The sequence below is a fragment of the Thauera sp. AutoDN2 genome (genome assembly GCF_051280715.1).
Lineage (GTDB): Bacteria > Pseudomonadota > Gammaproteobacteria > Burkholderiales > Rhodocyclaceae > Thauera.
Genome location: NZ_JBNCAR010000002.1, coordinates 112,783 through 274,970, shown reverse-complemented (window position 1 = coordinate 274,970; position 162,188 = coordinate 112,783). Strand labels below are relative to the sequence as shown.

Sequence of the window (162,188 nt, the reverse complement as noted above, 5' to 3'; positions counted from 1 at the left end):
TTCCGATTTTGCAGCACTTCTGCAGCAATTTTGCAGCACTTAGTGCTGCAAAAACTGGTAGCATGAAGTAATGAAGGGTATAGAAGTGCGTTGATTTTATTGATTCTTTGGGCTTAATCCTGCGCCACAAAAGGGGCCGGGGGCAGATTCAAAATCCGCCGCCGCAAGGTGTGTGGGTTCGAGTCCCACTCCCGGCACCAGCTTCAAGCGCTCTCATCGCTGCAGGCGGCTCTTGCGTGCACGGCTGAATCGTCGATCCAGTCCGAGCGCTGCGGCCGGCCCGCGATTCTGTAGCGTGCGTGGCGGAAAATCAAATCTGCCGCCCGGGCCCAGCCGCGGGTTGCGGTCCCCCGCAAACGACGCATTCAGCCGAATTTTGTCTTCTCCCGCGCGGCATCGCTGATGGCGCGGACTGCCGGATGCGTCAGCCTGCGTTCGACCGAGATCGCGTAATAGGTTTCCGTCACGCCACTGGCGTCCCCCAGGAGTACCAAGCCACTCTGGCGGCACAACTGCTCGCCGACCAAGGATGCGCTGGGGAAGATACCTGCGCCGGCCTCCGCGAACGCGCGCATCAGCGCGCTGTCGTCGAATTCGCCCACGATGCGTGGATGCAGGCCGGCCGCTTCGATCCAGCGCAGGAGCGGGCCGCGCACGCTTGCTTCCACCCCCGGCAGCAGCAGGGGGGCGCCGTTGAGCTGTGCCGGGAAGTCGCCCTGCAGCGATGCTGCCAGTTCAGGCGCGGCATAGAAGCCGATGGTCGACTCGCCCAGCGCATGGCTGAACCCGCGTACGCCCATGTTCGGCGGCAGTGGGCTGTCCGCAAGCACCACGTCGAGCTTGTGGATCGCCAACTCACCGAGCAGCGCATCGAACTTGCCTTCCCTGCACACGATTCGCATGGGGTCGGGCAGGTCCAGGGACGGCGCGAGCAGCAGCCAGGCGATGGCCTTGGGGACGACGTCGGCGATCCCCACGCGGAAGGGTACGGTGCGGCCGGTGGCGCGGCTGCGCAGGGCTTCTTCCAGTTCGCTGCCAAGGCGGAAGATCTCTTCCGCATAGTCCAGCACCATGCGCCCGGTTTCGGTCAACTCCAGCCCCCGCCCCTGGCGCTTGAAAAGGTTGACGCCGAGGTCCGTTTCCAGACTGGCGATCTGGCCCGACAGAGTTTGTGGGGCGAGTCCGGAACGTTCTGCCGCGCGCACGATCCCACCCGCACGTGCCACGGCCCAGAAGTGGTGCAGCTGTTTGTAGTTGAGCATGGCAGTGTCCCCGGATGGCTGGCGTGGTCAATACTTCGAAAAAATCAGATGAACATTCTGTTGAACTGAGATTTTATCGAACAGTCTGAGCGGTAGTATCCATCGGAGCACAGGGCCCGATGGATCCGTGTGACAACAACAGGAGACTGAACATGCGTATCGACCTGCAATGCGATGGTGTTGAAGCCGCCCCCGGCCTGCGCGAATACGTGGCGCGTCGAATGAAATTCGCAGTCGGCCGTTTCCGCGACCACATCCAGTGGGCGCGCGTGAAAGTCGCCGACGTGAACGGTCCCAAGGGCGGCGTCGACAAGCGTTGCGTGGTACAACTGCGACTGCGCAACCTGCCCGACGTGGTGTTCGCCATCAACCAGCTCGACGTGCGCGCCGCGGTCGATGAAGCGGCCGACCGGGTCGCCCGCGTACTCGCGCAGCGCGTGCGCCGCCATCAGCGTCCCGATCGCACGGCCGGGGCCGTCATGCCGGCCTGAGTTTCGCCGCAGGCCATCGCCTGAACGGCCGGGCAGTGCCACGTGTCGGGACCGGCCCCAAAACAATTCACACTCTCTTCCTTAGGAGGACATTCGATCATGGAAAACCGCATCACAGGCTTCGGCCGTGCCGAGGCTTCGGTCCTGCAGACCAACAAGGTCATCCGCAACACTTACATGCTGCTGTCGCTGACGCTCGCGTTCTCGGCGCTGACTGCCGGTGTGTCGATGGCGATGGGCGCGCCGCGCCTGGGCATCCTGATCACCCTGGCCGGTTACTTCGGCCTGCTGTTCGCCACGACCAAGTTCCGTAACAGCAGCCTCGGTGTCGTCTTCGTGTTCGCGCTGACCGGCTTCATGGGCTTCACGCTCGGCCCGATCATCTCTGCCTACCTGTCGCTGCCGAATGGCAGCAGCATCGTGATGCAAGCCATGGCCGGCACGGCGGCGATCTTCCTGGGCCTGTCCGCCTATGCGCTGACCACCAAGAAGGACTTCTCCTTCATGGGCGGCTTCCTGATGGTGGGTATCCTGGTGGCCTTCCTCGCTGGCCTGGGCGCGATCTTCTTCTCGATCCCGGCGCTCTCGCTGACCGTGTCCGCCGCCTTCGTGCTGCTGATGTCGGGGCTGATCCTGTATGAGACCAGCAACATCATCCATGGTGGTGAAACCAACTACATCATGGCAACCGTGTCGCTGTTCGTGTCGATCTTCAACCTCTTCACCAGCCTGCTGCACCTGCTGGGCTTCGCCAACAACGAGTGACCCCCTCCTCCCCGGTCACGACCGGGCCGAGGCGCACCGGGGCGGCTGCCGCAAGGCGCCGCCCCGGTGTTCTTTTGAGGTCTGCCTGCTTTTGCGCCGCAGCATGCAGTGCTCGCGTGGCACAACGCAGGCGTTACAATGGCGGACATTTTTGACTTGGACAGGCCGGGATGAAGACCACCTTTCTCGATTTCGAAACGGCGATCTCCGAACTTGAGGAAAAGATCGACCAGCTGCGTTTCGTGCAGGACGATCCGGCGGTCGACATCTCCGACGAGATCAAGCGGCTCGAGACCAAGAGCCAGTCGCTGACCAAGGATCTTTACGCCAAACTGACGCCCTGGCAGGTCGCCCAAGTGGCGCGTCACCCGCAGCGTCCCTACACGCTCGATTACGCGAGCCTGATCTTTACCGACTTCCAGGAACTGCACGGCGACCGCAGCTACGCCGACGACAAGGCCATCGTCGGCGGCCTGGCGCGCTTCAATGGCCAGGCCTGCGTGGTGATCGGCCATCAGAAGGGGCGCGATACCAAGGAAAAGATCGCGCGCAACTTCGGCATGCCGCGGCCCGAGGGCTACCGGAAGGCCATGCGCCTGATGAAGATGGCCGAGAAGTTCGCGCTGCCGGTGTTCACCTTCGTCGATACGCCGGGTGCCTATCCCGGCATCGGCGCCGAGGAACGCGGCCAGTCAGAGGCGATCGGCCACAGCATCTACCTGATGGCCGAGCTCAAGACGCCGATCATCAGCACCATCATCGGCGAAGGCGGTTCGGGTGGCGCGCTCGCGATCGCGGTGGCCGATCAGGTGCTGATGCTGCAGTACTCGGTCTACTCGGTGATCTCGCCCGAGGGCTGCGCCTCCATCCTTTGGAAGAGCGCAGAAAAGGCCGCTGATGCTGCCGAGACCATGGGCATCACCGCACAGCGCCTGAAGTCGCTCGATCTGGTCGACAAGGTCGTGGACGAGCCGGTGGGCGGCGCGCATCGTGATCCGCGCGTGATGGCGGCGACCCTGAAACGCGCACTGACCGATGCCTTACGCGAGCTCGAGGTGCTGACGCCGTCCGAGCTGGTTGCTCAGCGCTACGAGAAGCTGATGCGCTACGGTCGCTTCAAGGACAAGGCGGCCTGAGGCCTTATCGCGCCTGGGGCCGGCGGCATTGCGCTTGCGCCTCGGGTGGCGCGTGTCCTGGAGCCGGCGCTGGCAGCGCACCGTGACCGTCACCGACGTACCCGCCGCAGTTTCGGCTGCGCTGCGCCTTGCAGGCGTGGGGCAGGGGAGCCGGCTGTGCTGTGCGCTCTCCGGGGGGGTTGATTCCGTCGTCCTGTTCGAGGCCTTGCGCGTAGTGCAGGGAGCGCTCGGGTTTTCGCTCAGCGCAGCCCACGTTCACCACGGCCTGAGCGGGAACGCACCGGCCTGGGCCGAGGCTTGTCGGGTGCGCTGCGCGCAGGCTGGCGTTCCGTTTCAGATCCTTGCGGTGGAGGTTGTACGCGATGGGGGGCAGGGGCTCGAGGCCGCCGCCCGCAGCGTGCGCCTGGCGGCACTGCGGGCGTTGCCCTGTGACTGGCTGGTGTTCGGCCATCACCAGGATGATCAGGCCGAAACCCTGCTGTTCCGTCTGTTCCGTGGCGCAGGTGTGCGGGGCGCCTCGGCCATGCAGGCGCTGCAGCCTGCCGCAGGCGGAGTCCCCGGCAGCCTGCGCCCCCTCCTGGGGCTGCGTCGGGCGCAGATCGTCGGCTGGGCGCGCGCTTGCGGCCTCGACTGGGTGGAGGACGAAAGCAACGCTGACCTGCACTTCACCCGCAATGCGATCCGCCATCGCCTGCTGCCGGTGGCGGGCGAGATCTTTCCCGCCGCGGTGCCTGCGCTGGCACGCGCAGCCGCGAATTTCGCAGAGGCCGATACGCTGCTTGGGGCGCTGGCGGAAATCGATCTGCAGGCCTGCGGAGGGGAGGCGCTCTCGCGTACCGCGCTGCGCGGGCTGAGTGCCGCGCGTCAGGCCAACCTCGTGCGCTGGCGGATGCAGGCGGCGGGCGTGCAGGCGCCCCCGGCGCGCAGACTGGCTGAAGCGCTACGCCAACTGGACGCGCTACCCGCCGAACGCGCGCTCGACATCGGGCTCGGTGCGTGGGCCTTGCGCGCTTACCGCGACCGTGTGTGGCTGGAGCCGGCGCAAGGACCGCTGCCCGCGCCCCGCGCGTGGGTGGGCGAGGCGGTGCTGCCCTGGGCCGGAGATTCGGTGCGTTTCGAATCCGTGGTGGGTGAAGGGCTGAGCCTCGCGCGCCTGGAGGGTGCAGCGCAGCGTGTGCTGGCGCCGCGGCAGGTCGGCATGCGGCTGCGCTTGTCCGCACAGCGTCCGCGGCGAGAGCTGCGCAAGCTGTGCCAGGAGGCCGGCATCCCGGTCTGGCTGCGTGAGCGCCTGCCGGTGCTCTGGGTGGACGGGGTGCCGGCCTGGGTCGGCGGCCTGGGGGGGGCGGTGGAGTTCTCCGCCGCTGAGGACGAGCCTGGAGTGGTGTTGCGCTGGCCGGCGGGCTGAGTATCAGCCGCGCAGCGTGGTCAGCAACTGCGCCAGCTCGACCGCCGAGCGCACCGCCATCTTGTCGAAGATGCGCGAGCGATGCGCCTCCACCGTACGCATCGAGATCGCCAGTTCGTCGGCGATGACCTTGTTGTACTTGCCCTCGAGGATCAGGTTCATCACCTCTCGTTCGCGCTGTGTCAGCGTCGACAGCCGCGCTTCCACCGTTTCCCGACTGGCGGCTGCGCGCAGGCGCTCGTTGTCGGCGGCGAGGGCTTTCTCGACCAGATCGACGAGGTCATGATCGTTGAATGGCTTCTCGATGAAGTGGAACGCCCCTTTCTTCAGCGCCGAAACGGCCATCGGTACGTCGCCGTGACCGGTGATGAAGATAACCGGCAGCTCGCAGCCGCGCGCGAGCAGGGTGTCGAAGCACTCCAGGCCGGTCATGCCCTGCATGCGGATGTCGAGCACGATGCAGCCGCGCCACTCCGGCTGCCAGGCCTGCAGGAACTCCTCGCCGCCCGGCCAGGTCCGGCACGCGACGCCGCGCGTCTTGAACAGCCATTGCAGGGCATCGCGAATGGCTTCGTCGTCGTCGATGATGTGGGTGCAGGCATCAGTCATGCGCGTCGTTCTCAACGGGGAGCGATAGGGTGAAGATGGTACCGCCCCCGGGGCGGGCACCGAAAGCCAGGCGGCCGTGGTGGAGCTCCGCGATCGAGCGGCAGATGTTCAGCCCCATGCCCATGCCCTCCTGCTTGGTGCTGAAGAAAGGCTCGAAGAGCCGCGCTGCGGCCTCCTCGCTGATGCCCGTGCCGCGGTCGCCGACGGCCACGTTGACGAAGCGGCCTTCCTGGCCCGTGCAGATGTCGACGCTGCGCGCGGCGAGCGGGGTGTCATGCATCGCATCCATCGCGTTGCGCACCAGGTTGACCAGGATCTGCTCGATCATCACCGCGTCCGCAGGCACGCTTGGCAGTGCGGGGGCCAGCTGAACGCGCAGCTGAACATGGCGCTTGCGCGCGTCCGCCTCGATCAGGCCGACTGCGTCGCGCACCACGCCGTTCAGGTCGAGCGGCACCCGCTTGGGCTCCGAGCGGCGCACAAAGTCATGCACCCTGCGGATGATCTCACCCGCACGTCGTGCCTGCCGGCCGATGCGCTCCTGAATGTCGAGCAGTTCTCCACGGTCGATGGGCTGCGCGCTCTCGAGGCGATTGACGCAGCCGCTGCTGTAGCTCGCGATCGCTGCCAGCGGCTGGTTGAGTTCGTGCGCGAGCGTGGAGGCCATCTCGCCCATGGTGATCAGGCGCGAACTCTGCTGCAGGCGCTCCTCCTGCTGCCGTGCCTGCTCGCGTGCACGCTTCTGCTCGGTAATGTCGAGCACTGAACCCATCCATCCCGAATGCCGGCCAGCGGCGTCGATGAGCGGCGCTTCGAAGACGAGCGCGTCGAGCGCCTCACCGTTCTTGCGCCGCAGCCGGACCTCGGTGCCCTCGGGGTCGCTGCCCGCAGCCATGATCTGGCGATGCAGCTCGAGGGTCTGCTCCAGGTTCTCCGGGTCCCAGTACGGCATGGGTGGCCGGAGCCCGATCAGCTCCTCGCGCTCGAAGCCTGTCATCCGGCAGAAGGCGGAGTTGACGTAGGTGAGCCGCCCGTCCAGATCACGGGCGCGCATGCCGGTGAGCATCGAATCCTCCATCGCCTTGCGGAAGGCTGATTCGGAGCGCAGTGCGAGCTCGGCCTCCTGACGTCGGGCGAGCTGGCGGCGCAACTGGGTCACGCTCCAGACGATGATGATCGCGAGCAGGACGATCGATGCCCCCAGCAACATCGGTATCCAGCGCGTGTCGGATCGGTACGCGGTGATCTGCAGCATCAACCCATGACCTGGGGGGTCGAAGGGCATGGTGTAGGCGAGGCTGGAGGAGACCGGTGCAACCTTGGATTTGGAGGCGATCTCCCTTTCGTCGGCATCGAGCACGGCCACCCGGTAGCGTTCGGAAAACCACCACGGCAGTTCGCGCATGACCAGGTCGGGCAGCGAATAGACGCCTACCACGACGCCGAGCGGTTCGTCATCAGACCAAACCGGCACATACACGTCGAACAGCGGCAGGCCGCCGGGGCCGATGTAGTGCGCCCCATACACTGCGCGCCCGATGCTGCTCGCGAGGCGGAAACCCGTTTCGCGCGCGTCGGCCTGGCTTTCGCCGTTGCCGCTGCGGGCTGGAGGGGGGCGGTCGCCCGTCAGCGGTGGGATGGCGCCAGCCAGCTTGCCTTCGGGGGATAGCCACAGGATGCGGATCAAGCCACGCTCCTGGCCGAGAAGGGCTGCGACGCGGGCCTCGGTCTGGGGCTCGAGTGCTTGCGGGCCGAACAGTTCGGGGCCGATTTCCTGCAGATGGATCTCGTTGCGGTCGAGATGGAAGCGCAGGTTCTGCTCCATCCACAGCACGTCGTTGATCAGGGTCGTGCGCTGCTCGTCGGCGTCGTAGGCGCGGGTCAGCCAGACCAGGGCGGCAATGGCAGCGAGGAACAGCGCGAGGCTCAGGTACGGCAGGTACTGCAGCCACTGGCGGCGCGGGAGGTGCGGGAAGGGCGAAAGATGGGAGACTGGGGCGTTCATGTGCCGGGTGGAGAGGCGCCGGGTAAAGAAGAGGTGTCGGGGCGAGGGTGGCTGAGGAGGGCGGGTCGTGGCAGGCGGCCTGCGGTTTTCACGGTTGCGGACATCCACAATAGCAGTCCGCCGGACCCGAAAGGATACTGATTCAGGGCACAGCAAAACTTATCGCCGTGTCCCTCACGCGCCCGGCAGCCGCCGGAACGCTCAAGGAATTCAAGCCGTTCTCTCGGAGGAGATGTGTTCATGAAGATTCGTGCGCTTCTGGTTGGCCTGGCGGCCGTGGGACTATCGGCAACTGCGGTTGCAGCAGACCCGATCGTGATCAAGTTCAGCCACGTCGTGGCCCAGGACACGCCCAAGGGTAAGGCCGCGGAAAAATTCAAGGAGTTGGCCGAGCAGTACACCAACGGCGCGGTCAAGGTCGAGGTCTACGCCAACAGCACGCTGTACAAGGACAAGGAAGAGATGGAAGCACTGCAACTCGGCGCCGTCCAGTTGCTCGCACCGTCGCTCGCCAAGTTCGGCCCTCTGGGTGTGCGTGAGTTCGAGGTTTTCGACCTGCCCTACATCTTCGACGGCTACGCCACGCTGCACAAGATCACCAAGGGGGCGGCCGGCCAGCAACTGCTCGCCAAGCTCGAGCCCAAGGGCATCAAGGGGCTGGCGTTCTGGGACAACGGCTTCAAGTCCCTCTCGGCCAACTCGCCGATCCGCACGCCCGACGACCTGAAGGGCAAGAAGATGCGCATCCAGTCGTCCAAGGTGCTCGAGGAGCAGATGCGCACCGTCAAGGCGCTGCCGCAGGTGATGGCATTCTCAGAGGTGTACCAGGCGCTGCAGACCGGCGTGGTCGATGGCACCGAGAACCCGCATTCCAACCTGTTCACCCAGAAGATGCATGAAGTGCAGAAGCACATGACGCTGACGGACCATGGCTATCTGGGCTATGCCGTCATCACCAACAAGAAGTTCTGGGAGGGCCTGCCCGCAGAAGTTCGCACCCAGCTCGACAAGGCGATGGCCGAGTCGACCGACTATGCGAACCAGATCGCGAAGGAAGAGAACGACAAGGCTCTCGAGGGCGTGCGTGCTTCCGGCAAGACCGAGATCTACACGCCGACCGCAGAAGAGAAGGCTGCCTTCATGAAGGCACTTGCCCCGGTGCACAAGAAGATGGAGTCGCGCATCGGCGCCGACCTGATTCAGTCGATCTACAAGGAAACCGGCTTCGATCCCTCCAAGCTGTAATCGAGTCTTCTAGACGCCCAGTAGCGCCCGTCAGGCCACGCAGACCAGACGGGCGTTTTTTCGGGGGAAAACAATCATGAACAAGCTTCTCGACCGCCTCGAGGAGTTCATCATCGGCGCCCTGATGGCAGTGGCGACGATCGTGATCTTCATCTCGGTGGTGCACCGCTATATGTCCGGGTACGAAATCCCGGGGCTGCAGGACTGGCTGCTCGAGCTGAACGTCGGCTGGGCGCAGGAGTTCTGCATCATCCTTTTCGTGTGGATGGCGAAGTTCGGCGCCGCCTATGGCGTGCGCACCGGCATCCACGTCGGCGTCGACATCCTGGTGAACAAGCTCACTGGTGCTTCGCGAGCCGCCCTCATCCAGACCGGTCTGGTGTGCGGGGTGGTCTTCACCGGTCTCATCGGCCTCTTCGGCGCGCTCTTCGTGTGGGAGAACGGCCTGGCCTACGAGACCCTGACCCTGCTCGGTCGTGACGCCGGAGATTTCTTCGAAGGTCCGACGACGCCCGATCTCGAGTGGCCGACCTGGATCGTGTACTCCGCAGTGCCGCTGGGTTCCTTTCTGATGTGCTACCGCTTCGTGCAGGTGATGGTGAGCTTCGCCCGTACAGGCGAATTGCCCACGCACGATCACGGTCATGTCGAAGGTCTGGACGAAGACGACGACGAAAGCGTGCTGCTCGGCGGAGAGGCGATCTCCATCGCCGAGGACATCGAGCACGCTCGCCATGACGGGGACGTGAAGCGTCCGGGTCAGGGCAAGTGAGGAGGACGAAGAAATGACCAATACGATTGCAATCTTCGGCCTGCTCGTCGTCCTCATGGCGATCGGCATGCCGGTGGGTGTGGCGCTCGGCCTCACCGTGCTGAGTTTCATGTTCATCTTCACCGACGTGCCGCTAGAGTCCGTGGCGCTCAAGATGTTCACCGGCATCGAGAAGTTCGAGATCATGGCGATCCCGTTCTTCATCCTCGCGGGCAACTTCCTCACCCACGGCGGGGTGGCGCGGCGCATGATCAACTTCGCCACCGCCATGGTCGGCCACCTGCGTGGCGGCCTGGGCATGTCGGCGGTGCTGGCCTGCGCGCTGTTTGCCGCGGTGTCGGGTTCGAGCCCGGCCACCGTGGTGGCGATCGGCTCGATCCTCATTCCGGCCATGATCAAGCAGGGCTACCCGGTGCGCTTCGGTGCCGGCGTGGTGGCTTCGGCCGGCGGTCTGGGCATCCTGATTCCGCCGTCCATCGTCATGGTGATGTATTCGGTGACGACCAACTCCTCGGTCGGTGCGCTGTTCATGGCGGGCGTGATTCCGGGCCTGCTGCTGGCCTTCATGCTCGGGCTGACTACCTGGTACGTGGCGCGCAAGAACAACTACCCGGTGATGCCGTCGGCAACTTGGGGCGAGCGCATCAAGCACTTCCGCAAGGCCTTCTGGGGCCTGATGCTGATCGTCGTGGTGATGGGCGGTATCTACTCGGGCATGTTCACCCCGACCGAGGCTGCGGCGATGAGCGCGGTGTATGCCTTCTTCATTGCGGTGTTCGTGTATAAGGATCTGACCTTCAAGCAGATCCCGCGGGTGCTGCTGGATTCGGCGAACATGAGCGCGATGCTGCTGTTCATCATCGCCAGCGCGGTACTGTTCTCCTTCATCCTGACCAGCGAGCAGATCCCTCAGCGCATGGCCGACGCCATCGTCGCCAGCGGCATGGGGCCGATCGGCTTCCTGATCGTGGTGAACATCCTGCTGCTGGTGGCTGGCGCGCTGATGGAGCCGTCATCGATCATCCTGATCCTGGCGCCGATTCTTTTCCCGGTTGCGGTGGCGCTGGGGATCGATCCGATCCACTTCGGCGTCATGATCGTGGTGAACATGGAAATCGGCATGATCACGCCGCCGGTAGGGCTGAACCTGTTCGTCGCCAGCGGCGTGACCAAGGCCGGCCTGACCGAGATGAGCAAGGCAGTCATGCCGTGGCTGTACACGATGCTGGTGTTCCTGATGCTGATCACTTACATCCCGAGCATTTCCACCTTCCTGCCCAAGGCGCTCGGCATGATGTAAGCGTCCTGGCCCGGTCGCGTCAGGCGATTCGGGGGGCTGGTCGCTGCAATCCCCGCGGGGCGGTCAAGCCCGGCGGGGATTTGCGCTTTTGACGGCCGCGCATTTGCGCCGGCTTACATTCGCACGCACCGCGTGCGCATCGGTGTCACGCGAAACCTGTTAAAATTTCGCGCTTTTTTCTTAACCTCGCGCTTCGTACAAGCGCAGTCCCGGAGTTTTCCATGGCAATCGAACGCACCCTGTCCATCATCAAGCCTGACGCCGTCGCCAAGAACGTGATCGGCCAGATCTACGCCCGCTTCGAAGGCGCTGGCCTCAAGGTCATCGCCGCCAAGATGGCTCACCTGTCCGAGCGTGAGGCCGGCGAGTTCTACGCCGTGCACAAGGAGCGTCCCTTCTTCAAGGATCTGGTGTCCTTCATGACCTCCGGCCCGGTGATGATCCAGTGCCTGGAAGGCGAGAATGCCATCGCCAAGAACCGTGAACTGATGGGCGCCACCGACCCGAAGAAGGCCGACAAGGGCACCATCCGCGCCGATTTCGCCGAGTCGATCGACGCCAACGCCGTGCACGGCTCCGACGCGCCCGAGACGGCTGCCGTGGAAGTGGCGTTCTTCTTCCCGGGCATGAACGTTTACTCGCGCTGAGCGGTCCGTACCAACGGCCCGTCGCGCACGCTTCGCGGTGCCTTCCGCACCGCGTGCGGCGTGTTCGGGCCGTTTGCATTACGGTCGGTCCGTCATTGCGGGCCTCCGCTACCGACAAGTGAAGTTTCAGGCATGAGCACTCCCAATCCGGTCAATCTGCTCGATTTCGACGTCGACGGCCTCGTCGCCTGGTTTGCCGGGCTGGGCGAGAAGCCGTTCCGTGCCCGCCAGGTGATGCGCTGGATGCATCACGAGGGTTGCGACGATTTCGATGCGATGACCGACGTCGCCAAATCCCTGCGCGCCAAGCTCAAGGACATCGCCGTGATCCGCCCGCCGGTGCCGGTGCGCGACTCGATCTCGGCCGACGGCACGCGCAAGTGGCTGCTCGACGTGGGTAACGCCAACGCGGTCGAGACCGTGTTCATCCCTGAAACCAGCCGCGGCACGCTGTGTGTGTCGTCGCAGGCCGGCTGTGCGCTCGACTGCGCTTTCTGCTCGACCGGCAAGCAGGGCTTCAACCGCAACCTCAGCGCGGCGGAGATCATTGGCCAGCTCTGGCTGGCCAACAAGCTGCTCGGTGCCGCCCGCGATGAAGCGCAGGATCTCGAAACCGGCGAGAAGGACAACGGGCGCATCATCAGCAACGTCGTGATGATGGGCATGGGCGAGCCGCTCGCCAACTTCGACAATGTCGTCACTGCGTTGCGCCTGATGCTCGACGACCACGCCTACGGCTTGTCGCGCCGCCGCGTCACGGTGTCGACCTCTGGCATCGTGCCGGCGATGGATCGCCTGCGCGAGGAATGTCCGGTGGCGCTTGCGGTCTCGCTGCACGCCTCCAACGACACGCTGCGCGACCGTCTCGTGCCGATCAACCAGAAATATCCCTTGCGCGAACTGATGGCCGCCTGCCAACGTTACCTCGAGCGCGCGCCGCGCGATTTCGTCACCTTCGAGTACGTGATGCTCGACGGCGTCAACGATAGCGATGCGCACGCGCGAGAGCTGGTGGCGCTGGTGCGCGACACGCCGTGCAAGTTCAACCTGATACCGTTCAATCCTTTCCCGAACTCGGGTTTCCAGCGTTCACCCGCGGAGCGTATCCGCCGCTTTGCCGGTATCCTGATCGACGCCGGAATCGTGACCACGACGCGCAAGACCCGCGGAGACGATGTCGACGCGGCTTGCGGTCAGCTCGCCGGACAGGTTCAGGACAAGACCCGGCGCACGGTTCGGCTGCAGCCGGTCATGGAGGAACGCAAATGAAATCCAGATGGATGCTCGCCGCACTCGCGGCCGCCACGCTCACGGTGGGGGGGTGCGCCACGCAGCAGGGGGGCGGGGTAGCCGAGCCGTCTTCCACAGGGAGTCGGCCGATGTCGGACCTCACGCCGACCACCCCGCTCGAGCGCAGTGCGCGCGTACATGTGGACCTGGGCATGGCCTACTTCGAGATCGGTCGCTACGACGTGGCGATCGACGAAGCGCGTGTCGCCCTCGCCAGCAGCCCTTCGTATGCGCCGGCCTTCCACCTGCTCGGCTTGGCCTACATGCTCATCGAGGAGAACACCGGCGCGCGCGAGAACTTCGAGCGCGCGCTGCGTGAAGCACCGGGCGATCCCGATTTCAACAACAGCTATGGCTGGTTCCTGTGCACCCAGGGGCAGATCCCGCAGGGGCTGGAGCGGCTCGCGATCGCTGCGCGCAACCCTTATTACCGCTATCCCACCCGCCCGCTCACCAACGCTGGTCTGTGTCATTTGCGTGCGAACGAGGATGCCGCGGCGGAGGTGCAGTTCGTGCGTGCGGTCCAGGCGGACCCGGCCAACGGTGACGCGATCTACCAACTCGCTGACATCGCTTACCGGGGCGGTCGTTACGAAGAGGCGCGCAGCCATCTCATCCGTCTCCACCAGCAGCAGGGGCCGAGTCCCGCGTCGGCCTGGCTGGGCTTGCGTACCGAGCGCCGCCTGGGCAACGGAGATGCCGAACAGAGCTACGCCGCGCAGTTGCGCAGCCGCTTCGGCGAATCGCCTGAAACCAAACTGCTCGAGCGGGGGGCGTACGAGTGAGCGACATGCAAGATCAGAGCCTGCACAAGCCTGCGACCATGGTGTCCTCGCCCGGGACAGTGTTGCGCGGCGCGCGTGAAGCGCGCGGGGAGAGCGTGGGCGAGGTGGCCTTTGCGCTCAAACTCAGCCCGCGCCAGATCGACGCGATGGAGAACGACGATTTCGCGGCCCTCCCGGGCATGGCCTTCGTGCGTGGCTTCATGCGCAACTATGCGCGCTACCTCGGCATCGACGCTGCCCCCCTGCTGGAGGCGGTGCAGCGCCTGGTCGATGTCGATACGCCGGACCTGTCGCCGATCCGTAATGCCGAAGGGCAGATCCCCATGGGGGACGCGCGTCGTAGCGGAGGCTTTCCGTTTGGCGTGGTGGTCGTGCTTCTGGCGGTGGCCCTTGCCGTCGGCTGGTATTTCGATTGGTTCCGTACCGAGCCGGTGACCGCGGTTCTGGAGCCTGCGCCCGACTTCGCGCCGGCTCCGGTGCAGCCGCTCGACATGCCGACTGCGGAGCCGGCGCTGCCGCCCGCAGCGGCGGAGGACGATTCGGCTGCACAGCAGGCGGCTGCCGTGAAGCCGGATGCCGGCGGTGCAGTGGACCAGGTCGACGGAAAGGACTCGGCTGCCGAAGCGTCGGCTCCGGCTCCGGCTCCGGCTCCGGCTCCGGCTGTGGCGCCGGCAGCCGAAGCGACCGCCCCCGCAGGCGTGGAGAACGAAACGAACGCAGCGGATGCGGCGGGTACCGAAGCGCCGGAGCCCGCCGCCGCGCTGGTGGATGGGGCCGAAGCGACTGCCGGAACGCTTGGCTTCCGGTTTGCGGCCGACTCGTGGATCGAGGTGCGTGACGGCAAGGGCACGATCCTGCATTCCGGCGTCAACCGGGCGGGGAGCGCGCGCACGGTGCAAGGCACGCCCCCGTTCGCGCTGGTGGTGGGCAACTCCGCCAGTGTGACCCTCGAACACGACGGCAAGCCGGTCGATCTCGCGGCACATACGCGCGGCTCGGTTGCACGTCTGACCCTTCCCTGAAGAACGACCCATGAATCCGCAACAGGACCTCGAACCGATCGAAACCGGCGCACTTGGTCGCCACCGCACCCGCGCGGTGCGGGTGGGGCAGGTGCTCATCGGCGGTGATGCGCCGGTGGTGGTGCAGTCGATGACCAACACGGACACCGCCGACGTGCTCGCCACCGCGATGCAGGTTGCCGAACTGGCGCGAGCGGGTTCCGAGATCGTGCGCATCACGGTCAACAACGAGGCCGCGGCGGCGGCGGTGCCGAAGATCCGCGATCGCCTGCTCGCGCTCAACATGGACGTGCCGCTGGTCGGCGATTTTCACTACAACGGTCACAAGCTGCTCACGGATTTCCCGGCCTGTGCCGAGGCGCTCGCCAAGCTGCGCATCAACCCGGGCAACGTGGGTGCGGGTGCCAAGCGCGACCCGCAGTTCGCCGCCATCGTCGAACTCGCCTGCCGCTACGACAAGCCGGTGCGCATCGGCGTCAACTGGGGCAGCCTCGACCAGTCGGTGCTCGCGCGCATCATGGACGAGAACGCCAGGCGTGCGGAGCCGCGCGACGCCGGCGCGGTGATGCGCGAGGCGCTCGTGGTTTCCGCGCTCGAATCCGCCGCCAGAGCCGAGGAATACGGCCTCGGCCGCGACCGCATCATCCTCTCCGCAAAGGTCTCCAGCGTGCAGGACCTGATCGCGGTGTACCGCGACCTCGCGCGCCGCAGCGACTACGCGCTGCACCTCGGGCTCACCGAGGCCGGCATGGGCAGCAAGGGCATCGTCGGCTCCACCGCCGCGCTTGCGGTGTTGCTGCAGGAGGGCATCGGCGACACCATCCGCATCTCGCTCACCCCTGAGCCGGGCGGCAGCCGGACGCAGGAGGTTGTGGTCGCGCAGGAGATCCTGCAGACCATGGGCCTGCGCGCCTTCACGCCCATGGTTACCGCCTGCCCGGGCTGCGGGCGGACCACCAGCACCTTCTTCCAGGAGCTTGCCTCGGGCATCCAGGCGTATGTGCGTGCGCAGATGCCGGTTTGGCGCGACCAGTACGATGGCGTGGAGAACATGACGCTCGCCGTGATGGGCTGTGTGGTCAATGGTCCGGGCGAGTCCAAGCATGCGAACATCGGCATCTCGCTGCCCGGTACCGGCGAGTCACCGGCGGCGCCGGTATATGTGGACGGCGAAAAGGTGGTGACCTTGCGCGGCGACAACATCGCAGCCGAGTTCAAGGCCATCGTGGACAACTACGTGGCCACCCGATACGTCAAGAAGGGCACCTGAGCGCCCCGATCGAGAACGACAACCGCGTTTCAGCGCGAAACAGAAGAACAGAACAGATGAGCCAGACCTTGCAGGCCGTGCGCGGGATGAACGACATCCTCCCCGCCGACGCCGAAACCTGGGAATACTTCGAAGACATCGTCCGCGACTGGCTGCAGAGCTACGGCTACCGCCCCATCCGCATGCCGCTGGTCGAGCCCACCCCCTTGTTCAAGCGCGCGATCGGTGAAGTCACCGACATCGTCGAGAAGGAGATGTACTCCTTCGAGGACGCGCTCAACGGTGAGCAGTTGACCTTGCGCCCGGAAGGCACTGCCTCCTGCGTGCGCGCCGCGATCCAGCACAGCCTGATCCCCTCGGCCGGGCCGCAGCGGCTGTACTACTACGGCCCGATGTTCCGTCATGAGCGCCCGCAGAAGGGGCGTTACCGACAGTTCCATCAGATCGGCGTGGAGGCGCTCGGCTTCGCCGGCGCGGATACCGACGCCGAGCTGATCCTGATGTGCGCGCGCTTGTGGGAGGACCTTGGCCTGGAGGACGTTTCGCTCGAGATCAACTCTCTCGGCGCGCCTGAGGAGCGGGCGTTGCATCGCGCCGCGCTGATTGCCTATCTCGAACAGCACCAGGACCGACTCGACGAGGACGGCAAGCGTCGCCTGCACACCAATCCGCTGCGCATCCTGGATACCAAGAATCCCGAGCTGCAGGCGATTGTCGAGGCGGCCCCCAAGCTCGCCGATTACCTTGGCGAAGACTCGAAGGCGCATTTCGATGCGGTGCAGGTCTTCCTCAAGGATGCCGGCATCCCCTACCGCATCAATCACCGCCTGGTACGCGGTCTGGACTATTACAACCGCACCGTGTTCGAGTGGGTCACCACCCGCCTCGGCGCGCAGGGAACGATCTGTGCCGGTGGGCGCTACGACGGCCTGTTCGAGCAACTGGGCGGCAAGCCCCAGCCGGCCGCAGGTTTCGCGATTGGCATCGAACGCCTGCTGCTGCTGTGGCAGGCTTGCGGTGGTGAGGCCGAGCGGCCGCTTCCCGACGCCTATGTGGTCAGCGTGGGCGAGCAGGCGCAGCGCGTGGCGATGCGCGCCGCGGAATCGCTGCGCGAGCATGGCTTCGCGGTGCTGATGCACTGCGGGGGCGGCAGCTTCAAGTCGCAGATGAAGAAGGCCGACGCAAGCGAGGCGCCGGTGGCGATCGTGATCGGCGAGGACGAGGCTGCGGCGGGCGAGGTCGGCCTCAAGCCCTTGCGCGGTGCGGGCGCGCAGCAGAGGGTTGCGCTCGACGGGCTGCCCGAAGCGATGGCGGCATTGCTGTATTCCGAAGAACCCGAACAGGATGAACAAGGGGCTTGATGATGGCGGTCTACGATCTCGAAGAACAGGAACAGATATCCGAGCTCAAGGCGTGGTGGGCCCAGTATGGCAACTTCGTCGTCACCCTCGCGGTGCTTGCCGCGCTGGCCTCGGTGGGGTGGCAGGCCTGGCAGTGGTATCAGAACCGCAACGCGGCCGAAGCAGGCACGCTGTATTACGCGGTCCAGCAGGCGGCCGAGAAGCAGGATGCGCAGAAGGCGCGGGAAGCCGCAGGCCGGCTGATCGGAGAGCATGGCGGCAGCGTCAGCGCGCAACTGGGCGCGCTGCTCTCGGCGGCGATGCAGTTCGAGGCGGGCGACTTGGACAACGCACGCGCCCAGCTCGAATGGGCGGCCGAGAAAGGGTCGGATCCGGCCCTGCGGGATCTCGCCAGGCTGCGCCTGGCGGCTGTGCTGTTGCAGGCCGGCGAGCCCGACGCCGCACTTGCGCGCTTGCAGGCTGCGCCGACCGTGGCTTTCAAGGCACGCTTCGACGATCTGCGTGGCGACATCCTCGCTGCGCAGGGAAAGGCGGCCGAGGCGCGCGCAGCGTGGCAGGCTGCGATCGATGCGCTCGCCGCACAAGGGGATGATGCCGCCAGCCTGCGTGAGGTGGTGCGCGTGAAACTCGAATCGCTCGGAGCCTGATCGATGAAAGCAATGAACGCTCAACTCCTGCCCCTGCTCGCGGCTGCGCTGCTCGCGGGCGGCTGCTCTTCCCTGAATCCCTTCTCCAGTTCGGCGCCCAAGCCGGCGGCGCTGCAGGGTTTCACCCCGAGTGCCGAGCTTGCGGTGAACTGGCGGGCCAGCGTCGGCAGTGCGGGTGAGTACCGCTTCCAGCCCGCAGTCTGGGGGGACAGCGTCTATGCCGCGGGGCACAGGGGCACGGTCGCCCGCTTCGAAGGCGGTCGCCAGGTCTGGGGCGCCGATACCGATGTGCGCCTGTCCGCTGGCGTAGGCACGGATGGACGCCTGGCTGCGGTCGTGGCCACCGACGGCACCGTGATCGCGCTCGACGCCCAGACTGGCGCGGAACGCTGGCGCGCACCGGTAGGGGCGGAAGTGCTCGCGCCCCCCGCGGTCAGCCTCGAGTTCGTGATCGTGCGTGCTTCGGACAATCGCCTCATCGCCCTCGACGCGCGCGACGGGAGCCAGCGCTGGACCTATCAGCGCAACAACCCGCCGCTTGCGCTGCGCAGTTTCGCGAGCGTGGTCATTGAAGGCCCTGTGGTGCTCGCCGGCTTTCCGGGGGGCAAGCTCGGCGTGATCAACCTTGCCAATGGCGGCGCGATCACTGAACTCAACGTGGCGTTGCCGCGCGGCGCGACTGAACTCGAGCGTGTGGCCGACATCGTCGGCACGCCGGTGGTCGGACGGAGGGAAGTGTGCGCGGTCGCCTACCAGGGGCGTGCCGCCTGCTTCGATACGTCGAGCGGAAATCCCCTGTGGGCGCGTGACTTCTCGAGCAGCGTGGGGATGGACCGCGACGCCCGCTTCGCGATGATCACCGACGACCAGGATGCGGTGCATGCGCTCGACGCGTCCAGCGGCGCCAGTGTATGGAAGCAGGATGCGCTCGCGCGCCGTGCAGTTTCGCGCCCGCTGATCGTCGGCGATCACGTGATCGTGGGCGATGTCCAGGGCTATGTCCATGCACTTACGCGCGATACCGGCAGCTTCGCCGCGCGCGACCGTGCGGGCAACGATGCGATTTCCGCCGATCCGGTAGCGTATGGTCGCGGATTCGTCGTGCAGGGCGCGGGTGGTGACATCACCGCCTACGAAGTCCGTTGAGGCAAGCGAACCCGTGAAACCCACCATTGTTTTGGTCGGCCGTCCCAACGTCGGCAAGTCGACCCTGTTCAACCGCCTCACGCGTACCCGCGACGCGCTGGTCGCCGACCAGCCTGGCCTGACCCGTGACCGCCACTATGGGGTGGGACGCGTCGGTGAGCGCGACTACCTTGTGGTGGATACCGCAGGCTTCGATCCTGTGGCCAAGGACGGCATCATGCACGAGATGGCGCGCCAGGCCGAACAGGCGATCGCCGAGGCGGACGTGCTGCTGTTCCTGGTCGATGGTCGTGCCGGACGAACTCCGCACGACGAGAACATCGCTGCGCGCCTGCGCCGCGCGGGGCGCCCGGTGCATCTGGTCGTGAACAAGGCCGAGGGGATCGACCGCGCGATGGTTGCCGCTGACTTCCATGCGCTCGGGCTGGGCGACCCGCTGCCGGTATCGGCCGCGCACGGCGATGGCGTCAAGCAACTTGTCGAGCTTGTGCTCGCGCCCTTCCCGGTAGACGACGAAAAGGCGTCCTCCGAGGATGAAGGGCCGCGTGTGGCGATCGTCGGGCGTCCCAACGTCGGCAAGTCCACGCTGGTCAATACCTTGCTCGGCGAGGAGCGAGTGATTGCCTTCGATCTCCCGGGTACCACCCGCGACGCGATTTCCATTCCCTTCGAGCGCGGTGGCAAGCGCTACACTCTGATCGACACCGCCGGGCTGCGCCGTCGCGGCAAGGTGTTCGAGGCGGTTGAGAAGTTCTCCGTGATCAAGACCCTGCAGGCCGTGCAGGAGTCCAATGTGGTGGTGTTGGTGCTCGATGCCGCGCAGGACATCTCGGATCAGGATGCACACATCGCCGGCTTCGCGCTCGAGGCCGGGCGCGCGCTGGTGGTGGCGATCAACAAGTGGGATGCGGTGGATGACTACCGGCGCGAGCGCCTCAAGGCCGACATCGCGCGCAAGCTATCCTTCCTGTCTTTCGCGCGCTTCCACCAGATTTCCGCGCTCAAGTCGCAGGGCATCGGGGGCCTGCTCGCATCGGTGGATGCCGCCTATGCCGCCGCCACGGCCAATCTGTCCACGCCGCGCCTGACGCGCGCGCTGCAGCAGGCCATCGCGCGCCAGGCGCCGCCGCGGCATGGCATGGCCCGCCCAAAGATGCGCTATGCGCACCAGGGGGGTATGAACCCGCCGGTGATCGTCATCCACGGCAACGCGCTGGACGATATCCCGCAGTCCTACGAGCGCTATCTGGAGCGCTGCTTCATGGAGGCCTTCAAGCTCCAGGGCACGCCCTTGCGCGTTCAGTTCCGCACCACGCACAATCCTTACGCAAGCCGGAGTTGACGAAATTCCGGCGAGAGCCTTTTTCCACACCCGGATTTCGTAGCATACTGCCATGTCGCAGCGCAGCAACAAATCCACAACATTCTTATAAACACAATATAAAGAGGTTCAATAATGAGCAACAAAGGGCAACTCCTGCAGGACCCCTTCCTGAACACCCTGCGTCGCGAACACATCCCCGTGTCGATCTATCTGGTCAATGGCATCAAGCTCCAGGGCCAGATCGAGTCCTTCGACCAGTATGTCGTGCTGCTCAAGAACACCGTCACCCAGATGGTCTACAAGCACGCCATCTCCACCGTGGTGCCCGCGCGCCCGGTCGTCATCCAGCAGGAAGAGGGCGGCAACTGAGCCCCGTGACGAAGCTGCGAGCCGGTCGCGCGCCGGCGGCAGGAGGCGCGCATGTTTGAGCGCCCCACGTCCGGCGAACGCGCGGTCCTGGTTCAGCTTGATCTTGGCCAGGGTGCGATCGAGGAGCGGCTCTCCGAACTGAAGCTGCTCGTCGGCAGCGCCGGCGCGAGCGTCGAGGCGGTCGTCCAGGGGCGGCGTGCGGCGCCCGACTCCAAGCTCTTCGCCGGCAGCGGCAAGGTGCAGGAGGTCGGCGAGGCGTTGCGCGCCCACGGCGCGGACATCGTGATCTTCAATCACGCGCTGTCGCCGGCGCAGCAACGCAACCTCGAGCGCGAGCTGCAGTGCATGGTGATCGACCGCACGGCGCTCATCCTCGACATCTTCGCCCAGCGCGCGCGCAGCCACGAAGGCAAGCTACAGGTGGAACTCGCCCAGCTCGAGCATCTGGCTACCCGCCTGGTGCGCGGCTGGACACACCTCGAGCGGCAGAAGGGCGGCATCGGCCTGCGCGGCCCGGGCGAAAAGCAGCTCGAAACCGACCGCCGCCTGCTGGGTACGCGAGTCAAGATGCTCAAGTCCCGGCTCGCGCAGATCGAGAAGCAGCGCAAGGTTCGGCGACGCGCCCGGGAACGCCGAGACGTTCTCTCTGTCTCTCTCGTCGGGTACACCAATGCGGGCAAGTCCACCCTGTTCAATGCGCTGACCAAGGCCGGCGCATATGCAGCCGATCAGCTCTTCGCCACCCTCGACACCACCTCCCGCCGGCTTTACGTCGGCGGCGACCGGAGTGAGGAGGGGGCAGGCGTGAATGTGGTGCTGTCGGACACGGTGGGTTTCATCCGCGATCTTCCGCATGCGCTGGTTGCGGCCTTTCAGGCCACGCTCGAGGAAACGGCGCAGGCAGACCTCCTGCTGCATGTCGTCGATTCTGCGAGTGAGGATCGCGACGCGCAGATCGAGGCGGTGAACCTGGTTCTCGCCGAGATCGGTGCGGCCGATGTGCCGCAGATCCTGGTGTGGAACAAGATCGACCTCACGCGGGCGGCTCCAGCGGTCGAGCGTGGGGACTGTGATAAGATCAGGCGCATTTTTTTGAGCGCCCGAACGGGGGAAGGTCTCGACCTGCTTCGCGACGCGCTCGCCGAAGTGGCGCGCCAGACCTTTGGTGACAAGGCCGGCCGGAATGACGGCACGGCGGAAGGAAGACCACAACAACCGTGATAACAGGCATTCTCATGTCACTCAACGATCCACGCTGGGGTAGCCAGGGCGGCGGCGATGGCGACCGCGAAGACGGCAACCGCGGCGACGACCATCGCAATGACGATCTCCGCGGCGACCGCAATCGCGGAGCGAACCAAGGCCCGCCCGACCTCGAAGAGGTATGGCGCGATTTCAATCAGCGCCTGACGGGCATGTTTGGCGGCAAGCGCAATGACCGCCGCCCCGCCGGCGGTGGTGGCAATGGCGGGGGCGGCGGTCCGCAGTTGCCGAGCTTCTCGTTCAAGCAATTCGGTGGTGGCATCGGTGTGCTGCTCGTGCTTGTGCTCGTCGTCTGGCTTGCCAGCGGCTTCTACACCATCGACGCCAACCAGCGCGGCGTGGTGCTGCGTTTCGGCGAGTACGTCTCCACGACCGAGCCAGGCCTGCGCTGGCGCCTCCCGGCACCGATCGAATCGCATGAGGCGGTTGACCTGACCGGCGTGCGCACCGTCGAGGTGGGGTATCGCGCGTCCGAGCGCAACAAGGTGCTGCGCGAAGCGCTGATGCTGACCGATGACGAGAACATCATCAACATCCAGTTCGCCGTGCAGTGGGTGCTTAACAGCCCCGAGAATTACCTTTTCAACAACCGCTTTCCCGATGAGGCAGTGGCGCAGGCGGCTGAAACCGCGATGCGCGAGATCGTCGGCAAGAGCCGCATGGACTTCGTGCTGTACGAAGGACGTGAGGAGATCGCTGCGACTGCGCACGAACTGATGCAGCGCATCCTCGATCGCTACGATACGGGGATCCAGGTCAGCCGTGTCACGATGCAGAACGCCCAGCCGCCGGAGCAGGTGCAGGCTGCATTCGATGACGCCGTCAAGGCCGGTCAGGACCGCGAACGGCAGAAGAACGAGGGCGAGGCGTACGCCAACGACGTCGTGCCGCGTGCCCGGGGTACAGCGTCGCGCCTGATCGAGGAAGCCAATGCCTACCGTGAGCGCGTGGTCGCTAACGCAGAAGGTGAGGCGAGCCGCTTCAATCAGGTGTTCGCGGAGTACAGCCGCGCGCCGGAAGTCACGCGCGAACGCCTGTACATCGAGACCATGCAGCAGGTGCTTTCCAATACCTCCAAGGTCATGGTCGATGCGCAGGGCAACGGCAACCTGTTGCTGCTGCCGCTCGACAAGTTGATGCAGCAGAGCGGCTCCGGCCCCACGCCGGTCAAGGTCGACCCGCAGTCGGCGGCGGGCCTGTCCGCAGATGCGCCGATGCCATCTTTCGACCCGCGCAACCGGGATGGAATGTTCAGTCGTGAGCGGGGGGTTCGGTGATGCGTGACAAGATGTCCCTGATTGGTGGCGTGCTGGTGTTCGCCGGCCTGATTGCCTCGATGTCGTTGTTCACCGTGGATCAGCGCCAGTATGCGATCGTGTTCCAGCTTGGCGAGATCAAGGAGGTCATCTCCGACCCCGGTCTGAACGTCAAGCTGCCCTTCATCCAGAACGTGCGTTACTTCGACAAGCGCATCCTGACCATGGATACGCCGGAGCCGGAGCGCTTCATCACCTCCGAGAAGAAGAACGTGCTGGTGGACCACTTCGTGAAGTGGCGCATCATCGACCCCCAGCTGTACTACGAGTCGGTGGCTGGTGACGAGGCGCGGGCCCGCACCCGGCTGACGCAGACGGTGAACGCCGGCCTGCGTGAGGAATTCGGCCGCCGTACCGTGCATGACGTGGTGTCCGGGGAGCGCGATGCAATCATGGAGCAGATGCGCGAGCGCGCCGACCGCGATGCCCGCACCATCGGCGCGCAGATCGTCGACGTGCGCCTGAAGCGCGTGGATCTGCCGAACGAGGTTTCGGAATCGGTCTACCGCCGCATGGAGGCAGAGCGTACGCGCGTGGCCAACGAACTGCGTTCTCTGGGCGCCGCGGAAGCCGAGCGCATCCGCGCCGATGCCGACCGTCAGCGCGAGGTCATCATCGCGGAAGCCTACCGATCCTCGCAGGAGATCAAGGGTGAAGGCGACGCGAAGGCGACGTCCATCTATGCCGAGGCCTTTGGCAAGGACACGGACTTCTATGCCTTCTACCGCAGCCTGGAGGCCTATCGTTCCAGCTTTGCGGGCAAGGACGATGTGATGGTCGTAGACCCGAGCTCGGATTTCTTCCGTTTCCTCAAGGACTCAGGGGGCGCTGCGCGCAACTGACGCCCGCATGGGAAATTCGCTCCTGACCGCCTTCGCGCTGATGCTGATCATCGAAGGCCTGTTACCCTTCGTCGCGCCGGCCGCCTGGCGCGACACCTTTTTGCGCCTCGCCAGCATGGCGGACGGCCAGATCCGCTTCATCGGGCTGACCTCCATGCTGCTGGGGGTGATCCTGCTCTTCCTCTTCCTCTGACACGCTCATGCGCTGGGTATTGCCCGATCACATTCAGGACGCCCTGCCGTCCAACGCTCATCAGCTCGAAACCCTGCGCCGCAGGCTGCTCGACGCTTTCCGGTTGCGCGGCTACCAGCTCGTGATGCCGCCCATGCTGGAGTATCTGGACTCGCTGACCACCGGCGCCGGCCAGGATCTCAAGCTGCGCACCTTCAAGCTGGTCGATCAGCTCTCTGGACGCACGATGGGTGTGCGCGCGGACATGACGCCGCAGGTCACCCGCATCGACGCCCACCTGCTCAACCGGCAGGGGGTGTCGCGGCTGTGCTACTGCGGCAGCGTGCTGCATACCGTGCCCTCGTCGCTCACCGCCACGCGCGAGCCGATCCAGGTCGGTGCCGAGGTTTACGGCCATGCCGGCGTCGAAGCCGACATCGAGATCCTGCGCCTGCTGGCGGAGGTGCTGCGCCTGGCCGAAGTGCCCGCCTCGCGCATCGATATCAGCCACGTCGGCCTGTTTCACGCGCTGGTCGCGCGTACCGGCCTCACCCCCGAGCGCGAGGTCGAACTCTTCGACCTGATCCAGGCGAAGGACGTGCCGGAACTGCGCAGGGTGCTCGCTGACGTGTCCGAGCCGGTGCGTGGCGCGCTGCTCGCGCTGCCGGGTCTGTATGGTGGCGCCGAGGTGCTGGATGAGGCGGCTGCGCGGCTGCCGCAGGATGCAGAGATCGCTGGTCCGCTCGGAGAACTGCGTGCGCTCGCGCGAGCCCTCGCCGATCTGCCGGTGAGCTTCGATCTATCCGACCTGCGCGGATACCACTATCACAGCGGCATCGTGTTCGCCGCTTATGGTGCGGACTCGCCTGCAGCGCTTGCGCTGGGTGGGCGCTATGACCGGGTGTCCGAAGCGTTTGGGCGCGCGCGTCCGGCGACCGGATTCAGCCTCGATCTGCGCGAGCTTGTCTGGCGTCTGCCCCAACTGGCGCCGATGACGGGCGCGATTCTGGCGCCCCTCGAAGGCGACGCGGCGCTGGCGGAGGAGGTGGGGGCATTGCGCGCGCGTGGCGAGATCGTCATGAATGCGCTGCCCGGGCACGAAGGAACTTGGAACGAAGCCGGCTGCGACCGGCAACTGGTGAAGCGGGGCGATCGCTGGGCGATCGTGCCGTTACAGGGAGAGTAAAAAAATGGCAAAGAACGTCGTCGTCGTCGGCACCCAGTGGGGAGACGAAGGCAAGGGCAAGATCGTCGATTGGCTGACCGACCATGCGAAGGGCGTCGTGCGCTTCCAGGGCGGACACAATGCCGGTCATACGCTGGTGATCGGGCAGACCGAGTACAAGCTCAACCTCGTGCCCTCGGGTATCGTGCGTGAGGGCGTGGCCTGCTTCATCGGCAACGGTGTCGTGCTCGATGCGCATCACCTGCTGTCCGAGATCCGCACGCTGGAGGCCGGCGGCATCAAGGTGCGCGACCGTCTGCGCATCAGCCCGGGCTGCCCGCTGATCCTCGGCTACCACAGCGCGCTCGACCGCGCACGCGAAGCCGCCAAGTCCGCGGACGACAAGATCGGCACCACCGGCAAGGGCATCGGCCCCACCTACGAGGACAAGGTGGCGCGCCGCGCGCTGCGTGTGTACGACCTGTTCGATCGTGCGCGCTTCGCCGCCAAGCTCAAGGCCAATCTCGAATATCACAACTTCGTGCTGACGCAGCACCTCGGTGCCGAGCCGGTCGATTTCCAGGCCGTGTTCGACGAGGCGATGGCGGACGCCGAAGAGTTGCTGCCGATGGTGGCCGACGTCTCCGCCGAGCTTTACGCGATCAACAAATCGGGGGGCTCGCTGCTGTTCGAGGGTGCGCAGGGTACGCTGCTCGACATCGACCACGGCACCTATCCCTTCGTCACCTCGAGCAACTGCGTGGCCGGACAGGCCGCGGCGGGCTCGGGCGTCGGGCCCAGCCGCCTGCACTACGTGCTGGGCATCACCAAGGCGTATTGCACCCGCGTCGGCGGCGGCCCGTTCCCGACCGAACTCGACATCGAAACCAAGGGCGTGCCGGGCGAGCAGATGTCGACCAAGGGTCGCGAGTTCGGCACCGTTACCGGTCGCAAGCGCCGTTGCGGCTGGCTGGATCTTGCTGCGCTCAAGCGTTCGATCATCATCAACGGCGTGACCGGCCTGTGCATCACCAAGCTCGACGTGCTCGACGGCCTCGAGGAACTCAAGCTCTGCACCGGCTACATGCTCGACGGCAAGCGCATCGACCTGCTGCCCATGGGCTCGGAAGAGGTCACGCGCTGCGAGCCGATCTACGAAACCATGGCGGGCTGGAGCGGCACGACCTTTGGTGCGCAGAGCTGGGACGCTCTGCCGCAGGAGGCACGCGCTTATCTGCACCGCATCGAGGAGATCTGCGAGATCCCGATCGACGTGATCTCCACCGGCCCCGAACGCGACGAGACCATCCTGCGGCGCCACCCGTTTGGTGCCTGATCGCGGTTTGCAGCCGAAGCAGGTCCTCGCGGGCGTGCTGAAATCTGTGGGGGCGGGCGTGTCCGCGAGTGTTGCCTGCACCGCAGGCGTTCGTGGATGCGCCCGCTCCCACAGTCCTTTCGAGTCGCTTCGCGTGAGCAGAGCGGTGAACGAAAAAAGCCGGCTTTCAGCCGGCTTTTCCCTGCAACTGGTGCCCAGAAGAGGACTCGAACCTCCACGCCTCGCAGCGCTAGTACCTGAAACTAGTGCGTCTACCAATTCCGCCATCTGGGCAGGGACGCGCATAATAGCAAAGTCGCTCGCGTGCGTGAAGCGATTTGTCGGTTTCTCTGCTGCGAGCCCCGAAGCCGTACGACAGTGGACAGAGACGGACAACAACGGACAACAAAAAAGCCGCTCCGAAGAGCGGCTTTCCTGTGAAACTGGTGCCCAGAAGAGGACTCGAACCTCCACGCCTCGCGGCGCTAGTACCTGAAACTAGTGCGTCTACCAATTCCGCCATCTGGGCAAGAAGACGCGCATTATAAGCACGAAATGAAGATTGTCAATGACTCGCAAAACGAAACAAACTGAAAAGAAACGTGGCAACGCTGCCGCACCTGCAACAAAGAAAGCCCCTGCGGCGCGCAAGTCCGAGCCCAGGAAGGCGTCCTGTGACCGGGCTGGCGCTGCCGCCAAGCGCGCGGACGCGCGCACGGCGCCGCAGACAGCCAGCCACGAAAAGCCCGTTCGCGGTCCGGGGCGCAGCCGCGCGGCGCGCAAGGCCGCCGCAGTACAGGCGAGCGCGATCCGCCTCGCGGACCCCTTCCACGCCCGCGAGGCGATGCAGTACGAGAACCCGCTCCCCAGCCGTGAGTACGTGTTGCAGGTTCTCACCGATCGCGGTGTTCCGATGCCGTTCTCGGAGCTCAGTGCCGCGCTCGATATCGCTCCCCATGAGCTGGAGCACTTCGATCGCCGGCTGCGTGCGATGGAGCGCGACGGCCAGCTCATCCGCAACCGGCGTGATGCTTACCTGCTGCCTTCCAAGGCGGACCTGATCAAGGGCCGCGTCGAGGGGCACCCCGACGGTTTCGGCTTCGTGCGTCGCGATGACGGTGAGCCCGACATCTTCCTCGGCCCCAAGGAGATGCGCGAGGTACTCCATGGCGACCGCGTCATCGTGCGCATTTCCGGTACCGATCGGCGTGGCCGCCCCGAAGGCAAGCTGGTAGAAGTGCTGGAGCGCGCCAACACTCGCGTCGTCGGCCGCGTCATCAACGAGCACGGCGTAATGATCGTCGTGCCCGAGAATCGCCGCCTGGCGCAGGACATCCTGGTCGCCCCCGGTGGGCGCAAGAAGCCCGAGCCGGGCCAGATCGTCACCGTCGAGCTGGTCGAGCAGCCCACCAAGTACGCCCAGCCGATCGGCCGCATCGTCGAGGTGCTCGGCAACTATGCCGACCCCGGCATGGAGATCGAGATCGCGCTGCGCAAGCACGACCTGCCCTTCGAGTTCTCGTCCGAGGCCAAGGCGCAGACGCGCAAGCTGCCCGACGTTGTGCGCAAGAAGGACTGGGCCGGCCGCGAGGACCTCACCAAACTGCCGCTGGTGACCATCGACGGCGAGACCGCGAAGGACTTCGACGACGCGGTGTATTGCGAGCGCCAGGGCAAGGGCTACCGCCTGATCGTCGCGATTGCCGACGTCTCGCACTATGTGGATGCTGCCAGCGCGCTCGACAAGGACGCCTTCGATCGTGGCAACTCGGTGTACTTCCCGCGCCGCGTCATCCCGATGCTGCCCGAGAAGCTCTCCAACGGCCTGTGCTCGCTCAACCCCCAGGTCGAGCGCCTTGCGATGGTCGCTGACATGGCCATCTCGGCCACCGGCGAGATCAAGAACTACCGCTTCTACCCTGCGGTGATCTGGTCGCACGCGCGCCTGACCTACACCCAGGTCGCCGCCGCGCTGTACGAGCAGGATCCGGCGGTGCGCGCCGAACTCTCCGCGCTGCTACCCCACCTCGAGAACCTCGACAAGCTCTTCCGCGTGCTGCTCAAGGCGCGCGCCAAGCGCGGCGCGATCGACTTCGAGACCACCGAAACCCGCATGATCTTCGACGATAACGGCAAGATCGCGCAGATCGTGGCCGAGACGCGCAACGACGCCCACCGCCTCATCGAGGAGTGCATGCTCGCCGCCAACGTGTGTGCGTCCGACTTCCTCGCCACCCGCGAGCACCCGGCGCTGTATCGCGTCCATGACTCGCCCTCCGAGGACAAGCTCGCCAAGCTGCGCGAGTTCCTCAAGGAGTTCGGCCTCGGGCTGGGCGGCGGTGACGAGCCGCGCGCGAGTGATTTCGCGAAGCTGCTCGAGCAGGTCAAGGATCGCCCCGACGCCCAACTGCTGCAGACCGTGATGCTGCGCTCGTTGAAGCAGGCGATGTACAGCCCGGACAACGTCGGCCACTTCGGCCTCGCCTACGAGTCCTACTCCCACTTCACCTCGCCGATCCGGCGCTATCCCGATCTGCTGATCCACCGCGGAATCAAGGCCGCGCTCGGCGGTGACCAGTACCGCCCGGGCGACTGGGAGCAGATCGGCCTGCACTGCTCGATGACCGAGCGCCGCGCCGACGAGGCCACCCGTGACGTGGTCGCCTTCCTCAAGTGCTACTTCATGCAGGACCGCGTCGGTGAGGAGTTCACCGGCAGCGTGTCGGCGGTCGTGCCCTTCGGCCTCTTCGTCGCGCTCGACGACATCTTCATCGAGGGCCTGCTGCACATCTCGGATCTCGGGAGCGACTACTTCCACTACGACGAGATGCGCCACGCGCTCATGGGCGAGCGCACCGGCAAGCAGTTCCGCCTCTCCGACCGGGTCAAGGTGCAGCTCGTACGGGTGGATATGGCGACCAACAAGATCGACTTCCGCCTCATTGAAGGGCAGCTGCCGGCCGAGCCGAAGGCGCCTGCGCAGCCCGCCGAAGTGCCAGCCGCGGCTGCGGCGCCGGCAGAGAGCAAGAAAGCGCGCAAGCCGCGCGCCACCCGTGCGAAGAAGTCTGCCGGCGCGCCGCCCCTCGAGGTGAGCGCTGTCGTGTCGGAAGCCGCCGAGCCGAAGCCCCGCAAGGCGCGTACGAAGAAGTCCGCCGCCGAACCAGTCGCCGTAGCCGCAGCCGAAGCGCTAGAATCCGCGCCCCCGACTGCGGCTCCGGCACGACGCGCCCGCCGCAAGACCACCACCAAGGGCACCGACCGTGGCTAAAGCACCCGAGAACACTCCCACCAAGCTGATTTACGGCTTCCACGCGGTCTCTGCCAAGCTGCGCCATGCGCCCGAATCGGTGCTGGAGATCTACCTCTCCGGTGACCGCAAGGACGCGCGGGTGAAGAAGTTCATTGCCCAGGCCGAGGCTGCCGGCGTGCGCATCCTGCAGAGCGAGGGCGACAAGCTCGACGGCATGGTGGGCACCCGTCGCCACCAGGGCGTGGTCGCCAAGGTCGACGCCACCCGGCGCGAGATCAAGCTCGCCGACGTGCTCGACAGCCTGGACGAGAATGCGCTGATCCTGGTTCTCGACGGCGTGCAGGATCCGCACAACCTCGGCGCCTGTCTGCGTGTGGCCGACGCCGCCGGTGCACATGCGGTGGTCGCACCCAAGGACCGCGCGGTGGGCCTCAACGCCACTGCGGTCAAGGTCGCCAGCGGCGCCGCCGATACCGTGCCCTACATCACCGTGACCAACCTTGCCCGCGCCCTGCGCGAGATGCAGGACGCCGGCGTGTGGATCGTCGGTGCCGCAGGCGAAGCCGACAAGTCCATCTACGACATCGACCAGAAGGTGCCAGTGGCGTGGGTGCTCGGCGCCGAAGGTGACGGCCTGCGTCGCCTCACCCGCGACACCTGCGATGCGCTTGCCCGCATCCCCATGCACGGTAGCGTCGAGAGCCTCAATGTGTCGGTGGCGAGCGGGATCTGCCTGTTCGAGGCGCGCCGCCAGCGGGGCTGAAACTGGCTAGGCGGCTCGCACGCGTTTGCTCGTCCGGTCTGCGCCCGGCACGCCACCGTGCGGGCGCTGCAGGAACGCACTGACCCAGCGCACGTCTTTTGCCGCGGCAGCCCGTTTGCGGCTAAGCTTGCGCCCCTGTTTGCTTCGAGGTGCCCGCGCGCTGCGCGGGAGAATCGGGAAGGTGGTGCAAACCCACCGCGCGCCCAGCGCCGTGAAGGGGATTGTCCGGGCAAGGTTCGCCCAGTCACTGGTCCGCAAGGACCGGGAAGGCGTCCGGACGAGTTGATCCGCAGCCGGAAGACCGGCCTCGAAGTGCACCCAGCAGTCGCCTGGTCGGTGGCTGTCTACTGCTCGACGACAAGGGGAATACTTCATGAGCAGCCCGACGCAGGCGCATGCCGCGCCGGCGCGTACCGACGCGCCCGCATTTACCCAAGAACCGGTCACGAACGACCTGGCCGGCAGCGCCGGCCCCGTGCGCTTCCAGGCCGATCCGCGCTTCGATGCGGCCGAGCGCGACGCGGTCTATCGCGCCATCCATACCCGCCGCGACGTGCGGGGCGAGTTCCTGCCCGATCCGATCCCCGACGAGGTGCTCGCGCGTGTGCTCGATGCCGCTCATCACGCGCCCTCGGTAGGCTTCATGCAGCCCTGGGATTTCATCGTGGTGCGCTCGCGCGCGGTGCGCGAGCAGATCCATGCTGACTTCCTTGCCGCGCACGCCGAGGCCGAACAGATGTTCGAGGAAGGCAAGCGCGACACCTACCGCAACCTGAAGCTCGAAGGCATCCTCGAGTCGCCGGTGAACATCTGCATCACCTGCGACCGCAGCCGCCATGGGCCGGTGGTGATCGGCCGCACCCACATCGGCGCGATGGACGTGTACAGCGCGGTGTGTGCGGTGCAGAACCTGTGGCTGGCCGCGCGTGCCGAGAACCTCGGCGTGGGCTGGGTCAGCATCCTGCACCCGCAGGCGCTGCGCGAGGTGCTGGGCATCCCGCGTGAAATCGTACCGATCGCCTACCTGTGCATCGGTCACGTGAGCGCGTTTCACGCCCAGCCCGAACTCGAGGCTGCGGGCTGGTTGCCGCGCATGCCCTTGCCCGAGCTGCTGCATTTCGATGGCTGGCAGGGGCCCGCGGACGAGGCTGGCGAACAGCTCATCGATCAGGTACGGAAGCTGCCTCCTCGCCCACGCTGACACTGGCTGCGCACGGCTCTTGCTTGGTTCTACCCCTGCGGCCCCGGCCGCAGAACAAGAACCCTCGGGAGCCCCGCGTGAAATCGACCCTGGCCTTTCTCGTCGCTGCTCGTCGCAGCGAGATCCACGAGCTGGAACAGCTTGCGCGCAGCTGCGAGCTCGTCCAGCTCGTGGGCGAACTCGTGCATCGCCTGCAAGGCGAGCGCGGCGCCTCAAACCTTTTTCTGGCTTCCACGGGCGCGCGTTTTGGCCCGGAACGGCAAGAGCATGCCGAGGCAAGCCGCAGCGCGGAGGCGGCCGTGCGATCCTGGCTGGGGCGGCCGGAGATCCGTGACGCCGTGCCAGGTTTCGCTGTGGCCGGCGGCGCTCGGCTGTTTACCCGTATCGCCCTTGCGCTGCACCGCGTCGACATGCTCCCCGATCTGCGCGAGGCGATCGTGCGCCAGCGCTGCTCCGTCGCCGAGGCGACAGCGCACTTCAGGCGGACCATCGCTGCCCTGCTGGCGCTGGTGCTCGAGGCGGCGGACGTGGCAGCCGATCCCGCGATTTCACGGCTGCTCGTGGCGCTGTTCAACCTCATGCAGGGCAAGGAGCTCGCTGGCCAGGAACGTGCGCTGGGCACGGCGGTGTTTGCTGCGACGGCCGATCCGGCAGTGGATGGCCCGCCGCTGCTGTATCTGATCGAGGGTCAGGAGGCGTGCTTCCAGCGCTTCGAGGCCTTTTCTCCGGAGGATGTGCGGACGGCATGGCAGGGTGTGCAGCAGGCGATGCCACTCGTCGAACTGGAGCGCCTGCGCCGCAAGCTGCTTGCAGATGGGCAGGCTGTTGCGGGCGTGCCCGAGCGGGCCCAGGAGTGGTTTGCCTGCTGCTCGCTGCGCCTCGACCGCGTGCGGGAGGTCGAAGTGCTGCTTGGCGCGGCACTGAGGACGGAATGCCTGCGGCGCAGCGAGGCCCTGCAGGCAGATCCGGATGACCCGCAGCGGCTCGCATCTGCGCTGGACGGAATGGAGGGACTGGACGCCGCAGGGGCCACGCCCGGCGTGCGCATGGGTGAAGAAGGGGCGGAGGAAGGACGCGCCGGTGAGTTCGGCGGGCTGAATGGTGGGCTGGAGGGCGGGGCGGGCAGGCCCGCGGTGCCCGATCCGATGGGGCCGCGTCTGGCCGCTTCGATCGTCGACGTACTGCATGCGCAGTCGAGCCGGCTGCAGGCGATGAGTGACGAACTCGCTGCCGTACGTGCGAGCCTGGAGGAGCGCAAGCTCGTCGAGCGCGCGAAGGGAGTGCTGATGCGCCACCAGGGGCTCGCCGAGGATGAGGCCTACCGCCTGCTGCGGCAGACGGCGATGAACCAGGGGCGCCGCATCGTCGAGGTTGCCGAGGCCGCGCTCGCGATGGAGGCATTTCTGCCGGGGCGGAGCTGAGGGCAGCCTGCTGCGTTGCGATGGCTGGGCTCCAGCCGCGGCATTGCGTTGCGGGGCGTGAGCCATGCGCGCCTGGGCTGCTGGCGCGGATTGCACCATCGGCGTGCATCGGGGCTCGACTGCTGCACTGCAGCAGTGCGGTCGAAGACGTTGCGAGGCCGGACGTTCGTGCGAGCTGCAGCGCAGAAACCGGATCTATGCCCCGGATTCCGGGCCTGTGCTGCGGCCTGCCCGGCTTGGCATGTTTGATGCTTTGAAGTGTTCAGCAACCGGCCAAAGGCGGTCGGGCACCCGGCAGCGAGCGCTGCCCAGAAATTTCCAGCTTCAGGACAACGGCGTCCATTCCGCTACGGCCCAAAGGGCTGGGCGGAGTGGGCGCCGTTTCCGTTTCGAACGTACTGGCCTTGTCGCGGAGAAGACCATGAAGAAGATGAAACTCGTCCTTGTCGGCAACGGTATGGCCGGCGTGCGCACGATCGAAGAGCTGATCAAGCTCGCGCCCGACCTCTACGACATCACCGTGTTCGGTGCCGAGCCGCACGGCAACTACAACCGCATCCTGCTCTCGCCGGTGCTGGCAGGCGAGATGACCCTGCCCGAGATCATGCTCAACGATCTCGACTGGTACCGCGACAACGGCATCAAGCTGCATGCGGGCAGCACGGTGACGAAGATCGACCGGGTGAGGCGCAGGGTGGCCGCCGAAGCCAAGGACGGCAGCGTCACCGAGGCCGACTACGATCGGCTGCTGCTCGCTACCGGATCAACGCCCTTCATCCCGCCCATCCCCGGCAACGATCTGCCTGGCGTGCTCGGTTATCGCGACATCGCCGATACCGAGGCGATGATCGAGGCCGCCGGCAAGTACCGCCACGCGGTCGTCATCGGTGCCGGCCTGCTCGGCCTGGAGGCCGCCAATGGGCTGATGCTGCGTGGCATGGACGTGACCGTGGTGCACATCGGTGACTGGATCATGGAGCGCCAGCTCGACAAGGTGGCAGCCGACATGCTGCAGGCCTCGCTCGAAGCCAAGGGCATGAAGTTCCTGCTCGCACGCCAGACCGAGGCGCTGCTGCCGGCGCGCAGCGCCCATGGCGACACCGGCGGCGAGGAGGGTGCCGGGGGTGCCGGGCGCGTGGGTTCGGTGCGCTTCAAGGGCGGCATGGAGATCGCCGCCGACCTGGTGGTGGTCGCTGCAGGCATCCGGCCCAACTACGCGCTCGCCGAGTCGGCCGGCCTGTACTGCGGCAGCGGGCGGGTGCGTGGCATCCATGTCTCCGACACCCTGCAGACCGTCACCGACCCGCGCATCTACGCGGTCGGTGAGTGCGTGGCGCACCGTGGCGTCGCCTACGGCCTGGTGGCGCCGCTGTTCGAGCAAGGCAAGGTGTGCGCCAACCACCTCGCCAACCATGGCATTGGGCGCTACCTCGGCTCGGTGACCTCCACCAAGCTCAAGGTGACTGGCATCGACGTGTTCTCGGCGGGCGACTTCAGTGGCGGCCCGGGCACCGAGGACATCGTGCTGCACGACAAGCTGGGCGGCGTGTACAAGCGGGTGGTGCTCAAGGACGACCGCATCGTCGGCTCGGTGCTGTACGGCGACACCGCCGACGGTTCCTGGTACTTCCAGCTCATGAAGGACCGCCAGAGCGTTCATGAGCTGCGCGGCCAGCTCATGTTCGGCCAGAACCGCTTGGGCGACGCCGGCCACAAGGGCGAGAACCGCGCCGCCAGCATGCCCGACAGCGCCGAGGTGTGCGGCTGCAACGGTGTGTGCAAGGGCACCATCGTCAAGGCGATCAAGGAGAAGGGCCTGTTCTCCCTCGATGAGGTGAAGAAGCACACCAAGGCGGCATCGTCCTGTGGCTCCTGCACCGGGTTGGTCGAGCAGATCCTCGCGTCCACGGTGGGCGGCGCCTACCAGGCGGTGAGTGCGAGCGACAAGCCGGTGTGCGCCTGCACCGAGCATTCGCACAAGGTGGTGCGCGAGGCGATCTACAAGCACCACCTCGTCACCAAGGAGGCGGTGTTCGGCATGCTCAACTGGAAAACGCCCGACGGCTGCGACAAGTGCCGCCCGGCGATCAACTACTACCTGATCTCGTCCTGGCCGCACGAAGCGAAGGACGACCCGCAGTCGCGCTTCATCAACGAGCGCGCCCACGCCAACATCCAGAAGGACGGCACCTACTCGGTGGTGCCGCGGATGTGGGGCGGGGTGACTACGCCGGCGGAGCTGCGCGCCATCGCCGATGCCGCCGAGAAGTACGAGGTGCCCACGGTCAAGGTCACCGGCGGCCAGCGCATCGACCTGCTCGGCATCAGGAAGGAGGACCTGCCTGCGATCTGGGCCGACCTCAACGCCGCTGGCATGGTCTCCGGCCACGCTTATGGCAAGTCGATCCGCACCGTGAAGACCTGCGTCGGCGCCGAGCACTGCCGTTTCGGCACCCAGCTTGCCATCGACATGGGCATCAAGCTCGAAAGGATGCTGTTCGACATGTACGCGCCGCACAAGGTCAAGCTCGCTGTCTCCGGCTGTCCGCGCAACTGCGCGGAGTCCGGGATCAAGGACGTGGGGGTGATCGGCGTCGATTCCGGCTACGAGATCTATGTCGGCGGCAACGGCGGCATCAAGACCGAGGTGGCTCAATTCCTGTGCAAGGTCGGCAGCGACGAGGAGGTCATGGAGTATTCGGGCGCTTTCCTGCAGCTCTACCGCGAGGAGGGCTGGTATCTCGAACGCACCGTGCATTGGCTCGCCCGTGTCGGCCTCGACTACGTGAAGGCGCAGGTCGTGGAGGACGCCGAGAACCGCCGCCGGCTGCACGCGCGCCTGCTCGACGCCCTCAAGAACGCCCGCGACCCCTGGCAGAGCAGCCGCGAGGGCGAGGCGGCCAGGCAGTTCATCCCGATCCGGGTCGAGGCGTGATCGGCGCCATCGTCCCGCTTGCCACCTGACCCATCCGAACGAAGGAATCCATCATGACCGACTGGAAGCGCATCTGCCTGCTCGAAGACATCCCCCGCCTCGGCGCGCGTGTCGTGCAGCGCCCCGGCGAGGAGGACATCGCCATCTTCCGCAATGCCGAGGACGAGGTCTTCGCGCTGCACGACAAATGCCCCCACAAAGGCGGGCCGCTGTCGCAGGGCATCGTCCATGGCCGCAAGGTCACCTGCCCGCTGCACGGCTGGAACATCGGCCTCGAGGACGGCCAGGCGGTGGCGCCCGACAGCGGCCATTGTGGCCGTTTCGCGGTGAAGGTCGAAGGTGGGGAGATCTTCCTCGCAATCTGAGACCCCGTATCCCCAACCCCGCACGCCTGCAGAACGACAACGCACACAGAGAGAAGAAATCATGGCCTACCTTGCTCCCTCCGAATTCGTCACCAAGATGGTCGACGCTGGTGAATCCAAGATCTGCATGGCACCGCGCGACGTGCTGATTCGCGCTTTCATGGCGGGCGCCATCCTCGCCCTGGCCGCGGTGTTCGCGGTCACCGCCACCGTGATGACCGGGCAGCCGCTGGTTGGCGCGATCCTGTTCCCGATCGGGTTCTGCATGCTCTATCTGCTCGGATTCGACCTGCTCACCGGCGTCTTCGTGCTCACCCCGCTGGCCTGGCTGGACAAGCGCCCCGGCGTCACGATCAAGGCGATCCTGAAGAACTGGGGCCTGGTCTTCATCGGCAACTTCGCCGGTGCGCTGACCGTGGCCTTCATGATGGCCTTCGTGTTCACCTATGGCTTTTCGACCGAGCCCAACGAGATCGGCCAGAAGATCGGCCACATCGGCGAGGCGCGCACGCTCGGCTATGCGCAGTATGGACTCGCCGGCTGGCTCACCATCTTCATGCGCGGCATGTTGTGCAACTGGATGGTGTCGACCGGCGTGGTGGGCGCGATGATCTCGACCACGGTGAGCGGCAAGGTGATCGCGATGTGGATGCCGATCATGCTGTTCTTCGCGATGACCTTCGAGCACTCGGTGGTGAACATGTTCCTGTTCCCGTCCGGGCTGATGATGGGCGGCGAGTTCTCGATCATGGATTACCTGATCTGGAACGAGATTCCGGTGGTGCTCGGTAACCTCGTCGGCGGTCTCGCCTTCACCGGGCTCACGCTCTACACCACGCATGTGCGCACCGCGCCCAAGCGCAGCTTCAGCTGATCCGCTGCGTGGACTGTCGAATCCTCCCCGGCGCGGCGAGGCGCCGGGGTTCCATCGTGGATCGAGCATGAGCACAGGACTCGCCGTTCGCGTCGGCCAGCATTCGACGGCCGGACGCAAGCAGCGCAACCAGGACTTTCACGGCGTCTGCATGCCGCAGGGCGCCGAGCTCGCCGCCAAGGGCATCGCGTTGGCGCTCGCCGATGGCATCAGCAGCAGCGACGTGAGCCTGGCCGCCGCCCAGGCCGCGGTGGATGCCTTCGTCACCGACTACTACTGCACCTCCGCGGCCTGGTCGGTGCGCACCGCCGCGCTGCACGTGCTCTCCGCCACCAACGCCTGGCTGCACGCACAGACGCGCCGCAGCGAACATCGCTTCGACCGCGAGCGCGGCTATGTATGCACCTTCAGCGGGCTGATTCTCAAGTCGACCACCGCGCACCTGTTCCACATTGGCGACGCGCGCATCCACCGCTTGCGCAATGGCCGAATCGAGCGGCTCACCGAGGATCATCGCGTGCGCGTGTCGGCCGAAGAGAGTTATCTCGCCCGCGCGCTCGGCATGGACCGCCGGGTGGATGCGGATTACCGCGCGCTCGCGCTCGAGCGGGGCGACCTCTTCATGCTCTCTACGGACGGTGTGCACGACTACATGGACATGGGTTTTGTCGCCAGCGCGATCGCCGCGGCTGAAGGGCTTGACGGCGCGGCGCGCACCATCGTGGACGAGGCCCTGCGCCGCGGCAGCCCCGACAACCTCACCGTGCAGCTGGTCGAGATCACGGCCCTGCCCGATGCGCAGGCGAGCGAGCTCGGCCGCCGGCTCGCGGAGCTGCCGCTCGCGCCGGCGCTGCAAGCCCGCATGCGGCTCGACGGCTATACCATCGTGCGCGAATTGCATGCCAGCGCCCGCAGCCATGTCCATCTGGCGGTGGACGACGAGAGTGGGGTGCGTGTGGCCATCAAGACGCCGTCCATCGAGCTGCAGCAGGACCCCGCCGCACTCGAGCGCTTCCTGCTCGAGGAGTGGATCGCGCGCCGGATCGACTCGCCTCACGTGCTACGCCCATGGCGGCCGGAGCGCCTGCGCAGCTGCCTCTATGTGGTCACCGAGTTCGTCGAAGACCGCAGCCTGCGCCAGTGGATGACCGACCATCCGCGGCCCGCGCTCGACGCCGTGCGGGACATCGTGCGTCAGACTGCGCGTGGGCTGCAGGCCTTCCACCGCCAGGAGATGCTCCACCGCGACCTGCGCCCCGAGAACATCATCATCGACGCCTCGGGTACGGTGCGCATCATCGACTTCGGTGCGGTGAGCGTGGCCGGCATCGCGGAGTGCGCTGGCGCGGGCGAGGTCATGGCGATGGCCGGTGGCGTCCCCGGCGACAGCGCCTACGCCGCGCCCGAGTATTTCCTGGGCGGGCCGGGTTCGACGCGTTCCGACCTGTTCTCGCTCGCTGCGATTGCCTACGAGCTGCTCACCGGCCGGCTACCCTATGGCGTCGCGCTCGCGCAGGCGCGCACGCGCAAGGCGCAGCGCCGCCTGCGCTACCGTTCGGTGGTGGATGACGAGCGCGACATCCCGGCCTGGATCGACGACGCGCTCTCGCGTGCGCTCGATATCGACCCGGCACGGCGGCAAGCGGAGCTGTCGGAGTTCGTGCATGAGATTCATCATCCGGACGCCGAGCACCTGCGCCGCCTGCGACCCGCACTCATCGAGCGCGATCCGGCGAAGTTCTGGAAGGTTCTTGCGCTCGTCGCCCTGCTGCTCAACCTTGTGCTGCTGCAGCAGCTTTTCGGGCGCTGAAAAGAAAAAGCCCGGGCGTCTTGCGAGGCCCGGGCAAATCCACACCAAAGGAGGAGGGTGGAGGAGACAGGTGCGATGGTAGGGGAAAAGATGGTGCAGTGCAACAAAAAATAGTGCTTCATCCATAAACGAATTTTTGCCTCGGCTTGATGCTCGGCAGCAGATTGTGCTGCAGCCGATCGGCTCAACTCTGCATCGTTCCGAGCGTGTGACGCAGGCGACGATGCGCGAGCGCCAGGAACACGGCACCGATCGCCGCCACCATCGCAAATGATGGCCACACCACGTCCAGCCCGGCGCCCCGGAACAGGATGGACTGCGCGAGCGACACATAGTGGGTCGTCGGCGTCAGCGACATCAGGGCCTGGACCGTCTCGGGCATGCTCTCGCGCGGGGTCACGCCGCCGGAGAGGATCTGCAGGGGCAGCAATACGAGGATGGACATCAGCCCGAACTGCGGCATCGAGCGGGCGATCGTGCCCATGTAGATGCCGATCGAGGCGGCGGCAAACAGGTACAGCAAGGTGCCGGCGCCGAACAGCACCGCGGAGCCGGCCACGGTGATACCGAGCACGCCCTTGACCATCACCTGCAGCGAGAAGGACGAGGCCAGCAGCACCACCACGCCCATCGACCAGATCTTGGACAGCATCAGCTCGAGCGGGGTGACCGGCATCACCAGCAGATGCTCGATCGTGCCGTGCTCGCGCTCGCGGATCAGCGCCGCGCCGGTGAGCAGGATGCCGAGCATGGTGACGTTGTTGATGATGGCGTTGATCGCGGCGAACCAGCTCGCCTGCAGGTTGGGGTTGAACATTGCGCGCGGTACCAGCTCGACCGGCTGTGGCGCGGGCGCGCGCACGCGCTGGACGAAGGCGCGCACTTCATCGTTGAGGATGTTCTGGATGTAGCCGGTGCCGGTCTGCGCCTGGCTCTGGCGGGTGGCGTCGACGTTCAGCTGCAGCGCCGGGCTGCGGCCGGCGAGCACGTCGCGCTGGAAGTTGGGCGGGATGTCGAGTACGAAGGTGTGCAGGCCGGCGTCCATGCCGCGGTCCATGTCGGCCAGGCCGACGTGCTCGGGCGGGATGAACTGCGGCGGCTGCAGCGCGGCGACGATCCGTGCCGAGAGCTGCGAGCGGTCCTCGTCCACCACCGCGATCGAGGCCCGGTTCAGGCTCTCGGGCTTGGCGCGGGCGTCGGCGTAGATCGAGGCGCTGAACATGAACACGATCAGGAACATCATCGCTAGGTCGCGGGAGAGGCTGCGGAACTCCTTGACCCCGAGGTGCCAGGTGTTGCGCAGATGGGTGCTTGCGGTCGTGATCACTTGGCGTACCTTTGCTCACTTCGCCTGTTTCTTCAGCAGTGTCGCCGACAGCAGCGTGAGCACCGGGATTGCCAGCAGCAGCGGGATGAAGGCGCCGCCCAGTTCCGCGAAGCCGAGCGCCTTCGAGAAGGTGCCGCTGGCGATGGTTAGGAAGTGGGTGGTGGGATACATTGCGCCGATCCAGTAGCCACCGCCTTCGAGGGAGCTCACCGGGTCCATCAGCCCGGAGAACTGGATCGCCGGCAGCAGGGTGCCGATCGAGGTGCCGGCGAGCGCTGCGACCTGGCTGTTGGTCAACGTGGAGGCAAGCAGGCCCAGGCCGGTGGTGGCGGTGACGTAGAGCAGCGCGCCGGTCGCCAGCGCGAGGAAGCTGCCCTTGAACGGCACCTGGAACAGCGTTACCGCGAGCCCGAACATCAGCACGAAGTTGAACATCGACAGCGCGATGTAGGGCAGCTGCTTGCCGACCAGAAACTCGAGCTTGGTCACGGGTGTGGTGTACACGTTGAGGATGGAGCCGAGCTCCTTTTCACGCACCACGCCGAGCGCGGTGAGCATGGCGGGGATGAACACCAGCAGCAGCGGAATCACCTTCGGCACCATCGCCACCAGGCTCAGCAGCTCGGGGTTGTAGCGGTAGCGTGGCTCGACGCTGGCGAGCGCACGCACCGGGCCGGCGCCCGACTCGGCGATCACGTCGGCGAGCGTCTGCGCGTGCACGCCGGCGACGTAGGCGCGCGCGAGCTCGGCGCGCAGCGGCATCGAGCCGTCCAGCCACACCGCTACCTGCGGCGCCTTGCCACGGGCGAGGTCGCGGCCGAAGCCGGGTGGGATCTCGACCGCCATTGCCAGCGTGCCCGCACGCATGCGCGCATCGAGGTCGGCGTGGCTGGCGAGCGGTGGCTGCTCGAGGAAGTAGCGCGAGCCCGCGATGCGCAGCGTGTAGCGCTGGCTCGCCACGCTGCGGTCGTGGTCGAGCACTGCGTAGTGCAGGTCTTCCACGTCCATGGTGATCCCGTAGCCCATGACCAGCATCAGCACCAGGCTGCCGAGCAGCGCCAGCGTGAGCCGCACCGGGTCGCGGCGCAGCTCGGTGGCTTCACGCGCGGAAAAGCTCAGCAGGCGGGTTAGGCTGAAGCGGGCCAGGCGCTCGGCATGGCGCTCGGTCTCGCTCGGGGGGGATGTGTGCGGAAGCGGTGGGGTCGCGGCGGCTGTCGTCGCCGACTTGTGGGACGGCATGCCCGCGGGGGGCTGAGCGGTGGCTTCGCTGGCCTCCTCGAGGTAGGCGACGAAGGCATCCTCGAGCACGTCGGTGCCGCGTGCGGCCGCAAGCGCGGCCGGCGTGCCGCTGGCGAGGATGCGCCCGGCGTGCATCAGCGAGATGCGATCGCAGCGCTGGGCCTCGTTCATGAAGTGGGTGGTGATGAAGATGGTCACGCCGTCCTTGCGTGACAGGTCCGCGATCAGCGCCCAGAAGTGGTCGCGTGCCACCGGGTCCACCCCCGAGGTGGGTTCGTCCAGGATCAGCACATCGGGCCGGTGCAGCACCGCCACAGCGAGCTGCAGGCGCTGGCGGATGCCGAGCGGCAGCGCGTCGGGCTGCGTGTTCATCACCGGGTCGAGGTCGAAGCGGCGGGCGAGTTCGGCGATGCGCGCCTCGCCTGCGGCCTGGGGCAGGTCGAACAGGCGCGCATGCAGGTCGAGGTTCTGTCGCACCGAGAGCTCGCCGTACAGGGAAAAGCCCTGCGACATGTAGCCGACGCGGCGACGGGTGGCGATGTTGCGCGCGTCCAGCCGGCTGCCGAGCAGGCGCGCTTCGCCCGCACTGGGCTCAAGCAGGCCGGTGAGCATTTTCATCGTGGTGGATTTGCCGCAGCCGTTCGAGCCGAGGAAGCCGAAGATCTCGCCGCGCCGTACCTGCAGGCTGACGTCGTCGACCGCCACGAAGTCGCCGAAGCGCATTTGCAGGCCGCGAGCCTCGATGACGACCTCGCCCGCCACATGGGGCGGAATCGCCAGGCGCTGGTGGTCCCGGCGGCGCGCTTCCGGCAGCAGGGCGATGAAGGCCTCTTCGAGCGTGCCGGCGTTTCCGGCGGTACGCAGCGCATCGGGCGTACCGGTGGCGAGCACGCGGCCGGCGTCGACCGCCACCAGCCAGTCATAGCCCTCGGCCTCTTCCATGTAGGCGGTGGCGATCAGCACGCTCATGCCCGGGCGCTTGGCGCGGATGCGCTCGATCAGCGCCCAGAACTGGCGGCGCGACAGCGGATCGACGCCGGTGGTGGGTTCATCCAGGATCAGCAGATCGGGGTCGTGGATCAGTGCACAGCACAGTCCGAGCTTCTGCTTCATGCCGCCGGAGAGCTTGTTGGCGGGGCGGTCGGCGAAGGCGGCCATGCCGGTGGCAGCAAGCAACTCGTCGATGCGCTGCCTGCGCTCGGCCTCGGGCTGGCCGAACAGGCGGCCGAAGAAGTCGATGTTCTCGAACACCGACAGTGTGGGGTAGAGATTCTTGCCCAGCCCCTGCGGCATGTAGGCGATGCGCGGGCAGATGCGGGCGCGGTGGCGGGCATCCTTCATGTCGCCGCCCAGCACCTCCACCGTGCCCTGCTGGATTTGGCGTGCGCCGGCGATCAGCGCCAGCCAGGTGGACTTGCCCACGCCGTCCGGGCCGATGAAGCCGACCATGCGCCCGGCAGGGAGGTCGAGCGTCACACCGTCTGCGGCCGCGGTGGCGCCGTAGTGGTGGCGCACGTCCACCAGGCGCGCTACCGGGGGCGCGGCGTGCGCGGGTGCGGATGGGGTTTGGGGCGGTGCAGGCCTGCAGCTCATGTCGCCGCAGTGTGAGGTCACGGCAACCTCACCTGCAGTTCGGGCGGCCACTCGCGCTGCGGGTTCAGGCGCACGTGGGCCATGCCGGGCAGCCCGGTCTTGACCTGTTCGGGGTAGCGGGCGAGCAGCGCGGGGTCGACCCGGGCCTTGACCCGGAACACCATCTTCTGGCGCTCGCTCTGTGTTTCGACCGTCTTGGGGGTGAACTGGGCAACACTGGCGACGTAGGACACGTTCGCCGGAATCACCAGATCCTGCGCGGCATCCAGCACGATGCGCACCTCGCTGCCAAGCGCCACCCGCCCGGCGGCCCTCTCGGGCAGGAAGAAGGTCATGTACACGTCGCCGACATCGATCAGGCTCACCACCTTGCCGCCACCGCCGATCACTTCGCCCGGCTGTACCACCCGATACTGCACGCGGCCGCTGCGCGGGGCGCGCAGTTCGCCATCGGCGATCTCGGTCTGCAGGCGGGCGACCACCGCCTCGGCGGCATGGATCGCGGCCTCGGCCTGCTGGACCTGAGCCTCGGCAGCGCGCACACCGGCACGGGCGGCGTTGATCTGCGCCTGCGCGACGCTGATGTTGGCCTCGGCGGTGCGTGCGCGGGCGGCGTCGTCCTCGACCTTCTGCGCCGAGGTGGCGCGGTCGGCGAGCAGGGCGCGCGAGCGGGCCGCCGTGCTGCGGGCCAGGTCCCGCTCGGCGTGTCGCTGGATCAGCACCGCCTCGGCCATGGCCACGTCGGCCTGCCGCTGGGCTACCAGCGCCCGCGCGGTTTCCCGTGCGCTCGCCGCGTTGGCCACCTCGGCCCGCGCCTGCGCAAGCTGCGCCTGCAGCGACCGTACGTCCATGCGGGCGACCACATCGTCGCGGGTGACGAAGTCGCCCTCGTTCACCAGGATCTCGTCCACCCGGCCCGGCCCCTTCGCGGCGACATCGACCTCGGTGGCCTCGATGCGGCCGTTGCCACGAACGAAGCTGCCGTCGTCGGGGGCGGGGCGGAGGAATTGCCAGGCCGCGGAGGCGGCGATGGCGAGCACGCCGGCGCCAATCCAGGCGAGCCGGCGGTTTCCTGCGTGGGTCATGATGGAGCCTCGTCTCGCACCAGCGTCTGTGGGCGCAGGTGCGCTTGTTGTGTTGCGACAATTTCACGCCCGGAGCGTGACCGAAGTCAAGCTTTGGCCCGGATCGGGCGGGCACGGGGAACTGGGCACGGGGCGCGGCACGAGCGCTGATGTACCATGCCAGCCTTGCCTCACGAATCACGTTGCATGTCGACATTCTCCGCACCATCCACCGTTTCCCGGCCTGAGAATGCGCCTGGCGATGCCGAGCTCCATGAGGAGGGCTGCGCGGCCGTGCTGCGCCTGCGCGGGCAGTGGACCCTGGCGCATCACGCCCGCCTGGAGCGCTGCATTGCAGCGTTGCGGGGGCGCGTGGACGCCATGGCGGCCGGTGGTGCGCTGGAGGTGGACCCGGGTAGCCTGGAGGCGCTCGACACGGCGGGGGCGCGGCTGTTGTGCGGGTTGCTCGGTGCCGCGCACATCGCGCGCTTGCTTGAGGATGCGTCGCCCTTGCCGCGCGAGCGGCGTGCCCTGCTGCGGGCCGTTGCCGAGGCGATGCAAGGCAGCGCGGAGGCGACCGCGGCTGAGGGGGGGTATGCGCTCGGCGACGTGCTGGCCCACATCGGCCAGACCATGGGGGTGTTCTGGCGGCACCTCACCGGGCTCACCGGCTTCATTGGTCTCATCCTTGCGACCGCGCTGCGTGTGGCCGTGCAGCCGCGGCGCTGGCGCATGACGGCTCTGGTCGCCAACCTCGAGCGCACCGGGCTGGATGCGGTGCCGATCATTGCCCTGCTGACCTTTCTGGTCGGTGCGGTGGTCGCCTTCCTCGGGGCGACCGTGCTCGCCAGCTTCGGCGCCAGCATCTTCACCGTCGACCTGGTGGCCTATTCCTTTCTGCGCGAGTTTGGCGTGCTGCTAGCCGCGATCATCGTCGCCGGCCGCACGGCGAGCTCCTTCACCGCGCAGATCGGCTCGATGCGGGCGAACGAGGAGATCGACGCGATCCGCGTGCTCGGCCTCGACCCGGTCGAGTTGCTGGTGCTGCCGCGCGTCTATGCGCTGCTGATCGCGCTCCCCATCCTCACCTTCGTGGCGATGGTCTCGGGCATCATCGGCGGCATGCTGGTGTCGGCGACGACGCTGGACATCTCGCCGGTGCTGTTCCTTTCGCGCATCGAGGACAACGTCGGCCTCATCCATTTCTGGGTGGGCATGGCCAAGGCGCCGGTGTTCGCGTTCCTGATCGCGGTGATCGGCTGCCTGGAGGGCTTCCGCGTGCAGGGCAGCGCGCAGTCGGTGGGCGAGCACACGACCTCCGCGGTGGTGCAGTCGATCTTCGTGGTGATCGTGGTCGATGCGATCGCCGCACTGTTCTGCATGGAGATGGGGTGGTGACGGCGGGGGCGGTGACGGCGGGGCGGGTGAGTGCCGCATCCGATCGGCGCGACAACGTCATCGAGGTGCGCGGCGTGCGCAACCAGTTCGGCGCCCAGGTGGTGCACGACCAGCTCGACCTCGATGTGCGCCGTGGCGAGATCCTCAGCGTGGTGGGTGGGTCGGGCACCGGAAAGTCGGTGCTGCTGCGCACCATCGTCGGCCTCAACCGGCCGCGTGCGGGCCAGGTGAAGGTGTTCGGCGAGGATCTGCTGGGCCTGCCCGACGCCCGCCGCAAGGCGGTGGAGCGGCGCTTCGGCGTGCTGTTTCAGAAGGGGGCGCTGTTTTCTTCCCTGACCGTGGCCGAGAACGTGGCGCTACCGCTGATCGAGCATGCCGGCCTGTCGAAGCGCGAGGCAGCAGCGTTGGCAGCGCTCAAGATTGCGCTCGCCGGGCTGCCGGCGATCGCTGGCGACAAGTTTCCATCGGACCTGTCGGGCGGCATGGTCAAGCGTGCGGCGCTGGCGCGCGCCCTCGCACTCGATCCCGACATCCTCTTCCTCGACGAGCCCACCGCCGGTCTCGATCCGATCGGCGCGGCGGCCTTCGATCAGCTCATCCTGACCCTGCGCGACGCGCTCGGGCTCACGGTGTTCATTGTCACCCACGACCTCGACACCATCTATACCATCACCGACCGCGTCGCCGTGCTCGCGCAGAAGAAGGTGCTGGTCAATGCCGGCCTGGACGAAGTCGCTGACACCGACGACGCCTGGATCCGCGATTACTTCCACGGCCCGCGCGGCCGCGCCGCAGCCACTGCGGTGGCCGCCGCGCAGACCGCACCCGCTGCAACGGAGAACCACTGACATGGAAACCCGCGCCCATCACGTGCTGATCGGCCTCTTCACCGTGCTCGTCGTCGGCGCTGCATTGTTGTTCACGCTATGGCTGGGCAAGAGCGATGCAGACCGCCAGTTCGAAACGTACGACATCGTGTTCCAGGAGGCGGTATCGGGCTTGTCCAAGGGGGGTACGGTGGAGTTCAACGGCATCCGCATCGGGGACGTCGTCAGCCTGCGCCTGGACCCGGACGACGCGCGTCGTGTGATCGCCCGCGTGCGTGTGGACAGCAGCGCCCCCGTGCGTACCGACACCCAGGCTCGTCTGGTGCCGGCCGGCATCACCGGGCTCTCGATGATCCGTCTCTCCAGCGGCGACGATGCGGCAAGCGAGCGGCTGCGGGCGGAGGAAGACGAGGTGCCGCGCATCGTGGCCGTGCCTTCGGCCTTTGGCCGCCTGCTCGCCGACGGCGAGGATGCAGTCACCAACGTAAACGAGTTGCTGGTGCAGGCACGCGCGCTGTTCTCGGCCGAGAACGTGGCCGCCATCGGCCGCACCCTCGACAACCTCGAGCAGACCACCGCCGCCCTGGCTGCGCAGCGCGATGACGTCAATGCGGTACTCAAGCAGGTCACCCAGGCCAGCGCACAGGCCAGCACCGCGCTGGCCGAAGCCACAAGGGTGCTCGGCACCGCCAACCGTCTGGTCGAGCAGCAGGGTACCCAGACGCTGGACAGCGCGCGCGACGCGATGCGCGCCTTCGAGCGTGCGATGGGCTCGGTCGAGGGCCTGATCGCCGATAACCGCGCATCGCTCGACGGCGGTCTGCGCGGCCTGGCCGAGATCGGACCGGCGGTGGCCGAGTTGCGCACCACGCTCGCCTCGCTGCGTGCGATCACCCGCCAGCTCGAGGACCGCCCCGCCGACTACCTGCTCGGCCTCGAACCGACCAAGGAGTTCACGCCATGAGAATCCCGCAATCCGCTCCGGGGCTGCGCCGCCGGAGCCGCGTGCGCGCTGCCGCGCCAGGCGCGGCCGCCCGCTGGCTGGCGATCGGCGCCGCGCTGCTGCTGCTGCAGGCTTGCACCATCCTGCCCAAGGCCGAGCCGCTCGACGTTTATCTGCTGCCGTCTGCCGCTCCTGTGCCCGCGTCCGCCGCGCAGGCGGTGCCGTGGTCGCTGCGCATCACGCGCCCGGCCGCGGGCGTGCATCTGTCCGGGCAGCGCATCGTCGTCGTACCCGAGGGCAGCCGCGTCAGCGTTTACAAGGGGGCGGGCTGGAGCGACCCGGCGCCGGTGCTGCTGCGCAACCGCCTGCTCGACGCCTTCCGTAGCGACGGCCGGGTTGCCGCGCTGAGTACCGACGACAAGCAGCTGCAGGCCGACTTCGAGCTCGACAGCGAATTGCGTGCCTTCCAGAGCGAGTACCGCGACGGCCGCCCCGAGGTGGTGGTGCGCCTCGATGCGCGCCTGGTCGATACCGGCTCCCGCCGCATCGTCGCGAGCCGCAGTTTCGAGTTGGGCATGGCGGCGTCCGGCCCTGCGGTGCCGGCCGTGGTGCAGGCCTTTGGCGCCGCGAGCGATCGTCTGGCGGCGGAGGTCCTTGACTGGGCCATGCAGGCGCTTGTGGCCGCGCCCCGATGAGCGGGGATCTCCCTCGTCGCGTGATTCCGATCGCCCTCGCGCCGCTGCCCGCTGCGCGCCGGCTGCAGTGGCGCCGCCGCCTGTTCCAGGGCGGCTTCTACCTGCTGTTCGTTTTCGCGCCGGTGTTCGACCTGTTCCGCTTCGATCTTCAGGCGGACCATGCTTGGCTGCTCGGCTTCGAGTGGCGCCTGGGGCTGGACGACTTCCTCGCCAAGCGCGCCACCACGCTGGAGGCGGGCGGCAACCTGCTGCTGCGGCTGTTCCTGCCGGTGTTCGGCGTCGCCGCGGTGGTGCTTTGGGTGGCGTGGAAATGGGGGCGACTGTTCTGCGGCTGGCTGTGTCCGCATTTCTCCGTCGTCGAGTTCCTCAACGAGCTGTTCATCCGTGCGAGCGGCAAGCCCACGCTGTGGGAGAAGTCGCCGCTGCCCGCGTTGCGACCCGATGGCACCCGCCTGCGCCGCGACCCGCGCTGGTGGCTGCTGGTGGCACCGGCGGGCGTGCTGCTCGCGTTCTCGTGGGCGGTGGTGCTGCTCACCTACGTGCTGCCGCCTGCGGAGATCTACGGCAACCTGCTCGCGCTCGAGTTCACGCGCATCCAGACGATCTTCCTCGTTCTCATCACCGCGGTGCTGAGCCTGGACTTCCTGTTCGCGCGCCATCTGTTCTGCCGCTATATGTGCTCGGTGGGCGTGTTCCAGAGCCTGATCTGGATGAAGAACCGCGACGCGATGGTGGTCGGCTTCGACCGCTCGCGGGCGAGCGCCTGCAGCACCTGCCTGCCCGAGCGCGAGTCGGCGTGCAACGCGGCGTGTCCGATGCGGCTGAAGCCGCGCAGCATCAAGCGCCACATGTTCACCTGCACGCAGTGTGCGTTGTGCCTCGAGGCCTGTGCCGAGACTCAGCAGCACAACCCGGACGGCCCGCTGCTGAGCTGGGTGAGTGGCGAGGCCGCGCGGCAGAACGAGGCGGGCTTCAGCGCCCTGCAGGACCGCCGGACACCCTCGAGCGGCGAGGCGCGGCAGGGCTGAAGGCCCCACCGGATCAGACCTCGCCCGCTTCCAGCTGGCGGCGGATCTCGCGCAGCCTTTCGCGCCGTGCGTCGCTGGTCTCCGGGTAGCGCATGTCCAGCCCGGCCAGGGTGTCGACCAGGATCTGCGACACGATCAGGCGGGCGTTCTTCTTGTCGTCGGCGGGCACCACGTACCACGGGCAGTCGGCGGTGCTTGTGGCGGCGAGGCAGTCGGCGTAGGCGGCCATGTACTTGTCCCAGTGCTGGCGCTGCTCGATGTCGCCCTCGTCGAACTTCCAGTTCTTGTCTTCCTCGTCGATGCGCGCGATCAGGCGGTCGCGCTGCTCGTCCTTGGAAAGGTGCAGGAAGATCTTGACGATGCGGGTGCCGTTGCGGTGCAGGTGGGCCTCGGCGTCTGCGATCGAGCGCAGGCGATCGCCCCAGAAGTCCTTTGCTGCCAGGGTCTCGTCGGGCAGCTTCTGCCCCTGCAGGATCTCGGGCAGCACGCGCACGATCAGCACCTCTTCGTAGTACGAGCGGTTGAAGATGCCGATGCGCCCGCGCTCGGGCAGCGCGAGGTGGGTGCGCCACAGGAAGTCGTGGTCGAGTTCGGTGGCGCTCGGGTGCTTGAAGCTGAACACCTGGCAGCCCTGCGGATTGACGCCCGACATGACGTGGCGGATGGCGCCGTCCTTGCCCGCAGCGTCCATTGCCTGGAAGATCACCAGCAGCGAGTAGCGGTCATGGGCGTAGAGCATTTCCTGCAACTCGGCCAGACGCTCGGTGCCGGCCTCGAGCATGTCCTTGTAGTCGCTCTTCGAGCCGTAGAACGGGGGGGCTTGCGTCGACCAGTCGGCAAGATCCACCTTTTTGCCGCCCTGAACGCGGTATTCGGCGATGTCGATTGTCTTGTGCTTGCTCATGGGGACTCCGGTTGAATGCAGAGGTTTAACGGCCTGCATGCGGTCGGGCGCGCGCGCTCACAGCAGCAGCACTGTTGCCAGCCCGAGGAAGGCGAAGAAGCCGACCACGTCGGTGACGGTGGTGAGGATGACGCTGCCGGCGAGCGCAGGGTCGATGCCCATGCGCTCGAGGATGAGCGGGATCGCCAGCCCGGCGAGCGCGGCGCACAGCAGGTTCAGCAGGATCGCCGCGGCGATGACGCCGCCGATGCCCCAGTCGCCGAACCACACCACGGCAAGCGCCGCCACCACCAGCGCCCAAAGCAGTCCGTTGAGGATCGACACACCGACCTCGCGGTTGAGCAGGATGCGGATGTTGCCCTTCTGCACCTGCTTGAGCGCGAGGCCGCGGATCACCAGGGTCAGCGTCTGGCTGCCGGCGATGCCGCCCATGCTGGCGACGATGGGCATCAGCACGGCAAGCGCGACGAGCTGCTCGAGGGTGCCCTGGAACTGGCCGATCACCCACGCGGCGAGGAAGGCGGTAAGCAGGTTGATACCCAGCCACAGCGCCCGCCGGCGGGCGCTCACAAGCACCGGGGCGAACATGTCGGCTTCGTCGTCGAGGCCGGCCATCTGCATCACCGCGCGCTCGGAGTCTTCGCGGATCAGGTCGACCACGTCGTCGACCGTGATGCGACCGATCAGCCGGCCTTCGCCATCGACCACCGGGGCCGACATGAGGTCGAGGTCCTGGAACAGGCGGGCGACCTCGCGGCTGTCGGTATCCACCTGGATGCCGGCGATTTCCGTCTGCATCAGATCTTCGACCCGCGTATCGAGATTGGCCGTGACCAGCGCCGACAGGCGTAGCGCGCCCTGGTAGTGGCCCTTGCGGTCGACCACCATCAACATGTCGGTCTGCGGCGGCAGCGTCTCGAGCAGGCGCAGGTAACGCAGCACCGTGCCGGCCTTGACGTCGGCGCGCACCTCGATGGCGTCGGCGTTCATCAGGCCGCCGGCGGACTCCTCGGGGTAGGACAGCATCGACTCGAGCTGTTCGCGGCGCGCGCCGGTGGTGGAGAGCACCAGGCGGCTGCCGAGCTCGGTGGGCAGGGTCTGGATGAGGTCGACGAGGTCGTCGAGCTCGAGCGGGTGTACTGCAGCGATCAGGTCGTCGAGGTCGAGCTCCTGGGCAAGCGCGGTGCTGATCTCGTCGTGCAGGAAGCTGAGCACACGGCCGGCGCGTTCGGTCTCGACCATGCTCCAGGCCTGGCTGCGCTCGGCCGGCGGCAGGGCTTCGAGCAGGCCGGCGACCTTGGCCGGATGCATGCGGTGCAGCAGCTTGCCGACGCGCTTGAGCTTGCCGGCTTCAAGCGCTTCGCGCACGTCCTGCAACTCGCTCTTCGCGTCCTCCGGTGCCTCGCCCTGCGGCGAGGGCGGCGCAGGCGCAGCGTCGGCTTCGCTGTCCTCGCGCGACTCGTGCATCAGCGTTGGGCGAAGCTCGGTGCTCAGGTGGCCGAGCACGCGCTGTTCGACCGTGCCGCCGATCTGCTGCCAGAGCGAGATGCGCTGAACGGGCGACAGGCGTTCGAGCAGCGCAGCGATCTTGGCCGGATGCATGCGGTGCAGCAGCTTGCGTACGCGCTTGTTGCGGCCTGCGGCAAGCGCCTCCACGATCTGCTCGCTCAGGGTGAGCGGTCGCATCTCCGCATCAGCGCTACGCACGCAGCGGTGGGGAACGTCAGGTTCAAGTTCGTCGCTCATGTCGACGAGCATACCTTTCGCAGCGGCGGCAGGGCAGTGCTCGAACCGATCAGCGTCCAGGCGCCTCCGAGGGAGAGAGAGGGAAGAGAGTCCTCCCCATCCACCAGGAACGGGGTGTAATGCGCGGAGGAGTGCGACTTCCCTCACATGCGCGGTGACATGAAACGGTTGAAATCAGAAATACTTGCTATATTCGACAGAAAAGTTCTAAACAGTAAATAAGCGGATGGCGGTATCTGCTGTAATCCTCTGGAGCTTTGCGGTATTCCGGCGCTTCGGCCGGATGGCGCGGGCCACTGAGGCGCTGTCCCGCACGACCTTACGTGCTCTTCGAGCGTCTTGTTGGCGCCGCTGAAAACGAAGGGTGTCGTGCTGCCGGCGTAGTGCGCCGCTACGTGCTCGATGGCCGCGTCGTCCGACAGATAGACCAGATCCGGCTTCCAGGTTTCGATCATTTCGCGCGCCAGCCGTCCGCGTTCAGCCTTCTGCTCGGCGGAGGCGTAGCGCTTGATGTCCATCTGGAAGACGCGGTACTCCGCGTTCACGTCCCCGAGCCCCTCCTTGAAACCCGCGTACTGACCATCCGTCCAGCGCCACGGTGAATCGAAGCTCATGACGTGAAAGATGCGCAGAGGCGTGCCTTGGGCGAACGCGCTTTGCGTGAGCAGTGCCATCAGGACCAGCGTGATCTGGCGGAGCAGTCGGGTGAGGTTCGGCATTGGATGAATTCTTGCGAAAAGCTTGAGTAACGCATTAAAAACCAATTTTAGCAATTATGGCCGAGATGGATCTGGATCAAGCGCGATCCATTGCACGAATGCACCTTCCCCGCAGCCGTGAACCTCCGCAGCGAGCACCCCGCCCGGTCAGATTCGGCGGCCGTCTCCCCGAAGCGCCTGGGGTGTGAGTCGCGGTCTTGCACCGATACGCGATAGCGCCTCGCGTCCGCGCACGGTGAGGTCGGAGATAAAGCGGAACTGCTGGCGCGGGTCGACCGGGTAGGCGCGGATGCGGTATTGCGTGCCCCATTCCGTTTCCTCGGTGAGTACGCCGACTGGGGCGTCGAAGTAGAGATAGGGGCTGGTGAGTGCGACGTCCTCAAGCACGGCGCGGGCGCGCCGCGCGTCGTGCTCGGGGTGCACATGGAACACCGCCGAGCACTGCAGCACCGGGCTGCCGTTGTTGGCGTTGCGCACCGCCGAGGACCACAGCTTGAGGTGCGGCACGGTGATCGTGTCGTCGTCCGCGGTGACCAGGCTGACGGTGCGCATGCCCACGTGCACGACCTCGCCGTAGTGGCCATCGAGCTCCACCCAGTCACCTGGCCGGTAAGGTTGCTCGAACGCGGACACCACCCCGGCGATCAGGCTGCTGACGTAGTCCTTGAGCGCGAATCCGATTGCCAGGCCGGCCGCACCGAGCAAGGCCACCATGTTCTGTATCGAAGGCTCGATCAGGATTGGCAGGATCAGCGCCAGCGCGATGACGATCAGCACCAGGCGCAGCAGCGGAACCGAGGCGAGCAGGTAATGGCGCGGGCGGCCGTGCAGGCGGTTTGCGAGCCAGGGCAGGGCGCGCTGGGCGCTGCGGATGAGCGTGATGGCGACGAAGACGATGACGGCGAGTTCGATCCAGTCGCCGTGGTCGAGCGTGTTGAAGAGTCGTGCGAGGTTCGGGTTGTCTTCTGGCATGTTCAGAAACCGTCGGTCAGGTAGCTGCGACTGCGTAGGAATTCGCGCACCGTGGGGTAGGCGAGCGGCGCCACCTGCCAGCGTGCACCGTCGTGTTCGAGCAGCGTGAGCGCCCGCAGCCGCAGCAGGTGCGAGTGCATGCGTGCGTCGGGGATGGGCAGCAGGGCGCCGAGGGCTTCGGCATCGAGGCCACGGTGGAGCAGCAAGGCATGGAGCAGGAAGGCCACGTCCTCGCCGGATTCGGCGGGGAGCGTGGGTGTTTCGATGCCGGGCGCGACCCAGACGACCTCGTCGGCGGCGGCAAGGCGCTCGCGGTCCGCGCCGGCTGGCGGGTCGTGAGGGGCTTCCTCTGCCTGTTCCTGAGGCTGGTGCTCGGGCGCGGCGCGCAGACGCTGGCGCCAGTAGTGCCAGGCAAGGCCGGGGTTGCCGCGGCAGTGGGCGGCGAGCTGGCGCAACTCGGGGCAGGTGCTTTCCTCTGCCGCGGTGGCGTCCGCCTTGCCGTCGGCTGGGCGCTCGGGCAGCAGGGGTTTGCCGCTGCGCGCGCTCAGGAAGCGGACGTGGCCGCGATTTGCCTGCATCAGGTAGCGGGTGAGCGCAGGGCCGTCGAAGGCCTGCAGCGTCAGCCGTGGGGTGCCGGGCAGCGGCCAGATGCGCTCGATGAAGGCCAGCGCCCAGCTGTCGCAGCCGATCAGGCCGGGGCCCAGGGCGCCCGACAGGGCGCGGGCCAGAAAGCCGCGTAGCAGCTCCAGCCCGCTGGCGTGGCGCAGGAAGCAGCGCTCGAGCTCGGGCAGCACCCAGGGGTGGCCCTTGGCGGGTGCAAGATCGTCCAGCCAGCGTTGATTGGCAGCGAGGATCTGTGCGCTGTCGGGCGGCGTGAGCACGACCGCGTCATGCGTGCACGCCCAGTGCGCGAGGGTCGCGGCGTGGTCGCAGTACGGTTGGCCGATGAAGAGTCGGACCGGTGCGTGTGTGTCCTCGTCCGGCGCGCCGAGCGCGCGCGCGGCGGGCGCCCAGTCAATCGGGGGGACGAGGTTGGCGAGGCGCAGCTGTGGCAGCGCGCGCAGATCCGCCTCCGCCCGTGCGGGGGCGGCCTCGCCCTTGTCGTCGCCGAGCAGCAGGCGCCCGAGCGCGCGCCAGCGGCGCTGTAGCGTGGCGGGCTGGGAGTCGGTGGGGCGCTCGTAGTCGGCGGTGGGAACGATCTGCCAGAGGGGTGGCTTCGCGGGCGGGGGGCTTTCGGCGGAGGTCGCGTTCATGCGAAGGAGTGTGCCTCAGAGCGGCCAGACGAGGAGAAGCAGCGGGACGGAGACGCCCACCACGAGAAGCTCCAGCGGCAGACCGAGCCGCCAGTAGTCTCCGAAGCGGAAACCGCCGGGGCCGAGGATCAAGGTGTTGTTCTGATGGCCGATCGGGGTCAGGAAGGCGCAGGAAGCGCCGATCGCGACCGCCATCAGGAAGGCGTCCGCGCTGACCCCGAGCGCCGTCGCGGTGCCGATCGCGATCGGGCACATGACCGCTGCGGTGGCGGCGTTGTTCATCAGGTCGGACAGGAACATGGTGACGATGAGCACCAGGCTGAGAGCGACGATGGTGTTGCCCTGCGCCACGCCATCGAGCAGGGCGTGCGCGATCAGGTCGGCTGTGCCGGTCGTCTCCATCGCCTGAGCGACCGGGATCAGCGCCGCCAGCAGTACGATGACCGGCCAGTCGATGCTCTCGTACACCGAGCGCAGCGGGAGGGTGCGCAGCGCCATCGAGGCAAGTACGCCGAGTGCGAAGGAGATCGCCGCAGGCAGCAGGCCCAGCGCGGCGGCGCCGACGGCACACAGCATGATCGCGCCGGCGGTCCATGCCTTGCGCCGGTCGGGGATGCGCAGTTCGCGCTCTGCCAGCGGCACGCAGCCCGAATCCGCCGCGAACTCGGTGAGCGCCTCAAGGGGGCCCTGCATCAGCAGCAGGTCGCCGGCCTGAATCTTCAGCGTGCGTAGGCGCGACTTCGAGCGCTTGCCGTTGCGCGACACGGCGAGCAGGTTCAGGCCGTAGCGGGTGCGCAGCGACAGGTCGCGCGCCGAGCGGCCGATCAGGCTGGCCTCAGGGCGCACGACCAGTTCCATCAGCATGACCTCTGCGTCGGCCGCGGACCGGACGCTGTCCTTGTCCTTCTCGGCGGCTTCGTCCTTGCGGCCTTCAGCGCGCTGCTTTTCGTCGTCCACGCTGCCGGCTGCGTCGCGGCCGCGTGCGTCGCCTCCATTCTTCCGGCGAGACTGCTTCTCGTCCCGGCTGCTGGTGGGGTCCTGCGCAGGCTGCGCGCGTGCAGTATTCTCGTGCGTGTTCGTCTCCTCCTCGCTCGACGAGCCTGCCTCCTCGAGCTGCAGCCCGAGCGTGGACAGCACCTCGGGCAGGGCCTCGATGTCGGCCTCGATCACCAGGATGTCGCCCGCCAGCACCTTGCGACTCGACTGGGGGGCGGTCATGCGCACCTCGTTGCGCACCAGGCCGATGATCTGCGCGCCGGCCTCGTCGAGCCGGGATTCGATCTCGCGCAGGAACAGGCCGGCGGCCTTGCTGTCGGGCACGACGCGAACCTCGGTGACATAGGCGCCGGTCTCGAAGCCCTCGGTGCTCGCCTTCTCGCGCGCGGGCACGAGGCGCCAGCCGAGCAGCACGATGAAAACCGTGCCGATGACCGCGATGGCCAAGCCGATCGGCGTGAAGTCGAACATGCCGAAGCTGCCCGCGCCCGTCTGCGCGCGAAAGCCCGACACGATCAGGTTGGGCGGGGTGCCGATCATGGTCGTCATACCGCCGAGGATGGTGCCGAAGGCCAGCGGCATCAGCACTCTGCCGGGGGGCAGTTCGAGTCGGGCGGCGAGCTGCATTGCGACCGGCATGAGCAAGGCCATCGCGCCGACGTTGTTCATGAAGCCCGAGAGCAGCGCCCCCAGGCCGACGAGCGCGGCGAGACTGAGCAGGATGCCGGCCTTGGCCGGCAGGAGCGCGGTAGTGAGCGCATCGACCGCGCCCGAGATCTGCAGGCCGCGTGAGAGTACCAGCACGCAGGCCACGGTGATCACCGCGGGATGGGCGAATCCCGCGAAGGCTTCGGCGGGCGCGACCAGCCCCCCGAGCACGCACGCCAACAGCGCGCCGGTGGCTACCATGTCGTGGCGCCAGCGCCCCCACAGGAACATGCCTATGGTGGCGGTGAGGATGGCGAGAACGAGCAGCGGATCCTGGTTCATCCGCCGTACTCAGCGCGAATGACATGGCGCCGGCGTACGCGCAGCACCGCCTTCTCGCCCTCGATGATCAGGAACACCAGCACGCCGATCACCATCGGCGGGCCCCAGGCCTCGATCGGCAGCGGGGTGGTACCGAACCAGGTGTTCATAAAGGGCAGATAGACGAAGCCGAGCTGAAGCAGGCCGAGCAGGCCGACCGAGACGATCGCGCCCGGATTGGTGAACATGCGCGAGGGCGCGAGGCTGGAAGCGGTGAGGAAGCGGCTGTTGAACAGGTACCAGGCCTGCGCCACCACCAGGGTGTTGACCGTCATCGTGCGCGCCGCGTGCAGTTCCATGCCCTGGATGAGCGAATACTCGAAGGACAGGATGGTGGCGCCGCCGATCAGCAGCGAGACGAACGCCACCCGCATGAGCATGAGTCGGTCCATGATCGGCGCGCCGGGCTTGCGCGGCGGGCGCTGCATGACGCCCGGCTCGGCCGGCTCGAAGGCGAGCGCCAGCGCCAGCGTGACCGCCACTACCATGTTCACCCACAGGATCTGCACCGGGGTGAGCGGCAGGGTGAGGCCGAGCACCACCGCGGCCAGCATGACGAAGCCCTGGGCGCCATTGGTGGGGAGGATGAAGAGAATGGCCTTTCTCAGATTGTCGTAGATCGTGCGGCCTTCCTCGACCGCACGCTCGATGGTGGAGAAGTTGTCGTCGGCGAGCACGATCTCGGCCGCCTCCTTGGTGGCCTCGGTACCCTTGATGCCCATGGCCACGCCGACATCGGCGCGCTTGAGCGCGGGGGCATCGTTGACGCCGTCGCCGGTCATCGCCACCACCTCGCCGCGTGCCTGCAGGGCCTTGACCAGGCGCAGCTTGTGCTCGGGGCTGGTGCGGGCAAAGATGTCGCAGTCCTGGGCGATCTGTTGCAGTTCGTCGTCGCTGGCGGCCTCGATCTCGGCGCCGGAGACCACCTTGAGTGCGTCGGCGGAGCCCAGACCCATCTCGATGCCGATCGCGCGCGCGGTGCCGGCGTGGTCGCCGGTGATCATCTTCACGCGAATGCCGGCCTCGTGGCAGGAGCGGATGGCCTCGATCGCCTCGGGGCGCGGCGGGTCGATGATGCCGATGAGGCCGAGGAAGACCATGTCTTCGTGCAGATCCTCGAGGTGGAGCTCGTCCTTGCTTTTCTGGACCTCGCGCGACGCGGCGGCCAGCACGCGCAGACCTTCAGCGCTCAGGGTCTCGATCTGTGCTTCCCAGAATCCGCGGTCGAGCGGCGCCTGTGCGCCGTCAGCGCCGAGTTCATGATGACAGCGGTCGAGCAGGCGGTCGGGCGCACCCTTGAGCAGGATGCGGCGTCGGCCGCAGGGACCGGTATTGAGCGTGGCCATGAACTTGTTGGCCGACTCGAAGGGGATGCTGGCATGGCGAGTGTGCGCGGCGGCATCGAAACCGGCCTTCTCGGCGAGGGTGCGCAGCGCGCCCTCTGTGGGCTCGCCCGTCACGCGCCATTGCCCATCCTCTTCGGCGATGTGGGTGTCGTTGGCGACTGCGGCGACCTCGATCACCGCGTGCAGATGACCATGGTGCTCCAGGTTGGCGGACTCGCCCTCCAGGGTGATCTCGCCCTCGGGCCGGTAGCCGGTGCCACTGACATCGAACAAACCGCCCCGTGTGACCACGTGCCGCGCGGTCATCTCGTTCCTGGTCAGCGTACCGGTCTTGTCCGAGCAGATGACGGTGACCGAGCCCAGTGTTTCGACGGCGGTGAGCTTGCGGGTGATCGCGTTGCGATGGGCCATGCGCTGCACGCCGAGCGCAAGCGTGATGGTGAGGATCGCCGGCAGACCCTCGGGGATGGCCGCCACGGCAAAGCCGATCGCAGCGAGGAAGATTTCGGCGAGCGGCTGATCGTGCAGGAACACGCCGATCGCGAGCATCAGCACCGCCAACGCAACGATGACCACCGACAGCAGCTTGCTGAACTGCGCCATCTGCCGCGTGAGCGGAGTCTGCAGGGTCTCGACCTCGGCGATCATGCGGTTGATGCGGCCGAGCTCGGTGTCGGTGCCGGTGGCCACCACCACGCCCACGCCGCGCCCGGCAGCGACCAGGGTGCCGGAGTAGGCCATGCCGAGGCGGTCGCCCACGCCTGCGTCGGCGGCGACCGCCTCGGTGGTCTTGTCGGCGGGGACCGATTCGCCGGTGAGCGCGGATTCCTCGATGCGCAGGTTGGTGGCCTCGACCAGCCGCAGGTCGGCCGGCACGCGCGCGCCCGAGCGCAGGCGCACGATGTCGCCGGGCACCAGCCCGTCGGCGTCGATGCTGCTCCACTGCGCGTCGCGGCAGACGTCCGCGCGCAGGGACAGCATCTTGCGGATGCCTTCGAGCGCCTCTTCAGCCTTGCCCTCCTGGATGAAGCCGATGATGGCGTTGATGACGACCACGCCGAGAATGACGCCCGTGTCGATCCAGTGGCCGAGCGTGGCGGTGATCGCGGCGGCGCCCAGCAGCACGTAGATCAGCACGTCGTTGAAGTGCTTGAAGAAGCGCTTGAGCACGCTCTCCTTTGACGCTTCAGGCAGGCGGTTGGGACCCACTGCGGCCAGGCGGCGGACGACCTCGTCGCTGTCCAGGCCCTGCGCACCGCTGCCGAGTGCGGCGAGTACGTCTGCGGGAGCGCGTGCGTGCGGGCGCTGGAGCGTGTCGTACGGTGGTGTTTCTGAACTCATGGGAGCGGCTCCGGGCCGTGCCTTCACGCGCCGCTTCGAGGGCGGAGCTGGCCGGTGATGTCGGTGGTTCTTACGCAGCGCTCAGACGGAATTGCTGCGCTGCCAGATCAGAGCAGACCATACCGCCTCCCGAAGTTCAAAAGAAGACCCTGCGCAAGGCAGGGTCCAGGATTGCGGACGATGTGCAGACAGGCTCATTCACTGTCGTAACCGAGCAGGCGCGATTCGATGATGCGCTGCGCAACCGTCTCGGGTACCTCGCTCTCCCAGTCGCCGCGTCCGCGCCGCAGTCTTGCGAGGACGTCGGCGATGTCGATGTACAGGTGTTCCTCGTCGAGCGGCCGTACCGCCACCAGCTTGTCGTTTTCCTTCAGGTGGGCGAGCAGGTGACGCAGGTTGTCCGGGACCTGGACGTTGCCGAGCGTGATCGTCGCAGCGGCGTCGGTGCCGCGCGGGCGCGAAGGATAGACATACACGTGGGTGTTGTCCGGGAAGAGCTTGCCGAAGGCCTCGAGGATGCCGCCTTCCAGACCCTCGTAGTACTTCTCGTCGAACAGGAAGGCGAAGTCGCGCACCGACAGCACGATACCGATCGGCTTCTGCGTATAGCGGCGCAGGTAGGCGCGCAGGCGGAAGAAGCGCACGTAGTCGGAGATCATCACCGTGTAGCCCTGCGAGGCGAGCAGGTCGATGCGGGCGAGGAAGTCGGCCCCGTCCACGTTGTCGCCGCTGATCAGGGAGTTCATGGTGATCTCGGCGAGGGAGACGATCTCGTTCTCGTCCACCGCGGCGAGCTGGCTGAACTGACGCAGGCCGGCGGCCATCATGTCGACATTGACCAGGGTGACCGGCTTGAAGCTGCCCCGCATCACCATCACCGGCTTGCGGTAGAGGAGCTCGCCCGGCACCACCACGTCGCCCTGCGGGTTGAACACCACCGCGCGTGTGAGCCAGCTGCGGATCAGGTGCAGGTTCATCAGGCGATTTTCCACTTCCTCGAAGTAGGGGCCGGAAAAATGGATCAGGTCGACTTCGATCCGCTCCGAGCCCAGCCCGTCGGCAAGGCCCTCGACGACCCACTCGGGCTGGTCATGATGGAAGAATGCGCCGTGGATGAGGTTCACGCCCAGGATGCCGAGCGCCTCGGACTGCAGGGCATTGTCGTTGTCGAGCATGCGGACGTGCATGACCACGTCGCTGGGTTCCGCGCCCGGGTGGAGCTGCAGGCGGATGCCGACCCAGCCGTGACATTCGTTCTTCTGCTTGAAGCTGCGGGCGGTCACCGTCGCGGCGTAGGCGAAGAAGGTGGTGTTCTTCGGCCGAACGTGCGCGAGCCGCTTGACCACCTGGCTGAACTCCTTGTCCAGCATCTGCAGCAGGCGGGCGCGACTCACGTAACGGTCCACATGACCGTAGATGTCGTCGCTGACCGCCATGTCGTAAGCGGACATCGTCTTGGCGACCGTGCCCGCGGCCGCGCCAACCTGGAAGAAGCGGCGCGCGACTTCCTGGCCGGCGCCGATCTCGACGATCGAGCCATATTTGTACTTGTCGAGGTTGACCGCGAGGGCCTTCTGATCGGTGGTGAGCGTGTTGTCGCGCTTGCGCATGGGGAGCTTCCTCGCGTCGGGCGGGGGGTTACTTGAGCTTGAAGCCGAGCGTGTGCAGGGCTTCGACCAGGCGATCGCGGCCGGACAGGCTTTCTGCCCCGGACACGCGTTTCGCGGAATGCAGGCGCCAGGTGCCGCGCACGTTCATCTGCTGCCCGGCATAGAAGTCCGCCATGTTGCGGTCGTAGGCGTCGAGGCCTGTCTGCTGTGCGTCATTGCTGTACCGCTCGTGATGCAGCACCACGTGCTGCGGAGGGCGGGGCTTTACTGCGGCAGGGTGCGCTGGATCGGGGTGGCCGACGCACATGCCGAATACGGCGAAGGTTTCGGGCGGAAGGCCGAGCAATTCGGCGACCGCCTCGGGCTGGTTGCGCATGCCGCCGATGTAGACGGTGCCCAGGCCGATGGATTCTGCGGCGGCGGCCGCATTCTGTGCGGCAAGTGCGGCGTCGATGAGCGCGGTGACGAACATCTCGGTGTAATCCAGCCCCTCGGACGGACGTTCGAGCGTGCGGGCAATCTGGCGCAGGCGGGCGAGGTCGGCCAGCCACACCAACTGCAGCGGAGCCTCGCGCACATGCGCCTGGTTGCCGACCAGCTCGGACAGTCGTCCGCGCCTGGCGGGGTCGCGTACCGCTACCACGCTCCAGAGATTGAGGTTTGAGGAGCTGGCCGCCGATTGTGCGGCCGCGATGATCGTGGCGAGCGCATCGTCGCTGACGGGAGTGGCCAGATAGGCGCGCACCGAGCGGTGCGACAGCAGTTGCTCGACGAAGGGATTCAGCCGGGCCAGTGCCGGTGCCTCGTCCTTGCCATAGCGTGCGATCAGGCTGGGGTGGGTGCTCATCGGGCTTCCTCTCGGGGGTTCTAGCGGTGGCCGGGCGCGGCGAAGGTCCGAAGTATACCGGCAGCCGGGTGGGCAGATGGGGGCTGCGGTGGGGAGGGGCGGTTCGTGCGAACGGTGGCAGGCGTTCAGGGGCGTTCAGAGGCCATGACGTGTGAGGCTGGCGAGGCGGCCGCCTGGCCGCAATGGGGTGTATCGTTCTGTGCATGCTCGTGCGGAACGACGTGAAAGGACAAAAACTTTGATCTCGGTTCACGAATTACGTTAACGTCAACGTAAAATATTGGTTTTTGGCAGGGTGCTACCCGGCCGGGCAAGATTTCAACGACGTACTCGAGAGGAGAGCTCATGAACGCTGTCACCGAATTTCTCGCTGCACGCGACTTCCTTCTGGAGCATCGCAGCGACTATGCCACCGCCTATGCCGGCTTCAAGTGGCCGAAGCTGAAGGAGTTCAACTGGGCGCTGGACTACTTCGATGCACTGGCAAAGGGCAACGACAACCCTGCGCTGTGGATCATCGAGGAGGACGGCAGCGAGTCGAAGCTCTCCTTCGCCGAAATGTCTGCGCGCTCCAACCGTGTCGCCAACTGGTTGAGCAAACAGGGCGTCAAGCGTGGCGAGCGCATCCTGATCATGCTCGGCAATGAAGTGCCGCTGTGGGAAACCATGCTCGCCGCGATCAAGCTGGGCGCGGTGGTGATCCCCGCGACCACGCTGCTGACCCCGGAAGACCTCGCCGATCGCGTCGAGCGCGGTCAGGTCAAGCATGTGGTGATCGGCAAGGCCCACACGGAGAAGTTCGCCGACCTGCCGGGCAGCTTCGGCCGCATCGTCGTCGGTGGCGCGACCGAAGGCTGGAAGACCTTCGAAGACGCCTATGCCGAAACCGAAGTGTTCACACCGGACGGCGTCACCCGCGTCAGCGATCCGCTGCTGCTCTACTTCACCTCCGGCACCACGTCCAAGCCCAAGCTGGTGCTGCACACCCACCAGTCCTACCCGGTTGGCCATCTGTCGACGATGTACTGGATCGGCCTCAAGCCCAACGATCGCCACATGAACATCTCGTCGCCGGGCTGGGCCAAGCACGCCTGGAGCTGCTTCTTCGCGCCCTGGAACGCCGGCGCCTGCGTTTTTCTGTACAACTACAACCGCTTCAACGCCAAGGCCCTGCTCGACGTGCTGGTGAAGTACGAAGTCACCACCATGTGCGCGCCTCCGACCGTGTGGCGCATGCTGATCCAGCAGGATCTGGCTGCGGTGAAGACCCAATTGCGCGAGCTGATCGGCGCTGGTGAGCCGCTCAACCCGGAGGTGATCGATCAGGTGAAGAAGGCCTGGGGCATCACCATCCGCGACGGCTTCGGCCAGACCGAGACCACCGCGCAGATCGGCAATACGCCCGACCAGCCGCTCAAGCCCGGTTCCATGGGCCGTCCGCTGCCGGGCTACAAGATCGCCCTGCTCGACGCCGACAGCAAGCCTTCGGTCGAGGGTGAGGTGGCGCTGGTGATGGGCGAAGACCGTCCGGTCGGCCTGATGGTCGGTTATGCCGGCGATGCTGCCAAGACAGCCGAAGTGATGCGCGATGGCCATTACCGCACCGGCGACGTCGCCAGCATCGACGAGGAGGGCTACATCACCTACGTCGGCCGCGCCGATGATGTGTTCAAGGCCTCCGACTACCGCATCAGCCCCTTCGAGCTGGAGAGTGTGCTCATCGAGCACCCGGCAGTGGCTGAAGCCGCGGTGGTGCCGAGCCCGGATCCGGTACGTCTGGCAGTGCCCAAGGCCTTCGTGATCCTGGTCGCGGGCCAGGAGCCGAGCAAGGAACTCGCCAAGGACATCTTCGCCTTCACCCGCGAGCGCCTGGCGCCGTACAAGCGCATCCGCCGCCTGTCCTTCGCCGACCTGCCCAAGACCATCTCGGGCAAGATCCGCCGCGTGGAACTGCGCAAGGCGGAAGAAGCACGTGGCGAGGCCGTTCGTGGCGAGCTGGAGTTCTTCGAGGAAGACTTCCCCGAGCTCAAGGGCTGACAGGGCTCCTGCAGCGCAGCAAGCCGGGCGCCCGCTGCGGCCGGCTTGCTGCTACAATGCCGGCCGTGGCGGGTCTCCCCGCATTGCAGCGCGGTGAACCTGGTCAGGGCCGGAAGGCAGCAGCCACAGCCGTTTCCTGCAAGTGCCGGGGGTCAGGCTCGCCACCCCGAACATAAAAGCGAAGGGCGCTCCTTGTGGGCGCCCTTCGCTTTTTTATGGCCTCGTTCGTGCGCAGCGCACCGCTGGCGCTGCACGTGGGCCACGCTGGTTCAGCCGAGCATCGTGTCCATCATCATCATCAGCACGAAGCCGACCATCAGTCCGCCCGTCGCCAGGGTTTCGTGGCCACGACGATGCGACTCGGGAATGATCTCGTGGCTGACCACGAACAGCATCGCGCCGGCGGCACCCGCGAGACCCCAGGGCAGGATCATCGCCGAAACCGAAACCATCATCGACCCGGCGATGGCGGCGATCGGTTCGATCAGGCCCGATACCGTCGCGACACCAAAGGCCAGCCAGCGGCTGTAGTTGGCGCTCACGAGGGCGATGGCCACGATCAGTCCTTCGGGCACGTTTTGCAGTGAAATACCGGCTGCAACCGCGTCGCCCGATCCTGCGCCGGTGCCGTTCAGGCCGGCGGCCACGCCGATGGCGAGCCCCTCCGGGATGTTGTGCACTGCGATTGCGAACACGAACAGCCAGACGGCGCCACCGCTGCGCCTGCCCTCGGGGAAATGCGTGTGAGGGAGGGCGCGATCCAGGGCCAGGAGCCCACCCGCGCCAAGCAGGACTGCCAAGGCCACGAGCAGGCCGGCGCCGGTTTCAGAGCCGGTCTGCAGTTGCGCGGCGTCGAAGGCCGGCAACAGCAGCGAGAACACGCTCGCCGCGAGCATCACGCCCGCGCCGAAACCGAGCAGCATGCCCTGCACGCCTGCACGGATATTGCGCACCACCAGCAGAGGAACAGCACCGAGAGCGGTCGCTGCCGCCGCCATGGCGCCGCCGGAGATTGCGCCCGACACCGGGAGGTCGAAGCCCTCCAGCCCGCGTACGAACTGGGCAATGAGCAGAGCCAGCCCGACCAGAGCGATCAGCCAGCCGGTGAGCGCACGCAAGGCGCCTGCCGGGCTGGCAGGCTGGAAATGCAGGCGGGCGACTTTATCAACCATGGTGAACTCCTCGTGCTCCACGCGCGGTGCATGCACCGCCTCGATGACTCCAGTATGGTGCTTGCCTGGCAATAGAGCCAATTGAGCACGGTTAAACCGGCGATAGGGGGGATGCATCCGCGGCGGGACGGGCGCTGGAGCCGCGCTGGAGTATCGGCCGGGCGGGGCGTGCCCTTTCGGTTCTCACCCGGGGCAACTAGAATCGCGCTGTTCGATCAAGGAGCCTCCCGATGACCCAGTCCCCCGCGCTACAAGACGTTACCCCCGCCCGCAAGGCCGAGATCCTCGCCGAGGCCCTGCCTTACATCAAGCGCTTCTTCGACAAGACCATCGTCATCAAGTACGGCGGCAACGCGATGACCGATCCGCACCTCAAGGACTGTTTCGCGCGCGACGTGGTGCTGCTCAAGCTGGTCGGCTTGAACCCGGTGGTGGTGCACGGCGGCGGTCCGCAGATCGAGAACCTGCTCGCCCGCGTCGGCAAGAAGGGCGAATTCATCCAGGGCATGCGCGTGACCGATGCCGAGACCATGGAAGTGGTCGAGATGGTGTTGGGCGGCCAGGTGAACAAGGAGATCGTCAACCTCATCAACAAGCACGGTGGCAAGGCGGTGGGGCTGACCGGCAAGGACGCCGGCTTCATCCGCGCACGCAAGCTGCTGATGCAGAAGCACGGTGCGCCGCAGGGTGACCTGATCGACGTCGGCCAGGTGGGCGAGATCACCGGCATCGACCCGAGCCTGATCTCCTTCCTCGACCAGGGCGACTTCATTCCGGTGATCGCACCGATCGGCGTGGGTGAAGAGGGTGAAACCTACAACATCAACGCCGATGTCGTTGCCGGCAAGTTGGCCGAGATCCTGAAGGCCGAGAAGCTGGTGCTGCTCACCAACACACCGGGAGTGCTCGACAAGGCGGGCAATCTGCTTACAGGGCTGACGCCGCGCCAGATCGATGATCTGGTCGCGGACGGCACCCTGTCGGGCGGAATGCTGCCGAAGATCGGTTCAGCGCTGGATGCCGCACGCAACGGCGTCAAGTCGGTGCACGTCATCGACGGGCGCGTCGAACATTGCCTGCTGCTCGAGATCCTGACCGACCATGGTGTCGGGACGATGATCAAGAGCAAGTGAGAAAGCAGGCGGGGCGGTACGACGGGTTCCGCCTCGCCTGCCTCGGCGCACACTCCGGCGGGCTGGAGTCGCTTGGGCCAGCCGGGCTGCGCGCTTGCCCGTGGGTCAGTCGATGGTGAGTCGTCTGGCTTGTGCTTCGGCCTTCTTCGGCAGGACGAGCTCGAGAACGCCGTCGTTGAACTTGGCCGAGGAGTTCGCTTCGTCGATCTCCTGCCCGAGCTGGAAGCTGCGCGAAACCTTACCGAAGTAGCGCTCGGTGCGCAGCACCTTCTCGCCTTCCTTGACCTCCTTCTCCTGCTTGCGCTCGGCGCTGATCGAAACGACCGGGCCGTCGATGTGCACATGGATGTCTTCCTTCTTCATCCCCGGCAACTCGGCGTGCACCTCGTAGCCCTTCTCGGTCTCCTTGACGTCCACCTTCATCTGCGGCGCTTCGGTGGCGATGCCGCCGACCGGGGCGCCGCCGAAATCGACCGGGCGAACGAAGAAGCCGCGGAAGAAGTCTTCGAGCGGGTCGGTGCGACGGGTGAGATGATTGCTCATGTCCGGTTCTCCTCATCTGAAGTCTGGCCGGTTGTTCCGGCTTCAGATCAAATATAGGCGCGGGTTCAGCGTTTTCAAGTCTTGCCGGGAGCGGCCCGGATGACCGTGCAGGGAGTCGAAATGAATGAACCAGGAAATGCGTGCCGCGCTTGCGGCGCGCCGTTCGTGTGCGGTATGCGCTCGGGTGAGGCAGCCTGCTGGTGTGCAGCCTATCCAGCGGCGCTTGGGGTGCCCAAGGGCGGTGAGGGGGCGGGCTGCTACTGTCCGCGCTGTCTGGGCGCCCTTATCGAGGAGAAGCGTGCGGAACTGGGGGGGATGTACTGCCGTCCGCTGGGCCCTCGAGAAAGCTGAACTCGAAGGAGACACCCTCTCCGCGCCAGTAATCGCCGGCCTCGGAGAGCACCTCTTGCAGCGTGTCGAGGGTCTCCGGCGATGCATGCCGCAAGGCGGTGGTGTGGGCGATCGTCAGGCGGTAATGCGCGGCGGGCAGCCAGGACAGATCGGTGAGACTGTCGGCGAGCGCATCCCAGTTGTGCCCGAACCAGTCCGGGAAGCGCAGGGCGTTGGCCACGCGGCGGAGGAGCTCGGCCTTCCCCTCACAACCGGCGAGGTCGATGTGGAGGTCGAGCACGCGGTCGGAGGGTGGTTGCGCGGGAGCGGGAGGGGGAGACGGCAGTGGCATGGGATGGACTTTGTGCGCGGGCCGCTCAGGGCAAGGGTTCGATCTGGCGGAAGCTGCGGTAGTGGTCTGCGGTGTAGTAGAACACTTCCGGCGGATCCCCTCCGGTGACGATGCGGCGTGCGCCGCGATCGCGCGCACCGGGCGTCGGTACCGTGTACTCACGGTAGAAGCCGCGTGGTTTGCCGGGAAGCAGGCGCTCGCGATTCTGGAAGGTGCTGCCGTCCTTGCGGTAGGGGAAGGGGCCGCCGCGCCGGATGAGTGCGAGGGTCTCGATCGCTTCGGGCGGCAGCCCTGCGTGCGAGGGCAGGGTCGGTTGGGGGCTGGCCTGTGGCGAGCAGCCGAGCAGCGCACCCAGCAGCGCAATGAGCGGAAGCAGGCCGAGCCAGCGCGAGCGCGTCATCCCGTTCGGCTCTTTCGTGCGCGCGCGGGTGCGCGATCCGGGCGGATGCCGTAGCGCTTCATCAGCGCGTGCATGAACTCGGTGATTGCGGTCAAGCGGGGGTTGGCCGGCGATAGACGGTGAGCACGGCTGATCAGCCCCCGCGCCTGGGTGGCGAAGGCTTCGTTCCAGCCCCGGTTTTCGATGTGGCGAAGCAGCGCCAGCGCGGCATTGAAGAGCACGTGCGGATTGCCCGGCATTTTGCGTGCCGCGTTCATCATCTCGCTCACGGCGCCGTCGAAGTCGCCCGCGTGCGCCTTTTCTGCACCGGTGCTGACGAGCGTTTTGACCTCGGCCTGCACGCGTGCTTCCACCTCCCGCGACAGGTGTTCCAGCCCTTGCGCCTGTAGCGTGGCGCGGGTGCTCGCGAGGGTGCGGTCGTCGCCCGCGGTGCGCATGAGGTCGGCGAGCAGCTCATTGCCTTCATTGCCAAGCTGCTGGTCGAAGCAGGCCTTCATGAGGTCCTGGCGCAGGCCGACCGAGAGCTCGCGCAGGCGCGCCGGATTCTGCAGCGCACCCGTCATTGCGCTGCGGGCCTGGTCGCGGTCTTGCAGGTGGGCATGGATGAGGGCGTTGCCGATCGCGGAGCAGAGTTCGCCCTTGGGCTGGCGGGCCAGGTTGCGCTCGAGGTCTTCCAGGGTTTCGCGCGCTTCGTCCAGTTTCTGCTGCGCGAGCTGGGCCTGAAGCAGGCGTACGTGGTCCTCCGGGTCGCGGAACTCGGAGTGCTTGCTGCGCTGGACGACCTCGCTCAGGCTGTGTTCGGCAGTCGCCGGGTTGCCGGCCTGGAGCGAGAGCTCGCCCAGGTGGCGCAGGCGACTGGTGCGGTAGGGAGAAAGCTCGCTTGCGCGCTGCAGCGCAGTACAGGCCTCGTCGGGGCGTTCGCTCTCCTCGTACAGGCGTGCGAGGAGCTCGTATGCCTCGATGAAGCGGTCGTGATGGGCGATGAGTTCGGTGAGGATGTGCTCGGCCTCGATCCATGACTTTCTCGTTACCAGCACGCGTGCAAGGCCAAGCGAGGCCCAGGGGATGGCGCGGGCGGTGAGAATTTCGCGGTAGAGCGCCTCCGCCTCGGCGATCTGACCGATCCCCGCATGCAGTTCGGCCTGCAGGCGCATGAAGTCGATCAGGTACTGTGGATGCTCGTCGCGGGCGAGGCGGCAGTATTCGATCGCGCCCACCGGGTCACCGATCCGGGTCAGCTGCCAGGCGGGGAGAAAGGCGTCGCGCTTGGCGAAGGCGCGCAGCAGCCGGACGCGCAGGGTTTCAGCCGTGAGCGGCTTGAGGATGTAGTCGTCGGGCGCGAGCTCGCAGGCGCTCGTGACGCGTTCAAAGTTGCGCTCGCCGGTGATCATGACGAACAGCGTCTCGCGCGGGATGATCTCGTGCTGACGCAGATCTTCGAGCAGATGCTGTCCGTCCTGACCTTCCCCGAGGTTGTATTCGCACAGCACGAGGTCGTAGTGCTGCTCGCGCAGGCGACGGATGGCCATCGTGGCAGAGGCCGCGAACTGGGGTGTTTCGACGCCGATCGAGCCGAGCATGGTGCGCAGCTGCGCGCGCATGCTCGCCTGGCTTTCCACGACCAGCACATCGATATTCTGGGGAAGCAGCATGAAAGGGTCACCGGATGCACGCCGACGGCGTGCCATGACCGAAGATTACGGCAGCCAGCGCAAAGGCTGAAGCCCCTGCAACGAAGAAAGAAGGTCTTCCTTGCAGGGGCTTCGCATGGGAGCGGGTGTCTGCCGGTGGATCAGCCGCGCTCGACCTCGACTTCGGTCTGCACCTTTTGGCGCAGGCGGATGTGCAGCTCGCGCAGCTGCTTCTCGTCCACGCCGCTCGGCGCGTCGGTGAGCAGGCACTGGGCGCGCTGGGTCTTGGGGAAGGCGATCACGTCGCGGATGGACTCGGCGCCGGTCATCATGGTGACGATGCGGTCGAGGCCGAAGGCCAGCCCGCCGTGCGGCGGCGCGCCGTACTTGAGCGCGTCGAGCAAGAAGCCGAACTTGGCCTGCTGTTCCTCGGGACCAATGTTGAGCGCCTCGAACACGCGCGCCTGCACGTCGGCGCGGTGAATACGCACCGAGCCGCCGCCGATCTCCCAGCCGTTGAGCGCGAGATCGTAGGCCTTGGCGAGGCACTCGCCCGGGTTGGACTCGAGCAGGTCGATGTGCTCGTCCTTCGGGCTGGTGAAGGGGTGGTGGCAGGCGGTCCAGCGCTTGTCATCCTCGTCGTACTCGAACATCGGGAAGTCGACCACCCACAGCGGACGCCAGGCCTCGCCGGTAACGTAGCCTTTCTCGTGGCCGAGCTTGATGCGCAGCGCGCCCATGGCGTCGTTGACCACCTTGGTCTTGTCGGCGCCGAAGAAGATCAGGTCGCCCGACTGCGCGCCGGTGCGCTCGAGGATGGTGCGCAGCGCGGTCTCGTGCAGGTTCTTGACGATCGGCGACTGCAGGCCCTGCTCGTTGGGCTGGGTGACGTCATTGACCTTGATGTAGGCCAGGCCCTTGGCACCGTAGATGCCGACGAACTTGGTGTACTCGTCGATCTCGCCGCGGGTCAGCGCGTTGCCGCCGGGCACACGCATGGCCGCGACGCGGCCGCCCGAGGTGGCGGGGCCGCTGAAGACCTTGAAGGCGACGTCCTGCACCGCGTCGGTGACGTCGGTGAGTTCCAGCGTGACGCGCAGGTCCGGCTTGTCCGAGCCGTAGCGGCGCATCGCCTCGGCATAGCTCATGCGCGGGAAGGGCGCGGGCAGCTCGACCGCCATCGCTTCCTTGAACACGAAGCGGATCATCTCTTCTACCAGGGCGGTGATCTCGTGCTCGTCCATGAAGGACGTCTCGAGGTCGACCTGGGTGAACTCGGGCTGGCGGTCGGCGCGCAGGTCCTCGTCGCGGAAGCACTTGACGATCTGGTAGTAGCGGTCGTAACCGGCCACCATCAGCAGCTGCTTGAACAGCTGCGGCGACTGCGGCAGGGCGAAGAACTGGCCCGGGTGCACGCGCGAGGGCACCAGGTAGTCGCGCGCGCCTTCCGGCGTGCTCTTGGTGAGCATCGGCGTCTCGACGTCGATGAAGCCCGCGCCGTCGAGGAAGCGGCGGAAGGCCATCGTGGTCTTGTAGCGCAGCATCAGGTTCTTCTGCATCTGCGGGCGACGCAGATCGATGACGCGGTTGGTCAGGCGCACGGTCTCGGACAGGTTCTCGTCGTCGAGCTGGAAGGGCGGCGTGACGGCAGCGTTGAGCACCTCGATGTCGTGGCAGAGGATCTCGATCTCGCCCGAGGTCAGGTTGGCGTTTTCCGTGCCAGCCGGGCGGCGGCGTACCTTGCCCGTCATCTTGAGCACGAACTCGCTGCGCACCGATTCTGCAGTCTTGAACATGTCGGCGCGGTCGGGATCGCACACCACCTGCACCAGGCCTTCGCGGTCGCGCAGGTCGATGAAGATGACGCCGCCGTGGTCGCGGCGGCGATGCACCCAGCCGCTGATGGTGACGATCTGGTCGAGGTCGGCGGCGGTGACTTTGCCGCAGTAGTGAGTTCGCATGTCGGGTTCCGGATGTCGTCCTCCGGCGGCAAGCCGGAGGCTACGGTAGTTTCAGGTTCGGGGTGTGTGTGGCCGGGTCGTCATTTCTCGAGCTGCGCCGGAAGGTGGGGCGGTTTGCGCGAGGGGGGAGCGACTACCCCCATGGAAATGATGTACTTCAGTGCTTCGTCCACGCTCATGTCGAGTTCGATCACGTCGATGCGCGGAAGCATGAGGAAGAATCCCGAGGTCGGGTTCGGTGTGGTCGGCACGTAAACGCTGACGTAGTCACCCTGCAGATGGTTGGCTGCATCCCCTCCGGGTTTTCCGGTGAGAAAGGCGATCGTCCATGTGCCGTGGCGCGGATACTGCACCAGCAGGGCCTTGCGGAAAGCCTGGCCGTTGCTCGAGAAGAGCGTGTCGGACACCTGCTTGACGCTGTAGTAGATCGACTTCACCACCGGAATGCGCGCAAGCAAGGCCTCCCACAGCTGCACGATCTTCTGCCCGAGCACGTTGGCTGCGACGAGGCCGGTGAAGAAGACGATGAGCAGGCTTGCGGCCACGCCTGTGCCGGGCAGGTCGAAGCCGATGTATTTGCGCGGGTGATACTGCTCCGGTAGCCAGAGCAGGATCGCGTCGAGCGAGCTGACGATCCAGGCGAGCACCATGAAGGTGATCGTCAGCGGAATCCAGATCAGCAGTCCGGTGATGAAGTACTTTTTCAAGGGGACAGGCTGCCGTCAGTGACAGGCACAGCCGCCGCCGCAGCCGCCACTCGATGTGCTCTCGGCGGGTGCAGGGGCGGGGGCGCTGCCACCCTTGAAGTCGGTCGCATACCAGCCGGAGCCCTTGAGCTGGAAGCCCGCGGCAGACAGCAGTTTGGCGTAGCCTTCGGCTCCGCAGGACGGGCAGGTGGACAGTGGTGCATCGCTCATCTTCTGCAGGTGGTCTTTCTGGAAACCACAGCTCGGACAGCGGTATTCGTAGATCGGCATGAGAGGCTCCCCGAAAACAAGTGCGCAAGTCTAACGCAATGCAGCATAAGGAAAAAGCGCGCCACGGACTTCCGTGCGCGCGCTTCAGATGGGGGCGTGAGCGGAGGGCTTCAAGCCTCGTCGCGCCTGCTTCAGAGCAGGCCGAGGTAATGCTGCGTAAGCGCCTCGCCCCAGAACAGTGCAATGATGCCTGCTGCGGCAAGATAGGGGCCGAAGGGGATCGGCACGTTGCGACCGTGGCGCGCGAAAACGATGAGCGCGACGCCGACGAGCGCACCCACCAGAGAGGAAAGCAGGATCGTCAGCGGTAGCACCTGCCAGCCCAGCCAGGCACCAATTGCGCCGAGTAGCTTGAAGTCACCGTAGCCCATGCCCTCCTTCCCGGTCGTCAGCTTGAATAGCCAGTACACCGACCACAGCGCGAGGTAGCCTGCCATGGCGCCGATCACAGCGTCGGAGAGCCCGGTGTAGGTGCCGGGCAGGTTGAAGGCGAGCCCCAGCCATAGCAGTGGCAGGGTGATGTCGTCCGGGAGCAACTGGGTGTCGAGGTCGATGAAGGTCAATGCGATCATCGCCCAGATGAACAGCAGGGCGCCGATCGCGGCAAGCCCGAAGCCGAAGTGCCAGGCGGCGTAACCGGACAGCGCTGCGGTCAGCAGTTCGGTGATCGGATAGCGCTTGCCGATACCTGCGCCGCAATGGCTGCACCGACCCCGCAAGAGCACGTAGCTGATCACCGGAATGTTCTCCAGTGCAGTGATCCGGTGGCCGCAATGCGGGCAGCGCGAGCGGGGCGTGGCGAGGTTGAAGCGCTCGCCCGCCGGCGTGTCCTCGCCGCGCAACTCGGCCGCCTGCGCCTGCCAGTCGCGCTCCATCATCACCGGCAGACGGTGGATCACCACGTTGAGGAAGCTGCCAACGAACAAGCCGAGCAGAGCCATCAGGGCGGTGAAAGCCGCCACGTTGTTGAGCAGATCCAGCATCGATCAGACGACTTGGCCGAGCTTGAAGATCGGCAGGTACATGGCGACCACGAGGCCACCGATGATGGTGCCGAGAAACACCATGATCAGAGGCTCGAGCAGTTGCGAGAGGCCGGCCACCGCATCGTCCACCTCCTGCTCGAAGAAGTCGGCGACCTTGCCGAGCATGGAGTCGAGCTGGCCCGATTCTTCGCCGATGGACACCATCTGGACCACCATGGTGGGAAAGACGTTCGCGTTCTGCATGGCAACCGTGAGGCTTGTCCCGGTGCTGACTTCAGCTTGAATCTGCCGTGTCGCCACCGTATAGACGTAGTTCCCCGATGCCCCGCCCACGGAGTCCAGGGCTTCGACGAGGGGAACCCCGGCGGCGAACATGGTGGACAGCGTCCGCGTCCAGCGTGCCACGGTGGCTTTGCGCACAATCTGTCCGATTACGGGAAAGCGCAACAGGGCTCGGTCCAAGGCGATCTGCATTGCAGTGGAGCGCTTGTACAGCCAGGCAATGACGAGGATCGTTCCGATCAGGATCCCGAAGATCAGGTACCAGAATTCGACGAAGAAGTCCGACATGGCGATGACGATCATCGTCGGGGCGGGGAGGTCGGCGCCGAAGCTGTTGAATACGTTCTTGAACTCGGGGATGACGAACAGCATCATCACCGAGACGACGAGGCCGGCCACGACGATCACCGCGGCCGGATAGAACAGTGCCGACTTGATCTTGCTCTTGATCGCGAGGATCTTTTCCTTGTACGTCGCGATGCGATCGAGAAGGTTGTCCAGGATGCCAGCCTGCTCGCCCGCGGCGACCAGGTTGCAGAACAGCTTGTCGAAGTGCACCGGGTGCTTCGAGAAGGCCTGCGAGAGGTTCGACCCGGACTCGACATCCGCGCGGATCTGGTCGAGCAGGCGGGACAGCGCCGGGTTGCCCGAGCCCTTCATGGCAATGTCGAAGGCCTGCAGCAGTGGTACGCCCGACTTCATCATGGTTGCGAGCTGGCGGGTAAAGAGTGCGATGTCCTTGTCCTTGACGCGCCCGCCACGGGACATCCTCTGTTTCTTGACCTTGGTTGGCTGTATGCCCTGGCGGCGCAGCGTGGCATGTACGACCGCATCCCCCAGCGCGCGCATCTCCCCGCGCACCAGTTTTCCGGTCTTGTCCTTGCCTTCCCAGTTGTAGAGCTCTTCCTTGGGCCCGGTGTGTCGCACCGCCCGGCTTGCCGTTGCCATGAGTCGAACGTCCTTTATTCGTTGGTCGTCGCCAGTACTTCTTCCAGCGAGGTGATGCCCTGCTTAACCTTGCGCAGGCCGGATTGCCGTAGATCCTGCACGCCTTCACGCTGCGCCTGCGCTGCAATGTCCATCGAGTTGCCGCCGGTCATGATGATGTGGGCAATGTCCTCGCTGATCGGCATCACCTGGTAGATGCCGACGCGACCCTTGTAGCCGCTCCCCTTGCACCGGTCGCAGCCGGTGGGGCCCATGGGTTGCCAGCTTCCGTCGAGCTCCTCGGGGGCAAAGCCTGCCTCGATGAGCGCCTCGAGCGGGATGTCCACCGGCTTCTTGCATGAGCATAGCCGGCGGGCGAGGCGCTGGGCCGTGATGAGGATCACCGAAGACGCGATATTGAACGGTGCAACCCCCATGTTCTTGAGTCGCTCGAGGGTGGATGGTGCGTCGTTGGTATGCAGGGTGGACATCACCAGGTGCCCCGTCTGGGCCGCCTTGATCGAGATCTCGGCCGTTTCGAGGTCGCGGATCTCGCCCACCATGATGACGTCCGGATCCTGGCGCAGGAATGCGCGCAGCGCTGCCGAAAAGGTGAGGCCTGCCTTCTCGTTCACGTTCACCTGGTTGATGCCGGCAAGATTGATTTCCGCCGGATCCTCTGCCGTGGAGATGTTGATCCCCGGCTTGTTGAGGAGGTTGAGACAGGTGTACAGCGACACCGTCTTGCCCGAGCCCGTGGGACCAGTGACGAGGATCATGCCGTAGGGGCGCTCGATTGCGGCCAGCATGGCCTGCTTCTGGTCCGGATCGTAGCCAAGCGCATCGATGCCGAGCATGGCCGAGCTCGGATCGAGGATACGCATGACGATCTTCTCGCCGTGCAGGGTCGGCAGCGTCGATACGCGGAAGTCGATCGCCTTGTTCTTCGACAGCACGAGCTTCATGCGGCCGTCCTGCGGAACGCGCTTCTCCGAGATGTCGAGACGGGAGATGACCTTGATGCGTGCGGCGATCTTTTCCTTGAGTACCAAGGGCGGCTGGGCGATGTCGCGCAGGATGCCGTCGGTGCGCACGCGGATGCGGTAGAACTTTTCGTAGGGTTCGAAGTGGATGTCGGAGGCGCCCTCATTGATGGCGTCGATCAGCACCTTCTGGATGAACTTGACGACCGGGGCGTCATCGACATCGCTGCTGTCCTCCTCTTCGGCTTGCTGTCCTGGACCTTCCTGCTGCAGCAGGTCCATGTCGAAGGCCTCGCCGGTGAGGTCCTTGAGCGTTTCGGACGTTGACTCCGAAAGGCCCTCTACGATGCGCTTGAGCTTGTCCGCCTCGGCGATGACGAGATCGAGCTGCATGCCGGTCTGGAAGCGGATCTCGTCCAGCGCGCGCAGGTTCGAGGGGTCTGCAACGGCAAGCGTGATCCGGTTCTGGCGCTTGAGCAGGGGCACGACCTGATGCTTGGTGAGAAGCTTGCGGTCGACCGCATCGCGTGCAAACACCTGCGCGTCGAATGCGGAAATGTCCAGTAGCGGGTAGCCGAAGGTCTCCGCCGCGAAGTGCGCCATTGCCGTGCAGCTGACCAGGCCTTTTCCGGCGACTTCGAGGATGAAGGCGTTGCTGCCATCATGGGCTTGCGTCGAGCATGCGATCGCATCTTCTTCGCGCAGGTGCCCATGCTGAATCAATGCCCTGGCGAAGCCGCTCAGGGCCGGTTTGGAAGTTGCCGCCATACCTTGCTCTTCTCCGGAGTGCGGCCGATCTTGCACGTCGTGCCCGACCTTGTAAAGTGCTCTGTCATGCCATGTGTGATGCCTTCCTCAGGGCTGAGGCCGCTCCTGGAGCGGGCGATACAGGCGGGCAGTGCGCACCATGCGGTCTTCCGTCTGTACCACCTCCACCGGAGTATTGCCGATCTTCATTGATACGCCGGTCTCCGGGATGTCCTGGAGAAACTCGAGAATCAGGCCGTTGAGGGTCTTGGGGCCGTCGATGGGCAGATCCAGATCGAGGCGGCGGTTGAGTTCCCGCAGGTTGGACGAGCCGTCGACCAGCACGCTGCCGTCTTCGCTCCAGTTCATGCGGTTGCCGGCGTCCGGCGTGCTGGTGGTGAACTTGCCGATCAGTTCCTCGATGATGTCCTCGAGCGTGATCAGGCCGAGCAGTTCGCCGTACTCGTCCACGACGAAGGCCAGACGCTGCTGGTTCTCCTGGAAAAACTGGAGTTGCGAATACAGTGGTGTGTCGGCAGGAACGAAGTAGGGCCGTGCGAGCAGTTCGCGAATGCGCTCGATGTCGAAGTCCTGTTCCAGGGTGTCGCTGAGCAGGCGGCGCTGGTGCAGCACCCCGATCACGTGCTCGCTGTCACCGTCATGCACGGCCAGCCGGGTGTGAAAGCTGGTCGCGATCTGGCGCCGGATCTCTGCTTCCGGCTCGGAGAGATCGATCCCCTCGATCGCTCCGCGCGGCGTCATCACGTCTTCCACGGTGATGTTCTCGAGGTCGAACAGGTTGAGGAGGATGCTGCGGTGCTTGTGCGGGATGTAGTGTCCCGATTCCGCCACCATCGCGCGCAGCTCATCGACCGAGAGCCCAGTCTCGGCGTCCTTCCTGGGGTTGAGCCTGAACGTCCGCAGCAGCGCGCTGGAAAACAGATTGACGAACCACACCGCGAAATAGAACGTCCGCAGGAGTGCCGTGAGCGGATACGCGACGATCGGCGCGAGGCGGTCGGCATGCGTGGCGCCGACCACCTTTGGAGTGATCTCCGCGAACACCAGGATCGCGAAGGTCACCAGCAGCGTTGCCGCGCCGAGCACCCAGCGCTCATCGCCGAAAAGCTCCATCGTCAGTACGCTGACCAGGGTAGCTGCGGCGGTATTCACCAGGTTGTTGAAGAGCAGGATCACGCCCAGCAACCTGTCGGTGTGGGCGAGCAGGTCGAGGGCCAGGACTGCTCCGCGATGCCCCTGGGCAGCCAGGGAGCGGAGGCGGTAGCGGTTTGCGGCCATCATGACCGTTTCGGACATCGAGAAGCTGCCCGAGAGTATGAGCAGCACGATCAGTGCGACGACTTGGAGCGTCAGGCTAAGGTCCGACACGGGTAACGGGGTGTTGAGAGGGACCCCGAGTATTCGCGTGGGTCAGGACGCTGTCAACTCGCGCCCGGTACGCTCGAGCCCAGCACGCGCAAGGCCTGCTCAGGCCGCGCGGCCGAGCAGGACTTCAAGAACGAAGCGGCTGCCTACGTAGGCAAGCATGAGCGCGACGAAGCCCGCGAGCGTCCAGCGCAACGCCAGCCGTCCGCGCCAGCCCCACAGCCGTCGACCGAGCAGGAGCCCGCCGAACAGGAGCCACGAGATGAAGGCGAAGACCGTCTTGTGGTCCACCCGGAAGGCTTGCCCAAACAGGGTCTCGGAAAACAGCACACCGCTGGCGAGGGTGAGTGTCAGCAGCACGAAGGCAATGCCGATGAGGCGGAACAGCAATGCCTCCATGGTCAGCAAGGGCGGCAGCCCTGAGAGCAGGCGGCTGAAATGGGCATTGTGCAACTGGCGGCTTGCGATCGACATCAGCATGGCGTGCAGCGCGGCGAGGGTGAATAGGCTGTAGGCCAGCATCGCGATCACGAAATGCGCGCGGAATCCGGCTGAGGTGGCGTTGGCCAGCACATGGTCACCCGGGAACAGCAGCGGGATCAGACTGGCGATGGCCCCGGCAGGCATCACTGCCGCGTGCAAGCCGTCGAGCCGGGTGTACAGCGTTTCCACCCAGTAGAAGCACACTGCCAGCCAGACCATGAGGGAAACTGCAAGACCGAAGCCGAAGCGCATCTCGTCGCCGGGGAAGATGCTGACGTGCAGGGTCAGGCCGTGTGCAATCATCGCGACGAGCAACAGCAGGCGCTCGCGGGTGCTCATGCACTCGCGCCTTGCGCTCAGGCGCGAGACGCCCACGTCTCCTGCCATGCAGGTCCGCCAGAAGAAGACCCCGAGCCCGGCATAAAGCGAGGCGGGAAGCAGATGAAGTAGAATTGTGCCCATACGTAGCTGCAGTTTACTCCAAGTCACGCGCGGAAGGCCTCTTACACAATGCTCGACAATCTGACTCAACGGCTGTCCAAGGTCGTGAAGACCTTGCGTGGCCAGGCTCGCCTCACAGAAGAGAACATCCAGGAGGCCATGCGAGAGGTGCGCATGGCTCTGCTCGAGGCGGACGTTGCGCTCCCCGTGGTCAAGGACTTCGTCGCCCGAGTCAAGGAAAAGGCGGTCGGCCAGGAGGTGATCGCCTCCCTGACGCCCGGGCAGGCGCTGGTGGGTGTCGTGCATGACGAACTCAAGGCGCTCATGGGCGGTGCGCACGAGGGCCTGAATCTTTCCACTCAGCCGCCGGCGGTCGTGCTGATGGCCGGCCTGCAGGGCGCGGGCAAGACCACCACCACCGGCAAGCTCGCCAAGTTCCTGCATGAGCAGCAGAAGAAAAAGGTGTTGGTGGTGTCCACCGACGTCTATCGCCCGGCAGCGATCGAGCAGCTGAAGACGGTGGCCGCCCAGGCCGGCGTCGGCTTCTTCCCCTCCGAGACGGTGCAGAAGCCGGTCGACATCGCGCTCGCCGCGCTCGATTACGCGCGCAAGCATCACGTCGACGTGCTCCTGGTCGACACCGCTGGCCGGCTTGCGGTGGATGAGGCCATGATGGCCGAGATCAAGGATCTACATGTCGCAGCCAAGCCGATCGAAACCCTGTTCGTGGTCGACGCGATGCTTGGCCAGGACGCGGTCAACACGGCGCGCGCCTTCAACGAAGCACTGCCGCTCACTGGCGTCGTGCTCACCAAGCTCGACGGTGATTCGCGTGGCGGTGCGGCGCTGTCGGTGCGCCACGTCACCGGCAAGCCGCTCAAGTTCGCCGGTGTCGGCGAGAAGCTCTCCGGGCTGGAGCCCTTCCATCCGGACCGCATGGCCAGCCGTATTCTCGGCATGGGCGACATCCTCGGCCTGGTCGAGGAGGCGCGCCGTGGCGTCGACGAGGAGAAGGCGCGGGTCTTCGCGCAGAAGCTCAAGACCGGAAAAGGGTTTGATCTCAACGACTTCAAGGAGCAGATTGCCCAGATGCGCAAGATGGGCGGGCTGTCCTCGATGATGGACAAGCTGCCGGCGCAGTTCGCGCAAGCCGCGGGCAAGCTGCAGGGTGGGGCGGAAGAGAAGGCCATCTCCCGCATCGAGGGCATCATCAACTCGATGACCCCGCTCGAGCGCACAAAGCCCGAATTGCTCAAGGCCAGCCGCAAGCGCCGCATTGCGGCCGGCGCAGGGGTCACCGTGCAGGAGGTGAATCGCCTGCTCAACCAGTTCGAGCAGACACAGAAAGTGATGAAGCAGTTCTCCAAGGGCGGCATGCAGAAGATGATGCGCGCCATGAAGGGCATGATGCCGGGCGGGCTCCCGGGCATGCCGCGTTGAACGCTTGAGTCCGGAGGCGAGGTGGGCGAATGAAGGACATTCTGGTTGCCCTGGGACGCGCCGCGCGTAGCTTGGGACGGCGCGACATCTTCTGGCATCTGCTCTGGCCGGGGCTGCTCTCGGTCCTGGTTTGGGCCAGCGTGGCCTTCTATGCGTGGACGCCGGTCACCGGATGGATCTTCGAGCAGGTGAGCAACTGGTCCTTTGTCGGCGGCTGGATCTCGGCCTCGGAAACGACGGCGGCCATCGTGCTGGTGCTGGTTCAGATCGCCGCCGCCTTGCTGGTTGTGCCGCTGGTCTATGTCACCGCGGCGATGCTGGTGGCGACGATCGCGTTGCCGCTGATGCTCGAGCGCGTGGCTCGCAGCGACTACGCGGAAGTCGAGCAGCGTCGTGGCGGCTCCAACCTCGGTAGTGCGTGGAATTCGATCCTCGCGGGCGTCCTGTTCCTGGCCGCACTGCTGATCTCCCTTCCGCTCTGGCTGATTCCCGGAGCGGGCCTGCTGATTTCCGTAGGCCTCACGGGCTGGCTCAACCAGCGTGCCTTCGGCTATGACGCGCTGATGTTCCACGCCGACCGGGGCGAACTCCAGCGCCTGCGCGATGACTGGCGGCCGCAGATGCTCCTGCTCGGTGGGGGCACAGCATTGCTCGCTTACGTGCCGGTGATCAACCTGGTCGCGCCTGCCTTTGCCGGTCTCGCGTTCGTCCATTACATGCTCGAAACCCTGCGCCGCCATCGGCTCAAGTACGGCGTGACCGTGCTCGATGCAGAGCCCGGCGCCATTCGTTGAGAACCCTCATGAACTTCGGTGCTCTGATCATCGGCGACGAGATCCTTTCCGGCCGCCGCAGCGACAAACATCTGGCGAGGCTGGTCGAGCTGCTTGGCGCGCGTGGCCTGAAACTGTCCTGGGCGCGCTACGTCGGCGACGATTTTGCCCGCCTGGCCGAGACTCTGCGTCAGACCTTTGCCACCGGCGACGTGGTGTTCAGCTTTGGCGGCATCGGGGCCACCCCGGACGATCGGACCCGCCAGGCGGCAGGGGCGGCGCTTGGTCTGGAGCTCGCCCTGCACCCGCAGGCAGAAGCCGAGATCCGCGCCCGTTTTGGCGATGAGATCACACCCGAGCGGCTGCAGATGGGCGTTTATCCGGTCGGTAGCGAGATCATTCCCAACAGTTTCAACCGCATTCCCGGCTTTTCGATCCGGCAGCACTACTTCACCCCCGGCTTCCCGGTGATGGCGTGGCCCATGGTGGAGTGGGTGCTCGATACCCGGTTTGCCCATCTGCATCACGCCGAGGACTACGTCGAGCAGGCGGTGACCGTGTGGGATGCCTACGAGGGGCAACTCATCGGCCTGATGCGTCAGGTCTGCGCCGACTATCCCGACGCCACGTTGTTCAGCCTGCCTACCATCGCGGCAGAAGGGCAGCGCCGCTCGCTGGAGCTGGGCATGAAGGGCAAGGCCGCGCGCGTGGCCGATGCGATGGCGGTGATCAAGGCCGATCTCGGTGCCCGCGGCCTGACCTGGGAAGACAAGGCTTGAGCGCTCGCGGCCGCGTTGCGGCACAGGAGCAGGCGCACAGCCTCTTGGTCGAAGGAACGCGTGTCGACCTGATCCTGCGCCGCTCCGCGCGACGCTCCTTCGCACTTCAGGTCGACCACCGTGGCGCGCGTGTGGCGGTGCCCTTGCGCACTCCGCTGGACGAGATTGAGCGCTTCATCCACAGCCACGGCCGTTGGCTGCTGGACCGGCTGCAGGCGCGGACTGCGGTGCGCGCCGCGCCGGCGATGGACGTTGTCGATGGGGCCACGCTGCCGCTTTTCGGCTGCCCATTGACGCTTCGCCTGCACCCGGGCCGCAGCGTGCGCTGGCAGCTGGATGGCGCGCGGGAGGAACTCATGCTACCTACCGCCGTCGACACGCAACGTGCGCTCGTACGTGCGTTGCAGGCCCGGGCGCTTGCCTGGTATCACGGGCGGGTGGAGGAATGCTGTCATCGACTTGCGCTGCCCGTGCCGCCGGTGCGACTGTCGAACGCACGCACACGCTGGGGCAGTTGCAGTGTGCGCTCGGGTATTCGCCTGCACTGGAGGCTGGTTCATCTCCGCCCGGCCCTGATCGACTACGTGGTGGCGCATGAAGTCGCTCATTTGCTGGAGATGAACCACTCGCCGCGCTTCTGGGCGGTCGTCGAGCGTCTTTACCCGGGCTGGCGCGAAGCGCGGGCCCAGTTGCGCGAGGCCACGGCGACCCTGCCGGTCCTCACCTGCGCAGTCGGTTCTGCGGGCGGCGCACGGGAACATTGAACAAGCAAACGAACAGGACACCACCCATGCGAATTCTCCACACCATGCTGCGCGTCGGCGATCTCGACCGGTCCCTTGCGTTCTACACCGATGTGCTGGGCATGCGTCTGCTGCGCCGGCAGGATTACCCCGAGGGCAAATTCACCCTCGCCTTCGTCGGCTATCAGGACGAGGCCGAGGGCGCCGTGCTCGAACTCACCCACAACTGGGGAGTGACCGAGTACGCGCTCGGCACGGCCTATGGCCATGTCGCGCTGGAAGTTGCGGATGCAAAGAAGGCCTGCGACGAGATCCGTACACGCGGTGGAAAGGTGGTGCGCGAAGCGGGCCCGATGAAGCACGGCAGCACGGTGATTGCCTTTGTCGAAGATCCCGATGGCTACAAGGTCGAACTGATCGAACGCAAAGACTGAATCAGTGCCGCGATTCCGGGGGCGACGGGATACCAAGCTCGTCGTCATCGCGGAAGCCCGCGTCGTCGTCGCGGAAGCGTACGCGAATCTCCAGCACGGCCTCCCAGGCATGCAGTAGCGCATCGACGCAGTCACCGTCGAAATGCCGGCCGCGACCATCGCGCAGCAACGCAATCGCGCGCGACATGGGCCATGCGGGCTTGTAGGGGCGTGCCGACGTAAGCGCATCAAATACATCGGCCACGGCGACAATCCGCCCCTCGACCGGAATGTCCGTGCCGGCAAGGCCGTTCGGATAGCCGCTGCCGTCGAACTTCTCGTGGTGGGTCAGGGCGATCGTGGCGCCCAGGCGCAGGATGCTCGATGAGGAATCCTTCAGGATGTCATAGCCGATCTGGGAGTGGCGCCGCATCACCGCAAGCTCTTCCGTGGACAGCTTTCCTGGTTTGAGCAGGATGGTGTCAGGGATGCCGAGTTTACCCACGTCGTGCATCGGGGCTGCCAGCAGCAGGGCATCGACCGACGCGGTCGAATGCCCCAGCTGTCGTGCGATCAGCGCCGAGTAATGTGCCATGCGCTGGATGTGTGCTCCCGTCTCCGGGTCGCGGAACTCGGCTGCGCGCGCCAGCCGGGTGACGGTCTCTTGTTCGCGGTCCACGATCGCCGCCGTCGCCTTGCGCACTTCGGCGGCGAGTATCTCGGCACGCTGTTGAGTGGCGAGATGGGCCTCGCGCAGTTTGAGCATGTTGCGCACCCGGGCGCTGAACTCATGGCCGTCGATCGGTTTCGTCAGGAAGTCGTTTGCGCCCAGATCCAGCGCCTGGTAACGCACTTCGCGCTCGTGGCTGGCAGTGACCATGAGGATCGGCAGGCTGTCCCGGTCGCGGTCAGCCCGTATCCGGCGCAGGAACTCCAGTCCATCCATCTCCGGCATCATGTAGTCGAGGATGATCAGGTCTGGCTCATTGCCCTGGCACCACGCAAGCGCATCGCGAGGCGCTTCGAAAGGGAGGGCGCGAGCCCCCCCGAGCCGGTCGACGAGCGAACGCATCAGGGCGAGGTTGAGTGGCGTGTCGTCGAGCACGACGACCTGCATCGATCTTTCGGGCAGTCGTTCCATGCGCGCAAGTATTTCCTCTGCGGGCGCGCATGCCGAGGAACTATTCCTCGGCTGCCTGTCTGAGCGGAATCACTCCGGCAGGGCGATACGGCCCTCGGTGCTGAATTGATAATCCTTGAACACGTGCTCGGCGGACAGGATGCGGTAATCACCCGTCTCCCCGCAGACCGAGGTGTCCTTGAGTCGGTAAGTGTAGTGCCCGCAGGTCCAGCAGTCGAAGTTGCGCATGTGCGTGCACAGACAGGTCTTGTCGAAGACTTTCACCTTCTTTGCCTCGGGGTGCGCAGCCACCTCCCGGTTGTAGGCCTCGATGTACTGGCAGTTGCCGGTCGAATCGAGCAGATAGCCGTATGCTTCGCAGTTGGGGCGGATGCCGCTGCCGATTGCCGGGCTGCTCTTGAGCATCCGCATCGGGTAGCCGGTAGGCGAGATCTGGTTGACCTCGATCTGCTCTTCGCTTGCTTTGAAATAATGCTGCTTGACGTCGTCGGGCAGGCCGCATTCGGTGGTTACGGTGAAGCGGGTTGCAACCTGCACCGCAGCCGCCCCGGCGTCGAGGAAGTTCACCGCATCGGTGCCGGTGAAGATGCCGCCGGCCGGAATCAGCGGAATGTCGAGCTGCTGCTCGCGCAGCCAGTCGCGGATCTCGGTGACGATGGTGGCGAGATCGTACTCTGCCCAGTCGAGGCCGAACCCGAGGTGGCCGCCGGCGAGCGGCCCCTCGACCACAACGTAGTCGGGCATGCGGCCGGTACGGGCGCTCTTCTTCAGGAAGAGCTGCAGCGCACGCAGCGAACTGACGATGATGCCCAGTTGCACATCGCGGAAGCGCGGGTGGTCCTCGATCAATGCGAACGAGCCCAGATGCAGGCCGGCGGCGAGCGTGATGCCGTCGATGCCGTGATCCATCGCGGTGCGCAGGCGCACGCGCAGGGTTTCCTTCGGCGCGTTCATCGTCAGCTTTTCCATGCAGTTGATGAACACCATCCCTGGGCCGCGCTTGCGCTCCATGGTGCGACTGACGTGGGTCGCGGTGGCCTCGGCGATCAGTCCGAGGTCGAACTGCACCACTGACTTGTCGGCGTTGGCGACGTTGAACTTATACTGCTGCAGCTTGTTCTTGACGTACTTGGTGTTGTAGCGCCGGTCGGATACCGTCGGCAGCATGGCATCGGAAATGTGCCCGACTCCGCCCAGGCGTGCAGCCTCGAGTGCCAGGTCGGAAGTGGAGATGTCCACTCCCATACCCCCGACCATGATCGGCACGAGTTCGCTGGAACCCAGTTTCAGGCGGAAATCATCAACACGCTTCATTGCTTCGAGTCCGTTTGTTCGGAAGTCCCGCATTATCACCCGGCGAGGCGTTTCATTACAGCCCCGTGGCGCCCGTCGGCCGTTCGGGGCAGGCGTGCGGGTGATGCATCACCTGACTTATGATCCCGCGTGGGCATTTTAGTTTTCACAACGGAGGTCGACACCATGTTCAGGGCGGTTCTGATCGAGAAGGACGACGCAGGCTACCGTGCGTCGGTCAAGGCGTTGGATGAATCCACGCTGCCCGAGGGCGATGTCAGCGTACGCGTCGCCTATTCCTCGCTCAATTACAAGGACGGGCTGGCGATCACCGGCCGCGGTGCGGTCGTGCGCAAGTTCCCCATGGTGCCGGGCATCGACCTCGTCGGCACCGTGGAAGCCAGCAGCCACCCCGGCGTGGCAGTCGGCGATGCGGTGACCCTCAATGGATGGGGGCTGAGCGAGGTGCACTGGGGCGGACTGGCGCAACGGGCGCAGGTCCGTGGCGAATGGCTGGTGCCGCTGCCGGAGGCGTTCACCCCGCGTCAGGCGATGGCGATTGGCACCGCTGGCTACACCGCCATGCTGTGCGTGATGGCGCTCGAGCGCCATGGGGTGACGCCGGAGCGCGGCGAAGTGCTCGTAACCGGGGCGAGCGGTGGCGTGGGTAGTGTGGCGATCGCCTTGCTCGCGAAGCTCGGATTTACGGTCGTTGCGTCCACCGGCCGGCCACAGGAGGCGGATTACCTGAAGTCCCTCGGGGCCAGCGAGATCATCGACCGGAATGAACTCGGTTTGCCCGGAAAGCCTCTAGGCAAGGAGCGTTGGGCGGGCGTGATCGATGCGGTCGGCAGTCACACCCTGGCCAACGCATGTGCCACAACGAAGTATCGGGGCACCGTCGCCGCCTGCGGACTCGCGCAGGGGCTCGATTTTCCGGCGTCGGTCGCGCCTTTCATCCTGCGCGGCGTGACCTTGGTCGGCATCGACTGCGTGATGGCGCCGCGCGAGGATCGCCTGGAAGCTTGGCGCCGGCTCGCACGCGACCTCGACGTGAGCAAGCTCGAGTTGATGACCCGGGAGATCGGGCTCGACGAGGTGATCGACACCGCTACCGCCCTGCTCGATGGCAAGGAGCGGGGCCGTATCGTGGTGAACGTGGACCGCTGATCTGGTCGCAGGGCGAGCCTGCACGAGACAAGCGCTTACAAAGCTCGCCCGGTCGGATTGCGCCGAGGCATTGAATACGAAGGGCAACCTGCGTAAGATTCGTCGCATGGTTGTAATCCCGGCAATCTGGAGGCGTTCTGGACAGGGGTTCGATTCCCCTCACCTCCACCCAAGTGCATTCGGGAGTGTGCTTGGGTGGGGGTGTACCGGTTTCGACAGGGCGGGCAAAGGTGAGCAGGCAACCCGAGAGGCGACGGACGTAATCCGCGCAAATCCATAAACGCCAACGATGAGCGTTTCGCACTGGCCGCTTAAGGCCTATGCCGAGGCTGCTTGAGCCTTGTTACCAAAGAAAAGCCGGTGGGGACTTCGGTCCCCATCGTCATGTCTACGCCCAGGCCTGTTTGCGCCCAGGCCTCGCGATGGTTTCTCAGGGCGTTTGCCTGCAACCCCGCAGGGTCACTACGACGGCCTCTGCGGGCTGCGGCTCCAGTCCGGGCAGGTGGTCTGCGAGGGGTCGGCAGCGCCCGCCGGTGCAGAGTTCGTAGGGCGCGGCATACGCACTGTGTGTCAGTTCCAGCGCCTCGACGGCGCGGCTCACGCGGTAGTGCCAAACGCCGTCTCGGAGTTCGGCGCCAGCCGGAGGCTCCATGCCGGCACCCGAACCGCGGACCCGGGCTTCCATCAGCGCCAGCGCCCAGGACTTCGTGTCGCCTTGGGATCCCAGGTCGGCGGGCTGGATCTGCCAGTCTTCTTCCCAGCGCTGCTTCTCGATCGAGTGGGTCCACGCCAGGGTGAATCGCTCTGCGGGTACGAACGCCGCCAGCGTGCCGCTCAGCAGGCAGATGCCGATCATGTGCTCGCCACGACGCTGCGGCGCTGGCGCCAGGCCAGCCAGCCGAACAGAAGGGCCGCACTGCCCAGACCGATCTCGTCGGTGACCGGCAGTGCGGCGACGAGAAAGAGGGCGCTCAGGAAAGCCCAGATGCGCAGCGGCCAACTCACCGGCTGCCACAGATAGCCAATCGAGGCGACGCCCCAGAGCGCAATCGCCACCAGCGCCTTGAAGACGATCCATGCGACTGCGAGAACTGTCGGGTCGCCCTGCAGCATCAGCTCTGGTGCATAGACCGCCATGTAGGGCACGACGAAGCCCGCGAGCGCCACCCGCACCGCCTGCAGGCCGATGCGCATCCCTGACACGCCGGCGATCGGTGCCGCCGCGAAGGCGGCTAGTGCCACCGGCGGCGTGAGATCGGCCAGGATTCCGAAGTAGAACACGAACATGTGCGACACGATCAGCGGCACGCCCAACTCCAGCAGCGCGGGTGCGGCCAGTGAGCTGGTGATGATGTAGTTGGGGATGGTCGGGATGCCCATGCCCAGCAGCAGGCAGACGAGCATGGTCAGCATCAGCGACAGCAGCAGGTTGTCCTTGCCGAGCGAGATGATGGCGTTGGCGAAGGTGGTGGCAGCGCCGGTGAGGGTGAGCACGCCGATGATGACGCCCACCAGGGCGCAGGCCACGCCCACCGGAAGCGCGTGGCGGGCGCCGTCAGCGAGGGCGTTGGCGGCGATGCGCAGCGTGGCGCGCCCGCCGCTGACGAAGAAGCAGAGCAGTACGAGGCCGGCGATCACGCTCAGGATCGCGCTGATGCCCCATTTGAAGAAGCCGGCGCAGAAGACGCCCAGCGCGATCCAGAACGCGAAGCGCAGCGCATTGCCACGCAGGCGGAGCGCCACTGCAGCGCCAAGGATCAGCACCGCGGTCAGCGCCAGACCGACCATGCCCGAGAACAGGGGCGTGTACCCCGAAAACAGGAGCCCGACCAGCACCGCAAGCGGCAGCAGCAGGTACCACTGTCGCCTCACTGCTGCCCAGGGGTCGGGGCACTCGTCCTTGGGAATGCCGTGCAGGCCGGCGCGCCCGGCCTCGAGATGGACCATCCAGAACGCAGTGACGAAATAGAGCAGGGCAGGGATGATCGCCGCCTTGACGATCTCCACATACGCCACCCCGATCGTCTCGGCCATGATGAAGGCGACCGCGCCCATCACCGGGGGCATGATCTGCCCGCCCATGCTCGAGGTTGCTTCGACGCCGCCGGCAAACTCGGGCCGATACCCGAAGCGCTTCATCAGCGGAATGGTGAACTGGCCGGTGGTCACCACATTGGCCACGCCCGAGCCGTTGATCGTACCCATCATGCCCGAGGTGACGACGGATACCTTGGCTGGCCCCCCGCGCGTGTGGCCGACCGTCCCGAGGGCGAAATCGGTGAACAGCCGGATCATGCCGGCCTGCTCGAGAAAGGCGCCAAACAGGATGAACAGGAAGATGTAGGTGGCGCTGACGTAGGTTGGGATACCGTAGATGCCCTCGGTGCCGAAGGTGAGGTGCTCGATGAGCTGGTCGAAGCCGTAGCCTCGGTGGGCGAAGTCACCGGGCAGGTGTTGGCCGAACAGGGCATAGGCGAAGAAGGCGGCGCAGATCAGCGGCAGCGCCGGGCCCATGATGCGACGTGCGGCTTCGAACACCAGCAGCAGGGTGAGGCTGCCGACGACGATGTCGGCTCGGGTCGGGTCGCCAGCGCGTACGATCAGATCCGATTCGAACAGCCAGTGATACGACGCGAGCAGAAGGGCGAGCACCCCCAGCAACCATGCGAGTGCGGGCACCGACCGACGTGGGAGCCAGTGCTGCATCAACGCGAAGGTCATCAGCAGCATGAAGCCGACGTGAATCGCACGCACGACCTGCGAGGACAGCGGGTGGTAGGCCGCCACCACGATCTGGAAGGCGGAGAACGCGATTGCGATCAGGAACAGGGCGCGCCCCTGCAAGCCCTTGTCCCAACCGAAGGGGGCGACGTGTGCGTCCTGCATTTGACTGAGCCTGTGGGTGTGCCGCGGGTTGCATGCCTCACCGGCGGGCTTCGATCACAGGACAACCTAGATCCTGTGCGCTACCGTCTGCCCACCGGGGCGTGTGGTGAGGGGGGTGTCGGAAAGACGGCGTGGCGGCGCCTGGAGGAGGCGCCGTCACGCTGCCGGGCTCAGTTGAGCAGGCCCGCCTCTCGGTAGTAGCGCTCGGCCCCGGGGTGCAGCGGCAGCGGCAGATTGTCGGCCGCCCCCTCGGCCTGGATGCCGCGTGCGGCGGCATGGGCCGATACGAGCTGGTCGAGGTTCTCGAACATCGACTTGGTCTTTGCGTACACCACCTCGTCCGGCACTTCAGCGTGCGTGACGAGAATATTGCGGATTGCCACCGTCGGCACGTCCTCGGCCTGCCCCTGATACGTGTTCGCCGGGATCACGGAGGGTTGGTACGCCGCGTCCCCGATGCTCGCGACCACCTCGGCAGGGACGGGAATCACCGTGATATTGAGTGCATTGGCGAGATCGCGGATCGATGCGACCCCCAGCCCGGCGGATTGCAGGGTGGCGTCGAGCTGGCGGTTCTTGATGAGTTCGACGGACTCGCCAAACGGCAGGTATTCGACCTTGGCGAGATCCTCGTAGCTCATTCCCGCGCCCTTGAAGATGGCGCGTGCGTTGAGCTCGGTGCCCGAACGCGCTGCGCCCACGGATACGCGCTTGCCCTTGAGATCCGCCAGGCTGCGGATGCCGGAATCGGCGGCCGCAACGATCTGGATGTAGTTGTTGTAAATGCCAGCCAGACCCCGCAGCTTGTCGAGCTTGCTCTTGAAGCCGGCCTCTTCCACCCCGTTCCATGCCGCGGAAACGGAATCGCCCAGGGCGAATGCGACTTCGCCACGGCCCGCCTGCAGCAGATTGAGGTTCTCTGCGCTGGCCTTGGTGGACTGAACGCTGACGCGAGCGCTGGGCAGCGCATCGCCATACACTTTGGAGAGCGCGACACCGAGCGGGTAATACACGCCGCTGGTGCCGCCGGTCAGTACGGTGACGAACTGCTGCTGGGCGTGCGTGATGCCGCTGCCGACGGTGGCAAGGGCCGTGAACGCGGCGAGGCCGAGCGTGCGAATCAACTTCATGGTTGTCTCCTACCTGGTTGATCAGACAAATGGTCGTATTGGCTGAGGCCGGATCTTGTGCCCGGCTTGGGCGGTGAAACTGTGCGTCGGGCGGCACCCTGGAGGCAATGCGTGTTTGCCCGAACCTTGATACCCCGAAGGCGATTGAATTTCAGTCGATTGCGCCCTCCCTGCGCAGGGTTTCAATGCGCGCCTCGTCCAGCCCGAGGACGCGTTGGAGGACGTCCTCCGTGTGCTCGCCCACCGCGGGAGGCGCATGACGGTAGGCGGGTGGCGTCGCCGACAGGTGAAGCGGATTGGCGAGCTGGGGGATGCCGCCGATTTCGGCCCTCATGCGGCGGTGGCGGATCTGTGGGTCTGCGAATACGCGCGCAAGGTCGTTGATCGGGCCGCCTGGTACGCCCGCCGCCTCGAGCGCCCGCACCCAGTCGTCGGTACTGCGCATCACCGTCGTCTGACGCAGCAGCGGGATCAGGGTCTGGCGGTGCTCGACCCGTGCCGCGTTGCTCTCGAAGCGAGCATCCGTGATCCACTCCTCGCGCCCGGCAAGGCGACAGAAGGCGGCCCACTGGCGGTCATTGCCGATCGTGAGCACGATATCCCCGTCCGCGGTCGGAAAGGCCTGGTAGGGGACGATGTTGGGATGCGCGTTACCCATGCGCGTGGGTGCCTTGCCCGAAACCAGGTAATTCATGGCCTGGTTGGCCAGGCAGGCGACCTGTACGTCCAGCAGCGCAAGGTCGATATGCTGACCTTCGTTCGTGCGCTCACGGTGTGCGAGCGCGGCGAGAACCCCGACCGTGGCGTAGAGCCCGGTCAGGATGTCGGTGAGCGCCACGCCCACCTTCTGCGGTGGCCCGTCCGGCTCGCCGGTGAGACTCATCAGACCGCCCATGGCCTGCAGCAGGAAGTCGTAGCCGGGGCGCTCGGCATAGGGGCCGTCCTGCCCGAAGCCGGTGATCGAGCAGTACACCAGGCGCGGGTTGAGCGCCTGCAGGCTGGCGAAATCGAGCCCGTACCGCTTCAGCCCGCCGACCTTGTAGTTCTCGATCAGCACGTCGCAGTGCATGGCGAGTTCGCGCACCAGCGCCTGCCCCGCGGGATGGGTGATGTCCACCGCCACCGATTCCTTGTTGCGGTTGGTGGAGAGGTAATACGCCGCATCGCGCCGGCCGTCTGCTTCGAACCAGGGCGGGCCCCAGGCGCGGGTGTCGTCGCCGCCACCGGGGCGTTCGATCTTGATCACCTCCGCGCCAAGGTCGCCCAGCAGTTGCGAGGCCCACGGGCCCGCGAGCACGCGTGACAGGTCGAGCACGCGCAGGTGTGAGAGGGCGCCGGCCATGGTCAGCAGAAGGCCTGGATGCCGGTCTGCGCGCGGCCGAGGATCAGCGCGTGGATGTCGTGTGTCCCCTCGTAGGTGTTAACCACTTCGAGATTGACCAGATGGCGCGCCACGCCGAACTCGTCCGAGATGCCGTTTCCGCCCATCATGTCGCGCGCCATGCGGGCGATGTCCAGTGCCTTGCCGCAGGAGTTGCGTTTCATGATGCTGGTGATCTCGACCGCAGCCGTGCCCTCGTCCTTCATCCGGCCCAGGCGAAGGCAGCCCTGCAGGCCCAGGGTGATCTCGGTCTGCATGTCAGCGAGCTTCTTTTGTATGAGCTGGTTGGCCGCCAGCGGGCGACCGAACTGCTTGCGGTCGAGCACGTACTGGCGCGCGGTGTGCCAGCAGGACTCTGCCGCGCCGAGTGCGCCCCACGCGATGCCGTAGCGTGCGGAGTTGAGGCAGGTGAAAGGCCCCTTCAGGCCGCGGATATCGGGGAAGGCGTTCTCCTCCGGGCAGAAGACCTCGTCCATGACGATCTCGCCGGTGATCGATGCACGCAGCCCGACCTTGCCGTGGATGGCAGGCGCGGACAGTCCCTTCCAGCCCTTCTCGAGCACGAATCCGCGGATGCGCTCGACCCCGTCCTCATCCTGGGCCTTGGCCCAGACCACGAAGACGTCCGCGATCGGGCTGTTGCTGATCCACATCTTGCTGCCGCTGAGCAGCCAGCCCCCCTCCACGCGCCTCGCCCGGCTCGCCATCGAGCCTGGATCCGAGCCGTGGTCGGGCTCGGTGAGGCCGAAGCAGCCGATCCACTCGCCCGTCGCCAGCCGTGGCAGATACTTGCGCTTCGTGGCTTCGGTGCCGAACTCGAAGATCGGCACCATCACCAGCGAACTCTGCACGCTCATCATCGAGCGGTAGCCCGAATCGACGCGCTCGATCTCGCGGGCGATCAACCCGTAGCTGACATAGCTCAGTCCCGCACCGCCATATTCCTCGGGGATGGTCGGCCCGAGCAGGCCGAGCGCACCCATCTCGCGGAAGATCGACGGGTCGGTGCGCTCGTGGCGGAAGGCTTCCGTGACGCGTGGCAGGAGCTGGTCCCCCGCAAAGGCGCGCGCGGTATCCATCACCATGCGCTCCTCGTTACTCAGCTGCTGGATGAGTAGCAGCGGGTCATCCCATTGAAAAGAGGCTGTGCTGGACATGATCAAATCCGGTTGAAGTTCCGCTGTGCAGAACAAATAATCATCAATGTGCTGGAATCGTTGCAAATATTGCGCCGAATGAGAAGCGGGATGCGCACTCAATCGCCATAGAATCGAAAAATTTCATAGAGTGTTCCGCTATGCAGAACAGAAAGGCTGGGGTGTCGCGGGGGGCAGAAGAGGCCTCTGGGGATGGCGTCGATCGTCAGTTCGTGACGGCGCTCGCCCGCGGGCTCGAACTGCTGCGCTGCTTCTCCAACGACGCCCGCCTGCTGTCCAATGGTGAGCTGGCCGAGCGCACCGGGCTCGCCAGGTCGACCGTTTCCAGGCTGACGCATACCTTGGTGCAGCTTGGCTACCTTGGCCTGGATGACGCATCGGGGCGCTATCGCCTGACCAGTGCGGTGCTGGCGCTGGGTCATGCCGCGCTCGCCAATGTCCACGTGCGCGAGATGGCCCGGCCGCTGATGCAGGATCTGGCCGATTACGCGCAGGCCTTGGTGGCACTTTCCGCGCGTGATCGGCTCAGCATGATCTATCTGGAAAGCTGTCAGCCCCGCTCGCTGATGACGCTGAAGGTGAGCGCGGGAATGCAGCTGCCGATTGCCTCCACCTCGATGGGGCGCGCCTTCCTGTGTGCGCTGCCCGACGCGGAGCGCCGCTTCCTCGTCGAGCAGATCCGCTTGCGTGACCCCGAGGCCTGGCCGGCCTTGGCCGAGGGCTTGCTGCGCGCCGACGAGGAGTTCCGCGAGCACGGCTACTGCACTTCGTTCGGGCATTGGAACCGTGACACGCATGCGGTCGCGGTTCCAATGCGGTGCCCGGGTCAGGATCTGTTGGTCCTCTCGGCGAGCGGGCCGGCCTATGCGCTCACCCGCGAGCGGATCGAGCGCGACCTGGGACCGCGGCTGGTCTACCTTGCGCGGGGAATCGAAGCGGGGGCGACAGAACGAGATGCCAGTTCCGAAGGGGCGGTAAGTGACTGACCCGTTGTCGGTTGCCTTGCAGTCTCCGCCATGCGGCGTGAGGCGCGGCGAGTTTGACCGCTGGTGCGTACAGACGGCCGATTCCCCGCTGCCAACGCGACATGGCGCATCGACGGGCGCGACCTTGCGGGTTGAGGGGGGTATCGTCGAGCGCACCGCATGATGCATGAGAAGCCAGAAGGCAATCTGCGACATCGCGCGTGGCGCGGCCTGCCTATACTGCAGGATGCCCGGACCGCCCACGCGGGCGCCAGGCGCTTGAACGGCAGTTCCTTGCTGCACGATCAATCCCACGGAGAAAACGCCATGACCAAGGTACTTGTTCTGTACTACTCGTCGTATGGACACATTGAAGCGATGGCATCCGCCGTCGCCGAAGGCGTGAGGGAAACAGGGGCACAGGCGACGATCAAGCGTGTCCCGGAGTTGGTGCCGGAGCAGGTTGCCCGATCGTCCGGCATCAAGCTCGACCAGGTCGCGCCGATCGCCACGGTGGCCGAGCTCCCTGACTACGACGCGATCATCTTCGGTACTCCGACCCGCTTCGGCAACATGGCCTCGCAGATGCGCAACTTCCTCGACCAGACCGGTGGCCTGTGGGCCAAAGGCGCGCTGATCGGCAAGGTCGGGAGCGTGTTTGCCAGTACCGCGACCCAGCACGGCGGCCAGGAGACGACGATCACCAGTTTCCACACCACGCTGCTGCATCACGGCATGGTCATCGTCGGCGTGCCGTACTCGGAAGCACGCCAGACGATCATGAGTGAAATCACGGGTGGTAGCCCCTACGGCGCGACCACGCTCGCCGCGGGTGATGGTTCGCGCATGCCGAGCGAGAACGAGCTTGGCATCGCCCGGTTTCAGGGCCGGCACGTCGCGGCAATCGCCGCGAAGCTTGCCGCGGGATAGGCAGGCGCCGAGGGCCTAGGGGGCCTGAGCGCAGACGTTGCATCTGGGTGTGCCCAGCCAGCGCCATTACGGCTCGCCACCATTCGGAGACCCGGAGTGCGCAGCCGAGACTGGAGTGCACTGATGCGGGGCTTGAGAGCGGTGGCAGCGATCCACAAGCGGTGTGCGTGGCGAGTAGCGGCGAGGCGCTGGAACTCCGGGAGAACGGAGAACGCGCATGCTCTGAAAAGGAAAGCAAAACGCCAGCCCCGAAGGACTGGCGTAAGTGCTTGATGTAACTGGTGGGCCCCCTGGGAGTCGAACCCAGCACCAACGGATTATGAGTCCGCTGCTCTAACCAGGCATGAGCTAGAGGCCCGGTGCTGCCTTACTGGTCGCTATCCAGGAAACTGCGCAGTTTTTCCGAGCGGCTCGGGTGACGCAGCTTGCGCAGGGCCTTGGCTTCGATCTGGCGGATACGCTCGCGGGTGACGTCGAACTGTTTGCCGACCTCTTCCAGTGTGTGGTCCGTGTTCATCTCGATGCCAAAACGCATGCGCAACACCTTGGCCTCGCGCTGAGTCAAGGAGTCGAGCACTTCGCAGGTAGCGTCGCGCAGGCCGGAGTACATCGCGGCCTCGGCCGGGGCCAGGGTCGCGGTGTCCTCGATGAAGTCGCCCAGGTGGGAGTCGTCGTCGTCGCCGATCGGCGTCTCCATGGAGATCGGCTCCTTGGAGATCTTCATGATCTTGCGGATCTTCTCCTCGGGCATCTCCATCTTCTCGGCCAGCGTCGCGGGATCGGGCTCCTGGCCGGTTTCCTGCAGGATCTGGCGGCTGATGCGGTTCATCTTGTTGATCGTCTCGATCATGTGCACCGGGATGCGGATGGTGCGGGCCTGGTCGGCGATCGATCGCGTGATGGCCTGGCGGATCCACCACGTGGCGTAGGTCGAGAACTTGTAACCGCGGCGGTATTCGAACTTGTCCACCGCCTTCATCAGGCCGATGTTGCCTTCCTGGATGAGGTCGAGGAACTGCAGGCCGCGGTTGGTGTACTTTTTGGCGATCGAGATCACCAGGCGCAGGTTGGCCTCCGTCATCTCGCGCTTGGCGCGGCGCATCTTGGCTTCGCCGGTGGACATCTGGCGGTTGATGTCCTTCAACTCCTTCAGCGGGATGCCGAGCCTGTCCTGGAGGTCGATGAGCTTTTGCTGCTCTTCGAGTACGGCCGGGTGAATGCGCATCAGGCCTTCGGCGTAGTTCTTGCCGGAGGCAATCTCGTCCTTGAGCCAGTCCAGCTTGACCTCCTGGCCAGGGAAGACCTTGATGAAGTGCGTCCGCGGCATACCGGCGCGGTCGACGCACAGTTGCAGGATCTGACGCTCGTGTGCGCGCACCTGTTCGACCATGTGGCGGACCGAGTCGCACAGCTTCTCGATGGCCTTTGCTGTGAAGCGGATGTTCAGCAACTCGTCGGAGATCTGCTGCTGCAGCGCGAGATAGGACTTGTCCTGCGAGCCCTTTTTCTCGAGCGTGGCCATCTTCTTCGTGTACAGCTCGCGGATGACACCGAAGCGGGCGAGAGCATCGTTCTTGAGCTGCAGCAGCGAGGCGGCATTCGCGCGCTCTGCGCTGTCGGCGCTGTCCTCGTCCTCGTCCGAATCGTCGCTGTCATCCGCGTCGGTTTCATCGTCTTCGGCGGACGCGGCGGCGCTTTCGTCTTCACCGTCGTCCTCGGCGCCTTCCTCGCTGCCTGCGTTCGGGTCGATCAGACCATCGATCAGCTCGTCGATCTTGGCCTCGTCGACAGCGATGCGGTCGACGATCTCGAGCATCTCGGCGATCGTGGTCGGGCAGGCGGAGATTGCCTGCACCATGTGCTTGAGACCATCCTCGATGCGCTTGGCGATCTCGATCTCGCCCTCGCGGGTCAGCAACTCGACCGTCCCCATCTCGCGCATGTACATGCGGACCGGATCGGTCGTGCGCCCGAATTCGGAGTCGACGGAGGACAGCGCCTGTTCGGCTTCCTCTTCGGCGACATCCTCGTCGACATTGGTGGCGACGCTGTCCGACATGAGCAGGTCTTCGGCGGCAGGCGCCGCGTCATAGACCTGGATGCCCATGTTGTTGAAGGTCGCGATGATGCCCTCGATCTGTTCCGCATCGGCGACGTCGTCCGGAAGGTGGTCGCTGATTTCGGCGTAGGTGAGATAGCCGCGTTCCTTGCCGAGCGTGATCAGGGTCTTCAGGCGCGTACGACGCACCTCCGCGTCGAGCGGGGTGGCGGCGGGGCTTTCAACGACGGGGGCTGCCTTGTCCTTGGCCTTCGCCTTGGAGGGGCGCCCCTTGGCGGAGGGCGCGTCCTTGCGCGGATCCTTGGCTTTTTCGCGTGCCATAGCACTCCTCAGGTGAGGGTGTAAGAAATAGGGAAACCGAAAATTGTACTATAAATCTGAGACTTTGCCGCTGCTGGCCAAGTTCCGCTTCTCCATGAGCAGGCCGTTCAGGCGATGGCGACGGGGCGCGTCGAGGCCTTCCTCGCGGTCCTGCTTGAGAAGAAGGTCGATTTCCTTGCCGATTGCGTCCATCTGCAGTTTGCGCAGTGCGTCGTCGAAAAGGGCCTCCACCACGCTTTCGTCGAACTCCGCTTCGACCAGCTCGGCCGCCACGCGTGAGAGCGTGTCGCCGTGCGGAGTGTCGCGGAAGCGCTCGATGAGTGCGCCCAAGCCGTTGGCCGGAATCGCCTCGCCCAGACTGAGCAGGTCGATGATGGCGATCAGCGCCTGGCCTTCAGGGCTGTCATCCGGAACCAGGGCCACGGGCAGTCGCGCTGCCCAGGTCGGATGCTGCATGACGAGGCGCAGCAGGGTGCCCGCGGTCGAGGGCGGCTTGCGGCGCCCTCCGGGCCGCGGGCGTGGGGTCGGAGTGCCCCTGGGGCGGATGCGTGACGTACTTGTAGGGGTGGAGGTGGCGTCATCCGTGCGCGCACCGTGATTGCTCGCCGGTGAGGGCGAGTGTGCTGCCGGCTGTGGGTCCGAACCGCGCCTGCGTTTTGCGCTGCTGGCGATCTGTTCGAACGCGTATTCGACCTCCGCCTGGGTCATGCCCGCGCTTTCCGCGACGGCCTTGATGACCTGTAATCGAAGCAGGGGGGCGGCGATTCGGGTGACGAGCGGCGCGGCTTCGTGTACGAACGCGGCGCGACCCTCGGCGCTCTCGAGGTGATGGCGACTGCGGAGTTCCTGGATCAAGAATCCGGCCAAGGGTGTGGCGGCGCTGGCGGCGGTGCGGAATGCTTCGACGCCTTCGGCGCGCACAAAGGAGTCCGGGTCGTGCTCGGCAGGCAGGAACAGAAAGGCCAGCGTGGCGTCGTCGCGCAGGGACTCCAGTGCATTCTCGAGGGCACGCCAGGCTGCACGGCGACCGGCAGCGTCGCCGTCGAAGCAGAAGACGATGCGATCGGTCTGGCGCAGCAGGGTGTGCACGTGCTGTGGCGTGGTGGCGGTGCCCAGTGTGGCGACCGCGTTCTCGAGCCCATATTGCGCGAGGGCGACCACGTCCATGTAGCCCTCGACCACGACCGCAAACCCCGCATCGCGGATCGCCTTCTGCGCGAGGAAGAGTCCGTACAACTCGCGCCCCTTCTCGAACAGCGGCGTTTCGGGCGAGTTGAGGTACTTGGGCTCTCCCTTGTCCAGCACGCGGCCACCGAAGGCGATGATGCGCCCGCGGCGGTCGTGGATCGGGAACATGATGCGGCCGCGGAAGCGGTCGTAGCGCCGCCCCTGGTCGTTGTCGATCACCAGACCTGCGTCGGCCAGCGTCTTGGCTTGATAGTCGGAAACGGTCTCTTTCAGGCTTTGCCAATCGTCTGGTGCAAAGCCGAGACCGAAGCGCGCTGCAATCTTTCCCGACAGCCCTCGGCGCTTGAGGTACTCGACTGCATGCGGCGTGGTCTTCAGCTGGTCCTGGTAGAAGCGCGCGGCGATCCCGAGCGCCTCGTAGAGCGGCTCGCTGATGTCGTTGTGTACCGTGCTGGCGCTGCGGCCGTCGTCCGGCACCTGCAGGCCGACCTGCCCCGCGAGTTCCTTCACGGCATCGACGAAGCCCAGTCCGCTGTATTCCATCAGGAAGCCGATGGCGCTGCCGTGAACGCCGCAACCGAAGCAGTGGTAGAACTGCTTCGAGGGGCTGACCGAGAAGGATGCGGACTTCTCGCCGTGGAAGGGGCAGCAGGCGAAGTAGTTCGCGCCGCTCTTCTTCAAAGGCAGGTAGCGCTCGATGACGTCGACGATATCGACGCGGGTCAGCAGTTCCTGAACGAAGGACTGTGGGATCATCGCGCGCAAGGACGACTGCGCGCGCCTGCCAGATCCGTCATGGATGGCGGCGGCGGTGCGCGCAGATCAAAAAGCATCACGCCGGGCGAAGGTCAACGAACCTTCGGCCGGCGTGCGGGCGTCCCCTGAAGCGGGGCGCAGCAGGGCTCAGTACAGCTTCGGCGGCAGCATCTGGCTGCGCAGGCGCTTGTGGTTGCGCTTGACTGCGGCTGCCAGCTTGCGCTTGCGCTCGGCGGTGGGCTTTTCGTAGAACTCGCGCGAGCGCAGTTCGGTCAGCACACCGGTCTTCTCGATGGTGCGCTTGAAGCGGCGGATCGCAACTTCAAACGGCTCGTTTTCCTTGACGCGGATACCGGGCATTGCGGACTTCCTTGGGTGTCTGGTGGGCAGAAAGACCGCGAATATAAACTAGGGCTCCGATGAAGGCAAGAGGTGTGGCGCGCGCGACCCGCCCGCCGGAGGTTAGAATGCGACATCCAAAAAAGGGCTTCCGTTCTCATGAAAGTTCTCGGCATCGAAACCTCCTGCGACGAAACTGGGGTGGCGATCTACGATACTGGCGCGGGTCTGCTGGCGCATAGCCTGCATTCCCAGATCGATCTTCACGCGGCCTACGGTGGCGTAGTGCCGGAGCTTGCTTCGCGCGACCACATCCGCCGGCTTCCGCTGCTGCTGAAGCAGACCTTGGCGGAAGCCGGGTTGCAGGCGAGTGATCTCGATGCCGTAGCCTACACAGCAGGGCCGGGACTGGCCGGGGCGCTGCTGGTGGGGGCGAGCGTGGCCGAATCCTTCGCCATGGCGCGGGGCATTCCGGCGCTGCCGGTGCACCACCTCGAAGGGCATCTGCTTTCGCCGCTGCTGTCGGCCGACCCACCACAGTTTCCGTTCGTTGCGCTGCTTGTGTCCGGTGGACATACCCAGCTGATGCGGGTGCGGGGCATCGGTGACTATGCGCTCCTGGGTGAGTCGGTGGATGATGCAGCGGGTGAGGCCTTCGACAAAACAGCCAAGCTGCTGGGATTGGGCTATCCGGGAGGTCCGCAACTGGCGCAGTTGGCCGAGCAGGGGGTGGCGGGGCGGTTTCGTTTGCCGCGTCCCATGCTGCACTCCGGCGACCTCGATTTCAGCTTCAGCGGCTTGAAGACGGCAGTGCTGAACGTCGTTTCCGCGCCGGGCTGGAACCCCGGCGATATGGCTGACCTTGCAGCGGAGTTCCAGCAGGCGGTGGTTGAGGTCTTGTGCGCCAAGGCGCTGGCTGCGCTGAAGAAGGTGGGCCTGAAAACTCTGGTGGTCGCTGGCGGCGTGGGCGCGAACAGGTGCCTGCGGACAACGTTGGATGCCGCGCTCGCGGCCAGGGGGGGGCGGGTGCATTACCCGGAGCCCGCGCTGTGCACCGACAATGGCGCGATGATCGCCTTTGCGGGCGCCATGCGCCTGGCTGCGGGAGACGGTGCGCCGGAGGCCCCCGCCGTGCGTGTCAAGCCGCGCTGGCCGATGACTGAACTTCAGCCGCCGGTTCGGATCTGACGCGCCTTGCCGATCCGGGTTCAGGATTCGGGCGGGTTGTCCTTCTTCCTGCCGCCGATCTTGCCTTCCGTACCCGCGCGCAGGCGAGCGATGTTTTCCTTGTGGCGCCATACGAGCGCAGCCGCCATCACGGCGAGCACGCCCGTGGCGAACTGCGGGCCGAGGAACTGCAGGGCCGCAAAGGGCGCCGCGATTGCCGCGGACAGCGCTGCAGCCGACGAGTAGCGGGTGGTGTAGGCAATCATCAGCCAGATCACGGCGCTGAAGATGGCGACCCGTGCATCCACGCCGGCCAGCACGCCGAGCGCTGTGGCGACACCCTTGCCGCCGTTAAAGCGCAGGAACATCGAGAATGCATGGCCAAGGAAGGCCGCCAGGCCGGCGAGCGCCGCCTGTCCCAGATCAAAGCCAAGCTGTGTGGCCGCCCAGACGGCGAGCCAGCCCTTTGCGCTGTCGCCGATCAGCGTCAGTGCGGCTGCGAACTTGTTTCCGCTGCGCAGCACATTGGTGGCGCCCGGGTTGCCTGAGCCGTATTTGCGTGGGTCCTGCAGGCCGAAGAGCTTGCTGGTCACGATTGCGAAGGGGATGGAGCCTAGCAGGTAGGCGGCGGCGAGCAACAGCAGAAGGGACATCTTGGCTCCGCGACCCGCTTTGCGCGGGTAGATCCGTTACGGACTGCATGAAGGGGCGGCGTGTCGAAGCATTGGGCAAGCCCCGTGCTGTGCGTGGCAATCACGCGGCAGGCTGGCTTGGGCACGTTAGAATCGCAGGGATTCTAAACGGGAAGCAGCATGGATTTCATCTTTATCGAAGAATTGCGGGTCAAGGCCTGGGTCGGCATCTACGCGCGCGAGAAGACCGGACCGCAAACCGTCGAACTCAATCTGACCTTCGGCGTGCCAGACGCTGCCGCCGAGCATGACGACATTGCCGACACGATCGACTACGCGGTGGTGACCGAACGTATCCGAAAGGAACTATCGGAACGGCATTTCAACCTGATCGAAAGTCTGGGTGAATTTGTCGTCAATCTGCTTTTCGAAGAGTTCGGTGCGCCGTGGGTGAAGCTGAAGGTCGCCAAGATCGGCGTAATGAAGGATGTGCGGCGTGTTGGTGTGCATATCCAGCGCAGCCGCGCGGGCGTGGTTGTTCCGCCTGCGGCATGAAAAGAAGCCGCCCTTGCAGCACGGGCTGGCTGCAAGGGCGTGGTGATGTGTTCCGCCGGGCAGATAAGTGTCAGCGCAGAAAGGTCTGCGCTGAATCGCGCCCCCGGGGGGAATCGGCGCGATTCCCCGATCAGACTGCGAGTTCGTCCAGCGACTTGCCTTGCGCCAGCCAATCCAATGCCCATTGGGGCTTGCGGCCGCGGCCGCTCCAGCCTTGGTCCGGGTTGGCGGGGTTACGGTACTTGATGACGGGCGCAGCCTTCACTTTCTTCGGGCCGGGCCGGCGGCCACGACGGGTCGGCTTGTCGTCACTTGCCGCGGGGGTCGCGCCTTCGAGCAGGTCGCCGAGCGACAGGCCTTCGTCGGCCGCCATCTTCTGCATGCGCTTGAGAAGATTGCGTCGCGTCACGTCACTGCGGCGGCGGATTTCTGCTTCGATCTTGCCCTGAAGGCGGCGCAATTCGGGAAGTGTATAGCTGGAAAGATCCATTTTATTCAGGCTCCAGGGCGTTCTTGATTCAGGTAATTGACACCTGCTTTCCGCGTCAATTGTGCCACCTTTCAAACGGAGAGATAAAGTGTTTTCATTTCGTGCGCGATCTTCTTTACACCCTTCTCCGCAACCGCTCTGATCGGGAAGGATGATCGGTTCCCGCTCCGCCGTTCAATTTGCTGCCGACACCAGCACAGGGGTAAGCGCGCGCATCAGATCGTGCGGATGAATGCCGACCAGAAATCCACGTCGGCCGCCGTTGATGTAGATCAGCGGGAGATCGAGGATGCTGCGTTCCATATATACCGGCATCTTGCGCCGGGTGCCGAAGGGTGATGTGCCGCCGATCAGATAACCGCTATGCCGGTTAGCGGTTTCGGGCTTGCAGGGCTCGACATGCTTGCAGGAAATCTGGCGCGCCAGTTCCTTTGTGGAAACCTTGCGGTCGCCGTGCATCAGCACCACCATCGGTTGGTTATTTTCGTCCTCCATGATCAGGGTCTTGATGACAGAGTGCTCGGAAACATTGAGCTCCCGCGACGAAACCTCGGTTCCGCCGTGCTCCTCGTATTCATAAAGATGGGCCGAGAATGCGATGCCATGCTGGCGCAGGAAACGGGTGGCGGGCGTTTCGGGGGCGTGCTTTTCGTTCTTGCTCATGATTTATCCGAGGAGCCGGGAGTGGTTGTCGTCAAAAGGACCGCAGCCAATCGTGCGCGTCCGGTTTGAATGCATGCGCGTCGCAGTATTCGCTCCGCAATCTGGGACTCAGGCGCGTGGATGGTGCTTTGCGTGCAGTTGTTTGAGCCGTTCACGTGCAACATGCGTATAGACCTGGGTCGTCGAAATGTCCGCGTGTCCCAGCAATAGCTGGACCACGCGCAGATCCGCACCGTGATTGAGCAGATGGGTTGCAAAGGCGTGGCGCAGGGTGTGCGGTGATATGCGGTCGCTGGAAATTCCCGCGTGAGCTGCATGCTGCTTGATGATGCGCCAGAACATTTGCCGTGTCATGCCCGTGCCGAATCGGGTCACGAACACTTCATCGCAATTGCGTCCGCCCAACAGCGCCGGGCGGGCTTCGAGCAGGTAGCGGCGCAGCCAGTCAGCGGCAATCTCACCGATCGGAACCAGCCTTTCCTTGCTGCCCTTGCCCATGATGCGCAGCACGCCTTCAGCGAGACCCATCGCAAATACTTTCAAGCCGACCAGTTCGGAGACACGCAGGCCGGCGGCATACAGCACCTCGAGCATGCAGCGGTCACGCAGGCCTTGGGGCGAGTCGGTGTCGGGCGTATCGAGCAGCGCTTCGACCTGGGCTTCGCTCAGCGTCTTCGGAAAGCGCTCGGCCGGCATCGGCGAATCGAGCAGAAGCGTCGGGTCTTCGGCAATCTCGCGGTTGGCGAGCAGCATTCGGTAATAGCGCCGCCATGCCGCGAGCAGGCGGCGCTGGCTTGCGGGGCGGGCGTTACGGCTGAAATCCGCGAGATAGGCGCTCAGGTCCGCCGCGGAGGCCGCCGGCAGCCGTCCGTCGCGTTGTTCGAGCCAGGCGGCGAAGTGTGCGAGATCGCTGCGATAGCCAGCCAGCGTGTTGCGCGCCAGGCCGTGTTCCAGCCAGAGGTCGTCGGTGAAACGGTCTAGCGCGCTGCGATGGTGTGCCTGCAGCCCGGCTTCGACGGCGGGCTTGCGAGCGCTCACAGTGCGCCTTCGAAAGCCAGCAGCCAGCGCTTGACGTCGAGCAGCCAGCCGCTGCGCGCGTTGGCGAAGCCCCCCAGGCCGGCGGCAGACGTCACGCGGTGGCACGGCACGATCAGCGGGAACGGGTTTGCGCCGCAGGCCTGGCCGACGGCGCGTGGTGCGCTGCCCAGGCTTGTGGCGAGTTCACCGTAGGTGGTGGTCTGGCCACGCGGGATGGCGCGGATCGCGGCCCACACCCGCTGGCGGAATGCCGTACCGCAGGGGGCGAGTGGAACGGGGAAGGGGGCGTCGGGGTCGTCGATCCAGCCCCGCAGGGCATGCGCAGCCGCGCCCGCAGTGGCGTTCTGAGGGTCGAGCAGCGGCGTGCCCGGCGGCAGGAAGACGAGCTCTCGGATGAACTCGCCCTCGCTGCGGATGCCGAAGGGGCCGAACGGCAGCGCAATGACCGCATCGAGGCCTCCTGTGGTGTCGATGGCGTGCACGCAGTCCTCCGTATTCGTCATGTCCGGGTCCGTATCTTTGCACCAAGGTGCACTCGGGAGGGCTGGGGGCGTGGAGGCGGCCAGTTGCCCCGCGCGCGCGGGGTGGTGCCTGCGTTCGTGCCCCAGTATGCCGGGTGCCGGGCTCAGCGGCGCGTTTCTCCATTGCCGAACACCACCCATTTCTGGCTGGTCAGGCCCTCTAGGCCCACTGGGCCGCGGGCGTGAATCTTGTCGGTGGAAATACCGATCTCTGCGCCCAGGCCGTACTCGAAGCCATCGGCGAAGCGGGTCGATGCATTGACCATCACCGAGGAGGAGTCGACCTCGCGCAGGAAGCGCATGGCGTGCGTGTAGTTCTCGGTGACGATGGCCTCGGTGTGCCCCGAACTGTAGGCGTTGATGTGCTCGATCGCCTGGTCCAGCCCGTCGACCAGCTTCACCGCGATGATGGGAGCGAGGTACTCCTCGCGCCAGTCGGTCTCGGTGGCGGCAACCAGCTTTGCGGCGTCGATGCCTGCCTCGGCGAGCAGCGCGAGCGATTCCGCGCAGCAGCGCATCTCGACGCCCTTGGCGGCGAGCATGCGGCCGATCTCCGCGAGGTAGATGTCGGCCACATCGCGTGCGACGAGCAGCGATTCGGCGGTATTGCAGGTCCCGTAGCGCTGCGTCTTGGCGTTCTCTACGATGGGCACGACCTTGGCGGGGTCGGCCTCGTCATCGATGTACACATGGCAGTTGCCATCGAGGTGCTTGATTACAGGCACGCGTGCGTCCCTCGAGATGCGCTCGATCAAACCCTTGCCGCCGCGCGGCACGATCACGTCGATGTATTCGGGCATGGTGATCATTGCGCCCACGGCCGTGCGGTCGGTGGTCTCGATCACCTGCACCGCGTGTTCGGGCAGACCGGCCGCGACAAGGCCGGCGCGCACGCAGGCGGCGATCGCACGATTTGAATGGATCGCCTCCTTGCCGCCGCGCAGGATCGCCGCATTGCCGGACTTCAGGCACAGCGCCGCAGCATCGGCAGTGACGTTGGGCCGGGCCTCGTAGATGATGCCGATCACGCCCAGCGGCACGCGCATCTTGCCGAGCTGGATGCCGGAGGGGCGCCGTTTGAGGTCGGTCATCTCGCCCACCGGGTCGGGTAGGGTGGCGATTTGTTCCAGCCCGGAGGCCATGGACTCGATGCCTTTCTCGTTCAGGGTCAGGCGGTCGATCAGGGCAGGCTCCAGGCCGGCGGCGCGCGCTTCGTCCAGATCGCGGGCATTGGCCGCGAGCAGTTCGTCGCGGTGGGTGCGGATCTCCGTGGCCATCGCCAGCAGCGCGGTGTTCTTTCTGGCGGTCGAAGTGGCGGCGAGTACGCGTGACGCCGCGCGAGCCTGGCGGCCGAGCGTCTGCATGTAATTCTGGATGTCCATCGCGGTATCGGGTGTGAGGCAAAGCGGCAATTAAAGCACCGATTGCCGCGACTGGGCTACGGGCGGCGCGCCAGCCGCAGCGTGAGCTGCAGGAACTCGTCCCACACCTCGCCGGCGGCCAGACCCTTGATGATGCGGTCGATGCGGGCGGCGTGCATCAGCGCCGCGCGCAGCCCCCCCTGGTCCAGCCGGCTTAGCGCCCTGCTCATCGCCTGCTGCCGGCGTGGCTCGAAGATGCGCTCCGCCTTGAACAGCGCGGCCAGTGGCTGGCCGGCGTCCCGCCCTGCGCACAGGGTGGCCAGGTTGCGCGTCTCGTTTGCGAGCGCCCACAGCACCAGGGGTGGTGCAGCGCCCTCGCCCTCAAGTCCGTCGAGCAGGCGGGCGCAGCGCGCGGGGTCGCCCTCCAGCACTGCTTGGCGCAGCTTGTCGATGTCGTAGCGGGCGACGTTTAGCACTGCGTCCTGCACCTGCTCGAGCGTCAATGTGCCCTCGCCGTGCAGCAGGCCGAGCTTGAGGATCTCCTGGTGGGCGGCGAGCAGGTTGCCCTCGACATGGTCGGCGATGAACGCGAGCGCCTCGGGCGGCGCGGACTGTTTCTGCGTGGCGAGCCGGCGGCCGACCCAGTCGGGCAGGCGTTCGCGCTCGGGGGCGTTCAGCTCGATGCTCACCGCCGCGTCGCTGAGCGCCTTGAACCACACGGTCTTGCGCGTTGCCCAGTCGAGCTCGGGCAGGGTGATCAGGGTCAGGGTCTGTGCCGGAAGGGTGGTGATATAGCGCTGCAGGGCGTCGCCGCCATCGCGCCCGGGCTTGCCGGTGGGGATGCGCAGGTCGATCAGCTTGTTGCCGCCGAACAGCGACAGGTTGCCCGCAGCGAGGGTGAGCGCGTCCCACTTGAAGCCCTGTCCGACCACCAGGGTTTCGCGCTCATCGTAGCCCTGGCGGCGGGCGGCGGCACGGATGGCATCCGCCGCTTCGAGCACCAGCAAGGGTTCGTTGCCGTGCAGCAGCCACAGTGGCGCGAGCGGGCGCTCGAGCTGGGCAGTGAGCTGGTCGGGGCGCAGGTTCATGCGCGGCAGGCTCTCCGGCGCGTTCAGCCGGCGTGGATCACGGCTGCGAGCCGGCGCATCATCTGCTGCACCAGGTCGTTCTGCATGTCACGGTAGAGCAGATCCTCTTCCTGCTCCTTGCCGAGCACCTGGCTGTCATCGAAGGTGTATTCACGGCGCGCGGAGATGCTGGTGGGCGGGATCAGGGCCTTGCCTGCCTTGTCGAGGAGTTGGAAGCGCAGGGTCTGGGTGAGTTGGTACTCACGCACCTTGCCGGCGCCCGTCAGGCTCAGGATCTCCCGGCCGCGGTCGCTGGAGAGGATCTGCAGGCGCGCGTCGGCCTGTTCGGCCTCTTCCATGATGCGCGTCGTGCCGGAGGTGGCGACGAGCCGGCGCAGGCTTGCGCCCAGCTCGGATTGTGCCGCGGCGTTGATGTGCAGGGTGGCGAACGACAGTGCCTGCGGCCCTCGCAGCTGGAAGCCGCAGCCCGACAGCAGCAGGGCAGCGATGACGCTGCCCGCCATGAACAGGCGTCTTCGCCCCGTGCTTGCCGGGCCTTCCACGATTGCAGCTTGCGGCTGGCCCTCGGCGCCAATGGCCCCGGGCGCGCGCAGGCTGGCGGGGCCGGTGTCGGGATTGGGGCGGATGGACATGCGCGGGATCCTCAGGCGACGATGTTGACCAGGCGGCCGGGCACGACGACGACCTTCTTTGCCGGCTTGCCTTCCATGAACTTCTGCGCGGCTTCCGATGCGAGGGCGATCGCCTCGATGTCGGCCTTCGGGGCGTCGGCAGCGACCTTGATGCTGCCGCGCAGCTTGCCGTTGACCTGGACCATCAGTTCGATCTCGTCCTGTTTGAGCGCGTCTTCGCTGACTTCCGGCCACTGCGCAGCGAGGATGTCGGTGCCGAAGCCGCAGTCCTGCCAAAGCGCGTGGCAGATGTGCGGGGTGATTGGCGAGAGCAGGCGCAGCAGGATGGAGAAACCTTCGTCGGCCACTTCAGCGTGTGCAGCGGGCTCGCTTCCGGCCAGATCCTTGTGCGCCTTCTCGAGCGCGTTGAGGATCTTCATCGCCGCCGACACCACGGTGTTGAACTGGTGCTTGCCGAAGTCGTAGCTCGCCTGCTTGAGGTGCGTATGCACCTCGCGGCGCACGTCGGCCGCGGCGGCGGGCAGGGTGCCGGCGGCGAGCTTGCGTTCGGCGGGCAGGGCAGCGCGGGTGGAGGTGGCGAAGCCGTGGCCGTAGTTCCACACCCGGCGCAGGAAGCGCGAGGCGCCCTCGACGCCGGTGTCGGACCACTCGAGCTGCTGGTCGGGCGGTGCGGCGAACATCATGAACAGGCGCGCGGTGTCGGCGCCGTACTGGTCCACCAGCGACTGCGGGTCGACGCCGTTGTTCTTCGACTTCGACATCTTCTCGATGCCGCCGATGACCACCGGCAGGCCATCCGCTTCGAGCTTCGCGGCGACGATGCGGCCCTTCTCGTCACGCTCGACCACCACGTCGGCCGGATTGATCCACTGCTTCTTGCCGCCGTCGAGCTCGCGGTAGTAGGTCTCGGCCACCACCATGCCCTGGGTGAGCAGCGCGCTGAAGGGCTCGGAGACATCGACCAGCCCGCAGTCGCGCATCGCGCGGGTGAAGAAGCGCGAGTACAGCAGGTGCAGGATGGCGTGCTCGATGCCGCCGATGTACTGGTCGACCGGCGCCCAGTAGTTGACGCGCTCGTCCACCATCGCAGTGTTGCTGTCGGCGCAGGCGTAGCGCAGGAAATACCAGGACGACTCGACGAAGGTGTCCATGGTGTCGGTCTCGCGCTTGGCCGGCTTGCCGCACTTGGGGCAGGCGCACTCGTAGAACGACGCCATCTTGGCCAGCGGCGAGCCGCGACCGGTGATCTCCACGTTCTCGGGCAGCACCACCGGCAGCTGCTCGTCCGGCACCGGCACGTCGCCGCAGTCGGCGCAGTGGATCATCGGGATCGGGCAGCCCCAGTAGCGCTGGCGCGAGATGCCCCAGTCGCGCAGGCGGTACTGCACGCGCTTGGCGCCCAGGCCTTTCGCGGCGAGGTCGGCGGCGATCGCATCGACGGCGCCCTGGAAGTCGAGGCCGTCGTACTTGCCGGAATTCACCAGGCGGCCGTATTCGGCGTAGGCGTCCTGCCAGGGGGCGACGGTGTCGGCGTAGGCCTCCGAGCCGACCACCATGCGGATCGGCAGCTCATATTTGGTCGCGAAGGCGAAGTCGCGCTCGTCGTGCGCGGGCACCGCCATCACCGCGCCCTCGCCGTAGCCCATCAGCACGTAGTTGGCGACCCACACCTCGAGCGGCTCGTCGCTGAGCGGGTGGCGCACCTTGAGGCCGGTGGACATGCCCTTCTTTTCCATCGTGGCGATGTCGGCCTCGGCGACGCCGCCGCGCTTGCATTCCTCGATGAACTCGGCCAGCGCCGGGTTGCTCTCCGCGGCCTGGGTGGCGAGCGGATGCTCTGCAGCCACCGCGACGTAGGTCGCGCCCATCAGGGTGTCGGCGCGGGTGGTGAACACCTTCAGCACGCCTTCATGACCAATGCTGGAAACATCGAACGGGAAGCTGATCTCGACGCCTTCCGAGCGGCCGATCCAGTTCTTCTGCATCAGCTTGACCTGCTCGGGCCAGTTCGGCAGGTCGTCGAGCGCGGACAGCAGTTCGTCCGCGTAGGCGGTGATCTTCATGTAGTACATGGGGATCTCGCGCTTCTCGACGAGCGCGCCCGAGCGCCAGCCGCGGCCGTCGATGACCTGCTCGTTGGCGAGCACGGTCTCGTCGACCGGGTCCCAGTTGACGGTGCCGAGGCGCTTGTAGATCAGGCCTTTCTCGAACAGGCGGGTGAACAGCCACTGCTCCCAGCGGTAGTACTCGGGCGTGCAGGTGGCCAGTTCGCGCGACCAGTCGATGGCGAAGCCGAGGCGCTTCAGCTGCGCCTTCATGTACTCGATGTTGGCGTAGGTCCACTTCGCCGGCGGCACGTTGTTCTGGATCGCGGCGTTCTCGGCGGGCATGCCGAAGGCGTCCCAGCCCATGGGCTGCAGCACGTTGAAGCCCTTCATGCGGTGGAAGCGCGCGAGCACGTCACCGATGGTGTAGTTGCGCACGTGCCCCATGTGCAGCTTGCCCGAGGGGTAGGGGAACATCGACAGGCAGTAGTACTTGGGCTTGTTCGTGTCTTCCGTGACGCGGAAGGCGTCGGTGGAGTCCCAGTGCTGCTGGGCGGCCGTCTCGAGGGCGGCGGGCTGGTATTTTTCCTGCATGGCGGGCGTGCACAAGGGGGCGTTGAAAACACGCCAGTATACCGCGAAGCGCAGGGCACGGCGCTGGTGCGCGGGTCCTCAGAAACCCGTCTGCACGGCACCCGGAGCCCATGCGCGAGGTCGATCGAGCGGGCGGGTACCGATGGGCAGGGCGAATTCGGCGTCCGGTTCGAGCGAAATCCCGTGCGCATTGCTGGCGGGCGTGATGAGGCTGCGAAGGAGCTGTGCGTTGCGTGGACGGAAGTCGAGCGCGTCCGGGCCGTGCAGCGCGCCGGGTGGGAGCGGCAGATTGCCGCGATACGCGCCGCGGTTGGCCAAGGTCAGGCTGCCGAGCCCGACGCTCAGGTTGTTGATGCCGACGATCTCCGCATTCTCAGGCAGCCGGTCGGTCCATGCGCGCAGGAACAGGGTGCCGGTATGGCGGTCGCTGACCAGGGTGTTGTGCACGAGGTAGAGCGCGCTCTGAGGCCAGGCCTGGCCCTCCGCGCCGTACGACACCAGCACGGGGTTCCGCGTGTTGGCGCTCTGCCCGATGATGTTGCCGATGACGTAGGCGAGCCCGCCGTTGGGCAGGTCGAGCTCGTAGGCACTCTCGCCCAGTGCGCCGTCGTAGAGCAGGTTGTAGCGGATGTCGTTGAGGTGCGCCCGCGACTTGACGAGGTGGCCGCGGTAGCCCTGGTGGAAGCGGCTGCCGGTGAGTTCGAAGCGCGCGATGCGGCCGACGTAGAGCAGGTGTGGCAGGCTCGCATCCTGCCGTGGTGCCTGCGCGAACAGGCTGTCCCGGACGATGAGCTCTGCGTCAGCAGAATTCGCGGTCAGGATGCCGTTCTGATTGTCGATGAACGTGCTGTTGCGCACCTCCAGCCGGCCGCGCTCGAAACGGATGCCGGCGCCGTTCTGGTCGGCGGCGCGCGCCCCGCGGAATTCGATGTTGTCGATCAGGAAGTCGCCGTCGCGGAATACCCAGATCGCCTTGCCTTCTGCAATATGCCCGTCGGCGATGAGTACCGGACCTTCGCCAGTGCCGCGGATGTGCAGTCGCCTCTGCTTCCAGACCGCGACGTCGCCGCGGTACTCGCCGGGCAGGATCTCGACGGTGTCGCCGTCCCTGGCGACCTTGGCCGCATCGGCGATGCGGGTGAAGGCCTCGTTGGGGCCGACGCGAAGGGTGTCGGCTTGCGCGGAGAGGCAGGCCAGGGTACCGATCGCTGCTGCGGTGAAGCGCCTTGCCTGCGTGCTTGCGGCCGTGGCGCGTAGCGCGGCTGCGAGCATGACCTCAGTTCACGAGTTCGCCCGCCAGCGTCTTGCGGTCGATCTTGCCGTTGGGGTTGCGCGGCAGCGGGCCCGCGCGCAGTTCGATGCGCCCGGGCACCATGTAGGCCGGCATGCGGCTGCGGCATTCCGCCAGGAGCGCAGTGGTGTCGAGCGTGCCGCCTGCGGGCGGCGTGGCGATGACGACGATGCTCTGACCGAGGCTGTCATGGGCGACCCCGAAGGCTGCGCACTCGCCGACCAGTTTTGTGGCATAGAGGATCTCTTCCACCTCGGTGGGGCTGACGCGATAGCCGGAGGTCTTGATCATCTCGTCGCGACGGCCGATGAAGTAAAGGTAGTCCTCCTCGTCGCGGCGCACGGTGTCGCCCGAGAATACCGCGATTTCGGGCAGCACCAGCCCGCTCTGGCGGCCGGGCGCCTTAGGGGGCAGGGGCTTGAAGCGCTCGGCGGTCTTCTCCGGGTCGTTCCAGTAGCCCATGGCCACCAGCGCGCCGCGTTGCACGAGCTCGCCCGGTTCGTTGGGCGCGCATTCACTCCCGTCCTCGCGCAGCACCATGATCTCGGCGTTGGGGATGGCCTTGCCGATGGAGTCGGGGCGCACGTCTGCCTGCTCCGGGGGCAGGAAGGTGGCGCGGAAGGCTTCGGTGAGGCCGTACATCAGGAAAGGTCTGGTCTTCGGCAGCATGCCGCGTAGCGTGGTGAGCGTCTCCAGCGGCATGCGCCCCCCGGTGTTGGCGATGTAGCGCAGATGTTCGGTGATGGTTGCCGGCCACTGCAGCTGCGAAAGCTGGATCCACAGCGGTGGCACTGCTGTGAGGCCGGTGACCTGTTCCTTTTCCACAGCCTTGAGTACGTCGCGCGGCATCAGGTAGTTGAGCAGCACCACGCGTGCGCCCGCGTGGAAGGCGGTGCTGAGCTGCGAGAATCCGGCGTCGAAGGACAGCGGCAGGGCCGCGAGCAGGGTGTCGCCGGGGTGGTTGCCGAGGTACTGCGCAACGCTCTTGCCTCCGGCGACCATGTTGCGGTGCGATAGCACCACCCCCTTCGGGCGGCCGGTGCTGCCCGACGTATACAGGATCGCCGCCATGTCGGTGTCGATGATGCGGTGGCCTGCGCCAGGTGGCGCGGCGCACAGCACATCCCAGTGCACCACGCTGGCGCCGGGCAGCTCGGGGAGTACATCTGCCTTGCCGGTGAGCACGACATGGCGCAGGTCGTGGCAGGTGGCGAGCGTGTCGCGCAGCGTGGCGAAGCGCTCCGGCGAGGTCACCAGCACGCGCACGTTGCAGTCCTGCAGGATGTAGCCTACCTGCTCGGCCTTCAGGATCGGGTTGACCGGCACGAACACGCCCCCGGCCGCGCTGGTGCCGAAGAAGGCGGTGACCGTCTCGGGCCGCTTGTCGAGGTAGATCGCCACGCGCTCGCCGCGCTCCAGCCCCAGCGCCAGGAGTCCGTTCGCGATGCGACCGAGTGCCGCATCGAGTTCGGCGTAGCTCTGCGTGGCCCCCGAGAAGGTGAGCGCCGGCGCGTCAGGCATGCGTTGCGCGGAGGCCGCGATGAGGTGATGGAGCAGGGAGGTGTGGTTCATGATGGCCGGGCGAGGATCGATATGGACGCCTGGATTCGCAGGGTTCCGGGCGTGTACGGCAGAAGGTTAACGCCGCGCGATGACAATCACAATCGTGCCCCGAGTCGAGGCCCCGGCTCTGCTAGAATCGCCCGCCATGAGCTATCAGGTCCTCGCACGCAAGTGGCGGCCGAAATCATTCGGCACGCTGGTCGGTCAGGAGCACGTGGTGCGTGCGCTGACGCATGCCCTCGCGACCGGCCGACTTCATCACGCCTGGCTGTTTACCGGCACCCGTGGCGTGGGCAAGACCACGATCAGCCGAATCCTCGCCAAGGCACTGAACTGCGAGGCGGGCGTCACCCCAGAGCCCTGTGGCGAGTGTGATGCCTGTCGTGCGATCGACGCCGACCGCTTTCCCGATTATGTCGAGATGGATGCTGCCTCCAATCGCGGCGTGGACGACATGGCTGCGCTGCTCGACAAGGCGGTTTATGCACCGGTGCAGGGGCGGTACAAGGTCTACATGGTCGATGAAGTGCATATGCTCACCGGGCATGCCTTCAACGCGATGCTGAAGACGCTCGAGGAGCCTCCCGCGCACGTCAAGTTCATCCTTGCCACCACCGACCCGCAGAAGATTCCGGTCACGGTGCTTTCGCGCTGCCTGCAGTTCAATCTCAAGCAGATGCCGCAGGGGCACATCGTCGACCACCTCACGCGCATTCTGCAGGCCGAAGAGGTTGCTTTCGAGCCAGGCGCGTTGCGCCACCTCGCCAAGGCGGCGGCCGGATCGATGCGCGATGCGTTGTCGCTGCTCGACCAGGCGATCGCACATGGCGCCGGCAGGGTCGAGGAGGAGCAGGTCACCCATATGCTGGGCACCGTAGGCGACGATCACCTGCATGCGGTGCTTGACGCACTCGCTGCGGCTGACGTGGCGGCGTTGCTCGCGGTGGCGGATGGGATGGAGGCGCGCAGTCTGTCGTTCGATGCCGCGCTGCAGGCGCTGGCAACCTTGCTGCATCGCGCCGCGCTGGCGCAGTTCGCGCCGGAGGCGATTGCGGACGAGACCGAGCGCGCACGCATCCTTACCCACGCGGCGCGCTTCGATGCGGAATACCTGCAACTCGCGTACCAGATCGCAATCCATGGCCGCGACGAATTGCCGCTGGCGCCGGACGATTACACCGGTTTCACCATGGCCTTGCTGCGCCTGCACGCTTTTCGCCCCGAGCAGCCTGCAGCGCTGGGCGGGCCCGGAGTGCAAGCGGGACCGTCCGGGCGGGCGCGGGCGATGGACGCTCCCGCACCGGGGCATGCGGCTGCTGCGTTGCCCGGCAGCTCCGCCTTCTCGCCAGCGGGGGCGCCCAGGCCCGCGCCGGGCGTTTCGCCGGACAACGCAGCGCCGCAAGCCGTCATCGTGCCGCAAGACGCGAAGGGGAATGTCGCGGCGCCGCGCCTGGCCGGGGCGAGCGCGCCGGAGAACCCCATTCCACCCGCTGTGGAGGCGAAGCCGCCCGTGGGGCCAGTGCCTGGCGCAACGCAGGCGGCCGTAACGGCCAATGCGGCCATGCCGCCCGCGGGCGTGGGCTCGTTCGCGAATCCTGCAGTCTCTGGGCCTGCGGCCTCGCAGGCTGCGTTGGCTGATGTCCCCCCCTGGGAAGACATTCCGGCCGAGGCGTATGCGGACGATGGCCCTGAATTGCGCGACGCGCAGCGGTATGTGCCACAAGTGCCGGTGCAGCTCCCGAAGGCGCCGTCGAGAAGCCATCCGTCGCCTGCAGAGGCCGCAGCCGATTTGCGCGGGGAGGGCGAGCGGGCCGCGGCTCTCGTTCAGCGGGAGGGGGAGGCGCGGGATGCGAGCATGGATTCTTTCCGGACAAGCGCGACGACCGCAGGGGCAAGTGGCGATGCGGCTGCGCTGCTTGCGTTGGGCGACTGGCGTGGGCTGATTCGCGCGCTCGGGCTCGGAGGCTTGGTTCGCGAACTGGCACAGCATTGCGAATGGGTCGAGTGTGGTGACGATGGCCTGCGGTTGCGGCTATCGACCGCCCATCGTCATCTCCTCGACATGAATCGCGGCGCGCTCGAACGCATGCAGGATCAACTGTCGGCCGCGCTTGGCCGGTCGCTCAAGCTGCGCATCGAGATCGGCGACATCGCCGGCGAGACGCCGGCGCAGCGTGACGCGCTCGAGCGCCGCGCACGCCATGCGGAGGCGGTGGCCGCGCTCGAGGCGGACCCCTTCGTTCGCGAACTGATCGAGCGCTTCGATGCCACGCTCGTCGAGAGCTCGGTGAAACCCTTGTGATCCCTGTGGTGCGGCCATGCGGGGCGCGGCCCGTGGTCGTAGCGCCCGCACCACGTTCAATCGACCTACTGGAGAAGACGACATGATGAAAGGCGGAATCGCCGGCCTGATGAAGCAGGCCCAGCAGATGCAGGACAACATGAAGAAGATGCAGGATCAGCTCGCCTCGATCGAGGTCGAGGGGCAGTCCGGCGCCGGCATGGTCAAGGTGCAGATGACCTGCAAGTACGACGTGCGTCGTGTCTCCATCGACGCGTCGGTCATGGACGACAAGGAGATGCTGGAGGACCTCGTTGCCGCAGCGCTGAATGATGCCGTGCGCAAGGTCGAGACCGCCACGCAGGAAAAGATGGCCAGCGTGACCGCGGGTCTGAACCTGCCCCCGGGCATGAAGCTGCCGTTCTGAGCTTGCTGCGCCGATGGCACCTTCCAGCCTCGACGAACTGATCGAGGCGCTGCGCTGCCTGCCTGGGGTTGGGCCGAAGTCCGCCCAGCGCATGGCGTACCACCTGCTCCAGCGCGACCAGCGTGGCGCTGCGCGGCTGGGGCACGCGCTCGCACATGCGCTGGAGGTGCTGCGCCATTGCGAGCGCTGCAATACCTTCACCGAGGCATCGATCTGCCAGCGCTGCGCCAATCCGCGCCGTGACGCTTCGTTGTTGTGCGTGGTGGAGATGCCGGCGGATCTCGCCGTGATCGAACAGACGCAGGCCTACAACGGCCTCTACTACGTCCTCATGGGGCGCCTGTCGCCGCTCGATGGCGTGGGGCCACGCGAACTGCGACTGGACAAGCTGATCGCGCGCGCCACCGAGGAGGGTGTGCGCGAGGTGATCCTGGCCACCAATTTCACCAACGAGGGCGAGGCGACGGCGCACACGGTCGCGACCCTGCTCGGTGCCCGTGGCGTGCGTGTCACTCGCCTGTCCAGAGGTGTTCCGGTGGGCGGCGAACTGGAGCACACTGACGGCGGAACCATTGCGCAGGCGCTGTTCGAGCGGCGCGCACTCTGAATGTCTTTGTTGCGACGCAGCAGAGAATGCGTCGCAATTGCATGATCCTTGTCGTGTTTTGCGCGGAAAGCCTTGTTCCATCAGGCGAACAGAGCGATGTGCTTTCTATGCTGCAGCGTCTTGGATATAATTAGACGGTTATTTTGTATCCAGGTCTTTCGTTTTCCATTTTTGGGAAGAGGGTCATGAGCGTTGATCAAAAGATGGACAGCAGCCGCCGCACACTGCTGTTGGCAACGTCCGCCGCTGGCGGCGCTGCCGCAGTGGCGACCGCGGTGCCGTTTGTTGCCAGCCTGACGCCGTCCGAGCGCGCCAAGGCGGCCGGTGCGCCGGTCGAAGTCGATGTAAGCAAGCTTGCACCGGGCGAGATGATGACTGTGGAGTGGCGCGGCAAACCCGTGTGGATCCTCCGCCGCACGCCCGAGATGCTGGCGTCGCTCGACAAGACGGACGAGAAGGTCACCGACCCGATGTCGGAAGAGCCGCAGCAGCCCGACTACGCCGCCAACAAACATCGCTCGATCAATCCCGAGTACCTGGTTGCCGTCGGCATCTGCACCCATCTGGGCTGTTCGCCGACCGACAAGTTCAAGGAAGGGGCCGAGAGCGGCATGGGTGCGGACTGGCCCGGCGGTTTCCTGTGCCCCTGCCACGGTTCGCTCTTCGATCTGGCCGGCCGCGTGTACAAGAGCATGCCTGCGCCGACCAACCTGGAGGTTCCGCCGCACCAGTACCTGGCGGACACCAAGATTCTTGTTGGCGAAGACGGGAAGGCATAAGCGATGACTACCAAATCCCAAGCCGTTCTCAACTGGATCGATGAGCGTTTCCCGCTCACGTCCACCTGGAAGGCGCACCTGTCCGAATACTACGCACCGAAGAACTTCAACTTCTGGTACTTCTTCGGCTCGCTGGCCCTGATGGTGCTGGTGATCCAGATCGTTACCGGCATCTTCCTGGTGATGCACTACAAGCCGGACGCCTCCCTCAACGCCTCGGGCGTGCCGGTGGCCTTTGCCAGCGTCGAGTACATCATGCGCGAGGTGCCCGGTGGCTGGCTCATCCGCTACCTGCACTCGACCGGCGCCTCGGCATTCTTCATCGTCGTGTACCTGCACATGTTCCGCGGGTTGCTGTACGGCTCGTACCGCAAGCCGCGCGAGCTGATCTGGATCTTCGGTACGCTGATCTTCCTGGCGCTGATGGCCGAGGCCTTCATGGGCTATCTGCTGCCGTGGGGGCAGATGTCGTACTGGGGCGCGCAGGTGATCGTGAACCTGTTCTCCGCAATCCCGATCATCGGGCCGGATCTCTCGCTCGTGATCCGTGGTGACTTCGTGATCAGCGACGCCACCCTGAACCGCTTCTTTTCCTTCCACGTCATCGCGGTGCCGCTGGTGCTGATCGGTCTGGTGCTGGCGCACATCGTGGCGCTGCACGAAGTCGGCTCCAACAACCCCGACGGCGTCGAGATCAAGAAGAAGAAGGACTCGCGCGGCGTACCGCTCGACGGCATCCCGTTCCATCCGTATTACACGGTGAAGGACATCGTCGGCGTGGTGGTCTTCCTGTTCTTCTTCAGCGCGGTCGTGTTCTTCATGCCCGAGGGTGGCGGCTACTTCCTCGAGTACAACAACTTCATCCCGGCCGATCCGCTGAAGACCCCGCCGCACATCGCGCCGGTCTGGTACTTCACCCCCTTCTATTCGATCCTGCGTGCGGTCACTTACCCGCTGTTCGGTCTCGATGCGAAATTCTGGGGCGTGGTGGCCATGGGCGCGTCGGTCGTGATCATTGCCTTCCTGCCTTGGCTCGACCGCAGCCCGGTGAAGTCGATCCGCTACAAGGGGCCGATCTTCAAGATCGCCCTGGCGATCTTCCTGGTGGCTTTCTTCATCCTCGGCTACCTCGGCGTGCTGGCGCCGACTCCGGGCCGTACCCTGGTTTCGCAGATCTGCTCGGTGCTGTATTTCGCGTTCTTCCTGCTGATGCCGTGGTACAGCAAGCTCGACAAGTGCAAACCCGAACCGGAAAGGGTGACTTCCAAATGAAAATGCGCGTGATCAACCTCATCAAGCGGGCGGCGGCGGTGCTGCTGTTCGCCCCGGCGGTGGCGCTGGCGGCGGGCGCCTCGGTCAACCTGGACAAGGCACCCGTAAGCACTGACCCGGCTGCGCTGCAGCATGGCGCGAAGCTGTTCGTGAACTACTGTTTGAACTGCCACAGCGCCAGCTTCATGCGCTACAACCAGCTGGCCAACATCGGCCTTTCGGAAGACGAGATCCGCGACAACCTGATGTTTGTCGGCGAGCGCGTCGGTGACCTGATGACGGTCGCCATGCGTCCGAAGGAGTCGAAAGTCTGGTTTGGCGCCACGCCCCCCGACCTGACCCTGATTGCGCGTCAGCGTGCTTCGGGCGATGGGAGTGGTGCAGATTGGCTCTACACTTACCTGCGCCAGTTCTACCGCGACACAGAGCGCCCCAGCGGCTGGAACAACGTGGTTTTCGAGAACGTCGGCATGCCGCACGTGTTCTGGGAACTGCAGGGTGAACAGGTGGCCAAGGTCACCCAGAACCCTGACGGCACCAAGCACTTCGAGCTGTCGCTGGCCAAGCCTGGCAAGCTGTCGGTCGAGGAGTACGACAAGGCCGTTGCAGACCTTGTCTCCTTCCTGGTCTGGATGGGTGAGCCGGTCGCCGAGAAGCGCAAGATGATCGGCACCTTCGTGCTGATCTTCCTGGTGGGCATGTTCTTCCTGACCTACGCGCTGAAGAAGAACTACTGGAAGGACATTCATTGATCAGAGCCGTAACGGCCCCGCAGGCCGTTTAGCCAGATCCTGACCCAGACGCACCACGCGAAGCCGCGTGGTGCGCTTTTGCATTTGAAATCCGGAGTCGCAACACCATGATGAACCTTTATTCCGGCACGACCGATCCCTTCAGCCATCGTTGCCGGATCGTGCTGTATGAGAAAGGCATGGATTTCGAGATCATCGACGTTGATCTCTACAACAAGCCCGAAGACATCGCCGTCATCAACCCCTACAACCGCGTACCGGTCCTCGTCGATCGCGACCTCGTGCTGTACGAGTCCAACATCATCAACGAGTACATCGATGAACGGTTTCCGCATCCCCAACTGATGCCGCCCGATCCGATCATGCGCGCCCGCGCGCGACAGTTGCTGCATACCTTCGAGCAGGAACTGTTTACCCACCTCGATGCGCTCGAGGCCGCGCAGAAGGGTGTCGACCAGGTGCGTGCCCACGTCCGCGATCATCTCACCCAACTCGCGCCGGTCTTCACCAAGCAGAAGTACATGCTTGGCGACGAGTTCTCGATGCTGGACGTTGCGATCGCGCCGCTGCTGTGGCGCCTCGAGCACTACGGCATCGAGCTGCCGAAGGCAGCCGCGCCGCTGATGAAGTACGCCGAGCGCATCTTCAGCCGCCAGGGGTTCATCGATGCGCTGACCCCGTCTGAAAAGGTCATGCGCCGCTGAGCGCCAATCCCCAGATCCAGCCATCGCCGCTCGCCGGTCGATGGCTGCCGGAGAGCCGATGAGCAACGATAGAACCGTTTCGACCAAGCCCTACCTCCTGCGGGCCATCTGGGAGTGGTGCGTGGATCAGGGTTTCACGCCCTACCTCGCCTGCCTGGTGGATGCCGGCACGCGGGTGCCGCCCGGCTACGCACGCGATGGCCAGATCGTCTTGAACCTGTCGCCCGATGCGACTGGCCAGCTCCAGATGGACAACGAGTATGTGAGCTTCCAGGCGCGCTTCGGTGGGGTGGCACATTCGATCGTGGTTCCGGTCGGCAACGTCATCGCGATCTACGCGCGCGAGAACGGCCAAGGCATGGCCTTCGAGCCGGATCTGCCGGAAGATGAAACGCAGCCTGAGGCGCAGGCCGTTCCCGAGGACATGGCTGAGGTCACCGCGGCCCTGCAGACCGGGCGCCCGGAAGACGAGGCGGGTGCTGACCGAAGCAAGAACGATCGTGAGGGCAGCGCGGGGGAGGACGAAGGCCAAGTCCCGCCACCCGCGCGCCGCGGAAGCCATCTGAAGCTCGTGAAGTGAGGATCGACCATGCCCAGCATGACCTGGAGCGAATCGCTCTCCAACAACCTCGCTCCGATGGACGAAACCCACCGCGAGTTCGTTGAGTGTTACAACACGGTCGCGAACGCAGCGCCGGAAGATTTCCTGTCCGCCTTCGATCGCCTGATCGAACATGCGAAGGGGCATTTCGATCTGGAAAACGCGTGGATGCTGGCCGTGGACTTCCCCGGTTGCCATCGTGCAGAACACGACCGGGTACTTGCGGTGATGCTGGACATCCGCAAGCGCGTTGCTGCCGGTGATCTCTTCTTCGCACGCAGGCTCATCGAGGAACTGCCCGCGTGGTTCGAGAACCACGTCAACGGCATGGACGCCGCACTGGCGTTCCATCTCGAGAGCATCGGTTTCGACGTCGACACCTGCGCACTGCGGCCGCTGGCGGATGGCGAGACACGTGGGGCCGGCTGTGCATGCGCCGCGCTCTCCGCCGAGGATGCGCCGGCCGAGGGCGCTGTCGCCTGAAGCCTGCCGGCTGTACCCGGATCAGCCTGTGCGCAGGAACGGGAAGGCCACCGGGGGTACGCGGCCCTGCATCAACTGCGCAAGAGCGGCTGCGGAGCCGCAGGCAAGCGTCCAACCGAGCGTGCCGTGTCCGGTGTTCAGCCACAGCTTCTGGCGTGCGCTGCGTCCGATGAGCGGGAGGTTGCCGGGCGTCGCCGGGCGCAGTCCGGCCCAGCTTTCCGCGCCGGCCAGATCGAGCGCCTCCGGAAAATGCGTGCTTGCCCAAGCGAGGATGGGCGCGACCCGCTCCGGGCGGATGCGAGTATCGAAGCCGTTCAGCTCTGCCGTCCCCGCCACGCGGAGGTGCTGGCCCAAGCGTGAGCATACGATGCGGCGCGATTCATCCGTCAGGCTGACCTTGGGCGCGTGCTCCGGCTTCACGATCGGAATCGTCACCGAGTAGCCCTTGACCGGGTAGATCGGAAGCGACAGCCCGAGCGGGGCGAGGAGTCGCGGTCCGTAGCTGCCCAGGCAGAGCACATACGCGTCCGCCTCCAGTCTGGCGGTGCGGCCGGCCGTGTCGCGCACGTCAACGCCCCCGATGCTGCCGTCGGGGTTCGCGTGCAGCGCGGTGACCTCCTTGCTCCAGTGCAGCGCTGCGCCTGTGCGGCTCACTTCGGTTGCCAGTGCGCGTGTGAAACGGCGCGCGTCGCCCGATTCGTCGCCAGGCGCGAACAGCCCGCCGGCGAGCCTGTGCGCGTGCGGAGAGAGCGCCGGCTCCAGTGCGAGACATTGATCGCGAGAACAGGGGCGGGCCTCGATCCCGAATGCACGCAGCGCCTCGGCGCGGGCGCTTGCACGGGCGAACTCCGCCCGGTCATGGAACAGATGCAGGATGCCGCGTTCGAGTTGATCGTACTCCAGGCCGAGCTGCGTACGGAGCGCGCGCAACTGCATACCGCTCCACACGGCCAGTGCTGCGATCGCCGCGGTGTTGCGTCGTGCGCGCGCAGGAAGGCACTCGAACAGGAAGCGCGCTCCCCAGCGCCACTGTGCGGGATCCCCGCTCGGACGGAACTTCAGTGGCGCCTCGTCGCGCCCCAGCCAGCGCAGGATCAGCCCAGGCGCAGAGGGGTTGGCCCAAGGCTCCGGGTGGCTGATCGAGATCTGTCCGCCGTTGGCAAAGCTTGTCTCGCAGGCCGCTTCGGCCTGCCGGTCGACCAGGCTCACGCGAAACCCCGCCTGGCTCAGGTACCAAGCGGTCGTGACACCAGACAGGCCGGCGCCGAGAACCAGGACGTGCATTTGAAGTGCTGCGCAATGAACTTGCCCCGGATGATACCCCCTTGCCTGCTGACCTGCCCGTGCCGCGCCGTTCCGGGGACGCGTTAATCCGTGCGCTTGCGGTGCGGAACCGGGATAATCGCAGGCTGTCCGTTAAGTGTCTTGTGGAGCCCTTTCATGCGTCGAGTGACCCTTACCCAGTTTCTGATCGAACAGCAGCGCGCCGGCCGCATCAACCCCGAGCTGCGCCTCCTGATCGAGGTGGTCGCGCGCGCGGTGAAGGCGATCAGCGTCAACGTTTCCAAGGGTGCGCTCGCGGGTGTTCTCGGCGAGGCCGGCACCGACAACGTGCAGGGCGAGGCGCAGAAGAAGCTCGACGTGATCGCCAACGAGATCCTGCTGCAGGCGAACGAATGGGGCGGCCACCTGGCGGCAATGGCCTCGGAGGAGGTCGAGACCGTGCATCAGATCCCGTTCGACTACCCCAAGGGCGGTTATCTGCTGCTGTTCGATCCGCTCGACGGGTCCTCCAACATCGACGTGAACATCTCCGTTGGCACGATCTTCTCCGTGCTGCGCAACCCGCCCGACCACACAGAGCCGACCGAGGAGGACTTCCTTCAGCCTGGCGATGAGCAGGTGGCCGCAGGCTATGCGGTATATGGTCCATCGACGATGCTGGTGCTCACCGTAGGCAAGGGGGTGCATGGTTTCACCCTCGATCGCGAGATGGGCAGCTTCATTTACACTCAGCCCTACATGACGGTCCCGCCCGATACGCACGAGTTCGCCATCAACGCATCGAATTCCCGCCACTGGGAGGCGCCGGTCAAGCGCTACGTCGACGAGATGACCCTCGGCAAGGAGGGGCCGCTTGGGAAGGACTACAACATGCGCTGGGTGGCCTCGATGGTCGCGGATGTGCATCGCATCCTCACCCGTGGCGGCGTCTTCATGTATCCGATGGACGAGAAGTGCCGCGCCAAGGGCGGCAAGCTGCGCCTGATGTACGAGGCCAACCCGATGGCGATGCTCATCGAGCAGGCGGGCGGTGCAGCCACCACCGGGCGTGCGCGCATCCTCGACCTGAAGCCCACCCACCTGCACCAGCGTGTCCCGGTGATTCTGGGCTCGAAGAACGAAGTCGAGCGTGTGACCGCCTACCACCAGGGCGGCTGACCTCCGTGGCGGGAAGCAGGGCGCGCGACATGCACCGCTGCATCGCGGCCTGTGGCTTGGCGGCGATCCTTCTGGCGTCTCCTGCGTCCGCGCAGGATGGGGGCGAAGTGCAGCCCACGCTGGAGGTCCGTCTCGATACGCCGGATTCGGTGCGTGGCCTGCTGTCCGAGCACGTGCGGCTGCTCAAGCGCTCGCCGCTCGTGCTGCCCGAGGAGAGCGCCGATCGTGCTGCGATGACCCGGCGTACCCGGCGCGAAGTGGCGGATCTGCTCGCGACCGAGGGGTATTTTTCCCCGCGCATTCGATTCGACCGCAGTGATGACCGGCGCTGGGTGCTGCAGGTCGAGCCCGGCGAGCGGACCGTGGTGGCCGGCGTGGAGCTCGTCTTCGAAGGTGAGGTGGTTGCGGGCGTGGAAGGGGCTGCAGGCGGCGAAGGGGCCGCAGCCTACCTGGAGGAATTGCGTGCGCGCTGGCAGTTGCCGGTCGGGCAAGCCTTCCGCCAGACGACGTGGGACGCTGCCAAGCAGGGACTTCTCGACGCCATCAACGCCCGACGCTATGCCGCCGCGCGCATCGCGGAGAGCCGCGCGGAGATCGATCCCAAGACCGCTCAGGCTTGGCTGCGCGTGCGTATCGACAGTGGCCCCAGCTTCTACCTTGGCGAGCTCGACGTGCAGGGCATCGAACATCTGCCCGCGGATCTCGTGGCGCGCTACAGCCAGCTCGAGCGCGGCGCGCCCTACGACCGCGAGGCCTTGCTCGCATTTCAGACGGGATTGCAGAACACGCCGCACTTCGGCTCGGTGATCGTCGATATCGAGCGTGATCCCGCGCTTGCAGCCGCGGTTCCGGTGCGGGTGCAGGTGACGGAGGCGCTGCCGCGCTATGCGGGCATGGGCGTGGGCTACTCGACCAACACCGGCGCACGGGTGGAGTTCAATTATCGCGATTCCAACCTGCGCCAGCGTGGCTGGGAGTTTTCCACCGGCCTGCGCTACGAGCAGTACCGACAGTCGCTGTATGCCGACATCTTCCTGCCGCCGCGTGGGGAGCATCGCGACAGCGTTGGCGCGCTCATCCAACGCAGCGATCTCGAGGGCCTGAAGGTCGACACCCAGATCCTCGGTGCGACCCGCGCGAGCCAGCGTGGTGACACCGAGACCCAGCTCGCACTGCGGCTGCAGCACGAGAAGATCCAGCCCGCGGGCGCAGACGCGCGCAGCAGCAACACGCTCACCGCAAACTGGACGTGGATCAAGCGTGCGGTGAACGATCTGCTCGACCCCACCGATGGTTATCTGCTCGAGTTCCAGGTCGGTGGTGCGCCTGAGATCGCCCTCGCCGAGCAGGACTTTCTGCGGCTGTATTCGCGCTTTGTGCGCTACCAGCCCGTGCGAGGCACCGATGTGTTCATCCTGCGTGGCGAGGCGGGGGTGACCCTTGCCGACAGCCGCGAAGGGATTCCACAGGATTTCCTTTTCCGCACCGGGGGTGCGCAATCGGTGCGCGGCTACGACTACCAGAGCCTGGGCGTCAGGGAAGGCAGCGCCACGGTAGGCGGGCGCTACCTCGCCACCGCCAGCGCAGAATACGTGCGCTGGTTCCAGCCCCAGTGGGGTGCCGCAGTGTTTGTGGATGCAGGGGACGCAGCCGACACGCGCGAAGACATCGACCTGCGCGTGGGCTACGGACTTGGCGCACGCTGGCGCAGCCCAGCCGGCCCGCTCGCGATCGATCTTGCCTGGGGCCATCAGGAACGCCGCCTGCGCCTCCACTTCGGGGTGGCGATCGCTTTCTGAGCTGCGGACGGCTCAACTCTACGGCCGGTCCAGTCGCCCCGCCAGCGCGCGCAGGTCGGCGAGCTTCTTCAGCCCCTCAAGCACCTTTGCGTTGAGCGAACCCACTGGCATCGCGCCGTCCGCATCCGGCTTCCCCGCAGGGACGCCGGTGAGCAACTCCAGGGCCTCATCGACGTCGGCGACCGCCCACACACTGAAGCGGCGGCTGCGCACGGCCTCAACCACATCCGCGCGCAACATCAGGTGGCACACGTTGGCGCGCGGGATGAGCACGCCCTGCGCACCGCTCAGGCCGCGCGCTACGCAGATGTCGAAGAAGCCTTCGATCTTCTCGTTGATGCCGCCGACCGGCTGCACCACGCCGAACTGGTTGACCGAGCCGGTGACGGCCAGCGCCTGCCGGACGGCTACGCCCGAGAGCGCCGACAGCAGGGCCGTGAGCTCGGCGAGCGAGGCGCTGTCTCCCTCGACGCCGCCGTAGGACTGCTCGAACACCAGGCTGGCCTTGAGCGAGAGCGGCATCGTCCAGCCGAAACGCGCAGCCATGAAGGAGGACAGGATCAGCACGCCCTTGGAATGGATCGGTCCGCCGAGTTTCACCTCGCGCTCAATGTCGATGATCTCGCCTTCGCCCACGCGCACGGTGGCGGTGATGCGGACCGGATGGGCGAAGCTGTCCTCGCCGAGGGGCACCACGGCCAGCCCGTTGACTTGTCCGACATGGCTGCCGTCGGTGTCCACTAGCCACTGCCCGCGCAGGATCTCCTGCTGGTGGCGCAAGCGGATGCGTTCGTGGCGCCGCCGATGGGCCTCAAGTGCAGCCTCCACGTGGTCGCGCTCGATGCGGTCGGCGCCGCTCGCGGTGGCAAAGTGCGCTGCCTCGCGCAGGCGGTCGTCGATCGGTTGGGTATGCGTGCTCAGGCGCTCGGCATCGCCGGCGATCCGCGCCGCTTGATCGATCAGGCGCGCCATCGCGGGCGCCGAGAGCGGAGGCAGTGCGGCGCGGCGGGCGAGGGCGGCGATCAGGCGTGCGTAGGCCGCGGTGTTGTCCGCGCTGCGCACGATCTCGCTCTCCATGTCCGCGTTGATGCGGAACAGTGCCGGGAACTCCGGATCGTACTGGCCGAGCAGGTAGTAGATCACCCGTTCGCCGATCAGGATCAGTTTGAGTTCGAGCGGCATCGGTTCGGGTTCGAGTTGCACCGAACCGGCGACGCCAATCAGTTCTGACAGGGACTCGATGCGCAGCCGGCCGGACTTCAGTGCGCGCTTGAGGCCTTCCCATGCAAAGGGCTGGGCGAGCAGCTTCATTGCATCCAGCACCAGGAAGCCGCCGTTTGCGCGGTGCAGGGCGCCGGCGCGAATCAGCGTGAAATTGCTCACCAGTGTACCCATGTGCACCAGGTGGTCGATGCGGCCGACCAGGTTCTGCAGGGTCGGGTGGTCCTCGTACACCACGGGCAGGGCCCCGTCGGCGGGGTTGGCCACCAGCACATTCACCAGGTAGCGCTGCACGGAAATGCTGCCCGAAAAGGTCAGCGTCTCCGTGTCCTCATCGCTGCGCGGTGAGGTGTGTAGCGATTCGCCGCTGGCGATGATGTCCTTGAGCACCTCGTCCAGGTGCTCGCACAACTCGGGCAGATCGGCGTACCGTGGCTTGAGCTCCTCGATCATGTGGGTGACGGTCGCGCCGAGTGCGTCACGGCCGGCATCGCGGATGCGATTCTGCAGCTCGCGCCGCCAGCGTGGGAACTCAGCGACCAGACGGTGCATGCGTTCGCGAAGGGCCTTGATGTGTTCGCCCAGAGCATGCTGGCGGTCCTCGGGTAGCTTCTCGAACTCCTCTTGCGTGAGCGTGTTCTCGGTGTCCTTCATAGGCAGGAAGGCGAAGCCGTGCGGGGTGCGCAGCAGGGCGATGCCCAGTTGCTGGGCTTCGTCACCAAGCTGGCGCAGCGCGGTTTCCTCGCGCTGTTTTGCTTCGTCCTGCAGGGCTTCGATGCGCTCGCGGTACTCGTCGCCTTCGAACACCGCGGCGATCGCTGGGATCAGCTCCTCTACGAAGTGCTGCATGTCGTCGCGGAAGGCAGGGCCGCGACCGCAGGGCAGGCGCAGCAGGCGTGGTCGCGAGGCGTGCTCGAAGTTCCACACATAGCACCAGTCGCCCGGCGGTGGCCCCTCTTGCCGCCTTTCGTCGAGCAGGCGTGCGACGATCTCGTGGCGGCCGCTTCCGGCGTCGCCGAGCACGAACAGATTGAAACCCTCTCCGGCAATGTCGAGTCCCAGGTGGATTGCGTCCACCGCGCGGCCATGCAGGTCTGCGGCGTCCAGTTCGGGGAGTTCGTCGGAGCGCTGGAAGCCGAGGGCTTCCGGGTCGCAGGCGGTATGCAGCTGTGCAGCAGCAAGCGGGGCGAGCTTGGGCATGACGGGGCCTCGCGCATTCGGGCGTCTCGGCGTCATCTTAACCGCCCCTGCGGAACGACCCAACCCGGCGCTGGCCGAACTTCCATCCGGTGTGCCGGACCGGTGCAGAAAAAGTTGCATGGCTCGGACTTGAAATCCACCGACCCCGTCCCTATTATTAGCACTCGTTAGCGGTGAGTGCTAACAAGCGTCGGGCGGCGCTTCCTGCGCCGATCCGCGTCACTGCGAATTTTGTCCTGCGGGCTCGTCCCGCGAACCAACCCAAACAGTCGAACCGAAAGGAGAGAACTCGATGAAGATTCGTCCCCTGCACGATCGCGTGATCGTCAAGCGTCTGGAAGCCGAGCGCAAGACCGCGAGCGGCATCGTGATCCCGGACAGCGCCGGCGAGAAGCCCGATCAGGGCGAGGTCCTGGCCGTCGGCAACGGCAAGATCCTGGACGACGGCAAGGTGCGTCCGATGGCCGTCAAGGTGGGCGACAAGGTCTTGTTCGGCAAGTACGCCGGCCAGACCGTGAAGGTCGAAGGCGACGAGCTCCTCGTGATGCGCGAGGAAGACATCATGGGCGTGGTCGAGGCCTGAGCCTCCCCCGAATCCCAGAAACGCTAACCGAAATATTTCCGGAGTTCTGAAGAATGGCAGCTAAAGAAGTCAAGTTTGGCGATTCCGCCCGCGAGCGCATGGTCGCCGGCATCAACATCCTGGCCAACGCGGTCAAGGTCACCCTGGGCCCGAAGGGCCGCAACGTGGTGCTGGAGCGCTCCTTCGGCGCCCCCACCGTCACCAAGGATGGCGTCTCCGTCGCCAAGGAAATCGAACTGAAGGACAAGTTCGAGAACATGGGCGCGCAGATGGTCAAGGAAGTTGCTTCCAAGACCTCCGACATCGCCGGTGACGGCACCACCACCGCCACCGTGCTGGCCCAGTCGATCGTGCGTGAAGGCATGAAGTTCGTTGCCGCCGGCATGAACCCGATGGACCTGAAGCGCGGCATCGACAAGGCCGTCATCGCCACCATCGACGAGCTGAAGAAGCTGTCGAAGCCCTGCTCGACCAACAAGGAGATCGCCCAGGTCGGCTCGATCTCCGCAAACTCGGACAGCGACATCGGCGACATCATCGCCAAGGCGATGGACAAGGTCGGCAAGGAAGGCGTGATCACCGTCGAAGACGGCAAGTCGCTGCAGAACGAGCTCGACGTCGTCGAGGGCATGCAGTTCGACCGCGGCTACCTGTCGCCCTACTTCATCAACAACCCGGACAAGCAGGTTGCGATCCTCGAGCAGCCCTTCGTCCTGCTGTTCGACAAGAAGATCTCCAACATCCGTGACCTCCTGCCGGTGCTCGAGCAGGTCGCCAAGGCCGGCCGTCCGCTGCTGATCATTGCCGAAGACGTCGAGGGCGAAGCCCTGGCCACCCTGGTGGTGAACAACATCCGCGGCATCCTCAAGACCTGCGCCGTCAAGGCTCCGGGCTTCGGCGACCGTCGCAAGGCCATGCTGGAAGACATCGCCATCCTGACCGGCGGCCAGGTCATCGCCGAAGAAGTCGGCCTGACCCTTGAGAAGGCCACCCTGGACGACCTCGGCCAGGCTGCCCGCATCGAGATCGGCAAGGAAAACACCATCATCATCGATGGCGCCGGCCAGGCCGAGCGCATCGAAGCCCGCGTCAAGCAGATCCGCGTGCAGATCGAGGAAGCCACCTCCGACTACGACCGCGAGAAGCTGCAGGAGCGCGTCGCCAAGCTGGCGGGCGGTGTTGCGGTGATCAAGGTCGGTGCCGCCACCGAAGTCGAGATGAAGGAAAAGAAGGCCCGCGTCGAAGACGCCCTGCACGCCACCCGCGCTGCAGTGGAAGAGGGCATCGTCCCCGGCGGCGGTGTTGCGCTGCTGCGTGCCCGTGCTGCACTGGGCGAGCTGAAGGGCGACAACCACGACCAGGATGCCGGCATCAAGATCGTGCTGCGCGCCATGGAGCAGCCGCTGCGCGAGATCGTCGCCAACGCCGGTGACGAGCCGAGCGTGGTGGTGAACAAGGTTGTCGAGGGTTCGGGCAACTACGGTTTCAACGCCGCTACCGGCGAGTACGGCGACATGGTCGAGATGGGCGTGCTGGATCCGACCAAGGTCACCCGCACCGCGCTGCAGAACGCCGCGTCCGTCGCTGGTCTGATGCTGACCACCGACTGCATGGTCGGCGAGCTGGCGGAAGACAAGCCGATGGGCGGCATGCCCGATATGGGCGGCATGGGTGGTATGGGCGGCATGGGCGGTATGGGCATGTAATGTGCCCGCGCCTCGCCTTCTTCTTGGGGCGGGGCGCAAGCCGCGGTAAACGAAGAACGGCTCCGCGAAGTGCGGGGCCGTTCTTCGTTTACCGGGCTGCGAGTCGACAGTGCTACGGATCCTCGGTGCGCGAAGCATGCCGAAGCGTGGGATAATCTGGCCGTGTTCGAGGGAGAAAGGTCGGTGGGGAGCGTGCGGATTCGGTCCGGCGCCGCTCCCCGGAACGTCGCCGCGCTGACGGCAACGTTCCCGAAGACCGAGCAAAAGGAGAACAGCGGCTTCATTCTCGGAAGCTCCGCTTACAACGAACTTACAGCTCAGGTCCTATGCGTATTCTGTTGGCGGAAGACGATCCCGTGATCGCCGATGGCATCTGCCGTGCGCTGCGTCGCGGTGGCTACGCGCTTGATCACGTAGCGGATGGCATGGAGGCGGACGCTGCGCTGGCGGGCCAGACCTACGATCTCGCCATTCTCGATCTTGGCATGCCACGCATGAACGGGATCGACGTGCTCAAGCGCCTGCGCGCGCGCAAGTCCGCGCAGCCGGTGCTGATCTTGACCGCACAGGACGGGGTGGACGACCGTGTGCGCGGGCTCGATGCCGGCGCAGACGACTACCTGACCAAGCCGTTCGCGCTTCCTGAGCTGGAAGCGCGGGTGCGGGCGCTGACCCGGCGCGGTACGGGCCAGCCGCGTTGTGTCGAGGTGGGGCAGCTCAGTTACGATCAGGCCGATCGGGTCGTGAAGATCGGCGGTCAGCTCATCGAGTTGTCCGCCCGCGAGATCGGTCTGCTCGAGATCTTCCTTCTCCGCATGGGACGTTTGGTGAGCAAGGACCAGCTCGTCGATCACCTGTGTGGCTGGGGGGAGGAAGTCTCCAGCAACGCCATCGAGGTCTATGTGCATCGCCTGCGCAAGAAGCTCGAGGACAGCGGTGTACGCATCGTGACGGTGCGCGGTCTGGGGTACTGCCTGGAAAACCCCGATGCTGCCCCTGCGGCGAAAGCCCAAGGCTGACAAGGGCGGCGCTGTGCCGCGCAAGTCCGGTCCACCGAACTCCCTGTTTGGCGAGATCCTGGACTGGATGCTCGCGCCGCTGCTGTTCCTGTGGCCGATTTCCATCATCGTCACGCACAACGTTGCCGACAATATCGCCAACCAGCCCTACGATCTCGCGCTCGCCGACAGCGTGCGCACGCTGGCGCGATTCGTGTCGATCGATGGCGGGCAGGTTGCGGTGAGCTTCCCCGCGCCGCCACGGGCGCTGTTCCGGGCGGATCAGGATGACGTGGTGTATTACCAGGTCGCTGACGATGAGGGCCGCACACTCTCCGGCGACGCCGAGATCCCGCCTGCGCCCATGCCCCGTAGTCTCGTCGGCGAGGAGGTACTGCTGCGCGACGAGCTCATTCATGGCGAAGAGGTTCGGGTTGCCTACCGTTTCCTGAAGCCGGCTCCTGAGATTTTCGACCGACTGGTGGTGGTGCAGGTGGCGGAGACGCGGAACAAGCGCACCGACCTGGCCTCGCGCGTCGTGACTGGCGTGCTGCTGCCGCAGTTCGCCATCATCCCGCTTGCGGTGGTGCTGGTGTGGGTGGGTCTGAGCCGAGGCATTGCCCCGCTCAACCGCCTGCAGAGTCTGATCCGGCGACGGCGGCCGACGGACCTCTCTCCGGTCGAACCGTCAGCGGTGCCCGAGGAGGTGCGGCCGTTGATCGTTGCCTACAACGACATGATGGTCCGCCTGGAAGAGAACCTGCAGGCGCAGCAACGCTTCATCGCCGACGCGGCCCACCAGATGCGCACCCCGCTGACGGGTCTAAAGATGCAGACTGACCTGGCGATGCACGAAACCGATCCCGACCAGTTGCGCGAGTCGCTGGCCCGGATTGCCGAGAGCACGGACCGCGCCGCGCACCTGATCAACCAGCTTCTGTCGCTGGCGCGTGCAGAGGCCAGCTTCGAGAAGCTCTATGCGGTTGAGCGGGTGAGCCTGGATGCCGTGGTGAGGGAGGTCGCCCTCGATCTCTTCCCACGTGCGCAGGCCAAGCACATCGACCTGGGGGTCGAGGCGGGCGATCAGGAACTGTTCATTGAGGGAAACACCGTCCTGCTGCGGGAACTGGTCAAGAACCTGGTCGACAATGCGGTCAAATACACGCCGTCCGGAGGCAGTGTCACGGCCCGCACGCGCTTCGCCGGCTCGCCGATCCTGGAGGTCGAAGATACTGGCCCGGGGATTCCCGAGGGCGACCGCGAGCGGGTCTTCGAGCGCTTCTTTCGCGTGCTCGGCAGCGGCGTGGATGGCTCCGGCCTCGGGCTGCCGATTGTGCGCGAGATCGCCGAGTTGCACCGCGCAGCCGTTACGCTCGATTCGGCACCTGGAGGGAAAGGCACCCTGGCTCGGGTGGTGTTCCCCCGTACCCACCTGCATCCGCCCCCGATCGTGCAGGGCGACTACGATGCCCTGTAGGTTGCGACAGGCGCTGCGAGAAGAGATAGCAGGCCAAAAGATCACAGACCCCTTTGACTTCGGAGAATCTGCCGCTATAATGCGCATCTCGCTGGCCAGTTAGCTCAGTTGGTAGAGCAGCGGATTGAAAATCCGCGTGTCCGTGGTTCGATTCCGCGACTGGCCACCAGAACTCGAGAATGGGCCGACTTCGTGTCGGCCCATTTGCTTTGCGGCCTCCGTTTCGCTCCTGAAGTTGCTGATTCGGCTCAATTTTGGGGCTGTGGCGCGGTGATATAATCCGCTTCGCTCCGATCGACTCCAGCCCCGCATGCAACTCTTCGCCCTCGGCCTGAATCACCACACCGCACCGCTCGCAATCCGCGAACGCGTTGCGTTCCAGCCTGAGCGGCTGGCCCAGGCCCTGCACGATCTCGTGCATGCGGATTCGGTGCGAGAGGCTGCGATCCTGTCGACCTGCAATCGCACCGAGCTCTATTTCGCCGCTGAACAGCCGCAGACGGCGGCCGACTGGCTGGCACGCTTCCACCGGCTGCCGCTGGTCGAGGTCTCCCCCTACCTGTATGCCTATCCGCAGCGCGACGCGATCCGTCACGTCTTCCGGGTGGCGAGCGGACTCGATTCGATGGTGATTGGTGAGCCGCAGATCCTCGGTCAGGTGAAGGATGCGGCACGCTACGCCGAAGAGGCGGGCACCATGGGGGTGCTGTTGCACAAGCTGTTCCAGAACACCTTCGCGGTGGCCAAGGAAGTGCGCTCGACCACCGCGATCGGCGCCAATACGGTTTCGATGGCCGCTGCTGCGGTGCATCTCACGGAGCGCATCTTCGAGCGCGTCGCCGACCAGCACGTGCTTTTCATCGGGGCGGGCGAAATGATCGAGCTCTGCGCCGCGCATTTCGGCGGCGCAAAGCCCAAGTCCATGACGGTTGCCAACCGCACCGAGGAGCGCGCGCAGGCACTCGCTGCGCGCTTTGGTGCGAGCACCATGCGCATCGATCAGATCGGCGACGCGCTGCCGCGCTTCGACGTGGTCGTGTCCTGTACTGCAGCGCCGCTGCCGATAGTGGGTCTCGGCATGGTCGAGCGCGCGGTCAAGGCGCGCCGCCACCGTCCGATGGTGATGGTGGACCTCGCCGTGCCGCGCGACATCGAGCAGGAGGTCGGCGCGCTGGACGACATCTTCCTCTACACGGTGGACGATCTCGCGCAGGTGGTTGAAGAGGGTATCGAGTCGCGCCAGCAGGCGGTGATCGAAGCCGAGCAGATCATTGACACCCGGGTCGATGGCTTCCTGCACTGGATGTCCGCGCGCGAGACGGTGCCGGTGATCCGTTCCTTGCGCGAGCACGCCGAGGGACTGCGGCGGACCGAGCTCGAGCGCGCGGTGCGTCTGCTCGCCAAGGGGGAGGATCCGCAGCGCGTGCTCGAGGCCTTGTCGCACGGTCTCACCAACAAGCTGATGCACGGCCCCACACGCTTCCTGAACCAGGCGGAAGGGGAGCACAAGGCCGAAGCGGGCCGCGTGGTGCGCGAGCTGTTCAACCTGTCCGGCGACCACCACTAGCCGCGGCGCCTGCCGTCTCTGCCACATGCTGGCGGAACGGCCCTTTTCGTCCGTCCTCATGAAGCAGAGCATCCGCGACAAACTCGAACACCTGACCCGCCGGCTGGAAGAGCTGGATCGCACCCTCGCAGCCGAGGATGCGGCGCAGGACATGGGCGCCTTCCGCGAATGCTCGCGCGAGCGCGCGGAGATCGAGCCGGTGGTGCTGCTCTACGGTGACTATCGACAGGCCGAGAGCGACTGCGCCACCGCGCGTGAGCTGCTTGCCGACCCCGAAATGCGGGAACTTGGTGAAGCCGAACTGACCACTGGAGAGGCGCGCATCGATGAGCTCGAGCTGGCGCTGCAGCGCGCGCTATTGCCGCGCGACCCCAATGACGAGCGCAACCTCTTCCTCGAGATCCGCGCCGGTACCGGCGGTGACGAAGCGGCGCTGTTCGCCGGCGATCTGCTGCGCATGTACGGCCGCTATGCCGAGCGCCAGCGCTGGAAGGTGGAGATTGTCTCGGCCAGCGAATCGGACCTCGGCGGCTACAAGGAAGTCATCGCCCGCGTGGTTGGCGCGGGCGCCTACTCGAAGCTTAAGTTCGAATCCGGTGGGCACCGTGTGCAGCGCATCCCCGTCACCGAAACGCAGGGCCGCATCCACACCTCCGCATGCACCGTTGCGGTGTTGCCCGAGGCCGACGAGGTCGAGGCAGTGGATATCAATCCGGCTGACCTGCGCATCGATACATACCGAGCCTCGGGCGCAGGTGGTCAGCACATCAACAAGACAGACTCCGCGGTGCGTATCACCCACATCCCCACCGGCATCGTCGTCGAGTGTCAGGACGACCGCTCGCAGCACCGCAACAAGGCGCAGGCGATGGCCGTGCTGGCCGCACGCCTCTACGACGCGAAGGTGCGTGCGCAGCAGAGCGCCGAGGCTGCGCAGCGTAAGAGCCTGGTCGGCAGCGGGGACCGCTCCGAGCGCATCCGCACCTACAACTTCCCGCAGGGACGCGTGACGGATCACCGCATCAACCTCACCCTCTACAAGCTCGATGCGGTAATGCAGGGTGAGTTGGACGAGCTCGTCGACGCGCTGACGCTGGAGCACCAGGCCAGCCTGCTTGCCGCAATGGTGGAAGAGTGATGCACGCCGATGCCCAGCCCCGTCAGGATGAGGTCGATATCGCAAGCGCCCTTGCTTGGGCGCGCACCCGGATCGACCTGATGGATGCGCGTGTGCTTTTGCGCCATGTGCTGCAGTGCGCAGCCTCCCGTCTCGTCGCCTTCCCCGAGCAGCGGATTGCCGAGGAGGACTGGGCGGCGTACCGCGCATTCGTCGAGCGGCGCTGCGCGGGCGAGCCGGTGGCCTATCTTGTCGGGCAGCGCGAGTTTTACGGGCGCGAGTTCATGGTCACGCCGGCCGTACTGATTCCCCGTCCGGACACCGAGTTGCTGGTCGAGCTCGCACTCGGCCATCTTGCCGGGCGCAGTGGTGCGCGCGTGCTCGACATGGGTACGGGCAGCGGCGCGCTGGCAGTGACCCTGGCGCTGGAGATGGACGCACCCGAGGTGATTGCACTCGATCGTTCCCGCGAGGCGCTGTGGGTGGCCATGGCCAATGCGGCAAGGCTCGGCGCGAGCGTGTCCTTCGTCCAGAGCGACTGGTTCGGTGCGCTGGGAGAGGAGCAGTTTGATCTCATCGTCGCCAATCCACCCTATGTCGCTGCAGCCGACCCCCACCTGGAGCAGGGCGACGTGCGCTTCGAGCCTCACGGTGCGCTGGTCTCGGGGCCGCAGGGGCTGGACGACCTGCAGACCATCGTCGCAGGCGCGCCGGCGTGCCTGATAGACGGTGGCTGGTTGCTCATGGAGCACGGTTACGATCAGGCCGTGGCGGTGCGCGGCCTGCTGGCTGACGCCGGATTCGCGGCCATTGCCTCATGGAAGGATCTCGCAGGCATTGAGCGTGCGAGCGGCGGGCGATGGCTGGGGCGTGGCGGTTGACGCCCCATTTGTCGCTCTCTAGAATTCCCGAGCAGTTAACTCAACTTTAAGAAGCCCCCAACATGAACATTCAGGACGTCATTCGCGATCAGGTCACCAACAACGCCGTCGTGCTCTACATGAAGGGCTCGCCGCAGTTTCCGCAGTGCGGCTTCTCCTCCGCCGCGGTGCAGATCCTCCGGAACTGTGGCGTTCGTGAAGTGCTTGCCGTAAACGTGCTGACGGACAACGACATCCGCCAGGGCATCAAGGAATACTCCAACTGGCCGACCATCCCGCAACTCTACGTCAAGGGCGAGTTCGTCGGTGGCAGCGACATCATGCGCGAGATGTACGACAGCGGTGAACTGCAGCAACTGCTGAAGGACGCGGGTGCAGCCGACGAAGGCGCTGCCTGACCCGGCAGCGCAGCGGTTGAACCGGCCGCATGTCGGTTTTTTTTACATCGGATCATTGCCGGATGCGGGACTTCAACTTGCTTGCGTGCGCAAGCTGATGAAAGATAAGGGATTGACCGAAAGACGCGCCTTCGAGGCGCGTTTTTTGCTTATGGAATGGCAGGTGTGATCAAATACCGCCCGAAAGGAACTCGCAAGGACTAAGCTGAGTCCTGAACAGTCAAGGCAGAGAGATTCGTTATGTCCGCTCCAGAGAAAACCAGCAACGAGAAGCGCCGCCGCCTGATCAAGTCAGCCGCCGCGGCGCCGGTCGTCTTTACGCTGCCGAGCGGCGCGGCGCTTGCCGCCACGAGCGCGACCTGCGACGCAAAGAGCCTCGCCCGCTTCGATCCCGGTTCCGTGCAGGCTGTCGTGAGCACAGCAGGGGACGGTTGGGTGCGGGCCCAGTTCCAGTCCTGGACGTTCCGGATCAAGGGGCAGAGTTCGAGTTCGATCGGGTTCAACTATGGTAGTCAGTGGTACGTCGTGTCGAATGGCTCTGCGTCCCTTGTCCTGGCCGAAGTTCACACGAACGGCGCGAATGCGCCCACGCAGCGGGCAGGGGAGTATCACTACGTGCTGCTGAATTACCCTGACCAAGGCTTGGTTCTCGACGCCTCGCAGTTCAACATCGCGCCGGTCGCGGGGGCGTCGTGCTGGAACTCCCTGATGCCTTCGGCAAACATCCCGGCCAGTAATACCGTCATCCTCTCCTGACCCCGCGCGGTGCTGGCAAGGCGCTCGGTAGTGCGCTTCCTCGGCGAGGGAGCGGTCGTCTTCGACTCTCTGACCTGGCAGACGCATCTGCTGCCCGAAGAGCTTGCGGCGATTGCAGCAGTGGTTTGTGAGCTCGCTGCGTCCGGGGCCGCGACGCCGGAGCGGTTGCAACAGCAGCTCGCTCGCGAATCCGGTCTATCTTGCGAAGATTTCGACGCGCTGGTCGCGGCGCTCGCAGAGATCGGGTTGCTTGACGCATGACGCCTACGGGAAGCGCGGGGCCAGGGGCCGCGGCGGGAGTCGGGTCGGTCGAGAAACGCTTGGGGGGCGAGGGGGTCTGCCTGGACTATGGCGCGTGCGTGGTACGCGTGCGCAGCGCAGTGGGTGCGTTCAGCGGGCCGTTCGCATCCGTGTATCGGCATTTTTCGCTGGGGGATGCGTTCCCCTTTGTCGATTTCCACGTCGATATCGAGCCTGGTGCCGGGCTTCGCCGCTGGTTGCGCCCGCAGTCGCGTTTCCTGATCGATCGCGTGCAGCCCTTCGATCCCTTCGCCGCCAGCCACGCGTTACCTCATTACGAGTGGGGGCTCAATTGGAGCTTCGCGCAGCGTTTCAACCAGTATGTGCTTTTGCATGCAGGCGTCCTCGCGTGGGGTGATGCCGCCGTGGTGCTGCCTGCCATTCCAGGCTCGGGCAAGAGCACGCTGACCGCGGCGCTGATGCTATCGGGTCTGCGCCTGCTGTCGGACGAATTCGGTGTACTGCGTCCGCAGGAGGGCGACTTCCTGCCCATGCTCAAGCCCGTCGCGCTGAAGAATGCCTCGATCGAGGTGATCCGTGATTTCCACGCCGGGGCTGAACTTGGGCCGACTTTCCCTGGCACACGTAAGGGCGACGTGGCGCACTTGGCGCCGGATGCGGCCAGTGTCGCGGCGATCCGTCGCCCTGCACAGCCGAGGCTGATCCTCTTTCCGGCCTGGCGCGAGGGGGCTGCGCTGACACTGCAGCCGCAGGCGCCGGAGCAGGCGTTCACGCGGCTCGCGTTCAACAGCTTCAACTACGGCCTGCTCGGGCGTATCGGCTTCGATGCCGTGGCGGATCTTGCGGAGGCCTGCCCGGCGTATCAGCTCGTGTATGGACGCCTGGATGATGCGGTGCGGTGCGTGCATGCGCTGCTGGACCAGCAGGTGGGAGGGGCGGATGGCTGACATGCAGGCACCGGGTCTGACAGAGCTGCTCTCGGTGCTGCAGACCCCTGAAAAGGCCCGCGAGCTTGGGCTTGACGAATGGGAGGGGGTGGTTCGCCTCGCGCGCGCGGCGCGTGTGCATGCCACCCTCGGCCGCCGGCTGGCGAGCGATCCAGCGCGCTGGGGGGCGCTCCCCGAGCCGCCGCGTGGTCACCTCCAGGCAGCAATGAATTTTGCCGCCTGGCGGCGCCAGCTGCTGGCGCAGGAGCTGCGTGCGCTGGACGGGGTCCTGCCTGCCGGGATCGAGGTGGTGCTGATCAAGGGTGCCGCGTATCACGCTCAGGGACTGGCGTTCGCCGAGGGGCGGCTTGCAGCCGACATCGACCTGCTGGTTCGTCGCGATGCGCTCGATGCGGCCGAGGCTGCGCTGGCAGCTGGCGGCTGGCGCTCGACCGTGACCGACCCTTACGACCTGCGCTACTACCGCGAGTGGAGCCATGAGCTTCCCCCCATGCAGGCCGAGGGCCATGCGCTGGAGCTGGATCTGCATCATGGGATCGCGCCGGTGACCAGTCGCTGCCGGCCCGATCCCATGGCGCTGTGGGATGCGAAGCGGAGCCTGCCGGGCTCGCGCTACTTCGTGCTCGACCCGCTTGATCAGCTCATCCATGCGGTGGTGCATCTGTTTCAGGATACCGAGCTCGACGGACGGCTGCGCGATCTGCTCGACATCGATGCGATGCTGCGTGCTCTGCCGCAGGATCAAGCGACGCTGCGGGCGCTCGCTGCCCGTGTGGCGCAGTTCGGCGCGCAGCGGCTGTTCTGGCATGCGCTGCAGGCCTGCCAGCGCTGGCTCGACACCCCGGTTCCCGCCGCGCTCTGGCCGGATCCGCCGCCGCCGGCTGCGCGTCGGCTCATGGACTGGATGTTGGCGCGCGTGTTGCTGCCGCGTCTGCCCGAGGCACGTCCGCGCCTCGGCGATACGCTTGCGCGCCGCCTTGCCTGGCTGCGTTACCACCACATGCGCATGCCGCCCGGACTGCTGCTGCGGCATGGCGTGGCGAAGGGCTGGCGCCGGCTGCGCAGCCGGCGGACAGGCTGAAGACCTAGTCCCTGCGTCGAGCGAGTTCCTCGTTCAGCCGCGCGGCCAGCCGCAGCGCCTCGCGCAGGTAGCCCTTGCCGAACAGGTTCAGGTGGTTGAGCACGTGGTACAGACTGTAGAGCGGCTTGCGCTGCTCGTAGTCTTCGTGGAGCGGCCATCGCGCGCGGTATTCGGCGTAGAAGCTCGATGGAAAGCCGCCGAACAGCTCGCTCATGGCGAGGTCCGATTCGCGATCGCCGTAATGCACCGCAGGATCGAATACCACGGGTGTGCCATCGTCCAGCATTGCGGCATTGCCGTGCCAAAGATCGCCGTGGAGCAGGCTCTCCTGCGGGCGATAGTCGAGAAAGAGCGCTGGAACACGGGGGATCAGGCGCTCGCCCTGGCGGTACAGATCGCCGCCGAAGCCGTTCATGCGCGCAAGCTCGAACTGCGGGCGCAGACGCTGTTCGGCGAAAAAATGCGCCCAGTTGTCGTGTGTGGGATTGGCCTGCCGTGTGGCGCCGATGAAATTGTCGTGCTCCCAGCCGAACTGCTCTCCCCGCCTTTGGTGCATCTTCACCAGCAGATCGGCGAAGCGGGTGCCGTCTTCGGGGGACTGTAGCGGCCGTAGCACGAGGTGCTCGAGAACGAGCACGGCGCACCGCTCGTCACTCACACACGTGATCACCGCCGGCGTTCGGAAGCTGTCACTCGCGGCGATGGCGGCAAGGCCTTCGGCCTCCGCTGCGAACATCGGGGCGTGGCAGCTTTCGCCCAGTTTTGCGAAGTAGCGCTGGCCGCCTGCATCCTGAACGATGAATGCGGCGTGGATGGAGCCGCTACCCACCGGCTGCGCGCTGGCGACGTGGAACCGGTTTCCTGTCGCGGCCCGCATCGCCAGTTCGATGGCGGGGAGGCCGGGATGGGAGGGGCTCGCGCTCATGGCTGAAACGGTGCTGGGGCCGGGGCTGCGCCGGTCGTGGCAGGGCAGTCTTCAGCCAAGGAGCGCGGCACGCGCGCGGGCCACCGCGGCACGCACCTGCTCGGGTGCCGTGCCGCCGACGTGCTTGCGCGATGCCAGTGAGCCTTCCACTGTCAGCACGGCGAACACGTCTTCACCGAGTCGGTCTGCGGCGCCTGGCACGTGGGCCATGGCGATGCGCAGTTCGTCCAGGGTGAATTGCGGCAGGTCGCAGCCCTTGATGTCCGCTGCACGCACTGCGAGCGCAACCGCCTCGTGCGCGTCGCGGAAAGGCAGGCCCTTCTTCACCAGGTAGTCGGCCAGGTCGGTGGCGGTGGCATAGCCCTGGGTAAGGGCGGACCGCATCGCCTCCTGCTTGACGCGGACGTTGAATACCTTGCTGCCGTTCTCGATCCGGCTGCCCATCATGTCGGCGTAGATGCGCAGGGTGTCGATGACCGTGTCTGCGGTGTCGAACAGTGGTTCCTTGTCTTCCTGGTTGTCCTTGTTGTATGCCAGCGGCTGGCCCTTCATCAGGGTGAGCAGGGCGATCAGGCTACCGTTGACGCGACCGGTCTTGCCGCGCACCAGCTCGGGAACGTCCGGGTTCTTCTTCTGCGGCATGATCGAGCTGCCGGTACAGAAGCGGTCGGCGAGATCGATGAAGCCCACGCGCGGGCTCATCCACAGGATCAGTTCTTCCGACAGCCGCGACAAGTGCGTCATCAGCAGCGCGGAAGCAGAGCAGAATTCGATCGCGAAGTCGCGGTCGCTCACTGCGTCGAGCGAGTTGTAGCAGACCTCGTCGAAGCCGAGCTCGGCCGCTACGAACTCGCGGTCGATCGGGTAGCTGGTGCCGGCGAGCGCCGCGCTGCCGAGCGGCAGGCGGTTGACGCGTTTGCGGCAGTCGGCGAAGCGCTCGGCGTCGCGCCGGCTCATCTCCAGATAGGCCATCAGGTGGTGGCCGAAGGTCACCGGCTGCGCCACCTGCAGGTGGGTGAAGCCAGGCATCGGCGTGCCGGCGTGGGCTTCGGCGAGATCCAGCAGATTGCGCTGGAAGTCGGTGATCAGCGCGAGGATCTGGTCGATCGCGTCGCGCAGCCACAGGCGGATGTCGGTGGCAACCTGGTCGTTGCGGCTGCGGCCCGTATGCAGGCGCTTGCCCGCGTCGCCAACCAGCGTGGTGAGGCGCTTCTCGATGTTGAGATGGACGTCCTCGTCATCGAGGCTCCAGGTGAACTCGCCGCGCTCGATCTCGCCGGCGATCTGGGCCATGCCGCGCTCGATCTCGGCCAGATCCTGCGCGCCGATGATGCCCTGCTTCGCCAGCATCTTCGCGTGTGCGAGCGATCCGCGGATGTCCTGTGCGGCCATGCGCTGGTCGAAGAACACGCTGGCGGTGTAGCGTTTGACGAGGTCGGAGACGGGTTCGGTGAAGCGGCCGGACCAGGCCTTGGCGGGTTCGTTGTCGCCAGCGGCCGGTATCGTGGTGTCTGTCATAATGGGGGTGCGAAAGACGATCGGACCGGCAGGTTGCATCCAGCCGGGAGCCAGGGGGAACGCCGCGTTTGCGGCGCACAGAAATGCCGGAAAGTATAAAGCAAAAGCCTTCCAGACTCGCCGTGGCGGGGTTGCCCGATTTCCGTAACCTCGGCGTGATGTTGCGTGTGCTGCTGGTGGTGAATCTGCTGGCGTTGCTCACGGTGGCAATCCGCGGTGACGAGTTCGATCAGCTCGGCGCCCAGCTCGCGCTGATGGCTGGGCGGGTCGAGCTGCCCTTGCTGCTTGCGGTGCTGTTGCTGTATCTATTCTCGCCCTGGCTGCACCAGTGCAGGGGGCATTACGGGCCACTGGCGGTGTTCGGCCTGGCCAGCGCTGCGGTGGTCGTCAGTGCGCCGCTTCTCGGCGCCGGCGGAGCAACCCTGCTGCGTGCGTTAGCGTGGAGCTGGCTGGCGAGTGCGGCGACCCTGCTTTATTTTGATTACCGCAATCGGCGCTACTCTCCCGCGCTGGCCGAAGCGCGGCTGATGGCGCTCACTGCACGCATCCGACCGCATTTCTTCTTCAACAGTCTCAATGGCGTACTCGGCGTCATCCGTTCCGATCCGCGCCGCGCCGAGCGTGCGCTGGAGGAACTCGCCGATCTGTTTCGTGCCCTGATGCAGGACAACCGGGAGCGTGTGCCACTCGGCGACGAGCTGGCGCTGTGTGAGCGCTATGTCGATCTCGAGCGCCTGCGCCTGGGTGAGCGCCTGACGGTGCGCTGGGTTTTCGATGGTGGCGCCCGGGCAGATGCGGAGGGTGTTCGGCATGGCGCGGCCCTCGATGCTGGCCCCGGCTCGGAGGGTAGAGAGGCCTTGCTGCGCGCGCGGGTGCCTCCGCTGTTGCTCCAGCCCTTGGTCGAGAATGCCGTCTACCACGGTATCGAGCCCTCGACCGAAGCGGGCGAGGTGGTGGTACGCATCGCCCGGCGCGGCGAGATGCTGCGCCTGGAGGTGGATAACCCGGTGTGCGATGCGGTGCGCCATCATGCCGGGAACCGCATGGCGCTCGACAACATCCGTGAGCGGCTGACCCTGTTCTACGATCTTGAGGCGGGGCTCGAGATCGAGCAGAGCGGCGGGCGCTATCGTGTGCGCATCCAACTGCCTTACCGGACGAGGGACTGATGCAGACAATGAGCATGGATACGCCGATTCTTGCGGCGCTGCGCGTACTGATCGTCGATGACGAGGCGCCTGCGCGCACCCGCCTGCGCGACCTGCTCGGCGACATTTCCGGTCCGCACCCGACCCGCATCGTCGGGATGGCCGCCAATGGCGAGGAGGCGCTGCGCCTCTTCGAGGACGCGCCGGCCGACGTGGTGCTGGCGGACATCCGCATGCCGGTCATGGACGGTGTGGAACTGGCCCGCCATCTCGCGCGGCTGGAGGCGCCGCCGGCAGTGATCTTCGTGACTGCCTACGACCAATACGCGGTCGAGGCCTTCGAGCTGGCCGCAGTCGACTACCTGCTTAAGCCGGTGCGGGCAGAGCGGCTTGCAGCGGCGCTCGCCAAGGTCGAGGTCCGGCGCAGCGTGCCCGACGACAACGCGCTGGCGGCCATGGCGCCGGGCGAGCGGCGTCATTTCAGCGTCAGTGAGCGCGGGCGCATCCTGCTGCTGCCGGTGGGCGATGTCCTGTATTTTCGTGCCGAGCTGAAATACGTGACAGCGCGCACCTGTGAGCGCGAATATCTGTTGGATGAATCGCTGGTGCATCTGGAGGAGGAGTTTCCTCAGCGTTTCCTGCGCTTGCACCGCAACTGCCTCGTTGCGCGTGAAGCCGTGCAGGGTGTCGAGCGCGCAGGCGATCACGAGAGCAGCGATGCGCACTGGGAGGTGATCCTCAAAGGCGTGGATGAACGCCTGTCGGTCAGCCGGCGGCAGTGGCCACACGTCCGCCAGGCGCTCGGCCTGTAGTGTGCGCGCTGCCGGCCCGCGTGGCAGGCTCAGGGGCGTGCTGCAAGGCGTGCGCGCGCTTCATCGACCGCGTTCTCGACGTACTGTCCGTAGAAGTCCGCCAGGCGCATGCCGATGATGGGCTCGGCGAGGAGGCGGCCATCGGCGTCGAGCACGACTACGGTCGGTGTGAAGCGACCCCCCAGTGTTCTGGCGAGCTTGCGATGGGTGGTTTTGCGTCCGGCGAAGTCGCTGAGCGGGACGTCCGAGTCGATGTCAATCTGCCGGAAGAGGGTGCGGCCGGTGTTGGCGGGGTCTTGTGCCATCGGCACCAGGTAGGTGCGCGCAGCGTCGCAATACGTGCATCCTGCCTGGCTGAAGAGCACGACCATCGGCATCTTCGCAGCGCGCATCGCCGCTGCGTCACCCGCCAGATCCAGGGCGCCGGTCAGGCCCGTGCCGGCGGCCGAGAGCGCGATCGGCACGCATGCTAGAATGCCGCCGAACGCACGCACCAACGATGCCAGCCCGGATGCTGCTCCGGGACGGTGTCCAGGTGTTGTCCGCATGAACCCATCCTGTCAGGTAAGTATCCATCGTGAGCCAGAAAAGCCCCGAGCGCATCGTCATCGCCACCCGTGAAAGCCGTCTCGCCCTGTGGCAGGCCGAGCACATCAAGGCCCGGCTCGAGGCATTGTATCCTGGCTGCCAGGTCGAACTGCTCGGCATGACGACGCGGGGTGACCAGATCCTGGACCGTCCCCTGGCCAAGGTCGGCGGCAAGGGTTTGTTCGTCAAGGAGCTCGAAACCGCCCTGCTCGACGGTCGGGCCGACATCGCAGTGCATTCAATGAAGGACGTGCCGATGGAGATGGGGGCCGAGTTCGCGCTGCCCTGCATCTGCGCGCGAGAAGTGCCGCTCGATGCTTTCGTCTCGAACCGCTACGAGAGCCTGGCCGACATGCCTCCGGGGGCGGTGGTCGGGACCTCGTCCCTGCGCCGCGAGTCGCAGATCCACGCGCAATACCCGTTCCTCGGCGTGACCAGCCTGCGTGGCAACCTCGACACCCGCCTGCGCAAGCTCGACGAAGGCCAGTACGACGCAATCATCCTGGCTGCTGCAGGCCTGACCCGTCTGGGCATGGGCGAGCGCATCCGCTCGGTGATGCCGGCGGAGGTTTCGCTGCCTGCCGCGGGGCAGGGCGCGCTGGGCATCGAGTGTCTAGCCGCGCGCGCCGACGTGATCGAGTGGCTGCAGCCGCTGGTCGATGCCGAGACCACCGCCTGCGTGGTGGCCGAGCGCGCGGTTGCCCGCGCGCTGGCCGGCAGCTGCGAGGTTCCGCTCGGTGCCTACGCGATCATGCGTGCGGGGCGCCTGTGGCTGCGCGGCTTTGTCGCGCGTCCCGACGGCAGCGAGATCGTGCGTGCCGAGCGCGAGGGCGCGCCGGCAGACGCTGCGGTGCTAGGTCGCGCGCTGGCTGAAGAGCTGCGCGCGCAAGGCGCCGAAGCCATCCTTGCCGATATCGGCTAAGCGGCCTTCGGAGACGTGCGATGATGCCCCCAACCGCTGACGTCTCCGCCGTTCCGGACCTCGCAGGTTCCCTGGCGGGACGCACGCTCGTGGTGATGCGCCCGCGCGAACAGGCGGGCAGCCTGTGTGAGCGCATTCGTGCCCTCGGCGGCAACGCGCTGCTGTTTCCCGTCATTGCCGTCGGTCCCGCGCTTGATTCTGCGCCGCTCGAGGCGATCGTTCCGCGCCTGGACGAGTTCGATCTCGCCTTCTTCGTAAGCCCCAATGCCGTTCATCACGCGATGCAGTTCGTGCTGGCGCGCCGTGCCTGGCCTCGCACGCTCGGCGTGGCGACGGTGGGCAAGGGCAGCGAGCGCGTGCTGCGCGGTTATGGCTTCGAGCAGGTCATTGCGCCGCAGCACGGATTCGACAGCGAGGCGGTGATCGCCCTGCCGGAGTTCTCCGCGCAGGCGGTCGCCGGGCGCAGGGTTCTGATCCTGCGTGGGGACGGGGGGCGTGAATTGCTCGCGGACACCTTGCGTGAACGGGGCGCAAGCGTGGAATATGTCACCTGTTACCGAAGATTCTGTCCCGACAATGATCCCGCGCAACTGCTCGATCCGGTAGCGCGCGGAAAGGTGGACGGCCTGCTGCTTACCAGCAGCGAGGGCGTGCGCAACCTTCGTCAGATGCTGGGCGCCGATGGCCTGGCCGCCCTGTGTGCAGTAACCGTATTTGCATCGCACCCGCGCATCGTTGCGCAGGCCCGGGAGGCAGGCTTCACCCACGTGGTGGAGACGCCGGCGGGCGACGACGGTCTGATGCAGACGCTCGTGAACCACTTTGGTTAAACTTGAACCATGAAAGAAGAGATCCCCGCCCTGACTCAGCCGCCAGCGTCTCAGCAAGCGTCGGCCGAGGACGCTGAAAGATCCTCTCCGGGGGAGACCCGAGACCTTCCCGAAAACCGCGTGCCGGAGCAGTCGGAAGGTGCGCGCCAGCAGCCGGATGGCGAGCAGGCCCCAGCCGGGGACGTTCCTGCCGTACCGCCCCCGGCGGAACCTGCAGTAAGCGAAGACACTCAGCCTGAACGCGGACGCAGCACGTTGGGCTGGTGGGCCTTGCTGGTTGCGCTGGTGGCCGTCGGCGGCGCCGGCTGGTCGATCTGGCAGGTGCGCGATACGCAGGCGCAGGCCGTCACGCTGCGCGAAGAACTCGCCAAGCGCCTCTCGGAAGGCGAATCGGTGGCCTCCGAAGCGCGGGGCATCGTGCGCCAGCAGCAGGAAGTCATCGCTTCGCTGCAGGGCAAGCTGGGCGCCCTCGAATCCAAGGTCGAAGTGACCGAGGGGCAGGCTGAGGCGCTCCAGGCCATGTACCAGGAGCTCTCCCGCAGCCGCGAGGAAGGGGTAGTGGCGGAGGTCGAACAGGCCGTCGCGCTCGCCGCACAGCAACTCCAGATCGCCGGTAACGTGGAGGCCGCGCTGATCGCCTTGCAGGAAGCAGAGGCTCGGCTCGCGCTGCATGACCGTGGCCAGCTCTCGGCTTTGCGTCGCGCGCTGGGGGGTGACATCGACGAGTTGCGCCTGCTGCCCGCGCTGGACGTCTCGGGGCTCAGCATCCGCCTCGAGCGCCTGCTTGAGCATGCCGACGCGATGCCGCTTGCCTTCGAGCGCCCCCTGTCGGCGGATGCCGCTGTGGGTGCCGACCTTGGGCCCGCCCAGAGCGGCGGCTTCGTTGGCTGGGTGGAGAAGGCTTGGCGCTTTTCGCAGGCCGTGGCTGCAGACGTGTGGCACGAGGTGCGTACCGTGATCCGCGTCGAGCGCATGGACGGCAAGGAGCCGGTATTGCTCGCCCCGGAGCAGAGCAGCTTCCTGCGCGAAAATCTCAAGCTGCGCCTGCTCACTGCACGGCTTGCACTGCTGGCACGTGATGGACGCACCTACGAGACCGACCTCGCGCAGGCGCGCGGCTGGGTCGAGCGTTTCTTCGACCAGGGCGACGAGCGCGTCAAGCTGGTGCTTAGCGAACTCCAGGCGCTTGGCGCAGTGAAGATTCGCTACACGCCGCCCGATCTGAGCGAAACATTCACTGCGCTGCGCAACCTGCAGGTACGCGCGGGCCGTCCGCCGCAACCGGTTGAACCCCCCAAGGCCGCCGCCGCGCCTGCGGATGAGGTCGAAACGGAGGCCGCGTCTGCAGCGTCGGAGGCGCCTGAGCCCGAATCCGCCCCAGCCACCGACGGCCTGGCGCCGAACGGCGAGGCAGCGGGCGCTGCGGATGCTGCTGCAGGGATGGGCGAGGCTGCGGACGGAGCCGCCGACAAGCCTGCCGAAGAACCCGTGCCCGCGCCTGCGGCCAGCGAATGAGGACGGGGCGATGCGCGCACTGATCTGGCTTATCGCGATCTTCGCCGTCGCCGTCGGCGTGGCGATGGTCGCTGGCGTGAATGATGGCTACGTCCTCGTGGTCCTGTCGCCCTGGCGGGCGCAGATTTCCCTCAACCTGTTCATCGTGCTCCTGGTGGTGGGCGTGGCGCTGGTACACATTCTGCTGCGCGTGGTCACGCGCACGCTGTCGCTGCCGGCCAGGGTCGCGCAGTGGCGTGAGCGCCGCCGCCGGCAGAAGGCTGACCGTGCCTTGAATGCCGCGATGAGCGCGCTGTTCGAAGGCCGCTATTCGCAGTCACTTAAGTCGGCGTCGAACGCATACGCGGCAAGTGAGGGATCCCCGATGGCGGCGCTGGTGGCGGCCCGTGCCGCGCACGCGCTGCAGGATCAGCCCCGTTACCAGGAATGGCTTGGCCATGCAGCGGAGGGCGGAAAGGAGAGCGAGGTCGCCTGCCTGATGACGGAGGCCGAGCTGGCGATCCTGAGCCGCGATTTCGAGGCGGCGGGGGCACGGCTCGCCCAACTGCGGGAGCGTGGCCACAAGCACATCGCCATGCTCCGCCTGGAGTCGGAGGTTCAGCTTGCGCTCGGCCAGTGGGACGACCTGATTCATACGCTGCGCCAGCTGCGCAAGCACAAGGCGCTTACGCCCGAGCAGGCTGCACCGGGGCTGCGCAGTGCGCATGTCGGGCGCATGCGGCAGATTCTGGCGAGCGATCCGGCGACGCTGGAGCGCTACTGGCTCGATATCCCCGCAGAGGAGCTCGAGGATCGGGGCCTGGTCGAGGAGGCGCTGCCGCTCATGGCGAAAGCCGGTTTTGCAGCGCGCGTGCGCAAGCAGGCGGAGCGGCTGCTGGACGAGCAGTGGGATAGCGGGCTGGCGCGCCTGTATGCGGATTGCTGCACGGGTACGCTCGATGACGCGCATGCCTGTCTGCACAAGGCGGAGTCCTGGCTGGAGCAGCAGCCCAAGGATGCGGGCCTGCTCTTCGCGCTGGGGCAACTCTGCCGTCGCACCGAACTCTGGGGTAAGGCGCAGAGCTACCTCGAAGCGTCGCTGGGTATTCAACCCGAGGTGGACACCCATCTTGCGCTCGCGCATCTGTTCGAAACCCTGGAGCGCCCGGCCGATGCCCAACGGCACTACCGGGCTGCAGCCGAGTGGGTAGCGGTCGGCGCAGGCGTCTGAGCGCAGGCATCTGAAAATTCCTGCTGGCCGGAATCAAAAACGCCCCGCGAAGAATCTTGCGGGGCGTTTTTCATTCCGCCGGATGCGCACCAGCTTGGGGGTGTTCGGGGGTGTTCGCGCAGCTGCCAGAGGGCCGGTTGTGCGGCCGCTCAGGCCCAGTCGCGCGGGCTCAGGTATTTTTCGTACAGCTCGGCCTCGGGCGAACCGGGCTCGGGTTTCCAGTCGTAGCGCCATTTCACCATCGGAGGCATGGACATCAGGATGGATTCGGTGCGCCCGCCTGACTGCAGCCCGAACAGGGTGCCGCGGTCGAAGACCAGGTTGAATTCGACATAGCGCCCCCTGCGGTAGGCGAGGAAATCGCGCTCGCGCTCGCCATAGGGCATGTCCTTGCGTCGCTCGACGATGGGCAGGTAGGCGTGCTCGAACGCATTCCCGACCGCCTGGGTGAGGCCGAAGGCGGTGTCGAAATCCGTGCCACCGTCTGCGCCCAGGTCGTCGAAGAACAGGCCGCCGACACCGCGCGCTTCGTTGCGGTGCTTGAGGAAGAAGTAGCGGTCGCACCAGTCCTTCAGGCGGGCGTACTCGGCCTCGCCGCCGAAGGGCAGCACCGCCCGTTTGCAGGTGGCGTGGAAGTGACGGACGTCTTCTTCAAAGGCGTAGTACGGTGTCAGGTCCATCCCGCCGCCGAACCACCACACCGGCGGTCTTCCGTCGGCCAGCGCGACGAAGAAACGCACGTTCATGTGCGCGGTCGGGCAGTAGGGGTTGCGGGGGTGCAGCACGAGCGAGACGCCCATGGCCTCGAAGCGGCGACCGGCCAGTTCGGGACGGTGTGCGGTGGCCGAGGCCGGCATGCCGTCGCCCATCACATGCGAGAAATTCACTCCGGCACGTTCAAAGAAGTCTCCCTCCTCGATGACGCGGGTGAGCCCGCCACCACCGCCCGGGCGCTCCCAGCCGTCCGCCCTGAAAGGCTTGCCGTCGAAGGCTTCGAGCCGGCGGACGATGCGCTGCTGAAGATCGGTGAACCAGGGTTTGATGATGGCGGGATTAGTCATTGCGTCTCAGCTCTTGTCGTCGACCGATGCATCGGCGGCGCCGGCCTTGGTTGCGGCGATAGCCGCATCGCAGGCGGCTGCGTCCGCGAACATCGGGCTGGTGCCGATGATCTGGCCGTTGCTCGCCTTGAGATTGAAATAAGGGCGACCGTCCGAGGCGGTACATGCCTCGTAGCGCTTGTCTTCAGCGGCGTTCTTGCGCACGGACTCGACGCCGTTGGTGCAGCTTGCCTTGGCGTTGTAGCCTTCGCTGCGCAACAGGGTCTTGCCCTCGGCATTGACCAGCTTGAAGTGGAACTCGCCCTTGTCGTTCTTGGTGATCTCGAATTTCACGGACATCCGCGCCTCCTTGACGGGTTTCTGGGTCAAGCGTGCGAGGATCGCACGCTTGACAGCAGGATAGCCCGCCCGCCCCACCTTGTCAGTCGTGGCTGGCGCCGCAGTGCGCATTCGGATGCCCGGATTCCCCGCTCCGGGAAATTCAGTTCTTGCGGGTGAGTGCGCGATGGCCGATGTCACGACGGTACTGGCGACCGTCAAAGGTGATGGCGTCCGCAAGTTCGTAGGCGCGTTTCTGTGCAGTGCGCACGTTGTCGCCGAGTGCGGTCACGCACAGCACGCGGCCGCCGGCGGTGACGATCTTGCCGTCCTGCATTGCCGTGCCGGCGTGAAAGACGTGTGCATCCTCGATCTCGCCGGCCGGCAGCCCTGCGATCGGATCGCCCTTGCGCGGACTCTCCGGGTAGCCGGCAGCGGCGAGCACGACGCCGAGCGCGAAGCGCCGGTCCCATTCCGCTTCGATCTGATCCAGCTTGCCTGCGATCGCGGCTTCGATCAGGTCGGAGAGGTCGGTCTTCAAGCGCATCATGATCGGCTGGGTTTCGGGGTCGCCCATGCGGCAGTTGAACTCCACCACGCGCGGACGCCCCTCGCCGTCGATCATCAGGCCGGCGTAGAGGAAGCCGGTGTAGGGCAGGCCGTCTGCGGCCATGCCCGCAAGGGTCGGACTGATGACCTCGCGCATCACGCGCGCATGCACGTCCGGGGTCACGACCGGCGCAGGCGAGTAGGCGCCCATGCCGCCCGTGTTCGGGCCTTCGTCCCCGTCCTTCAGGCGCTTGTGGTCCTGACTGGTGGCGAGTGCGAGCGCATTCCGGCCGTCGGCCATGACGATGAAGCTCGCCTCCTCACCCTCCATGAACTCTTCGACCACCACCCGGGCACCCGCATCGCCCATGCGGTTATCCAGCAGCATCATGTCGATCGCGCCATGCGCCTCTTCGGCGCTCATCGCCACCACCACGCCCTTGCCCGCAGCAAGGCCGTCGGCCTTGATCACGATCGGCGCACCCTCGGCATCGATGTAGGCATGGGCCGCGGCTGCATCGGAGAAGGTGCGGTATTTTGCGGTCGGGATGTTGTGGCGGATGAGGAACTGCTTGGCGAAGTCCTTGGAGCTCTCGAGCTGCGCCGCGGCCTTGGTCGGTCCGAAGATCGGCAGGCCAGCCGCGCGGAAGGCGTCCACCACGCCCGCTGCAAGTGGCGCTTCGGGGCCGACTACGGTGAACGCCACCTGCTCGCGCTTCGCCAACTCCACCAGCACCGGGATGTCGGTGACCGGCGCGTTCTGCAGCTTCGGCTCGCTCGCGGTGCCGGGGTTGCCCGGCGCCACCAGCACGCGGGTGACCTTGGGCGACTGGGCGAGTTTCCAGGCCAGCGCGTGTTCGCGGCCGCCGGAACCGATGACGAGGACTTTCATGGGCTGCTCCGATTCTCTGCGGGGACGGTCGTGCTCAGTGGCGGAAGTGCCGGTAGCCGGTGAACACCATGGCGATGCCCTGCTCGTCGGCCGCGGCGATCACCTCCTCGTCGCGCACCGAGCCGCCGGGCTGGATCACCGCGGTGGCACCGGCCTGGGCGAGCACGTCGAGGCCATCGCGGAAGGGGAAGAAGGCGTCCGAGGCGACCACGCAGCCACCGATCTGGAGGCCGGCGTTCTCCGCCTTGATCTTGGCGATGCGGGCGGAGTCGACCCGGCTCATCTGGCCGGCGCCGACGCCGATGGTCATGCCGTCCTTGCAATACACGATGGCGTTGGACTTGACGTACTTGGCCACGCGCCAGGCGAACAGCATGTCGCGCATCTCGGTATCGGAGGGGGCGCGCTGCGTGACGACCTTGAGGCCGGCGATCTGGATGCGCGCTTCGTCCGCGCTCTGCACCAGCAGGCCACCACCCACACGCTTGTAGTCGAAGGCGCCCGCGGGCTGCCCGAGCGGACAGGTGAGCACGCGCACGTTCTTCTTGCTGGCGAGCAATTCGAGCGCGTCGGCGGCGTAGGCAGGCGCGATCAGCACTTCGAGGAACTGTGCCGACACCGCCTCGGCTGCGGCGCGGTCCACTTCGCCGTTGAAGGCGATGATGCCGCCGAAGGCCGAGGTGGGGTCGGTGGAGAAGGCCTTCTTGTAGGCCTCGAGCGGGCTGGCTGCGACGGCTACGCCACAGGGGTTGGCGTGCTTGACGATGACGCAGGCGGCGGCCGGGCCGTCGAAGGCCTTGACGCACTCCCAGGCCGCGTCGGCGTCGGCGATGTTGTTGTACGACAGCTCCTTGCCCTGCAACTGGGTGTAGCCGGCAACGCCACCCTCGGCTGCGCCCGGTTGGCGGTAGAAGGCCGCTGTCTGGTGCGGGTTTTCGCCGTAGCGCAGGTCCTGCACCTTGTCGAAGGCGAGCTGCAGGCGCTCGGGGTAGGTCTGCAGGGATACGTCGCCGGCTTCGTTGCTGACCAGCGCGGTGAGGTAGTTGGAGATCGCCGAGTCGTAGCGCGCAGTGTGGGTGAAGGCCTTCACCGCGAGCGCAAAGCGGGTCTTGTGGCTGAGCTTGCCGGCGTTGGACTTGAGCTCCTCGACGATGCAGCCGTAGTCCTCGGGGTCGGTGACGATGCCCACGCCACCCTGCTCGTTGCCGTGATTCTTGGCTGCGGCGCGGACCATCGTCGGGCCGCCGATGTCGATGTTCTCGATCGCGTCTTCCAGCGAACAGTCGGGCTTGGCCACGGTCTGCTGGAAGGGGTAGAGGTTCACCACGACCAGGTCGATACGGCCGATGTCGTGTGCGGCGATCGTGTCCATGTGCTCGGACAGGTCGCGACGGGCGAGGATGCCGCCGTGCACCTTCGGGTGCAGCGTCTTGACCCGGCCGTCAAGCATTTCGGGGAAGCCGGTGTGCTCGGAGACGTCAGTCACCGGCAGGCCGGCTTCGCGCAGCAGGCTTGCGGTGCCTCCGGTCGACAGCAGCTTGATGCCGAGAGAGGAGAGTTCGCGAGCGAAGTCGAGCACGCCGGTCTTGTCGGAAACACTGATCAGGGCTTGGGACACGTTCATCTTTGGGGGCCTGAGGCGAAGGTCGGAAAGGAAAGGTCGGGCGGAAACACCGTCGAGGAAGGCGGGCGGTGCCCGGCGTCGCTCAAAGCAGCTCGTAGTCGTTGAGCTTGCGTCGCAGGGTGTTGCGGTTGATGCCAAGCATATCGGCAGCGACCGTCTGGTTGCCGTTGGCACGCTCGAGGACGAACGCCAGCATCGGACGTTCGACATTGCGGATCACCATGTCGTGGATGGCGGCCGGCCGTTCTCCGTCCAGGTCGCGGAAATACTGGTCCAGCGTGCGGACGACGGCGTCGGCGATTTCGTTGCTGCGACTGGTCATGCGGCGAGTTCCTGCGGATATTCGGCGGGGGCGTCGTCCTGGTCGTGCTCGTAGCTCAGGCGCGCGTCGGCTTCGGCGAGTTGGCCGAAGAAGTCGTCCACCGCCGCGAGCTGAGCGGGAACGTCCGGGATCTGGTTCATCGTACGCCGGAACGCGGCCGATCCGACCAGTCCCTTGGTGTACCAGGAGATGTGCTTGCGGGCGATCTTCACACCCCGGTCTTCGCCGTAGAAGGCGTAGAGATCGGCGAGATGCTCGCGGCACACCTGGAGGATCTCGCTCACCAGCGGCGCGGGCAGCAACTCGCCGGTCGCGAGGTAGTGCTCGATCTCGCGGAAGATCCACGGCCGGCCCTGCGCCGCGCGCCCGATCATGACGCCATCCGCGCCCGTGTAGTCGAGCACGTGCTTCGCCTTTTGCGGGCTGGTGATGTCGCCGTTGGCAATCACCGGGATCCTCACCAAGGTCTTGACGTGGGCGATCGTGTCGTACTCGGCCTCGCCCATGTACTGGTCGGCGCGCGTGCGGCCATGAATGGCGATCGCGCGGATGCCGGACTGTTCGGCGATGCGGGCAATCGTGGGGGCGTTCCTGTTTGCGCGGTTCCAGCCGGTGCGAAACTTGAGTGTGACCGGGGTGTCCGGCACGGCCCGGACCACCGCTTCGAGGATGCGCGCCACGAGCGGCTCGTCCTGCATCAGCGCCGAGCCCGCCATCACGTTGCACACCTTCTTGGCCGGGCAGCCCATGTTGATGTCGATGATCTGCGCGCCCCGGTCGGCGTTGTACTTTGCCGCCTCGGCCATCATCGCCGGGTCGGCGCCTGCAATCTGTACCGAGATCGGATCCACCTCGCCGGTGTGGTCGGCGCGACGGCGGGTCTTCTCGCTGCCGTACAGCAGCGAGTTGGAGGTGACCATCTCGGACACGGCTACGCCTGCGCCCAGCTTCTTGCACAACTGGCGGAAGGGTCGATCCGTCACGCCGGCCATGGGGGCGACGAACAGATTGTTGCGCAAGGTGAAGCCGGCAAACTGCATGGCGGGGACGGGCTGGGGAGCGGACAGGGGAAAGGGCGGCATTTTACCCCATCGCTCAGGCCCTTGGGCGCGAAGGCCGTTGCATGCATGCAACCCACCGTGCGGCGGGGGCGCTCCGGCGCCCCGATTCCTCAGTCTTGGCTCGCGTCCCGAAGGGCCTGTTCGAGGTCTGCGATCAGATCGTCGGCGTCCTCGATGCCGACCGAGATCCGCAGCAGATCGAGCGGGCAGCGTGTGCCCGGGCCCTCGATCGGGCCACGGTGCTCGATCAGGCTTTCGACCGAGCCGAGCGAGGTTGCGCGGCGGAAGATCTTCACGGTGCCCGCGACCCGGCGTGCGGCACCTTCGCCGCCTTTGACGCGCAGCGACAGCATGGCGCCGAAGCCGCCTTTCATCTGGCGGCAGGCGATGTCGTAGCCAGGATGCGAGGGTAGGCCGGGATAGAGCACCGCGACCAGCGCCGGATGGTGTTCGAAGTGCTGTGCGATGCGCAGTGCCGAGGCGGCGGCGGTCCGCACGCGCGGGAACAGCGTGCGCAGGCCGCGTGCCAGCAACCAGGCCTCGAAGGGGCCGGGTACCGCGCCGCCGTTCTGGCGCGCGGTCCGGATGCGGGACCAGAAGTCGTCCTCGGCGCGCGTGACCAGTGCGCCGGCAACGACATCGGAGTGACCGTTGAGGTATTTCGTTGCCGAGTGCATGACGATGTCGGCGCCGAGCGCCAATGGTTGGGTGAACACCGGTGTGGATACGGTGGAGTCCACCACCAGGCGCGCGCCTGCCGCATGCGCACGCCCGGCTGCCTGGGCGATGTCGAGGACCTCCCAGGTTGGGTTTGCGGGCGTCTCCACCCAGACCAGGTCTGCCGGGCGTGCGAGCAGGGCGGTGAGCTCGTCGCTGTCGGCGTAGAAATCCAGGGCCAGGCCCCAGTTACCGGTGAAGCTCACCAGCCAGTTGCGCAGTGACCAGTACATGTCGCGCGGTGCCACGATGCGCATGCCGGGCTTGAGCGCGAGCAGCACCGCGGAGGCCGCGGCCATGCCCGAGGCGAACAGCGCGGCAGCTGCGCCACCCTCAAGGCGGCACAGCAAGGCTTCGGCCGGGTCGTAGGCGGGGCTGAGGTCGCGGGCGTAGATGCGTCCGCCGGGCAGACTCCCGTCCGGGTCGCGCTCGAAGGTGCTCGCCATGTGGATGGGTGGCACGATGTCGCGGTGTGGCATCGTCGTTGCGCCCACGCCCTGGGCGGCGAGGGTGGCGGGGGAGAGCGTGTCGTCATGCGGCATGATGCGCGGTCCTTCGGGCGAGGATGCGGAGGGGGAGAGCGGAGGAGCGCCAGACATTGCAGGATCGGTGCGGTGAGCGTGTGCGGCGGCCTCCGGGTGGCGGGGAGCCTACAAGCTCGACGTGGTGGTGTCGAGCCCGGCCCGCAGGTAAAATTGCCGGCTTTTTCCCCGCCGGGGCATTCGCCGTGATCCGTATCGAAAACCTGCGCAAGACCTATCGCGCGGCTGACGGCCGCGAGGTCGAGGCGCTCACCGACATCAACCTCGAGATCGGTACCGGCGAGGTGTTCGGCATCATCGGCCGCTCGGGCGCGGGCAAGAGCACCCTGATCCGCACCCTGAACCTGCTCGAGCGTCCGTCCGCCGGGCGCGTGCTGGTCGATGGCGAGGACATCACCACGCTCGACAGCGAAGGCCTGTACGCGCTGCGCCGTCGCGTCGGCATGATCTTCCAGCACTTCAACCTGCTCAATGCCAAGACGGTCGCCGACAACATCGACTGGCCGCTGAAGGCGACCGGGCAGGGCAATGCCGCCGAGCGTGCCGCGCGGGTGAAGGAGCTGCTGGCGCTGGTCGGCCTGTCCGAGCAGGGCCACAAGTACCCCTCGCAGCTGTCCGGCGGGCAGAAGCAGCGCGTGGGCATCGCGCGTGCGCTGGCCAACCGCCCGCAGTTGCTGCTGTGCGACGAGGCGACCTCGGCGCTCGATCCCGAGACAACGCAGTCCATCCTGCGCCTGCTGCTCGACATCAACCGCCAGCTGGGGCTGACCATTGTGCTCATCACCCACGAGATGCAGGTCATCCGCACGATCTGCGACCGCGTCGCGGTGATCGACGGTGGGCGCATCGTCGAGTCCGGCAAGGTCGTCGACGTATTCCTGCATCCCCGGCATCCGGTCACGCGCAGCATGGTGGCGCAGAGCGACGCGCTCGCTGCGGCGAGCTTCGACCCGGCGCGCGCCTACATGAGCGACAAGCTGCGCGGCACGCTGGTGCGCCTGACCTACATCGGCGACGTGACCTACCAGCCCATCCTCAGCCGCATCATGGCCGGCGCCAAGGTGCAGGTGACGATCCTGCAGGGTGAGGTCTCCAGCATCAAGGACGTGCCCTTCGGCCAGCTGCTGCTCGAGCTCGAAGGCGGCGAGGACGACATCCGCGCGGTGTTCGCCGAGCTCGACCGCCACCAGATCCACCACGAGGTGCTGCAGTAATGGACCTGTCCGTCATCGACTGGAGCGACATCTGGATCGCGACCTGGGAAACCCTGGTCATGACCGGCGTGTCCCTGTTCTTCACCATCCTGCTCGGGCTGCCGCTGGGCATCCTGCTGTTCGTCACCGCCAAGCGTCAGCTGCTGGAGCAGGGCTTCGTCTATACGGTGCTCTCGTTCGTGGTCAACGTGCTGCGCTCGGTGCCCTTCCTGATCCTCTTGATCGTGATGATCCCGGTCACGGTGATCCTGATCGGCACCTCGCTCGGCGTCGAGGGCGCGATTCCGCCGCTGGTGGTGGGCACCGCACCCTTCTTCGCGCGCCTGGTCGAGAACGTGCTGCGCGAGGTCGACCGCGGCGTCATCGAGGCCTGCCAGGCGATGGGCATTCGCACCGCACGCATCATCTTCGGCGCGCTGCTGCCCGAGGCCCTGCCCGGGCTGATCGCCGCCGTCACCGTGACGGCGATCACCTTGATGTCCTATGCTGCGATGTCCGGCGTGATCGGCGGTGGTGGCCTCGGTGACCTCGCGATCCGTTTCGGCTATCAGCGCTTCCAGACCGAGGTGATGGTGATCACCGTCGCCCTGCTGGTCGTGCTCGTCCAGATCATCCAGTACTCGGGCGACCGCCTGGTGCTGTATTTCACCCGCAAGTGATCCCCACGAAGGAGACTTCAACGATGTCGTTTACCCTGCGCAAACTGCTGGCGGCCGCCCTCGGCACGCTCACCCTGGCCGCCGGTTCGGTCGCGTCCGCCGCCGACCGTCTGGTCATCGCCGCCACCCCGGTGCCGCACGCGGAGATCCTCGAGTTCGTCAAGCCGATGCTGGCCAAGGAAGGCGTGGAGCTCGAGATCAAGGTGTTCACCGACTACGTGCAGCCCTCGATGCAGACGAACGAGAAGCGCGTCGACGGCAACTTCTTCCTGCACCAGCCCTACCTCGACGAGTTCAAGAAGAAGCAGAAGAACGACATCCAGACCGTGGTGACCAAGGTGCACGTCGAGCCGCTGGGCGCCTATTCGGGCAAGCACAAGGCGGTGGCGGACATCCCCGAGGGCGGGACGGTGGCGATTCCGAACGACCCGTCCAATTCCGGCCGCGCGCTGCTGCTGATGGCGAAGAACGGGCTGATCACGCTGAAGGATCCGAACAACATCTCGGCCACGCAGAAGGACATCGCCGAGAACCCGAAGAAGCTGAAGATCCGCGAACTCGAGGCCGCGACCCTTCCGCGCATCCTCAACCAGGTTGACCTGGCGGTGATCAACACCAACTACGCGATCGAGGCGAAGTTGAACCCGCTGAAGGACTCGCTGTTCATCGAGGACGCCAGCTCGCCCTACGCCAACCTGCTGGTGGCGCACGAGGAGAGCGCCACCAGCGAGGCGATGAAGAAGCTCGCCGCCGCGCTGAACTCGCCCGAGGTGAAGCAGTTCATCGCCGACAAGTACCAGGGCGCTGTGGTGCCGGCGTTCTGATCGGCGCGTGAAGATCGCGCCGCCCGATGGCGGCGCTCATGAAGCGAAAGGCCTGCAATCTCGTGTCCGGGGGCAGGCCTTTTTGCTGGCTACGCGGTGACGATCACGGCCAGGCGCGTGCGCCGAACAGCATGCGGCGCGCAAGGAAGTTGCGCAGCGGCGGGATCAGGTCGAGCGCGAACAGCGCGGCGCCGCGCGCGTGGCGCAGCGGGGTAAAGTCGTTACTGAACACGCGCACCAGGGTGTCTGTGAAGCGGATCGTCCCGAGGCGGTCCAGGCCGCGGGCGTTCGCATAGCGTGCGAGGACGGCAGCGGTGCCAGCGTCGAATGGTCTTGCCGCGGCGTCGGCGGAGCGCCGAGCGGTCGCCTCGCTTTCCTTCAGCAGAACGTCGGCGAGCGCCCACACGTCGCGCAACGCGAGGTTGAAGCCCTGTCCGGCGACCGGATGCAGGGTCTGCGCCGCATTGCCGAGCCACACCGTGCGCTGCGCGATGGTCGAGCGCCGGTAGCGCAGCACCAGCGGATAGCGCAGGCGCGGGCCGACGCCGGTGAGCCGCGCGCGGCCGCCGATGTGGGCCTGCAGGCGGGCGAGGTAGGCGGCATCGTCGAGCGCAAGCAGCTCGTCGGCGGTGTCGGGGTGGGCGACATGCACAAGCGCGTAGCCATTGCCCTTGGGCAGCAGCGCCACCGGGCCTTGCGGGGTGAAGCGCTCGAAGGCGGTGTGGCGGTGGCCGCCGGCGACCTGCACGTCGGCGATCAGCGCATGCTGGCCGTAGTCGTGCTCGACCACGTTGGGGTCGCCCGCGCGCAGGCCGCCTTCGGCGCAGGCTGCCAGGCGGGCGCGCAGCGTGGGGGCGGGACGGCCGGCGCCGGTGAGGCTGGCGATCACGTCGTCCTCGCCCGCGGCCACGTTGGTAATCTCGGTCTCGTCGAACACCGGGATGCCCGCTGCATCGACCGCCTTGCGCAGGGCTGCGGCGAGCGCGCCGGCCGAGGCGACGTAGCCCAGCGCGGGCAGGTCGTGTTCGGCGGCGTCGATCAGGGTGCGAGCGAGCCCCCCCTGGTGCGAGATGTGGATGTGCTCGATCGCGGTGCTCGGCAGCCCATCCCACACGCCGAGGCCTTGCAGTGTGAGCCGGGTGCCGTGGGCGAGCGCGAGGTCGCGCGGGTCCTTCGTGACCGCTTCGCGGGCCCGTGCGTCGGCGAGCACGATGTCGAGGCCGGCGTCCTTCAGTGCCAGCGCCAGCGCGAGGCCGACCGGGCCGGCGCCGACGATCAGCAGGTCATGGACGTGCTCGGGAGCGTTCTCAGGCATGGCGCGTGTCTCGCATCAGGGCCTCGATGTCCGCGACCGTCTTGGGCACGCCTTCGGTGATCAGCTCGCAGCCGGCTGCGGTGACCACCGCGTCGTCCTCGATGCGGATGCCGATGTTCCAGAAGGCCTCGGGCACGTCGTCGGCGGGGCGGATATAGCAGCCTGGTTCGATGGTCAGGACCATTCCTTCGACCAGCGGCCGCCACTCGCCACCGAGCTTGTATTCGCCGGCGTCGTGCACGTCCATGCCCAGCCAGTGGCCGGTGCGGTGCATGTAGAAGCGGCGGTAGTCGCCATTCTCGAGCGCGCCGTCGAGGCTGCCCTTGATCAGGCCGAGGTCGAGCATGCCCTGGGCAAGCACCTTCACCGCGGCGTCGTGGGGCTGGTTCCAGTGCGCACCGGGACGGGTGGCCTCACGCGCAGCCGCCTGGGCGGCGAGGACGATCTCGTAGACCGCGCGCTGCGGGCCGGAGAAGCGACCGTTGACAGGGAAGGTCCGGGTGATGTCGGAGGCGTAGCCGTCGAGCTCGCAGCCGGCGTCGATGAGCAGCAGGTCGCCGTCGGCGAGCGGCTTGTCGTTGTCGACGTAGTGCAGCACGCAGGCGTTGGCACCACCGGCGACGATCGAGGTGTAGGCCGGTGCCTGGCTGCCGGCGGCGCGGAAGGCGTGCAGCAACTCGGCCTCGATCTCGTACTCGAAGCGCCCCGGCCGGGTGGCGCGCATGGCGCGGCAGTGGGCGTCGGCGGAGATCTGCGCGGCGCGGCGCATGGTTGCGAGCTCGGAGACGTCCTTGACGAGGCGCATCTCATCGAGCTCGGCGCGCAGGTCGCGCACCGAATGCGGTGGAGTGAGGCCGGTGCGGGCCTTGTCGCGCACGGCGTTGAGTGCGCCGAGCACCTTCGCGTCCCAGTCGTTGTCGTAGCCAAGGCTGGTCCACAGCAGGGGCTGGTCGGCGAGGTAGTCGGGGAGGCGCTTCTCGAGGTCGCCGATGGTCCACGCCTCGTCGAAGCCAAAGGCCTTGCGCGCCGCATCGGGGCCCCAGCGATAGCCGTCCCAGATTTCGCGTTCCTCGTTCTTCTCGCGGCAGAAGAGGATCTGTTTCGTCTCCTGGCCGGCGACGAGCACGACGACCGCCTCGGGCTCGCGGAAGGCGGTGAGGTAATAGAAGTAGCTGTCGTGGCGGTAGGCGTAGTGGGCGTCGCGGTTGCGCACGCGCTCGGGGGCGGTGGGCAGGATGGCGACGCCGCCGCCGGCAGCCTGCATGCGGGCGAGCAGGCGATCGCGGCGGGCACGGAAGGGTGCGACCGCCACGGCGGTATTCAGGTTCGGAGTCGTGGGAGCGTTCATGGGCGGGATTATGGCACTGGCAGGGAAACGGTCGAGCGTCGGGGCGCCGGCGCCGCGCCCCCTGCGGTTCGACGGGTGACCCGGTGCGAGGTTCAGCCTGCGCGGGTGAGTTGGCAATCGAGTTCCGCCAGGCGTTCGGGGGTGCCGACGTCGATCCAGCAGCCCTTGTGGTGCTCGCCGCGGACCTGGCCAGCGCTCATGGCGTTGCGTAGCAGTGGGGCGAGCTTGGCCGGGTTGTT

146 protein-coding genes, 4 tRNA genes, 2 other RNA genes and 1 riboswitch (1 of these 153 running past the window's edge) are annotated in these 162,188 nt (G+C 66.2%); of the genes, 85 read left to right on the top strand and 67 right to left on the bottom strand.

All coding sequences use genetic code 11. The features are described 5' to 3' along the window. Positions 1-365: 365 nt before the first annotated feature. Positions 366-1,262, bottom strand: coding sequence for a transcriptional activator NhaR (nhaR, locus tag ACPT9U_RS02620; protein WP_435749776.1), 897 nt, complete (start codon positions 1,260-1,262; stop codon positions 366-368). Positions 1,263-1,414: 152 nt separating this feature from the next. Between nhaR and ACPT9U_RS02615 the strand changes: the two genes are divergently transcribed. The 4 genes from ACPT9U_RS02615 (at position 1,415) to tilS (ending at position 5,059) form a co-directional block, all read left to right on the top strand. After that, positions 1,415-1,753 (top strand): HPF/RaiA family ribosome-associated protein, encoded by a 339-nt coding sequence (locus tag ACPT9U_RS02615; RefSeq protein ID WP_418364192.1) that lies wholly within the window; start codon positions 1,415-1,417, stop codon positions 1,751-1,753. A gap of 99 nt (positions 1,754-1,852) precedes the next feature. Then, positions 1,853-2,518 carry a Bax inhibitor-1/YccA family protein gene (locus tag ACPT9U_RS02610; protein WP_418364191.1) on the top strand — a complete coding sequence of 222 codons (666 nt, stop codon included), beginning with the start codon at positions 1,853-1,855 and terminating at the stop codon, positions 2,516-2,518. A gap of 170 nt (positions 2,519-2,688) precedes the next feature. After that, positions 2,689-3,654: an acetyl-CoA carboxylase carboxyltransferase subunit alpha gene (locus ACPT9U_RS02605; protein ID WP_418364190.1), complete on the top strand. Its 966-nt coding sequence runs from the start codon at positions 2,689-2,691 to the stop codon at positions 3,652-3,654. A gap of 82 nt (positions 3,655-3,736) precedes the next feature. Continuing rightward, positions 3,737-5,059 carry a tRNA lysidine(34) synthetase TilS gene (gene tilS / locus ACPT9U_RS02600; RefSeq protein ID WP_435749775.1) on the top strand — a complete coding sequence of 441 codons (1,323 nt, stop codon included), beginning with the start codon at positions 3,737-3,739 and terminating at the stop codon, positions 5,057-5,059. Positions 5,060-5,062: 3 nt separating this feature from the next. On the opposite strand, the gene ACPT9U_RS02595 is transcribed toward tilS, so the two are convergent. Continuing rightward, entirely contained in the window at positions 5,063-5,668 is a 606-nt protein-coding gene (locus tag ACPT9U_RS02595) for a response regulator transcription factor (protein WP_418364188.1), read from the bottom strand. Next, positions 5,661-7,673, bottom strand: a complete 2,013-nt coding sequence (locus tag ACPT9U_RS02590; protein WP_435749774.1) for a sensor histidine kinase — start codon at positions 7,671-7,673, stop codon at positions 5,661-5,663. Before ACPT9U_RS02590 ends, ACPT9U_RS02595 begins: the two co-directional genes overlap by 8 nt. 240 nt (positions 7,674-7,913) lie before the next feature. Between ACPT9U_RS02590 and ACPT9U_RS02585 the strand changes: the two genes are divergently transcribed. The 19 genes from ACPT9U_RS02585 to ACPT9U_RS02495 all read left to right on the top strand — a co-directional run bounded on the left by ACPT9U_RS02585 (position 7,914) and on the right by ACPT9U_RS02495 (position 26,945). Then, positions 7,914-8,918: a TRAP transporter substrate-binding protein gene (locus tag ACPT9U_RS02585; protein ID WP_435749773.1), complete on the top strand. Its 1,005-nt coding sequence runs from the start codon at positions 7,914-7,916 to the stop codon at positions 8,916-8,918. Between the two features lie 76 nt (positions 8,919-8,994). Beyond that, a complete protein-coding gene (locus tag ACPT9U_RS02580; RefSeq protein WP_418364185.1) occupies positions 8,995-9,690 on the top strand; it encodes a TRAP transporter small permease in 696 nt (231 codons plus the stop codon). 13 nt (positions 9,691-9,703) lie between these two features. Next, on the top strand, positions 9,704-10,990 hold the full coding sequence (locus ACPT9U_RS02575) for a TRAP transporter large permease (protein ID WP_418364184.1): 1,287 nt from the start codon (positions 9,704-9,706) through the stop codon (positions 10,988-10,990). Positions 10,991-11,211: 221 nt separating this feature from the next. Then, positions 11,212-11,637, top strand: a complete 426-nt coding sequence (gene ndk / locus ACPT9U_RS02570; protein WP_153160961.1) for a nucleoside-diphosphate kinase — start codon at positions 11,212-11,214, stop codon at positions 11,635-11,637. 132 nt (positions 11,638-11,769) lie between these two features. Beyond that, positions 11,770-12,906: a 23S rRNA (adenine(2503)-C(2))-methyltransferase RlmN gene (rlmN, locus tag ACPT9U_RS02565; RefSeq protein WP_435749772.1), complete on the top strand. Its 1,137-nt coding sequence runs from the start codon at positions 11,770-11,772 to the stop codon at positions 12,904-12,906. Further along, positions 12,903-13,712 carry a type IV pilus biogenesis/stability protein PilW gene (gene pilW, locus ACPT9U_RS02560; protein WP_435749771.1) on the top strand — a complete coding sequence of 270 codons (810 nt, stop codon included), beginning with the start codon at positions 12,903-12,905 and terminating at the stop codon, positions 13,710-13,712. Before rlmN ends, pilW begins: the two co-directional genes overlap by 4 nt. A gap of 5 nt (positions 13,713-13,717) precedes the next feature. Then, the gene (locus tag ACPT9U_RS02555; protein WP_435749770.1) at positions 13,718-14,734 is read left to right on the top strand and encodes a helix-turn-helix domain-containing protein; all 1,017 of its coding nucleotides are present in this window, start codon (positions 13,718-13,720) and stop codon (positions 14,732-14,734) included. Positions 14,735-14,744: 10 nt separating this feature from the next. Further along, complete coding sequence (gene ispG, locus ACPT9U_RS02550) at positions 14,745-16,004, top strand: flavodoxin-dependent (E)-4-hydroxy-3-methylbut-2-enyl-diphosphate synthase (RefSeq protein WP_435749769.1); 1,260 nt, start codon at positions 14,745-14,747, stop codon at positions 16,002-16,004. A gap of 56 nt (positions 16,005-16,060) precedes the next feature. Then, complete coding sequence (gene hisS, locus ACPT9U_RS02545) at positions 16,061-17,365, top strand: histidine--tRNA ligase (protein ID WP_435749768.1); 1,305 nt, start codon at positions 16,061-16,063, stop codon at positions 17,363-17,365. A 2-nt stretch (positions 17,366-17,367) separates the two neighbouring features. Further along, the gene (locus ACPT9U_RS02540) at positions 17,368-18,012 is read left to right on the top strand and encodes a tetratricopeptide repeat protein (protein ID WP_435749784.1); all 645 of its coding nucleotides are present in this window, start codon (positions 17,368-17,370) and stop codon (positions 18,010-18,012) included. Between the two features lie 3 nt (positions 18,013-18,015). Further along, entirely contained in the window at positions 18,016-19,158 is a 1,143-nt protein-coding gene (gene bamB / locus ACPT9U_RS02535; RefSeq protein ID WP_435749767.1) for an outer membrane protein assembly factor BamB, read from the top strand. Positions 19,159-19,171: 13 nt separating this feature from the next. Then, the gene (der, locus tag ACPT9U_RS02530; protein ID WP_435749766.1) at positions 19,172-20,500 is read left to right on the top strand and encodes a ribosome biogenesis GTPase Der; all 1,329 of its coding nucleotides are present in this window, start codon (positions 19,172-19,174) and stop codon (positions 20,498-20,500) included. Between the two features lie 114 nt (positions 20,501-20,614). Beyond that, positions 20,615-20,851: an RNA chaperone Hfq gene (gene hfq, locus ACPT9U_RS02525; protein WP_418364176.1), complete on the top strand. Its 237-nt coding sequence runs from the start codon at positions 20,615-20,617 to the stop codon at positions 20,849-20,851. Between the two features lie 51 nt (positions 20,852-20,902). Beyond that, positions 20,903-22,072, top strand: a complete 1,170-nt coding sequence (gene hflX / locus ACPT9U_RS02520; protein ID WP_435749765.1) for a ribosome rescue GTPase HflX — start codon at positions 20,903-20,905, stop codon at positions 22,070-22,072. A gap of 14 nt (positions 22,073-22,086) precedes the next feature. Beyond that, positions 22,087-23,391, top strand: a complete 1,305-nt coding sequence (gene hflK, locus ACPT9U_RS02515) for an FtsH protease activity modulator HflK (RefSeq protein WP_435749764.1) — start codon at positions 22,087-22,089, stop codon at positions 23,389-23,391. Beyond that, a complete protein-coding gene (gene hflC / locus ACPT9U_RS02510; RefSeq protein WP_418364173.1) occupies positions 23,391-24,272 on the top strand; it encodes a protease modulator HflC in 882 nt (293 codons plus the stop codon). The genes hflK and hflC overlap by 1 nt, the downstream gene beginning before the upstream one ends. A 7-nt stretch (positions 24,273-24,279) precedes the next feature. Next, the gene (locus ACPT9U_RS02505) at positions 24,280-24,465 is read left to right on the top strand and encodes a DUF2065 domain-containing protein (RefSeq protein ID WP_418364172.1); all 186 of its coding nucleotides are present in this window, start codon (positions 24,280-24,282) and stop codon (positions 24,463-24,465) included. A gap of 7 nt (positions 24,466-24,472) precedes the next feature. Next, the gene (locus tag ACPT9U_RS02500) at positions 24,473-25,630 is read left to right on the top strand and encodes an ATP phosphoribosyltransferase regulatory subunit (RefSeq protein ID WP_435749763.1); all 1,158 of its coding nucleotides are present in this window, start codon (positions 24,473-24,475) and stop codon (positions 25,628-25,630) included. 4 nt (positions 25,631-25,634) lie between these two features. After that, positions 25,635-26,945, top strand: coding sequence for an adenylosuccinate synthase (locus ACPT9U_RS02495; protein ID WP_435749762.1), 1,311 nt, complete (start codon positions 25,635-25,637; stop codon positions 26,943-26,945). A 188-nt stretch (positions 26,946-27,133) separates the two neighbouring features. Here the strand turns inward: ACPT9U_RS02495 and ACPT9U_RS02490 are convergent. Then, positions 27,134-27,218: transfer RNA gene (locus ACPT9U_RS02490), tRNA-Leu, on the bottom strand. Positions 27,219-27,368: 150 nt separating this feature from the next. Continuing rightward, positions 27,369-27,453 (bottom strand) — tRNA-Leu (locus ACPT9U_RS02485). A gap of 315 nt (positions 27,454-27,768) precedes the next feature. On the opposite strand from ACPT9U_RS02485, the gene rnr reads away from it, so the two are divergent. The 8 genes from rnr (at position 27,769) to ACPT9U_RS02445 (ending at position 39,543) form a co-directional block, all read left to right on the top strand. Continuing rightward, the gene (gene rnr / locus ACPT9U_RS02480) at positions 27,769-30,192 is read left to right on the top strand and encodes a ribonuclease R (protein ID WP_435749783.1); all 2,424 of its coding nucleotides are present in this window, start codon (positions 27,769-27,771) and stop codon (positions 30,190-30,192) included. Beyond that, complete coding sequence (rlmB, locus tag ACPT9U_RS02475) at positions 30,185-30,937, top strand: 23S rRNA (guanosine(2251)-2'-O)-methyltransferase RlmB (protein WP_418364169.1); 753 nt, start codon at positions 30,185-30,187, stop codon at positions 30,935-30,937. The genes rnr and rlmB overlap by 8 nt, the downstream gene beginning before the upstream one ends. 130 nt (positions 30,938-31,067) lie before the next feature. Further along, a riboswitch (cobalamin riboswitch) is annotated at positions 31,068-31,261 on the top strand. 49 nt (positions 31,262-31,310) lie between these two features. Further along, on the top strand, positions 31,311-32,138 hold the full coding sequence (gene bluB / locus ACPT9U_RS02470; RefSeq protein ID WP_435749761.1) for a 5,6-dimethylbenzimidazole synthase: 828 nt from the start codon (positions 31,311-31,313) through the stop codon (positions 32,136-32,138). A gap of 77 nt (positions 32,139-32,215) precedes the next feature. Continuing rightward, positions 32,216-33,559 (top strand): nitrate- and nitrite sensing domain-containing protein, encoded by a 1,344-nt coding sequence (locus tag ACPT9U_RS02465; protein ID WP_435749760.1) that lies wholly within the window; start codon positions 32,216-32,218, stop codon positions 33,557-33,559. A 421-nt stretch (positions 33,560-33,980) separates the two neighbouring features. Next, the gene (nirB, locus tag ACPT9U_RS02460; RefSeq protein WP_435749759.1) at positions 33,981-36,494 is read left to right on the top strand and encodes a nitrite reductase large subunit NirB; all 2,514 of its coding nucleotides are present in this window, start codon (positions 33,981-33,983) and stop codon (positions 36,492-36,494) included. 53 nt (positions 36,495-36,547) lie between these two features. Beyond that, positions 36,548-36,859, top strand: a complete 312-nt coding sequence (nirD, locus tag ACPT9U_RS02455; RefSeq protein ID WP_418364165.1) for a nitrite reductase small subunit NirD — start codon at positions 36,548-36,550, stop codon at positions 36,857-36,859. 61 nt (positions 36,860-36,920) lie between these two features. Further along, positions 36,921-37,733 carry a formate/nitrite transporter family protein gene (locus tag ACPT9U_RS02450; RefSeq protein ID WP_435749758.1) on the top strand — a complete coding sequence of 271 codons (813 nt, stop codon included), beginning with the start codon at positions 36,921-36,923 and terminating at the stop codon, positions 37,731-37,733. A 67-nt stretch (positions 37,734-37,800) separates the two neighbouring features. Beyond that, positions 37,801-39,543 (top strand): protein kinase domain-containing protein, encoded by a 1,743-nt coding sequence (locus tag ACPT9U_RS02445; RefSeq protein ID WP_435749757.1) that lies wholly within the window; start codon positions 37,801-37,803, stop codon positions 39,541-39,543. A gap of 184 nt (positions 39,544-39,727) precedes the next feature. Here ACPT9U_RS02445 and ACPT9U_RS02440 read toward each other — a convergent pair whose 3' ends face one another. Genes ACPT9U_RS02440 through ACPT9U_RS02430 form a run of 3 tightly spaced genes read right to left on the bottom strand, consistent with a single transcriptional unit; the run spans position 39,728 to position 44,787 of the window. Further along, a complete protein-coding gene (locus tag ACPT9U_RS02440) occupies positions 39,728-40,870 on the bottom strand; it encodes an ABC transporter permease (protein WP_418364162.1) in 1,143 nt (380 codons plus the stop codon). A gap of 15 nt (positions 40,871-40,885) precedes the next feature. After that, a complete protein-coding gene (gene rbbA, locus ACPT9U_RS02435) occupies positions 40,886-43,702 on the bottom strand; it encodes a ribosome-associated ATPase/putative transporter RbbA (RefSeq protein ID WP_418364367.1) in 2,817 nt (938 codons plus the stop codon). A gap of 17 nt (positions 43,703-43,719) precedes the next feature. Next, the gene (locus tag ACPT9U_RS02430) at positions 43,720-44,787 is read right to left on the bottom strand and encodes an HlyD family secretion protein (protein WP_435749756.1); all 1,068 of its coding nucleotides are present in this window, start codon (positions 44,785-44,787) and stop codon (positions 43,720-43,722) included. A 186-nt stretch (positions 44,788-44,973) separates the two neighbouring features. Between ACPT9U_RS02430 and ACPT9U_RS02425 the strand changes: the two genes are divergently transcribed. The 5 genes from ACPT9U_RS02425 to ACPT9U_RS02405 are packed head-to-tail and all read left to right on the top strand — an operon-like array spanning position 44,974 to position 49,657. Next, positions 44,974-46,164, top strand: a complete 1,191-nt coding sequence (locus tag ACPT9U_RS02425) for an MlaE family ABC transporter permease (RefSeq protein ID WP_435749755.1) — start codon at positions 44,974-44,976, stop codon at positions 46,162-46,164. Between the two features lie 11 nt (positions 46,165-46,175). Continuing rightward, positions 46,176-47,012: an ABC transporter ATP-binding protein gene (locus ACPT9U_RS02420; protein ID WP_418364366.1), complete on the top strand. Its 837-nt coding sequence runs from the start codon at positions 46,176-46,178 to the stop codon at positions 47,010-47,012. 1 nt (position 47,013) lies between these two features. After that, positions 47,014-47,955 (top strand): MlaD family protein, encoded by a 942-nt coding sequence (locus ACPT9U_RS02415; RefSeq protein ID WP_435749754.1) that lies wholly within the window; start codon positions 47,014-47,016, stop codon positions 47,953-47,955. Continuing rightward, positions 47,952-48,629 (top strand): ABC-type transport auxiliary lipoprotein family protein, encoded by a 678-nt coding sequence (locus ACPT9U_RS02410; protein ID WP_418364158.1) that lies wholly within the window; start codon positions 47,952-47,954, stop codon positions 48,627-48,629. The genes ACPT9U_RS02415 and ACPT9U_RS02410 overlap by 4 nt, the downstream gene beginning before the upstream one ends. After that, complete coding sequence (locus tag ACPT9U_RS02405) at positions 48,626-49,657, top strand: 4Fe-4S binding protein (RefSeq protein ID WP_418364157.1); 1,032 nt, start codon at positions 48,626-48,628, stop codon at positions 49,655-49,657. The genes ACPT9U_RS02410 and ACPT9U_RS02405 overlap by 4 nt, the downstream gene beginning before the upstream one ends. 13 nt (positions 49,658-49,670) lie before the next feature. Here ACPT9U_RS02405 and ACPT9U_RS02400 read toward each other — a convergent pair whose 3' ends face one another. From ACPT9U_RS02400 to ACPT9U_RS02360, 9 genes are all read right to left on the bottom strand, one after another. After that, positions 49,671-50,561, bottom strand: coding sequence for an ADP-polyphosphate phosphotransferase (locus ACPT9U_RS02400; protein ID WP_435749753.1), 891 nt, complete (start codon positions 50,559-50,561; stop codon positions 49,671-49,673). Positions 50,562-50,618: 57 nt separating this feature from the next. Next, a complete protein-coding gene (gene mgtE, locus ACPT9U_RS02395; RefSeq protein ID WP_435749752.1) occupies positions 50,619-52,307 on the bottom strand; it encodes a magnesium transporter in 1,689 nt (562 codons plus the stop codon). A 143-nt stretch (positions 52,308-52,450) separates the two neighbouring features. Then, a complete protein-coding gene (locus tag ACPT9U_RS02390; protein ID WP_435749751.1) occupies positions 52,451-53,026 on the bottom strand; it encodes a hypothetical protein in 576 nt (191 codons plus the stop codon). Positions 53,027-53,173: 147 nt separating this feature from the next. Then, positions 53,174-53,998 carry a mechanosensitive ion channel family protein gene (locus ACPT9U_RS02385; protein ID WP_418364153.1) on the bottom strand — a complete coding sequence of 275 codons (825 nt, stop codon included), beginning with the start codon at positions 53,996-53,998 and terminating at the stop codon, positions 53,174-53,176. A gap of 2 nt (positions 53,999-54,000) precedes the next feature. Beyond that, entirely contained in the window at positions 54,001-55,251 is a 1,251-nt protein-coding gene (locus ACPT9U_RS02380; protein ID WP_435749750.1) for a hypothetical protein, read from the bottom strand. 15 nt (positions 55,252-55,266) lie between these two features. Next, positions 55,267-57,237, bottom strand: a complete 1,971-nt coding sequence (locus tag ACPT9U_RS02375) for an SLC13 family permease (RefSeq protein WP_435749749.1) — start codon at positions 57,235-57,237, stop codon at positions 55,267-55,269. Next, positions 57,234-59,963, bottom strand: coding sequence for a cation-transporting P-type ATPase (locus ACPT9U_RS02370; protein ID WP_435749748.1), 2,730 nt, complete (start codon positions 59,961-59,963; stop codon positions 57,234-57,236). Before ACPT9U_RS02370 ends, ACPT9U_RS02375 begins: the two co-directional genes overlap by 4 nt. Positions 59,964-60,157: 194 nt before the next feature. Beyond that, positions 60,158-61,573 carry a TonB-dependent receptor gene (locus tag ACPT9U_RS02365; RefSeq protein WP_418364149.1) on the bottom strand — a complete coding sequence of 472 codons (1,416 nt, stop codon included), beginning with the start codon at positions 61,571-61,573 and terminating at the stop codon, positions 60,158-60,160. Positions 61,574-61,601: 28 nt separating this feature from the next. After that, complete coding sequence (locus ACPT9U_RS02360; RefSeq protein WP_435749747.1) at positions 61,602-62,420, bottom strand: NADPH-dependent oxidoreductase; 819 nt, start codon at positions 62,418-62,420, stop codon at positions 61,602-61,604. 345 nt (positions 62,421-62,765) lie between these two features. On the opposite strand from ACPT9U_RS02360, the gene ACPT9U_RS02355 reads away from it, so the two are divergent. After that, entirely contained in the window at positions 62,766-64,457 is a 1,692-nt protein-coding gene (locus tag ACPT9U_RS02355) for an AMP-binding protein (protein WP_435749746.1), read from the top strand. A gap of 67 nt (positions 64,458-64,524) precedes the next feature. After that, an RNA gene (gene ffs, locus ACPT9U_RS02350) (signal recognition particle sRNA small type) lies at positions 64,525-64,623 on the top strand. 103 nt (positions 64,624-64,726) lie between these two features. Here ffs and ACPT9U_RS02345 read toward each other — a convergent pair. Continuing rightward, complete coding sequence (locus ACPT9U_RS02345) at positions 64,727-65,629, bottom strand: ZIP family metal transporter (RefSeq protein WP_435749745.1); 903 nt, start codon at positions 65,627-65,629, stop codon at positions 64,727-64,729. Positions 65,630-65,859: 230 nt separating this feature from the next. Between ACPT9U_RS02345 and argB the strand changes: the two genes are divergently transcribed. Then, the gene (gene argB, locus ACPT9U_RS02340; RefSeq protein ID WP_418364145.1) at positions 65,860-66,762 is read left to right on the top strand and encodes an acetylglutamate kinase; all 903 of its coding nucleotides are present in this window, start codon (positions 65,860-65,862) and stop codon (positions 66,760-66,762) included. Between the two features lie 105 nt (positions 66,763-66,867). On the opposite strand, the gene ACPT9U_RS02335 is transcribed toward argB, so the two are convergent. Next, positions 66,868-67,305: an Hsp20/alpha crystallin family protein gene (locus tag ACPT9U_RS02335; RefSeq protein ID WP_418364144.1), complete on the bottom strand. Its 438-nt coding sequence runs from the start codon at positions 67,303-67,305 to the stop codon at positions 66,868-66,870. A gap of 99 nt (positions 67,306-67,404) precedes the next feature. On the opposite strand from ACPT9U_RS02335, the gene ACPT9U_RS02330 reads away from it, so the two are divergent. Continuing rightward, the gene (locus tag ACPT9U_RS02330; protein WP_435749744.1) at positions 67,405-67,656 is read left to right on the top strand and encodes a cysteine-rich CWC family protein; all 252 of its coding nucleotides are present in this window, start codon (positions 67,405-67,407) and stop codon (positions 67,654-67,656) included. Here the strand turns inward: ACPT9U_RS02330 and ACPT9U_RS02325 are convergent. The 11 genes from ACPT9U_RS02325 to ACPT9U_RS02275 form a co-directional block, all read right to left on the bottom strand. After that, positions 67,589-67,936 carry a barstar family protein gene (locus ACPT9U_RS02325; protein ID WP_435749743.1) on the bottom strand — a complete coding sequence of 116 codons (348 nt, stop codon included), beginning with the start codon at positions 67,934-67,936 and terminating at the stop codon, positions 67,589-67,591. The genes ACPT9U_RS02330 and ACPT9U_RS02325 overlap by 68 nt on opposite strands. 76 nt (positions 67,937-68,012) lie before the next feature. Next, the gene (locus ACPT9U_RS02320) at positions 68,013-68,387 is read right to left on the bottom strand and encodes a ribonuclease domain-containing protein (RefSeq protein ID WP_418364141.1); all 375 of its coding nucleotides are present in this window, start codon (positions 68,385-68,387) and stop codon (positions 68,013-68,015) included. Next, entirely contained in the window at positions 68,384-70,039 is a 1,656-nt protein-coding gene (locus ACPT9U_RS02315) for a response regulator (protein WP_435749742.1), read from the bottom strand. The genes ACPT9U_RS02320 and ACPT9U_RS02315 overlap by 4 nt, the downstream gene beginning before the upstream one ends. A 140-nt stretch (positions 70,040-70,179) precedes the next feature. Beyond that, positions 70,180-71,979, bottom strand: coding sequence for an aspartate--tRNA ligase (gene aspS, locus ACPT9U_RS02310; RefSeq protein WP_435749741.1), 1,800 nt, complete (start codon positions 71,977-71,979; stop codon positions 70,180-70,182). A gap of 80 nt (positions 71,980-72,059) precedes the next feature. Further along, entirely contained in the window at positions 72,060-72,686 is a 627-nt protein-coding gene (locus ACPT9U_RS02305; RefSeq protein WP_435749740.1) for a DUF502 domain-containing protein, read from the bottom strand. Positions 72,687-72,701: 15 nt separating this feature from the next. Then, a complete protein-coding gene (locus tag ACPT9U_RS02300; RefSeq protein WP_418364137.1) occupies positions 72,702-72,956 on the bottom strand; it encodes an FmdB family zinc ribbon protein in 255 nt (84 codons plus the stop codon). Positions 72,957-73,087: 131 nt separating this feature from the next. Next, positions 73,088-73,939, bottom strand: coding sequence for a prepilin peptidase (locus ACPT9U_RS02295; protein ID WP_418364136.1), 852 nt, complete (start codon positions 73,937-73,939; stop codon positions 73,088-73,090). A 3-nt stretch (positions 73,940-73,942) separates the two neighbouring features. After that, on the bottom strand, positions 73,943-75,172 hold the full coding sequence (locus tag ACPT9U_RS02290; protein ID WP_418364135.1) for a type II secretion system F family protein: 1,230 nt from the start codon (positions 75,170-75,172) through the stop codon (positions 73,943-73,945). Positions 75,173-75,186: 14 nt separating this feature from the next. Continuing rightward, on the bottom strand, positions 75,187-76,902 hold the full coding sequence (pilB, locus tag ACPT9U_RS02285) for a type IV-A pilus assembly ATPase PilB (protein WP_418364134.1): 1,716 nt from the start codon (positions 76,900-76,902) through the stop codon (positions 75,187-75,189). 87 nt (positions 76,903-76,989) lie between these two features. Beyond that, complete coding sequence (locus tag ACPT9U_RS02280) at positions 76,990-78,270, bottom strand: HlyC/CorC family transporter (RefSeq protein ID WP_418364133.1); 1,281 nt, start codon at positions 78,268-78,270, stop codon at positions 76,990-76,992. Positions 78,271-78,369: 99 nt separating this feature from the next. Then, entirely contained in the window at positions 78,370-79,212 is an 843-nt protein-coding gene (locus tag ACPT9U_RS02275) for a cytochrome C assembly family protein (protein WP_418364132.1), read from the bottom strand. A gap of 48 nt (positions 79,213-79,260) precedes the next feature. Here ACPT9U_RS02275 and ffh point away from each other — a divergent pair, with 48 nt between their 5' ends. From ffh to gloA, 5 genes are read left to right on the top strand one after another with little or no spacing between them, the layout of a single operon-like run. Beyond that, positions 79,261-80,631: a signal recognition particle protein gene (ffh, locus tag ACPT9U_RS02270; protein ID WP_418364131.1), complete on the top strand. Its 1,371-nt coding sequence runs from the start codon at positions 79,261-79,263 to the stop codon at positions 80,629-80,631. 29 nt (positions 80,632-80,660) lie between these two features. Continuing rightward, positions 80,661-81,425, top strand: a complete 765-nt coding sequence (locus tag ACPT9U_RS02265; protein ID WP_418364130.1) for an EI24 domain-containing protein — start codon at positions 80,661-80,663, stop codon at positions 81,423-81,425. Between the two features lie 8 nt (positions 81,426-81,433). Next, on the top strand, positions 81,434-82,183 hold the full coding sequence (locus ACPT9U_RS02260; RefSeq protein ID WP_418364129.1) for a competence/damage-inducible protein A: 750 nt from the start codon (positions 81,434-81,436) through the stop codon (positions 82,181-82,183). Further along, positions 82,180-82,947 (top strand): M48 family metallopeptidase, encoded by a 768-nt coding sequence (locus ACPT9U_RS02255; RefSeq protein ID WP_418364128.1) that lies wholly within the window; start codon positions 82,180-82,182, stop codon positions 82,945-82,947. The genes ACPT9U_RS02260 and ACPT9U_RS02255 overlap by 4 nt, the downstream gene beginning before the upstream one ends. A 26-nt stretch (positions 82,948-82,973) precedes the next feature. Beyond that, the gene (gene gloA / locus ACPT9U_RS02250; RefSeq protein ID WP_418364127.1) at positions 82,974-83,360 is read left to right on the top strand and encodes a lactoylglutathione lyase; all 387 of its coding nucleotides are present in this window, start codon (positions 82,974-82,976) and stop codon (positions 83,358-83,360) included. A gap of 1 nt (position 83,361) precedes the next feature. Here gloA and ACPT9U_RS02245 read toward each other — a convergent pair whose 3' ends face one another. Together ACPT9U_RS02245 and ACPT9U_RS02240 are read right to left on the bottom strand one after the other, a co-directional pair. Then, positions 83,362-84,480, bottom strand: coding sequence for an HD domain-containing phosphohydrolase (locus ACPT9U_RS02245; RefSeq protein WP_435749738.1), 1,119 nt, complete (start codon positions 84,478-84,480; stop codon positions 83,362-83,364). 69 nt (positions 84,481-84,549) lie between these two features. Continuing rightward, positions 84,550-85,794 (bottom strand): nitronate monooxygenase, encoded by a 1,245-nt coding sequence (locus tag ACPT9U_RS02240; RefSeq protein ID WP_418364125.1) that lies wholly within the window; start codon positions 85,792-85,794, stop codon positions 84,550-84,552. Between the two features lie 165 nt (positions 85,795-85,959). Here ACPT9U_RS02240 and acuI point away from each other — a divergent pair, with 165 nt between their 5' ends. Together acuI and ssrA are read left to right on the top strand one after the other, a co-directional pair. Next, the gene (gene acuI, locus ACPT9U_RS02235; protein ID WP_418364124.1) at positions 85,960-86,943 is read left to right on the top strand and encodes an acrylyl-CoA reductase (NADPH); all 984 of its coding nucleotides are present in this window, start codon (positions 85,960-85,962) and stop codon (positions 86,941-86,943) included. A gap of 57 nt (positions 86,944-87,000) precedes the next feature. Beyond that, positions 87,001-87,328: a transfer-messenger RNA gene (ssrA, locus tag ACPT9U_RS02230) on the top strand. A 45-nt stretch (positions 87,329-87,373) separates the two neighbouring features. Here the strand turns inward: ssrA and ACPT9U_RS02225 are convergent. The 5 genes from ACPT9U_RS02225 to ACPT9U_RS02205 all read right to left on the bottom strand — a co-directional run bounded on the left by ACPT9U_RS02225 (position 87,374) and on the right by ACPT9U_RS02205 (position 93,500). Continuing rightward, a complete protein-coding gene (locus ACPT9U_RS02225; RefSeq protein ID WP_418364123.1) occupies positions 87,374-87,799 on the bottom strand; it encodes a DUF1850 domain-containing protein in 426 nt (141 codons plus the stop codon). Further along, complete coding sequence (locus ACPT9U_RS02220; protein WP_418364122.1) at positions 87,796-89,829, bottom strand: TRAP transporter permease; 2,034 nt, start codon at positions 89,827-89,829, stop codon at positions 87,796-87,798. Before ACPT9U_RS02220 ends, ACPT9U_RS02225 begins: the two co-directional genes overlap by 4 nt. Before the next feature lie 170 nt (positions 89,830-89,999). Then, a complete protein-coding gene (locus ACPT9U_RS02215) occupies positions 90,000-90,959 on the bottom strand; it encodes a TAXI family TRAP transporter solute-binding subunit (RefSeq protein WP_418364121.1) in 960 nt (319 codons plus the stop codon). A gap of 151 nt (positions 90,960-91,110) precedes the next feature. Continuing rightward, positions 91,111-92,301: a CaiB/BaiF CoA transferase family protein gene (locus ACPT9U_RS02210; protein WP_435749735.1), complete on the bottom strand. Its 1,191-nt coding sequence runs from the start codon at positions 92,299-92,301 to the stop codon at positions 91,111-91,113. Positions 92,302-92,303: 2 nt separating this feature from the next. Continuing rightward, positions 92,304-93,500 carry an acyl-CoA dehydrogenase gene (locus ACPT9U_RS02205; protein ID WP_435749782.1) on the bottom strand — a complete coding sequence of 399 codons (1,197 nt, stop codon included), beginning with the start codon at positions 93,498-93,500 and terminating at the stop codon, positions 92,304-92,306. A 209-nt stretch (positions 93,501-93,709) separates the two neighbouring features. Here ACPT9U_RS02205 and ACPT9U_RS02200 point away from each other — a divergent pair, with 209 nt between their 5' ends. Further along, on the top strand, positions 93,710-94,483 hold the full coding sequence (locus ACPT9U_RS02200) for an IclR family transcriptional regulator (RefSeq protein ID WP_435749733.1): 774 nt from the start codon (positions 93,710-93,712) through the stop codon (positions 94,481-94,483). Between the two features lie 159 nt (positions 94,484-94,642). Further along, positions 94,643-95,392 carry an NAD(P)H:quinone oxidoreductase gene (gene wrbA / locus ACPT9U_RS02195; protein WP_435749731.1) on the top strand — a complete coding sequence of 250 codons (750 nt, stop codon included), beginning with the start codon at positions 94,643-94,645 and terminating at the stop codon, positions 95,390-95,392. Positions 95,393-95,671: 279 nt separating this feature from the next. Here wrbA and ACPT9U_RS02190 read toward each other — a convergent pair. The 4 genes from ACPT9U_RS02190 to rpsU all read right to left on the bottom strand — a co-directional run bounded on the left by ACPT9U_RS02190 (position 95,672) and on the right by rpsU (position 100,076). Further along, positions 95,672-95,750: transfer RNA gene (locus tag ACPT9U_RS02190), tRNA-Ile, on the bottom strand. A 9-nt stretch (positions 95,751-95,759) separates the two neighbouring features. Further along, positions 95,760-97,772 (bottom strand): RNA polymerase sigma factor RpoD, encoded by a 2,013-nt coding sequence (gene rpoD / locus ACPT9U_RS02185; protein WP_435749730.1) that lies wholly within the window; start codon positions 97,770-97,772, stop codon positions 95,760-95,762. A 48-nt stretch (positions 97,773-97,820) separates the two neighbouring features. Continuing rightward, positions 97,821-99,716: a DNA primase gene (dnaG, locus tag ACPT9U_RS02180; RefSeq protein WP_435749781.1), complete on the bottom strand. Its 1,896-nt coding sequence runs from the start codon at positions 99,714-99,716 to the stop codon at positions 97,821-97,823. Between the two features lie 147 nt (positions 99,717-99,863). Next, complete coding sequence (gene rpsU, locus ACPT9U_RS02175; RefSeq protein WP_004260978.1) at positions 99,864-100,076, bottom strand: 30S ribosomal protein S21; 213 nt, start codon at positions 100,074-100,076, stop codon at positions 99,864-99,866. Between the two features lie 138 nt (positions 100,077-100,214). On the opposite strand from rpsU, the gene tsaD reads away from it, so the two are divergent. Then, complete coding sequence (tsaD, locus tag ACPT9U_RS02170; protein WP_435749729.1) at positions 100,215-101,243, top strand: tRNA (adenosine(37)-N6)-threonylcarbamoyltransferase complex transferase subunit TsaD; 1,029 nt, start codon at positions 100,215-100,217, stop codon at positions 101,241-101,243. A 20-nt stretch (positions 101,244-101,263) separates the two neighbouring features. On the opposite strand, the gene plsY is transcribed toward tsaD, so the two are convergent. Then, positions 101,264-101,875, bottom strand: a complete 612-nt coding sequence (gene plsY / locus ACPT9U_RS02165; protein ID WP_435749727.1) for a glycerol-3-phosphate 1-O-acyltransferase PlsY — start codon at positions 101,873-101,875, stop codon at positions 101,264-101,266. 159 nt (positions 101,876-102,034) lie between these two features. On the opposite strand from plsY, the gene ACPT9U_RS02160 reads away from it, so the two are divergent. Continuing rightward, positions 102,035-102,409 carry a dihydroneopterin aldolase gene (locus tag ACPT9U_RS02160; RefSeq protein WP_418364851.1) on the top strand — a complete coding sequence of 125 codons (375 nt, stop codon included), beginning with the start codon at positions 102,035-102,037 and terminating at the stop codon, positions 102,407-102,409. 130 nt (positions 102,410-102,539) lie between these two features. Here ACPT9U_RS02160 and ACPT9U_RS02155 read toward each other — a convergent pair whose 3' ends face one another. From ACPT9U_RS02155 to ACPT9U_RS02110, 10 genes are all read right to left on the bottom strand, one after another. Then, on the bottom strand, positions 102,540-102,899 hold the full coding sequence (locus ACPT9U_RS02155; RefSeq protein WP_435749725.1) for an H-NS histone family protein: 360 nt from the start codon (positions 102,897-102,899) through the stop codon (positions 102,540-102,542). A gap of 174 nt (positions 102,900-103,073) precedes the next feature. After that, positions 103,074-103,562: a Cys-tRNA(Pro) deacylase gene (ybaK, locus tag ACPT9U_RS02150; RefSeq protein WP_418364853.1), complete on the bottom strand. Its 489-nt coding sequence runs from the start codon at positions 103,560-103,562 to the stop codon at positions 103,074-103,076. Between the two features lie 108 nt (positions 103,563-103,670). Next, positions 103,671-104,600: a site-specific tyrosine recombinase XerD gene (xerD, locus tag ACPT9U_RS02145; protein WP_435749724.1), complete on the bottom strand. Its 930-nt coding sequence runs from the start codon at positions 104,598-104,600 to the stop codon at positions 103,671-103,673. Beyond that, complete coding sequence (locus ACPT9U_RS02140; protein ID WP_435749723.1) at positions 104,597-105,103, bottom strand: methylated-DNA--[protein]-cysteine S-methyltransferase; 507 nt, start codon at positions 105,101-105,103, stop codon at positions 104,597-104,599. The genes xerD and ACPT9U_RS02140 overlap by 4 nt, the downstream gene beginning before the upstream one ends. Positions 105,104-105,225: 122 nt before the next feature. Next, positions 105,226-106,503: a glutamate-5-semialdehyde dehydrogenase gene (locus tag ACPT9U_RS02135; protein ID WP_435749722.1), complete on the bottom strand. Its 1,278-nt coding sequence runs from the start codon at positions 106,501-106,503 to the stop codon at positions 105,226-105,228. Positions 106,504-106,559: 56 nt separating this feature from the next. After that, entirely contained in the window at positions 106,560-107,570 is a 1,011-nt protein-coding gene (gene holA / locus ACPT9U_RS02130; protein WP_435749721.1) for a DNA polymerase III subunit delta, read from the bottom strand. A gap of 23 nt (positions 107,571-107,593) precedes the next feature. Then, positions 107,594-108,202 carry an LPS assembly lipoprotein LptE gene (lptE, locus tag ACPT9U_RS02125; protein ID WP_435749720.1) on the bottom strand — a complete coding sequence of 203 codons (609 nt, stop codon included), beginning with the start codon at positions 108,200-108,202 and terminating at the stop codon, positions 107,594-107,596. Positions 108,203-108,213: 11 nt separating this feature from the next. Further along, positions 108,214-110,841: a leucine--tRNA ligase gene (gene leuS / locus ACPT9U_RS02120; RefSeq protein WP_435749719.1), complete on the bottom strand. Its 2,628-nt coding sequence runs from the start codon at positions 110,839-110,841 to the stop codon at positions 108,214-108,216. Between the two features lie 78 nt (positions 110,842-110,919). Further along, positions 110,920-112,113: a hypothetical protein gene (locus ACPT9U_RS02115; RefSeq protein ID WP_435749718.1), complete on the bottom strand. Its 1,194-nt coding sequence runs from the start codon at positions 112,111-112,113 to the stop codon at positions 110,920-110,922. A 4-nt stretch (positions 112,114-112,117) separates the two neighbouring features. Further along, a complete protein-coding gene (locus ACPT9U_RS02110) occupies positions 112,118-113,704 on the bottom strand; it encodes an acyl-CoA ligase (AMP-forming), exosortase A system-associated (protein WP_435749717.1) in 1,587 nt (528 codons plus the stop codon). 136 nt (positions 113,705-113,840) lie between these two features. On the opposite strand from ACPT9U_RS02110, the gene dnaX reads away from it, so the two are divergent. From dnaX to ACPT9U_RS02065, 9 genes are all read left to right on the top strand, one after another. Then, positions 113,841-115,997 carry a DNA polymerase III subunit gamma/tau gene (gene dnaX / locus ACPT9U_RS02105; protein WP_435749716.1) on the top strand — a complete coding sequence of 719 codons (2,157 nt, stop codon included), beginning with the start codon at positions 113,841-113,843 and terminating at the stop codon, positions 115,995-115,997. Positions 115,998-116,079: 82 nt separating this feature from the next. Next, entirely contained in the window at positions 116,080-116,403 is a 324-nt protein-coding gene (locus ACPT9U_RS02100; RefSeq protein ID WP_435749715.1) for a YbaB/EbfC family nucleoid-associated protein, read from the top strand. 13 nt (positions 116,404-116,416) lie between these two features. Beyond that, positions 116,417-117,010 (top strand): recombination mediator RecR, encoded by a 594-nt coding sequence (gene recR, locus ACPT9U_RS02095; protein ID WP_418364863.1) that lies wholly within the window; start codon positions 116,417-116,419, stop codon positions 117,008-117,010. A gap of 185 nt (positions 117,011-117,195) precedes the next feature. Then, positions 117,196-117,789 (top strand): ubiquinol-cytochrome c reductase iron-sulfur subunit, encoded by a 594-nt coding sequence (gene petA / locus ACPT9U_RS02090; protein ID WP_418364864.1) that lies wholly within the window; start codon positions 117,196-117,198, stop codon positions 117,787-117,789. Positions 117,790-117,792: 3 nt separating this feature from the next. Continuing rightward, positions 117,793-119,061: a cytochrome b gene (locus ACPT9U_RS02085; protein ID WP_418364865.1), complete on the top strand. Its 1,269-nt coding sequence runs from the start codon at positions 117,793-117,795 to the stop codon at positions 119,059-119,061. Then, the gene (locus ACPT9U_RS02080) at positions 119,058-119,813 is read left to right on the top strand and encodes a cytochrome c1 (RefSeq protein ID WP_435749714.1); all 756 of its coding nucleotides are present in this window, start codon (positions 119,058-119,060) and stop codon (positions 119,811-119,813) included. The genes ACPT9U_RS02085 and ACPT9U_RS02080 overlap by 4 nt, the downstream gene beginning before the upstream one ends. A 107-nt stretch (positions 119,814-119,920) precedes the next feature. Continuing rightward, on the top strand, positions 119,921-120,517 hold the full coding sequence (locus tag ACPT9U_RS02075) for a glutathione S-transferase N-terminal domain-containing protein (RefSeq protein WP_418364867.1): 597 nt from the start codon (positions 119,921-119,923) through the stop codon (positions 120,515-120,517). A 58-nt stretch (positions 120,518-120,575) separates the two neighbouring features. Beyond that, complete coding sequence (locus ACPT9U_RS02070; RefSeq protein ID WP_435749713.1) at positions 120,576-121,097, top strand: ClpXP protease specificity-enhancing factor; 522 nt, start codon at positions 120,576-120,578, stop codon at positions 121,095-121,097. Positions 121,098-121,106: 9 nt separating this feature from the next. After that, positions 121,107-121,601: a hemerythrin domain-containing protein gene (locus ACPT9U_RS02065; protein WP_435749712.1), complete on the top strand. Its 495-nt coding sequence runs from the start codon at positions 121,107-121,109 to the stop codon at positions 121,599-121,601. A gap of 21 nt (positions 121,602-121,622) precedes the next feature. On the opposite strand, the gene ACPT9U_RS02060 is transcribed toward ACPT9U_RS02065, so the two are convergent. Continuing rightward, on the bottom strand, positions 121,623-122,885 hold the full coding sequence (locus ACPT9U_RS02060) for a D-amino acid dehydrogenase (protein WP_435749711.1): 1,263 nt from the start codon (positions 122,883-122,885) through the stop codon (positions 121,623-121,625). 156 nt (positions 122,886-123,041) lie between these two features. Between ACPT9U_RS02060 and ACPT9U_RS02055 the strand changes: the two genes are divergently transcribed. Both ACPT9U_RS02055 and ACPT9U_RS02050 read left to right on the top strand, forming a co-directional pair. Then, complete coding sequence (locus tag ACPT9U_RS02055) at positions 123,042-124,043, top strand: class 1 fructose-bisphosphatase (protein WP_418364871.1); 1,002 nt, start codon at positions 123,042-123,044, stop codon at positions 124,041-124,043. Between the two features lie 29 nt (positions 124,044-124,072). Beyond that, on the top strand, positions 124,073-125,842 hold the full coding sequence (locus tag ACPT9U_RS02050) for an autotransporter assembly complex protein TamA (RefSeq protein WP_435749710.1): 1,770 nt from the start codon (positions 124,073-124,075) through the stop codon (positions 125,840-125,842). Between the two features lie 18 nt (positions 125,843-125,860). Here ACPT9U_RS02050 and ACPT9U_RS02045 read toward each other — a convergent pair whose 3' ends face one another. Further along, on the bottom strand, positions 125,861-128,263 hold the full coding sequence (locus ACPT9U_RS02045; RefSeq protein ID WP_435749709.1) for a Lon protease family protein: 2,403 nt from the start codon (positions 128,261-128,263) through the stop codon (positions 125,861-125,863). 292 nt (positions 128,264-128,555) lie between these two features. Here ACPT9U_RS02045 and groES point away from each other — a divergent pair, with 292 nt between their 5' ends. The 14 genes from groES to ACPT9U_RS01975 all read left to right on the top strand — a co-directional run bounded on the left by groES (position 128,556) and on the right by ACPT9U_RS01975 (position 140,035). After that, positions 128,556-128,846 carry a co-chaperone GroES gene (groES, locus tag ACPT9U_RS02040; protein WP_004311482.1) on the top strand — a complete coding sequence of 97 codons (291 nt, stop codon included), beginning with the start codon at positions 128,556-128,558 and terminating at the stop codon, positions 128,844-128,846. Positions 128,847-128,899: 53 nt separating this feature from the next. Next, positions 128,900-130,552, top strand: coding sequence for a chaperonin GroEL (gene groL, locus ACPT9U_RS02035; RefSeq protein ID WP_418364874.1), 1,653 nt, complete (start codon positions 128,900-128,902; stop codon positions 130,550-130,552). A gap of 326 nt (positions 130,553-130,878) precedes the next feature. Then, entirely contained in the window at positions 130,879-131,571 is a 693-nt protein-coding gene (locus ACPT9U_RS02030) for a response regulator transcription factor (RefSeq protein WP_418364875.1), read from the top strand. Next, positions 131,540-133,027, top strand: coding sequence for a sensor histidine kinase (locus ACPT9U_RS02025; protein ID WP_435749707.1), 1,488 nt, complete (start codon positions 131,540-131,542; stop codon positions 133,025-133,027). Before ACPT9U_RS02030 ends, ACPT9U_RS02025 begins: the two co-directional genes overlap by 32 nt. Positions 133,028-133,120: 93 nt before the next feature. Then, a tRNA-Phe gene (locus ACPT9U_RS02020) sits at positions 133,121-133,196 on the top strand. A gap of 141 nt (positions 133,197-133,337) precedes the next feature. Then, on the top strand, positions 133,338-134,594 hold the full coding sequence (hemA, locus tag ACPT9U_RS02015) for a glutamyl-tRNA reductase (RefSeq protein WP_435749706.1): 1,257 nt from the start codon (positions 133,338-133,340) through the stop codon (positions 134,592-134,594). Between the two features lie 58 nt (positions 134,595-134,652). Further along, the gene (gene prfA / locus ACPT9U_RS02010) at positions 134,653-135,732 is read left to right on the top strand and encodes a peptide chain release factor 1 (RefSeq protein ID WP_435749705.1); all 1,080 of its coding nucleotides are present in this window, start codon (positions 134,653-134,655) and stop codon (positions 135,730-135,732) included. Further along, positions 135,732-136,592, top strand: a complete 861-nt coding sequence (prmC, locus tag ACPT9U_RS02005; RefSeq protein ID WP_435749704.1) for a peptide chain release factor N(5)-glutamine methyltransferase — start codon at positions 135,732-135,734, stop codon at positions 136,590-136,592. The genes prfA and prmC overlap by 1 nt, the downstream gene beginning before the upstream one ends. A gap of 62 nt (positions 136,593-136,654) precedes the next feature. Then, a complete protein-coding gene (gene grxD, locus ACPT9U_RS02000) occupies positions 136,655-136,990 on the top strand; it encodes a Grx4 family monothiol glutaredoxin (protein WP_418364880.1) in 336 nt (111 codons plus the stop codon). Further along, positions 136,965-137,159 carry a hypothetical protein gene (locus ACPT9U_RS01995; RefSeq protein WP_435749703.1) on the top strand — a complete coding sequence of 65 codons (195 nt, stop codon included), beginning with the start codon at positions 136,965-136,967 and terminating at the stop codon, positions 137,157-137,159. The genes grxD and ACPT9U_RS01995 overlap by 26 nt, the downstream gene beginning before the upstream one ends. Before the next feature lie 71 nt (positions 137,160-137,230). Further along, the gene (locus ACPT9U_RS01990) at positions 137,231-137,746 is read left to right on the top strand and encodes a hypothetical protein (protein ID WP_435749702.1); all 516 of its coding nucleotides are present in this window, start codon (positions 137,231-137,233) and stop codon (positions 137,744-137,746) included. A 30-nt stretch (positions 137,747-137,776) separates the two neighbouring features. Next, positions 137,777-138,007 carry an HPr-rel-A system PqqD family peptide chaperone gene (locus ACPT9U_RS01985; protein ID WP_418364882.1) on the top strand — a complete coding sequence of 77 codons (231 nt, stop codon included), beginning with the start codon at positions 137,777-137,779 and terminating at the stop codon, positions 138,005-138,007. A 59-nt stretch (positions 138,008-138,066) separates the two neighbouring features. Then, positions 138,067-138,954, top strand: a complete 888-nt coding sequence (locus ACPT9U_RS01980; protein ID WP_435749701.1) for an HprK-related kinase A — start codon at positions 138,067-138,069, stop codon at positions 138,952-138,954. Continuing rightward, entirely contained in the window at positions 138,947-140,035 is a 1,089-nt protein-coding gene (locus ACPT9U_RS01975) for a nucleotidyltransferase domain-containing protein (protein ID WP_435749700.1), read from the top strand. The genes ACPT9U_RS01980 and ACPT9U_RS01975 overlap by 8 nt, the downstream gene beginning before the upstream one ends. Positions 140,036-140,039: 4 nt before the next feature. Here the strand turns inward: ACPT9U_RS01975 and ACPT9U_RS01970 are convergent, their stop codons facing one another. After that, positions 140,040-140,960, bottom strand: coding sequence for a fructosamine kinase family protein (locus ACPT9U_RS01970; protein WP_435749699.1), 921 nt, complete (start codon positions 140,958-140,960; stop codon positions 140,040-140,042). A gap of 51 nt (positions 140,961-141,011) precedes the next feature. Continuing rightward, the gene (argH, locus tag ACPT9U_RS01965) at positions 141,012-142,478 is read right to left on the bottom strand and encodes an argininosuccinate lyase (protein WP_435749698.1); all 1,467 of its coding nucleotides are present in this window, start codon (positions 142,476-142,478) and stop codon (positions 141,012-141,014) included. 83 nt (positions 142,479-142,561) lie between these two features. On the opposite strand from argH, the gene ACPT9U_RS01960 reads away from it, so the two are divergent. Together ACPT9U_RS01960 and ACPT9U_RS01955 are read left to right on the top strand one after the other, a co-directional pair. Continuing rightward, positions 142,562-143,647 (top strand): sensor histidine kinase, encoded by a 1,086-nt coding sequence (locus ACPT9U_RS01960; RefSeq protein WP_435749697.1) that lies wholly within the window; start codon positions 142,562-142,564, stop codon positions 143,645-143,647. Then, a complete protein-coding gene (locus ACPT9U_RS01955) occupies positions 143,647-144,438 on the top strand; it encodes a LytR/AlgR family response regulator transcription factor (RefSeq protein ID WP_418364888.1) in 792 nt (263 codons plus the stop codon). The genes ACPT9U_RS01960 and ACPT9U_RS01955 overlap by 1 nt, the downstream gene beginning before the upstream one ends. Before the next feature lie 29 nt (positions 144,439-144,467). On the opposite strand, the gene ACPT9U_RS01950 is transcribed toward ACPT9U_RS01955, so the two are convergent. Next, the gene (locus tag ACPT9U_RS01950; RefSeq protein ID WP_435749695.1) at positions 144,468-144,986 is read right to left on the bottom strand and encodes a thioredoxin fold domain-containing protein; all 519 of its coding nucleotides are present in this window, start codon (positions 144,984-144,986) and stop codon (positions 144,468-144,470) included. A gap of 29 nt (positions 144,987-145,015) precedes the next feature. Between ACPT9U_RS01950 and hemC the strand changes: the two genes are divergently transcribed. The 4 genes from hemC (at position 145,016) to ACPT9U_RS01930 (ending at position 149,503) form a co-directional block, all read left to right on the top strand. Beyond that, the gene (gene hemC / locus ACPT9U_RS01945; RefSeq protein WP_418364890.1) at positions 145,016-145,948 is read left to right on the top strand and encodes a hydroxymethylbilane synthase; all 933 of its coding nucleotides are present in this window, start codon (positions 145,016-145,018) and stop codon (positions 145,946-145,948) included. A 95-nt stretch (positions 145,949-146,043) separates the two neighbouring features. Further along, entirely contained in the window at positions 146,044-146,778 is a 735-nt protein-coding gene (locus ACPT9U_RS01940) for a uroporphyrinogen-III synthase (protein ID WP_435749780.1), read from the top strand. A gap of 120 nt (positions 146,779-146,898) precedes the next feature. Then, positions 146,899-148,293, top strand: a complete 1,395-nt coding sequence (locus ACPT9U_RS01935; RefSeq protein WP_435749694.1) for a uroporphyrinogen-III C-methyltransferase — start codon at positions 146,899-146,901, stop codon at positions 148,291-148,293. Positions 148,294-148,303: 10 nt separating this feature from the next. Then, positions 148,304-149,503 (top strand): heme biosynthesis HemY N-terminal domain-containing protein, encoded by a 1,200-nt coding sequence (locus ACPT9U_RS01930; RefSeq protein WP_418364892.1) that lies wholly within the window; start codon positions 148,304-148,306, stop codon positions 149,501-149,503. A 149-nt stretch (positions 149,504-149,652) separates the two neighbouring features. Here ACPT9U_RS01930 and hemF read toward each other — a convergent pair whose 3' ends face one another. The 7 genes from hemF to ACPT9U_RS01895 form a co-directional block, all read right to left on the bottom strand. Continuing rightward, a complete protein-coding gene (gene hemF / locus ACPT9U_RS01925; protein WP_435749693.1) occupies positions 149,653-150,564 on the bottom strand; it encodes an oxygen-dependent coproporphyrinogen oxidase in 912 nt (303 codons plus the stop codon). Between the two features lie 6 nt (positions 150,565-150,570). After that, positions 150,571-150,903 (bottom strand): YegP family protein, encoded by a 333-nt coding sequence (locus tag ACPT9U_RS01920; protein WP_435749692.1) that lies wholly within the window; start codon positions 150,901-150,903, stop codon positions 150,571-150,573. 142 nt (positions 150,904-151,045) lie between these two features. After that, the gene (gene purD / locus ACPT9U_RS01915; RefSeq protein ID WP_435749691.1) at positions 151,046-152,323 is read right to left on the bottom strand and encodes a phosphoribosylamine--glycine ligase; all 1,278 of its coding nucleotides are present in this window, start codon (positions 152,321-152,323) and stop codon (positions 151,046-151,048) included. Positions 152,324-152,357: 34 nt separating this feature from the next. Then, positions 152,358-153,947, bottom strand: coding sequence for a bifunctional phosphoribosylaminoimidazolecarboxamide formyltransferase/IMP cyclohydrolase (gene purH / locus ACPT9U_RS01910; protein WP_435749690.1), 1,590 nt, complete (start codon positions 153,945-153,947; stop codon positions 152,358-152,360). A gap of 82 nt (positions 153,948-154,029) precedes the next feature. Beyond that, complete coding sequence (locus tag ACPT9U_RS01905) at positions 154,030-154,269, bottom strand: helix-turn-helix domain-containing protein (protein ID WP_418364897.1); 240 nt, start codon at positions 154,267-154,269, stop codon at positions 154,030-154,032. Continuing rightward, positions 154,266-155,309 carry a tRNA dihydrouridine synthase DusB gene (dusB, locus tag ACPT9U_RS01900; RefSeq protein WP_435749779.1) on the bottom strand — a complete coding sequence of 348 codons (1,044 nt, stop codon included), beginning with the start codon at positions 155,307-155,309 and terminating at the stop codon, positions 154,266-154,268. The genes ACPT9U_RS01905 and dusB overlap by 4 nt, the downstream gene beginning before the upstream one ends. A 131-nt stretch (positions 155,310-155,440) precedes the next feature. After that, positions 155,441-156,589 (bottom strand): trans-sulfuration enzyme family protein, encoded by a 1,149-nt coding sequence (locus tag ACPT9U_RS01895; protein ID WP_435749689.1) that lies wholly within the window; start codon positions 156,587-156,589, stop codon positions 155,441-155,443. Positions 156,590-156,774: 185 nt separating this feature from the next. On the opposite strand from ACPT9U_RS01895, the gene ACPT9U_RS01890 reads away from it, so the two are divergent. From ACPT9U_RS01890 to ACPT9U_RS01880, 3 genes are read left to right on the top strand one after another with little or no spacing between them, the layout of a single operon-like run. Continuing rightward, the gene (locus ACPT9U_RS01890) at positions 156,775-157,803 is read left to right on the top strand and encodes a methionine ABC transporter ATP-binding protein (protein WP_435749688.1); all 1,029 of its coding nucleotides are present in this window, start codon (positions 156,775-156,777) and stop codon (positions 157,801-157,803) included. Continuing rightward, a complete protein-coding gene (locus tag ACPT9U_RS01885; RefSeq protein ID WP_004366368.1) occupies positions 157,803-158,462 on the top strand; it encodes a methionine ABC transporter permease in 660 nt (219 codons plus the stop codon). Before ACPT9U_RS01890 ends, ACPT9U_RS01885 begins: the two co-directional genes overlap by 1 nt. A 23-nt stretch (positions 158,463-158,485) precedes the next feature. After that, the gene (locus ACPT9U_RS01880) at positions 158,486-159,286 is read left to right on the top strand and encodes a MetQ/NlpA family ABC transporter substrate-binding protein (RefSeq protein ID WP_435749687.1); all 801 of its coding nucleotides are present in this window, start codon (positions 158,486-158,488) and stop codon (positions 159,284-159,286) included. A gap of 103 nt (positions 159,287-159,389) precedes the next feature. On the opposite strand, the gene ACPT9U_RS01875 is transcribed toward ACPT9U_RS01880, so the two are convergent. From ACPT9U_RS01875 to murU, 3 genes are all read right to left on the bottom strand, one after another. Further along, the gene (locus tag ACPT9U_RS01875) at positions 159,390-160,601 is read right to left on the bottom strand and encodes an FAD-dependent monooxygenase (RefSeq protein WP_435749686.1); all 1,212 of its coding nucleotides are present in this window, start codon (positions 160,599-160,601) and stop codon (positions 159,390-159,392) included. Then, entirely contained in the window at positions 160,594-161,949 is a 1,356-nt protein-coding gene (locus ACPT9U_RS01870; protein WP_418364902.1) for an aminopeptidase P N-terminal domain-containing protein, read from the bottom strand. The genes ACPT9U_RS01875 and ACPT9U_RS01870 overlap by 8 nt, the downstream gene beginning before the upstream one ends. Before the next feature lie 92 nt (positions 161,950-162,041). Then, positions 162,042-162,188, bottom strand: the 3' end of a protein-coding gene (murU, locus tag ACPT9U_RS01865; RefSeq protein ID WP_435749778.1) for an N-acetylmuramate alpha-1-phosphate uridylyltransferase MurU. 534 nt of this gene lie beyond the right edge of the window; 147 of the gene's 681 nt are visible here — the last part of the coding sequence; its start codon lies off the right edge, out of view — the gene reads right to left on this strand; the stop codon is at positions 162,042-162,044.

What these genes read in the sequence shown, in the direction of transcription:
- ACPT9U_RS02240 (WP_418364125.1), bottom strand. Translation starts at nt 85,794, where the DNA reads ATGAAGCGTGTTGATGATTTCCGCCTGAAACTGGGTTCCAGCGAACTC.
- ACPT9U_RS02160 (WP_418364851.1), top strand. Translation starts at nt 102,035, where the DNA reads ATGGATTTCATCTTTATCGAAGAATTGCGGGTCAAGGCCTGGGTCGGC.
- nirD (WP_418364165.1), top strand. Translation starts at nt 36,548, where the DNA reads ATGACCGACTGGAAGCGCATCTGCCTGCTCGAAGACATCCCCCGCCTC.
- ACPT9U_RS02445 (WP_435749757.1), top strand. Translation starts at nt 37,801, where the DNA reads ATGAGCACAGGACTCGCCGTTCGCGTCGGCCAGCATTCGACGGCCGGA.
- ACPT9U_RS02290 (WP_418364135.1), bottom strand. Translation starts at nt 75,172, where the DNA reads ATGGCAACGGCAAGCCGGGCGGTGCGACACACCGGGCCCAAGGAAGAG.
- ACPT9U_RS02215 (WP_418364121.1), bottom strand. Translation starts at nt 90,959, where the DNA reads ATGAAGTTGATTCGCACGCTCGGCCTCGCCGCGTTCACGGCCCTTGCC.
- dnaG (WP_435749781.1), bottom strand. Translation starts at nt 99,716, where the DNA reads ATGATCCCACAGTCCTTCGTTCAGGAACTGCTGACCCGCGTCGATATC.
- ACPT9U_RS02060 (WP_435749711.1), bottom strand. Translation starts at nt 122,885, where the DNA reads ATGCACGTCCTGGTTCTCGGCGCCGGCCTGTCTGGTGTCACGACCGCT.
- ACPT9U_RS01905 (WP_418364897.1), bottom strand. Translation starts at nt 154,269, where the DNA reads ATGACCAGTCGCAGCAACGAAATCGCCGACGCCGTCGTCCGCACGCTG.
- ACPT9U_RS02540 (WP_435749784.1), top strand. Translation starts at nt 17,368, where the DNA reads ATGGCGGTCTACGATCTCGAAGAACAGGAACAGATATCCGAGCTCAAG.
- ACPT9U_RS02265 (WP_418364130.1), top strand. Translation starts at nt 80,661, where the DNA reads ATGAAGGACATTCTGGTTGCCCTGGGACGCGCCGCGCGTAGCTTGGGA.
- ACPT9U_RS02495 (WP_435749762.1), top strand. Translation starts at nt 25,635, where the DNA reads ATGGCAAAGAACGTCGTCGTCGTCGGCACCCAGTGGGGAGACGAAGGC.
- hfq (WP_418364176.1), top strand. Translation starts at nt 20,615, where the DNA reads ATGAGCAACAAAGGGCAACTCCTGCAGGACCCCTTCCTGAACACCCTG.
- ACPT9U_RS02080 (WP_435749714.1), top strand. Translation starts at nt 119,058, where the DNA reads ATGAAAATGCGCGTGATCAACCTCATCAAGCGGGCGGCGGCGGTGCTG.
- ACPT9U_RS02505 (WP_418364172.1), top strand. Translation starts at nt 24,280, where the DNA reads ATGGGAAATTCGCTCCTGACCGCCTTCGCGCTGATGCTGATCATCGAA.
- ybaK (WP_418364853.1), bottom strand. Translation starts at nt 103,562, where the DNA reads ATGAGCAAGAACGAAAAGCACGCCCCCGAAACGCCCGCCACCCGTTTC.
- ACPT9U_RS01970 (WP_435749699.1), bottom strand. Translation starts at nt 140,960, where the DNA reads ATGAGCGCGAGCCCCTCCCATCCCGGCCTCCCCGCCATCGAACTGGCG.
- pilW (WP_435749771.1), top strand. Translation starts at nt 12,903, where the DNA reads ATGAAATCCAGATGGATGCTCGCCGCACTCGCGGCCGCCACGCTCACG.
- ACPT9U_RS02585 (WP_435749773.1), top strand. Translation starts at nt 7,914, where the DNA reads ATGAAGATTCGTGCGCTTCTGGTTGGCCTGGCGGCCGTGGGACTATCG.
- ACPT9U_RS02385 (WP_418364153.1), bottom strand. Translation starts at nt 53,998, where the DNA reads ATGCCAGAAGACAACCCGAACCTCGCACGACTCTTCAACACGCTCGAC.
- tsaD (WP_435749729.1), top strand. Translation starts at nt 100,215, where the DNA reads ATGAAAGTTCTCGGCATCGAAACCTCCTGCGACGAAACTGGGGTGGCG.
- ACPT9U_RS02275 (WP_418364132.1), bottom strand. Translation starts at nt 79,212, where the DNA reads ATGGGCACAATTCTACTTCATCTGCTTCCCGCCTCGCTTTATGCCGGG.
- ACPT9U_RS02355 (WP_435749746.1), top strand. Translation starts at nt 62,766, where the DNA reads ATGAACGCTGTCACCGAATTTCTCGCTGCACGCGACTTCCTTCTGGAG.
- ACPT9U_RS02405 (WP_418364157.1), top strand. Translation starts at nt 48,626, where the DNA reads ATGAGCGGGGATCTCCCTCGTCGCGTGATTCCGATCGCCCTCGCGCCG.
- rlmN (WP_435749772.1), top strand. Translation starts at nt 11,770, where the DNA reads ATGAGCACTCCCAATCCGGTCAATCTGCTCGATTTCGACGTCGACGGC.
- mgtE (WP_435749752.1), bottom strand. Translation starts at nt 52,307, where the DNA reads ATGAGCGACGAACTTGAACCTGACGTTCCCCACCGCTGCGTGCGTAGC.
- ACPT9U_RS02380 (WP_435749750.1), bottom strand. Translation starts at nt 55,251, where the DNA reads ATGAACGCGACCTCCGCCGAAAGCCCCCCGCCCGCGAAGCCACCCCTC.
- ispG (WP_435749769.1), top strand. Translation starts at nt 14,745, where the DNA reads ATGAATCCGCAACAGGACCTCGAACCGATCGAAACCGGCGCACTTGGT.
- hflC (WP_418364173.1), top strand. Translation starts at nt 23,391, where the DNA reads ATGCGTGACAAGATGTCCCTGATTGGTGGCGTGCTGGTGTTCGCCGGC.
- ACPT9U_RS02210 (WP_435749735.1), bottom strand. Translation starts at nt 92,301, where the DNA reads ATGGCCGGCGCCCTCTCACACCTGCGCGTGCTCGACCTGTCACGCGTG.
- wrbA (WP_435749731.1), top strand. Translation starts at nt 94,643, where the DNA reads ATGATGCATGAGAAGCCAGAAGGCAATCTGCGACATCGCGCGTGGCGC.
- ACPT9U_RS02225 (WP_418364123.1), bottom strand. Translation starts at nt 87,799, where the DNA reads ATGATCGGCATCTGCCTGCTGAGCGGCACGCTGGCGGCGTTCGTACCC.
- hisS (WP_435749768.1), top strand. Translation starts at nt 16,061, where the DNA reads ATGAGCCAGACCTTGCAGGCCGTGCGCGGGATGAACGACATCCTCCCC.
- ACPT9U_RS02055 (WP_418364871.1), top strand. Translation starts at nt 123,042, where the DNA reads ATGCGTCGAGTGACCCTTACCCAGTTTCTGATCGAACAGCAGCGCGCC.
- ACPT9U_RS01880 (WP_435749687.1), top strand. Translation starts at nt 158,486, where the DNA reads ATGTCGTTTACCCTGCGCAAACTGCTGGCGGCCGCCCTCGGCACGCTC.
- argB (WP_418364145.1), top strand. Translation starts at nt 65,860, where the DNA reads ATGACCCAGTCCCCCGCGCTACAAGACGTTACCCCCGCCCGCAAGGCC.
- ACPT9U_RS01895 (WP_435749689.1), bottom strand. Translation starts at nt 156,589, where the DNA reads ATGCCGCATGACGACACGCTCTCCCCCGCCACCCTCGCCGCCCAGGGC.
- ACPT9U_RS02365 (WP_418364149.1), bottom strand. Translation starts at nt 61,573, where the DNA reads ATGCGCAAGCGCGACAACACGCTCACCACCGATCAGAAGGCCCTCGCG.
- ACPT9U_RS02390 (WP_435749751.1), bottom strand. Translation starts at nt 53,026, where the DNA reads ATGCCGAACCTCACCCGACTGCTCCGCCAGATCACGCTGGTCCTGATG.
- ndk (WP_153160961.1), top strand. Translation starts at nt 11,212, where the DNA reads ATGGCAATCGAACGCACCCTGTCCATCATCAAGCCTGACGCCGTCGCC.
- groL (WP_418364874.1), top strand. Translation starts at nt 128,900, where the DNA reads ATGGCAGCTAAAGAAGTCAAGTTTGGCGATTCCGCCCGCGAGCGCATG.
- ACPT9U_RS02500 (WP_435749763.1), top strand. Translation starts at nt 24,473, where the DNA reads ATGCGCTGGGTATTGCCCGATCACATTCAGGACGCCCTGCCGTCCAAC.
- ACPT9U_RS02045 (WP_435749709.1), bottom strand. Translation starts at nt 128,263, where the DNA reads ATGCCCAAGCTCGCCCCGCTTGCTGCTGCACAGCTGCATACCGCCTGC.
- ACPT9U_RS02085 (WP_418364865.1), top strand. Translation starts at nt 117,793, where the DNA reads ATGACTACCAAATCCCAAGCCGTTCTCAACTGGATCGATGAGCGTTTC.
- ACPT9U_RS01875 (WP_435749686.1), bottom strand. Translation starts at nt 160,601, where the DNA reads ATGCCTGAGAACGCTCCCGAGCACGTCCATGACCTGCTGATCGTCGGC.
- hemF (WP_435749693.1), bottom strand. Translation starts at nt 150,564, where the DNA reads ATGACTAATCCCGCCATCATCAAACCCTGGTTCACCGATCTTCAGCAG.
- ACPT9U_RS02140 (WP_435749723.1), bottom strand. Translation starts at nt 105,103, where the DNA reads ATGACGAATACGGAGGACTGCGTGCACGCCATCGACACCACAGGAGGC.
- prfA (WP_435749705.1), top strand. Translation starts at nt 134,653, where the DNA reads ATGAAGCAGAGCATCCGCGACAAACTCGAACACCTGACCCGCCGGCTG.
- ACPT9U_RS02065 (WP_435749712.1), top strand. Translation starts at nt 121,107, where the DNA reads ATGCCCAGCATGACCTGGAGCGAATCGCTCTCCAACAACCTCGCTCCG.
- aspS (WP_435749741.1), bottom strand. Translation starts at nt 71,979, where the DNA reads ATGCGAACTCACTACTGCGGCAAAGTCACCGCCGCCGACCTCGACCAG.
- nirB (WP_435749759.1), top strand. Translation starts at nt 33,981, where the DNA reads ATGAAGAAGATGAAACTCGTCCTTGTCGGCAACGGTATGGCCGGCGTG.
- hemA (WP_435749706.1), top strand. Translation starts at nt 133,338, where the DNA reads ATGCAACTCTTCGCCCTCGGCCTGAATCACCACACCGCACCGCTCGCA.
- ACPT9U_RS02030 (WP_418364875.1), top strand. Translation starts at nt 130,879, where the DNA reads ATGCGTATTCTGTTGGCGGAAGACGATCCCGTGATCGCCGATGGCATC.
- ACPT9U_RS02025 (WP_435749707.1), top strand. Translation starts at nt 131,540, where the DNA reads ATGCTGCCCCTGCGGCGAAAGCCCAAGGCTGACAAGGGCGGCGCTGTG.
- ACPT9U_RS02430 (WP_435749756.1), bottom strand. Translation starts at nt 44,787, where the DNA reads ATGACCCACGCAGGAAACCGCCGGCTCGCCTGGATTGGCGCCGGCGTG.
- ACPT9U_RS02425 (WP_435749755.1), top strand. Translation starts at nt 44,974, where the DNA reads ATGTCGACATTCTCCGCACCATCCACCGTTTCCCGGCCTGAGAATGCG.
- pilB (WP_418364134.1), bottom strand. Translation starts at nt 76,902, where the DNA reads ATGGCGGCAACTTCCAAACCGGCCCTGAGCGGCTTCGCCAGGGCATTG.
- ACPT9U_RS02220 (WP_418364122.1), bottom strand. Translation starts at nt 89,829, where the DNA reads ATGCAGGACGCACACGTCGCCCCCTTCGGTTGGGACAAGGGCTTGCAG.
- ACPT9U_RS02330 (WP_435749744.1), top strand. Translation starts at nt 67,405, where the DNA reads ATGACCGTGCAGGGAGTCGAAATGAATGAACCAGGAAATGCGTGCCGC.
- ACPT9U_RS01955 (WP_418364888.1), top strand. Translation starts at nt 143,647, where the DNA reads ATGCAGACAATGAGCATGGATACGCCGATTCTTGCGGCGCTGCGCGTA.
- lptE (WP_435749720.1), bottom strand. Translation starts at nt 108,202, where the DNA reads ATGTCCATCCGCCCCAATCCCGACACCGGCCCCGCCAGCCTGCGCGCG.
- ACPT9U_RS01930 (WP_418364892.1), top strand. Translation starts at nt 148,304, where the DNA reads ATGCGCGCACTGATCTGGCTTATCGCGATCTTCGCCGTCGCCGTCGGC.
- nhaR (WP_435749776.1), bottom strand. Translation starts at nt 1,262, where the DNA reads ATGCTCAACTACAAACAGCTGCACCACTTCTGGGCCGTGGCACGTGCG.
- ACPT9U_RS02410 (WP_418364158.1), top strand. Translation starts at nt 47,952, where the DNA reads ATGAGAATCCCGCAATCCGCTCCGGGGCTGCGCCGCCGGAGCCGCGTG.
- ACPT9U_RS02555 (WP_435749770.1), top strand. Translation starts at nt 13,718, where the DNA reads ATGCAAGATCAGAGCCTGCACAAGCCTGCGACCATGGTGTCCTCGCCC.
- ACPT9U_RS01885 (WP_004366368.1), top strand. Translation starts at nt 157,803, where the DNA reads ATGGACCTGTCCGTCATCGACTGGAGCGACATCTGGATCGCGACCTGG.
- ACPT9U_RS02400 (WP_435749753.1), bottom strand. Translation starts at nt 50,561, where the DNA reads ATGAGCAAGCACAAGACAATCGACATCGCCGAATACCGCGTTCAGGGC.
- rpoD (WP_435749730.1), bottom strand. Translation starts at nt 97,772, where the DNA reads ATGGCACGCGAAAAAGCCAAGGATCCGCGCAAGGACGCGCCCTCCGCC.
- ACPT9U_RS02415 (WP_435749754.1), top strand. Translation starts at nt 47,014, where the DNA reads ATGGAAACCCGCGCCCATCACGTGCTGATCGGCCTCTTCACCGTGCTC.
- ACPT9U_RS02580 (WP_418364185.1), top strand. Translation starts at nt 8,995, where the DNA reads ATGAACAAGCTTCTCGACCGCCTCGAGGAGTTCATCATCGGCGCCCTG.
- bluB (WP_435749761.1), top strand. Translation starts at nt 31,311, where the DNA reads ATGAGCAGCCCGACGCAGGCGCATGCCGCGCCGGCGCGTACCGACGCG.
- ACPT9U_RS02610 (WP_418364191.1), top strand. Translation starts at nt 1,853, where the DNA reads ATGGAAAACCGCATCACAGGCTTCGGCCGTGCCGAGGCTTCGGTCCTG.
- purD (WP_435749691.1), bottom strand. Translation starts at nt 152,323, where the DNA reads ATGAAAGTCCTCGTCATCGGTTCCGGCGGCCGCGAACACGCGCTGGCC.
- ACPT9U_RS02300 (WP_418364137.1), bottom strand. Translation starts at nt 72,956, where the DNA reads ATGCCGATCTACGAATACCGCTGTCCGAGCTGTGGTTTCCAGAAAGAC.
- acuI (WP_418364124.1), top strand. Translation starts at nt 85,960, where the DNA reads ATGTTCAGGGCGGTTCTGATCGAGAAGGACGACGCAGGCTACCGTGCG.
- ACPT9U_RS02320 (WP_418364141.1), bottom strand. Translation starts at nt 68,387, where the DNA reads ATGACGCGCTCGCGCTGGCTCGGCCTGCTTCCGCTCATTGCGCTGCTG.
- plsY (WP_435749727.1), bottom strand. Translation starts at nt 101,875, where the DNA reads ATGTCCCTTCTGCTGTTGCTCGCCGCCGCCTACCTGCTAGGCTCCATC.
- rpsU (WP_004260978.1), bottom strand. Translation starts at nt 100,076, where the DNA reads ATGCCCGGTATCCGCGTCAAGGAAAACGAGCCGTTTGAAGTTGCGATC.
- ACPT9U_RS01960 (WP_435749697.1), top strand. Translation starts at nt 142,562, where the DNA reads ATGCCGGAAAGTATAAAGCAAAAGCCTTCCAGACTCGCCGTGGCGGGG.
- ACPT9U_RS01975 (WP_435749700.1), top strand. Translation starts at nt 138,947, where the DNA reads ATGGCTGACATGCAGGCACCGGGTCTGACAGAGCTGCTCTCGGTGCTG.
- argH (WP_435749698.1), bottom strand. Translation starts at nt 142,478, where the DNA reads ATGACAGACACCACGATACCGGCCGCTGGCGACAACGAACCCGCCAAG.
- bamB (WP_435749767.1), top strand. Translation starts at nt 18,016, where the DNA reads ATGAAAGCAATGAACGCTCAACTCCTGCCCCTGCTCGCGGCTGCGCTG.
- rbbA (WP_418364367.1), bottom strand. Translation starts at nt 43,702, where the DNA reads ATGAGCTGCAGGCCTGCACCGCCCCAAACCCCATCCGCACCCGCGCAC.
- ACPT9U_RS02370 (WP_435749748.1), bottom strand. Translation starts at nt 59,963, where the DNA reads ATGAGTTCAGAAACACCACCGTACGACACGCTCCAGCGCCCGCACGCA.
- dusB (WP_435749779.1), bottom strand. Translation starts at nt 155,309, where the DNA reads ATGCAGTTTGCCGGCTTCACCTTGCGCAACAATCTGTTCGTCGCCCCC.
- purH (WP_435749690.1), bottom strand. Translation starts at nt 153,947, where the DNA reads ATGAACGTGTCCCAAGCCCTGATCAGTGTTTCCGACAAGACCGGCGTG.
- ACPT9U_RS02615 (WP_418364192.1), top strand. Translation starts at nt 1,415, where the DNA reads ATGCGTATCGACCTGCAATGCGATGGTGTTGAAGCCGCCCCCGGCCTG.
- ACPT9U_RS02260 (WP_418364129.1), top strand. Translation starts at nt 81,434, where the DNA reads ATGAACTTCGGTGCTCTGATCATCGGCGACGAGATCCTTTCCGGCCGC.
- hflK (WP_435749764.1), top strand. Translation starts at nt 22,087, where the DNA reads ATGTCACTCAACGATCCACGCTGGGGTAGCCAGGGCGGCGGCGATGGC.
- ffh (WP_418364131.1), top strand. Translation starts at nt 79,261, where the DNA reads ATGCTCGACAATCTGACTCAACGGCTGTCCAAGGTCGTGAAGACCTTG.
- ACPT9U_RS02135 (WP_435749722.1), bottom strand. Translation starts at nt 106,503, where the DNA reads ATGGACATCCAGAATTACATGCAGACGCTCGGCCGCCAGGCTCGCGCG.
- petA (WP_418364864.1), top strand. Translation starts at nt 117,196, where the DNA reads ATGAGCGTTGATCAAAAGATGGACAGCAGCCGCCGCACACTGCTGTTG.
- ACPT9U_RS02115 (WP_435749718.1), bottom strand. Translation starts at nt 112,113, where the DNA reads ATGCTCGCAGCCGCGCTACGCGCCACGGCCGCAAGCACGCAGGCAAGG.
- ACPT9U_RS02575 (WP_418364184.1), top strand. Translation starts at nt 9,704, where the DNA reads ATGACCAATACGATTGCAATCTTCGGCCTGCTCGTCGTCCTCATGGCG.
- ACPT9U_RS02360 (WP_435749747.1), bottom strand. Translation starts at nt 62,420, where the DNA reads ATGAGCACCCACCCCAGCCTGATCGCACGCTATGGCAAGGACGAGGCA.
- leuS (WP_435749719.1), bottom strand. Translation starts at nt 110,841, where the DNA reads ATGCAGGAAAAATACCAGCCCGCCGCCCTCGAGACGGCCGCCCAGCAG.
- ACPT9U_RS02295 (WP_418364136.1), bottom strand. Translation starts at nt 73,939, where the DNA reads ATGCTGGATCTGCTCAACAACGTGGCGGCTTTCACCGCCCTGATGGCT.
- ACPT9U_RS01920 (WP_435749692.1), bottom strand. Translation starts at nt 150,903, where the DNA reads ATGTCCGTGAAATTCGAGATCACCAAGAACGACAAGGGCGAGTTCCAC.
- ACPT9U_RS02155 (WP_435749725.1), bottom strand. Translation starts at nt 102,899, where the DNA reads ATGGATCTTTCCAGCTATACACTTCCCGAATTGCGCCGCCTTCAGGGC.
- ACPT9U_RS02590 (WP_435749774.1), bottom strand. Translation starts at nt 7,673, where the DNA reads ATGAACGCCCCAGTCTCCCATCTTTCGCCCTTCCCGCACCTCCCGCGC.
- ACPT9U_RS02450 (WP_435749758.1), top strand. Translation starts at nt 36,921, where the DNA reads ATGGCCTACCTTGCTCCCTCCGAATTCGTCACCAAGATGGTCGACGCT.
- ACPT9U_RS02375 (WP_435749749.1), bottom strand. Translation starts at nt 57,237, where the DNA reads ATGAACCAGGATCCGCTGCTCGTTCTCGCCATCCTCACCGCCACCATA.
- ACPT9U_RS02315 (WP_435749742.1), bottom strand. Translation starts at nt 70,039, where the DNA reads ATGCTGCTTCCCCAGAATATCGATGTGCTGGTCGTGGAAAGCCAGGCG.
- ACPT9U_RS02070 (WP_435749713.1), top strand. Translation starts at nt 120,576, where the DNA reads ATGAGCAACGATAGAACCGTTTCGACCAAGCCCTACCTCCTGCGGGCC.
- grxD (WP_418364880.1), top strand. Translation starts at nt 136,655, where the DNA reads ATGAACATTCAGGACGTCATTCGCGATCAGGTCACCAACAACGCCGTC.
- holA (WP_435749721.1), bottom strand. Translation starts at nt 107,570, where the DNA reads ATGAACCTGCGCCCCGACCAGCTCACTGCCCAGCTCGAGCGCCCGCTC.
- ACPT9U_RS02050 (WP_435749710.1), top strand. Translation starts at nt 124,073, where the DNA reads ATGCACCGCTGCATCGCGGCCTGTGGCTTGGCGGCGATCCTTCTGGCG.
- ACPT9U_RS01990 (WP_435749702.1), top strand. Translation starts at nt 137,231, where the DNA reads ATGTCCGCTCCAGAGAAAACCAGCAACGAGAAGCGCCGCCGCCTGATC.
- rnr (WP_435749783.1), top strand. Translation starts at nt 27,769, where the DNA reads ATGCAGTACGAGAACCCGCTCCCCAGCCGTGAGTACGTGTTGCAGGTT.
- ACPT9U_RS02245 (WP_435749738.1), bottom strand. Translation starts at nt 84,480, where the DNA reads ATGGAACGACTGCCCGAAAGATCGATGCAGGTCGTCGTGCTCGACGAC.
- hflX (WP_435749765.1), top strand. Translation starts at nt 20,903, where the DNA reads ATGTTTGAGCGCCCCACGTCCGGCGAACGCGCGGTCCTGGTTCAGCTT.
- ACPT9U_RS02605 (WP_418364190.1), top strand. Translation starts at nt 2,689, where the DNA reads ATGAAGACCACCTTTCTCGATTTCGAAACGGCGATCTCCGAACTTGAG.
- ACPT9U_RS02100 (WP_435749715.1), top strand. Translation starts at nt 116,080, where the DNA reads ATGATGAAAGGCGGAATCGCCGGCCTGATGAAGCAGGCCCAGCAGATG.
- ACPT9U_RS02595 (WP_418364188.1), bottom strand. Translation starts at nt 5,668, where the DNA reads ATGACTGATGCCTGCACCCACATCATCGACGACGACGAAGCCATTCGC.
- dnaX (WP_435749716.1), top strand. Translation starts at nt 113,841, where the DNA reads ATGAGCTATCAGGTCCTCGCACGCAAGTGGCGGCCGAAATCATTCGGC.
- ACPT9U_RS01950 (WP_435749695.1), bottom strand. Translation starts at nt 144,986, where the DNA reads ATGCGGACAACACCTGGACACCGTCCCGGAGCAGCATCCGGGCTGGCA.
- ACPT9U_RS02335 (WP_418364144.1), bottom strand. Translation starts at nt 67,305, where the DNA reads ATGAGCAATCATCTCACCCGTCGCACCGACCCGCTCGAAGACTTCTTC.
- ACPT9U_RS02345 (WP_435749745.1), bottom strand. Translation starts at nt 65,629, where the DNA reads ATGGTTGATAAAGTCGCCCGCCTGCATTTCCAGCCTGCCAGCCCGGCA.
- gloA (WP_418364127.1), top strand. Translation starts at nt 82,974, where the DNA reads ATGCGAATTCTCCACACCATGCTGCGCGTCGGCGATCTCGACCGGTCC.
- ACPT9U_RS01870 (WP_418364902.1), bottom strand. Translation starts at nt 161,949, where the DNA reads ATGAACGCTCCCACGACTCCGAACCTGAATACCGCCGTGGCGGTCGCA.
- recR (WP_418364863.1), top strand. Translation starts at nt 116,417, where the DNA reads ATGGCACCTTCCAGCCTCGACGAACTGATCGAGGCGCTGCGCTGCCTG.
- groES (WP_004311482.1), top strand. Translation starts at nt 128,556, where the DNA reads ATGAAGATTCGTCCCCTGCACGATCGCGTGATCGTCAAGCGTCTGGAA.
- ACPT9U_RS01940 (WP_435749780.1), top strand. Translation starts at nt 146,044, where the DNA reads ATGCGCCCGCGCGAACAGGCGGGCAGCCTGTGTGAGCGCATTCGTGCC.
- ACPT9U_RS02075 (WP_418364867.1), top strand. Translation starts at nt 119,921, where the DNA reads ATGATGAACCTTTATTCCGGCACGACCGATCCCTTCAGCCATCGTTGC.
- ACPT9U_RS02110 (WP_435749717.1), bottom strand. Translation starts at nt 113,704, where the DNA reads ATGAACCACACCTCCCTGCTCCATCACCTCATCGCGGCCTCCGCGCAA.
- prmC (WP_435749704.1), top strand. Translation starts at nt 135,732, where the DNA reads ATGCACGCCGATGCCCAGCCCCGTCAGGATGAGGTCGATATCGCAAGC.